Genomic DNA, 190862 nt, shown 5'->3' with positions numbered 1-190862 from the left:
TTAGGACCACACCGTCGGCCGGCCTCCCCGGGGTCCGTGGCAGGACAGTCACGCTGAGCATGGCGTCCACCCCTGCCGCAGTGAACTCGCGGGCCAGGGCCTCAATTTCACGGACCGAGGGCACCGTGCCCAGGGCGTCGGTGAGCCACTGTTCGAGCTGGCTGGTGAGGATGTCGTCATAGCTGCGGTCGTACCCGTGGGCGGGGGAGTAGCCGGTGTCCTCGGGGGCGACGAGCACGAGGTGGAGGTTGAGGTTCTGCCGGCGGGCGACGGCGATTCCCAGTGACAGGGCGTCCCTGCCGGTGGCGGTGGCAGAGTACCCGACGACGACGGGGGCACGGTGGCGGGTCTGTGACGGACCGGTCATGAGTACTGCCTGTCGCCCTGCCCGGCATGCAGCCCGGCATGCTGCCCGGTGTGCTGTACGGCATCCTGCGCGGCGAGGACGGCCAGGGCCGCTGCCTCACCCTGGCGCACGGCGCCGTCGACGTGCTGGTAACCCTCGGCGGCGATGTCGGAGCAGGCGTAGTGCACCGGTCCGGTGGGCCGGTTCTGGAGGTGGCCCCACCGGTGAAGGCCGCCGAGATCGTAGCTGGTGGCGTAGGCGCCGCGGGTCCATTCCTCGGCCGCCATGTCGGACAGGTAGAAAGCCACCGGTTCCATGGTCTGCGGTCCCAGGTACTCGGCCATGGCGGACAGGATCCGGTGACGTCGCTCCTCTTCCGGGAGTGCCCACATCTGTTCTGCGTTCACGTCGGAGACGAATCCGACGAGGGTGCCGAAGGGGTCCTCGGCGGTGGTCCCGTCCGGACCGTAGGGACCGTAGTTCGTGTTGTCGTAGACCTCCTGCACCAGGCGTCCTCCGCCGAAAGCTGTGCCGGACAGGCCCGCCTCCCGCCAGAAGGGGGTGTCGTAGACGGCGTGGACCTTGATGACGAGTCCCATGGAGATGTGCTGGTGGGCGATGTGCTGTTCGCGTGGCAGCGGGGGCACGAAGCGGATCCGGTTGTAGAGGTTCGGGGGTACCGCGAGCACCGCGTCGGTGGCGTGGACGGTGACCTCGCCGTCGGGCCCGGTGGCGTGGACGGTGACTGAACCGCTGCTGCCGTTGCCGCTGACGCCGTCGCGTACGTCCGCGGGGATGCCGTTGAGAGGGTCGGCGGTGTCCGGGTCGACGTCATGCCAGTCGATCTGGTGTGCCGGGGTCTCCAGGAGGATGCGCCCTCCCAGTTCGCGGATCTTCTCCGCGAGCCGGACGGAAACTGTCTGCATTCCGCCGATGACGCGTCGGTCGAGGATGAAGTTCTCGTCGACGAGGTTGGAGAAGGAACCGGCGGAGGCTGCCATGAGCACCGCCTGCAGGGTGGAGAAGGCGTAGGAGGGTTTGGTGAGCATCCCGGAGGCGACGTAGATGGACACGTTGTCGATGGCTTCCCGGTCGTCGGAGTGCCGGTGCAGCCAGGTGCGGAAGGCGACTGTGTCGAGTTCCTCGGCGCGGGCCGCCGCCCACGGGGTTTCGGCACCGACCTCTTCGGCGAGGTCGTCCATGAGGGCGATGAGCTTCTCCGTCTCCTCCCGGGTGTGGTCGGAGACGGGGAGCCGGTCGCCGGTGTAGGTGTGGCGGGTGCCGTCGGGTGAGATGTAGACGGACTGTCCGTCGCGGTACCGGGGGAAGGTCTCCAGTCCCAGTTCGTCGACGAGTGCGCTGAGGCGGGTCTGGTCGGGGGAGATCCACTGTCCGCCGATCTCGATGAAGTGTTCCCGGCCACGGTCGTCGAGGACTGTCCCGTTCCAGGTGCGTCCGCCGACACGGTTCCGGGCTTCGATGACGGTGACTCTTCTTCCTGCTTTCGCCAGCGTGTATGCGGCGGTGAGTCCTGCGGGGCCGGCTCCGATGACGACGACGTCGGTGATCTCGGTGACGTCGGTCGCCGTTTCTGCGGCTGGTGCTGCGGTGGTGGCCATGTACGACTTTCCTCTCTAAAAAGAACGGCATTCGTTTGTTGGAGGACTGTACAGTTCCGACAGGCGCATGGGGAGGGTTCCTCTGTAAAATCCTTGTGACATGAACCGACGCCCCCGCTCCCCGTCCTCCGACCCCGGTGTCCGCCGCCGCGCCGGTCGTCCGGCGAAACCTCTTCTCAGCAGGGGACTCATCGCAGACGCGGCCCTGGACATCGTCACGGCGGACGGTATCGACGGGCTGACGATGAAGACACTCGCCGGCCGTCTGGGGGTGTCGGTGTCCTCCCTCTACAACCACATCGCCAACAAGGCTGAACTGCTCGCCTCGGTGCAGGACGCCGTCATGTCCCGGGTGGACGCGCAGGGTTTCACGGACGTCGGGGCGGCCGCGCCGGAGGAGAGGGCCGTCCGGCTCGCCGAGGCCCTGCGCCACTGGTCCCGGTCGTACCGGCAGGTGTTCGCCGACTACCCCTCGCTCGTCCCCCTGATAGCCACGATGCCGGTGACCGGTGCGCCGGAGACCCGCAGGATGTACGACACCGTGGCGGCCGGACTGCTCGCCGCAGGCGTCTCCTCTGCCCGGGTGGTTCCGGTGATCGTCGCCTTCGAGTCCTTCCTCTACGGTTCGGCGATGGACGCGCACGCCCCGGCCGGGATCTTCAGTTCCGCACCGGAGGAGTCCGACGCCCCGACCTTCCGCGCGGTGGTGGAGGCGTTCACCGCCGGCGGGGAAACGGAGGCGTTCACCGCCGGCGGGGAAACGGAGGCGTTCACCGCCGGAGGGGAAACGGAGGCGTTCACCGCCGGCGCGGGCGGAGGGGATGATGCGGTTCCGCCGCGCTCCGGCGTCCCCAACCCCTACGCTGACCTGCCGTTCGAGTGGGGGTTGGACGCCCTGGTCGCCCGTACCCTCACGCTTCTGGGCTGACCGGACAGGCTCGGACAGGCCCGGACAGGCCCGGACAGGCCCGGCCTCAGCGCCGCGTCACCGTCACCAGCAGCAGCTCCGCCCGCACCACAGGATCGTCCAGGTCGACCTCGCAGGCTTCGGCGATCCGGTTCAGCCTGGTCCTCACCGTGTGCCGGTGCACTCCCAGGGTCTCTGCGGTCGCCGCCGCCTTTCCGCCGGACCGCAGCCAGGTCTCCAGTGTCTGCATCAGCTCCCTCCCCTCCTCCGGGCTGCGTCCGGCGGCGGTGATCCTGTCCACCGTCTCCGAGGCGCGCAGGTCCAGGGCCTCGCGCACCGCCGGCCGGTCCAGCCAGTCGGTGCCCGCACCGTAGGGGCCGACGACCGACCCGGGGGTCAGCGTCCTGGCGGCGGTTTCCAGACGCCGCACCCGTTCCAGTGTCAGTTTCTCCCATTCCACCGGTTCCCCCACCGCGATGCGCACCCGTGGGCGTGCGGATCCGAAGGTGCCGGCGATGTCCTCCACCGCCCGTGAGCCGCGGAAGAGGAAAACTGCGGTGGATGTCTCCAGCCTGGTGGTGACGAGGTGGCGTCCTCCCCGGGCGGTGGTGCGGTCCGCCTCCGCCCGGGCCTTGTCCAGGTCGGCGACCCTGTCTGCGGCGACGACGGTGGGGCGCACCAGTCCGTCGCCGTCGGCGGCCTGGTCGAGGATCTGTCCCCCTGAGGTTCCGGACCCTCCGAGACCCAGGTGGAGCCGCAGGGCCAGGGAGTTCAGTTCGGTACGCTCCCGTCGCAGGTAGGCGGGCCGTTGCAGCAGGATGTCAGCCAGTCCGGCGGCGTGTTTGAGCACGGAACGGTCGTGGGTGGTGAACGGGTGGTCGGCGAGCACGGTGATGAAGTGCACCCGTTCACCCTGGAGGGTCATGCGCTGGGTGATCCGCCACAGGTCAGGACGCCCCGGGCCGCGGGACACCCGGTGGTCGGCGCTGCTGTGGTTGTTCAGCGCGGCGTTCTTCGCGGCGTCCACCGCGCACAGTCGCACACCGTCGGCGGTCGTCCGGTCGCACCGTCCCTGGACGCGGCCGTCGTTGTCGGTGACTGCCACGGCCGCCGCGAGGTGGGAGGCGGTGTCGGTGATCAGGGCGGTGACGCCTCCCCGTACGGCGGCGGTGGAGAGCTGCTCCTGGGTGCTGATCAGGTGTTCCTGGTCTAGTCGGGCACGGCGGGTCCTCTCTGCCTGGACGGTGTTGAGGATGGAGATGAAGGCGGTGCTGCGGGGGACCTCGAACAGGGCGACACCCCGGTGGCGGGCGGCGTCGACCAGTTCGGGGGGGACGCGGGGGTAGAACAGTCCGGTTCCGAAGCCGACTGCGGTGACCTCCGCGTCGGCCAGCCGGTCGATGTATGCGGGGAAGGGACCGTGCTCCCGGGACAGTGCCACCCCGACGGTCAGGACGACGGCCTGCGGGGCGAGAAACTCCCCCGGATCGGTGAGTTCCGTGGGCTGGACCACGGTAAATCCCCGGTCGGGGGTGGCCGGCACGAGGGGGCGCAGATCGAGGTTGTGCTGTGCGTACAACCAGGGCAGCCGGAGGGTGGGCAGATCATCGGGCATGGACTGACTGTACAAAATCAGAGGACATCTTCGACAGTCGGGCCATGAGCAGGAACACATCCCGTCAACCATCATGATCTGCGGTACCGCACCGGTGTATCCATCCCGGTGACCGTCCGGTGAACACCGGCGGTCCCCCTGGTGAATCCGGTCCGGGGCACCGGCTGAAACCGCGGCAGCACATCGATCACCATCGATCAACACCGCTGAACACCGCTGAACATGAGGAGCATTCCATGACCGACCTCACCGATCTGACCACCCGCCTCCCGCAGGAACTGAAGATCGTCACCGACCAGCTGCCCGGACCGGCGTCCGCCGCCCTGGCCGCCCGTACCTCCGCCTCCGTGGCCCGTGGCATCGCCCCGGCACTCAAGGCGTACATCGTCGACGCCGACGGTGGCGTCCTCGTCGACGCCGACGGCAACTCCTTCATCGACTTCGCGTCCGGTATCGCCGTGACCAGCGTCGGCGCGTCCAACCCCGCAGTTGTCGAAGCGGTCCGTGAGGCGGTGGGACACTTCACCCACACCAACTTCACCACCTCCCCGTACGAGGCCTACACCGCTGTCGCCGAGAAGCTCAACGAGATCACCCCGGGTGACCACGAGAAGCGGACCGTGCTGCTGAACTCCGGCGCCGAGGCAGTCGAGAACGCGGTGAAGATCGCCAGGAACTACACCGGCCGCAACGCGGTCGTCGTGATGGACCGGGCATACCACGGCCGTACGAACCTCACGATGGCCATGACCGCCAAGAACGTCCCCTACAAGGACGGCTTCGGCCCCTTCGCCTCCGAGGTCTACCGTGCACCGATGAGCTACCCGCTGCACGACGGTCTCACCGGCCCGGAGGCCGCGGAGCAGACCATCTGGCAGATGGAGAAGGAGATCGGCGCCGACAACCTCGCCTGCGTCGTCATCGAGCCGATCCAGGGTGAGGGTGGATTCGTCGTCCCGGCCGAGGGCTTCCTCCCCGCGATCGCCGAATGGTGCCGTGCCAACGGTGTCGTCTTCATCGCCGACGAGATCCAGGCGGGCATGTGCCGCACCGGTGACTGGTTCGCGGTCAACCACGAGAACGTCATCCCGGACGTCATGACCACCGCAAAGGGCATCGCCGGCGGTATGCCGCTGTCCGCGGTCACCGGCCGCGCAGAGATCATGGACGCCCCCGGCCCCGGTTCCCTCGGAGGCACCTACGCCGGCTCCCCGGTGGCCTGCGCCGCAGCCCTCCCGGTGGCCTGCGCCGCAGCCCTCGCCGCCCTCGGCCAGATGGAGGAGCTCGACCTCGCCGGCCGGGCCCGCGGAATTGAGACGGTCGTCCGCGAGATCCTCGAGCCGCTCGTCACCGAGACCGGCGGCCGGGTCGCCGAGGTCCGTGGCCGTGGCGCCATGCTCGCCCTGGAGTTCGTCGACGCCGACGGCCACGCCGACGGTGCGACCGTGAAGAAGATCGTCGCCGACTGCCAGGCCGCCGGCCTGCTGACCCTGACCTGCGGTCTCAACGGCAATGTCATCCGCCTGCTGCCCCCGCTGGTCATCGGCGAGGCACTGCTGCGTGACGGCCTGACGGTGCTCGCCGAGGCGATCCGGAAGAACATCTGACCCATGACAGCCACCGGCACCCGGCTGCCCGCCGACCTTCCCACCCGGATCTGGTCCGGGCTGACCCCCGTCGACGCCTCTGACGGCGCCACCTTCGATGTCAGCGACCCTGCCACCGGTGAGGTCATCGCGACCGTCGCCGACGCCACCGTCGATGACGCCCTGACCGCCCTGACCAGGGCAGTCGAGGCGCAGAAGGCGTGGGCGGGATTCTCGCCCCAGGCGCGCTCGGACGTGCTGACCCGAATCTTCGGGCTCATCGGGGAACGCGCGGACGACTTCGCCGTCACCATGACCCTGGAGATGGGCAAGCCTCTGGCGGAGGCGTACGGGGAGGTCACCTACGGCAACAGCTACTTCCGCTGGTTCGCCGGGGAAGCGGTCCGCATCCCGGGCCGTTTCGCCACCTCCCCGAACGGCAACGGTCATATCCTCGTGACCCGCGGCCCGGTCGGCCCGGTGCTGGCGATCACCCCGTGGAACTTCCCCCTGGCGATGGCGACCCGCAAGATCGCCCCGGCGCTCGCCGCCGGATGCCCGGTGATCGTCAAACCCGCCGCCGAAACCCCGCTGACCATGCTCCTGCTCGGCGAGATTCTCGCGCAGGCGTTCACCGAGGCCGGGGCCCCTGACGGTCTCGTCTCGATCCTCCCGTCCACCAGGGATGCCGACATCTCGAAGACCCTCATGGCCGACGAGCGGCTGCGGAAGGTGACCTTCACCGGGTCCTCCCCGGTGGGGCGCCTGCTTGTCCGGCAGTCCGCCGACAGGCTGCTGCGTACCTCGATGGAGCTCGGCGGCAACGCCCCCTTCGTCGTGGCTGAGGACGCCGACCTCGATCTCGTCCTCACCGCCGCCATGCAGGCGAAGATGCGTAACGGGGGAGAGGCGTGCATCGCCGCGAACCGTTTCCTCGTCGCCGCTCCTGTGGCCGCGGAGTTCACCGGGCGACTCACCGCCGCGATGGACGCCGTCGTCACCGGTCACGGACTCGACGAGGGAACCACGCTGGGACCGGTCATCACCGCGAAGCAGCGTGACCGCATCGCCGCCCTCGTCGACGACGCTGTCTCCCGGGGTGCGACGGTCACCACCGGTGGCGTCGTCCCGGAGGGCCCGGGCAACTTCTACCCGGCGACCGTGCTCACCGACGTCCCCGCTGACGCCCGGATCCTCCACGAGGAGATCTTCGGTCCCGTCGCCACAGTCACGACCTTCCCCACTCTCGAGGAGGGGGTCGCCGCAGCGAACGACACCGAGTTCGGACTGGCGGCCTACGGGTTCACCGCGTCCGAGGAGACGGCCCGGTACTTCGCTGAGAACCTCGACGCCGGAATGGTCGGGATCAACCGGGGCGCCATCTCTGACGCCGCGGCCCCGTTCGGCGGCGTCGGACAGTCCGGCTTCGGACGTGAGGGAGGTGCCGAAGGAATCGGGGAATACCTCGAGACCCGGTACATCGCACTCAACTGATCCACCCACAACACCAGAACAGACAAAGGAACCACCATGGCCTCTTCAGCCGGAAGCTCCACCGTTCCCGGAGAGCAACCCGGGGCACACCCGGGCAGCGACCCGGAGAAAAGCCTCGCCCGAACGCAGAACGCCACGAAACTGCGCAACAGGCACGTCACCCTCATCGCGCTCGGCGGCATCATCGGTTCGAGCCTCTTCATCGGCTCGGGCAACATCATCCGATCGACCGGCCCCGCTGCGATCGTCTCGTACCTGCTCGGTGGTCTCCTGGTCTACCTGGCGATGAAGATGCTCGGCGAGATGGCCGCACACCGTCCCGCGGTGGGGTCCTTCATGGACTACGCCCGCGAAGGTCTCGGCGACGGGGCGTCCTACCTCGTCGGCTGGCTGTACTGGTACTTCTGGGTCGGCGTGCTGGCCTATGAGGCGGTCATCGGCGGCGAGACAATGCACGGGTGGTTCGGTGCCGTGCCGACCTGGGCGTGGTCGCTGATACTGCTGGCCGTGTTCGTCGCCTCCAACGCGGTGTCGACGCGCAGTTTCGGTGAGATCGAGTTCTGGCTGGCCGGGATCAAGGTCATCGCCGTGGTCGTCTTCCTCGTCGCGGGCACCCTGTTCGCACTGGGCCTGTGGCCGAACTCCGATTTCTCCGTCCAGAACCTCTGGGACGAGGGCGGGTTCGCCCCCAACGGTATCGGCAAGGCCTTCACCGGTGTCGCCATCGTGATCTTCGCCTACTTCGGTACCGAGATCGCGGTCATGGCCGCCGCCGAGTCCGAGGACCCGGGCCAGTCGGTCAAGCGGGCGACGAACACCGTGGTGTGGCGCATCCTGCTGTTCTTCGTCGGATCAGTCGCACTGATCGTCATGATCGTCCCCTGGGACGAACTGCCTGAGCCGACTGACGTCGCCTCGGCGCCGTTCACCTACGTCTTCGAGCTCTTCGGCCTGCCCGGCGCGGCGACGGTCATGCAGCTCATCATCTTCACCGCCGTACTGTCGGTGCTGAACTCGGGCCTGTACTCGGCGTCCCGCATGCTCGCGGCGATGGGTGACCAGGGATTCGCCCCGAAGGCCGTCACGGTGCGGACCCGTCACGGTGTCCCGGTGCTGGCTCTCATCGCCTCCACCGTCGGCGGCGTGGCTGCGACCATCGTGAACTTCGCGTTCCCGAACACCGGCATCTTCGACTTCATCATGAACTCCTCGGGCCTGGTCGCCCTCTTCGTGTACGTCATCATCGCGGCGACCCACTGGAACATGCGCCGGAAGATGACTCCGGAGGAGGTCAACTCCCTGGAGATGAAGGCCCCTCTGTACCCGTGGATGAACATTCTGCTCATTCTGGGTGTCATCGGAATATTCGTGGTCATGGTCATGGAGGATTCCAGCCGGACCCAGGTGTGGACCAGTCTCGTGGCCACCGCTGTCGTGGTCGTGCTGTGGCCGCTGGTGAAGCGGAACCTGGCGAAGCGACGTGCCGAGTAGGGCGGCGCCCTGTCGGATGCAGGACGCCAGGGCCCGTGAGCGCCGCTCCGGCTCAGAAGGCGGTGTGGACGTGGGTGAAATGCGTTGCTTCCGGCGGAGTCGCGAGGTGAGGCATGACGAGTTCGCGCCAGCCCGCGAACTCCGGGGAGTTCCGGAACCCCTCCGTGTGGTCCTCGAGAGTGCTCCACCGGATGTGCAGCCGGTAGTGGGAGGCATCCTCGAGCTGGCGGACCAGCGCGAAGGTCCGGGCGCCGGTGGCACGCTGGAACAGCGCCGCGGCATCCGACACCGCCTGTTCGAAGGCTTCCTCGGATCCCGGTGTGACGTGCAGGTCGACGACCTCGGTGACGGAGGTCCGCGCCCCTGCGGGCACCGTTCCGTCCGCAGCGTCCGCCGCCTCCCCATCGATGCGGCCGTACTCGCCGGACCCGGTCAGGGTACGGGTCGCGTCGACTGACGCATAGGTCCACAGGATCCGCATCTCCTCGGTGTCGGAGGCGTTCTCGAAGTGGTGCGGGACATTGGCGGGGACGAAGGTCGTGTCGAAGGTGGTGAGTTCGGTCCGCTCTCCGTCGATGTCCACGACCGCGTTACCGGCGATGACCATGACGGATTCGACGACATTGTGGCTGTGGTGGCCGATCTGTGCACCGGGGCCGAAGATCGTGGTGCCGTTGAGGAAGGTCGTGGCACCCCGGGCGTAGGTGACCAGCGGGACCGTGCGGGCTCCGCCACCACGGTTCTTGGAGGGCAGCTCGTCCGGGCGGAGGACCAGGCTGGGGAACGAGGAGACGGGGGACTCTGAAGGCGTGGTGGTCATGGTTGTGCTCTACTTTCCGATCCAGATGGTCTTGGTGTTGGTGAACTCGCGGATGCCCAGGTGGGACAGCTCCCGGCCGTAACCGGACCGCTTGATTCCGCCGAACGGCAGGCGGGGGTCGGACGCGACCTTGCCGTTGATGAATACGGCGCCGGCCTCGATCTCCCCGGCGACGCGGCGTGCGGTGGCGGGGTCCCCGGAGAACACCGTGGCGCCGAGGCCGTACTCGGTGGTGTTGGCCAGCGCCACGGCCTCGTCCTCGCCGGCGGCACGGGTGATGGTGGCCACCGGGCCGAAGGTCTCCTCGTCGAATGCGGCGTGTCCGGGGCGGACGTCGCCGAGGATGGTCGGCGGGTAGTAGGCGCCGGGGCCGTCGGGGACTTCACCGCCGAGCAGCAGGGTGGAGCCCTGGGCGATGCTGCGTTCCACCTGGTCGTGGAGGGCGGCCCGGAGATCGGCGCGGGCCATCGGGCCGATCTGGGTGGAGTCATCGGTCGGGTCGCCGACGGTGAGTGCCCCGGCCTTCGCCACGACGAGCTCGGTGAAGGCATCGGCCACGGACTCGTCGACGATGAACCGCTTGGCGTTGACGCAGGACTGGCCGTTGGAGTTGAACCGCGAGGCGACGGCGGTGGACGCGGCGGCCTCCAGGTCGGCGTCGGCCAGGACGACGAAGGGGTCGGAGCCGCCGAGTTCCAGGACCTGCTTCTTGAGCGCCTTGCCGGCCTGGGACGCGACGAGGGCGCCGACCTCGGTGGAACCGGTGAGGGTGACCGCGGCGATCCGGTCGTCCTCGATGACGGTGTGGACCTCGGAGGACGGGATGACCAGGGTCTGGAACAGGCCGGCGGGTGCGGAGACCTCGGCGAGGGCGGTGTCCACGATCTCCTGGATGGCCAGGGCGCATCCGGTGACATTGGAGGCGTGCTTGAGGACGGCACCGTTGCCGGCGGCGAAGGCGGGGGCGGCGAAGCGGAAGAACTGCCAGAACGGGTAGTTCCAGGGCATGATCGCCAGGACGACGCCGAGCGGGTCGTACTGCAGGCCACTGACCGCGGCATCAGAGGCGATCTCCTCGAAAGCGAGGAAGTCGGCGGCGTTCTCCGCGTAGTAGTCCAGCGTGAGTGCGGACTTGGCGACCTCTGCGCGAGCCTCGGTGACCGGCTTGCCCATCTCGGCGGTGATCAGCTGTGCGAAGCGCTCCTCGTCAGCGCGCAGGGCGGAGGCCATGGCGGTGAGCAGGGCGGTGCGGTCGGTGACCGGGACGGTCCGCCACTGCAGGAAGGCATCGTGGGCGGCGGTGAGACGGGTGTCCGTCTCCGCGGCGGTGTGGTCCGTGTACCGGGCGAGTACGTCGCCGGTGGCGGGGTTTATGGTGGTGGGCATCGTAGGTCCTTCCGGGGTTCAGGGTCCGGGAAGATCCTCGGCGGAATCCTCTCCGTGTTCGTGAGTGTACCCACAGGTATACCTGTTGGCAATGACGGTCCCGCCGGTTGGTCTGTGTCGGGGTGGAGGGCGGGTCCGGGGCTCGCACGCGTGCCCGCCCGGCTCAGCCCCGGATGTCGATCTCCCGACTGAAGGGGGAGTTGTCGGTGACCAGAGAGGTGAGGATGCTGCGCTCGACGTGGATGAGGTGCTGGCTGCAGGCCGCACCGGCCGGTCGGGGATCACCGGACGCGGTGGCCGTGCACATGTCGATGTGCTCCTCGACGGACTGACGCAGTCTCGCGGTATCGGCGTGGGCGATGACCCGGAGTCGCGCGGTGTGTGGCCTCAGGCCTTCGATGCTGCTGCGGAGGAACCTGTTCCCGCACCACGAGACGATGAGTGTGTCGAAGCGGGCGGCGGCGGCGCGGAATGAAGCGGAGAATTCATCCTGACCGGTGCTGTCGCTCTGCTCCCCCAGCGAGCGGAAGGTGTCGGCGAGCTCCGTGAATGCGGTCCGGACCGCTTCCGTGGTCTGTGACCGCAGGGCGATCTCCTCGAGCGCGGCGACCTCGACCACCCGTCGGAAAGCGAAGAGATCCCGGACCAGGCTCAGGGAGAGCGGGGAGACCATCGGCGCCTGACGTGGCTCAAGGACGACGAGTTCATCGGAGGCCAGACGGCGCAGCGCGTCGCGCACCGGGGTGCGGGACGTTCCGGTGTGTTCGACCAGCCAGTTCTCCGGGAGGCGCTCCCCGGGGGCAAGTGTCCCGTTCTCGATCTCCTGCCGGACGAGCTGGTACACCTGATCGGCTTTGCGTCCTGCCGGGGGGAGTTTCGGGGTTGTTTCCCGGGAAGTTCCGACATCGTTGAGCTGGTGGTCATCGGCCATGGGGACCACTTTAACCCACGAAGACTATTGCACTTGGGAATACCCGTCTGTATACCTAAGTGACACAATCTAGTGGTTGCCGTCACAGCGGTCGCCGTTCTGTCCCCCAGCTCTCAAGGAGCGTCATGCTCGTCTTCCTCGGCTTCGCCATGATCGCGTGCTTCATGTACCTGGTCATGGCACGGAAAGCCACACCTATCGCCGTGCTCATCCTGGTCCCTGTGATCTTCGGACTCTTCGCCGGAGGGCGGACCGATATCGGGGACATGGTGGAGGAGTCCCTCCTCAAGCTCGCCCCGACCGCCGCCCTCCTGTTCTTCGCGATCCTGTTCTTCTGCACGATGATCGACGTGGGCGTCTTCGACCCGCTGATCAGGTGGATCCTGCGTTTCGCCCACGGCGACCCCGTGCGGGTGACGATGGGGACGGCACTGCTGACCTCGATCGTCTCCCTCGACGGAGACGGATCGACCACCTTCATTATCGTGACCTCGGCATTCCTTCCGATCTACCGGAAACTGGGGATGTCGCCGGTCGTGCTCACGGTCATCGCCGCGCTCTCCAACGGCGTGCTCAACACGGTCCCCTGGGGAGGGTCGACGTCCCGTGCGTCCGCCGCCCTGGGCGTTTCGCCGGTGGACATCTTCGTCCCGATGATTCCCGCGATTCTCGCGGGGGTGGCGTCCGTGCTGGTTCTCGCCTACTTCCTCGGACTCGGCGAACGTCGCAGGATCGGGAAGCTTGAGCTGGTCGATGATCCGTCCGGGGAGCCGGGCGCCGGCGGGGATACTCCCGCCTCCCACCGATCGGACAGCGCCGGCGACGAGGTGGACGACGCGTCCCCTCCGGCATGGTCTGAGAGAGCAGCCCCCGTTCGGCCGCCGCGTCCGCCCCGTAAAGCAAACGATCACTAGGAATTAGAAGTGAGGGAGGATGTGTAGATATTTCAGCTGCGTGAGCAGAAGATTGGTGTATTTTTTTTTTCAAGCAGAAGACGGCATACGAGATGATCTGGTGACTGGAGTTCAGACGTGTGCTCTTCCGATCTTGGTGCTCCTGGTGGCGGACGTGCTGTTTGCACCGTTGATCTTCATGGTCGCGGCCTCTCTCGCGCTGGTGCTGAACTTCCGCAAGACCGGCGATCAGATCGGTCAGATCCAGGAACATGCGCCGAGCGTGATCACGGTCGTCGGAATGATCATGGCGGCGTCGGCGCTGACCGGCGTCCTCGAAGGAACCGGGATCATCTCGGAGATGTCGTCGTGGCTGGTTGACCTCATCCCCACCTCGTGGGGGCCGGTGCTCGCGACGATCGGTGGCGTCCTCAGTATCCCGTTCACGTTCCTCATGACGAATGACGCCTTCTACTTCGGCATTCTGCCCATCCTCTCCGATGCCGGCGGACACTACGGCATTGAACCGGTGGAGATGGCCAGGGCGTCCATCGTCGGGCAGGCGCTGCACCAGTCCAGTCCGCTGGCCCCCTCGTTCCTGCTGCTCGTGGGACTCGCCGGCGTCTCCATCGGGGACCATTTCAAGAAGGTGTTGTGGCGGGCGGTCGTCGTCGCCCTGGTCATGCTCCTGGTGGGCGGACTCACGGCCGCCTTCCCGCTCCTGTGACGCGGTGACCGCGGTGCACGGAGCACGCCGCGGTCGACCTTCTCCGCCCCGTCGGTGTCCCCGGACTTTTTCCCGGACGTTCCCGGACACCGACGGGGCTTCTCCGCGTCCGCGGCCGGGTCGCGTCTTCCGCGTCATGCCTCCCCGGTTCACGTCTCTCCGTGTCATGTCTTCCCGGGAGACGTCGAAGGCCGGGCACCCTGTGCGGGTGCCCGGCCTTCGCCGTCGGGAGGAGAGGTGGAGAGAGGGGGCGGCTGTTGTGAGGAGTGGGCACTGTGAGGGGCGGAGCCGCCGTGAGTGCCGGTGCCTACTGGTGGTGGAACAGCCGGTCGGCGAGGACGTTCCGCTGGGAGCCGGGCACGACGTGCAGTTCCACGGCCTTGCGCCATTCCGCGAAGTGCGGGGCCGCACGGTGCGCGGCGACGGCGTCCTGATCGGTGTAGAGCTCGAAGAAGGTGAAGTGGAGCTCGTCCTCGGCATCCTGGCTGACGTCGAAGTAGACGCATCCGGGCTCATCGGTGAAACTGCGCTCGGCGTTCTCGCGGATGGCGCGGAGGAAGTCCTCGAGGTGACCTTCCCGGACGCGGAGGTCGACGGTGAGGGATTTCAGGGGAGTGGTCGACAGAGTCATGGTCAGCTTTCTTTCCTCAGGGCAGGTCGGTGGTGGGGATGTCGGACGCCGCGGCGAGGTCCGCGAGGTCCCGGAGGGTCGTCTCCGGAAGGGTGATGCCCTCGGTGAGCAGGGAGGCCATGCTGCGGTCCTCGATCTCGCCGGGGTAGAAGACCTCGTCGAAGCCGGTGGCCGTCGGACACTCCTTGACCTCGGAGACCAGGTGGCCGAGGGCGTCGTCGAAGTCGGCGGTGTCCCGGAAGGCCGCCACGTCGAGGGCGATGAAGAGGTGGCCGGCGCCGCCGGGCGGGTTGGGCTCGTAGGGACCGTGGACGCCGGTGCCGGACTGCGAGCCGGTGAGGACGCCTGACAGGACGTCCATCATGAAGCTGATGGCGTAGCCCTTGTGCCCGGCCATCGGCAGGATGACGCCGTCGATGGCCTCGGACGGGTCCGTGGTCGGATCGCCGTCGGAGGTCAGCGCCCAGGTGTCCGGGATGGACCGGCCGTTCTGGCGGGCGTTGTAGATCTTGCCGCGGGCGACGGCGGTGTTGGCGATGTCCACCACCGCGGCAGTCTCCCCGTAGGGTGCGGCGATGGACCAGGGGTTGGTGCCGATCTTCTTCTCCCGGCCGCCCCAGGGGGCCATGGCGGGTGAGGCGTTGGTGGTGAGGATGCTCACGCACCCGTCGGCGGCGGCACGGCGGGTGTAGTACATCGCTGTGCCGAAGTGGTTCGAGTTGCGCACGCCGACGGCGCCGATGCCGTGCTTCTTCGCCCGGGCGACGGCTTCGACGCGGGCGTGCTCGGTGAGAACCTGGCCCATGCCGTTGCATCCGTCGAGGACGAGCAGGGCGCCCAGGTCGTTGAGGACTTGCGGCTGCGCCACCGGGGTCATGGCGCCGGACTTCAGGCGGTTGACGTACCAGGGGAGGCGCAGGACGCCGTGGGACGAGTGGCCCCACAGATCGGCCTGGACAAGGCTGTCTGAGACCAGGTGGGCGTCCTTCTCCGGGACGCCGTGCGCGGTGAGGATCCCGGTGCACACGGTGCGCAGGGTGTCCGGATTGACACGGGAGGTTCCGGTAGCGCCGGTAGTGTCGTCAGTCGACGGGTGGTGGAGTCCCATATGATTCATTTCCTCTCTGTATACCTCTCTGTATACACAGAGAAGGTCGGTGGTGCAACATGACGGTGGCGGCGTACCGGTGGACCGTCGGTGCCCGGTGGGTCGGTGGTGGTCGGTGATGAAAGGTCTGTCGGTGGACGGTCAGGGCAGGGGAGTGACACACACCGGACTGCCGGTGTGGGCCACGGTCCGGTACCCGGCACGTCCGTCGGCGAGATCCCCGGCACTGTGCCACGAGACGGTGTCCCCGTACTCATGGGCGACGAGCAGCCCGTCCCGGTGGTCCTGCGGATACCGGACGATGAACCGGGGGAACCGCCCTGCGCAGGGCACGGTGTGGACCAGTCGTGGCGCCGCTGGCCCGGTATGGAAGACGCTGAGGCTGTCGGCACCACGGTTGGAGACCACCAGCATCGCCCGGTTCGGGAAGTGGGCGATGCCGGCTGCTGTGCTCTCCGTGGCATCTGCGCCCTCCGGCAGGGTGCCGGTGGCGTCCCGTACCCGGAAGATGCCGGTGACATCCCTGGTCAGTGTGATCAGGGACGAGTCCAGTTCCCCGACGACGAACAGCTGCTCACCGACGATGACGCCGTGCCGCGGGCCACTGCCGGGTGCGGTCGCTTCCCGGTCGAGGACCCGCAGGTCTCCGTCGGCGGTGAGCTCGAGGGTGACGACGGCGTCGAGCCCCTTGTCCGGGACGAGGAACCGTCCCGTGTCGCCGTCGGGGATGATCTGGTGCGGGTGGGATAGCCGGTCCCCGCCCACTCCGTCGCCCAGCGACACCGTGCCGGAGACCGGCTCCAGCAGGCCGTCGGCCCTGACCGGGTGGGCGGCGACGGTGCCGGTCGCGTAGTTCGCGACCAGCAGGTGTCCGCCGATGCGGGCGCAGTGCACGGGATTGCGTCCTCCCGCCGGGACTGTCTGTGACCTGGTCAGGTGCCCCTCCGGGGACACCTCCACCACGGACAGGGTCCCGCCGTCGCCGTGGAGGACGTACACGGGGCCGGGACCGGGTGCGGTGATCCAGGAGGGGTTCGTGAGCTTCAGGCGGTCGGACTCCGCCCAGTCGGGGTCGGCGGGGTGCCAGGCGGTGAGTCCGGAGCCGCGGCCGTCGCGTTCGGCGGTGGTGCGGGATCCGATGAGGATGGTGCGGGGTGCCATCAGAAGTGTCCTTTCGTGCGTCAGTGGCTGTGGCCGGGGGGGATGCCGTCATCCGGCGACCAGTGCGACCACGGAGACGAGGACCAGTCCGATCAGGGACGCCAGCGTGGTGAGGAAGGTCATCGACCGGAGGGCGCCACTGGTGTTGACGCCGGTCAGGGACTGGAACATCCAGAAGAAGTTGCTGTTGAAGTGCACGGCGAAGACTGCTCCCGCCGCAATAGCCAGAGCGACGATGACCGGGTCCACGCCGGCGTCGGCGATGACGGGGCCGATGATTCCCGCGGCCGTGATCGCCGCGACGTTGATCGAGCCGATCGCGAGGTGGAGCACGGCGGCGATGAGCCAGGCGAGGAACACGGTCGCGATGGCACCGATCCCGCTCTCCGTGACGAACAGGGACTCCAGGACGTCGCTGAGGTCTGTGGCCCTGATCACCGCGGCAAGAGAGCCACCGAGGCCGGTGATGAGGAGGATGTTGCCGGTCGTGTCGAGTCCTCGCTCGATGGCCGATTCCGCGGTGGTGCGGCCGACGGTCCGGAGTGCGAGCAGGTAGGCGATGAGCAGGCCGAGGAACATCGCCAGCAGGGGCTGGCTCAGGAAGTCGATGAAGGCGTTCTCGAGTCCGGACGTGCGCGCCACGGCGCCACCGCCGACGAGGATGACGGGGATGAGGACGGGGATGATGGAGAGCCGCAGCGGGGGGAGGACGTCGGCGGACTGCTCGACGGCGTCGCGGGCCAGCTGTTCCTCGGCGAGCAGGGCGTCACTGGCGTGTTCGTCCCGTTCCGGGGACCACCATCCGTGCCGGAGCATCACCTGGTAGACGGTGAGCGTGAGGACCGAGATCAGCGGTGCGGCGATCACACCGAACAGCAGCATCGTGCTCAGCGGGATATCGAGAAGACCCGCAATCGACACGGCTCCCAGCCCGGGAACGACAAAGACCACACCCACCGGTATACCCACGACAAGTGCGCCGGCCATGAGACCGAGCCCGTTCCTGCCCAGGCGTTCTGCCGAGGATCTGGCCAGCGGTGCCGCGAGAACCATCTGGACGTCGGGGTAGATGGAGGGGAAGAAGAGGTTGAGCGAGACGGCCATGGCGTAGGGCAGTCGGCGGGGGCCGAAAATCCGGAACAGCAGCTGTACTGTGCGCTGCAGTGCCCCCATTGCGTTGAGCAGCGCCCCGATCAGCACTCCGAAGCCGATGAGCAGGCCGACGTTGACCATGAGGTCGCCGAATCCGTCGGCGATCGTCGTGACGGTGCCGGTCATGCCGAGTCCTGCGGCGATGCCCAGATACAGGGAACCGATCATCAGTGCGATGATCGGATTCACCTTGGTCCAGATGATGAGGGCGACGATCAACGCGATGGTGATCGAGGCATGGAGAACAATCACGGTTCCTCCTCCGGTTTCGGGTGCCGCTCTGCGGTGCGATCCTTAGGTATGCGCTTCGGTATACTTGAAGAGGGTACGTGAACGGTTTGGAGGAGACAATGACTTTTCGTGATCTACCTCACGGGGTGACGTCGACGGCGGAGCCGGTGGACGCCCCGCCAGGCCTCCGGAGACCACCTGGTCCAGATAGTCCCGGGAACTGTCCGGTCAGACGATCAGGTTCAGCAGCAGCACCACGAGCAGCGCAGAGACCGACAGGACCGTCTCCATCACCGACCAGGTCTTCAGGGTCTGGGGCACCGTCATACCGAAGTACTCCTTGACCAGCCAGAAACCGGCGTCGTTGACGTGGGAGAAGAACACTGACCCGGCGCCGATCGCCAGCACCAGCAGGGAGACCTCCACCGAGGGCATCCCCTCGGCGAGGGGAGCCATGATCCCTGCGGCGGTGACGGTCGCGACGGTCGCAGAACCGGTCGCCAGGCGGATGAACACCGCGACCAGCCAACCGGCGACCAGGGTGGAGACCGGCGCATCCTGCACCCAGCCCCCGATCACGTCGGCGACACCGGTGTCCACCAGTGTCTGCTTGAAACCTCCGCCGGCACCGACGATCAGGATCACCCCGGCGATGGGGCCGAAGGACGCCCCGACCGTGTCAGAGACCTCCTTGGCGGTGCGGCCCTGGAGAAGACCCAGCAGGGTCATTCCGACCAGTACGGTGGCCAGCAGTGCGACGATCGGCTCGCCGAGGAACTCGAAGGTCTTGTAGACGACGGAGTTCTCGTCCACCTGTGTCGACTCGACGACGGTGCGCGAGAGCATCATCACCACCGGCAGCAGGACCACGGTCAGCCCGCGGGCGACGGAGGGCCGGGGCCGGTCGGTACCGTCACCGGTGGTGCCGGCGGTGTCCCCGGCCGCTGCCGGAGGGGCGGAGATCGGCACGTACTTCGCCATGATCTTCGCGGACAACGGACCGGAGACGATCACCACGGGGATCGACACCAGCAGCCCCAGTGCCAGGGTCAGGCCGAGGTTCGCCCCCAGGGCGTCCACCGCGATGAGGGGACCGGGGTGCGGCGGGACCAGGGCGTGGAGGGCGGACAGTCCGGCGAGTGCGGGAATGCCCAGCAGGATCAGGGGCAGCCGGGACCGCCGTGCGGCCAGGATGACCACCGGGATGAGCAGGACGATCCCGACCTCGAAGAACAGCGGGATGCCGAGCAGCATCGCCAGCCCGGCGATGACCCACGGGCGCAGGGCAGGTGAGGTGTGGTCGAGGAAGGCGTCCACGATCGCGTCAGCGGCCCCGGAGGTGACGAGGAACTGTCCGATGATCGCGCCGAGGGCGATGAGGACGCCGACATCACCGACAGTGCCACCGAATCCGGAGGAGAAGGAGCTGAAGGTCTCCACCAGGGGAATACCGGCGACGACGGCGAGCGCCGCTGAGCCGAGCATGAGGGACAGGAAAGGATGGATCTTCGCCCAGACGATCAGGACGATGATCAGCGCGATGCCGATGACCGCGGACATCACGAGGCGGGAATCGGAGGCGGAGGTGACGACCTCCGTCTCCGCCGCCAGGAGCGCGGTCATGCCGGAACTCCGCCGGTGAGGTCACCGGAGACCCCGGTGCCGGGGACTGCCGGGGGCAGTCCCGCGGCGGCGAGGACCTCGGCGACGAGGGTCTCCGGGTCGACCGTGGCGTCCAGGGTGAGGCCGTTCTCGTCCCCGGTCAGCGGTTCGAGTGTGTCCAGCTGACTGTCGAGCAGGGACGCGGGCATGAAATGTCCGCTGCGGTCGTTCAGGCGTTCAAGGAGGACCGGTGCGGGCGCGTCCAGTTCGACGAACAGGACCCTGCCGTCGTGGACACCGTCGGCCTCGCGGAGGACATCCCGGTAGCTGTGCCTGAGTGCGGAGCAGGTGACCACACTGGACTCCCCGGATTCGGCGTGGGCGACCATCCAGTCGGCGAGACTGTGCAGCCAGGGCCAGCGGTCTTCGTCGGTGAGGGGATGCCCGGAGGCCATCTTCTGCTTGTTGGATTCCGGGTGGAAGTCATCGGCTTCGGCGTAGGGGAAGCCGGTGACCTCGGCAAGACGCTCAGCGAGGGTGGTTTTCCCGCTCGCGCTCACCCCCATGATCACGAGGTGAACGGGCTGTGAACTGTCGGTCGGTTTCGAGGGCATAAGGCAGACCATACCGACCTGACGGTCACGGGAACAGAGGACGGGCCGGACGTGTCAGGCACCGCCGTCGGAGCAGGTCCGACGTCCTTCCCCGACCCCGGCCTACTGTTCCACGGCGTGCCGGGACTGCTCGGCCCTGCGGTCGGCCAGACTCGCCCTGCCCACCGCCACCGCGCCGGCCGTCCTCAGACGGGCGACGGTGTCGAGGACGGTGTCGGCGACATCCTCGGGATGACCGGAGGCGTCGACGACGGCACCGAACTCGTCGTCGTCCAGGGGCTCGACGGAGGCGAGCTGGGAGTCGAGGACGGAGACCGGGACGATGTGGTCGGGGCGGTTGGCCAGACGTTCGACCAGCACGTCGCGCGGAGCACTGAGCTCGATGACGAGAAGGCGGGTGGCGTCCTCCCCGGAAAGCTCGGAGAGGCTCTCCGCCTCGCGGAGCAGGTCCCGGTTCTCCCGGCTCAGGGGAGGGCAGGTCACGATCGCGGAAGTGCCGGACAGGGCGCGGTCGGCGATCCAGTCGCGCATCCGGTGCAGGACCGGTGTGAAGTCGGCACTGCAGAGATCCTGGCCGGTGGCCAGCTTGCGTCGGTTGGTGGCGGGATGGAAGTCGTCGGCGCTGACGACAGGCATTCCCGTGACCCGGGAGAGATATTCGGCGACACCGGTTTTCCCGGTACCGCAGACACCCGTGAGAACAACATGCACAGGCGGGAACTTCGAAGACATGAGACAGCACCATACGCGGCGTTCGATGCCGAAGACAGTCGGCAGGACAGCGGTGCCCGACAGGCCGGCACGACAGCCCGGCACGACGGGTCGGGCGGTCGTAGGATGACTCCCTGTGAACTCCCCCCGCACCCGCAGCACCCGGCCCGCCACCGCGCGGTCACTGACGGCCGCGGCGTACATCTTCGCCGTCGTGATGATGGGGACGACCCTGCCCACCCCGCTGTATCCGACGATGTCGGCCGCCTTCGGATTCGGGTCGGCGGCGACAACTGTGCTCTTCGCCGTCTACGCCGTGGGCGTCGTCGCCGGACTCGTGATCTTCGGGGGCCTCTCCGACACCCTCGGCAGACGCCCTGTCCTCGCCCTCGCCCTCGGTCTGTCCGTGCTCTCCGCACTGCTGTTCCTGGTGGCCGGGCTGCCCGCCGCAGGTTCCGGGGCGGAGGCCACGGGCGGGACCGCCGCAGGACTGGTCCTGATGTACCTCGGCCGGATCCTGTCCGGCTTCGCCGCCGGGATATTCACCGGGACGGGGACGGTGACGGTCATGGAGAACGCTCCGGAAGGACGCGCCACCCTGGCCGCCGCGGTGTCCACCGCAGCGAACATCGGCGGCCTGGGTCTGGGCGTCCTCGTCGCCGGGTGCGTCGCCGCTGTCGTGGACCGCCCGCTGGTCTGGCCGTTCGTCGTCCACGCCCTCATGCTCGCGGTGGCGGTGCTGCTGCTGCCCGGTGTGCGCGACCGGGTGGAACGTGGCGGAGGTGGCCACGTCGGTGTCCACGTCGGTGTCCACGTCGGCCGGTACGGGGGATGGCTGCCCCGGCCGCGGGTGCCGGCCGTTCCCGCCCCGGTGCGCGGACTGTTCGTCGCCGCAGTCCCCGGGGTGGTCGCAGGCTACACGGTGTGCGGTGTCTTCTCCTCGCTTGCACCGACCTTCATGACCCACGACCTGGGAATCAGTTCCCCCGCGACGGTGGCGACGGTGACCGCGGCCCTGTTCCTCGCCTCGGCCGGCGCCCAGATCCTGTTGCGCGGCTGGTCCGACCGGACTCTGACCGTGCTCGGACTGGTGCTGATCACCGTCTGCTCGGTGACCGTCATCGTGGCTCTCGCAGTCGACAGTCTGGCCCTGCTGATCGTGGCGTCGGTGTGCGGTGGTGTGGGCCAGGGGCTGACCTTCATGACGGGGCTGCGGGCGATGACCTCCCGGGTACCCGCAGGACAGAGAACTGCGGTGACGACCTCCTACTTCATCGTCGGCTACCTGGCGCTGGCGGTGCCCGCGATGTTGGCGGGGTTCCTCACCATTCCCCTGGGCCTGGTGGGTTCGACGACGGTGTTCTCGGTGGTCACCGTCGTACTGTCTCTGGTGGGACTGGGACTGTCCAGACGGTACTGACCGGCGCCTGACCGGTGGCCGGACAGTCTCCCGGCACAGCTCTGCCGCCCCACGGTTTCGCGTACAAAGGACCACATGAGCGACGGCACCCTCCACAATGAACCGGCCACCGGCACCGGCGGCTTCGACGTCACAGGCCTCACCCTGGAGCAGCGGGCCTCCCTCGGGTCCGGCCGGGACTTCTGGACCACCCGTGAGATCGCCGCGACAGCGACGACCCCCGGTGTCCCCTCGATCACCATGACTGACGGGCCCCACGGCCTGCGCCGGCAGGACGGGGCCACCGACCATCTCGGAATCGCCGGGGCGGTACCGGCGACATGTTTCCCTCCCGCCGCCTGTCTGTCGCAGAGCTGGGACCCCGACCTCGTCTCCCGCGTTGCCGCGGCGATCGCCGACGAGGCACTCGCAGCCGACGTCCAGGTGGTCCTCGGCCCCGGCATCAACATCAAACGGTCCCCGCTGGGCGGGCGCAACTTCGAGTACTACTCCGAGGACCCGCACCTCTCCGGCGTCCTCGGCAGTGCCTGGGTGACAGGACTCCAGGGTCGCGGGGTCGGAGCCAGTGTCAAACACTTCGCCCTGAACAACCAGGAGACCGACCGGATGCGTGTCAGCTCCGACGTCGACGAACGCCCCCTCCACGAGGTCTACCTGCGCGCCTTCCGGCGGGTCGTCGAGGACGCCGAACCCGCCACCGTCATGTGTTCCTACAACGCGGTCAACGGTGTTCCGGTGCGGCACAGCCGTGAACTCCTCACCGACATCCTGCGCACCGAATGGGGGTTCACGGGCGCGGTCGTCTCCGACTGGGGTGCCGTCGGCGGCCGGGTCGAATCCGTCCGGGCGGGACTGGACCTGCAGATGCCCGCCGACGGCGGCACCGCCGACGCAGAGGTCGTCGCCGCGGTACAGGCCGGGGACCTCGACGAGGACGCGGTCACCACCGCGGCGTCGCGGGTCGCGGCCATCGCCGCCCGCTACCACCGGGAACACGACAGTGCTGTCGCAGAAGGCAGGGTGACCCCGGGAGACCAGGGCTGGGGTGCACACCATGAGCTGGCACGGGAGGCCGCGGCGTCCTCGGTTGTCCTGCTCAGCAACAGGGAAGTTGACGGACGCCACCTGCTCCCCCTCGACCTGTCCGGAGTGACCGGCTCCGTCGCGGTCATCGGCGTCTTCGCCGACCAGCCCCGCTACCAGGGCGGCGGCAGTTCCCACGTCAACCCGACCAGGGTGGTTTCCGTGCTGGACGCCGTCCGCGACACCTGGGACGTCCCCGTGACCTACGCCCCCGGGTTCACCGTCGACGGTTCCGGCCGGGACGCCACACTCGTCGCCGAGGCCGTGCAGAACGCCGCGTCGGCGGACGCCGCGGTCGTGTTCCTCGGTCTCGCCGCAGACCAGGAGTCCGAAGGCTTCGACCGCACCGGTGTCGACCTTCCTGAGGAGCAGCTCCACCTCCTTGAGGCGGTGGCGGCCGTCCAGAACCGGGTCGTGGTGGTCCTGTCCCACGGGGGAGAGCTGGCACTGCGTCCGGTACTCGACCACGCGGGAGCGGTGCTGGACGCCAACCTCGCCGGTCAGGCGGGCGGGGCAGCGGTCGCCGACATTCTCTCCGGCCGTGTCTCCCCGTCAGGCAAGACCACCTCAACCTCTCCTCTCCGACTACGGGACACCCCCTCCTACCTCGACTTCCCGGGAGAACACGGTCATGTGCGCTATTCGGAGGGGCTGCACGTGGGGTACAGGTGGTACGACGCCCGTGAACTGTCCGTCGCCGTCCCGTTCGGGCACGGTCTGAGCTACACCACCTTCGGCTATGACGGGGTCACCGCCCACGTGGACGGTGACGTGGACGGTGACGGTGCAGGCGGGGCTGTCACGGTGACTGTCACGGTGACCAACACCGGTCACCGTCGGGGACGCGAGATCGTGCAGGTGTACGCCGAAGTCCCGGACTCTGCGGTGCAGAGGGTGCCCCGTGCTCTTGTCGGGTTCGGCACCGTCACCCTCGACCCCGGTGACAGTGCTGAACTGGAGATCCACGTCGACCCGCGTGACCTCGAGTACCGGGACACCAGGCTGCACCGGTGGGTGCTGGAGTCGGGTCGTTATGTCTTCCACGTCGGTGCCAGCAGTCGTGACCTGCGAGGACGTGCAGAGGTGGTGCTGGAGGGCAATGCCCCTGACGTACCGCTGACCCTCGATTCCACGGTGGCGGAGGCGCTCGAGTACCCGGCGGTGGCGGAGATGATCGGACGCGCCCTCGGCGGCATGACCGGGCAGACCGCCGATGAGAGCCCCGTCGACCAGGGGTCGGGTACGGCGTCGGACGCCGGGTCGGGTACGGCGTCGGACGCCGGGTCGATGGGGGTGGGGCTGGCCGATCTGCTCGGTGGCGTCCCCCTGGAGCGGCTCATCGCGCTCTCCGGCGGCAAGGTCACCCGGGAAGACCTGCAGAAACTGTTGGACGCCGCCGGTACCCGCTGAGCCGGCGCTGAGCCGGCCGGGAGTATCGATGAGCCGGCCCGGAGTGTCCGCTCAGCAGGCCCGGAGTATCACGGCACTGCCCTGACCTCCGCCCCCACAGATCCCGGCGGCACCGAGGGAATCCCTGCCGACGGCGGCGAGCTGTCGGGCGAGCGTGCCGACGATGCGGACGCCGGAAGCGCCCAGTGGGTGGCCCAGTGCGATCGCACCACCGTGACGGTTGACTGTCGCAGGGTCCACTCCCAGTTCGCGGGTCGAGTGCACGGCGACGGCGGCGAAGGCCTCGTTGATCTCCACCGCCCGGAGATCCTCCGGTGAGGCGGACAGCCTGCCGAGCGCGACAGAGATGGCGTGGGCGGGCTGGGAGTGGAGCTGCACGTCCGGTCCGGCCACGAATGCCGTGGACTCGATCCGGGCGATGACTGTCAGTCCGAACTCATGGACGGCGGTGGAGCTGGCGATCACCAGGGCCGCCGCACCGTCGGAGATCTGCGAGCTGTTTCCGGCGGTGATGGTGCCCCGGTCCCGGTCGAAGGCCGGCCGGAGGACAGCGAGACGCCCGGTGGTGGTGTCCGGCCGTACCCCGTCATCGGAGGAGACAACGGTGAAACCCTTCCGTGAGTTGACGGTGAACGGGGCGATCTCCCCGGCGAGGAAGGATCCGGAGGCCGCCGCCCGGGAATGGGAGCCGGCGGCGAAGGCGTCCTGCTCCTCCCTGGTCAGCCCCAGTTTCCCGTTCCCCTTCTCGGTGAGGACGCCCATCCCGGTGTGCTCGAATGCATCGGTGAGGGCGTCATGGTCGAGCGTGTCGACCAGCTGGCCGTCGCCGTACCGTACCCCGCTGCGCAGCCGGACCGCGTGCGGTGCCTGTGACATGGACTCCTGGCCGACGGCGAGGACGATGTCCGCCTCGCCGGTGGCGATGAGCCGGGCGGCCTGGGCGACAGCCTCAGCACCGGACAGGCAGACGGCGTTGAGAGTGACGGCGGGGACGGTCATCGGGACACCCGCACCCACGGCGGTCTGGCGGGCGGGATTCTGGCCCGCCCCACCCTGGAGAACCTGTCCGACGACCGTGATGTCCACCCGGTCGGGGGAGACTCCGGCTCGGGCCAGTGCGGCCACGGCCGCGTGGGCGCCCAGCTCGGTCGCCGGGACGCCGGCGAGCTGCCCGTTGAAACGGGCGAAGGGGGTCCTGGCGTAGCCCACTATCGAGGCGGTCGCGGTCATCGGTTCTCCCGGATCGTCGAGCCGTCCGGAGACGACAGGGTGGGTGAGATGTCGTAGTCGGCGCCGGTGAGCCGCCGGATCTCGGACTCGTCCACGCCTGGTGCGGTCCGGACGAGAACCAGCCGGTGGTCGATGATGTCGAAGACCGCCCGGTCGGTGATGATCCTGTCGACGACGCCGACCCCGGTGAGCGGCAGTGAGCACCTCTCGACGATCTTCGGGCCGCCGTCCCTGGTGACATGGTCGGTGATGACGATGACCCGGGGTGTGCCGGCGACCAGGTCCATGGCACCTCCCATTCCCTTGACCATCTTCCCGGGGATCGTCCAGTTGGCGAGGTCACCGTTGGCGGCGACCTCCATCGCCCCGAGAATGGCGGTGTGGATGTGACCGCCCCGGATCATGTCGAAGGACAGCCCTGAATCGAAGACGGAGGCTCCTTCTGCCAGTGTCACCGTCGCCTTCCCCGCGTTGATGAGGTCGGCGTCCTCCTCACCGTCGTACGGGAGAGGGCCCATCCCGAGGATGCCGTTCTCGCTCTGGAGGTGGACGCTGACACCGTCGGGGAGGTTGTCGGCCACCAGCGTGGGGATTCCGATGCCCAGGTTCACGTACTGGCCGTCGGTGAGCTCAGCCGCGGCTATCGCAGCCATCTCGTCGCGTGTCCACATGATCTATCCTCTCTGACCTGCAGTTGCCGGGGCGGGTTCTGTCGTACTGCCGGGCCGGGGTCTCACGGTGCGTTTCTCGATGAACTTCTCCGTCCTGGCCGGCCGGTACAGCCGGTCGACGAAGACGCCCGGAGTGTCGATACGTTCCGGGTCGAGGAACCCGTCGCTGAGAACCTCGACTTCGGCGACAGTGGTTCTTCCGCAGGTGGCCACCAGAGGGTTGAAGTTTTTCGCGGTGAGCCGGTACCGGAGGTTTCCTTCGCGGTCTCCGGTGTGGGCGTGGACGAGTGCCAGGTCGGCGACGATCGCGCGTTCCAGGATCACCCGCTGGCCGTCGAACTCCGCCTCCTCCTTGCCGTCGGCGACGGCGGTGCCGACACCGGTGGGGGTGTAGAACGCGGGGATGCCGGCTCCTCCGGCGCGGATCCGGGCGGCGAGCGTTCCCTGGGGTACGAACTCGACCTCCACGTCGCCGGCGAGGTACTTCTCGGCGAAGATGCGGGATTCTCCGACATAGGAGCCCAGCACCTTCCGGACCTGGTTGTTCTCGAGGAGGATGCTCAGTCCGCGACCGTCCACGCCCATGTTGTTGGAGATGATGGTCAGGTCTTTCACTCCCGTGTCACGCAGTGCTGTGACGAGGTCGAAGGGGACGCCGCAGAGTCCGAAACCGCCGACTGCCACACTCATCCCGTCCCGGACGAGATCTTTGAGGGCCTCTGCCGGGCCCGAAACGGTCTTTGCCACCGCTGCTCCTCAGTTGTTCATCATATGGTCGTCATGCTCTCCGTCGGCTGGACTGCCGCCGGTCGGTATCTGCACTGTATGAGGAGCCGTACGGCAGTTCAACGCATTTTTCTGGATCGGCGGTGATTGCTCTCATGGTGGAGAACGTATGGGGTAGTGTCCGTAATGTGGACACATCACAGAGTGGGAAAGCTACACGGACATCACTGTCCGGCCGGCCCGGCCGGCCCGGCCGGCCCGGCGGCACCCAGGTCGTGGCCAGGGTGGCGGGTATCCTCCGTATCGTCAGCCAGATGATGCCGGAGGGTGCCGCCACCGGTGAGATCGCCGCACGGGCCGGACTGACCCGCCCTACGGCGCACCGCCTCCTCAGCTCCCTGACCACCGAGGGGCTCATCGACCGTGACCCGGGGTCGGGACGGTGGATGCTCGGCCCCGAGATCTTCCTGATGGGCACGGTCGCCGCCGACCGGTACGACGTGTCCCGACTGGCCGGGGAACACGTCAGCGCACTCGCCCGGGAAACCGGTGAAAGCGCGTTCTTCTCAGCCAGGAGAGGAGACGAAACAGTCTGTCTGCTCCGGGAGGACGGCAGCTTCCCGGTCCGCTCCTTCGTCCTTCACGAAGGACGCCGCTTCCCTCTCGGCGTCGCCTCGGCAGGGCTCGCGATCCTGGCGTTCATGCCGGACGCCGCGGTTGACCGTTATCTGGACCAGGCGGAACTTCACCGCGACTACGGGGAGAGCCACTCCCCGGGACAGATACGTGAGAGGATCGCCGAGACCAGGAGATCGGGCTATGCGGTGAACCCGGGGCTGATCGTGGAGGGAAGCTGGGGCATGGGCGCGGCGGTCTTCGCGTCCGGTGGTCAGCCGTCCTGGGCGCTGAGCCTCACCGGGATCGAGCACCGGTTCGCAGCCGGCAGACGCCGCCACCTCGGTGCTCTGCTCCTGGACCATGCCCACCAGCTGTCGCAGCGGCTCAGCCAGAGTTGACGGTGTGGCGTGGGGAGAGTGCCCGGGAAGGCGGCGTGCGGGGCGGTCCGGACGTGTTCGACTGTTCGACAAGTTCGCCGAGGTCGCGGGCGCGTCTCACGCAGGCCTTCCGGCTGGACACGTCCAGGGCACGGTAGAGATTCCGGAGATACCACTTCACCGTGTTGACGCCGAGATACAGCCGGTCAGCGATCTCCCGGTTGGTGAAGCCGGCGTCCACCAGACGGAGAATGTCCTTCTCCCGGGAGTTGAGAGGACGCCGTTCCGGTGGTTCTTTCGCTGTAGAAGCGGGTATGTCCGGGGCGCAGGGAGCGTCGGAGGCACCGGTTGCTGACGGTGAGCTTTCGAGATGAGACGGCGCCGGTTGGTCACCGGCAGGCAGTCCGACCGGGAGTTCGGCGGAGAGGCTGGTGAGGACGAGGTGCACGGGTCCACCCCCGTCGACCAGTGACTGGGGGAGACCGCTGCGCCTGCAGTCTTCGACCACGTCCCGAAGGGTGCTTTCCGCCCGCTTCCGAGCCCCGCGGGCAGCCAGAGCTCCGGCGAGCAGAATCCGGTCGCGCATCGCCTGGAAGTCATTTCCCCGGCCTTCGTCCGCGGCGATCAGCGAGCGGGCTCGTCGGGTCAGGTCCTCCTCGTCGGGCACCGGTCTGGAGTGCATGGCCAACGCCAGGTCCAGGCGGACCGTCTCCTCGGAGAAGAAGGCCCGTTCACGCGCAGAGGCGCCGGGAGGAAGTACCGGTCGGGTCACCTCCAGACCGAGGCGGGCCCGGACGGTCAGCATCCTCGACCATAAACGGACGAGAGACAGGGTACGTCCGGCCTGCTCACCCTGTTCCAACAGGAGTTCCGCGCCGTCCGCGTCTCCCCGTCCGGCGCGGATGAATGTCAGTGACTCATAGACCGGCACCATGAAGTCCACGACACCGGCCCGCTGCCCGATACGCAACGATTCCTCGAGTTCCTCCTCCGCAAGGTCAAGCTTCCCCATCTGGTAATGAAGTTTTCCCAGGAGGCCCAGTGCCAGCCGCGCGGCGTGGGAGTGCCTGCCCGAGCGCTCGCTGGCGGCCGAGAGTGCGCACTCCCAGTGATGTCTCGTCGTCGGGATGTCGAGTCGGCGTAGAGCCGCCAGGCCGGCGTAACACTCCCCGTACACCTCGCTGAAGCTCCCCTTGACCTTGCGGTGGTAAGTCCGCGCCCACCGCTGGAGTTCGGTGGCTCTGTCTCCCCTGCCGCGGTCGATCTCGTTGAATGTCCGCACGTTCGCGGCGACGGAGACTGTCCACGGGTCCAGGTCGTCCGCCACGTCAAGTATCTCGGGCTGGAGGTGGTCGTCGTCGGATACCCGGTCACGGTACATTTCCAGGCATTCCCGGATAACCCGGGCATCGCGGGTCAGAAGAAAGCGTTCGGTGTCGTCCGGGAGACGGTCTGACATGACGGCGTGTTCCAGACGGACCAGAGAGTTGTTGGCCTCATCGGGAAAGTGCAGCAGGCAGTACGCCCACGCCACGGACCGGAGCAGCCACGGATGATCGGTGACCGAGTCATCAGGGAGTTTGTCGACGAGAGACAGCAGCGTCGCCATCCGGGAGTGTTCGACGAGGAGCAGAGATTCCTTTTCCACTGCATCGACAGCGAACTCCGTTTCGCCGGCCAACAGTGCATGGTCGACGGCTGGAGCGAGCATCGAGTGCTCGTGGAACCAGTGCGCGGCACGGGAGTGGAGGTCCGTCATCGTGTCGGGAAGCGTCCGCCGGAGACGACGGCGCAGATAGGTGCCGAAGAGATGGTGGTAGCGGTACCACTCCCCGACGTCGTCGAGCCGCTGCAGAAACAGATCTCCGGACAGCACCTCCTCGAGCAGTGTGCCGGCGTCGTCGCGCCCGGTCAGATGTGACGCGAGGTCCGGGCTTATCCGGGATACGACGGAGGTACGCATCAGGAAGTCGAGTAGTCCGGGATCCAGGAGGTCGAGGACGTTCTCTGCCAGGTATTCCCCGATACCGTTCTGACGGGTGGGAAGCTCTCCGAGCAACGCGGGAAGATCTGGATTGCGGGTCAGGGACAGGGAAGTGAGTTGAAGTGCGGCGATCCAGCCTTCGGTCCTGTTGTAGAGGGCGGTCAGTTCAGCGTGGCTGAGAGGGAGCCCCTTGATGTCGGTGAGGAACTGCCGTGTCTCCCGGTGGTCGAAACGGAGAATCTGGGCGTCGATCTCCACCAGCTGGTCCCGGACCCGGAGCCTGGTAAGGGGGAGACCGGCCGGTGTCCGGCTGGTCACAATGAAACCGAGCTGGTCACCGGAGTAGTTCACCATCCTCGTCAAAATGTGTCGTGTGCGCTCGTCGGTGACGAGGTGCCAGTCGTCGAGGAACAGGATCGTCCGTCCCTCGGAACGGTGCACCCAGTTGATGAGGAGGGGAACCAGATAGCGCTCGGCGTCTTCCGGACGGTCTTCGAGGATCTGCAGCATGTCCACGGTGTCGCCGGGAAGGACGTGGCTGAGGCATTCGGTCAGGTGGCTGAGAAACCACAGCGCGCTGTTGTCGTCTTCGTCGAGGGACAGCCAGGCGGTACGGATGTCCCGGTTGGACAGGGTCGTCTTCCACTGCGCGGCCAGAGTCGACTTCCCGAAACCGGCGGGACCGTGAATCAGAGTCAACCGGCGTTCCGTGACCGCTTCGAGGAGCCTGTCTATCCGGGGTCGCCCGACCCATCGTCCCACGGGGGTCGGCGCCTGGAACCTGGTGGAGGTACTCGGGGGAATGAGGTTCATCGGGGTGTCCTTCCTGCACAGGACATGTTTCTAGAGAATGATCTGGGTCACACTGTACATACTTTCGAGATATAAATCACTATCCCACCCTCTGGCTACCCGTCTCCACCACCCGGGGTGGTCCTGCTCCGGACCACCCGCTGAACCCTTGTTTCACCGTCAAACCCGTCCGTAGCTTCTGGAGTACGTGCTGACCGCAGTCCACCGGGTCGGCACCGACGACCACAACGACCGGTGCACGAAGCCTGCGCACCGTGAGACAGGGAGGAACACAGATCGATGAACTACCTGATCAATATCGACAACGGCGGAACCCTCACCGATATCTGCGTAGCAGACGGCGACAACATCTACTACACGAAGACACTGACCACTCCGGCGGACCTCTCCGAGTGCTTCTTCACCGGAATCTCGAAGATCGCCGAGGAGATCTCCGGAGACGACAACCTGCCCGAGTTTCTCAGGCGGACGGACCTGATCCGGTACTCGTCCACGCAAGGGACCAACGCGCTCGTCGAACGTAAAGGTCCAGCAATCGGTCTCGTCACCGATGACCCGGGACTACCCGACAGGCTTCGACACGACGACAACACCCGGGAACTGTTTGATGATCTCATCGGGACCCGTGTCGCCGTCCTGGGGAAAGCGGACAGCAGAGACAGTCGTGAGGGTGACACGTCACTCGTGAAAGCGATCAACTCCCTCATCACCGCGGGATCCGAACGACTGGTGGTCTCCATGTCAGACCCCGACCGTGAACGGACACTAAAGAGGATATACCTCTCCACGTTCCCCAGGCACCTGCTCGGTTCGGTGCCCGTCCTGTTCTCGCGGGAATTCTCCGACGACAGGGCCGAAGTACGCCGTGTATGGTCTGCCGTTCTCAACAGCTTCCTCCATCCGACCCTGGAGCGCTTCCTCTACAGTGCAGAACACCGGCTCCGTGCACACAAGATCAAGAAGCCGCTGCTCATATACCGAAACGACGGGGCGTCGTCGCGGGTGGCGAAATCAGTCGCGCTGAAGACCTACTCATCCGGTCCCCGTGGCGGACTCGAAGGTGCCAGAGCACTCGCTGAAACCTACGGTCTTCCCCACGTGCTCATGATCGACGTCGGCGGAACGACCACCGATGTCGGTGAGATAGATGACCTGCGCATATCCTCCGAGCGACGGGGAAGAGTCGAAGGCGTCCCGACATCTATCGAGCTCAGCGACGTCCGCTCCGCGGGGGTCGGCGGCAGCTCGGTGATCCGCGCCGTCAACGGACAGATAACCGTCGGACCCGACAGCGTCGGCGCTGCCCCCGGACCCGCCTGCTTCGGATTCGGCGGAACCGAAGCCACCGTCACCGACGTCAATCTTCTCCTCGGCGTCCTCGACCCCGAAACCTACCTCAACGGTGAACTGCACCTTGACCGTGACAGAGCCACGCAGGCCGTGATGCACAATGTGGCAGATCCTCTCGGGATCACCCTTCCGGAGGCCCTCGGCCGGATGCAGCAGGCCCACGCCGCCAAGATCGCGGAATCCTTCCGGTCCCAGGTGCGCGACGACGGGGAAACCACCCTGGCGGTGTTCGGTGGAGGAGGTCCCATGAGCGCCTGTCTGGCGGCCGGAATCGCAGGAATCAGGCACGTCATCATCCCGAGACTGGCGGCCGTGTTCTCCGCGTACGGGATCAGCTACTCCGACGTGGCCCAGGACTTCGAGACCGAGATCACCGGGATGTCCGACACCGAGGTCGACGCAGTTCGCCGGAATCTGCTGGACCAGGCGGGAAGCTACATGTTCCAGGAGGGACACGACCTACCGGACTGCGAAACCGACTGGACCGTCATCTACGAGAACCCGGACGGCAGTGAACACCACCGGGCGGACCCCGACGATGCCCCGACTGGTGACCGGAACCTCCACCGCATACTCCGGCTCACCGCCCGCCATGTCCTGCCCCATCCGACGGTGGTGCCGACCGGGGCTGAATCCACCTGCGAAGCCCGGCCCGCCGGCAGACGCACACTGCTTACGACCTTCGAGGACAACGACCGCCGTGAAGAGGAGACCCACACGGTCCCCGTCCTGGTTCTCGAGGACCAGCCGGCCGGGGCAGCGGGATCAGGGCCGGCGATCGTCGAGGGTCCGTTCTTCACCGCGAGAGTCCCCTCCGGCTGGACCTTCACCGTCTCGGGTGCCGGTGACCTCATACTGAACGAGCAACTGGAAAGGACCAACTGATCATGCTGGTTCCCATGACCGAATACCTGTTCATCGACCTGGACAGCGAGCGTTGGCTGTGCCGGATCTGCGGGCACGATCTCGGAGACGCCCGGGGAAACTACAAGGAAGGAACCCTGGTCTACGACCGTAATCCCCAGGAGATTCACCCACCGTTGATCGATCCGGAACGTTACGAGTACACGTTCTCCCCGGACCCCGGGTACTGCCGCATCCTCGAGTACTACTGCCCGACATGCGGGACCCAGATCGAAGCCGAGTACCTGCCGCCGGGTCACCCGCCGACAGTCGACATGATCTGGGACATCGACGCTCTCCGGCAGCAGTGGCAGAACTCCGGGGCTGATCCGGTGACAGCCGTCAACTACGGCCCCGGGGAGAACGCGGTCGCCGATCTGCGACCCAGGTTCCGGGAAGAAAAGTCGTCCCCAGGGTCCTCGCCGGAACCCGGATCCGACTGAGCCAACCGACGACCACCGACGACCACTGAAGAGGAGAACAACCATGAGACGCATCTCCGTCGATATCGGAGGGACCTTCACCGACTGCTTTTTCGCGTGGGACGACACCTACGTCGAATCGAAGTCCCTGACCACCCACCACAACCTTGCCCTGGGATTCAATGCGGCATTGGACAGCGCCTGTGCCCGGGCCGGCCTCGACCGCAACGAGGTCCTGCGCCAGGTCGATTCTGTCCGCTACGCGACAACGCTGGGCACCAACGCCCTGATCGAGGGCAAAGGACCGCGGGTGGGAGCCATCGTGACACACGGTTTCGAGGACACGATTCACATCTCCCGGTCGAAAGGATACGGTGCCGGACTGGACGAACAGAGACAGGGTGACATGGCCGACGCGGAACGACCGGAGCCGATCGTGCCCCGTCGCCTCGTCAGATCCGTCAGAGAGAGGATCGACTCCGTCGGCGAGGTCCTGGTCCCCCTGGACAGAGAGGACATCCGCGCCCAGGTGCGTGACCTGGTCGACCACGGGGCGGAAGCAGTCGTCGTCGCACTGACGAACGCCACAGAGAACCCGGAGCACGAGCAGCAGGTTCTCGAGGTAATCCTCGATGAGTACCCCGCCCACGAACTCGGTGCCATCCCGGTTCTCCTGAGCAGCCAGGTTTCCGGCCGGAAAGGTGAGTACGTCCGGGCCCAGTCCACGATCATCGACGCATACCTGCACGAGACCATGTTCCACGCGCTCAACCAGCTTTCGTCGAACCTGCGGGACTCCGGGTACACCAGGCCGATGATGGTCATCCACAACTCGGGAGGAATGGCCCAACCCAATTCCACCGATGCACTCCAGACAATTCACTCCGGTCCGATCGCAGGAGTCGGTGGTGCCCAGCACCTCTCCGAGAGCACCGGCATGGGGGCAGTCGTCGCCATGGACATGGGTGGGACATCGTTCGACATCGGCATGGTCCCGGAAGGAGGTGTCCAGCACTACGACTTCCAGCCGACCATCGGCCGATGGCTGGTGAGCGTCCCGATGATTCACCTCAACACCCTCGGTGCCGGCGGCGGATCCATCGCATCCTTCGACCGGATCCACCGGACAGTGAAGATCGGTCCCGAATCAGCAGGGTCGGACCCCGGCCCTGCCTGCTACGACCGCGGAGGAATGTCTCCCACGGTAACTGACGCCGACCTGCTGCTCGGATACCTTGACCCGGACAACTACGCCAACGGTTTCATCAGACTCAACCCTAAACGGGCATTGTTCGCGGTGGAGGAGGAGCTCTGCGATGAGCTTGACCTGGATCCTGTCGAGGCGGCCAAGGTCATCAAACGCACGGTGGACGAGCAGATGGCGATCGGGATCGAGATGGAGCTGCGCTCGCGGGGAGGTGTGGTCGAGGACTACACCATGGTCGCCTACGGAGGGAACGGCCCGCTTCACGCCTGCGGAATTGCAGAGCATGCCGGCATATCCCGAATTCTTTTCCCTCCCTTCGCCTCTGTCTTCTCTGCCCTCGGGGCGGGAAACCTCAGACCGCTCCACATCCACGAACGCAGTGCCTACATAGTCCTCTATGAGCCGATAGGTCGCTCCCTGTTCGACGAGTACGACCGCTTCAACAGCTACGTCGAAGAGCTTGAAGAGCGGGGCAGGGAGGACCTCGAACGACAGGGATATGACACCTCGACAGTCCGGCACCGTCTGGAAATGGACATGCGGTACGGAAACCAGCTTGCCACCACCGCCGTATCTTTCGACATCAACAGGATCAACGGTGTCGGCGATGTTCTCGGGATCATCAGGAAATTCTCCGACATCTACGGAGAACGCTACGGCGAAGGCACCCAGGCCCCGGAAGCGGGTGTGCGGGTGCAGACCGTCCGCGTCGCCTCCTACATTGACGGGGAAGTGGTCCACTTCGACGATCTCGACGCGGGAGGTCAACGGAAAACTCCGGCGGAGGCCGGACGCCGGAAAGTATCCTTCGTCAATGAGATAGAACCACTGGACACCCCCGTGTATGACGCCACGGCGCTGCAGGACTGCTATGTGGTGTACGGACCCGCCGTTATCACCACTGAAAGCACGACCTACCTCATTGAGCCGGGATGGCGGATCGAGCCTACGGCACAGGGGGCAGTGTGGCTGCTGAAAGACCATGCCGACACTTCCGGTAAAGGAGAATAAAAATGTCTACCGACGACACCATTGCGCACGACCGGACCCACGAGCATTCCCACCCGACACCGGGAACCCATCTCACCGCGGAGGAACAGCAGTGGGTGGACGACTTCATGAACGATACGACGTTGTTCATCGGACCGGACCCGGAGATCATGCGCCATCACAATATCGCGGGACGGACCGTGCTGGAGGAGAGAGCTCTCGCCGAAGAAAGTGATCCACTCCGGGCCGACCGTATCCGGCGCCGTCTGGCCGGTGCTCTGGACGAGGCTTTCGAGATGTGTGAGAGCATGGGGGCGGCACCCGGAGCGAAATGGGCGGACCTTTCCGCAGCGGTGTACACCGCATCCGGAGATGTGAGCTACATGTCGAACAGAGGTGTCATAGCATTCTCCGCAGTGCTGCACCACCCTATCCGGCACATCATGAAGTACTGGAAAGACGAGCCGACGGTCGGAATCAACCCCGGCGACGGATTCTTCCACAATGACGCCAGGTTCGGCATGGTGCACAACACGGACCAGTCGATGCTTGTTCCCGTGATGCGGAACGGAGAAATAATCGCATGGGTCGGGGCGACAATTCATGAAGGGGAGAACGGAGCCTGTGAGCCGGGCGGAATGCCCTCCGGCTCGGAAACCCCTTTCGACGACGGGCTGCGGGCATCGCCGATCAAGATCGTGGAACAGGGGAAACTCCGCCGTGACCTGCTGACTTTCCTGCAACACTCGACCAGGGACCCCAAGCTCATGCTGGCTGACATCAAGGTGAAGATGGGGGCAGTGAAGCGGGTGATGGACATTGTCGACAGAATGATCGATGAATACGGTGTGGATGCTTTCGTGGCTGCGATCCGGAGCACGGTGGAGAACGTCGAAGAGGAGGTGAGGCGACGTATCTCGGCCATGCCGGACGGGACAGTGACGGTCAACCAGTTTGTAGACTCGACACTGAAGGAGAACATCCTCATCAAGTTCGCCTGCAGAATCACGGTGAAAGGCGACCGGTTGATCGTCGATCTCCGGGGAACCGGGCCGGAGATCATCAACCGTGCGATCAACTCTCCCCTCGGTTCCACCAAGGCATTCTTCGCCCAGGCCATTCTGTCCTACTGGTGGCCGGATCTTCCCCGCTCTACGGGTGCCCTGTCCCCCATCGAGATCATCTCGGAAGAGGGAACGTGGGCCGACTGCAGCTACGACGCCCCTACCGGACAGAATCTGCAGGCCTCCTTCCGCGCATTCACGGCCCTGCAGAGTGCATACGCGAAGCTCCAGTTCTCGGTGGAGAAGAAGTACGCCAACGTCATCGCGCCCTGGTTCAACCAGATCAACAATTTCCTCTGGGGCGGTACCACCCAGCACGGTGAACAGGTGGGGAACCTGTGCGCCGACCTCAACGGAATGGGGGGTGGAGCCAAAGCCTTCCGGGACGGTGAAGACGCCGTGGCGCCCCTTTTCTGCGCCATGGCGGACACCGGTGAGCAGGAGATCATGGAGGAGGAGGTTCCTTTCCTGCAGCTGGTGAGTAAGCGCGTCGTCCGTGACAACCAGGGGTTCGGCAAGTACCGGGGCGGCATGGGCTATGAAATGATTGTGGCTGCCCGTAACACGCCGAACTGGGGTTTCATGACCGTGACATCCGGAGCCAAGTTTTCGTCCGTGGCCGGACTGTTCGGTGGATACGGTTGCCCGACGTACCCGCTGGCGCGGGTGAAAGGCATAAACATCTTCGAACTCGCGAAGAAGGACAACTCCGCTTTCGATCTCTCGATGGAGAAGGTCATGAACGAGCGACCCTATGAAGGCGGTGACTACACGTCCTATCACATGGGGCTTCAGTTCGATCTCGCCCGGGAGGGGGAGCTCTACATGATCTCCCAGGGGTGCGGAGGCGGTTACGGTGATGTGCTGGAACGTGATCCGGAGCTTGTAATGGAGGATCTCCGGGACGGCCGGATCTCAGAACACGTGGCCCGCGAGATCTACCGTGTGGTCTGGGACGAGGACAGTCTCGTCGTCGACAGGGACGAGACCGGGAAGTTCAGAGATGCCGAGCGGCGCGACCGCCTTCGCCGTGGCCGTCCCTACCCGGAGTTCGTCTCGGAATTCACCACTGTGGAACCTCCGGAAGGCCTGGCCTACTTCGGATCCTGGGGTCAGGAGAATGACGACCGGCTCTTTGCCACGGTGTGGGGGCATGACGGACCGGAACGGGTCAGTGGCCGGCTGGAGGAACTGCCGTTGATCAATGTCCCCAACCGGCACGTCCTCAAGATCAACGCCCTCGAGCACAGGGTCCGTGAACTGGAGGAGAGGACGGGTGAGTACGTTGCACGCCGATCATGATCCGGAGGTCGTGAAATGACCAGGTCAGATTCTGGATCAGGGGCAGTCCGCTCCCCGTCCGGTCCGTCAGGTTTCCCGGACCTGAACACCGTGTTCGGCGGGGACCGGAACAGTGAAGGTCGGTCAGTCATCATCGATTCCGCAGCCTACGCAGACAGACTGCTCCTGCAGGGGCGCGGCGTCCCCTGGTCGGACAGTACCGCTGCAGCCGCGCACTTCGGTCAGGCACAGTCTCTTCTGCACTCGTCAGTTGTCCTGCTCCCGGTCGACGGCATGATGAGATGGCGACTCAGACAGGCAGCACTGCAGGGTGACTCGCTTCACCGTGCGATGACGGCGAAGACCCGCCGGGGCTTCGCCACGCGGGCCTTTCTCGCTGACCGGGAGCTGAAGGACGCCGTAGTACGGCTGGTTGTTGCGTCCTGTGCTGTTCTCCGGGAGCCGGTGCTGCTGCAGCTGCCGTCCCCGGCCGAACTGTTGGTTCTGGCGGACCGGGCCGCACAAGGAGGTTCCGGCGGCACGGCGTTCAACGACGATGACGCGGAGAATGCGGCGGTCTACTACTCGGACTGGCTGCGAGGATTCTCCGGGACCGGGGTCGCCGGACTGGTGATCGATGAGCGTGCCGCAACCTCGGGAGCTGAAACCCTGGGGCCAGTCGTCAATGTGGCGGAACACTACCAGTGGATCTTCTCCCGGCGTGGAGCGTCATCGATGCAGGTCGGCACGGCGGGCGCCGGAACCGTGGATGTCCCCGTCCTTGAAAAGGGCTACTGGATCAGCGACCCGCTCCGGGGAGATGACAGCATCCCGGACGGAGTAGCTCTGATGACCGAGATCGCCGAGAATGCCGTTCCCGAGGAGGTGCTCACGAGGCTTGATGCACTTCGCGGCGTGCGGGGCGGTCCGGGACCCGGGTGTCCCTGACCCGGCAGTTCGGGCAACCCCGGCAGTTCGGGTAGCCCGGGCCGTTCAGTTGCCGGCTGTGGTCGGCCGGAACCTCCGCAGTCTCAGCGAGTTGGAGACGACGAACACGGAGGAGAACGCCATCGCGATCCCGGCGAGCATCGGGTTGAGCAGGCCGAAGGCGGCGACCGGGATGAGCACCACATTGTAGGCGAAGGCCCAGAAGAGGTTGCCGTGGATGATGCCGAGGGTCTTCCTCGACAGTCGGACGGCGTCGACGGCCGAATGCAGATCGTCGTTCATCAGGGTGATGTCACCGGCCTCGATTGCCACGTCCGTCCCTGATCCCATGGACAGTCCGAGATCCGCTCTGGCGAGGGCGGCGGCGTCGTTGACACCGTCCCCGACCATGGCGACGTTTCTGCCGGCAGCCTGGAGGGCGGCTATCCTGTCCACCTTCTGTTCGGGGCGGACTCCTGCGATGACATTGTCCGGGCTGATACCGACTTCGGCGGCGACGCGCGCTGCGGCGCCGGCGTTGTCCCCGGTGAGCAGCACAGGGGTCATTCCGAGGGCCTTCAGGTCCGCGACCGCGTCGGCGGAGCCGGGTTTGACCGTGTCCCGGACGGTGATCACTCCGGCAGGGGTCCCGTCGACGGTGACGAGTACCGGAGTGGCGCCGGACTCCACTGCTGAGCTGAAGTTGCTGCGCAGGTCATCAGGCAGTGTGTCGGTGGGGTCGGGGCGTCCCACCGAGACGGTGTGCCCGTCGACCGTCGCGGTGACGCCGCGGCCTGCCGTGGAGGTGAAGTCAGTGGTCTGCAGGCCGGTGGAGTCTCCGGTGTCCGCCGCGGCCCGGACGATCGCCCGTGCGACCGGGTGTTCGGAACCGGATTCGACCGCTGCCGCGAGCTGGAGCAGGGCACCCTGGGGGTGGTTGTCTGTCCCCGTGACGTCGGTGACTTCCATGACCCCGGTGGTGACGGTGCCGGTCTTGTCCATGACGACGGTGTCCACCCGTCGGGTGGATTCCAGCACCTCGGGGCCTTTGATGAGCAGGCCGAGCTGTGCTCCACGCCCGGTTCCCACGAGCAGGGCGGTGGGGGTGGCCAGTCCGAGGGCGCACGGGCAGGCGATGATCAGGACCGCGACTGCGGCGGTGAACGCCTCGGTGATTTCCGCACCGGACGCCAGATGGGCGATGAGGGTGACAACGGCGATGACCATCACGACCGGGACGAAGACCTGGGAGATGCGGTCGACGAGGCGCTGGACGGGTGCTTTCGAGGCCTGTGCGTCCGCGACGAGGCGAGCCATCTGCGCCAGGGTCGTGTCTTTCCCGGTCCTGGTGACCTGCACGAGCAGTCGGCCGGAGGTATTCACCGTCGCCCCGGTGACCGTGGTGCCGACGGTGACGTCGACGGGCAGCGACTCTCCGGTGAGCATCGATTCGTCGACGGCGGAGGTGCCGTCGGTGACGGTGCCGTCCGCCGCGATCTTCTCACCGGGGCGGACCATGAGGATGTCGCCGACCCTGAGGTCTTCAACGGGGATGTGGACCTCTCTGCCGTCCCGGATGACGGAGGCGTCTCTGGCGCCCATGTCCAGCAGCGCGCGCAGGGCTTCGGAGGAGCGGCCTTTCGCTCGGGTCTCGAACCATCTGCCGAGCAGGAGGAAGACGATGACCACGCCGACGGATTCGAGGTAGATCTCGTCCATTCCGTCGTGGCCGCCGGTGGCGGGCACGAGGTGCATCTGCATGGTCATCCCGGTCATGCCTGCGTTGCCTATGAACAGTGCCCACAGGCTCCACAGGTAGGCGGCGGTCGTGCCGAGGGAGACGAGGGTGTCCATGGTGAAGGCGCCGTGACGCAGGTTGACCAGTGTCGCCCGGTGGAACGGTGCTCCGCCCCAGAAGAAGACCGGGGAGATCATCGTCAGCGCCGCCCACTGCCAGTTGTCGAACTGGAGGGCGGGGACCATGCTGACCAGCACGACGGGGAAGGTGAGGATCGCCGAGAGGATCGTGCGGTGGAGCAGGTCGGCGGCCTCGGCGTCGCGGGCGGCGTCCATCTTGGCCTGGCCGGTCTGTGGGCCACTCTTCGGGGAGGACGCCGCGTCTACGTTGTCCGTATCTGTGTCGCTCTCATCGGCTGAGCTGTCGGCCATGGTGAAGGCGTCGTAGCCGGTGTTCCGGACCGCTTGGATGACCGCATCGGGGTCGGTCTTCGACGGGTCGTAGTCCACCTTGGCGGACTCGGTTGCGAAGTTGACGGTGGCGTCCACGCCGTCGAGCTTGTTGAGCTTGCGCTCGATGCGGGCGGAGCAGGAGGTGCAGGTCATCCCGGTGACGCCGAGGTCGAGCTGCACAAGGTTGACCGGGCCGACCGGGTCGACCGGAGGGGTGGTTCCTACCTGCTGTGTCATTGCTGGTCAGTCCTTTGTGGGGTGTTACTTGACGATGTCGTAGCCGGCTTCGTCGACGGCGGCGGCGACCTGCTCGTCGGTGAAGCCTTCGCCGGTGACGACGACGGCGCCGGTGGCCGGGGTGGCCTCGACAGCGGTGACGCCCTCGATGGTGCCGACCTCCTTCTCGACGGCCGCCTTGCAGTGTCCGCAGCTCATGCCGGTGACGGTGTAGTTCTTCGTGGCCATGGTGGTGATCCTTCCGTGTTGTGTGGCGTGCGCGGGGCCCGTGTGGTCCTGCCGTTCGTCCAATTCCGACGATATACCCCTAGGGGGTATATTTCAAGGGCGTCGGGAGGAGTGGGGGTGCCGACGGGCAGAGGTGGCGCGCATTGATTGGGGACGTGCGGGGCGCCGCGTTCCGCACCTGACTTCTGAATCTTTCAGACGAGAGGAACATCATGTACGGCGAACCTGAATCTGCCGTTCGCACGACACGCTCCGGATCCGCGCAGAGCGCCCGCAGACGACACGGCCTGCGTCGCAGGGTGGCCGCTGTCTCGGCTGCCACACTGCTCGCAGTCGGTGGAGTGACCGCCGTCGCGCCGTCCGCCGCCGCCCAGGGCCTTCCGGAACCCGTCCAGACCTCGTACGACGCTCTGCCTCCGAGCGCGCAGTCGATCGTCGGCAGCATCGTCTGGAGTGGTCCGCTCGCCCTGGCGGCGCTCTACTATTCCGTCTGGTGCCTGATCGTCAACAGTGACAATCCCACTCCCGGCGTCTGCTCGTTCTGACGGCTTTCCCGGGTGGGAGGGGGAGTCTCTGAGGGGTGTCTCAATACCCCGCGGGGGTATACCATCGGCGGCATGAAGATTTCACGTACCCCTGCCCTGGCATCGCTGGTTCTGGCGTCCGCCCTCACTCTCGCGGCCTGCGGAGACGATTCCGACAGTGGACATGACGGTCACGAGGGTCACGACATGGCGGACATGACCGGCATGACCACCGAGGACGCTGACGACGGTGACATGGGTGACATGCACGACCACGCCATGGACGGCGGTGAGGCGCCGGCCGGTATCGAGGACGCAGTGAATCCGATGTATCCGGTCGGTACCGAGGTGACCGTGCTGGCCGATCACATGGAGGGGATGGAAGGCGCGACCGGCACTGTGACCGGCGCCTACTCGACCACGGCCTATGCGGTGAGCTACACGCCGACCGACGGCGGCGCACCGGTGAGTGACCACCGCTGGGTCGTCCAGGAGGAGCTGGAGAACCCCGGTGACGCCCCGCTCGCCGACGGCACCGAGGTCACACTCGCCGCCGACCATATGAGCGGAATGGGGGGAGCGACCGCCACCATCGACTCCTCGACGCAGGAGACCGTCTACATGGTGGACATCACCACCGATGACGGGATGACGATGACGAACCACAAGTGGGTCACCGAGAGCGAGCTCGCCCCGGCGGACGCGGAGTAGTGCGGAGCAGGGGCCGTCCCTTCGCCTCTTCCCCTCCTTCCGCCTGATGTCCGCAACTCACCCTCACCAGCAGGATGAGCAGCGATTTCGGCTCCGGTGAGGGTGAGTTGCGGGATGTGGAGGAGGCGCATGTCGAGAAAGCACCCCCACCGGCAGCTGAACAGAGCTACGGCACCGCCAGCTTTCCCGTGTATTCGATCGGATAAGGATATTGGAGGAGAAAAAGCACTCTCACAGGCAGCCGCCGAGGGTTCGCCGGGGGTTCGACGACTGGTGAGGGTGCTGATTCGACGGTGCTGATTCGACGAGGGGGCGGGCGGGGCGTGGTGCCCCGCCCAGACCGGGTACCGCCCTAGATCGGGAGTTTGCGCACCACGAACTGCGGCAGGTTCTTCAGGATGAGCATCACCCAGCGGAACAGCGGGTGCACCCAGATGACGGATCTGCCGGCGTCCACCCCGGCTGCCACGGCCTTCGCGGCGACGGACTTGTCCACGGTGAGCGGTGCATCGTCGAGCCCGTCGGTCATCTTCGTCCTGACCTGGCCGGGCCGGACCGTGAGAACGTGGACCCCGGTTCCCCGGAGAGCTTCACCGAGCATGCGGTAGAACCCGTCGACCCCCGCCTTGGTCGACCCGTAGACGAAGTTGGAGCGGCGGACCATCTCGCCGGCGACGGAGGAGAACACCACGATCTGACCGTGGCCCTGTTTCTTCATCCGGTCGGCGAGCAGCACCCCCACCGACACTGCACCGGTGTAGTTCACCTCTGCGGCGAGCACGGCCTGCTTCTGGTCCTGCCACTGCTGTTCATTGTCGCCGAGGACGCCGAAGGCGACGATCGCGAGGTCGATGTCCCCCTCGACCGAGTTGATGACGGCGTCGTGCGTGTCGAAGGCGGTGGCGTCAAAGTCGACGGTCTCCACCCCGGACGCGCCGGCTGCCTCGCACCGCGCGACCGGACCGCTGAGGTCGGAGCCTGCGCGGGCGGCCAGGATGACCCGGGCTGGTCCGCGCGAGAGGAACTCCTCGACGACGGCGAGGCCGAGGTCTGAGGTTCCGCCGAGCAGGAGGATGGACTGGGGCTTACCCACGGCATTGATCATGTGAAAGGACTCCTTGCAGGTAAACGGTCTAGTTCAGTTCGAGACGACGGGACATGTCCGAGGCGAAGACGCCTGTCGGGTCGATCTCCCGGCGCGTGCGGAGCCAGCCCTCGAGACCCGGGTACATCCGGTGGAAGTTCTCCGCCGAGGTCCGGGATTCCTTCGCCAGGTAGAGGCGTCCGCCGAATTCCATGACCCGCTCATCCAGGTCATCGAGGAAGGCGCCGAGACCCGGACGGATCGGGAAGTCCACACAGACGTTCCAGCCCGGCATCGGATAGCTCAGTGGTGCGCGGTTGCCCGGTCCGAAGAGTTTGAAGACGTTGAGGGCGGAGTAGTGGCCGGAGGCCTGGATGTCCCGGATGATCTGCTTGAACGGTTCCACCGCCTCGGTGGGCACCACAAACTGGTACTGCAGGAATCCCTTGGGGCCGTAGCCGCGGTTCCACTCTCCGATGAGGTCGAGCGGCTGGTAGAACTGCGTGAGGTTTTTGATCTTGTTCTTCGCCGGAGCCCCCATCGCGTAGTAGGCGAGGCCCACCGCGGACAAGGTCAGCTTGTTCATGGTGAACGAGGGGAAGATGTCCGGGACGGTCATGAGTTGGGGGGCGTTGAACTTCAGCGGGTCAGCGGCCAGTTTCGGGGCGAACTCCTTGAGCTGGTCGAGGGTGGCCAGCGACCCGCGTGAGATCGTGGACCGGCCCAGTCTGGGCTCGGGGGAGATGCAGTCGAACCAGGCAGAGGAGTACGTGTAGTTGACCTCGGAACCGTCGGAGTGGGCGGCGACGGTCTCGTCGAGGGTGTTCGTCCTCTCGGTGTCCGCGATGAAGTAGGCGGTCTCGGTCTTTGTCATCTCCACGGTGGCGCGCAGGATGATCCCGGTCAGTCCCATGCCGCCGACGGTCGCCCAGAACAGAGTGCCGTCCGGGTCGTCAGGGGAGCCCTCGGGTTCGAGGTGGAGCACCCGTCCGTCCGCGACGAGCAGTTCCATGCTGCGCACGTGGTTGCCGAAGGAACCTGCGGAGTGGTGGTTCTTGCCGTGGATGTCCGGTCCGATCGCACCGCCGATGGTGACCTGGCGGGTGCCGGGGAGGACCGGGACCCAGAGGCCGTAGGGAAGCGCCGCCTTCATGAGCTGGTCGAGGGTCACGCCTGCGTCCACGTCGACGAGGGCGGTGTCCGGGTCGATGGAGTGGATGGTGTTCAGCGGCTGCATGTCGATGACCAGACCGCCACCGTTCATGGCGGGGTCACCGTAGGAACGACCCATGCCCCGGGCGATCACTCCACGCCTGAGGTGGTCCGGCTTGTCCGCGTTGGAGTCGGCGACCTGCGCGACAGCGGCGGCGATGACGTCGACGTCCGGGGTGGACAGAACCTCCGCCGTGGTCGGGGCGGTGCGGCCCCATCCGGTGAGTGTCCGGGTGTGCGTCTGTAATTCCATGGCGTCCACACTACAACCGGGGTCGGACACGGAACGGACTTCCGGTGTCGGCCGGTCGGGGATAGTGACGCATCTTTCACCCACGTCGGTGCACCGGCACCACCACAGATATGCCATAGTAAGGGAATGCTTGGTTACGGTGGCCTCAATCGCGCTGAGGGCAGGGTTACTCGGATCTCCCACGAGTGGGAGACGCTGCGTGCGGCACACCGGCGCGGAGAACTGCCCACCCCGGTACTGCTCGACCGGCTCACGCAGATGTGTGATGAACTTGCGGGTGTCGCGGCGTCCTCGCCCCACCCGTCACTGGTGCGTGCCCGACTGGCTGCGGCGGACCTGGGCCACCGGATCCGTCTGCACACCGTCGCCCTCGCGCCACGGCCCGTGGTGATCCCCGGGGTGACGGGGCCGGTGCCGGGAGCCCCTGTCGCCGGCCACTCTGTCGTCGGCCACCCGGTCCGCGACCTTCCGGAACTGTGGCACCACCACCGGCACGACCCGGAGCGCTGCCCTGCTCACCCTGACGCCGTCGGCGCGCCGGGCACGGACGGGTCACCCCTCGACGGGGAGGGGGGACGTCTGCCGGACCTGTTCCGGCTCCACTGGCAGGACGCCGCGGTCGCGGCCGTCGCGGACCCCGGGGTGTCCCTGGCGGAGATCGACGCCGTGACCGACCGAACCGCCGAGGTCATCCGCCACTACGGCGGATCAACCTCGGAGGTGGCCGCGGTCCGGGCCCGGGTCCTGCTCGCCACCGGCCGTGTCGAACAGGCCCGGGAACTTCTGGACCTGACAGGGGAGCAGGCCCGCGGTACAGCGGTGACCCGTGCCGGGGTGGCACTGCTGCGCGGTGACCTCGACACTCTCATGCGGCTGCTGGGACACGCCGAGGACACCGGACGGGCGGGCACCACCGAATGGACCCTGGTGTCCGCGGCGTCGTTGGTACCCCTCGCCCATGTCGTGGACGCTGCGACGACCGTCGACCGGGTCGCCGCCGTCGTCGCAGCATCCGCGGGTGTGCCGGAGATGGTTCCCGCCATGCTGCACGTCATCGAGTACCTGGCACTTGCCGGACAACCGGAGGTGGCCCTGTCGCTGCTGGTCAGAACGGTGGATCCGGCGAAAGTTCCGGCGGGCGCGGCTCCCGCCCTGCAGGCTGTCGTCCACGGAGGGTGGTCGTCGGACCCTGCGTCAGACCTCGGTCACCGTCGCCTGGTGGAGGGAGGGGAGACAGTCCACGAGACAGCCGAGCGTCTCGCCGGCGAACTGCGGGCCGACGCCGCGAGATTCGACGCCCGCGACGGCCGCAGGATGTGGACCACACTCGTGCCGGCGATGAAGGAGTATCCGGTCCCTCCGGTCACCACGGATGATCTCGCCGGAATCTCCGGACTGCGGGGCCTCGCACTCCCGGCCGCGCTCCTCCCGGACGCCGTGTGCACCGTGACCGGGCAAGGGACTGCCGCCCCGGCTCACCGCCGGACCGAGCTGCCCGGGGTGGGGCCGGTCGACCCGGAGTCCTTCGACGCCTCCGAGTCGCTCTGCGCCACCGTCATGTACACGCTCCTGGGGCTCACGGACGCCGCGGACCGCGTCGTCGACCGGATGAGGTGTCTCACCCCGGTGGACGGGGACACGGCGGTCCTCGACGTCGCCGGAGAGTTCGTCCGTCGGGCGGACCTGGCTGCCGGGGCCACGGGTGGGAGGGGAGACGGCCGGGAAGACGGACGGGAGGGTGCCCGGGCGAACTGTGCAGGTTGTCCACGCATGACCGCGCCGGCGTCCGTCGGACTGCTGAAACAGGTCGACAGCATGGTGCGGGACTGTGCCTGTGCAGGAAGCGCCCATGACGCCCCCTCCCGGGTCCGCGCCATGGTGGCCCGCAGGTCGGGGGTCCACCCGCTGGTCCGGTGCCTCATCGACCTTGACATCCTCCTCGCCGGAACCCTCCCCACCCGCGACGCCGTCGAGTGTGCCGTCCAGGGGCTGTGGGCCGCGACCCGTCTGCTGCCGCGGGCGGTGCCGCTGACAGGCGGGGCGCTGCTCGGATCGGTGACAGATCCGGCGTACGGACGCCCGGGAAGAGGCATCGTGGACGCCACGGTCATTTCCACGGTCACCGCCGTGGCCCGTACCCTCCCCGCTCCGCCGCCGGCGTCCCCCCTGGGACTGGTCGACCACGTCGCAGACCTTGCGGACCTCGCTGAGGCCCTGGTCCAGGCAGGGGCGCACCATGAGGCCTGCTCGGTCGCGGGGTCGGGGCTGGCAGCGGTGGGGGAGAACTGGGCTGGGGCAGGCCTCACCCCTGTCTGCGGCACCGCTGAGGCAGGTGCGGACGACGACGGCCCGGTCAGACTGCTGCGCGCGGGGGCCGCCGCGCTGGCGTACCTGGGCAACGCGACCACCGCAGCGACGTTCGCCGATGCTGCGGCGGGGGCGGCGGAGTACCGCGGCCGGTGGCGTCTCGCGGAAGCCTGCCGGGAGGACGCCGCGGCCCGCAGGGCCTGAGGCGTGACGGCCCGGGCAGATCAGAGGTTCATGATCTCGCGGATCTCCTCGGGGAGCTCCGCCACGCACGTGATCTGCGGTCGTCCCTCCTCCTTGTGGACCCGCAGGGCGTGGTTCACGATGGAGCGGCTGGTGGAGTCCAGGATCGGGAGTTCCTGGGCGAGAAGCCTGGCCATGAACTCGTTCACCGGGGCCTCGATGTGCTGCGCCGCTTCATAGTGGGCGTCCGGGTCGGTGCCGCCCACGACGGATGTCTGTGCCCTGGACCCCCGCTCACCGGCGGGACTGCCGTCACCGGCCCCGGCGATGTCGCGACGCATACGCTCCTTGAGCCGGTCCCGGCCTTCGCCGTCGTCGCCCCTGTTTCTCCTGCCGAACATGGCGAACAGCCTACTCCCGCCGGTCAACTACACTCGGGAAGGTACGCGAACAGCGAGACACCGGAGAAACGGAGGGTGGCAATGTCTGCCGTACCTGACAGGAACAGCACCACCGATCTCGCCGTCCTCGGGGCGACGACAGTCGGCTACTACCTCGTCAACGACCTGGTGAAAGGGCCGCGACTGCGCAGGGCCGTGGCCGCCGGCGTGCTGGCCACAGGTGCACACCACTACAGCCCCTCCCCCCCCCTCTTCGGTCCGGCTTTCGCCGCCCGCTGTTCCCGTTCTCTTATACCCATCAAGAGGTGAAGAAAAGCCCGCCGGCCCCCCTTCCAGCCCCCCGCCCCCAGGACCCGCCGGTGCTCGTGGCGTCCACCGTCGGTGACGTCACCGCCGTGTGGCAGGTCGAGGTGGACGCCCGGATCCTCCTCGGGGACTTCTCCGGCGCCTGGCTGGTCGATGCGGACGGTGTCCGCGGTTTCGCCGCGGACGCGGAGTGGATCGCGGAGCGCAGTTCCCGCGAGGCGATGCTCCGACTCCTCCTCGCCCGGCCGGTCCTTGTCGCGGGGGATGGGGGCATGCCGGTCAGCGGTCCGGAGGCCGCGGCGTCCTTCCGTCTCCCGGAGGACACCACCGCCGCACTGCAGACCGTGGACGTCCCGGCCACCGTGGAACGGGCCGCGGCCGAGGTTGAGAGGAACAGGGCAGTTTTCGCTGAGGTCAACCCCGGTAAACGCCAGCCGGCGTGGGCTGCGGCCTGGGACGGGTACGAGTTCACCCCGGTCGTCGGCAGGGTCCCGGGAGTCCTCGACCCAGATGCGGCGGAGGCGGTACGCAGGACAATGGCCGCGGCCCGGGGACTGCGTGGACTGGCACAACGGTGGAACGCCCTGGACAAGCTCCGGGTCCAGAGGCTGGGGGAGGACCACGGCGGACCGTTGCGTGCCCTGCCCCTCGTCCTGAACTGACCGGTCGGGCACCCGACCGGCCCGTGGCTGAACCGGTACCGCTCCTGCGCCGTCCCCGGCAGGCCGTCCCCGGCCGACCGTGGCCGGTTCCAGGAGGGTGCACCCGACGTCCCCGGCGACCGCGCACACTCAGCGCTACGCTGGGCGACATGAGTGCCCAGCAACTGCCGCAGCGTCGGGGAGCCGCCGTGCGCGGTTTCGGCGCACACGGCGGCACCGACGGGCTCGCCTCGGTCCTCGAACTGCCGGGACTGGTCCACGACGCCGTGAACGCTGTGCCCGCACCGCCCCCGGAGGCGGCCGACCATGAACTGACCCTCCTGCTCCTCGCGGAACACCACGTCACCGGTCTCGGGTGGTTCACCCGCGCCCTCGGCCTCAACGGTGCACTGTCGGTCGCTGACACGGTCCGTTCCGTACTGATCTCCCTGGACTGGCCGGGAGCAGCCACGATGCTCACCCCGGAGAAAGAGAGGAACGGCGACAGGCGTATCTCCACCTGGTCTCTGCAGGCCCGGAGGGACGACCGTCTGCGGGTCTACTCGCGTACGGCCGGCTCCATCGGTACACCGTTGCGGGAGGCGTTGGGGCGCGACGGGACCGGCGTCCTGGTCGTCGACGGGTACACGGTCACCGTCACCACCGCCGGGGCCATGCCCCGCGACGGACACACCCCCGACGCCGTCTGCCTAGCCGGCGGCTTCGCCCCTGACGACAGCGGCACCCCCTCCTCCGACCTCACCGTCGTCGACCCCCCCACCGCCTTCCCCCCGGGAACCCTGTCCGGTTCTCTGCCGGAGACCCCTGCGACACCTGTGCCCGTCCCCGGGGAGTTCGAGCACCCTGTCGGACTGCCCCGCGACGTCGACCTCGCCGCAGTGAACGTCGCACTGACAGGTGAGGAGACTGTCGCGGAGATCCTCGGCGGACTGGCACCTGAGTTGCGGGAACTTCTCCTCGGCGGGGACCTCTACGAGTTCACCCCGTTGCTTCAGGCCCTTGATCTCGGCAGACCCGCGCAGGTCGCCGACACCACCAGAGGGGTCCTGGAGAGCTTTCCCGCTGAGAAGTCCCAGGTCGGACGGGCGGCAGCCTGGTCGCGGGTCGTGGCCCTGTCGACCCTGTCCGACCGGGAGACCTCCGACGAGGTCACAGCTATGCTCATGGCGGCCCTGGGATTCACCCGGGCGGACGCCGGCCTCGCCCCCGTGGAGGGAAGACTCTCCTCCGACCCCCTGGACGCCGCGGAGATCCGCGCACTGTCCGCCGCCTCCGGCCGGCTGCTCGCCATCTGCGGGGCGGACGTGTGGGACGGCCCCGCCTCCGAGGTGACTCCGCTGGTGCCGAAGTGCAGTCTTGTCGACCGGCTGGAAATGTACCGGTTCCTGCTGCAGGCCTGACGTTTCTTTCAAACCGGTGAATGCTGAGTAACCTGGTGGGATGATTCCTGTCTCCCGTCGTCAGTGAGGACCCACCCGTGACCGATGCCGTCACCGAACGGCCGCCCAGGCCCCCCAGGTCGCCCCGGCCCAGGGGCCGTAAGCGCCGCATCCTGAAGCAGTTCCTCACCTTCGGTACCGTCGGCGCCTCCGGATTCGTGGTCAACCAGTGCGTGATGGTGCTGTCCAACAGGATCACCAGGGCGGTGTGGGGATTCGACCAGTACAGTCCCTTCGTCAACCTCTTCGGTTCGGCGTTCCACGTCCGCTGGTACCACGTCTTCAGCGTGCTGGCCTTCATCGTCGCGAACATCTGGAACTTCTTCCTCAACCGGAAGTTCACGTTCAGGACCCGCCGCGGGACCCCGTGGCTGAGGCCGATGTTCAGTTTCATGCTCGTGGGTGTTTTCGGTCTGCTCATCACCTTGGTGGTGCAGACCGCCCTGGTCAACGATGATTCCCCGATCGCCCTGTCGAGGGAGATCTGGGATGATTCCAGTGGTGTCCGGACCCGTGCCTACTGGGGCAACTTCATCGGGGTGATCGTCGCGATCCCCGCGAACTTCCTGTTCAACAAACTGTGGACTTTCCGGCACCGGCCGGGCAAGGGAGAGGTGAGGGTGGCCAGTGTCGGCTGATCTTTCAGTGAGTTCCGGGGGCACAGGGGGATCCGGCGGCTCAGGGGGCGTCGGGGCGCCCGGGACGGCTGGGAAGGACGCCACGGGCGTGACTGTCCGTGTGACCCTGGCCACACAGCTCTTCCGTTTCGTGTGCACCGGCGTGGTCGGTGCGGTCGTCGATTTCGGGTCGACGTACCTTCTGCACCTGGCCGGGCTCTCCGACGGCCTCTCGAAGACGGTGGGGTTCGTGCTGGGTACGCTCACCGCGTACTTCATCAACCGCCGGTGGACCTTCCAGGCCGATCCGTCGACCAGACGGTTCGTCGTGACGATGTTGTCGTACCTGGTGACCTACGTGGTGCAGCTGGGACTGTACAAGATCTGCATTCCCTGGCTGGAGGACCACGACTTCTCCGATTTCTGGACCAGGGCGGTGAGCTTCGTCATCGCCCAGGGGACGGCGACGGTGCTGAACTTCATCATCCAGAGGTGGGTCATTTTCCGGGTCCTGTGAGAGCGGGCCCTGTGAGGGCGCGGCGTCAGCAGGCTCTTCCCTGTCCGGTCCGGTCCCGGTCTCCTAGGGCCGGTAGAACTTCTCCTGCTGCCCCTGCCGCAGGAGTTTCAGCCATTCCCGGAAACCCTCCGGGTCCTTCTTCTTCACCAGGAAGTACCAGGCGAAGCGAGCGTACTCCTGGGGCAGCAGTCTGCGCATGCCCGGCTGGTTCATGAGGAAACCGCGGTTGCGGTAGGTGAAGTAGCGTTTGAACTCACTGTCCGGGTACTGGGTGTGCATCCTCCCGCCCAGGATCGGACGGAACTCGTCGGAACCGTCCGGGTGCAGGTAGGAGGTCGTCAGACAGGTACCGAAGGGGAGTCCCGACCGGACCAGACGACGGTGGTACTCCACCTCGTCCCCTCTGATGAACAGGCGGTAGTCCGGCACTCCGATGACCTCCATCGTTCCCGCGCTGATGAGGGCCCCGTTGAACAGGCTGGCTATCCCCGGCAGGAAATCTCCCCGCAGTTCGGACAGGCGTCGTCGCCACACCACCCCCTGGCGCAGGGGGAAGGCGAGCCGCCCGGGCTCGTCGATGTTGCACACCACCGGCGACACCTCGGCCAGTCGGTTCCTCTCCGCCACGTCATAGAGGGTCTCCAGGACACTGTCGTCCGCGGGGCGGCCGTCGTCGTCGGCGCACCAGACCGCGTCCATGCCGAGGGAGAGGGCGGTGAGGAAACCGAGGGCGAAACCTCCCGCACCGCCGAGGTTCGTCTTCGAGGGCACGTAGACGCCGCGGTCCCCGGCGGTGGCGTCCACCAGGTCCCTGACAGCGTCATCGGCACCGTTGTCGACCACGATGACCTTGTCCACGCGGTGGGACTGGGAACAGACCACGCCCAGCGACCCTTTCAGCAGTTCGACACGGTTGTGTGTGACGATCACCGCGGCAGTTGTGCCGTTTCGGTCGAGGAGGGTGTTGAGGGGGAAGGAATCGTGAGCGGGCTCCGGCATGGGGATCATTGTGCCACGGGGGAGGCGGGGAGAGTGTTGTCAGTCGCGGTTGTTGTCACCGTAGTGCGGGTCACTGAGGCTGGGGCAGGCGTCGATGGTGCCCTCTATGATGTAGTTGGAATCGTCATCGGTGATGTCTTTGGTGGTGGCGGGCATTTTGTCAGCTTCTCCGCGGAGATTCTCGTCATCCGACTTCCGCAGTGTCTTGACCGCGTTCTTGTAGTCATTGTTGAGGTCCTTGGAGAGGTGGTCGGAGAGAGGGGTCTCTCCGTCAGACTCAAAATCATCGAGATGGTCGAAGTAGAACTCGTTGAGGAAGTCGCAGGCTTGGGCCTGATTCATTGAGGAACCGCCTCCGCAGGCGGTGAGCATCAGGGTGGTGGCGGTCACCGGTACCATGAGGGCGGAGACGAGGGCGGCGCGTCGGGGGAGTGTGCGGATGGTCATGTCAGGATTCTCCTTAGGGTGTGGAACAGTCAGCGGCTGGTGTCTGGGTTGCGGATCACGATTGTCTTCTCTCCAGTTGCTTCCGAGCCTCCGTCAGGGGTGACGGAGACTCGAACAATGACCGGTGCCTCGCTACCCTTCTCCGGAAGCAGTGACCGGTCGATCCACTCGAAGTCATTGTCTGCCTCGTCTTTGGCTGCGATGAACTCGCACTGTCGGGAGTCTTTCCTGGCGATGAGTTCTCCGCTCTGGTCCGAATAGGTGATCCGTGTGGAGCATTTCCCGGACCGGACGCCGGTTTCCCAGCTCACCGCGGGAAGAGTCTTGTACTCGGAGAACCTCTGAAGATCCTCCACCATCTCGAAGCGGTTCTCGCCGACCTGCAGGACATCGAATCTGTCTAAGCGTGTCCTCTCTTTCTCGGGCGCTGAGACTGTTACCGTGACGCTGCCGATGACGTTGTCCGAGGCCCCGTCGTTAAAGGACGGATTCTCGTCGGTAACCGGTGGTGTCGCGGAATCAGATGGATCATCGGTGGGCGTGGGGGAAGACGTTTCCGTTGACGAGGGCGTCACTGTCGACGACGGTGAGGTCGTGAAAGTGACCCCGGGCGGACTTCCCGGTTCCTCCCCGGTACACCCGACCAGGTGAAAGGCGGTGGCGGAGGCCAGGACCGCGGCAAGTGGTCGGTACAGGCGGTTCACAGGTTATCTACTCCTCGGTACTCAGTCAGGGCGTGTCGGATGACTACACGGTGCAACAAAAATACTACATAGTGCTCCACTGTCGGTCCCGCCCGCTGGGGAGTGTTCCCCGGTACCCCGTCCTGTGGCGGGGCCGGATTCCGGGCTGACGGATCGCCTGTCGGGAGGCTGACTCCCTGGGAGGACTGTCGCGGGCACCGGGCTCCGGCAGCTGCTGTTATTCTGTGGACAATCACAGTTTCCTGAAGCGGAGTGAATATGCCTGGTGGAGCCCTGGACACGTTGTCCGTCATGGAGAACCTCACCTCCGTCCACCATGTGACGGAACAGAGATGGGATGAACTGGCGGACGACAGCTGGGGACCCGAGTTCCTGTCGCTGACCTCGGAACTCGACGAAGTGTCGGAGCGGGTCGGGGAGCTGGGCCCGGATCTGGGGCGATGGTCATGCCATCGGTGAAGAAGAACACTAACTGACTTTCGCTGCCTTCTCCTTGGCCAGCCAGGTGTCTGCGAATCCCCTTAACGCCCTGTTGGTGGAGCAACCGTATCTGACGTAGATGTCATTGTCCATGTCTTTCGTGGTATCGGCCCGGTGTCAGTTGACTTTTCGTCAGATCTTTTCAGGGAGGCGGACTCCTGTCTGATCAGCGCGATGCCCGCCGACGTCAAACCGACGTGTGTGCCACCGAGTTCGTTGACGCTTCCGACTGAGGAGCATCCGCCACCGGGCATGCCGGCGTCTCTGGACCTCAGAGGTACGCGCCGGCCAGCAGGTTGGAAATGGGAAGGAGGGTACGACGGGTCCTGCGACGGAAAGTGAAGTGGTCCGACATGTGCTTACACCACCACCGATTTGCTGACCCACAGTTGGACCTCCGCTACGTGACGAGGACACAGACCGATGCAGTTGCTGGGGCCACCTGACGGATCCTTGACGATGCGGAGCCGGCGACGTAGTCGTTCTCCGTGCATCGGTCCGGGTTCTTCCTCGGATAGGTCTCGACCACGAAGAAGGTGAGATGATTTCGGTGAGCCCCCAGCCGACGCATCGCTGACGGTGCGGCGGGCGGTGGTGCGGCGGCTGCGGGTTCCGGGAACAGCGGCGTCCCGGTCGTCGCAGCCGGCATCCCCTCCTGAGCGCTGAAGGGGTTGGGTGGCCCGCCGGATACTGGTCCGTACGGGTTACCGAACGGTGGTGTGGTCGTCATGTCCTGCTCTCCCTGGGATGATCGTCAACCGCAGCATGTCAGGGATGAGACACAGGAACTCCCGGAAAGTTCCCGGGAAGATCGCCTTTCCGCTCCACAGGCGGGGCATGACCTCCGGAGCAGGGGTGACGGGGTGGCAGGAGTGGCAGTGGAAGGGACGTGGACGCCGCGACTACCGGAGACGGCCCAGATTCTTCAGGGTGCCGCGGACCTGGTCCCTGGCTTCGGGCCCCTCGTAGTTGCCGACGATCTCGTCGACCGGCCCGCATTCCCTGATCTCACCGTGGTCGACCCACAGGGCGGAGTCGCAGAGCTGTGCGAGGAACTCGTTGGAGTGGGAGGCGAAGACGAGGATCCCTGACTTCGCCACCAGTGACTGGAGCCTCACCCGGGCTTTGGCCATGAACGCGGCGTCCACCGCCCCGATACCTTCGTCGAGAAGGAGAATCTCCGGTTCGATGGAGGTCACGACCCCCAGGGCCAGTCGGACGCGCATGCCGGAGGAGTAGGTGCGCAGCGGCATGGACAGGTAGTCGCCGAGCTCACTGAACTCGGCTATCTCGTCCATCTTCTTCTGCATGGACCTCTTGGATTCCCCGAGGAAGAGACCGCGGATGATGATGTTCTCCCATCCGGAGATCTCGGGGTCCATGCCGACCCCGAGGTCGAAGACCGGGGCCACCCTCCCGGACACCACCGCGGAACCTCGGGTGGGTTCGTAGATCCCCGAGAGCAGCCGTAGAAGAGTTGACTTGCCGGCACCGTTGTGGCCGACGAGCCCGATGCGGTCTCCCTCCTTCAGATGGAGGTTGATGTCCCGCAGCGCCTCGACGACAACGGTGTTGTCTGCGTTGCGTCCGATGGCGCCTCCTGCCGCGCCGAGGAATGCCTTCTTCAGGGAGCGGGACTTCGCGTCGAAGATCGGGAAGTCCACGCACGCGTTGTAGGTGTCGATCGAAACCATTGGTGAGATTCTCTCCTAGACCCAGTAGCTGATGCGGGAGCGCCACTGGCGCATGAAGACCATCGCGAACAGTGTGCCCAGCACGGTGAGTACCAGGACGATGAGCCAGGACCGCAGTGCCACCGGCTCCCCGATCATCGGTCCGCGCACGATCGCCATGTAGTGGTAGAGCGGGTTGAGCTCGGCGATGTAGGCCTTGTTGCCGATGTCACCCACACGGTCCTTCAATGTGGAGTCCATCCACACGATCGGCGTCATGTAGAACAGCAGCTGCACCAGGGACTCCAGCAGCGGGGCGACATCCCGGAAACGGGTGGCGATGATGCCGAAGAACATGGAGACCCACACGCCGTTCGCGACGAGGAGGGCCAGCCCGGGTACCGCGAGGATGACCTCCCACCCCACCGGCATCCGGAAGACGGCCAGCAGAATCAGCCAGATTGCGAGGTTGTGCAGGAGGAAGAGGAACTGACGCCACACGAGCCGGTACACGTGCACACTCAGTGCGCTGGGAAGCTGCTTGATCAGGCCTTCGTTGGCGATGAAGACCTGCGACCCCTCGTTGATGCATCCGGCGATGAACCCCCAGAGGATCAGTCCCAGTGCGACGTGGGGAAGGAAGGTCTTCACGTCGATGTTGAAGAGCAGGGAGTAGAGGAGTCCCAGTGCGGCAGACATCACGCCGGTGGCGATGGTGATCCAGAGGGGGCCCAGGACCGAGCGGCGGTAACGCTGCTTGATGTCCTGCCAGCCCAGGGCGAACCACAGTTCACGTTGGGCGAAGCCCCGGCGGAGGTCGTCCCAGGCGGCGCCGAATGTCTGGGAGGTGGAGGCAGGAACCTCGTCCTCCGGCACCCGGGCGACGAATCTGTCGAAGTCCGGGGAGAGCGCGACGCTGCCTGCCCTTTCGGTGTTAGGGTGCTCGATCTCTGATTCTGACACCCGTCAACGGTACCCCGGAGTGGTCGCAGGAAGAGAAAACACGCCTGTCTCCCGGCAGTTCCCGCAGCTTTCTCCAACCCTCCGGACAGTTCCCCGACAGCTGACTGCGGAGTCCCTGCGGTCCCGCTGCGGGCTCACTGCCGGGGCTTGTGGAGCTGTCCGGCAGGGGCTGTAGGATCGGGTCACGACGGCCACCGGCAGGCCCGGCAGCGTGACGTCCGAGATGACCTGTTTGACCGTGCAGATACCGTGCAAAGTCCGTGATATGTCCGTGATGTCCTTGATGTCCATGAATGAGGTGCGTTCAGGCGTGTTCGATTCCGCGAGGGCCCGTGGGCTCTATGTCTCCCAGTCCGACGGGTGGACCTACCTCAACGCGGGTACTCGCGCCCAGGTCCCGGAGAAGGTGAGTTCGGCGGTGACCAGGGCGTTCCGGACCGCCCCACTGCAGGCGGACCCCGGCACCGTGCAGGTGGGCGGGGAGGCCGGGACGACCGGGACAGGGACCAGGGGCGACATCTACGTCGACGAGGCCAGGGCCGCCGTCGCGGACCTGGTCGGAGGGGTTGCCGAGTGCGTGGTGCTGGGACCGAGCCGGGCCGCGCTGCTGAACACCCTGGCGTCCTCACTGCCGGCCAAACTGCGGATAGGCCGGGAGGTCGTCCTGTCCCGCATCGACGACCCGGTGAACATCGCCCCGTGGGAACTGGCGTCCGACCTCTACGGTGCCAAGGTGCGGTGGGCGGAGGCGGAACTCACCACGGGTTCCCTGCCCACCTGGCAGTTCAGTGAACTCATCGGGCCGTACACCTCTGTCGTCGCCGTCGCCGCGGCCAATGCGCACATCGGTACGGTGACGGACGTCCGGGCGGTGGCTGACCTGCTCCACGCGAAGTCCAACGGGTGGCTGGTCGTGGACGCCGCGGCGTACGCGCCGTACCGGAGGATAGACATAGATGAATGGGGTGCCGATGTCGTGGCGCTCGACCTGGCCCCGCTCGGGGGCCCCGAGGTGGGGGCACTGGTGTTCCGGGACCAGACGATGCTGGCCCAGCTGAAGCTGGCGGAGGTACGCACGGGCAGGCACTCCACCCCGGACCTCCATTCGCTGGCGAAGCGGCGGGTTGCGGCACTGGAGCGGGGAGGTCTTGCGCCGGGGCTTCTGGGCGCAGTCCCGGCTACGGTCGATTTTCTGGCGGGCCTGGACGAGGACGCCACCGGTGACCGTCGCTCGAAACTGGCGACCTCACTGCCTGCGGCGGAGGAGTACATGAACGGACTGGCCCGTCATCTCATCGACGGGCTCCGCGATTTCGGGGTGGTTCATGTTGTCGGGGTGACCGGAGACGACCACGGTGCCTACAACGGCGGGGGTCACGGATCGTGGACCGTGGACGACGGGGGGTACACGGATCTGTGGTCTCCGACGGACCGCGTGCCGAGGGTGAGTTTCCTGGTGCCCGGACTGTCTGCCGCGACTGTGGCGGAACGGCTGCTGGACAACGGTGTCGTCGCCGAAGTGGTGGGCCTGGAGGACAGTGCGCTCTTCGACCAGATGGGTGTCGCTGAAATGGGGGGTGCCGTGTGTGTCGCGTTCGCACCGCACAACACCCGCTACGACGTCGATCAGCTGGTCAGGGTTGTCGGCGGAATGGTGTAGGCGGAGTGGCGCATACGCAGTGCCGCAGCCGGGACCGTGTCGACCGTTCCCGCGGTCAGGACAGCGGACGGCCCACGGAATCGTGCGTGTACGCTCCGCCGCCGGTGAGGATCATGATGAACTCGATCAGCACCCAGAGGCTCAGCGCTCCCAGCATGAGGAAGCCGATGACGAAGAGGCTCGTGAACACCCCGAAAACCAGCAGGGCCAGCTGACAGAAGCCCTTTCCGGTGTATCCTAGGTAGAAGTTGTGGGCGCCGAGACCGCCCAGGAAGAATGCCAGAAGAGCCGCAGCGGCTTTGGACTTGGGGGAGAAGGCCACGGCCTGCTGCTGGGCGGGCATCTGCGGCTGGGTGTATGCGACCGGGTACTGGGGGTACTGCGGGTCCTGGGCAGGCTGCGGGGGTGCGTAGGGCTGCTGTGCGAAAGGCTGCTGCGGGTACTGCGGCTGGCTCTTCCAGTTCTGAGGATCCTGTGAGAAAGGGTTTGTCATGGTCATTTCATTGGGGGTACGGGATGTCATGGATCTGATGTCGCGGAACGTGCCGGCAAGGTCAGTGAGGGCGTGGCCGCCTTAAGCAGGCCAGCCTCCCCCGCACTTGGGGGCCGTGGTTGAGCGGTTGCCGAGGCGAGAATCCTGAGTGGGCTATAAAAGAAATATGTTCACACAGTAACAGGACAAGCTATATTCTGAAATATTCGCGAAGTTCAGTGGAGGTAGTCGGTGAAGAAGTTCATGTCTTCCTGAAACCTATGGAGTCTGCAGTCGGAGGTACAGGATCGGTGCGTTGCCGGCACTGTCGCTGAAGGGGTGGGGGGCGGGTTCCCGTCCGGGGCCGGGTGGTGCGGGGGGAATGTCCGGTTCATCGGGGAGCGGGACACTGAGGAAGGCGTCCTTCACCGGGATGTGCAGGGGAGGACGGGGAGTTCGGGGACCGGACACGGTTTCTCCTTGACGGTCGCTGTGCTTGTCCCCTGTGTGACCCCGTGAACGGGGTGAATGTTCCCGGTCAGTCTGAGACTGACAGCACGATCTTTCCGGTGACCTCCCCGGCCAGCAGCGCGGCGTGGGCGGCGGCGGCGTCCCGGACGGGAATCACCCTGTCCACGTGGTGTCGGACGGTGCCGTCGGCCAGCATCGGCCACACGTTGTCGACGGTCGCCCGGACGATCCGGGCCTTGTCGTCGGTGTCCCGGTAGCGCAGGCCTGTCGCCGAGATGGTGCCCCGTCTGTTGAGCAGTCTGCCGATGTTGAGTTCCCCTCTGACTCCACCCTGCATTCCAATGATGACGAGGTGGCCGTCACTGGCCAGGGCGGAGACGTTCCGGTCGAGGTATTTCGCGCCGATGATGTCGAGGATGACGTCTGCGCCGCCGGCCTCCCTGATGACGGAGGTGAAGTCCTCGTCGCGGTAGTTGATGAGCAGTTCCGCCCCGTAGCTGCGGCACACGTCGAGTTTCGCGGTACTTCCCGCGGTGACTGCGACGCGTGCTCCGAGCGCTTTGGCGACCTGGACGGCGAACAGCCCGACCCCGCCTCCGCCGCCGTGGACGAGCAGGAGGTCACCTTTGTGCAGGTGCGCGGTCATCATGAGGTTCGACCACACTGTGCATGCGACCTCCACGATGCTGGCGGTGTCCGTGAGACTGAATCCGGCGGGTACGGGGAGCAGCTGGCCTGCCGGGACGGTGACGTACTCGGCGTAGCCGCCGCCGGACAGCAGCGCTCCGACCCGGTCGCCGGAGGCCCAGGGGGTACCGTCGGGACGCACACAGCCGTTGGCGTCCTCGATCACCCCGGCAACTTCCAGGCCGATGATGTCCGTCACTCCGGGAGGCGGAGGATAGTGTCCCTGGGCCTGGAGGGTGTCGGCCCGGTTGACGCCTGCGGCGGTGACCTTCACCAGCACCTCGTTGTCCCCGGGAACCGGTGTGGGGGAGTCTGACCAGGTCAGTGAAGTCGGGTCGTCGGGGTCTTTCTGGATGATCGCCTTCATGCCTGTCCAGGGTAACCGTCGTCACTCTCCCGCACCGGGGTTCCGTGGTCCCCGGGGCACTGTTCCGCCGGGGGTATGCGCTACAATTGTGCCGCTGTGTCCGCCGCCCGGCTTCGGGTGGTTCGGTGACCTGCCGCAGTGGTCGGCAGCGCCGTGGGATACGCGAGGAGACGTGGCAGAGCGGCCGAATGCACTGGTCTTGAAAACCAGCGACGAGTGATCGTCCGCGGGTTCAAATCCCGCCGTCTCCGCAGTTCAGGAAGTCCCGCCGGTAACCGTCGGGGGTGGAGGACGCCTCACTCCAGGCGGGTGATCCGTTCTACGACGGCGAGTTCCCGCACGCCGCCGTGGGTGAGCTGTACCCGCAGGGGTTCCCCGACGCTCGCGCGGTCGAGCCGGGACCAGTCGAGCTTCTCGCGGTGGAGTTCGCGTCGACCGGCAGTGAACAGCCACAGGGAGCGGTCCACCAGTACTGTCCCACTGTCGCCGGCGTCGCCGAGTTCCAGCAGGTGAACTGTGTCGAGGGTCGCGCGGCGCAGTCCCGTCAGGGACCTGACCTCGCCGTCGGAGGCCGGTGCCGTGACTGTCCGGATCGAGGAGACGAGGCCGAGATGGTGGGGGACGCCGGAGGTGTCGAGGATGACCAGGGGCTGTGCGACGCTGCAGCTGCGTACTCCTGCGTGGTCCCAGACGACGGGCTGGGGCAGTTCGTGCAGTGCCTGGCGGCGGGTGGCGGGGAGCGTCCGGACCGCGGCTCTGCCGGGGCCGAGGGTCACCAGCCGGCCGGCGGCGGTGCCGGCGTGCCCGGTGCTGCCGCTGTCTTCGGTGGTCACGAGGTATCTCCCGTGCACGCCGCCGTCGTCGTCCAGGGCGCCGGGAATGTCCCGGAGACGGGCCGGGGTCTCGGCGCAGAGCCGGCGCAGGACCGTCAGGGTCTCTTCGTCGGTGGCGTTCCAGCCGGCCCCGTGGGTCTCCAGCAGGCCGAGCAGCCGGGGGAGGGTGAGGTCGGGACGGGCCTCCCAGAGGTGGCCGAGGGCGTCGAGCATGCCGGGGATGCGGTACGGGTCTTTCACGGGCGTCCTTTCATCCCGGTCATGGTACGTCCGGTGCCGTCAGGCGGTCTCCCGGGAGGTCGTCCGGTACCGCGGCCGGAAACTGAAGAGAAACTACGGAGAAACACGCACGAAACAAATGGACCGCTATGTGGATGATCCGCGTCCACCTGGTGAGACTTCACAGTTGGGTGGGGTTGCGGGGGTGTACGGGGCTAAGATACAAAGACAACTTCATGTGGAGACCGCCAGCGCACGTACCCATATTGTGTGGCATATATCACACTCTGATGTGAACAGCTGCCCGAGTGAGGACAACCTCATTTTGATCACCCGGACAGCGACCGTATGTATGGGGTGACACCCGACGGTCCACCAGTGACCACCAGTGACCCCGACCGGCGCACCACACCCCGCGCCGGACCGGACCACAGCTGCCCACCACAACCCCGACGCGACCTGCCGACAGTGACTCGTCGACACAGGTCGCCGACCCGGAGCAGCCCGACAACTGCTCCACGACTTCCCCGGAGGCTGACGACCCCATGACCGACTCCACGACAGGCACAGCGACAGGCACCACGACAGGCACCACTGCAGTTCCTTCTGCGGGACCCGCTGCAGGCGCGGCGACCGGTACCTCGCCGAACTACCCTGCACCCCGGGGGCTCTACCACCCCAGCTACGAACACGACGCCTGCGGTGTCGCCTTCGTCGTCGACATCCACGGACGGGCCTCCCACGACATCGTCGACAAGGGCATCCGGGCGCTCGTCAACCTCGACCACCGTGGCGCCGCCGGAGCGGAGAAGAACACCGGCGACGGTGCGGGCATCCTGCTGCAGATCCCGGACCGGTTCCTGCGCGAGGAAATGGCGTCCCAGGGCGTCGAACTGCCGCCGGCCGGCTCCTACGCCACCGGCACGGCCTTCCTCCCCGCCTCCCGGATGGCGGCGCTCGACGCCATGCGTGCCGTCGAGGACATCATCTCCGAGGAGAAGCTCGAACTGCTCGCCTGGCGTAAGGTCCCCGTCGACGACTCCTCCCTCGGTGCCATGGCCCGCGACGCCGAACCGATCATCTACCAGCTCTTCATCGCCGGGAAGGACGCCGAGGGCCGCCCCCTCGAAGGCATCGACCTCGACCGACGTGCCTGGTTCGTCCGCAAGCGCGCCGAACGCGAACTCGGTTCAAAGGGCCCGGGCGCCGGCAGCGGGGCAGACACCGTCTACTTCCCCTCCCTGTCGGCCCGCACCATCGTCTACAAGGGCATGCTCACCACGCCGCAGCTCCGTGAGTTCTACCTCGACCTGCAGGACGAGCGGACGGAGTCCGCGCTCGCCGTGGTCCACTCCAGGTTCTCCACCAACACCTTCCCCTCCTGGCCGCTGGCGCACCCGTTCCGTCTCGTCGCCCACAACGGTGAAATCAACACCGTCCGCGGCAACGAGAACTGGATGAGGGCCCGGGAGTCCCAGATCCGCAGCGAGATCCTCGGTGACATCGACCGCGTCCTGCCCGTCTGCGACCCGGCTGGATCCGACACCGGGCGTTTCGACGAGGCCCTGGAACTCCTCCACCTCGCAGGGCGTTCCCTCCCCCACGCCGTGATGATGATGGTCCCGCAGGCATGGGAACGTAACCCGCACATCGACCCGGACGTCAAGGCGTTCTACGAGTACCACTCCTCCATGATGGAGGCCTGGGACGGTCCCGCCGCCCTCGTCTTCACCGACGGCACGGTCCTCGGATCCGTCCTCGACCGCAACGGTCTGCGCCCTGCACGCATCTGGGTCACCAGGGACGGCCTGGTCATCGGAGGTTCCGAGGCCGGTCTCCTTCCTGTGCCGCCACAGGACGTCATCGAGCGCCGCAGGGTCGAACCGGGGAAGATGTTCCTCGTCGACACCGCCCAGGGACGCATCATCCCGGACGAAGAGATCAAGAAGCGTATCGCCGACAAGCCGTACCGCAGATGGGTCGACGACAATATCGTCCGCTTCTCTGACCTGCCACCTGTCCACTATGAACCGATGACCCACGACCGGGTTGTGCTGCGGCAGCGGGTCTTCGGGTTCACCGAGGAGGACGTGGACCTGTTCATCAGGCCGATGGCGGCCACCGGACACGAACCCATCGGATCCATGGGCACCGACACCCCCGTCGCGGCGCTGTCCGACCGGCCCCGGATGCTCTTCGACTTCTTCGCACAGAGATTCGCGCAGGTCACGAACCCGCCCCTGGACTCCATCCGGGAGAAGTCGGTCACCAGTCTGCTGACACAGCTTGGTGCACAGGTCGACGTCACCACCGAGGTCCCCGAGGCAGCCCACCGTATCCAGCTGGGCAAGCCGCTGATGCTCAACTCCACCCTCGCCACCCTCAGGGAGGCCGGAGAGCACGAAGGTTTCGGGGCCTTCCGCTCGGCCGTCATCTCCGGGCTCTACCCGGTCGCACACGGCGGCCGTGGCATGCGGCAGGCCATCGACCGGGTGCGCAGGGAAGTCTCCGCAGCGATCGAGGACGGTGCGACCCTGATCATCCTGTCCGACCGGGAATCCAACGGACGTCTCGCCCCGATCCCGTCCCTGCTGCTCGTCTCCGCCGTCCACCAGCACCTCGTCGCGGAGAAGACCCGCACCAGGGCGTCCCTCATCGTCGAATCCGGTGACGCCCGCGAAGTCCACCACTTCGCGATGATGCTCACCTTCGGCGCCGACGCGATCAACCCCTACATGGCGATGGAGACCATCGACGAACTCCACAAGTCGGGACGCCTCGGCGGACTCGACGTGGAGACCGCCTGCCGCAACTTCATCGAGGGCTCCTGCGCCAGTGTGCAGAAGATCATGTCGAAGATGGGCATCGCGACCGTGGCGTCCTACCGCGGTGCACAGCTCGCCGACGTCACCGGACTGTCCCAGACCTTCCTCGACGAGTACTTCACCGGCGCCGTCAGCCCCGTCTCCGGTATCGGTCTCGACGAGATCGCCGCCGACGTCGCCGTGCGCCACCGTTTCGCCTTCCTGCCCCGGCCCGAAGAGGCAGCCCACCGTGAACTCGAGATCGGCGGCGAGTACAAGTGGCGCCGCGAGGGCGAGTACCACCTGTTCAACCCCGAGACGATCTTCAAGCTCCAGCACGCCACCCGAACCGGCAGATACCGGATCTTCAAGGAGTACACCGAGAAAGTCGACAACCAGTCGAAGAAACTGGCCACCCTGCGGGGACTCTTCGAACTGCACAGTGACCGTCCGTCGATCCCGGTCGACGAGGTCGAACCCGTCAGCGAGATCGTGAAGAGGTTCTCCACCGGCGCGATGAGCTACGGCTCCATCTCCGCCGAAGCCCACGAGACCCTCGCCGTCGCCATGAACCGGCTGCACGGCAAGTCCAACTCCGGGGAAGGAGGCGAGGACCCCTCCCGCTTCGAACCGGAGGCCGACGGCACCTGGCGCCGGTCGGCGATCAAACAGGTCGCCTCCGGACGCTTCGGCGTGACCAGCCACTACCTCAACAACTGCACCGACATCCAGATCAAGATGGCCCAGGGTGCCAAGCCCGGTGAAGGCGGCCAGCTGCCCCCGCACAAGGTCTACCCGTGGATCGCCGAAGTGCGGGTGACCACCCCGGGTGTCGGTCTGATCTCCCCGCCCCCGCACCACGACATCTACTCCATCGAGGATCTCGCCCAGCTCATCTACGACCTCAAGAGCGCGAACCCGGACGCCCGGATCCACGTCAAGCTGGTCGCGGAACAGGGGGTGGGCACCGTCGCCGCCGGCGTCTCCAAGGCCCACGCGGACGTCGTCCTCATCTCCGGACACGACGGAGGGACCGGGGCGTCCCCCCTGAACTCCCTGAAGCACGCCGGCGGGCCGTGGGAACTCGGCCTGGCCGAGACCCAGCAGACCCTGCTCATGAACGGCCTGCGCGACCGCATCACCGTCCAGTGCGACGGCCAGATGAAGACCGGCCGGGACGTCATCGTCGCCGCCCTCCTCGGCGCCGAGGAGTTCGGTTTCGCCACCGCGCCCCTCGTCGTCGAAGGCTGCATCATGATGCGCGTCTGCCACCTCGACACCTGCCCGGTGGGTGTCGCCACCCAGAACCCGGAGCTGCGCAAGCGCTTCACAGGGCAGGCCGACCACGTGGTGAACTTCTTCACCTTCATCGCCCAGGAAGTCCGTGAATACCTCGCCGAACTGGGTTTCCGCACCCTGCAGGAGGCCGTCGGCCACGCCGAATGCCTCCGCGCCGGGAAGATCGACCCGTCCCACAGGACCGCAGGCAAGCTCGACCTGTCACCGATCTTCGCCATCCCGGACAGCCCGTTCATGCACCAGGACCGGTACCGGACCAGGGACCAGGAACACGGGCTGGAGAAGGCTCTCGACAACCGGATCCGGACCGACGCCGAGGAGACCATCCGCCGCGCCGCAGCCGGGGAAGGAACCACCATCGACCTGGCCTACCCGATCACCAACGTCGACCGCTCCGTCGGCACCATGACCGGATCACTGGTCAGCCGGGTCGCCGGCCGGGACGGTCTCCCCGAGAACACCGTCAACCTCACCTTCACCGGCTCGGCGGGCAACTCCTTCGGCGCCTTCGTACCGAAGGGCATGACCCTCACCCTGGTCGGGGACGCCAACGACTATGTAGGCAAGGGACTGTCCGGCGGCGTTATCGCCATCCGCCCTGACGCCCGGGACGGGGCTGTCGGACCGCACCAGACCATCGCCGGTAACGTCCTCGGATTCGGCGGGGTCTCCGGAGAGATGTACATCGCAGGAAGTGTCGGCGAGCGCTTCTGCGTCCGCAACTCCGGCCTCACCGCCGTCGTCGAAGGCGTGGGCAACCACGGCTGCGAGTACATGACAGGAGGCCGTGTCATCGTTCTCGGCCCTGTGGGGGAGAATTTCGGTGCCGGCATGTCCGGCGGCATCGCCTACCTCCTCGACACCGGGGAACCCGGCTACCGCGGAGAGGTCACCGGCAGAGTCAACCCGGAACTCGTGGACGTCGAGGACGTCACCGACCCCGAGGAAATCGAGTGGCTGGTCGAGACCATCGACAGGCACCGGCGGCTCACCGGTTCGACGGTCAACGTCGACCCGGCCGCGCTCATCAAGGTCATGCCGCGGGACTACCGTCGGGTGACCCGGACCATCGAGGCCGCCCGCGCGGCAGGCCTCGACGACGACGGCATCGCCGCCGCGATCATGGAGGAAGTGAAGTAGCAATGGCTGATCCGCACGGATTTCTGAAGTTCCGCCGCGAAGAGGCGCCCCACCGTCCCGTCCCGCTGCGCCTGCTCGACTGGAACGAGGTCACCGAAGCACTGCCTGACGGAAGGGTCCAGACCCAGGCCGCCCGGTGCATGGACTGTGGCGTCCCCTTCTGCCATGAAGGATGCCCGCTGGGCAACATCATCCCGGAGTGGAACGACCTCGTCCGTCTGGGACGCTGGCGGGAGGCCTACGACCGGCTCCACGCCACGAACAACTTCCCCGAGTTCACCGGCCGGGTCTGCCCCGCCCCCTGTGAGGGAGCGTGCGTGCTGGGCATCAACGACGACCCGGTGTCGATCAAGTCGGTCGAACTGCAGATCGTGGAACACGCCTTCGACAAGGGGTGGGTCACCCCGGTCAAGGCGTCCTTCTCCACCGGCCAGTCGGTCGCCGTGGTCGGTTCCGGCCCCGCCGGCCTCGCCGCCGCACAGCAGCTCACCCGCGCCGGCCACGATGTCACCGTGTACGAACGCGACCCCCGGATCGGAGGACTGCTGCGGTACGGGGTGCCGAACTACAAACTGGACAAGAAGTGGATCGACCGGCGGCTGGCGCAGATGGAGGCTGAGGGGACGACCTTCCGCCCGAACACCTCGCCGACCGCCGCCGACCTCGCACGCTTCGACGCCGTCGTCCTGGCACTGGGATCCACCGTCGGACGTGAGGTCAACATTTCCGGACGGGAACTCGCCGGGGTGCACCAGGCGATGGAGTACCTGCCGTTGCCGACCCGGTCCCGGGAAGGAGACCTCGGCGACGCCCCCGTCATCGACGCGAAAGGCAGGAGGGTCGTCATCATCGGCGGCGGTGACACCGGCACAGACTGCTTCGGGACCGCCCTGCGGCAGGGTGCCCTCTCGGTGCACCAGTTCGACATCCACTCCGCGCCGGGCCGTGAACGACCCGACGACACCCCGTGGCCGACGTGGCCGCGGATCTGGCGCGTCGCCTCCGCCCACGAGGAGGGTGAGTACACCGTCACCGGTAACGAGTCCGCCGACGAGATCGCCGCACTCGGCCTGGCCGCCAGGGTTCCCGGCGAGCCCCTCGGGTACCGGGACTTCAAGGTCAACACCGTGGAGCTGCTGGGTGAGAACGGACATGTCACGGGTCTGCGTGCAGCCCGCTGCGAACGCACGGCCGAAGGTACGGTGAACATTCCCGGTACCGAGATGACCATGGACGCCGACCTCGTGCTTCTCGCGGTCGGGTTCGCCTCAGTGGACTCCACCGGAATCGTCGAGGAACTCGGACTGCGTATCGACGGCCGGGGCAGGATCGTCCGGGACGACTCCTACCGCGCCCACTGGTTCGAGACCCCCGCCGTACAGGACGCCGGATTCGACGCCCCCGTCTTCGTCGCCGGTGACGCCGGTCGTGGCCAGTCCCTGATCGTGTGGGGTATCTCGGAGGGGCGGGCCTGTGCGGCCGCCGTGGACCGCGCTCTCATGGGCGAGACCGCCCTGCCGACCCCGGTCGCCCCGACGGACATGCCGCTGAGGGCGTAGTTTCCCCGGATGTCGAGTCAGCACGCTCACCGGCAGGTGAATTCGCCCGTATGCTGCCGGTGGGTCCTGTCGGCGCTCCGTTGACGGCGTATTCGACAGTTCCCGGTCTCCCGGTGGCGTGACGGTCGGTGAAGCCGGGTGTAACCGGGGGAACCGGTCGCACTAGAATCCCCCCGGTGACCACCGGCGCCCTGATCAGCATCCTCGTGGCGTGGCTCCTCGCCATCGCCTCACCCGGCCCCGACCTCGTGCAGCTGCTGCGCGTCGGTGCCGTCCGCCGCAACGGTGTGGCCTGTGCCCTCGGCATCATGAGCGGCAACCTGTTGTGGATCCTCGCGTCCATGCTGGGCCTGTCCGCCCTCGTGGACGCGGTCCCCGGCGTCCTCACCGCTCTGTTTCTCGTGGGCGGCTGTTTCCTCGCGTGGATGGGACAGGGCGCGCTGCGCGGCGGCCTCGCCGCCCGGAGGAAGGACGCCGCCCGCGCGGCGGCCTCGCCGCCCGGAGGAAGGACGCCGCCCTGTCGGACGCGGCGTCCTCCCTGCTCTCCACGACGATGACCACCGGCCGGGCGTGGCGGCTGGGCGTGGCGACGAACCTGTCGAACCCGAAGGCCCTGGTTTTCTTCGGCGCGGTCTTCGCCGGGTTCGTGCCGCCGGAGACCTCCTGGGCCGCGCGTGGGGTGGTGCTGGCGATGATGCTGGTCACCGGCGTGGCCTGGTTCATGTTCGTCGCCTACCTGGTGAGTGTGCCCGCCCTGTCGCGGCGTCTGCAGGCCGCCGGTGCGTGGATCGACATCGTCGCCGGTGCGGTGTTCCTCGGCATCGCTGCGGTGCTTCTCGTCGAGGGGGTGTCCCGGCTGGTCTGACCGGTGCCGGCCTGCACCTGTCACAGTGCCGGTCACGGTGCGGTCACGGTATGCGCCGTCAGTTAGTTAACCGGGGGTGCCGGTCGTAGGATGGTCGCCATGCACATTCAGGACGTCCCTGTCCGTGGTGAGGACATCCGTCTCGGCCAGTTCATCAAGCTCGCGAATCTCGTGGAGACCGGTGGCACCGCCAAGGAGGTCATCGCTGCAGGACAGGTGACGGTCAACGGTGAGGTCGACACCCGCCGTGGCCGTCACCTCCACGTCGGTGACGTGGTGGGCCTCCTGGATTCCGATGACGCCGGGCACCCTGGTGCGGCACCTGCAGTCGCCGTACGTGTCGCGGCGTCAGTCACCGGCGACGGTTCCGGCAGCGGAGACGACTACTTCGACGAAGCCACCGCCGACGACGACTTCGACCCCGAAAAGTGGAGGAACCTCTGATGCCCGCTCTTGTCGCCGAACCCGGCATGCCGATCTGGATAGACCTGGCGACCACGGACCTGGAGACCGCGAAGAACTTCTACGCCGAGGTCCTCGGCTGGGAGTACGACGACCCGTGCGGCGGCTACACCGTCGCGAAGAAGCAGGGGATGCCCGTCGCCGGTCTCGGCGAAGTTCCCGACGACAAGTCCTCCCTGTGGGGGATGCTGCTGTTCACCCCGGACATCGACCGCGCCCACGAGGAAGCGGTCAGGGCCGGTGCGGTGTCCGTCCTCTCCCCGCGTGACGTCGGAAAGCGTGGCCGCATGGCGGTGCTCGTCGACCCGTCCGGGGCCACGGTCGGACTGAAGCAGCCCAGGAGTGACGAGCCGTTCTTCGCCGCCGGCGAACCCGGCACCCCGGTGTGGCACGAGCTCCTGGTGGGCGGCCAGTTCGACGAGACGACGGCTTTCTACCACGAGCTCGCGGGGTGGGACATCCGGGTCCACACCGACAACGACCGTTTCAGGTACGCCACGGGTGAGCATGACGGCGCTCCACTGGTGGGCATGTGGGACACCTCGGCCCTCGACGAGAATCCGTCGATGTGGACCCTCTACCTCGGGTGCGCCGACGTCGATGCCGCGGCGAAGAAGGTGGAACGTGCCGGGGGACGGGTTGTCCGCCAGCCCTGGAACTCGGAGCTCGGCCGACTGGTCACCGTCGTCGATCCGACGGGCGCGTTACTGAACCTGTGTGAGATTCCGGAGCCTGAACCGGAGAAACTGGAGGACTGGCACGAGCCAGACATCCTCGACCCGGAGAACATGCCGAAAGAGCTGAAGGACGCCATGGACGCCGCCCGTGCCGCAGGTGAGGCCGCCGCGGAGCGGAGCGGTCACCGGAAATCCGGGCACTGACCGGAAACGGGAGCGGGGCTAGCCTGCGGGGCTGTACGCGGACCCGTTGACGTGACCGGCGAGGTTCGTGATGTAGTCCTGTGCGCCGAATTCGTTGAGGACCCGGAGCACCCCCTGCAGGGTCACGGTTCCGTTGCCGTCGCCGAGGACGGTGGAGACCAGTTCGCTGATCCTGCCCTGGGGCAGGGTGATGTCGGCGTCCCGGGTCTCGGTGCCGGCGTCGGTGATGGTCTGTGAGGTCTGGTAGTCGAACCCTGAGTTCAGGGCGGTCTGGAGCACGACCTCGGGGGAGACTTCCCCGGCGACGAGTCCGAGCAGGTTGACCAGAAGGTCGGTGCTCAGGGGGATGTTGAGGACGGGAAGTCCGAGGACCGCCGCGCTGTGCTGGACGGCGTTGGTGGTCTCTGCCTCGTCGACCGCGGCGTCCTGGATAGGTTTGAGGGCCTCTGTGGCGTCCCCGACCGTCGTCCCGGATTCCGCGGTCCCGGTCAGTGCCTGCAGCTCCTCGTCGGTGCCGTAGTAGGTGTTGAGGTCCACGTCGGTGATGACACCGTCGACCGACCCCGAGCCCGAGTACTGCCAGAATGTGACCTCGTCCCAACCTCCGGGGATCTGGTCGGGCAGGGAGCTGTTGTAGTACGCCAGCCACAGCGGGTACTCGGAGAACTCGGTCGTGTTGCCCATCTGACCGACCCAGAAGGAGTAGTAGGTGTAGATGATCGGGTCGCGGCCGGTCAGGGTCTTGATCTCGTCGATCCACTCACGGACCCAGTTCTGCAGTTCCGTGGGGCCGAGGCCGCCGGTCTCCTCGAGGTCGAGGGTGGGGGGCAGGGACGGGCTGACGCCGGTGGCGAGCTGGGCCGCGTAATACCTGGCCTGGGTACGGGCGTCGATCTCGGGCTTGGCGTAGTGGTAGCTGCCGGGGGTGATGCCGGCGGCGGCGGCCTTGGCCGAGTCCGAGGAGAAGTAGGGGTTGGTGTAGCCGGTTCCCTCGGTTGCCTTGATGAAGGCGAAGGACTGGCCGGAGGCGGCGACGGCGTCCCAGTCGATCGCGGCTCCGCCGGGATGCTGGTGGCTGGCGACGTCGATACCGTCGAGGGCCCACGAGGGGACGGGGAGGACATCCGTGGCGACAAGCGCGGCGACGGCGGCGGCCGATCCCATGAGGACGGTGGCGGTGAGTCGGGCGGGAGTGGTGGTGCGCGCGTGGCGGCGCCAGGGAAGAGAACGCATGAGCATCACCCTACACAGGTTCCCCGTGAGTCACACCAGTAACACCGGAATGGTGGGGTGCATATCACAGCGCCGTCGGTGGATCACAGACCTGTGATTTCCGTCCTGTCCGCCCCGGCGGCGGCGTCACCAGATCGTGACCCGCCTGTCCTCGTCAAGCCACATGCCGTCGCCGGGGGCGACGTCAAAGGCCTCGTAGAATTCCGCGACATTACGCGCGACCACATTGCACCGGAACTCGCCCGGCGAATGCGGGTCGGTCGCGATGTACTGGGCGGCCATCTGTGGCCGGATCGCCGTCTGCCAGATCCTCGCCCACCTCAGGAAGAAACGCTGCAGCACGGTGTACCGGGTGTCCGGGTCGGCATCCGGGATCCCCTCCACCGTCGCGGTCGGTGCGGTGTCCACGGTCAGTCCCTGCCCGGCCAGCCACCTCTTCAGCGCGACGACGGCGATGCCCAGTCCGCCGAGGTCGCCGATGTTCTCACCGAGGGTGAACCGGCCGTTGACCTTGTGCGCGGTCTGGCCGCGGTCGACGAGTCCGGTGGGGACGAGACCGTCGTACTGGGCGACGAGCCTGTCGGTCAGGCTGGTGAACGCCTTCCGGTCCGCGTCACTCCACCAGTCGTTGAGGTTTCCCTGCCCGTCATACCTGGAGCCCTGGTCATCGAAACCGTGCCCGATCTCGTGCCCGATGACCGCCCCGATCGCACCGAAATTCCCGGCCATGTCGGCGTCCGGGTCGAAGAACGGCGGGCGCAGAATCGCCGCAGGGAAGGTGATGTCGTTGCGGACGGGATTGTAGAAGGCGTTCACCGTCTGTGGCGTGGTGAACCACAGGTCAGGATCGGAGGGCCTGCCGAGCTTGGAGACCTCGAACTCGTGGTTGAACCGGGTGACTGTCCGGTAGTTGGCCAGCAGGTCGGCCCCGGCCGGACTGAACTCCACACCGGAGAAGTCCCGCCACACGTCCGGGTAGCCGATCCGGGCGCGGAAGGTCGTGAGCTTCTCCAGAGCCTTCTCCCGGGTCTCCGGGGTCATCCACTGCAGTTCGCTGATTCTCTCCCGGTATGCGGCGAGGAGATGGTCGACGAGCTCCTCCATCTGCTTCTTGTGTGCCGGCGGGAAGTGCCTCTCCACGAACACCCTGCCCACTTCTTCACCGATGGTGCCGTTGACCAGGGACAGGCCCCGCTTCCACCGGTCGCGCTGCTCGGTGGCCCCGGAGAGGGTGCGACCGTAGAAGTCGAAGGACGCCGCGGAAATCTCCCTCGTCAGCAGACTGGCCCGGGCGGTGACGACCCTCCAGTAGGCCCACAGTTTCCACTCGTCGAGGTCGTGGGACCGGTAACCGTCGCCGCCGGGACCGTCGGGGACCATGGTCGCCACATGCTCCAGGTAGTCGGGCTGGCTGACGATCACCACCGGGGCGTTCTCCGGGGTGATACCCACCCCGCGGAGCCAGTCGGCGAAGGGGAATGCGGTCGGCAGGGCGTCATGGGCGGTGGGATTGTAGGTCTTCTCGGCGTCCCGGCTGGCCACCGTGTCCCAGTGGCCTTTCGCCAGGTCAGTCTCGAAGGCGATGAGTGCGTCTGCGGCATCCGCGGCGGCGTCGGGTCCCGTGCCCGCGAACCTGCCGGGGCGTTGCCGGGACTCGGTCAGTTCGAGGAACCGGGCGACGAACCCCCGGTACTCGGTGCGGGTCTCAGCGTGCTGGTCCTCACGGTAGTAGGCCTCGTCGGGCAGGCCCAGTCCACTCTGGACCAGGTAGGGGACCTCGGTGCCGGGTCCGTCACCGGAACCTCCGGCGTCCTTCTCGGTCCAGAACCCCACGACACCGCCGACTCCGCTGCGGTCCAGGTCCGCCAGGGCGGCGACCAGGGAGTCGAGGTCCTCCGCGTCACGGACAGGGTCGAGGTCGGCGTCCAGTACCCCCAGGCCGGCCTGTTCGATGCCGTTGTCGCCGTCCTCGTCCATGAAGGAGTGGAAGAGCGCCCCGATGCGGGTGTCCGGTGAGGCCTCCTCCACGACGGCTTTCACGTCCAGTTCGGCACGGTCACGCAGGGCGTGGAAGGTGCCGTCGACGGCCCGGTCGGCGGGAATCTCGTGGGAGGAGAGCCAGGGGCCGTTGACGTGCCGGTACAGGTCGTCCGCCGCACGGGGGGTGGGGCGGGGCGCCTCGGTGATGTTGTCGGGGACAGGGGTGGCTACGGGGTCAGTCATGGCCACCACTGTAGGTCAGGTCAGTTCATGTCGAACTTCATCGGCCCGTTGAACCACAGTCCGCTGCGGCTGACGGTCTCGGAGTCCACCTCCGCGGTCTTCGGGGTTTCACCGGTCGATGACGTGAAGACCGTCAGTTTCGACAGCACACCCCAGTCCCGCTGCCAGTCGTCCTGAAGGTACGTCGGCATCTCCTCGGCTCTGGTGGTCATCTGCATCAGTCCGCCGGCACCGCCGCCGTAGTAGCTCTGGACGGGCGAGTGCTCCTTCTTCGCCGTGTGGTCCGGGGAGATCTGGAACTGGGCGATCTCGGCGACGCCGGCACGGTGGTCGAACGGGCGCTGGCAGGGGAACTGCAGCGGGGTACCCCAGTCGATCAGGGCGGGCACGTCGGGGGTGACGATGTCGTTCATGTCCACCAGGGTGGGTACCCGTGGCGGGGTGAAGGCGAGCCACTGGTTCGGGGTGACGTTCCGGTCCTCGGCGACGATCCGGACGACGTCGGCGTCCGCCGGTATCTGGTCCATGGGGACCCGCAGGTTGCGCCACTGGGGGGAGGTCTCGATGTCCATCGGGACGATCTCTCCCATGACCTCGAAGGAGTTCTCCCCGGTGCCGCCGGTGGACCGGCCGTACTCCACGGTGATGTCCTGGCCGTACTTGTAGACGCCGTTGATGTCGTTGTGGGCGACGATGCCTGCCGCTGAGATGACCAGCAGTGGAGCGTCCGCGCGCCGTTCCGGCAGGGTGTACCACGAGGTGGTGGTCCCGGCGACCTCCTGGAGGCCGTCGGTGTAGGAACCGACGACCGGGACCCGGCTGCGGTCGATCCCGAAGGGCAGGGTCGCGTAGGACCCGTTGACGCCCACGGTGGCCTGCAGTCCGCCGGAGGTCCCGTCCCCGTTGGTGGCCTCGTCGGAGCTCCCGAAGGTGCCGCTGGTCGTCGCGGCGGTGGCCGGTGACCCGGTGCCGGAGTCGTCCCCGTCGTCCTCGAGGTCGGCGGGAATGTTGTTGGGGTCGAATCCGCGCGTGGAGCTGTCCACGAGGGAGTCCCTGAGATCCCGGCCGTCAGCGGGGGTGAGGAAGGAACTGTTCGTGTCGGACTCGACACGGACGTCGGAGGCGAGGTTGCAGGTGTCTCCGGTGAGGGCCTCGACATTGCCCTTGCCCACGGTGTACGCCGGCCACTGGGCCAGGAAGCCCTTGCCGAGCGAGGCCAGGTTGAACAGGACGACCACGGAGGTCAGGACGGCGATGGGTGCCGCGGCGACCTTGGTCAGCCGGCGGGCCTCCGCGGAGTTCTCGTCGGCGACCTCGGCCAGTTCCGACGCCGTGGTGGCGTTCGCCTCACGGATGTCGGAGCGGAAACCGACGAGGACGCCGAAGAACATGACCAGCACCGACAGCACCATCATCACCGTGGACGCCTCGATGCCTCCGATCTGGATCGATTTGTCGAACCAGGGGACCCCGAAGCTGGAGATGTACCACCAGCCGTTGGTTCCGGAGAGGCAGAAGGCGAACAGCAGGAGAGTGGCGCCGAGGAAGACGATCCGGTTACGTGCCGACCTCATCGCCAGGGTGGACGCCGCCACCGCTGCGAGTGCGGCGAGTCCGGCGGCGAGTCCGGCGTACACCCCGAAGTGGTGCGTCCACTTCGTGGGCGTGAAGGTCATGAAGAACATGGTGCCGATCACCACGAGGGTGAGGCGGACGGCGGGACCGTTGGCGGTGCCGGGGATCCGGCGGTTGCGCAGCATCGAGGCGATGACCACGCCCAGGCAGAAGATCATCATCAGCACGCTGAACCGGCGGGGGAAGGAGCCGTCGACCGTCTGTTTCAGCAGTTCGGTGTAGCGGACCGGTTCGTCGTACCAGGACAGTGCCGGTCCGACGGCACTGCGCACCCGGATCGCCTCGATGACGGTCCGGAGGGTCTGGTCACCGAAGACGCAGATGAGCACGGCGGTGCCGGCGGCGAGGAACGGTGCGACCTGCGCCAGAACCGCCCCGGCGATGCGCCACCTCGACGCTCCCTTCGGGGCGCCCAGTCCGGGCAGCCGACGTATGACGATCCGTATCAGACCGGACAGGGCGGCCAGCAGGGCGGCGACGGCCATCAGACCGGTGGGACCTGCGGCGAGGGAGAGGGACGCCACAATCACACCGAACGCGGCCGGCAGGAGCCTGCTCGTGGCGATCGCACGTTCCATGCACACCCAGGTCAGCAGTGCTCCGAGGGCGATGACCGGCTCGGGCCGGGTCCCGTTGTTGAATGTCATCCAGAACACGAGGAACACTGCGGCGGCGGTCCAGTGGGCGACCTTCCGACGGTTCAGCGGCGCCCCGAGCCGGGGCAGCACCTCCCGGGACAGCAGCATCCAGACGAGGAAACCGGCGATGAGTTCCGGCAGCCTGATCCAGATCGATGCGCTGGAGACGTGGGTCATCAGCGCCAGCAGGTCGTAGTAGGGCGCCCCGAACGGTGACTCCGGTACGCCGAACCACCGGTAGTAGTTGGCCATGTAGCCGGATTCGACACTGACCCTCGCCATGGTAAGCAGGTAGCCGTCGTCGGAGGTGTTGGCGCCGATGAAGTACCAGACCAGGAGGACGACGCCGACCACGGCGTCCAGCCAGCGGGGACGCCACCAGTTCTCCGGGAGGAAGCGGTGACGCGTCTTCGTCTTCCCGTCGAGACAGTCCATCCGGTGGAGGGCGGCGAGGGAGATGACGGTGAAGATGAGGCCGAGCAGTGCCGCCGTGTACTTCGTGACGGACGGCGAGGAGGTGAACCGGGAGTCGACGGTCACGTCGACCTTGAGGCCGGCGTTGACGGCGTCCTGCGTGTTCTCCGGGGTGTCCGCCATTTCGGTGTAGATACCCGTGAGCATCGGACGCATGTCCTTGATGTCCGCGCCCTCCAGGGCCTCACCGTCGGGGCCGACGAGGGCTGCGCCGTCGGGGTCACCGGGGTCGGTTCCCTCGGCGGGGATCCAGGCGCGGGACTTCGTGAAGTCCGAGTACACCCGCAGCACCGAACCGTCCGGCAGGGAGTTGACCGTGTCCTGGTCGAGGGTGAGCAGCACCGAGTTGCGGTTGACCACGTCCAGCCCGTTCGGGGTGGAGCGGACGAACAGACCGCGCAGGGTCTGGTCCTCGGAGTCCTCCGGGACCGTGGACAGCACCGTGGTCTGGCGGGGGTTGAGGTCACGGACCTCGGACACCGGGAGGGTGATGTCCAGCTTCTCCGGCTGGTACGCCATCAGCGGTGAGGTGACGCTGCGCAGGTCACCACCCTGGGGCCAGGAGTAGCTGGTCTGGTCCTGCTGGACCGGGAGCACCGGCAGCAGGCAGAACATCAGCATGCCGAGCAGACCCGACACGATCGCGGTGAGCTTCAGCCGGGACGGGTTACCCGACGTGGCTGACCGTGAGGGGGACGCGTCGGGGGAAACTTCATCGACTCGTGACATAGGTGGACATGTTACGGCAGGAAGTCAGGGGCGACGAAGCGGACGGAACGGGGTGTCGGCCGCAGTCACCGGGAACGGACCACGACGACGAGGTCCCCGACCTGGGTCAGCTCCCAGGGAGAGGTGGTGGTCCCTGAACCGGAACCGGACCCGGATCCTGAACCGGTCCCCGTGGGGGAGAAGGCGCTGCCGGGGAACTCGACGTCCCGGAAGCGGACGTTCGGTTCATTCGGGAAGATGTCGTCGACCATGTGGAACACGAGGGACCCGTCGACGACGGTGCGGTCACCGTCCCGGGTGAGGGTGCCGTGGAGGAGAAGGGCGTCGGGCGCCTTCCAGCCGTGGTCCTGTTCGGCACGGTCCATGGCCCTGACGAGGGCGTCGGGGTCGGTGATCCGCGACCAGGACTCGATCTCCGCGTTACGGGCGTCGAACATCCCCAGGGGGTTGGCGTAGTGGGCGGTGAGCGCCTGGTAGCCGTGGTACGGGTAGTAGGACATGAAGTTCGGCTCGTCGGTGAGCACCACGTGGGAGCTGCGGTCGTCGCCGAGGGACCGGCGCAGGATCTCGTCGACGGTGCCGAATTCCGCGGACCGGTCCGGGGCCTGGCCGTCGGCCCGCACCCCGTCACCGTCGGTGTCGGTGTACGCGATGTCGAACAGGGCACGGTCCTGGTGGTCGCGGAACTCGGAGGGGACCCGGGCGATCAGGGCGGTGGTGGCCACGCCGAACAGCACCAGGGCCACGGGGACGGTGCGGCGCAGCAGCCCGGGGAAGGATGTCAGACCGGGAAGGTCGCGCAGGCCGGGGCGGGAGAACAGTGACGGCAGGTTGTGCCACAGCTCGGACAGGGCCAGGACGCCGCCCGTGGCCAGGATGAGCACCAGCGGGGACTCCACCCGGAATCCCAGCAGCGTGGTCCCGGCGAGGGGGGCGGTCATGGACAGCAGCATCCACAGGTAGCAGGTGACGACACCCGCGCCGAGGGCGAGGGCTGTCCGCTGCCGCCGGCGGACGACGAGCCACACGAGGCAGATGAGACTGAGTACCCCCAGCAGGCTGACCTCGAAGAACGGGAAGGGAAGCTCCGTCCCCGCCTCAGGAAGGTAGTGCTGGGCCCGTCCGCGGACCACGCCTCCCGGGCCGTCCCCTGCGTCGGAGGTCAGGACCCGGTAGAGGTACGGGGCCCAGCCGACTAGGGCGACCGCCACCGCGGTCACCCCGGTGACGACCAGACGGACCAGCGGGGCGGACGCCGCGGACCTGTCCCCGCTCCTGCCCCTGCTCCTGCCCCTGTCCCCGCTCCGGCCTCGGGCACGCCACGCGGCGGCGAGTGCGATGACGACCACGGACAGTGCACTGACCGCGGTGAACAGGGTGTAGGTGTTGGCGGACACGCCGAGGAAGAGTCCCAGTCCTGCCATGGACAGGCGACTGCCGTGCACCGCCCGGTCCGCGAGCAGGAGAGCGGCGGGCATCCCGAGCGCGACCACGGCGGAATAGGGTTCCTCAGGAGCGGTGGCCAGCAGTACGGCGGTGGACACGAACGCCACGAGTACACCCTGGAGGAGTGATCCGGTGAGTCTCTGCCAGACCGGGACGAGGACGGCCGCCGCCGCGGCGATCGTCGCGAGTGCCCAGGGCTGGTAGGCGGCCCACCCTTCAAGACCGGTGATCCTCGCGAAGAAACCTCCGGTGAGGAACCACAGGCGCGGGTAGAACCCAGGGATGTCGGCGTAGGTCATGTCCCCGTAGCCGGGGGTGTCCGTCATCCTGGTGAGCAGCTGGGTCCGGAACGCCTGGTCCACTCCACTGCCGCCGAGGTAGAGCCTGGTGGAGGCCAGCGGAACGGCGAGGATCGCGACGACCAGTCCGGCGGGGGCGGCCCAGGCGAGGACTTCGCGGAGTGCCGCGGACACCCGTCCCCGGCGGTCTGCGGACCTGCTCGCGGTGCCGTCCCCGGTGCGCAGGACGTGGAGGAGAACCACAGTGGCGGTCACGACCACGACAGTGGTGACGGTGGACAGTCCGCGCAGGACGTTGGATGTGGTGAAGGCGGGGAGGGTGGCGTGGTGGAGCAGGTACCAGGCGCAGAGGGTCAGCAGCGCACCGGTCGCACCTGCCGCCGCCGTCCGGCCGAGGAACGGCAGCAGACCGGACGGCGGGCGGGTGGTGGAGTCTGTCATGCCCGGAATCTTCTCACACCGGGCGTCCGACTCACCGTTTACGGGGGTTGAGCAGGATGCCGCGGATACCGGAGTGGAAGCCGTCCCGCAGCCTCACCCGCTGGTTCTCGGTGAGGGTGAACTCGTGGAGTGTCTCACAGGCGAACTGCACGAGCGGCCTGTCTATGGACGGAGGCAGTCCGCCCCCCGAGAGGATGTGGACGTCCTGCCGCTGGTCGGCGGTGGCTGCGTGCTCGTACCACCAGACCGCGTACTGCTGGCCGACGTCGAAGGGACTCTGTTCCCCGGCGGTCTGCCAGATTTCGGTGGGCAGGGGGATGTACCTGCTGCGGGGACGCCGTCGTGGCGCCATCATCGACGGATTCGGTCGCGCGGGTTCGTCGTCGGAGGATTCCGGTGCGGCACCGGGCGTCAACGGGGCAGGGTCGGCGGGTTCACCGGTACGTTCCCGGGACCCCTGTTCCGGTTCCACCGGAGCCCCGGGGGAAGGGAGGACGCCGGCAGCGAGATCTGCCGGGGTCACGGGGGAGGGGGCGCGCCGGGAAGGAGGGGTCTGTCCGGAGCCCGGCCCGGTGACGGCGTCCCGCCCCCGATCCGTGGCGCCGCTCTCTGTACCGTTCCCGTCGTTTCCGGTGCGGGCTTCTGCCGTTGTTCCCGCTGTTCCCGCTGTTCCTGCTGTTCCCGCGGTGCCCCGGTCGGAGGTCTGCCCGGCCGGAGACGGAGTTCTGGTGCGTCCCTTCCTCAGTCCCGGGATGACCGAGGTTCCGCTGAGATCCTCGACGGGTTCGGCGTCCCCGATGGGCTTGTAGCGGGCCCTGCTCTCCGGGGGAACGTTCTGCGGGGGAACGTCGTCACCGGCCTGCCCGGGCAGGTTGTCCGGTGTCCGGTCCACCCCGAGGTCTACCGTCACGTCGACGACAGTGGTTTCAACCCTGTGCTCCACCGTGTGCCCGGCACCTGCAGACCCTGCCGTGTCTGTGGCGCCGACAGTATCGCCGGTGTCTGTGGTGGTTCCGCGGGTCTCGTGCCCGGGAGAGCACGGTGTCGCCGGGGGCAGGGGCCCCTCGAGGACCTGCAGGCGCATGCAGTCCCGGAAGTCCTCGCGGGGGTCGAGGATCGTCGTCGAGTCGCAGGCGAAGCGGAGGTTGGAGGACATGGAGTCCCATCCGAAGCCGTAGAGGTGCACGCGGACGCCGGCGTCGACCGCCTCCTCGACACCGGGGATCATGTCGGCGTCACCGGACACGAGAATGATGTCGCTGCACATTCCGGTCAGCGCCGCCTTGACCATGTCGGCGACCAGGCGGGTGTCCACCGCCTTCTGGGTCCGCCGGTCGCCCCATTCGATGAGCTGACCTGCCCGCAGCTGGACTCCCGGTTCAGATCTCAGGGCACGTTGGTACCGGTGCGGGCCGGAGTCCGGGATACCGTCGTACCAGTTCTGCCGGTGCACGGGTTGGTCGAGCTGGTTGACCGCCATGCGTTGGATCTCTCTCACCACCTCCGGCAGGTCGATCTCCAACTGCGATCTCGCCCCGGTCTCCCACGAGTTGTAGAAGCTGGCGAGCAGGTAGGAGGTGTCGACGAAGACGAGGGTGCGCTCAAGCATGATGACCGTTCCTTGATAACTGTTATTGGAGTATGTTCACGGTCCAGTGTGCACCAAGGGCTACGGGAGATGCGCACGGCAGCGGCTGCGACGATGGGCCGAGAGCATGCGGGGAAACGGTGGAGGAGCGGTCCTGCGTGCGGAGAAGCGGGCGTGAACAGGGACTTCCCGGACGGGCCTGTGAGGGACGTGGTGTTCGGCGACTGTGGAACGGGGAGGGCCGGGACGACGGGGAGGACGCCGGGGCCGGTGCGCCGGCCCGGATGGAACACCGGCGGGCAGAAGCGTCGGGAGCAGGAGGGAACACCGTTGCGTTCCCGGCGGCGCACGGGGTACCCTCGTCCGGGTCAGCGTGCCGTCCGTTACGGTCGGCGGTCCTCTCCCGAGGGTGGTCACCGCAGCTGAGGAGCGGCACGGTGTGCGCAGTACGAAACGTCGGGAAACAGAGCGTTTACCGGGCGGACATCCATGGTTTGCCTCTGAGGTGCCGGGTGTTGTACAGTATCGCTCACAGCCACTTCGTGCCTCACCTGCTCAAGGGTGAGTGGTTCGTGGTGTGCGGTTGTTGTTTGAGAACTCAATAGTGTGATGAACCAAGTTTTTACAAGTCGCAGATGATGCAGACGGTTCGGATGGTCCCGGCAAGTGGGTGACTGCTTGTTAAATATGGACGGGGGCAGGACGCCCGCCGCAGGCCCCGCGTCCACGGCAGCGCAGGGCGGCAACCGTGACAGGGGACGGCGTTCCCGACCGCCACGTGCCCGGGACCTGGACACGATACAGGTCGGGGACGACGAGATCGACCTCTCCGCCTGCTCCCAGCTCGTCGACGCCTCCCAGACCAGGGCGGTCGCCGCACTCCTCCCGCTCATCGCCGCGGAGCCCGGGCCACTCAGCTCACGGGCCCGGCGCGTACACGACCGGATCACCACCGACGGCTGGGACAGGCTGCCCCGGGTGACCGGGTCGTTGGCCCTGCCGAGGGTCCACGAGATCACCGCCGCGGTCAACCGGTGGCGGGGACTGCGGATACAGCGTCCCGGACTCTCTCAGGCCACCGGGTCAGTGGACAGCCCTGCCCTCCGTGACCCGCAGCAGCACCATCGTCACGATCCCGGCCACCAGAGCCCAGAAAGCCGCGCCGACGCCGAAGAACGTCGTCCCTGACGCCGCCACCAGGAAAGTGACCACGGCCGGAAGGCGGAGGCGGGGGTCAGACCAGGCTCCTTCGACCGCGCCCCCGAAAGCTCCGAGCAGTGCCACCCCCGCCACAGCGGCGAGCAGCCCCTGCGGCGCCGTGGAGGCCAGCACCACGATCGCGGACGCCGAGACCGCGAGCACCAGGTAGGTTCCCCCCGACCAGACGGCGTTACGCCAGCGTCGGTCCTTGTCCACACCCGTCTCCGGTGAGGCGGCCAGGGCGGCGGAGATGGCTGCCAGGTTCACCGGGGATCCCCCGGCAGGGGCGGCGACCAGACTGCCGATCCCCGTGGTCACCAGGGAGTCACGCCAGGGAGTGCGGTAGCCGTAGCTCTTGAGCACCGCCACCCCCGGCAGATTCTGGGACGCCATGGTCACCACGTACAGCGGCAGTGCGATCCCTGCCAACGCCCCCGGACTGAACGACGGGGAGGTGAACTCGAGTGACGGCAGCATCTCCGCGGTGTCCAGCGACACGGAACTGTCGGTGAGGACATGGACAGCGATGACCACCCCGGCGGCGAGGAAGGTCAGTGGTACCGCCCACCGTGGCAGCAGCATGGTACCGACGAGCCACACCACCAGCACCGGGGCGACCGCCACGGGGGAGTCCCCGAGACCGGTCACCGCCTTCATGCACAGCGGCATCAGAACACCGGCGAGCATCGCCTGGGCCAGTGGGGCGGGGATGGAGGACGCCACGCGCCCGAGGGCAGGCCAGAGCCCCGACAGTATGAGCAGGAGGGCGCAGACGATGAAGGCGCCGACAGCGTCTCCGAAGCCGTCGGCGGAGGCACCCGCGGTGCCGAGAATCGCACCACCGGGGGTTGACCAGGCCGTGGTCACCGGGATCCGGTGACGCAGGGCGAGCCACAGGGTGGTGGCTCCGACGACGACGCACAGCACCAGCAGTCCGCTGGCCGCCTGGGCGTCAGAGGCGCCGACGGCGCGGAGGCCGGTGAGGATCACCACGAATGAACTGGTGAACCCGACCAGTGCCGTCACCGTGCCGGCGGAGGCTGAGGCTGCGGCAGATGCGGGGGTTGAACCGGTAGTTGACACAGTTTCCGCATACTAGTCGGACGGACCGTGCCCGGAACAGTGTCACGGACTGCGCCGCCCGGCGGGGTCAGCTGAGATTGTCACCGGACGGGGAGACGAGAATCTTCACGGCCGTCTCATTGCGGTTGATCAGCGTGTCGAATCCTTCGTCGACCAGACCTTCCAGCCCGATCTTTCCGGTGATGAACGGCTTCAGGTCGATCTTCCCGGACTCGACCAGCCGGATCGTCGCCGGATGGGAGTTGACGTAGCCGATGGTGCCGCGCAGGTCGATCTCCTTCATGACCAGTTCATGCATGTTGAAGTCCGACCGGTGGCCCCAGATCGAGACCACGACGATCACCCCGGTGGGGCGTACGGCCGCCATGAGGGTGTCGAGCACCACCTGGACGGAGGTGCACTCGAAGGCGACGTCCGCTCCCCTGCCGTCGGTGAGCTTCTTCACCTCTTCGACGACGTCAACCTCGGCGGGGTTCAGCGCCACCGCGGCGACACCGGAGTCCAGGGCCTTCTGACGGCGCAGCGGGGACAGCTCCGACATGACGACCTTCACACCCATGGCGTTGAGCACTGCGGCGGTGAGCAGTCCGATCGGGCCGGCGCCGCCGATGAGTGCGACCTTGCCCGCCCCGTTGTGCTCGGTGATGCCGGAGCGCTTCACGGCGTGGTAGCCGACGGAGAGCGGCTCGATGAGCGCGGCCTCGTCGAGCGGCAGGGAGGGGTCGATCTTGTGCACCCAGCGACGGCGCACGACAATGTTCTCGGCCAGTCCACCGCCACGGCCGGCGAGCCCGATGAAGTTCATGTCCTCGGACAGGTGGTAGGTGTCGTTGTTCTCGGACGTGTCCACGTCATCACGGATGATGTACGGCTCGACCACCACGTGGTCACCGACCTCCAGGTCGTCGACCCCGTCCCCGACCTCGGAGATGACACCGGAGAACTCGTGTCCCAGGGTGACCGGGGCGGTCTCCCCGGAGATCGGGTGAGGGGTGTCCGCGGTGGGGCAGAAAATCGGACCGTCCAGGTACTCGTGGAGATCGGTGCCGCAGATCCCGCACCATGCGACATCGATGCGCACGGTGCCCGGTTCCAGGGGCTGGGGGTCGATGTCCTCGATACGGATGTCGTGGTTGCCGTAGTAACGGGCTGCCTTCACGGGATTCACCTTTCAGCGATGGTGTCAGTTTCCCCGCCAATGGTATGTCCGTCCCCGCCCCCGTGTCCCTGAGCGGGGGTACCCGTCCAGCACCGTCGGACCGGACACATAAGATCCTGCGATGGGTGGAGCCGGTCCCACGCCTGCTCACACCCTGTCGAGCATCTCCACCAGCAGGTCGGCGTACCCGGGGGCGGTGTCCTGCACCACCCGCACCGTCGCCCCCTCGACGTCGCCCCGGACACGGCGTTGACTGCGCAGGTCGCAGACCGTCTGGCCACGGCACGGGCCCCGGGTGCAGTCAACCTCCACCGGCACCCGCGGCGCTGTGACGGTCCGGTGTTCGCCGAGCATCACCGCCGCCGCCAGCGGATCATGCAGTGCCGCGGCACGGCGACCCAGCACCACCCGTTCATAGAAGTCGAGGTAGGTGTCGAGCATCTGCCCGCAGGCCCGGGCGAAGGCTGATCCGGAGGCGCACAGCCGGAGCCGTCGGCTTTCGTCGAGGGTCTGCTGCATCGTCGCGTCCAGGGGAACCAGGGTCAGCGGCCAGGACGCCGTGACCGTGATCTGCGCGGCCTCCGGATCGTGGACGATGTTCGCCTCCGCGACGGCGGTGGCGTTGCCGGGCACCAGTGCCGCACCACCCATCACCGTCACACCCGCCACCCTGGTGACCAGTGAGGGATCCCGCTGCAGGGCCAGTGCCAGGTTGGTCAGCGGTCCGACCGCCAGGATCTGCAGTTCCCGGGGGTGGCGGTGGGACAGGCGAAGCAGCATGTCCGCGGCGTCCTCCACCACCGGCCCGCAGGCAGGCCGTGGAAGGGAACCGCGCAGACCTCCGATCCCGTCTGTCCCGTGGACCGCGACCGCGCCGCCGGCGAAGTCCCCGACCAACGGTGACGCCGCACCGACGGCGACCGGGACATCGGACCTACCTGCCAGGGTGAGCAGGCGCAGAGTGTTCTCCGCCGCGCCTGCGGCGTCGGTGTTGCCGTGGACGGTACCGATGCCGACGAGGTCGGCCCGTGGGGACGCCAGCAGGTGACCGAGGGCGAGAGCGTCATCGACTCCGGTGTCGCAGTCCAGGTACACGGGCACGGTCACAGGGGTTCCTTTCGGGCGGTGTTCGTCTCAGGCGATGTTCTTCGCCAGTTCCTTCTGTCGTGCGGCGGCTTTCATCCGGATCTCCCCGGTGTCGACGGTGACCACCTCACCGTCCTTGACCACGGTGGCACCGTCGACCAGCACCCGGTCGACATCCCTGCCCGAGGCGCACTCGAACAGGAACGCCTCCGGTGAACTGTAGGCCCAGGCGTCCGGACTGTCGGTGCGTAACAGTACGACGTCGGCCCGCTTGCCGCTCTCCAGGGTGCCGGTGTAGCTGTCTGCGGCCATCGCCCGGGCACCTCCGAGCACCCCCATGCGCAACGGTTCCTCCAGGCCGATCCCGTCACGGTTGTGGACGGTCATCCCCTCGACATGCTCCTGTCCCACCCTGGCTATGGCGGCGACCCGGAAGAGATCGAGGGTTCCGGCGTTGGCGACCCCGTCGGTTCCCAGGCCGATGTTCACCCCACGCCGCCACATGCGTACCGCCGGCGGGGTTCCTATGGCGTAGTTGCCTTTCGCGCAGTGGCAGGCGGAGACGCCGTGGACCACATACTTCGTGATGTCCTCGTCGCCGGCGAGGATCGAGTGGGCACCGTGCAGGGTGTCGTCGAAAACTCCGAGATCGAGGAGGTAGTCGACCGGCCTCTTCCCGAAGTTCTCCAGGGCGTAGTCGATCTCGTAGGTTCCCTCCACCAGATGTGTGTGGACCTTCACCCCGTGGCTCCTGGCCTCCCTGTGGATGCCCTGCACCAGTTCCGGGGTACAGGTGATGATCTGGCGCAGAGACATGCAGGCGGTGACGCGGGTCGACCCGTCCGGATCCTTCGGCCACCGTTCGACAAGCTCGACATTGCGCTGCAGCGCCTCGTCGGTGGTCATCGTCATGGAACCGGGAATCCGGTTCCCCCCGTCCATGGTCGACAGGGAGACCGCCCCGCGGATCCCGGTGGTGACCGCGGCCTCCGCCATCTGGTCGGGGTGCGGTCCCCCTGCCTCGAAGAATGAGGTTGTGCCGCTGGTGAGCATGGCACTGTAGGCGAGTTCGCCGGACAGGCGGACGTCGTCGGGGGTGAGCCCGTTCTCGAAGGGAACGAGGTACTCCTGCCAGGTCGGTGAGCGCAACGGCCGAGTCATCCCGAGGGTGGGCAGCAGTCCGCGCATGAGGGTCTGGGCGGTATGGAGGTGCGCGTCCGTCAGCCCCGGCATCGCGATCCTGCCGGAGGCGAAGATCCGTTCGGCGGGACTGTACCTCCCCCTCAGATCGGAAGTCGTCCCCACCTCGACGATCTTTCCTCCGTGCACGGCCAGTGCGCCGTCCGGGATGACCGTTCCCCTGTCGTCGAAGGTGACGACATAGGCGTTCTGGATGAGTGTGTCGATCTCCTGTGGTTGCTGAATCATTGTCTTCCTTCTGTTACCAGTTACCGGGCGCCGAGTCGGCGCATGAGGATTCGGTCGATGACTCCGAGAACACCGCTGAGGATGAGAGCCACGGCCGCGAGAAGAATGCCTGCGGTCCACAGCAGGCTGTAGTCGGCATTCGTGGCAGCCAGGGTGAGCATGTATCCCAGCCCGTTTCCGGTGGACAGCCACTCGGCCAGGGTGGCGCCTGCGAGAGCACCGGGAACCGCGACCTTTGCCGCGGTGACCATCGCCGGGACCGCGTAGACGGACTTCACCCTGAGGATCGCCTGCCAGGTGCTGCCGCCCGAGACCTTGACGACGTCCACGGCACCCGAGGGTGTCGCCTGCAGTCCCTGCAGGACGGTGACGAGCGTGGGGAAGAATGTCACGAGTGTGACGATGATCGTCACGCCCACCAGTCCCCGTCCGAACAGGACGACCATCAGGGGTATCAGGGCAGCGACAGGAACTGAACGGAGTATGACCGCCAGGGGCATGACCGCTGTCCGGACACGGGGAAACGCGTCCAGGGCGACGGCCGCAGCCACCGCGACGACGAAGCCGACGATGAAGCCGATCCCGGCGTCGACGAGTGTCTGCCCCAGAGCACGGCCGAACTCCGACCAGAACGCTGACGCGGGGGCCCCGGTCATCGGGTGGCCGGAGGTCATCATCTGCCACACATCGGCGGGACTCTTGGTGAAGAACGCCTCGAAACCGAAGACGCTGCGCAGCGACTGCCAGCCGCCCAGCAGCACCGCCGCCGTGATGACGGCTGTGACAGCCATGGTGCGGCCGGACTGCCTGTAGTCGTCCGCGCCCGCCATGGCCGTACCGACGGTCGATTCGCCGGCCGCCCACGGGACCAGCAGTTTTCCTGCCAGGGCAACAACGGCGTAGCCGAGGGTGGCGACGAGCCCCACCACCACGGCGACAGCCCAGGTGCGGTTGATCTCGAAACTCTGCTGGGCATTGACCAGCACCACCCCGAGTCCCCGGTGGGCTCCGAAGAATTCGCTGATCAACGAGCCGAGGACTGAGGCAGGTACGGCGATCTGGAGAGCAGAGACGAATGCCGGCGCCGCAGACGCGATTCTCACACGCAGCAGGGACTGCCAGGCACCGCCGCCGGCCACGTGGACGACGTCGAGGGCACTGCGGTCCGCCTGCCGCAAACCGAAGAGAATGCCGACCAGGGCCGGATAGTAGACCTGCAGGGCCGTGATGACGACCCGGCCGGTGTCATTGGACAGGGAGACCACGAGGATCGGGGCGATCGCCACGGTGGGCACGACATGGATCACCACGGCCACCCGCATGATCACCGACTCCGCCGGGCGGACCAGCAGGCCGAGGACCGCCAACGGGATGACGGCACCGACACCCAGGACAAGTCCTTTGGCTGCGGTGGTCAGGGTGACTTCGCCGTTGTCTGTCAGCAGGGTGGCGTCACCGATGATCTGTGAGACCAGTTCCCAGGGGTAGGGCACCAACCGGGAGGACCGGAGGACGGTGGCCAGGAGGAGCCAGAGGACAAGTACCCCTGCCAGGACCACCAGTCCCGATGCTGCGGCAGCGCGGTACCGCCGGACCCGTGGGAGGATCCGGGTGCCGGAGCGGAGGGGACCGGAACCGTCGCTGTCCGGGGGAGTCTCTGACCCGGCGCCGGCCGTACTGCGCAACGGTGTGGTTGACGGTGTGGTTGAGGTACCGGTTGTGCTCATGATGACGTTCCTGTGAGGGGTGCAGAGTCCTGCCCGACCGGTCCGACCGGTCCGGCCGGTCGGGCAGCGAACAGCTGCTCGCTGAGCAGATCCTGGTAGGCGTGGAACTCCGGGGTGCGCTGCATGTCCGGGTGACGGGGCCGGGGCAGGTCGATGTCGATCTCCCGGACGAGGCGTCCCGGGTGGGCGGCGAGCACGAGCACGCGGTCGCTGAGGAACACCGCCTCCTCCAGGGAGTGGGTGACCAGCAGGGTGGTTGTCGGACGCTCCGACCAGATCCGCTGCAGCTCGACCTTCATGTGTTCGCGGGTCATGTCGTCGAGGGCGCCGAAAGGCTCGTCGAGAAGCAGGACCTCAGGTTCCAGGACAAGTGCTCTGGCGATCGCGACGCGCTGGCGCATGCCGCCGGACAGTTGGGCGGGGCGGGCCTTCTCGAACCCCGTCAATCCGGTGAGGGAGATCAGGTCCGTGATCGCCCTGCGGTCCACCGGCCTGCCGGCGACCTGGAGGGGCAGGGCGATGTTCGCCTCGACGGAGCGCCAGGGAAGGAGTGCGGAGTCCTGGAAGGCGACCCCGATCCTGTGTGAGGAGCGGACCTCCTGCGGGTTCCGTCCGAAGATGCTCACGCTTCCCGAACTGGGTTCGTCGAGGTCCGCGAACTGCCGGAGCAGAGTGGACTTGCCGCACCCGGAGGGACCGATCAGTGAGGTGAAGGAGCCTTCGTCGGTGGAGAAGGTGACGTCCTCGAGCGCACGGACCCGGCTCCTGCCGGAGCCGAACCATCTGCTGACGTGGTCCGCACTCAGCCCCACCGCGGTGCGGGTGTCATTCATCGCCGAAGGCCTCCCTGCTCGCGGCCACGTCGTAGAGCTGCGAGGCGGCCCCTTTGATCCCGGTCTTGTCGAAGAACTCCTGCTGGGATGCCACGCCGGCGTCGTCGATTTCGGCGATGTGTGTGGTCCGGTTGTTCGCCGAGGTTGCGAGGTCCGCCCAGATCTTCGCCCCTTCCTTCTGGGATTCAATGCTCAGCCCGAGGTCTCTGGCATAGGCGTCGTAGACCACGGTCGCCGCGTCGTCCGGGTCGGCCACCGCGGTCTCCAGTCCCTTCTCGATGGCGCGGGCCATCGCCAGCACTTTCTGCCGCTGGGCGTCATCGGCCAGGTCGGAGCTGCGGACTGTCAGTGCTCCGGACCACCGGTTGAACCCGTAGTCCGCCAGGGGGATCTCCTTGGTGACGACTCCCTGCTGACGTAGGACGACCGGCTGGTTGGCTGCCACGGCAGACATGGCGTCCACCTCTCCCGACACCAGGGACGCCGGGTCTGCGCCGGTGTCAACCATGTCGATCTTCGACAGGTCGACGCCCTCTGAGGTGAAGAAGGGCTCGTAGACCCGGTGGTCGGTCTTCGAGATGCCGAACTTCTTTCCCTCGAGGTCCTTGGGGGTGTTGATGCCGGATCCGTCGGTCGTGAGAATGACGGAGGGGGATTTCTGGTAGACGGCTCCGACGGCCACCAGCGGGGCACCGTTGGCCACCGCATTGGCCAGCGACTCGCTGGTGAGAATGGCCATGTCGGCGTTTCCGGAGACGACCTGGGCATCGGCGGCGACTTCGGGGCCGCCGGGAAGGATCTCGACGTCCAGCCCCTCGTCGCGGAAGTAGCCCTTCTGCTCCGCGACGATGGCGGCCATGTTCTCGACGTTCGGGGTCCAGCCGAACTGGAGGGCGACGTGGGTCGGATTGTCGGCGTCCGGGGCGCCCTCATCATCTCCGCCGGAGCAGGACGCCAGGGCCACCGCGGTGGTCAGACCGAGGACGCCGGCGAGGATGCGGCGTCCGGGGCTCCGGGACAGGCATCTGCGGGCAGGTGTGGTGAGAGTTGTGTTCGTCACGGTGATCCTCCGGATCCGTCAGCGGGTGTTCCTACAGTTGGTGCAGCGGTCATTCACCGGATCGTGTCCTGGTGACCGTTCATTGATCGCTAAATCGATTTAGCACCTTTGAGGACGCCACTGTCCACTCCGGTCCGGAACTTTTTACAGCAGGGAAATCAGAGGTGACCCCGGCGACACGATCCGCCCCCGCCGGCACGCCTCCGGCCCGGACCACGAAACATCCCCGACATATGCGCCCCGGTCACCGCCTGTCCCGCCTGCCCCGTCTGTCCCGTCTGTCCTGTCAGACCTCCGGCCGACCGTCCCCCGTCACGCGCCGGGGTTCAGCTCCCCCGTCGATTCCCGGGGTACCAGCCGGGGAGGACGGACCTCCATGTAGCCCCGGTGCCCGTCAGACGATTCCCCACATCTGACGACCATCGTCGCCGCAGCGTCCGCAAGCGCAGAAAAATCGAGTTCCAGGGAGGTGAGCGGCGGCTCGGCGTTCTGTGACCGCGGCCCGTTGAAGTTGGTGCACACCAGCAGATCCTCCGGAACACGGCGTCCCACCTCACGGGCCGCCCGAAGCACCCCCACCGCGACCGCGTCCGTGGGTGCGTAGACCGCGTCAACCTCACGGTCAGACCGGAAGAGCTCCCGGCCCACCCTGAGGCCTCCGGACTCCCCCTCCCCCACCGGGGCATCCAGGACAACCAGCCCGACACCGTCCGGCAGCAGCGGCTCCCGCACACACCGTCCGACATACTGCCGGACACTGCTCGACACCGAGTTCTCCTCCGACGAGACCACGACAGCGATCTTCCGTGCGCCACGGTCCACCAGGTGACCCAGGGCCACGTCCGCACCGGAAGCACCCCGGGACACCACCCCGTCAACCTCCAGATCGGGCACCTCCCCCACCGTGACCACGACAACCCCCCTGGAACGCAGTGCCTCACACACCGGGTCCACCCGGAGCGGATCGACGACAACCACCCCGTCGACATCGATGTCGTCGAGCACCCGCTGACGGTCATCGGCGTCCAGAGGAGGGATCAGCAGCATCGAGTACCCCTGTTCCAGCAGACGCCGGGACAGTGGGAGAGCCAGTTCCAGAAGGAAGCTGAGGTGGGAGTCACCGCCGACCACGGCGTCCGGGAGAGTTGTCATCAGCGCCACAGAATGGGACCGCCCCCCACGAAGACGCCGGGCACGCACATTAGGACGGTAGTTCAGGCTGGCGGCAACCCGGCGTACCCGCTCCCGGGTCTCCTCGCTCACCCTGCCCTTGCCGTTGAGCGCCAGGGACACTGTCCCCTTCGACACGCCGGCAGCCTCGGCGACGTCAGCAATGGTGGGCGGTCTCTTCACCCCGTCGATGCTAGCGCGCGCACCCCGTGATCACGTGACGCAGTCCACTCAGGGGGTAGCGGGGAGACGACCCCTCCACGACATCGCCGACGGTCCCGGCACTGCCGGGTGCCCCGGCTACCCCACGAACCTGTGGACCAACGACCGGTACGCCTCCAGGGTGAGCCGGAGATCATCCAGGAAAAGGTGCTCGTCATGGGCATGGAGCTGGGCATTGACGTCGGCGAGACTGCGGGACCTGGTGTTGAGGGCGAAACCGTAGCCCACCCCGCCCAACCTCCGGGCGAACCTCAGGTCGGTGCCCCCTGCCGAGAGAACCGGCACAACCGTGGCGTCCGGGAAGAATTCCCCCACCGTCTCCCCGATCGCCCGGTACAACGCGGAGTCGACGGGACTGACCTCCGCAGGCTCGCAGATCAGGCGCTCGAACCTGACCTCGTCGGCCAGGTCACCGAGAGCACGCCGCAGCTCGGCGTCCACGTCATCGTCGGTCTGCCCGGGCAGGGTACGGATGTCCAGTTCCAGGTAGGCGGAACTGGGCAGCACATTGATCGCCCCACCCGCCGAGAGCACCGTCGGAGCGACCGTGAGATGTGACACGGCGTGGGCGTAGCGGGCCAGCTCGCCGAAAGCACGGTAGTCGTCCTCCTCCGGGGAGGTGAGAAGGGCAGCCTCAATCTCCGGGGAGAACCGGAACGCGCTCACGAACCCCGACCACAGCGGGTCCCGGGAAACCTCCGGGGTGAACTCGACGATCCGTCGCGCCACCTCCGCGATCTTCGCCACGGCCAGTTCCCTGCCCCAGGGCTGGGAACCGTGCCCCGGTTCAGCTGTGACATGCAGCCGGCGCTGCGCCGCTCCCTTCTCCCCCACAGTCACCACCACCGCATCTGTGCCGTCGGACACCGGAAGATGGGAACCACCTGTCTCGGACACACAGTTCCGCCAGTCCAGGGCGTCAGGATGTTCCCGTGCCAGCCATTTCGCGCCGAGCCCGCCCCTGGCCTCCTCGTCGGCGACCCCGACGAAGGTCAGCGTGCCACGGGGAGGACGCCCGGACACCGCCTCCCTGGCGACCTCCCTGGTCACCGCGGCCATCGGGGCGGTGAGACCGAGCATGTCGACGGTGCCCCGGCCGTAGATCCGGGCGTCCTCCCCGGTTCCCTCGGTCACGGCACCGAAAGGGTCACGGGTCCAGTGCTCCGCGTCGACAGGAACCACGTCGGTGTGACCGAGGAAGGTCAGGGGGTCAGCGTCCGGATCGTGTCCGCGGACGGTGATGATGATGCTGGTGCGGCCGGGGCGGGGTTCAAGCCTCTGCACGGTCACGGCCCCGGAGTCGCGTCCGGCGGCGATCTCGGCGGCGAAGAAGTCCTCCAGGGCGTCGGCGTTGCGGACCTCCCCACCGGAGTCAGGGGTGAGGTCATTGACGCAGGCGTTGCGCACCAGGGTCCGGAGCAGACCCAGAGTCTCGTCGAACAGGGTCATGCGGCGTCACCGGACGCCACAGTCGACGTCGTCTCCCCTGCCTGACCGGACTGCCCCGCGGCAGCGCCCTCCCGCTCCGGCACGAACCAGTAGTTGTCCGCATTGTGCCCGGCCATGTACTCGGCGAAACGGTCGGAGTTGTACGCGGCGACAACCGCCTTCGCCCAGTCCGAATCCACCTTGTCCGATGTCGTCACCGCCACAAGAATCAGCGCCGGCAGGAGTTGCTCCTGCAGAACCTGCAGCTTCGGATCCGTACCGGCGGCATAGGACCGCGCACCGGGGATGACCGCCCAGTCGACATCGTCGAGACTGCGGGGGATGATCGACGAATCCACCGTACTGATCTTCAGGTTGTGCGGATTCTCGGCGATATCTGAGGCGGTGATCTTCGTGTCATCCGTCCCCGGCTTCAGGGTCAGCCACCCCGCCTGCACCAGAATGCGGTAGGCCCGAGAAGTGTTGGAGGTGTCGTCCGGGATGGAGACCGTCTGACCGTCGGCGACCTGGTCGACGGACGTGTGCCGGGAGGAGAACAGCCCTGCCGGCACAGTGGGGATCTTCGTCAGGGCAGCCAGGTCAGCACCCGAATCACTGTTGAACGCCTCCATGTATGCGGTGTGCTGGTCGACATTGAGGTCCGCGCTGCCCTCCTGCAGGGCTATGTCCGCCTGCTGCAGTTCACTGAAGTCCTGGAACTCCACGGTGTAGCCCTCGTCCTCGAGGATCGGCGCCACCCCGTCACGGAACAGTTCGGTGTACGGCCCCGGAGACGCCGCAACCCGTACGGTGTGCCCGTCGGTACCGCCGTTCTGGTCATCCGCGCAGGCCGTGGCTCCGGCGAGAAGCCCCGCGGTGAGCAGTGCCGCGGTGACGACCCGGCCCCTGTGACGGTGTCCGGTGCGGTGTGTGCGGTTGCGGTGGAGCGGAAAAAGCGGTGTGGACATGGTGTGCCTTCCTCGGGGAACGTCTTGCAGTTTCCCAGACTAGACCACTCTGTCTGTACCGGTTCCCTCCGGGGTTGCTCCACCCCCACCCTGATCACCCTGACGCGGAAACGCGATATGGCGGCCGAAGGTCCATGCCCTGTCCGTGAGCATCCGGGCGACCACCAGCCCGGCGCCGATCGCCACGATGATGAGACTGGCGGTGGCGGCCGTACCGAGGGCACTGTCGATGTCCCCGCTGTTGAGGTAGTACACGGTCCGGTAGATCAACGGGCCGGGAACCATGATCACCGAAGCGGGGACGGTCAAGGTGATCCGGGGCAGGCGTGTCGGTCCGGTCAGCACCGCACCGAGGAGGCCGACAACCAGCGCCCCCAGAAAAGCCGCGAGATGGGCCTGCATACCGGCGTCCACGAAAACCAGTCGGAGGACATTGCCTACGGTACCGATCAACGCCGCGACCAGCGCCATACGGCGGGAGGAGTTGAACAGTACGGCGAAACCTCCGATACCTGCCGCCGTGGCCACCGCCGCGGCGAGGTACCACACCGGATCCGGCACGGCAGGGTCCGGCGGCAGAGGCTGGAGTCCGGTGACCAGCGACACGACCGCCACCGACATCGTGGCGGTGAAGATCACCGTGGTCGCGTAGGCCAGACGGGACAGGCCGGCCGTGAGGTCGAAACGGCTCAGGTCCAGCAGGGAGGAGAACAGCGGGAAGCCCGGTATGAGGAAGAGGACGGAGGCCACGTAGCCGATGGTGAAGTCCGGTGACCCGATGGCCCCCACCGCGATGAGCAGTTTCGACACCGCCAGGTAGACCAGGCACGCGGTCACGGCGGCGATGGCGGTAGTGCCGAGCTGGTTTAGCCGGTGCCGGGCACAGTAGTGCCGCGCCGTCTGACCGACCGCGGCCGCCAGCGCCACCAGCACGCACTCCGCCGGCGCGTAGTGGTTCAGCACCGCAAATCCGGCGCAGGCCAGGCCGGCGGCGAGCGCCTGGACCCACACCGGCCACCTTTTGCCGACCAGCTGCTCCACCCGGTCGAGTTCGGTGTTGAGTTCCGCGGCGGTGAGGTGGCCGTCCAGGGTGCGGCTCAGGTTCTCCAGAGCCTCGATGCGCGAGGCGTCCACCGCAGGGTTGTCGTGGTTGACGACGACGGTGCGGAAACGCCCGGCGCGGTGGAAGGTGCAGGTGATGTCGTTGACCGAGACCACGGCGTCCACCCGGTCGAATCCGAGGGCACGGGCGGCGCGTTTCATCGCCCGGATGACCCGGTATCCGCCGGTGCCTGCTGCCATGAGCATGGCTCCGAGGCGCAGGACGGCGTCCGCCTCCTCCCCCATCTTCCGTTGGTCCTCGACCATGTCCAGCAGGGCACGCGTGTGCGGGTCAGGGGTGTGCGGGTCAGGGGTGTGCGGGTCAGGGGTGTTCTCGGGGGTATCCGCCATGGGGCACAATCTACTGCCGCGGTGGGCACGGCGGGCGGTGAGGGTCCGGGCTCAGCTACGGGGGTCGCGTGACAGGGCGTGGACCCGCAGGGCGAGCTGGAGGTCGAGCTTGCGCGGCATCCGGTTCCAGTCCTCACCGAGCAGCTCGGCGATGCGTTCGAGGCGTTGGCGGACGGTGTTGCGGTGTACCCCGAGCAGGGTCGCTGTCCTGGCGACACTGCCGTCGGCGGCGAAGTACACGTCGGCGGTGTGCAGGAGGTCACCGCGGTGGGCGGCGTCATGCTCCACCAGGGGGGTGAGATCGGCGACGAGGGAGGGGGGAAGTTCGCCCCGCGCAGCGAGGTGGAACACCGCGGCGAGAATGCCGAGCCCGGAGCCGTCGGACAGTCCGTCCCGGTCCAGGTGGACCTGGGAGGACAGGGCCAGCTGAGCTCTGCGGTGTGCGGCGGCCAGGCCGTCGGGTCCCGCAGGGGCCCCGTCGACCCAGCTGAATCCGCCGCGCAGACGCCAACCCCGGTGGGCGAACAGCACGGACAGTCCCTCGACCCAGCGGCCGTCACCGCTGATCACGCAGATGTGCCCGTCGTGGGGTGCGACGAGGACCGGGGAGGTCGAGGAGGCTGACAGGGCACGTACCACCCTGTCGACCACCGGTTCGGGTGTCTCCAGTGCGATCACGCACCACCGGTCGGTGTGGTGCAGCCACCACTCCTCCATCACTGTGCGCACTCCGTTGGCGTCGAGCTTTCCGCTGACGAGTGCGGTGACGGCTTCTGTCCCGTCGCGCAGCTCCACGGCCTCCCTGGCCCGGGTGAGCATCATCCACAGCGCCACGTGGAGGCTGACGCGTTCGAGCATGGTCTGTTCCGCCTCCCCCAGTGCACGGTCGGTGAGCAGCTGGCCGAACTGCTGTCCGGCGGCGGTGACGGTGAGGAATGTTCCGGAGGAACGCTCCGGGGCGGGACCGTCGGTGGAGGACGCCACGGCGCGTTGCCCTGACGGATCCGTGAGCCACAGGTCACAACCCAGCGCCTGTGCCCCGATGGCCAGAAGGGAGGACGCCGTGAGTTCGGAGGCGACCGCCTCGACGAGCCGGCGGTCCAGGTCGAGCCCGCGGGAGAGTTCGGCGATGTCGGATTCACTGCGGCGTTGTTCACCGCCTGACTGTTCGACCAGGGCCATGAGCTGTTCGTGCCGTTGTGCGTTGTCGATCGCCACAGCGGACTGTTCTGCGAGGGACTCGAGCTGCCTGACGTCGGCGTCGGTGAAATCCCGACGGGTCCGGTAGGCGATGAGAAGTGCTCCGATGACACGTCCTGCGACCGACAGCGGGGCTCCGAGGAGTGCCCGGACCCCCTCCCCCCGGACGATCTCGTCGATCTGCCCCATGTGGTGGAGTTTCTCGTCCACGACATAGTCGGAGGTCCAGTACGGGGCGTGTCCGATGGCGACCCGCCCCAGGACGCCTGTGCCGAGGGGCTGCCGGATGCTGGCGTACTCCCCGGTCCGCACTCCGTCCGTCTTGCGTATGACTGTCTCGTTGCTGTCGAAGTTGGTGAAGCTGACGTAGGCCATGTCCGCCTTCATGAGCCCTCGTGTGTGCCTCACGACCAGTTGAAGTGTGGTTTCAGTGTCTCGTAGCTCTGTCAGCTTTGTCGCCGACTGGAGCCTGAGCAGAAGCCACTCCTCCGATATGTCACCCATGCACTGATATTGACAGAACGGTGGACAATCTGCCACTTCCGATAGCAGGAAGGTGATCCTACTGTGATTCAGCGTACAAAAATCCGTCAACGTCAGAGAGGCGACAACCATGAAGATCACCGGAGCAGTGCTCGAGGAGATCGGACGACAGCGGCCCTACGCCGAGACCACCCCGATCACCGTGAGCGAGCTCGACCTCACCGCACCAGGACCCACGGAGGTTCTCGTCCGCGTCGAGGCGGCAGGGCTGTGCCACTCCGACCTCTCGGTCGTCGACGGCAACCGGCCCCGCCCGGTTCCCATGCTGCTGGGCCACGAGGCCGCAGGACTTGTCGTGGAAACCGGCTCCGAGGTCACCGACCTCACCGAAGGAGAGCGGGTCACGATGGCCTTCCTCCCCCGCTGCGGTGAGTGCGACGGGTGCCGGACCGACGGTCGTCTGCCCTGCGAGCGGGGCACGGCGTCCAACACCGCCGGAACCCTGCTCCACGGCACCCGTCACCTCACCCGCGACGGAGAGACCGTCCAGCACCACCTCGGAGTCTCCGGCTTCGCCACCTACGCCGTCGTCGACCGTGCCTCCCTGGTCAAGATCGGCAACGACGTCCCGCCGGCCATCGCCGCCGTGCTCGGGTGTGCGGTCCTCACCGGCGGTGGGGCCCTGCTCAACGCCGTGCAGCGCCAGCCCGGCGAATCCGTCATGATCGTGGGACTCGGCGGAGTCGGTATCTCCGCGCTCATCTCCGCGGTCGCGGAATCCGCCGACGGGCAGGGCGGCGACGTCATCGCCGTCGACGCACTCCCCGAGAAGCTGGAGCTCGCCCGGTCGCTCGGCGCGACCGCAGCCTACACGCCGGCCGAGGTCGCAGAGAAGGGCATCCGCACCACCCACACCCTGGAGTGCGCCGGACACCCCAGGGCCTTCGAGACCGCCTTCGCCGCGACCCGCCCGGGAGGGAGGACCGTCACCGTCGGCCTGCCGCACCCGGACGCCAAGGCCGAGATCGCCCCCGCCGTCGTGACCGGCGAGGCGCGCACCATCATCGGCAGCTACCTGGGCTCTGCCGTCCCCCAGCGCGACATCCCGAAGTTCGCCGACTGGTGGCGCTCCGGCAAGCTCCCCATCGAGAAGCTCATCTCCCGGACCATCCGGCTCGACCAGATCAACGAGGCCATGGACGAACTCGCTGACGGCAGGGCCGTCCGCCAGGTCATCCTCTTCGATTAAGGACCCCGATGTCACGTAACTTCGCAAGGCCCTGGAAGGTCGGGCCCTTCTCCGTCAACCTTCCCGGTGTCCACTACCGCTTCGAGTGGCAGGACTACACCCAGGGTCTCATCATGTGCGCTGTCGACCTCAGCGCCATCCCGCTGATGACCGAACTGCTCGGCATGCCTTTCGAGGCAGCCCTGTCGATCGTCGTCCTCAACGGACTGCTCTACCTGCTCCACCATCTGCTCGGCGACCCCGTCGTCCCCGGCTGGATCACCCCGGCGATCCCCCTGCTGATGCTCTACCTGCAGGACTACGACATGGACGACCGTGTCCACGCGCTCGTGGCCTTCCAGATAGTGCTGGGCGTGTTCTGTCTGTTCCTCGGTGCCACCGGACTGGCCGCGAAGGTGGTCCGGGTCGTACCGAACGCGATGCGTGCCGGCATCGTCGTCGGAGCCGGACTTGCGGCGATCCAGGGACTGTTCACGGAAGGCGGCAGGTTCGAGCAGTTCCCGTGGGCCATCACCATCTGTGTCGGTTTCGCGTTCTTCCTGCTGTACTCGAAGATGTTCCAGCGCTGGCAGCTGCACTACCGGTGGGCCCGGTTCGTGGGCAACCTGGGAATTCTCCCGGCGATGCTGTCCGCGGTGATCGTCGCCCCCCTGTTCGGTGAGGCGTCCTGGCCCAGCATCGAATGGGGCTTCAGCACCCCCGACTTCGCCACCCTGTACAGCGAGTACACCGTCTTCGGTGTGGGCTTCCCGCCCGCCTCCATGTTCCTCACCGCCGTTCCGACCGCCCTGGCGACCTACATCGTCGTCTTCGGCGAGGTGATCCAGGCCCGGGCCATCCTCGACGAGGCCAATGAGGTGCGCACCGACCAGAAGATCGAGTACAGCGAGAACCGCTCGCACCTCATCGTCGGTTTCCGCAACACCTTCATGAGCATCTTCGGTCCGGACACCGCCATGTGCGGCCCGTTGTGGGCGGCGATGACCGTGACCACCGTCGAGAGGTACAAGAAGGGCCGGAAGTCGATGCAGTCGATCTTCAGCGGTGTCGGATCCTTCCGCTGGGGGACGAACACCGGACTGTGGCTGCTGCCGATCGTCTCGCTCATGCAGCCGGTCCTCGGTGTCGCCCTCGCACTGACCCTGCTCATCCAGGGCTTCGTGTCCATCCGGGTCGGTCTTCTCGAGGCCAGGTCCCGCACCGAGCTGGGGATCGCCGGTGTGATCGCCGCGGTCCTCGCCACCAAGGGTGCCAGCTGGGGATTCGTCGCCGGCATCCTGCTGTGCCTCATATTCTTCGCCCGGGATTTCTTCCGCGGCGAGAACGACGGTGTTTTCACCGAGGCACCGGCCGGCAAAGCGTCCCCGGAGGACACGATCGGGTGGGCGGAGAAGGACGGTTTCGACGCCCCCGGTGTCTCCCCCGTCGCCGCCGCTGCGCCTACTGTTGAGGCCGGGAAGCAGACCGTTCAGGTCCACTCCACGACACCGGACTCCACGACACCGGACTCCGGTGGTCCGGACAGTTCACAGAGTTCCATCTATCCCACAGATTTCACAGATAAGGACAAGCAATGACAGACATCTCCGCCGTCCTCGCCAAGGTCCCCACCGGCCTGCTCATCAACGGCCGGTGGCGTGACTCCTCCGACGGCGCGACCTTCGACGTCGAGAACCCCGCCACCGAGGAGAAGCTCGCCACCCTCGCCTCCGCCACAGGTGAGGACGCCGTGGCCGCCCTCGACGCCGCGGTCGCCGCCCAGGAGGAGTGGGCACGGACCTCCCCGAGGTTCCGCTCCGAGATCCTGCGCAGGGCCTTCGAACTGGTCACCGAGCGTGCCGAGACTTTCGCCACGCTGATGACCCTGGAGATGGGCAAGCCCCTGGCGGAGGCCCGGGGCGAGGTGACCTACGGTGCGGAGTACCTCCGCTGGTTCGCCGAGGAGACTGTCCGCCACTACGGACGCCACACCGTGGTTCCGGAGGGCACCCTGCAGATGACCACCCGCCACAAGCCGGTCGGCCCCTGCCTGCTGATCACCCCCTGGAACTTCCCGCTGGCGATGGCGACCCGCAAGGTCGCCCCCGCCGTCGCCGCAGGCTGCACCATGGTCCTCAAGCCGGCGAAGCTCACCCCCCTGACTGCGCAGTACTTCGCCCAGACCATGCTGGACGCCGGCCTGCCCGCAGGTGTCCTCAACATCGTGTCCTCGAAGTCCGCCTCCGGGATCTCCACCCCGCTCATGGCGGACCACCGTCTGCGCAAGGTCTCCTTCACCGGTTCGACCGCCGTCGGTGTCACCCTGCTGAAGGCTGCCGCCGACAATGTGCTGCGGACCTCCATGGAGCTCGGCGGCAATGCCCCGGTCATCGTCTTCGACGACGCTGACATCGACGTCGCTGTCGAGGGTGCCCTGGCCGCGAAGATGCGCAACGGTGGAGAGGCCTGCACCGCCGGCAACCGTATCCTCGTGCAGGAGGGCATCGCGGAGGAGTTCACCGCGAAGTTCGCGGAGAAGATCGCCGCCCTGAAGATCGGCAACGGTCTCGACGACGGTGTGAACGTGGGACCGATGGTCGAGGCCAAGGCCGTGGCCAACCTCGAGTCTCTCGTCACCGACGCCGTGGACAGGGGTGGCCGGGCCATCGTGGGCGGCACTCCAGTCGAGGGCGCGGGGCACTTCTTCGCCCCGACGGTCATTGTCGACGCCCCGAAGGACGCCCGGGTCTTCCGCGAGGAGATCTTCGGTCCGATCGCCCCGGTGTTCACCTTCAGTGACGAGGCCGAGGCGATCGCCCTGGGCAATGACACCGAGTACGGTCTGGCGTCCTACGTGTTCACCGGCGACGCCGCCCGGATGTACCGCATGGCGGACGGCCTCGAGTTCGGTCTCATGGGATACAACTCCGGTGTCATCTCCAATGCGGCCGCACCGTTCGGCGGTGTCAAGCAGTCCGGTCTGGGCCGCGAGGGCGCTGCCGAGGGCATCGAGGAGTACTCGACCGTCCAGTACATCGGTCAGCGCGACCCCTACGCCGTCTGACCGAAATGACCGGGCCGGGCGTTACCCGCCCGGCCTCCGCCCCCACAGATCCCTGACCCGGGCCGTGACCTGCTCTGCGAGCAGCTCATTGGTCCTCGTGGTCAGATGGACTCCCCCGGCGAAGATGTAGCTCTGGTCGGCGTGGGGTGCGACCAGTGAACCGCTGTCGCAGGAGGACGCCCCGGGTACCGCGCAGGCGTCGACGCTTCCGCCGTGGGCGAAACCGTGGGCCCCCGGTGCACCGACGAACCCGTCGACGAGGGCCCGGGTGTCGAAGACCCCCACCCTCGGATCACCCGGGAACTGTTCCTCCAGCCCGTGCAGCAGTCTGTCGTTGTAGGCGGAGACCAGCGCCCTGACTTTCTCCTGCCCGGCAGTGCCGGCACCACCGAACAGCGGCGTGTAGGCGAGGTCGAACACCGTGAACACGAGGACGTGTTCCGCCCCCGCCCCGAGAATTCGGGAGACCTGTCCGACTTCGGCGTCCGCTGCGGCGGAAACGGCCGTGTCGGCAGCGGCGGTGTTTCCGGCGGTGTTTCCGGCGAGGACGTCATTTGTGCCGATGAACAGGGTGACCAGCTGGTCCGGGAAGAATGACCCGTGCTCCGACAGGTACCGGTCAAGCTGCCCGGCGACCGGGAGGGGGCCTCCGTCAGTGGACGCGGTGACCCGGGCGCCGCCCTCGGCGTAGTTGGGTCCACCGTCGACCGCCGGCGCGGTGGACAGCCCCAGGTCCCGGGCCAGGATCTGGGACCACACCAGTCCCGGCATTGTCGTGAACCGGGTACCGGAGGTGCCGGCGTCGGTGAGACTGTCGCCGAAGAAGACCGCGTCAGAGACGACATCCGCGATGCTTCCCACCTCTGACTGTGCACCGGCCCCGTCAGAGACCACCGCGCCACCGGTCCCGGAATCCTGAGACCGGTCCGCCTGCCCGCAGGAGGTGACGGTGGCAGCGGCCAGTCCGGCGGCCACCAGTCTGGCCCACCACCGGTCTGCCCACCACCGGTCGGCCCACCACCGGTCGGCCCTGCTACGCCTGGTCAGCGACCCAGTCCTCGACCTCGTCGGTCACCGGTGCGACGGGACCGTCCCAGTTGTTCTTTCTGATCCATCCGGCGACATAGGAGCAGACCGGCACCACCCGGAGTCCCCGGTCCCGGGCCTCATCGAGGGCTCTGGAGACGAGGACACCGGCAAGTCCCCTGCCGCCGAATTCTTCACCGACCACTGTGTGGTGGAACACTCTTTCGGCGACTCCGTCGGCACCGGTGCGGTCGAGGAAGTGCGCCCGGCCGACGGGTTCACTGTCACCGGGGAAGAACAGACCGTAGGTCTCGCCGTCAGGAAGCAGGCGGACCTCGACCGGGGCCCCGGTACGGTCGGTGAGCTGTCCGTTCCCGGAACCCGTGCCGTCGCTGCTGTTCGTCTCGCTCATGGTGGCGTCCTCATCCTGTTCTGTGCTGTCGGTCCCTGCCTGACCGGATGCATTCCTCAAAGAACACTCACTGTCACTGTAGTCCGTGCGCGTACCGGCCGGGCACCCGTTCCCACGATCATGGAACGGTCACTCCACAAAACCCCTTCTGCCGCGGTCTCCGCAACCCCCGGGCACCACCACGCCCCCGCAGCCTCCCCCACGAGATCTCCGGTCCCGATGCTAAGTGCCTGCAACTGCGGAAGCAGACTCACCGGACGTACGGGGTAAGAATCATCTGACAGTGCAGTACGTAATCATCTGACTACATCTGGAGTTCCCCGATGGCCTGGACACCCCACGATCTCCCCCACCTCGTCAGCCGCTTCGGAGCGGCCACCGCAGCACGCACCCGTCTCATGCAGCAGGCGTTCACCACCGGACATGCGGGCAGGACGCCCACCCTCCCACCACCGTCGTTCCACCAGGCGGGGGTGAGAGAGTCGATGATCACGGGGCTCATTACCGACTGCCCCCTGTACTGGATGGACGCCGAGGTCTGCGCACTTCTGCACACCACCGCCCCCGGTCTACCGGCATGGTCGCCCGAGGAACTGGTACCGGCACCCCACGGCATCATCGCCTTCGAGAAAGAGGTGGTGACCTACCCGGATCCGGACGGAGGCAGGGTCCGCGAACTCACCGTCGACGCCGTCGGCTGGCAGATCCACGACGGGCAGGTCACCGTCCACGCGCTGTCACTGCGTCGCGGCGCCCGGACCCCGCATGACGCGGCACTCTACGACTCTCTCGCCGGAGCCCTGCACAGGTACGCCCCGCACGTCACCGTGCCACCCGAACAGGAACTGTCTTCACCACTCACCGACGTCCTCAACCTCACCGTCGGTCTGTCGGACACCGTCAACGCCGACGGCTCCGTGTCCGTCCCGCCCGGGAGCCTGGGGTGGTCACGGAAGTCCACGGGACCGGAGGCCCTGGAGGCCACCGCCCTGACCGTGCACTGCGACCTTCACGCCCGCCTGCTCCGCGTCCTCGGCGCCACCTGGGCGCTGCTGCGGCAGAGGGACGTCCTGGCCCCCGGAGAGCCGGTCCACACCCACGTCCGCGTCCCGGTCGGCACCTCCGCAGCAGAACCGGCAGAACGTGCAGAACGTGCGATGCAGACAGAGTCCCGCCACCGACCCCGCCGGTCCGCCACCACCCGGCAGCAGGTCCAGGTCAGGGTCTACAGGCTTTCCCCGTCGCTGCGGGAGTACTCCGGGGGTCCCGGTCACGGCCCTGCCGTGCGACGGTGGTGGGTACGCGGCCACTGGCGTCGGCAACCCTGGGGACGCAGGCAGAGCCGCCGGAAACTCGTGTACATCCTTCCCCACACCGCCGGAGCACGGGGAGTACAGGTCGACGGCGACGGGCCGGACGACAGGCCGTCAGTCACCGTGGTGAAGTTGTGACCGGAAAAATCCCGAAACCCCCCGGACTGTTCCATGACCCGACTGGTCACCGACCTCTACGGGTGGGGCACCGACCTGTTCGGCATGCAGACGGTCAGCTGGCTGGAGGCGCAGCTGGACGAGCGGTGACCTCCTCCCCGTTCTTCCCGGTGGGGTGACAGCGTCACCTGGGGAGCACTTTCATTCGCACAGAATCGTTCATTTCATCACCGCAGACAGCTCTGTCTACAGTGAGCATCCTTATGAACGCACGTTCTCCACGGTCCCCGGTCACCCGGGCACCGTCCCCCACAGTTGTCCGCGATGACGCGGACCATCTCGAGATCATCACCGGAGTGCTCGTCATCGGCGGCGGACCCGCAGCCACCTGGGCGGCACTCAACGCCGCACGCACCTCCGCCGGCGAAGGCCTGGGCGTCACCCTCGTCGACAAGGGATACTGCGGTGCCAGCGGGGTCGCGGCGACGTCCGGGGTAGGTCACTGGCTGACTCCCCCCGGTTCTCCGCTGCGGGACGAGACCTTCCGGATCAAGAACGCCACCGGCGGTGGACAGTCTGACCGTGTCTGGGTGGACGCCGTGCTCGACGAGACCTGGGCACAGATCAGCACCCTCCCCGCGATGGGCTGGGACCGGGTGGACCGGAACCGGCGCCAACCGAGCCTCGACCTCACCACGGACAACCCCTCCGGGGCACCCTACTTCCGGGGCCCCGCACCCGACTACCTGCGATTTCTCCGTGGTCAGGTGAAGAAGGCCGGCGTGACGGTCCTCGACCACAGCCCCGCGGTGGAACTGCTCGTCACCGACAACCGTGACGCCGTGGTCGGCGCCAGGGGCCTGCAGGTCCGCGCCGGCAGGAACTGGACCGTGCACGCCCACGCGGTGGTGCTCGCCACCGGTGGAACGACATGGCGCAGCCACTCCCTCGGCGGTGACACGAACACCGGGGACGGTCAGCTCATGGCCGCCGAGGCGGGCGCCGACCTGGCGGCGATGGAGTACTCGAACTTCCAGGGCATGGTGCCCTTCGGTACCTCGATGGACAAGAACGGCTACTTCATCAAGGCGGAGTACTGGACCGGGGACGGCACCCCGATCCACTACGATGACCTGCACTATTCGCGGGTCCCCCTGCTCGAGCACAGCGTGAAGGGCACCGTCTACGCCAGGTTCTCCCAGTTCGCCCCCGCACAGCGTGCGACCGCGCGGGAGAACATGCCGAATTTCTTCGCGGTCGTCGACAAGCTCGGGATCAACCCTTTCACCGAGCGTTTCCCCATCGACTGGGTTCACGAGGGCACGGTCCGGGGCACCGGCGGTGTCCGCGTCGACGACACCACCTGTGCGGTGGGTCTCCCCGGTCTCTATGCTGCCGGGGATGTGGCCGCCCGGGACCGTATCACCGGCGCCGCCACCGGGGCCGGCGGCCCGAACCTCTCCTGGGCCGTGCGTGGCTGCCGCCTGGCTGGAGAACAACGCCTCCGCGGTGGCGGCGAAGGCGGAGGTCGCGGATCCTGACCTGCTGTCCGCCAATGTCGCCGTGACCACCGACGACTCCCGCCGGGACCACCCGGAGATCACCGAGGCGTACTGGGACTGCCTCTTATACACATCAGGAGGTGTAGAAGAGACAGAGTTCACCCCGCGGGATCCGCCGGCACGCGGCCGGTCTCGGCAGTATCGCCACCACGTCCGTCGGACACGATGACGGCAGGACGCCGGACTGGCGTGAACTCACCGGGAGAATCCGGGCCCAGATGTTGCCCCTGACCAACGCTGTCTTCCGCTCCGAGGACCGTCTGGCGTCCATGCTCGGGGAACTGGACCGTGTCTGGGACCTGCTGCGGGACGCCTCGCCGCGGTCCCCCGTCGACGAGTACCGGCTACGGGAGGTGGCGGGAATGGCCGCGATGGGCCGTTGGGCGACCCTGTCCGCCCTGGAGCGGCGGGAGTCCCGGGCCATGCACTTCCGGGTCGACCATCCGCAGACCGACCCGGAGGCGACCTACAGACTGCTGGTCTCAGGGGTGCACCGGCCCCGGGTCCACCGACAGCCGTCCGGTAAGACCAGGGTGGGGGTGCCGGCATGATCGAAGTCATCGACCCGGACCGCTGCACCAGCTGCGGCCTGTGCGCCCAGATCTGTCCGATGAACGTGTTCACCCTCCGCCCGGACGGATTCCCGGTCATCGCGGACAAGGACCAGTGCCAGACCTGCTTCCAGTGCGAGGCCTACTGCCCCGCGGACGCCATGTTCGTCGACCCTTCGCGCACCGCTGACCGGCTGGTTCCCGGCGACGGAGGGGAGGATGACCTGGAACACCTGCGCAGTGAGGGTTTCCTCGGCCTGCACCGCAGGGCCGTCGGTTGGAGCCGCGCCTCCGGCGGACCGCCCCGGCAGGGCCGGGGCACCGGGACCACGTCACGTTCGCCGTCACGTTCGACGTCACAGGCGACCGCACGCTCCACCGCCGGCCCCTCCACACACACGACTGCACTCTGACGAGAGAAGAGATACCCGTGAGATCAACTGTTTCAACCACCTTCCGCCGGCTCACCGGCGTCCTGGCCGGACTCACCCTGATCGCAGGCGTCACCGCCTGCGGAGGTGCCGACGCCGACGACGACAGCACCGGGCTCACCCCGGTCACCGTCGGCTTCCCGTGGAACGGCGGCGCAGGGTCCACACCCCGTGACACCGGCCCCTTCGGGTACGCCGAGTCCCTGGGACTGGCCGAACCGATCCTCGAGAAGCACGGCTTCGAGTTCGAACGCTACGTCGGGTTCAACAACGGCCCGCCCGTGGTCCAGGCACTGCAGAGCGGGGACGTCACTGTCGGTTCCATCGGCGACGTTCCTGCGGTCCAGGCCCGCGGCAACGGGCAGACGATCAGTCCGGTGCTGGTCAAGAAGCCGGCGTCCGGGATCTGGTTCCTCACCAACGATCCGGCCCTCGACAGCATCGACAAGCTGAAGGGGAAGAAGGTGGGCCTGCAGTTCGGCTCCAACTTCGACCGATACGGTCGCGCCGCCCTGGACCGCCACGGCGCCCTGGACGAGAACAACCTGGTCAACCTTCTCTTCGCTGACGCCCTGCCCGCCCTGCAGAAGGGAAGCATCAGCGCTGTGGCGGTCCCTGCGAACGTGGCGGCCGTCTGGCTGGAGAACAACGACTTCACGGTGGCGTCGAAGGCGGAGGTCGACGATCCTGACCTGCTGTCCACCAATGTCGCCGTGACCACCGACGACTTCCGCCGGGACCACCCGGAGATCACCGAGGCGTACTGGGAGGTCGAGAAGGCGGGCATCGCGGAGATCCGGAAGGACCTGGACAAATATGTGGCGTGGGCCGCAGATGCACAGAAGGTGTCCGTCGAGTCCGTCCGGGTCTCCAGCACCTGGCAGTACAGCGACGAGAGAATCGATCCGGACGGTGTGCGCACCCTGGAGAGTTCCCTGGCGTTCCTGCTGGACCAGGGCATCGTGAAGAACGGCTTCGACGTCAATGAATGGGTGAACTCATGAGTGTCTCACTGCAGGGGCACCGGGACGCCACCGGCACCGGTGGCGGAGAAGCCACTACGGCAGCCGGCACGTCCCTGCCCCCGTCTGACGGTGGAGACAGGACAGGGACCGGACTTGTCCCGCCCACGGTACGTACCAGACGCAGACAGCCGTGGTGGCTGAACCTGGTGCTCCGGGCCAGCGGCCCCGTGGTGCTCGTGATCCTGTGGGTCGCGGCGTCCGCGAGCGGAGCGGTCACCTCCCAGCAGTTCCCTGCTCCCTGGGAGGTGGGGCATGCATTCGCCGAACTGGCCCGGACGGGGGAACTGTGGGAGAACATGTCGGTGTCGTTGAGGCGTGTCGCGGTGGGACTTGTCACGGGCATCTCAGTGGGCCTGGTCCTCGGAATCGTCTCGGGACTGTTCCGCCTCGGTGACCAGCTCATCGATCCGACCGTGCAGATTGTCCGCACGATCCCTGTCCTGGCGATCACTCCGCTGCTGATCATCTGGTTCGGCATCGATGAACTGCCCAAGATCATCATCATCTCCCTGGCGTCCGGTATCCCGACGTACATCAACACCCACCTCGGGGTCCGGCACGTGGACTCCCGCCTCATCGAGGCCGGCCGCGCCTACGGGCTGGGCCACCGGCAGCTGGTGTGGACGGTGGTCATCCCCGAGGCGCTGCCGCAGATTCTTCTCGGGTTCCGGATCGCCATGACGGCTGCGCTCGGGGCACTGGTCGTCGCGGAACTGTCCAACACCCAGACCGGGCTCGGTTTCCTCATGACATCGGCCCAGCAGTACTTCCAGACTGACATCGTGGTCGCCTGCATCGTCATCTACGCCGCCGCGGGCCTGCTCGCGGACACTGTGGTGCGGGTGCTCGAGCGTGTGACCATGCCCTACAAGTTCTCCCGGGAGCCACGCAGATGAGCACTGTGACACAGACGGCGGCGGAGACGCGCACCTCCGTCATCGTTGACGGGGTCACCCGGAGTTTCGGGGGACGCCGCATTCTCGACGGAGTCTCGTTCACGGTGGAGCAGGGCGAGTTCGTCGCCCTGCTGGGCCGTTCCGGCGGCGGGAAGTCGACGATTCTCCGCATCCTCGCCGGGCTGGAGACCGCGGACTCCGGCACTGTGCTGACCAGGCCGAACAGGACGATCGTGTTCCAGGAACCACGACTGGTCAGAGGACGGAAGGTGTGGGACAACATCACCGTCGGCATTCCGGGCGGGCGCCGGGAGCGTCGCAGACAGGCGTCCGCCATCCTCTCGGAGGTGGGACTGGAAGGGTTCGGGGACGCCTGGCCGACATCGCTGTCCGGTGGCGAGGCTCAGCGTGTGGCCCTGGCGAGGGCCCTGATCCGGTCCCCTGAACTGCTCCTGCTCGATGAGCCTTTCGGGGCGCTGGACGCACTGACCAGACTGAAGATCCAGTCCCTCGTCGCGGCTCTGCACGGCAGGCACAATCCGTCGGTGCTGCTGGTCACACATGACGTCGATGAGGCGATCCTTCTGGCCGACCGGATTCTGGTCCTGCGTGACGGTGGGATCGGTGCGGAGTACCGGGTTCCTTTCGGACGCCGACGGTCCCGCTCCCTCCCCGGCTTCAGTGAACTCCGGGGCAGCCTGCTCGGTGAGCTGGGGGTGAGCGAGGAGATCGGGGTGGACGCCGGGGACGGACGCTGAGGCGGGTCCCCACCTTATTTCGTTTCCGAACCTTGACGGCACCCGGAATGTGACGTAGGCTACATCGTCAAACCTGTAGTGACCGCTACAGAAAGCCGCCGACGGCGGCACCCACCGACGATGGAGAAAGCCGTGTTCCAGCAGAGACACCCCGAACTCTGGGCCAACCGGACCCTCACGGTCCGGCAGGCCCGCCGCCTCATCGACGACCTGGACCCGGAGCAGGACTGCGCCGAGATCACCCACATCTCCCTCGAGGTGATGACTCCCCCGTTGTTCTCCCACATGGCCTACACCTCAGGATTCGCACGGGGCACCACACACCCGGCGGAAGCCAGGGCGGTACACCGGGGCGCCGGCTACCTCCACGCCCCCGTCAACAGGGACAGGGACACGATGACCTTCTTCGGCCTGCTCCACCGCTACGGCCCGCACAGTCCGGAACTCCAGGAACTCGCCGACCGGATCCAGCAGATCCACCACGACGTCCGCGGTGTCGGCAACCAGCTCCAGCTCCACATCCTCGGGCTGATGATGTACGAGCCCGAACGGTGGGCCAGGGACCTGGGGCTCCCCGACTACTTCACCGACCGGGAACACCAGGCCCGCTACCACCTCTGGAAAGCCATCGGCACCAGGATGGGCATCCGCGGGATATGGGACAGCTACGGGGAGGTCGAACCCTGGATCCTCGCCTTCGAGGAGAAGCACGGGGCGCGCAGCAGCGAGGGAGTCGAGATCTACCGGGGACAGATCCGGGGCTTCGAAAAGTACTTCCCCCGACCGCTCCGCTTCCTCGCGGGCCCGGTCCTCACCGCCGGCCTGCCGGTCAGCGCACGCGACCATCTCGACGCACCCCGGGTCCCTGTGCTGGTCGACAAGGCCATGAGAGCCGTCGCCACGGTCGTGCGGTTGACCGAACCGGTCCGACCGGTGAACCTCTCCTCCACCTGGGTCAGGGACTTCAGCCGGATGGGCGACGATCCTGACATCTCCAGGATGGGTTACCAGCACGACACCTCCTCCGACCCCCGCTACGCGAAAGTCGCCGCGGCAGGCGAAGGCCACAGGTTCACCGTCGCCGAAGGCCTGCAGCCGGGGCGGGGCTGCCCCATGCACGGAGCCGGCATGTGACCTGCCGTAAGCACCAGGGAGCCGACAAATGGGGCTACCGGGGTCAGAGGGTCACCCCGTGAAGTCTCCCACGGATCACCCGACTAGAAAGATACCTCTGTACCAGCATCCCGGAGATCTTGGACCACAGGATCATCTTCCGTAACCGGAGTGTTTCTCAGATTGAGACCATATAGCTTACCGTTCTCCTTCCTTGCCATATCCCCAAGGAAAGAGGGAAGATTTCTAATCGGATTGCTACTGATATCCAGCGATTCAAGCGCCGGCATATGCTGGATAGAGTCAGGGACAGACGTCAGAACATTGTTGCTGATATCCATATTTCTCAACGAGGTAAGCCCTGACCAGTCACCATCCAAAGAAAGTCCGGTATGATTCTTTATTATCACATCCTGAAGCTTACTCAGTTCTCCGAAGTTTTCCGGCAAAGACTTGATGCCGGTATTCAGAATGCTGAGAGACTCAAGATTTCGCAACTTCCCGAAGCTCGACGGAAGCTCTCCGAGATTACAGAGATTACTGATATTCAAATCACGCAGATTATAAAGGTTTCCGAAGCTGTCCGGCAGTCTAGAAATTCCCGCATAACTCAACTTCAGCTCTTGAAGAGAGTAGAGATTACCGAAACTTTCAGGAAGATTCTCCAGTCCGTATTCATCACTATTTATACTGAGTTTCCTGAGTGATGACAGGGAACCGAACGTCTCGGGAAGGTCGGAAATATCTACGGCACTAAGATCAATCTCCTGCAAGGGTGAGTTGTTGATATTCTCGGGTATTTCTATCCTGTCGGCGGACAACTTCAGTACCTCCACACGTCCGCCAGCGAACAGTTCTCCCGGCAAATTCACCTCAGTATTAGGATTAAGTAGGATGTCCTTCAGTGCCGGGAAATTCCCTGCACCTGCCGGTATGTTTCGAAATTCCCCAAACAATTGAATAGTAGTCAGTTTTGACAATCCGGACAGATCGGGAATTCTAAACTCGGAAGTGTTGTCACCGTTCCAGTGTAAATAGCTGAGGTTCTTGGCATACTGCAGACCATCCAGGTCTCCGCCACCTCCTTCGAAACGGTTATCGATTACCCACACCTGCTCCATCTCTGACTGCGAAATCGGATGATCCAGGTCATTGGCACGGTTGAACTGGTACCTGTTCAACCAATTCCTGAAACCTCCCCGCGGTACAACCGAGTCCGGGTCGAACTCCACCGGGTCAGGTTCACTGATGTCTGATCCACCGCAGAGGTTGTCCCACCGCCCCAGCTCGTCATCGGTTCCTCTGAGAGTCCTCGCCCATCCGAAGAGGCCCGCTCGCAGGGCGAAATTGTGGGAGGATGAGGCGGTGAAGCTGCACTGCGTGGGGTTATCCTCCGAAGTGGTCATCTCGAATTTTCCTGAGAGCTTCCCCCCACCGTTGATTCCGATGCTGTCGTAGAGGCTGGCATTGAACTGCGGAGACACTGCGACGTCGGAATCAAATCCTGCCTTGAAGTTCATGTGGTCGAGATTTGATGAATTGAACCATCTGTCCATAACGGGTTTGGTCGTCCCACCGTCATGCCACAGGCCGACTTTTATTCCTGTCTCAATCTTCGGCTGATAACGGAATGAGCCAGAGGAGGACAAGAATACCTCCAAAGGAAGCTTCGCCTCCACCACGAAGACAATGGGAACCGGACCAGCCATAAAGGTCTGACTGTAGTTCATCGTGAACAAGTCCTTGGAGAACCCGGAAGAGAAGGCTTTCATCGCCTCGAAATCCATGTGTGCTTCCGCCACTGCTTTGAGTTCTGCGCCCGCCTCTTCGACCTTGACACCGGTCAACCCTGCAGACACATTGATGCGCATCAGTGAACTGATCCGAACGCTGCCACCGACATTCGCTGCCTCTACACCGGGCAGATTTCCTTTCAGGTCAGCGGTGAAATGCTTATCGACGAATGTCGGACTGATCTCCATCTGAGGTCCGAAAGTTCTGGCTACGATCCTGGGACTATTACCATCAGGATCCGCTCCCCCGTAGGCTCCGTCGGTCACCTCAACTCCCTCACCGGGGGTCAGACTGTTCACAGTGATTTGACTGGGAAGCTCCGTCAGACCGGCGGTCTCGGTGATGACGTCGGTCAGTTCCGCTTTTTCCGTGGTGACCTTCTTGTGCCCGGGATGATCCCGGTCGTCTTCAACCGCTGTCACTTTCACGAGAGCCCCATGGGGAAGTTCCTCCGTGGGCAGGAATGACAGGACTGTTCCGGGTGTCAGTGAGGAGGCCGAGACGGTCTCCGCTGGAACTGATTTCGTACCGTAGGGGTCCTCGGCGTCCTGAGTGTCCAGGATCGCTGTCGATTCTTCTTCCGAGCCTTTCCTCGCTTCGGGATTCACTGTCAGCGTATCAGGATCGCCCGCGGCCGGAGGGAGATCAGTCGCGGGGTTTCCGTCCGCTGTCGGGTCATAGTCTGGCGGGGTCTCTTCCCCGGGTTCCGGATCCGTGGGATCAGGTTCAGTCGGTGTCTCTGGGCTCTCTGTGGTTGACGGTTCTGCGGTCGGGGGGGTTGGGTTTTCTCCTCCCCCTCCCGAAGAGCCTGATGAGCCCCAGGAGCCCGAGGATGATCCCAGAGATCCTGTGACCGGATCACACGCGGACAACGACAGGGAGGCAATCAATGCGGCAGCTAAGACTGTCGCGGATTTGAGGTGTCTCTGAAGCTCTTTCATGTTTCCTCGCTCGCCCATGATTCGAGGTTCCGAGATCCCCGGCATGAGGCGGGTTGAATGGTCAGTGATGATGGTTGGTCGTCAGAACCGGAGCTGAACCCGTCCCGCCCGCAGTACATACGGCAGGAGCGTCCGAGCAGTGTAACTGGCGCCTTAGTTTTATCAGCGTATTGACGGTTTAACCATGCTCAGTATTGCCCCGATTTTCAGGGGATATGACCGGGCAGCTCTTCCGGTGTCGGGTGCGAAGTGAGTTCGGCAGCGCTCTAGTACAGCAGGGTCTCCGCTGGTGTGCGGCCGTACACAGTGACATGCGGGATCATCCCGTTACCGGGGCGACACTGACCTGCAACACGGTGAAACCCGGAGAATCTAGGGTTCCGGGACATGAGTCCAGAAAATGACAACGGAAAGATTCCGCTCGCACCACCGGAGACCTCCCGCCCCGTACCGCAGCGTATCGGGACGACAGGGCCGGGACGCCTCCGTCTCGCATTCAGACATCCCGCGGTACTCATCGGCCTGGCCGCGGTCCTGGGGGTCGTCGCCGGTCTGGTCCTCGGCGACTGGGCCGCGAACCTGAAGTTCATCGGCGACATGTTCATCAGGCTCATCCAGATGTCGATCGTTCCCCTGGTCATGGTGTCCGTCATTGTCGCCACCGGGTCGATGACAGGCACCGGGACCGGGCGACTCGCTGCGCGTACCTTCGGCTGGATGCTCGGGTTCTCCGCGGTCGCCGCCGTTCTCGCGTGGGCGCTGGCAGGGGTTTTCCGTCCCGGCCAGGGCATGGTCTTCGACGGCGAGCTGGACCCCTCGCTCAGGCAGGAGGCGGACCAGGCCGGCGGCTGGCAGGAGACCCTCCTGAACTTCGTGTCCACCAACATCGTCGAGGCGATGGCGAACGCGGACATGCTGCCCGTCATCGTGTTCTCCCTCCTGTTCGGTATCGCACTGAACTCCTGGATGTCGGCGACCGGCAACAGGACACTTCTCGGGCTGTTCGAGGGGATCCAGAACGTGGTCCTGGTGATGATCCGGTACGTCATGTACACCGCACCGGTCGGAGTTTTCTGTCTACTGGCGTCCCTCACCGGTGAGCAGGGACTGTCGGTGGTCACGTCCGCTCTGTCCTACCTGGGGGTCACTGCTCTCGGCGTCCTCATTCTCCTGGCCCTGTTCCTGCTGGTCGTGTGGGCACGGACCCGTCTCAACGTGCTGAAGTTGTGCGGCAAGCTCGCCGAGCAGACGGTCATCGCGGTGACGACGACAAGTTCCGCGGTGACCTTCCCCACCGTGCTGCGGAACACGGTGGAGAAGGTCGGGGTGAGCCGTCGCGTCGCCAACTTCACCCTCTCCATCGGTCTGACGATGGGCTCCTACGGGGCGGTGCTCAACTACATGATCGTTGTCATGTTCCTGGCCCAGGCGGGAAATGTGCAGCTCAGTGCAGGACAGATCGTGCTCGGCGTATTCCTGTCCATCATGCTCAACATGGGCACCATCACCGTTCCGGGCGGTTTCCCCGTCGTGGCGATGTTCCTCGCCGCCTCACTCGACCTTCCGGTCGAGGCAGTGGGACTGCTCATCGCGGTGGACTGGTTCACCGGGATCCTGAGGACTTTCCTCAACGTCAACGGTGACACCTTCGTGGCGATGCTGGTCGCACGGTCCGACAACGAGATCGACCACGACGTGTTCTACGGCCGCAGGGCCGTCACGGAGGAACCGGCAGACCGGTGAAGCATGATAGCGTGCACCCATGGCAGCTGAACTGGACGTAATCACCTCCTGGCTTTTTCAGTCGGAGGTTCCTATTCCTGACGACATCGGCCCGCTCCTGGTACCCGGGGAGCAGCCCGTGGCCGCGTACAAGACTTTCCGGGATTCCGCCGTCTTCACCGACCGGCGCCTGATCGTGCGTGACGCCCAGGGGATCCGTGGGAAGAAAGTCGAGATGTACTCACTTCCGTACTCGGCGATCAACATGTGGTCGACCGAGAACGCGGGAACACTGGACTTCACCGCAGAACTCGAACTGTGGACCCGTGCGGGGAAGATCAAGATCAGTCTCGGCAAGCAGGTCGACGTCAGGCGGATAGACAATCTCATCGCGCAGATCCTTCTGACCGACCGCTGACCCGTTCCGACCGGGGTTTTCTTCTTCAGGGCGGGGTCAGAGCAGAGATGCTCCGGAGGACGAGGTGGCCGGCGGGGGGCCGACCGGGCCGGCGGGGGGCCCGGCTCCCTTTCTCTTCTTTGCCCCCGTTTTTCGGGGGGTAGACCCGCGCTCTCCTCCCGCCCTCGGGGCGAAGGGGGGTGCGGCCGGCTCTAGTATAACTGGGGGCGGGGGGCCGACCGGGCACACCGACCGGGCTACGCCCCGGGCAGGTGGGGGCGGGTGAGGTGAACGGGGTGGGCCGCCGGCAGAACCCGTGAGAAGTCCGTCATTTCCTCCCGGTTAACTTTCCGTCTTCGGTCTGTCAGCCGGAGGACCTACCGTCTAGCATCATTCGTGTTCCGCGCAGAACACCATAAGTAGTCTCCTGAACAACTTATGCGGCGACGGCCGCCTCTTCCCCACCACCCCTGATCCTGCCTTTCACCGGGCAGGAGTCCCCGCCGACCTCTGAAGGAACACCATGTCCTCCCCCGAGCCCGGTGTGGTGCTCAACGCCGCACCGAAGACCACGAAAATTGAGACCCACGGTATCGCCACCATCCCCCACGAGGACCGCACTTCCGGATGGTTCGACCTGATGCGGATGCAGTTCGGCGGTGCCAACACCTTCGCCACCGCCCTGTTCGGCAGCGTCGCCGTATCCCTGGGCCTGTCATTCTGGCAGGCGGTTGCTGCAGTCGTCCTGGGTGTGGCCGTCGGCACCGCAGTGCTGGCGCCCATGGGCCTCTACGGTCCACGGACCGGCACCAACAACGCAGTGTCATCTGGGGCGATTCTGGGTGTTAAAGGACGCATCGCAGGATCACTGCTGTCCTTCCTCACCGCCGTCGCGTTCTACTCGATATCCGTGTGGGTCGGCGGTGACGCCATCGTCGGCGCCCTGACCCGGATCACGGACGTCAGTGACTCCACCGGACTGCGCACGGCGATCTACGCTGCCATCGGCTTCACCGTCATTGTCGTGGTGACCTACGGCTACCAGTTCATGCTGATGGTGAACAAGATCGCGGTCATCACGAACACCGTCCTCATGCTCCTCGCCTTCGTCGCTTTCGCGGGATCCTTCGACCCCTCCTACAGCCCGGGGCCGGACGCCTACGCCCTGGGATCCTTCTGGCCGACTTTCGTCGCCGCCGCCCTTGTCGCGATGAGCAACCCGATCTCTTTCGGCGCCTTTCTCGGCGACTGGTCCCGTTACATCCCTGCAGACACCCCGCAGAGAAAGATCATCGGGGCGACGTTCCTGGCCCAGGGGCTCACACTCGTCCCCTTCCTCTTCGGTGTCGCTACGGCAACCCTCGTCTTCGGCGAGGAAGACTACGTCGTCGCGCTCATCCAGGTTTCTCCGGGCTGGTATGCCGCACTTCTCATCGTCGTCGCCTTCATCGGCGGAATGTCCACCGGCACTACCGCGCTCTACGGCACCGGGCTGGACTTCTCCTCGGTGTTCCCCCGATTCAGCAGGGTCCAGTCCACCATCGGCCTCGGTGCGGTGGCCTTCCTCTTCATTGTCACCGGACGCCTGTTCTTCGACCTCCTCGAGGTCGTCAACGCTTTCGTCGGGGCGATCCTGGTGACGACGACTCCCTGGATCGTGATCATGACCCTGGGTTATGTGTTCCGCCGCGGCTTCATCGACGCCGATGCCGTCCAGGTGTTCAACCAGAGGAAGAAGGGTGGCAGATACTGGTTCCGTGACGGTGTCAACTGGCGGGCAATGTGCGCCTGGCTGCTCGCATCCGTTCTCGGCCTGCTGTTCGCCAGCTTCCCGCCGATCATCGTCGGCCCTTTCGCCGACCTCGGCGGGGGGATGGACCTCAGTCTCGTCGTCGCGGTGGTCAGCGCTGTCATTCTCTACACCGGCCTTCTCTTACTCTTCCCGGAGCCGGACTACGCGTACAGCGACCGCGGATCCTTCCTCGTTCCGACCCGGAGCGAGCCTGTGCCGGCAGTCATCGACGAATAGGCACTACAGCTTTCCCCGGACCCGGTTACCGGTGCCGACGCACATCTTCACGTACCCGGCGATCCAGGTACCGGCCAGCGGGGCCACCGGCAGGTCCGCGGGAAGGGCGAGGGTGAGAGGAACCGCGGCGTCCACCACCGTCCGGTACCAGTCCACCCCGGTCAGACTGTTGGTCACCCGCTCACTGGAGAGCACCTCTCCACTGACGAGTGCGCAGGGTTCGGCGTCCTCCGGATCCCCGGTGCTGTGCACCCGGAACAGGGAAGGGCACACCAGTCCCACCGGCACCTCGCCGGCCTCCCGCGCCGCCGCCCGGAAGGACGCCTCGTCCACGAAAACGTTGGTGTCCACCGACACGGCGGTCACAGAAGCCTGCGGAACACTGATCTCCCCGTAGAGGTCCAGCCTCCCGTCCACGGTCCTCGCCTCCGGGACCGAGCGGGCGTCATCACAGCTGGCGAAGAAACGCGCCACGACATCACCCTCAGCGGTGTACAGGTCAACGTGCGTGACCTCACCGTGGACACGGACCAGCCTGGCGGGCAGCAGCGGGGCACCCTCGGCGGGGTACAGCCCCACGACCGTCGCGGTGGTCCTGCCTCCCGCGGAACTGGGCTCCGCCGGTCTGTCCCACATCAGCAGCCTCGCCCCGGAGGGATCGTCGTAGCAGCGGTATGACGCGGGTACTCCGGACGCCGGAACTGCCACGGACCCGGAGTCGCCGGATGCACGGTCGCGTGCACCGTCACGCGGGACCCCCGCACCCCCGGAGGGGCCACTGGTTGCGCCGGCGCTGCGGACAAATTCGGTCGCTGAGAGGACTAGGGACTCCCGGTCGGTGGCGTCGAAGCCGAGAGAGTGCAGGTCAGGGGTGATGATTGTCATGATGCGAACTGTAGCCCGGGGGCGGGACAGGTTACCCCCGACCAGTGAGCGACTGTTCGAAAAGCCGGTGATGATCGGCAGCAGGCCGGACGAAGGCCAGACCAGTTCAGGACCGGTACGCCAGTGCCGCGACGACAAGATCCTCCCAGCCCATGCCGACTGTCTTGTAGAGGGCCGGGCTCTCCGTCCGTCAACCGGGCGCGCCGGACCCTCGAGCACCAATGAACGCAGAGTCCGCAGATCATCGGCAGTCACCCCACCCTCCCCGAGGGCCATGACGATATCGCCGGCCTCGCGCAGGGCCGTGTCCACGTCCTCGACATACACGCTACCGCGCTCGACCAGGGCCGTGTCCACCTCCCTGACATCGGGCTCGTGTGACCCCATGGCGACGACCACGGCGTCGTCGCGGACAGTCCCTCCCCGGAACAACGGCCGGGCGGCGCTGGTGCAGCACAGCACCAGGTCGGCGTCAGGAACAGACTCGGAAGAGGTGGACGCGTAGGCGTCAAAACCAACTCCTACCAGTCGGGAAGCCATTTCATCAGACTTCTCCGGCGTCCGTCCCACGACCGCAACGCGCCCGATCTCACGCACCGACGCGACTGCGGCCATGTGCCCGAACGCCTGTGGCCCGGTGCCGAACAGTGTGACCCGCAACGGGGCGTCCTCCCGGGCCAGGTACTTCACACCGAGAGCGGACAGGGCCGGGGTCCTGATCTCGGTCAGCGCCGCACCGTCCAGGACAGCCAGAGGCTCCAGTGTCGCTGCGGACATCAGCAGGTACGTCCCCTGGATCTTCGGTAGACCTGCCGCCGGGTTGTCCGGGGCGACAGAGGCGATCTTCACCCCCACGAAACGCCCTGCCTCCGCCGGCATGAGCAGCAGTGAACCGTGCGTCAACGGCACGTTTGAGCGGGCCGGCGACGTCGCCGGGTCGAAACCCGTCTGCAGGGCTGCGTCCAGCGCCTCGACAGCATCTTTCACGGACACTCTGGCGCGAATCTGGTCGGCGGTGACAGACGGGAGAGACATGTACTCCATCTGTACCGGAAAAGCCCGGCCAGAGACACCGTTCACACCAGGTTCCGCACACCGGCGTCCCCCGCTTCTGCAGTACTCTGCGCCGCGGCGCGTACACGCTCCACCGCCCAGAACAGTTCTTCCGGTGTGGAGGGAAGTGCCAGGGCAACGCGGGGACGCCGGGGGGCCGGACATGTGGGTCCGGGCATCGGCGTCCCGAAGGCTGCCACTGCCTCGCGCAGTGCCTCACGTACCGCCAGCGCGAGTGTGAACGGCGGCTCCCCGACTGCCTTCGATCCGTAGACAGCGCTCTGCCCCTCCCCTCCGACACCCTGCCGGTCAGGCTCCTGTTCAAGGAAGCGGACGTTGATCTGTTCCGGCATCTCCGACAGGCTCGGGATCTTGTAGGTTCCCGCGGAGCTGGTCAGCAGTCTCCCCCTCCCCGGCCCGTCCGAGCAGTCCCAGCGCAGGTCCTCGAGGGTGAGCCAGCCTGTGCCCTGCACGAAACCCCCTTCGATCTGACCCCGGTCGACAGTCGGTGCCAGGGACTGTCCGACATCGTGCACGATGTCCACCCGACGTACCGTGCAGGAGCCGTCGAACCTGCTGATCTCGACTTCCGCCGCCGCCGCCCCGTAGACGAAGTAGCGGAACGGTGTCCCGGTGACACTCCCGGCGTCCCAGCTGATCCCGGGGGTACGGAAGAAGCCGGACGCCGACAGCTGCACGCGTCGCAGGTACGCGGCCTGCACGACCTCCTCCCAGGTCAGGGTGTGTGCGGCGTCGGTCGGCGCGCCGTCGGCGCGGACGCGGCCGTCACCGAAGCGCACCTCGTCGANCTGATCTCGACTTCCGCCGCCGCCGCCCCGTAGACGAAGTAGCGGAACGGTGTCCCGGTGACACTCCCGGCGTCCCAGCTGATCCCGGGGGTACGGAAGAAGCCGGACGCCGACAGCTGCACGCGTCGCAGGTACGCGGCCTGCACGACCTCCTCCCAGGTCAGGGTGTGTGCGGCGTCGGTCGGCGCGCCGTCGGCGCGGACGCGGCCGTCACCGAAGCGCACCTCGTCGACGCCGCAACCCAGCAGGTCCGCCGCGACGCCCCGGAGCCGGTCGATGATCTCGTCGCAGGCCGCCTTGACGGCACCTCCGTTGAGGTCCGCCCCTGAACTGGCCGCCGTCGCCGAGGTGTTGGGGACCTTGTCCGTCCGGGTCGGGGCCATGCGCACCAGTGACCGCGGGACACCGAGCGCAGTCGCCGCGACCTGCAGCATCTTCGTGTGCAGTCCCTGTCCCATCTCTGTGCCACCATGGTTGACCAGGACCGATCCGTCCTTGTAGACGAGCACAAGGGCGCCGGCCTGGTTCAACGGCATGTAGGTGAAGGAGATGCCGTACTTGACGGGGACGACCGCCAGTCCCCGCCGACGGTCCGGATGGGAGGCGTTGAAATCGGCGGTCTCCGCCTGCCGTCGTTGCAGGTCGGCGTCCCTGTTCACCTGGTCCCATGCGGCGCGCAGCCGGTTCACCTGGGTCACCTTCTGACCGTAGGGGGTGGTCTGCCCCGGCCGGTAGAAGTTCCGTTGCCTGACAACCCCCGGGTCCAGGCCGAGTACTGCGGACGCCTGACCCATGATCTCCTCGATGAGCACCATGCCCTGCGGGGCTCCGAACCCCCGGAACGCGGTCTGGGAGGTTTTGTGACACTTCGTGATGCGGCCGTGTACCCGCACATGGGGCAGGTGGTAGGCATTGTCGACCGAGCACAGTGACCGTTCCAGCACCGCCTCCGACAGATCCAGGCACCATCCCCCGTCGGAGGTCATGGTCGCGTCGAGTGCGGTGATCCGGCCGTCATCGGTGAACCCTGCCTTCCAGGTGAACAGGTAGCCGTGCCGTTTTCCTGTCATCACGATGTCGAGTGCCCGGGGCAGGCGCACCCGTACCGGCCGTCCGGTGCGTACGGCTCCGATCGCCGCGACGGCCGCGAACCCGTGGTGCTGCATTTCCTTGCCGCCGAAACCGCCTCCCATGCGCAGGCACTGCACGGTCACCGCATGGGCGGGGACGCCGAGGACATGGGCGACGATGTCCTGCATTTCGCTGGGGTGCTGGATGCTGGCGTGGATGAACACCTGCCCGCTCTCGTCGACCAAGGCGATGCAGGTCTGGGTCTCCAGGTAGAAGTGCTCCTGTCCGCCGATCTCGAACTCCCCGTCGATGATGTGGTCCGCGGCGGCGAACCCTGTGTCCACGTCTCCGCGGCGCAGTACCGGCTGCACGCCGTGGAAACTGCCCGCCTCGACCGCGTCGGTGATGCTGACCAGGGACGGCAACGGCCGGTAGTCCACCTCGACCGCCGCGGCAGCGATCCTGGCCTGTTCGAGGGTTTCCGCGAGCACCCAGGCGACCGGTTGACTGTGGAACATGACCTCCACGTCTCCCCCGGGAAACAGGGGCTGGTCGTGGCGGGTTCCGGCGTCGTTGACCCCCGGTACGTCGGCGGCGGTGAGCACCAGCACAACCCCGGGCATGGAGGACGCCGCGGCCGTGTCGATCCCGAGTATCCGGGCGTGGGTGTGGGGGGAGGTCACCGGCCACGCCTGGAGGACGCCACGGAGACGTCCCTGCAGGTCATCGGTGTACAGAGCGGTTGCGGTGACATGACCGACCGCGCTTTCGTGGACGTCCGCGGAACCGAGGGTCACAGTGACACGCCCGGGTCGAGGAACCGGTTGGTGTACAGGTCATCCGTGGTCAGTCCTTCCTTCACGGGTGTGCCCTGGCCGGCGAAGACGGGGGTGAGCTGGTCGATGAGCCGGGACGAGCGGCCGGAGTCGAATGATCCGAGAGTGCCGTCGGTGCCGTCGCCGACGAGTTTCTCGTCCCGCATCATCGTGACCGCGTAGTCTGCTATGCCTGAGCTGTAGATCCATCCGGCGTTGAACTTCCCGACGGTGTCGACGATGAAGCTGTTGGTCGCCTCCGGTGAAGTCATGTAGTTCTTCTGCGCGCGCTGGATCACCGGTACCAGTTTCTCCAGGCAGGCTGACTGCTCGTCGAGCTGGTCGGTCTTCACCGCCAGTGTGGACTTGTAGGTCTGGAAGCCGGTCTCGTGGACAAGCTGGTAGTCCACCGGTCTGTCCCATCCCTCGACCTCGTGCTCGTACTGGTAGGGCTCACTGGAGGAGAAGCCCTGCTGCGCCTTCTTCCCACCCGCGGCGACGAAGTTCGACGGTGAGCCGTCGTAGCTGGAGTCGGTCTGCGATTCATCGAGGATTCCGGCACCGGTGAGGTATTTCATGTACGTCTCGTCAGAGAAGTAGAGGACATCGGCCCCGGCGTCCTTCAGGTCGGCAATGGAATGCACCTGCGGATAGGTCTGCGGATCCCACATGATCATCAGCGGGCTGATGTCCAGGGTGGAGAAGACCGAGGTCGTGGGCATGTCCGCGGAGTGCTGCACAGCGGAGTCCATGTTGACGTAGCCGAGCATGATGTCCGGATCCTGGTACATCAGCGAGGTCACCGCCTGGTTGCCGATGGCGGGTCCACCGGAGCGGATCTCGACGTTCACCCCGGTGTAGCCGAGGTCACCGTCGACGAGCGGGCCGGTGACTTTCTTGGCGTCCGTGTCGACGGTGATGGCGTCGCTGCTCTCCCCCGACGGGTCGAGCAGTTCGTAGAGCAGGCCCTCCTCAGCACCCGGGAACCAGTCTGCCTGGACTGTGACGGTCGACGGGCACACCGCGGACAGGTCGGTGGCGCCGATCTGCCCGTCATAGGCGGGTGCTGCACTGTCCCCGTCACTGCAGGCGCCGAGGCTGACGGCGGTGGATGCGGCGAGGCTGACGGCGGTGATGGTGCGGAAGTTTTTCACGGTGATCTCTTCTCGTTGGTCGCAGGGGCTGGTCGGGGGTTGGTCAGGGGCTGGTCAGGGGGGCTGGTCAGCTGGGGTGGGCGTCAGGATCGCCAGAATCCACTGTGCGGTTCAGCGGCCTCGTCCTCGAGCAGCGGTCCGATGATCTCGATACGGCGCTGTCCGCGGGCGGCGACCTCCCGGCACGGCAGATCCATGGTGGGGTTCTCCGGGTCGGCACCGGTCAGGGTGGCGAGACGTTTCTCCGACAGGCCGTAGACGATCCGTCCGATGCCCGTCCAGTAGACGGCCCCCGTGCACATCGCACAGGGTTCCGCGCTGGTGTAGAGAGTGGCGTCCGCGAGGTCCTCGGCAGGTCGCGACCTGGCGGCCGCGGCAGCGGCGGTGAGCTCCGCATGCTGGGTGGGGTCACCTTCCGGAGGCATGGAATTGTTCCCCCTCCGGGAGATGACCTGGCCGTCACGGTCCACGACAAGCGCGGCGAACGGGTGACTGCCCCGGTCCTTCGAAGCGGCGGACAGTTCTATGGCTTCCCGGAGGAAGCGCAGGTCGGTGGTTGTGGGCAGGGAGTCACCCTCGTCAGTTGCGGTCGTCATGGTCCGGCACAGTATGGCGGCTGCGGCGATAGGGGAAGTGAGGAACCATCGACCGATCCGATGGATGACCACTGCGACGGACGGCCTGCGGCCCCCGGTGCCACGATGTACGTTGCCGGTATGCGACTGACTCTGGAACAGGTCGAGGCCTTCGTCCTCGCGGCACGCCACGGCTCATTCTCCGCCGCGGCGCGGTCCATGGGTCGCAGCCAGTCCACGGTCAGCACCGCGATCGCCAACCTGGAGATCGCCCTGGACACGGAACTGTTCGACCGGTCGTCACGGTTCCCCCGGCTGACCGCCGCGGGGGCGGCGCTGCTGCAGGAGGCGGAGGCACTCTACAACCGGGGGATCGAGTTCGAACGACACGGGGACGCGCTGGCCTCCGGGCAACCGACCAGGATCACGGTGGCGGTCGGCGTCCCCCACCGCCAAGTGACGCCCGTGTTCGCCCGGTTCGCCGGAAAGTACCCGCACGTGGACCTGACGATCCAGAATCCCGCCAACGGCGACGTCGCCTCACTGGTCATGCAGGACGAGGCACTGCTCGGAGTGACATTCGCCATCCCCCGGTACCCGGAGGAGATCGCGTTCCGACAGATGGGGCGGCTGGTCATCGCCCACGTGGTCCACCGAGCGCACCCCCTCGCCGCAATCCCCCGGCCGTCCTTCGAGGACATGAGGGACTTCCGTCACCTCGCGTACACGGCCCACGCCCAGACCCTGCCGACGACCGAGTACCTGCAGTCGACCCAGACCTGGTTCTCAGACTCCTACCAGTCGCTGATCCACCTCGCACTGGCCGGCGTGGGATGGGCGACCGTACCACGGCAACTGGTGCTCGACGAGATCGCGTCCGGGGAGCTGGTGGAACTGGACATGGGGGCGTACCCGTTCACCGACTGGTCGGTGAACGTCGACGTCCTGTGGCGACGGGGACGCCGCTTCCCGCCGGTCGAGGAGTGGTTACGGCTCCAGCTGTGCCGGCACCGGGTGCATGAGGTGGGGCGGTTCAGCTGAGGGACTGTCGTCCTCCGCGTCTTCCAACGGAAGGGTGAGCATGTGGTAGCTCAGGGTCTTGCCGTGGCCGTCGAGCACCGGTGATCCTGTCACCCCTCCTCCGAGCACTCCCCTCAGTTCGGCGACGAAGGCTTCCACCGCGGGTATCTCCCGCAGTGTCACGGTCGCCACGTCGCAGCGGAAGTGCCGGGCGACCGCCGTCGCTGTCAGTCGGGTGCGCAGGTGGTGGTAGTCGCCGGTGGTCCGGGGCAGCACCGCGACGATGAGGGTGTCCCCCTTGTCACCGGTCCTGGCGTCGGCGTAGTCGTCAAGTCTCTTCATCACCGTTCTCCTTCCGGTCGTGTGTCCGGGTCAGTCTCTCCCGGGATTGTCCGGGGTGCGCCGGCGGATGTCACGGTGGCCACAGCCGGTTCCACCAGGTGTCTCGGCAGGAGTGTCGACCGGACGGCGAGGACCTCACCACGGCCCTTGCGCGCCCCTCCACCTCCTGCGGGTCCTGAACAGTACAGTGCCTCCATTTCCCAGCCGATCGCTTCCGCCTGCGTCTCTGTCGGTACCCTGCCTGCCACCCGGAGGCGGACCTCCGGCGGATCCGCGGGTACCGGTGCCATCCCCCGGAAGGCGGCGCCGGTACCGATGAACTCGGCGTTGAGTGCGGCCGGGTCCACCCCGTGGATTCTGACCAGCCGGTCGGAGACGACTGACCAGGCAAGCTCGGCGCGTTGCCTGGCCCGGGGGCCCGCATAGGTGATCTGCCCTTCTCCCGTCCAACCGCTGCGGAACCCGAGGGTGACTTTGAGGGTTCCGGTACGGGGGTGGCCTGTCGCCCCCGATACACGGACGGAGTCGGGGCCCAGGGTGGTGATGTTGATGCCGGTGAAGTCGGCGACGACGTCAGGGGTGAGGTAGGCGGAGGGGTCGGCGACCTCGTAGAGCAGTTGTTCCCTGACTGTCTGCCGGGTGAGTTTCCCGCCGGTACCGGCGAGTTTTCCGAGGACCGCGGTGCCGTCCTCACTGATGTCGGCGAAGGGGAATCCGAGGTCCGCCATGCCCTCCACCGGTTTGGTGACAGGGTCGGCGAAGTAGCCGCCGGTGAGCTGTCCGGCGCATTCCAGCAGGTGGCCGACCATGGTCCCGGCGCCGAGCCTGTGCCAGTCGTCGAGCTGCCACCCGAATTCGTGGACCATGGGGGTGAGGAAGAGGGAGGGGTCGGCGAGTCGTCCGGTCACGATCACGTCGGCACCCAGGGCGAAGGCGGGGAGGGCCTGTTCGACGCCCAGGTAGGCGTGGGCGGAGACGAGTCCGTCGTTGTCGGCGGACAGGGGCCGACCGGTCTCCCATATCTGCGGGTCTGTGTCGGTGACCTGGGTGAGCACACCGTCGCCGGTGAGGACGGCGACTGTCACCTGTCGGTCCGGGAGGATCTCGGAGGCGATGCGTGCAATGAGGCGTGCGGCTGCTTCGGGGTTCGCTGCCCCGGAGTTGGTGACCACGGTGGTTCCGTGGGCGACGGTGTGCGGCAGCACCGCCCGCATGCGTGTCTCCAGCAGGGGGTCGTATCCGGTGTCCGGGTCGTTGAGTCGTCGCAGCTGGCCTGCAGCGACGGTGCGTTCGCCGAGGCATTCGAAGATGAGGTAGTCCAGGTTCCCTTCTTCGGCCAGTTTCACGGCGGGGTCGAGGCGGTCCCCGGCGAAGCCTGCGCCGGATCCTATTCTGATGGTCTTCATGACGTGTCCCTTCGTTGTTGTCAGAGGTCCGGAGGTGGCGTCAGATGCTCAGTGCGCCGGTGACCAGCGCGGTGAGTGTGATGACGACTGTTGTTCCCCAGGCCCAGAGGAAGGTGAACTTCTGGTGGTCCCCGAGTTCGACCTTGGCCATGCCGATGAGGATGAAGGTGGAGGCGGTGAGGGGGCTGAGCGGGAAGCCGGTGGTCATCTGGCCGGCGATGGCGGCGTGGGCGATCATCGCCGGGTCCACTCCCATGGCCCCTGCGGTTTCGGCGAACACGGGGAGGACGCCGAAATAGAAGGCGTCCGGGGTGAACACCAGGCTCAGCGGCATGGATATCACCGAGAGTGTCACCGGCAGAGCGTCGGCCATTCCCTGGGGGATGAGGTCGGCCAGTGCCCGCGCCATCTCCTGGATCATGCCTGTTCCGCCGAGAACACCGGTGAACACTCCGGCGGCGAAGACCATGGAGGTCACGAGGACCACACTGGACCCGTGTTTCTGCATCAGTTCCTGCTGGTCCTTCCAGCTGGGGATGTTGATGCACAGGGCGATGACGAAGGCGACGAGGAAGCAGATCTCCATCGGGATGCTGTGGGTGAGCATGACCACGATGAGAACCACTGTGAGCAGGGCATTGGTGATCATTCGCCAGCGTGGGACGTCGGTGTCGTTCCACTGGTGGGCCGCTGCGTGGTCGAAGTCGGGGTGGTCTCCGCTGACGGTGCCGGCGGTGCCGGCAGCGTCACTGCTCGTCGCGTCGGTGCCGGTGGCGTCACTGCTGCCGGTGTCGCCGGTGGCGGCTCCCACCGTGACTTTTTCGCGGGCGTCGAGGGTGATTCTGCCGAGCCTTCGCCGTTCGCCGCGGCCGAGGAGGTAGCTGGCGACCAGTACCCACACTCCCCCGGCGATCATCGGGATGATCATCGGTGTGAAGATCTCTGAGGACGGCAGGTCCAGGGCGGCCATGGCGCGCAGTGTCGGCCCGCCCCAGGGCAGCAGGTTCATCAGGCCTGCGCCGAGTGCGACGACGGCGGTGAGCACGAGTGGCCGCATACCGATGCGGCGGTAGATCGGAAGGAATGCCGACAGGGTGATCAGGAAGGTGGCGGCACCGTCGCCGTCGAGGGAGACGCACATGGTGACGAGTGCTGTTCCGACGGTGATTTTGACCGGGTCGCCTTTCGCCCAGCGCACGATGGTGCGGATCAGCGGGTCGAACAGTCCCTGTTCCATCATCAGGCTGAAGTAGAGGACGGCGAAGGTCATCATCACGGCGACCGGGGCGACCTTGAGGACGCCGTCAGCCATGTAGCTTCCGAGGTCGGGGCCTTCACCGGCGAGGACGGCGAAGACGACCGGTACCAGGACGAGTCCGACGAGGACCGATGTGCGCGTGAACAGTGTGAGTGCGAGGAACACCCCCACGGTGAGAAAGCCGAACAACGCAAGCATCGTGGGCTCTCCTCTCATAGGTACTGCGGCGGCCGTAGGGCACCAGGATGTGATGCAGACGACACGCCGCGTGGACGGAGTTGAGTATGAGCCACGCCACTTAGTTGTGTCCAACAACAATGTAGCATAGATTAATGATCCATGCGCATGAATGAGATCACCGTCGATCACATGCGGACCGTCATCTGCATCGCTGACCAGGGTGGATTCACCGCGGCTGCCGACACTCTCGGGCAGTCCCAGTCCTCGCTCAGCAGGATTGTCGCCCTGGTGGAGCGGACGGTCGGCACCCGCCTGTTCGACCGGACGACTCGGAAAGTGGTCCTCACCGACACCGGTGAGGAGTTCGTCCGGACCGCCCGACTCATCGTCGGAACCTACGACCGTTCGGTCAACAACTTCGTCAGCTACCTCAACGGCCCGAACGGGAACCTGAGAATAGCGACCCTCCCCTCCCTCGCCGCCACCCTGCTGCCGCCGTTCATCCACCGGTTCCACCACGCGTTCCCCCATGCGACGATCGACCTCCTCGACCTCAAGGCGGCCGACATCCTCGGCCTATGCAGGGAGGGTTCCGTCGACCTGGCCGTCACCGCGGAGGACGCCGAACTGTTCCACCCGCTCCCGGACCATTTCCGGTTCACCCCCGTCGCCGAGGACGAATTCGTCTGTATCCTGCCGTCCTCCCACCCCCTCGCCGCGCAGGAGTCGGTCTCGTGGACCGATCTCGCCGGTCAACCTTTCGTCTCCTTCACCGGAGCCAGTTCCGTCCGGAGGATGACCGACCGGATCCTCGGCGGTGCCGGTATCGTACCGTCCCGGACTGTCTCCGCCGGGACAATCTCCGCGGTCGCCGGACTGTGCGCCGCCGGCCTGGGCATCTCGGCCGTCCCCGGGTTCGTGGTACCCATGACCAGGGTGGCGGGGGTGACGATCCGCCCGCTGGTACCGCTGGACACGTCGGTGCCGGTGACCCGGCGCGTCGGTATCCTCCGGGACTCGACCCGCCCCCGCACCCCTGAGGTCACAGAGTTCCTGGCTCTGCTGTTGTCCTCCACCGCCGGAGAGAACAGGTTGCCCGAGTTCACCCACTGGGTCCGTGGAGCGGGGGGAGCCGCAGGATCCCCTCAGATCGTCACTTCCCGGCCGTGATCTCCCGTACTCCGGCCAGCCACTCACGGATGATCGCCGCAACCTGGTCACCGTGGGATTCCAGGAGGAAGTGCCCGCCGTCAAGCAGTTCGATGCGGGCGTGCGGGGCGTCCCTGCGGAACGCTTCAGCTCCTGCACTGCCGAAGATCTCGTCGTTTCGGCCCCACACGGCGAGAACAGGAACCTGTGACGTGCGGAGCCATGCGTGGACCCGGGGGTACAGGGGCAGGTTGGAGCTGTAGTCGCCGAAGAGTGCGAGCTGGATGCTGTCGTTTCCGGGCCGGGCGAGCAGTGCGAGGTCGTGCTCCCACGCGTCCGGGTCCACCGTGTCCGGTTCCGGGACGCCGTGCAGGTACTGCCACTCGACAGCCTCCCTCCCGAGTGCCGGGCGCAGGGCCCGTTCGTTGGCGGGGGTGGGATCCTGGCCGTAGGCCCAGATCGGGTCCCAGAACTCCGGGACGAACCCTTCCTCATAGGCGTTGCCGTTCTGGGAGATGACGCCCTCCACCGCTGCCGGGTCGGCGAGTGCGAGACGCCAGGCGACGGGAGCGCCGTAGTCCTGGACGTACACGGTGTACCTCCTGACCCCAGAGCCCGGAGGAATCCACGTGTGACGTCGGCGAGTGCGTCGAAGGTGTAGGTGAATTCCTCCACCGCGGGGGCGGACGACCGGCCGAAGCCGACATGGTCTGGTGCGATCACGTGGTAGTCCTCGCCGAGGACGGGGATCAGGTGGCGGAACATGTGGGAACTGCTGGGATATCCGTGCAGCAGGAGCAGGACCGGGGCGTCCTGTGGTCCGGCTTCCCGGTAGAAGATGTCGAGCCCGTGGACCGTGACCGTGCGGTGGTGCACAACAGACATCACTAACCTCCAAAACGTTGCTTACTGGTTATCCGTACCGTAGCATAGGCACCGATGGGAGGTCGATGCATGATCGACGAGGAAGAACTGCTGCTGGGCGTCCTGAACACCGCACCACTGAACGGAGGACACCCCGAAGAACACCTGACAGGTGAGCGCGGTGCGGACCTGGCCAGGACTCTCGGAGGTACCGGTTCCCCGGAGGAACTGGAACAGCTCCGGAGGGTCCGCGACGCACTCCAGTCACTGATCCGCGGCCGAACGGAAACCCTCGGCGCCCTGCAGCAGGTCATGGACGAGGTCCACATGGTGGGCACGGTCACCCCGGGAGGACTCAGCTGGAGCCTCGCCGCACCGGACGACGTCCGACTTGCCGCGCAGGTCATCCAGGCCTGGTCGGCGGTCAGTCAACGCCTGCCGGGACGGCTCAGGGCGTGCGCGAACGAAGAATGCAACCTCTACCTCATCGACCACACCCGTCCAGGAACGGCAAAGTGGTGCTCCATGGCCACCTGCGGCAACCGCATGAAAGCACGGGCCCACGCCGCGCGCCGTCGCTCCCGGTCCCGCTGACTCCCACGACCCAGGTTAGGAACCCAGATGCCCCGCCACACACCCCACGAGACAGTCCCCGAAACAGCCCACGAGGCATCCACTGCCGCCCCAGGTGTCCCCCGCCGTGCTGTGCTCCCCGAAGAGATGACCGCTGTCAAGGCACTTGTCTTCGACGTCTTCGGAACAGTGGTCGACTGGCGCGGAGGTGTGGCCCGGCAGTCCGCGCAGTTCCTCCGCCGCCACGCCCCCGCCGTCGACCCGTACGACTTCGCCGACCGGTGGCGCGCCGAATACCAACCGGCCATGGAACGCGTCCGCAGCGGCGAACGCCCGTTCGTCCGCCTCGACGAACTCCACAGGGAGAATCTCGACCGTGTACTTGCCGGACTCGGAACCGACCCGGACGCCGTCGCCGTCGCCGAGCGGGACGAGCTCAACCTCGTCTGGCACAGGCTGGACCCCTGGCCCGATGTGATCGCCGGCCTCCACTCACTCCGCGAGCGGTACATCATCGCCCCCCTGTCCAACGCCAACGTGCGCCTCGCACTCGACATGGCCAAACGGGCCGGACTGCCCTGGGACGCGATCCTCGGCGCCGAGGTGGTGCAGTCCTACAAGCCGGCACCGGAGACCTACCTGCGCACCGTGGACATCCTGGGGCTGGAACCGTCCCAGGTCGCCATGGTCGCCGCGCACAATGACGATCTTGCCGCTGCCCGGGCCTGCGGACTGCGGACGGTCTTCGTACCCCGCCGGACCGAGCACGGACCCCGGCAGGACACCGACCTTGAGGCGGAAAGTGACTGGGAGATCGTCGCCGAGGGTTTCGGGGAGCTCGCCCGAACACTGGGTGCGGGTGGTTCCGGAATCTGAGGTAGGCCGGGTTCTGATCGCGGTCCGGGGCACGCACCGGTGCCCGGACAATGCCCGTCCAGTACACGGCCGATCATGGCAGCAGGTGACGAGAAAGCCTGTTCTCCGATGACCAAAGACAGTGTGATTCTGTCACCTGGCCCACCTGCTCCGCATTGTCCTCCGGGGTCAGCTCGACGGCGGGGTGGACGAGGAGAATGGGTCCATATGGGTCTGCTACACGGATAGGTGACATCTGATCTGGCTTGCCCGAGGGTCGGCCTGGACGGATGGCATCGTGCCAAAGCCATCGCCCGCGACCTGCTCACCCACACACTCCACACCCTCGACAAAGCCGGGCATGGGATCGTCATGCACGTCCATGACGAAGCCGGCATCGACGAACCCCCCCCCCCCCCATGACTCCGCAGCGACCGTGGAGTCGGTCTGTGCGCTCATGGCCACACCACCGGTTTGGGCTCGAGGTCTCCCGCTCGATGCCGACAGCTACGAATGCTCCTTTTACATGAGGGGCTAGCTCGCTTCCACACCCAAGTACTTGTTGATCCGCTTTGCGATGAGTTCGAGCCGCCGGTCGATGAACATCTCGTAGTTACCTGGCTGATCCTTACCGTCCGAAAAGTCGATCAACTGAGCATCAAAGTGGTGTTCAGCAAACCGGGTGCGGTACTCACTTGGAGCACTCGCTGAGATCTTCTTGTTGGTTCCAGATCCGATGAACGCCATGTTGCCGATCTGATTGATTTGTTGCCTATCGAGGTCTGGACGGACTTTCTCGAGGTAAGCCTTCGGGAAGATGTGGTGGTACTCGATCTTTGACGTCTTACCCTTGTGGGTTGGTGCGACAACCAGGTCTGAAGCCCAGTCCTTCGCGCTGTCATGTCGCAACGCCATGAACAAGGTTTTGAAAGCACCACTGCTGGTGTTCCTACCCCGAAGTTCGGATGCAGTGAAGTAGAGACGACCCACGTCGTTGCTGAGACGTTCGAGCAGTTCATCTCCACCGCTGCCTCTTCGAATCACCGCGAGGTCCTGGTTGAGTTTCGTCTCAGCAGATCCGGCGTAGCGCGCCTTCGCGTTCGCGTTGAGGAACCAGCGGCGGAAAGCGTCAGCATCTTCGGAGCTAATGTTGTAGTCGTGGTGATCTGCCCAGTAAGCGAGGGTGGTGAGCAAATAGGGCGAGCTGAGCAAGCTCAGGGTATCGATGTGGAGATTCGATTTGAGGAAGTTCACCGCGAAATCGAATGCGCGTTGGGTTCGTTCCCATCCGGCCTGAAGCTGCTCGACCGTCAGGGAGTTCACCGTTGAAAACTTGGCTTGCCCGGTGATCAGTGCAACGAGCGTGCGCAGTAGCGCGCTCAAGTCAATAGACAGTCCCGATGCGACAACGCTGTCTTGATACTCCTGAAAGATCTGCAATGAGCCACGCCATCTCGCTGTGATCTGCGCGAGCGCCAAGTCGGAAGAACGAAGGGTGACTCCCAGCGAGTTCACCCGTACGAAGATTTCGGTGACCTCTTCGTAGGACATTGTTCGCTCAAGAATGTCCATACGATAGACGTAGTCACCAATCGCGCGGACCTTTTGCAGACGCTGTTGATACTTCTCGTACCGTGGGTCTTCCAGGTCGATGACACCAGCCGCTTTGAGAATCGCACTGTCACCCATCTTGAAGATCTCCGAGACCTCGACCCACTGTGGCTGGGACGCGAGGCGGTTGGTTTTTACTACGAAAGCGAGGCGACTGGTGCTTTCAGCGAGCCTGTCAACTTCCGATTCTTCGCCACTTGTATCTTCAGATTCTTCGGTTGAGGTGAACGGAAGCTCGTCGGGGTGTTCCAAGTTGAAGAGTAGAGAGATCTCGCGCTTACGGTCTTTGACTCTCACGCCTTCGCCGTTCATTACCGCTGCCAAGGAGGTGAGCCTCTGTTGGCCATCGAGAAGTAGTAACGGCCTGGTCGGTGCGGTTGTTGACTCAACGGCGAAGCCGCGAGTCTCAACCGGCTCGTCGGTTTCCCAAGCAAGAATCACGCCAGACGGATAGCCCCGGTATAGCGAGTCGAACAGGTTGCGCACGTCGGTTGACTTCCACACATAGCCGCGCTGCATCTCTGGCAGCATCAACTCGCCATTGCGGATCTTTGCAACTAGGTCTCTGACCTTCTGTTCGCTCTTTGCCATCGATACTCACTTCCACTACGCGCGCGGTCAGGAACGATCCGCTACGTTCGCGGCACTGCGAATGACGCGATCAGGTCTTGACGCAAGAAGACAGTGCGACCGGCTCCCATGTACACCGCTAATTCTACCAGCGGATGTGCGTGCGATGAAGGCGCAACGCCGACCCCGCCATCAGCGCACACAGCTCCCGCACGCCAATTTTCGGCGGCGGTCGGCCCGGATTTTTGACGGGTCGACTCTGAGCGGTCTTCAGCCTGCCCCCGCACTGCTGACTTGCGCCTGATTCTACCGAAAGCGCACTCGACCGGTCGGCTGGTGATCGACCCAGTGCCGGTGTCGGGGCCGGGGACCTTTCGGTACTGCGGGGAGATACAGGCGGAATGTCAGATGCGCGGTGCCAGTCGGGTGGGAGTTCACCCGGTCCGTGGGCTACGGGAAGCTCAAGGCCCTGATCCTGGTGTTCGCCGCGATCAACGTGGCGGTGTGCTCCAACGCCTCATCAAACCGGACGGTCAATGCCCGGGCATGCCGGGTGACCAGCGCCGCAACGCAACCGATCCTCGCCCGCCACGTCTTCGGCTCCCACAACCACCACCTGTGCTTCGCCGACGACCGGGACACCGGGATCGGAGTGCCGTCAGAGGGTTAGCCCGCGGGTGCGGGTCTCCCGGCGCCATAGCGAAGCTGCCACCTTCACTGCCTGCAGAGCTTCGGGGTCGGCACCGAGCATCCCCGACCAGCGGGACAGGCACGTCGCCTAGCACCACCGTGGCACACCAGATTCGGTTGGCATCGAAGCTCTGGTGCGGCATCTTCGACAGCCCGGTGTCCTCGGTGTCCCGGATCTGCTGCTCACACCGCCCCCGTGCCCGGTGGCGTAGATCTGAGGTGGCGATGTCACCGTGCTGATTGGTGGCAAAGGCGGTGGCCCGGCGGCCATCGACGTCAGTGACCCGCAGGTTGCAGCCGGCGGCGGGATACTCCACCCGTACGATGACCCTCATATCATCGGGGTAGTCGGCGAGCTTGATGTGGTGGTCTTTCAGGGTGATCAGCCCGGTGATGTCGGCCAGATAGGACTTATCGAGATCAGCGACGAACTCGTGGGGGTTGATCTTTCCCGCGGCGATGTTATCGGTGCGCTGTACGGCAGCTTTCCGGTCGTTGTCGGACAGGATGACCGCGCGTCTGACGGACTCGGGAAGAGTCGATGCCGGTGATCCCATGGTCTGGTTGACCGCGAAGCCCACCGAGTAGCCGACGTTGTGAGTGTGCAGGTAGTTGATGAATCCTTTGGCTTTGCCGCCGGTGTCGGTGCGGAACAGGATCCGGCGGGTCCACCGTCCTCCTTTGTCCGCCCCGGGCAGTACGGTCGGAGCTCGTCGAGCGGCGGTGATGTGGTCGGCGGCAGTGCCGACACCGGCGTCACTGGGTCGGGGACGGATCAGCAGGTCTTCACCGCCGAGTCCGGGTCCGAAGTCGGCGGAGACGTTCATGGGATGGAAGCCGTAGCCCTTCTTCCACGTCTTTTCGGCGTTCCGCTTGTCCTGACAGTGGCTTGTCATCAAGGTGGCGTCGATGTCGATGCGCAGCGGATCTGTCGGGGTAGCGGTGACCAGGGGTTCGGTGGGCCCATCGCGGTCCGGGGTCGGGCGCCTAGGGTGCGCATTGCCCGGTCGATCCCGGTTTCAGCTGTGGCGATGTGCTCGGCGAGGTGGTGGATCCTGCGGTGGACGGTGGGGCCGGACGGCAACGTGGTGATGATGCCGGTCGCCGCCAGTGGGCGGATAAGGTTGATGTCGCAGACACGTCGCCGCCGGCGATCAGTGACCGATCAGTGGCAGGGCGAGACTGGTGAGAACTGTTCCTGCGGAGTGTTCCACGGTGTCGGGGACCAGGGCGGCGAGGTGGTCGTCGAGGACTGCGGTGGTGTCGACGGTGGAGGCGAGTTCGGCGGGTAGCTGTACTCCGGAGTTGGAGCAGATCTGGCCGCGGATCGTGACGTCGAGTCGGGTGTTGGCAGTCTTGCGCTGTGAAGGTGATCCAGTTCTTGTTCGTACTCTGGCTTAGGCACCGAGAATCATAGCAGGTCAGGGTCGCTTTCTTCAGTTTTTCAGGTGGGTTGGAGTGCGAGCCTGTGAACTATCCGGGCTAACCCTCATCCGTACTCAGAGCAGCCACAAAAGCCTCCTGCGGCACTGACACCGACCCGATGGCCTTCATACGCTTCTTGCCTTCCTTCTGCTTTTCCAGCAGCTTTTTCTTGCGGGAGATATCACCGCCGTAGCACTTCGAGAGCACATCCTTACGCAACGCGCGGATGTTCGTACGCGAGATGATCTTCGACCCGATGGCCGCCTGCACCGGCACCTCGAACTGCTGGCGGGGGATCAGCTCCTTGAGCTTCTTCGTCATCTTGTTGCCGTAGTGCAGCGCATTGTCACGGTGCACAATCGCGGCGAAGGCGTCCACCGGCTCCCCCTGCAGCAGGATGTCCACCTTCACTAGGTCGGCCAGCTGCTCCCCGTCCTCCTCGTAGTTCAGCGAGGCATAGCCCTTCGTCCGCGACTTCAGCATGTCGAAGAAGTCGAAGATGATCTCCCCCATCGGGATGTAGTAGCGCAGCTCCACCCGGTCAGTGGACAAGAAGTCCATGTTCTTCATCTGCCCGCGCTTTTCCTGGCACAGGGTCATCACCCCGCCCAGGAACTCCTCCGGCACGATGATGGTCATGTTGACCATCGGCTCGTAGACTTCCTTGATCTTGCCCTCCGGCCAGTCCGACGGGTTCTGCACGTGCAGCACATCGCCGTTCTCCGCGACGACCTTGTACACCACGCTCGGCGCAGTCGAGATCAGGTCCAGGTCGAACTCCCGCTCCAGACGGTCCCTCGTGATCTCCATGTGCAACAGTCCCAGGAAACCACAGCGGAACCCGAACCCCAGGGCAGTTGACGTCTCCGGCTCGAACGTGAGCGAGGCGTCATTGAGCTGCAGTTTCTCGATGGCTTCGCGCAGGTCCGGGTACTGGTCGGCGGATACCGGGAACAGGCCCGAGTACACCATCGGCGTCGGCTCGGCGTAGCCCTTCAGTGGCTCGGTGGCGCCGTTCTTCTCCGTGGTGACCGTGTCACCCACCTTCGACTGGCGCACATCCTTGACCCCGGTGATGATGTAGCCCACCTCCCCCACTCCAAGACCCTTCGCCTTCGTCGGCTGCGGGGAGACCACACCGATCTCCAGTGCCTCGTGCGTGGAGCCCGTGGACATCATCGTGATCTTCTGGCGGGGCTCCAGTTTTCCGTCCACGACCCTGATGTAGGTCACCACTCCACGGAAGATGTCGTACACGGAATCGAAGATCAGTGCCCGGGCCGGGGCGTCCTCATCCCCACCCGGGGCGGGGACCAGCTCACAGACCTTGTCCAGCAGCGCCGGGATCCCCTCCCCTGTCTTCGCGGAGATCCGCAGCACATCCTCAGGCTCACAGCCGATGATGTTCGCGATCTCCAGGGAGTACTTGTCCGGGTCCGCGGCGGGCAGGTCGATCTTGTTGAGGACCGGGATGATCTCCAGGTCCTTGTCCATGGCCAGGTACAGGTTCGCCAGTGTCTGCGCCTCGATGCCCTGTGCGGCGTCCACCAGCAGGATCGCACCTTCACACGCCTCGAGGGCGCGGGAGACCTCGTAGGTGAAGTCCACATGGCCGGGAGTGTCGATCAGGTGCATCACCAGCTGCTCGCCCTTGTGCGGGCCCGAGCGCGGGACCCAGGGCAGGCGCAGGTTCTGCGCCTTGATGGTGATGCCGCGTTCACGTTCGATGTCCATGTTGTCGAGGTACTGGTCGCGCATGTCACGTTCCTCGATCACCCCGGAGAGCTGCAGAATCCGGTCAGCCAGAGTCGATTTCCCGTGGTCGATGTGGGCGATGATGCAGAAGTTGCGGATACGGCTCGGCTCGGTGAACGTCTCCAGTGCGTAATTCTGCTGCTTCGGCGCCATGCGGGTCCTCCTGGGTGATGCGCTGCCCCCGCTCCGGCCTCTGACCGCACCGGCGGGGCGTGTCCCGTCCGACGGGCTCTGCCGGACGGGTGGATATCAGGTTGAGCCTACCAACCCGCCGCCCACCGCTCCTCCCCGGATGCGCGCGCATCCCTGCCGCTCCGAGCGCAGCACAGACCACAGCACACAGCACCACACAGACCACAGCCACGACCGCCGGGTAACGGCAGGACAGACGGCAACGGTGTGACTACCATGAACCCCATGCCGGAGTCCTCCACCACCTACACCAACCCGGTCCGCCTCTTCAGCCGCTTCCTGGACCGGCACTTCCACCACCGCGGCCACCTTGACGAAGGCATAGACGAACTCCACGCCAACCTGGGGCTTTCCGACCGCGCACCTCTGGACCGTGAGGACAACCAGATCACCGTGACCGTACCGACCAGCTCGATGAACCGTCCGGTGATCTACGCACCGGACATGGACGGCCAGGTCGACCCCGGAGAGGTGGTGTGGTTCCGGGTGGTGAAGGGCAGGGACGCCGAACCCGAACTCAGGGCATGTCTCATCGTCGGCAGGAATGAGCACCACACCCTGCTCGGCATGCTCATCAGCTCCAACCCCGAACACCGTGCGGAGAGCAACTGGGTGCCCATCGGAACAGGACTGTGGGACCCGAAGGGCAACAAGTGCTGGGTGAGGGTCGACAAGATCGTCGAGATCCCCGAAGCCAGGATCCAGCGGCGGGGAGTGTTCATGCCGGAACGTCGTTACGACCGGATCGCCGCCGAGCTGCGTAACCGGCACGGGTGGTCCTGACCGGTGACGTCACGCCACTTCCCGGAACCCCTGTTCGAACTGCCGGAGCCCCCCAGGCAGCCGGTTGAGCTGCCCGCCGGCGCGGTCCTGCTGCCCGGGTGGCTGACCGTCCACCAGCAGCAGTGGATCGCCGGGCAGTACCGTCGGTGGGCCTCCGGGCCCGTACCTCCGCGGCGTCCCCGCTACGGGTCGGGCCAGATGAGTGTGGAGATGCTCTCCCTGGGCTGGCACTGGGCCGGCGGCGGTTTCTCCAGGAGGGCCACCGACGTCAACAACGCCCCCGTTCTCCCCGTCCCGGACTGGGCCGTGACGGTGGGACGCCAGGTCACCGGCGACGCCTCGTACACACCGGACACCCTGCTGGCCAACCTCTACGGCCCGGGAGCGACGATGGGCATGCACCGGGACTCAGACGAAACTTCTCCTGCCCCGGTCGTCTCCCTGTCGATCGGTGACACCTGCAGGTTCCGTTTCGGCAACGCCGACTCCCGGTCCAGGCCCTACACGGATGTGGAACTGCGGTCCGGAGACGTCTTCATCTTCGGTGGTCCTGCCAGGTGGAACTTCCACGGCGTCCCGAAGGTGTTCGACGGCACCGCTCCGCAGGGGTGCGGTGTCACCGGTCGCCTCAACATCACGCTGCGGGAGACGGGACTGGCCCGTGCCTGACAGTGGGCCCGGCTCCGACCTCGTCACCGGGGCTGACGGACGCGCCCGCCCCACCTGGGCGTCCTCGGACCCGCTGCTGCGTGACTACTACGACACCGAATGGGGCATGCCCGTGACCTCCGAACAGGGCATGTTCGAGCGGCTGAGCCTCGAAGCGTTCCAGTCCGGGCTGAGCTGGGCGACGATACTGCGCAAACGCCCGGCGTTCCGCGCGGCGTTCGCGGACTTCGCCCCGGACCGCGTCGCCGCGTTCACCGACGCCGACGTGGAACGGCTCATGGAGGACGCCACGATCGTGCGCAACAGGCGCAAGATCCTCGCCACGGTGGGAAACGCCCGCGCCACCGTCGCCATGAGGGACGGTGACAGCGCCGACGGCAGCGATCTCGCGTCCCTGGTCTGGTCCTTCCGGCCGGCGACGACACCGGCCCCCGTGACACTGGCGGAGATCCCCACCTCCTCGCCGGAGTCCGTCGCGCTCGCCCGGGAGCTCAAGAGACGCGGATTCACGTTTGTGGGACCGACGACAATGTTCGCCCTCATGGAGGCGGTGGGGATCGTCGACACCCACCTGGTCGGCTCCTGGCGGCGGGGGTGCTCGGGGGTGTGGTCGTGAGACCCGTCCTCTCCGGATCGACCCGTTGGGTCGGTGAGGTCGGTTAGGTAGCGGCGTCCCCGACGTGTAAGATCTCCCAGGTTGACCCGCGACCGTGCGTGGCGCAGTCACCGCACCCGGCAGGACCTTGGGCCGGGTGTCAGAGACCGTGACTGCGGCTGGCCCGCACGGAAGTGGCGAACGATTCCGCATTTCCACCGTTCAGGAAGAGGTATTCCCCGTGGCAAACATCAAGCAGCAGAAGAAGCGCGTCCTCACCAACGAGATCGCCCGCCGTCGTAACCAGGCAGTCCGTTCACGCCTGCACACCGAGACCCGCAAGTTCCACGCTCTCGTCGAGGCCGGTGACGTCGAAGGTGCCGAGAAGCAGCTGCGTGTCGCCACGCGTCTCTTCGACAAGGCGGCGACCAAGAAGGTCATCCACAAGAACAACGCCGCGAACAAGAAGTCCGGCCTGGCCGCCACCTTCAACAAGCTGGCCGCCAAGTAGGTTTCCGGCACCGGAACGCGACAGCGTCCACCGCCCGGCCCGCCTCCCCCGACACCGGGGAAGGCGGGCTGACCTGTATGTGTGCAACATCACCGGGCACGAATGCCACAGGTGGACCTAACCTCGGACAGTGACAAGAGCTCCCGAGCGAAAGGACCGCAGAAGTGGCCTACGCAACCACCAATCCCTACACCGGTGAGGTCGTCAAGACCTTCGACACCGCCACCGCCGAGGACATCGACGCGGCGATCACCACCGCCGACGCGACCTTCCACACCTGGTCGACGACCCCGGTCGAACAACGCGCCGCCGTGCTCGCCAAAGCCGCCCAGATCCTGCGCGACAACAAGCACGACTACGCCGAAACCCTGACCCTGGAAATGGGCAAGCTCATCGGCGAAGCCGAAGCCGAGGTCGAACTGTCCGCCGGGATCCTGGAGTACTACTCCCGCTACGGCGCCTCCCACCTCGCCCCCCGCTACCTGCCGGCCGAAGGCTTCGGCGACCAGGACGTCGCCCTGGTCAACGACCCCCTCGGCGTGCTCTACGCGGTGGAGCCCTGGAACTTCCCCTACTACCAGGTCGTGCGCATCTCCGCGCCGCAGACCCTGGCCGGCAACACCGTCATCCTCAAGCACGCCTCCAACGTCCCCCAGTCCGCCCTGCGGATGGTCGACCTGTTCCGGCAGGCCGGGGCCCCGGAAGGAGTTCTGACCAACGTCTTCGCCGCCCACGACGCCACCGACCAGATCCTGTCGGACCCGCGGGTCCGCGGTGTGGCCCTGACCGGGTCGGAGGGTGCGGGGGCTGCGGTGGCCGCCACCGCGGCGAAGTACCTGAAGAAGTCCACCCTGGAACTCGGCGGTGCCGACGCGTTCGTCGTCCTCGACGACGCCGAGGTCGACAAGGCTGCCCGGTGGGCCGCGTTCGGCCGGCACTGGAACGCCGGTCAGGTGTGCGTGTCGTCGAAGCGTCTGATCGTCGTCGACGCGGTGTACGACCAGTTCCTCGCCGAGTACAAGAAGCACGTCGCCGCCCTGGTCGCCGGTGATCCGACGGATCCGGCGACGACGCTGGCACCGTTGTCGTCGCAGAAGGCCGCCGATGATGTGCTGGCCCAGATCGAGGCTGCCCGGGCCGAGGGTGCGACGGTGGAGACCATCGGTGCGCCGGTGCCTGAGCAGGGTGCGTTCGTCCGCCCGGTGCTGATCACCGACATTGCGGAGGGGTCGGTGACCTCGCAGACGGAGTTCTTCGGTCCGGTGACCCAGCTCTACCGTGCCGCTGACACTGATGATGCGGTGCGTATCGCCAATGACACTCCGTTCGGTCTGGGTGGGTCGGTGTTCTCCACTGATATTGAGCGGGCGCGTAAGGTCGCCCGTCGTATCGACACGGGCATGGTGTACATCAACCAGCCCACGGGTGTGAAGGCGGATATCCCGTTCGGTGGTGTCAAGCACTCCGGTTACGGTCATGAGTTGATTGACCTGGGTATCAAGGAGTTCGTGAACCAGAAGGTCGTTGTCGTCACGGACATTGACGGTTCGTTCTGACCCGGTTGACGTGAACCGGTTGATGTGAACCGGTTGATGTGACCGCCCCGGTGGGGGTGGGTACCCCGGCCCCGTGCCCTGTCCGCAGGGACACGGGGCCGACCCGTACCCTGACCGGCACGCGCGGGGGCGGCGGAGGGCCTGTACCGAGGACCATATGCACAGCGGACGGGGACAGGACCACCGGACGCAGGTACTGTTCAGCCCATGGCACGTTGTTCCACATGCTTCCCGGTGCTGCTCTCCACCTTGTTGTCCACGGTCCTCCTGGTCTCCTGCGGGTACGGTGACGTTTCCGGGTCAGGTTCCTCTTCAGGGGCCGCAGGCGCTCCTGAGTCTGCGGGAGCTGCAGGTTCGACGGGTTCTAGCGTGCCGGGGGATCCGTCGGGGGTCGGACCCCGTCCCACTGCGGAGGTGTTTTCGGAGGCTGTGGTGTCCACGGAGTTACCGGCCGGGGAGTCCCGTGACTCCGGTTTCACCGAGCATGTTGTCTATCCGGTGCGGGGCGGTGTGGCTGATCCTTCCCAGAACTGGGCGGATTTCTATCTTCCCCCGGGAAGGCATGACGAGGATTCGGTTCCTCTTGTGGTGTTCATTCACGGTGGTGCCTGGCGTTCGGGGGCGACGGGGGCCCGCAGGATTGCCCGGGACCTTACTTCGCGGGGCGTTGCGGTTCTGAATGTCGAGTACCGTGCGGTGGACCGGGGTGGCGGGTGGCCTGTGACGTTCTCGGATGTCGCTGACGCCCTGGATTATGTTCCTGAGCTGGACAGGCGTCATCCTGAGATCACTGTTGACGATGAGACTGTCGTGGGCCACAGTGCCGGTGCACAGTTGGCTGCCTGGGCGGGGACCCGGGGTGACCTGGAGAAGGGTGAGATCGGTGCGGACCCGAGGTTCACGCCGACCAGGGTGGTCTCTTTGTCCGGCCCCCTGGATATGCGGTGGTCTGCCGAGCATGGTGATGACAATGTGGTGAGGGTTCTGGGCGGTTCTCCCTCGCAGGTCCCTGACCGTTATGCCGCGGTGGATCCGATCCAGAACATCAATCCTCGTATTCCGGTGGTTGCTGTCCACGGAACAGATGACAGTGTGGTGCCGGTGGATGATTCGCGGCGGTATGTGTCCCGGTTGTCTGCTGAGGGGGGCCGGGCAAAGCTCGTCCTGTTGACCGGGGAGGACCATGTGTCTTATCTGAAGCGGTCATCGCCCAGGTATGACCGGGTACTGGACATCATCCACGGGGTGTCCACCTTGTCGCCGGAGGATCTGGGCAGGCGGTTGGACGGGGGCACCGCCCACGTCGCGCAGGGGTCAGCCTCGGTGACCGCCTCTCCCGGGGCGTAACTTGTGTGGGATTCAGCGGATAACCGGCTTGACTGTTCCGGTGTCCCTGCCGAGGAACTGCTTCAGGAAGTAGGTTCTCACCGGGTCTCTTCTGTTCCTTCCTTTTCTCCCTGATGTTCTCCCCGTTGCGGTGAACGGGGACGTGGAGGGCTGTCGACCGGCCCTGGTGCCGGTCACCGGTGTTCCTGTTCCGACGGCACCCGGTCCGCCGGCTGACCCCGGTTGCCGGTTGCCGGATGTCCCGGGTGCCCCGGGAACTCCGGGGGCAGGGGCAGTCCCGTGTCCGGCTGCAGCGTGGGGCGGAGTGCCGGGTGTCGGTGTGCCCGGTGCTGACACGGCGGTACCGGGTGTGCCGGAGACGGGGCCTCTTGCTGTCGACAGTGCGCCTGCTCCGACGGGATTGTTTCGCGGCGCACTGCCGTTTCCTGGTGTGGTCGTCGTACCACCGTTTACTGGCGCTGTGTGACCGGCGCCGGCGAGTGCCCGGGGCAGGAGTGGTTGGGTGACACGGTTCATTCCATTGTTGGTGCCGGTGGTGGAAGGACTGTTGCCGCGTTGGCCTGGTACCACTCCGGGGTTGTACTGTCCGGCTCCGCCGGGGCTGCCTGTCGTAGGCGTTACCGGGGTCGTGGTGGTTCCCGCTGTGCCCCGGGTTCCGGCCGTTGCCGTGTTCACTGTGGTGGCGGGGGCCGTGGTCCGGTCCAGCGGGGCGGGTGGAGTAGTCGGACGTGTTCCTGAGGGTACGACTGTGCTGCGTCCGTCCTGTCCGGTTGTTTGCGGGGAAACTGCTGGCGGGCTGAGATGACCTCCCGGTGTTCCTGTGGTCCCGTTGCCGTTGACGGGGGTGGTTCCCCGTGGTTCGAGGTTTCCGGTGTGGGCTCCTGCTGTCATTGTGCCGGGATTACCGGCCTGTGGGACGTCCCGGGTGTACGGCATTACGGTAGCGGTGTGACCGTCGGCAGCCACTCCGGCGGATACGGTGGTGGGCATGGCGGAGAGATTTGTGCTTTCCGGGGTTCCGGTACCCAGCATTCCACCGCCGTGGTGTCCGACGGGTTCGGTGCCGAGGTTCGTCACCGGTGGGCGTGCGGTGTCGAGAGCGGGCTGGAGGAATCCGGTGACGAATGCTGCGACATCGGCTCTGGTTGCCGCTTCCGCTGCTGCTTTACCTGCTACAGCGGCTGCCGGGTCCAGTGCTGCAGTGGCGGCCACTGCTGCTGTGCGTGCCTCTGCCTCAGCCTCGAGTGACAGCAGGCGGGTGAGGGCAGCTGTCCTGATCGGGGGCAGTTCGGCCATGGCTCTGCCCATGGCGACGGCATTCGCAGCTATGACGGTACCGCGCGCCACGGTGGATTCGATCGATGCCGTGGCATTTTCGAAAGCGGAACCGCGGGTAGTTGCCGCGAGGATTGCTGCTGCGCGTTGCAGTGATTCCACGGCTGCTGTGATTCTGGCGCCTGTCGACATCCAGTGTCCCGAAGCTGCGAGGATACTGCTGTCGTCTCCGACGAACATTGCCGTCAACGCTTTGAGCTGGCTTGCTGCTTCTGCAGCTGCCACCGGGGGAATGTAGCCGAGGTCTGTGACCGGAACGTCATTTCTTGTCGACATGGTGAAGACTCTGCATTCGGCAGGCCCTTGGGTGACGCGGGTCGTGCGGTCGAAAGCTTCGGCGGAGTTCTCCTCCTGGCACCGTAATGCGTCGGTGAGACTGCCGAGTGTGGAATGAAGGAAGTCGATTTCCGCCATCAGTGATGCCGTCGCCGTAGCCAGCGATCCCGGGTGACCTGTGAGATAGGACGCGTACTGCGAGGCCACCGTGGCCAGCGCCGGCGAACTCGTGAAACCCCCGACGCCAAGAGTGGACTGATTATCAAATGACAACCCCAAACCAGACTCTCTTATGATTGTCCTGACAGTCACCAACGAATCGATATCAAACTTGAACAAGTTCCCCTCCTAGACAGTTCAAGACAATCTGCAACATTCTGTTAGATAGATCGCAATTGGGAGTTTTCATAAATGGTCCCGGGTGCGCTATAACAGCACCCTCCTCAGAGAAGAGTCTTTCAAGAGATACGCAACCGAAGCCGTCAGCCAGTCCTCCGTTTATCAGGTTCTCCCTCCCTTGAATTCCTGAATCTACAATATCTCCATCCCTTCTAATAGTTTCCACCACACTTGTCGAACCCCATATATATTCTATTTCCCTGATATCTTTTCTGTTCTCATCTCCAAAGACCGCGCATTGTACATACTCCGGGCCAATATCTTTTGAAGCAGCCTGTCTCAAACCCAGGTCAACCATCCGCTGAACGACTTCGGGCGCGCACACATCCGGCAGGTGTGCCCCCTCAGGAGACCCGGCGTCCTCCCCCAGCTGCCGCACCGGGACCGGTGATCCCACATAGCGTTGGGACTCCCACACCAGATGGTCCAGCGGATCCTCCGGCTCGGTCTCGAACCACAGTCCGGAATGCCCCGCAGGCTGCAGCATCCGACCGTCGTCGCTGACCTCCGGCCGCCCCACAGCACCCGGGCCGCCGGAAGTCCCGACCTCGGCAGCCGACGAACTGCCCGCGGCGGGCGACGCCACTTCCCCACCCCCCGCTGCGCCCGTCGTACCTCCTCCTGCACAACCGACAGCCGTGATCAACAGTGCGACGAGCACCGGAACAAGTGGCACCCCCGTCGCTCCCCGACCCGCCCGCGACCTGTGCGCCTGCCGTACACGCCCCGGCTCTGTACCGGTGGACGCCATATTCTGACCCCCTCGAACCACTCCCCCGGACGACGCCTCAAGGCGTCCTTCCCCTCTGAACTGTGTAGCTCAGCCTCCAAAACCATAGCTCGGCCGACGTCCGCACACAAGCCCCCGTACCGACCTCCCCCTGCCTGAAACCGGAACCACCTGCACAGCCGCGACAGCCGCATCACAGCCACAGAAAGACCCCACTCCCAGGGTGCGGGAGCAGGGCCTCAGCTCTCCCGCGGAGTGTGGGTGCGGTCGAGTTCGTGGTCCACTATATGTCTCCTACCAGCAGAATCCCAGAATAGCCCACTTCGGGGGTGTAAATGTCCCACTTAGTGGGAATCTCACTGTTTTCCGCCGGCCTTCCCGAGGACAGGCAGCCGTCGCCTCCCCGGTCAGCCATTTATCACCTGCGGAACCGACACCGCCTTCAGCCCCTCCACCCCGAACTCGAGCCCGTACCCGGACCCCTTCACCCCGCCGAACGGGATCCGCGGATCCACTGCCCCATGGGCGTTGATCCACACCGTCCCCGCCTCCAGCCGGGACGCCACCTCCCGCGCCCCCTCTGGACGGGAAGACCACACCGAAGCCCCCAGCCCCGCCTCCGACCTGTTCGCCTCCGACACCGCCCACTCCAGGTCGGAATACCTGACCACCGGCAGAGCCGGACCGAACTGCTCCTCCTCCACCAGCCGGGCATCCGGGGCGATGTCGGCGACCAGGGTCGCCGGGTAGAAGAATCCCGGCGCGTCCCGCACCGGGTTGCCGCCGCACAGGATCCGCGCACCCGATGCCCTCGCCTCCTCCACCAGTCCGTCGACGATGTCGAACTGGCTCCGGTTCTGCAGCGGCCCCAGCAGGTTCCCCTCCTCAAGCCCCCGACCCATCGGCACCTGCCGGGCAACCTCAGCCAGTCCGGAGCAGACCTCGTCGTAGACGGAGTCCGGGACATACAACCGCTTCAGGGCTGCGCAGGTCTGACCGGTGTTGATGAACGCACCCCAGAACATGTCCTCGACAACGGACCTGCGGCGGTCGGCGTCAGCCCCGTCGAAAATGTCCTCCAGGACGATTCCCGCGTCATTGCCGCCCAGTTCCAGGGTGAGCCGTTTGAGGTTGCCCGCACTGGCCTCGACAATCCGGCGCCCGGTCGACGTGGACCCGGTGAACAGGACCTTCCTGATCTCAGGGTGCCCGGCGATCACCGCCCCCACCTCACGCTCACCGGGGACCACCGTGAGGACGCCCGGGGGAAGAACCTCATTGAGAACAGCGCACAGGGCAAGTACCGACAGAGTCGTGTTCTCCGACGGTTTCACGATCACCGCATTACCCATCCGCAGCGCCGAGGCGGTCTGCCACACGGTGATCATCATCGGCCAGTTCCACGGCCCGATCGCGCCGACAATGCCCACCGGGCGCCACCTCAGGGTAGCCCGGGTGCCACCGTCGTCGACCACGGTCTCCACCGGGACATCGAGGGACGCCGCGGTGCGCAGCCAGTTGACGCACGCCCCGACCTCGAACCTGGCGTTCGGTCCGTTCAGCGGCTTGCCGGTCTCCCTGCTCAGCAGCTCCGCAAGAGGTTCGGCGACCTGTTCGACGGCGTCCGCCGCCTTCTCCAGCAGATCGGCCCGCTCCCCGGAGCTCCAGGACGCCCAGTCCGGCTGAATGTCCCGGGCAGCCTCGACAGCCTCATCGACCTCCTCGGCGCCGTGGACAGGGGCAAGCCCGATGACCTCGCCGGTCGCCGGGTCATGGACGGGGCGGGAGGCGACGACATCGCCGTCCGGGCGACGCTCCAGTGGGACAGTGACCAGCGACAGCAGTTCGCGGTACGTGGAAGGAAGTGATTTCGGTGCAGACATGACCCCAGCCTACGTATTCCCCCCGGAAAACGAACCGGAAAACGAATCGGAGAACGCCCCGGAGTGCGACCCGGTGAGCGCCCCCGGACAGCTACCTCCTGTGGTGAGACTCCGCCGGAGCGTACACGGGGGTGTCCAGCCCTTCATGACGTGCGGCGAGCTGAAGGGAAAGGTACCGGGAGTAGTGCCGGCCCTGGTGGAGGTTCCCGCCCATGAACCACAGGTTCTCCTGCCGGGTGGGCTTCCACATGTTACGCAGTTCACCCTCCCACGGACCCGGGTCCTTGGTGGTGTCGGACCCCAGCCCCCAGCACTTGCCGACCTTGTCGGCGACTTCCGGGCTGATGAGTCGCTCCGCCCACCCGTTCATCGATCCGAACCCGGTGGCCAGGACAACCACGTCCGCCTCAATCTCGGTACCGTCGGTAAGGACGACACCGTCCTCGGTGTAGTGGTCGATCCCCACACCGGAGTGCAGTTCGATGGAACCGTCGATGACCAGCTGGGACGCGCCGACGTTGATGTAGTAGCCGGAACCGCGGCGCAGGTACTTCAGGAACAGGCCGGTCTCGTCGTCACCGTAGTCGAGCATGAATCCGGCCTTCTCGAGGTCGGCGTAGAACGCAGCGTCCTCCCTCCTGATCGCGTCAGAGCCAGGCTTCTGTGCCAGGGGAAGCAGTCGGTAGGGCCAGGAGGCGAACATCAGGTCCGCGGTGTCGGTGTCGATCCCGGCGTCCAGGGCGTCCTCGGAGTAGAGCGGGCTGGTGACATGCCTGATGAACATGTCCGAGTTCACGATGTACGTCGACGACCGTTGGATCATCACCGGGTGGGCACCGTTCTCGTAGAGGTCGGCGCAGATGTCGTGTGCGGAGTTGTTCGCTCCGAGGACAACCACCCGGCGTCCCCGGTCCACCGCGCCGCCCGGGTGCTCCGAGGAGTGCCGGATTTCACCGCGGAACTTCTCCTGGCCGGGGAAGGTCGGCTTGTTGGGCACCCCGGACATGCCGGTGGCCAGGACCAGCTGGGTGGGGCGGAGGACCACCTGCTCGCCGTCGCGGTCGACGACGACCTCCCAGGTACCCGATGCCTCGTCGTAGGAGGCACGCTCGCAGGTGGTGCTGTTCCAGTAGTCGAGATCCATGATGCCGGTGTAGTGCTCCAGCCAGTCACCCATCTTGTCTTTGGGGGTGAACACGGGCCAGTCATCGGGGAACGGCAGGTAGGGCAGGTGGTCGTACCACACGGGATCGTGCAGGCACAGGGAGTGGTACCGGCCACGCCACTGGTCACCCGGCCGGGCGGACTTCTCGACGACAAGTGTGGGGACGCCGAGACGCTTGAGCCGGGATGCCAGCGCGATACCTCCCTGACCTCCTCCGACGATGAGGACATAGGGCTGTTCCGTGTAGCCGAGGGTCTCACGGCGTTCAGCCCGCCTGTCCGCCCAGTTGCGCCGGTCGGTGTGGACGCCGTGCTCGGCACCGGTGACACGGTGGCGTCCCTTCTTCTCGGGCCGGGCCTTGAGCTCACGGGCGGAGGTGAGGAGGGTCCAGCACCGGTCCACCGGAGCTTCCGGAGTTCCTTCGTTCTTCAACCGGATCAGGGCCCGGGAGGTCACCACGGGGGTCTCGAAGGTGACGAAGGCGAAGATGTCGGTGCCGGAGCCGTCCACGGCGTCCTCGACCACGGCGTCACGGTCGATCGCGATGTCGCTGATGACGAGGTTGCCGGTGCCGTGGGTTCCCCGCACCAGGTCCGCGACGGCATCGCGGTGTTCGGCGGTGTGCAGGTTCCAGGTGAAGGTGGTCAGGTCCCGCCAGTAGCCTTCCTCGACGAATAGGTCGGCGGTGGCGGTGGCAGCAGTCTCGACGTCGGGTTCCGCCAGTGCCTCGGCGAATTTCCTGAACCAGGCCAGGACCCGGTGGTTGAGGGACGCCACGGTCGGGTCGGACGCAGTTTCCGGTGCCGTTCCTGTGGTGACTGGGGTTCCTGGGGCTTCTGGGGTGCCGCTGGTGGACTGGTCGATCGTGGGAGCAGACAAGGAGATTCCTCTCGGTCGGGCCGCGGGGGCACACCGGACATCTCGGGCCCGGATAGGGTTCTTCATCGGCACGTCACGGTAATGGGCTCTACATCACAGACATATATGCGTGTGGTGCGTATCACAACTATGACGACCCTCCCCACGCTAACCGCCCACCCCGGCCCCGACCACCGTGATAAGTACATATATGTGACAAAACACTTTTACTGTGAACGTATCTCGAGGTGACAGCTACTGGACATCGCCGGAACTGTCCGGACGACGGGGGTGATTTACCACCCCCGTTGCCACCTCAACCCCGGCTCACCTCAACGCATCAACCGTCTGTCCGCGGTGCCGGGTGCTCCCGCATGTCAGTTCTGTGTTCCGGCGAGAACCGCGATCCTGCGCACCGCATCCTCCACCGCGTACTCGGGATCAGCTGCCCATCCCTTGACCCCGGCATCCAGCTCCGCAACGACCTGGACAGCCGCCGCCACCCCCGCGGCGGACCAGGATCGTGCCAGTCGTACGGTCTTCTCCAGCTTCCACGGGGGCATCCCGAACTCCGCGGCCTGGGACCGTGCATTGATCCGACCGACCTCGTGCACTTTGGCGATGTCTCCCACCATCCCGGACAACGCGGAGGCAAGCAGCACGTGGGGGACGCCGAGCTGCAGCGCCCGGCGGGCGGAACCGACCGCCCGGTCGACCCGGCCGGTGACCGCGTACTCGGCCACATCGAATCCTGACACTTCGGCGGTGCCCTGGTAGTAGCTGTGGACTGCGGCGACCGTGACCTGACCACCGGTGTCGGAGACGAGCTGGCTCACCGCGGCCGCCAGCTCACGGAGGTCTGTACCCACTGACTCGATGAGTGCCTCGGTGACATCCGGGCTGACTCTCGCCCCTGCTGCCCGGAACTCGGATTCGACGAACGCCGTTCTTTCCCTGCCGCGGAGCTCTTCGGCGGAGAGGACCCGGAGTGCGCCCCTGGGAGCTTTCCCGGGAAGACTGCTGACCAGCGACTTTTGACGACCTTTGCCAGTGTGCTGCAGGATCAGGACGATCCCGGGCACGGGCTCCGCGACGGCCCCTTCGATCAGCTTCACAGTCTCCTTCGATGCCTCCGCCAGCCCGGTGACCACGACGATGCGGTCCTCGGCGAACAGTGACGGGCTGAGCAGTTCCGCCAGTTCACCGGCATCAATTTCACTGGTTCTTCGGATTTCCACGGGCAGGTCCGGATCCCCGACGGATCTGCGGACACGGTCGACGACTTCCTGTCTGCGCCTCTCTGCGAGGAACTCATCCCCACCGACGATGAGATTGACCTGCGCCGTGTCCAGTTCTGCCATGCCGACAATCCTAGACCGGCGACAGGACCTCCCGGCGCCGTCTCCGCGAGCTGTGACCGGGCACCTTGACCTGACCACCCCCTGACTACCCTGGTCCGCCCGCGTGCAGTCCGTCGGGGGCCAGCAGCACCGTACCGTCCCGGCACGGGTACGCCACCGGGACGCCTTCCGGGGTCCTGCTCGGCATACCCCGTGAACGTCCGCAACCTGTGACCACGTACAGGTCAGGTCGTTCCGGTGACGGTCGTGCCGGAGCACCTCCGGAACCGGAGGCAGTGTCCGATCTCAGTGACCTCTCGTGTACCAGGACACCGGAATCATCCGGGAAGACGGCAACCCGTGGGTCCCGGCTTCCCGCCTGGCGCTGTTCCGGGGCCACCAGGAGTTCCGGTGGCCCTCCTCCACCGGAGCCGGCAGGTTTCACCCCCACCGTCCATCCGCGGATTCTTTGGTACCCGCTGTCCTGCCCACCCAGATCCTCCCACCACTGTCTGTCGAAGGACGCGCCGAATCTTCCCCCCGGGACTGCCCCGGGATACGGTCCAACCTCCACTACACCGGCGCGCGCCGCCGCGCACCCGGCTGCCACTGCCGTGACCAGAACTGTCACGGCCACCCCTCGCCACCTTCCGGACACCACTGCCACAACCGTTGCGACCCCCACAGGTAGTGTCGCCGCAGCGGTCACCCATCCGGCAGCCATGATCAGTACAGGCACCCCGGACAACGTCTGTGCCACCCAGGTGATCCACACCGCGCACGGTACGCACACCCACAGCACCGCCGTTCCCGCCGGCACTGAGACTCCTGCGACCAGTGCCCCCAGCATCCCGGTCACGGTGACGACCGGCACCACCGGACCGACCAGCACATTGGCCAGCACCGCAGTCGGTGAGACAACTCCGGTCATGTGGGCGATCACGGGTACCGTCACCACGTCCGCCGCCAGACTCACCCCTGCGAGCCTGCACAACGCGGCCTGCCAACCGGTGATTCTCGACCCTCCGCGACGTTCACGGGCACTGCTCCACATCTGGATCAACCGCCTCGACACCAGCGGAGCCAGCGCAACTATTCCCACCGTGGCGACAACGGACAGAATGAAGGAGTAGTCCACCGCAAGTCCCGGATCAACGGCCAGCAGCAGCAGGACAGCGGCAGAGCACGCGGCGAAACCGTGCGTACGCCGGGAGCTCAGCACCGCGACCAACCCCACCAGACCGGTCACCGCCGCGCGCAGCACACTGGGTTCAGTTCCGACGACAATGACGAAAGCGACCAGACTCAGCGCCGCAGAAACCACCCTGACCTTCACGGATGCCCCGAGAACACCACAGACGACAAGAACTGTCGCGCTGATGATGCTCAGGTTCGCCCCGCTGACGGCGCTGAGGTGACTGAGCCCGGTCGCCAGGAACTCGCCGCGGAACACGGGATCCTGCCCACTGACGTCACCGACGACCATCCCGGGAACGAGCTCTGCGGCCCCCTCCGGCAGTCGGGACGCCGCCTCTGCCAGACCGTCACGGAGGTGACCGGTCACCGCCCGGAACCCTTCCGGGTCTCTGACGGCCTCGGGCACATCTGACGCGGACAGCACGACCGGTACAAGTCCGGGACGGTCCGAGGGCTGCACCGTCGCCGAGATCTCCAGTGCTGTTCCCGGTTGCAGGTCGAGCAGCGCAGCCACAGAGTCACCGGAGCCTCCGCCGGCTACCTGCCGACCGTCACCCGCAGAGTCACCACCGGCAGAGTCGGCACCTGCAGAGTCGGCACCTGCCGCATACGGTTCAGAGACGAACAGGGGCAGCCGCCCCAACCCGGGAACCTCCACCGGCAGGTTCACCCCACCGTCGGCGAGTTGCCGTGGCGTACCTGCAATTTCGAGGACGCCCCGCCATACCCGAGTGTCCCCGGCAGACCAGGGGTGGGCGTCTACCCGGCGGACGGCCAGTCCCGCACGGGCAGCCCAGACGAAGGCACAGGCCGATGACACCGCCACCACCCGGGCCACCGTGACTGTCGACCAGGCGTCACCGGCAGCGACCCCGGCGTCGAGGTCATGCACGACGCGGACGTCCCGACCACCCCGACCACCCCGGGCGGCAGTCACGGCGACGACAGTACAGACCGCAGCACAGACGAGAACCGGCCACCAGGACCTGGTGACCAGGACGAACGCCACCGCACACCAGGTTGCGGACGCCACCGGAACGAGGCGGAGGTCCGGTCCCCTGCGCCGCCGCAGCACCGCCGGACTGTGCAGGTCACGGTCCGGCACAGTCCAACCCCGGCCGGAACCCGGCGCGGGGGTGAGATCCGGGTCAGGATGACCGCCCTCCGGTGCGCGGTCAGACACCCACCATCTCCTTCATCGCCTCGAACTTCGCCGGTCCTATCCCCTTGACCTCCATGAGCTGCTCAGGGCTGGTGAACGGACCGTTGTCCTGTCTCCACGCGACGATCGACCGGGCGGTCTTCTCCCCCACTCCCGGCAGTGCGGTCAAACCCGCGGCATCCGCGGTGTTGATGTTGACCTTTCCTGCCCCTGCCGTTCCCGACTCCGCGGCACCCGGGGCCGGAGCCGCTGCCTGACCTGCAACCCCTGCCGCGGCACCCGCCGGTGCAGCTCCACCTGTGCCACCTACCGGGCCACCACCGGGGTAGCTGACCCGCGACCCGCCGGGATCGACGACGATCTGCATGCCGTCGACCACTTTCTCTGCAAGGTTGATCCCCTCCAGGCTGGCCTCTGCCCGGACTCCGCCAACCAGGTCAAGAACCTCACCGACCCTCGTTCCCGCGTCCACGGTCCGCAGCCCTGGCGCGTCCACAAGTCCTTGTACTGCGACAACCGCCACCTCCGTCCCTTCCTGCTGCCCCGGGGATCCGGGAGAGCCGGACGCGCCCTGCACCTCCCCCACCTCCGGCGCCTGCTCCGATGAGGTGGAGGCCACCCCCGCCGCGGGCAACTGGACTCCGGTGGGCGACAGTCCTGCCACCGCAACCGCGGGATCCCCGCTGTCCCCTCCTCCGATATCCCTGATGAGCATCCACCCTCCCGCTACGACCGCCAGTACCGCGACGACCGTCAGCAGTGCACGTGCCGGCCGCGAACCCAAGGTGGTGCGGCGGTGGAACCTGATGTCGGCGAGTTCATGTCCGGGTACCGGCCCGGCCAGCGCCTCGACCCTGTCCTTCACTGAACCGACGGCCCGTCGGGTACTGTTCCGGAGCTTTCCCCCGTCTGCTGCTTCTCCGCCCATGGCGGCCAGCAAACCACGGACGGGGAAGGCCGGAGCCGTCCGAGACACCGGAAGCCGAGGTGTCTGTGGACAACCTGCACCCTGGGGACAACCCGGGGTCAGCTTTCCCGGGCAGCCCCAGACCCGTCAGCCCAGACCGGGCAGTCCCAGACCGCTCAGCCGTGAACCAGAGTGATTCCGACGGCTTCCGGACCGGTGTGGACCTGCAGAGCAGGCGAGAGATTGACCACGGATATGACCACGCACTCCGGAAGGCTCCTGCGCAGGGTGTCCCGAAGTTCCTCGGCGATCTCCGGGTATCCGGCCTGGTGGATGTCCAGGTGCATCGGCACCTTCGGAAGATTCCGCAGCGGAACCGGTTCCTCACGCCGCTTGAGCAGGCGGAATTCGTGGTCACCACCGAAGGTGAACACACGAGGTCGTTCCGCCCCTGCCACTGCACCTGCCGGCGTCGGGTCGGACTCCTTCCCCGCATCCGAGGCTGACCCCTCGCCGGCCCCTTCGCCGGCTCCGGGATCTTCCGGGGCACTGCCGTCCCCCGGACCGGACACCGTGTCAGTTTCCGTGACCTCTTCAACGGTTCCGGCGTCGGCGTCCGCACTGCCCCGTCGACCACCGTCGGCCTTCCCGGAAGCCTGCAGTCCACCGGCAGGCCCGTCGTCCACCCCGGCGGCGGCACGCCTGCCGGAATCCCGACCACCGGGACCCTCAGCGTCGGCACCGCCTTCACCGGTTGACTGACCGGTGCCGTCCGCGACCTCCGCCGCATCCGTCGCTGCCTGTGAGGCCGCCTCACGGTAGGCGTCCTCGGCGAAGGTGACCAGCCGGGCCATGGCTTTTGCCTGGGTCCGGGTCTTCGCCGCAAGTTCGATCTTTCCGCCACTCAGGCGCAGGATCGGCCGGATGGCCAGGGCAGTCGACAGCAGCCTCTGGGCGGTGGACAGGCGTCCGCCACGTGCCAGGGCGTCGAGCCGGTGGACGTAGAGCCAGACATTCGCACCGTCGAGTACTCGCCTGGCGGCCGCCGTGCACTCCTGCAGGTCTGCACCGTCGGCGGCGCGACGGGCGGCGGCGACTGCGGCCTGTCCCAGAACCATCCCCGCCGAGCGGGTGTCGAGGACCTCGACAAGTCCGTCGAAGACGGCAGCTGCCTGTACCGCCGCAGACCAGGTCGAGGAAAGCTCACGCGACAGGTGCAGGGCCACCACACCGTCGTCACCGCCACGCTCGAGCAGTCGGGCGTATGCGGCAGTGAGTTCCAGCGGTCCCAGCCCGGCCGTGGTGGGTTCCTCGTCCCCGCGTTCCCCGGCACCGTCCGAGGGGCTGTCAGTTCCACCGCCGGCGGCCGAGGCACCGGCAGAATCACCGGCCGAGGCACCGACGCCCGCGCCCTTGCCACCGGTCTCTCCACCCGCCGTCGTTGCAGCGGGGACGCCCTGCTCACCTCCCGCCGGTCCGTCCGTCGGTTCCGCATCCTCACCAGCTTCGCCGTCGACACCGGACCCACTGCTGTCCGCCGCAGCCCGGCCGGTGCCGGCACCGTGCTGGTCGCGCGCCTGGTCGGTGTCGTCGACGGTACCGTTGCCGTCCACCGGGGACACGGAAGGGGAAACCGAAGTCGCCGGAGAGGAGGCCGGGGACGCCGACCCTGCAGCTTCCGGGTAACGGAGCTTCCCCCGGGTGTGGATGTCAAGGACCGTGATCCCGTACTCCGCGGCGAGCGCCGCCGGCAGACAGGCCGTCGAATCTGTCACGACGTGGACCGTCATGCGGCACCACCCGAGACTTCCGCCGGATCCGGTTCACCGTCGGTGTCCGTCCCCTCGTCCGCGTTCACCACCGCCACCGGGGACGGGGCGGTCACCCCGACATTCCAGCCTTCGAGGAACCACCGTGGCCCGGACCACCACGGTGTTCCGGAGTTCGGCGTCCACATGTCACTGGGGCGCGCGACCAGCTGGCACCAGCGGGTGTTCCCCAGGCCCCCGAACATGGGGTAATGCTCAATCGGTATACCCAGAAGTCTGCACGTCAGAGCAGAGATCGTCCCGCCGTGCGCCACGATCAGCACTGCGCCGGACGCCCAGGCGTCCCCCGCCATCAGTTCGTCGACGACCGCGCCCGCGCGCGCGGAGACCTCCAGCCGGTTCTCACCGCCCGGCGGCGCCCAGCGCGGGTGGAGACGCCAGTGGGCCCGTGCGCCCGGGAACGCCTCGTCGACCTCCTCATGTCCCCTCCCCGACCACTCACCCAGGTCAGTCTCCCGGAGTCTCGGGTCCGTCGTGACGTCCAGGGATGAGGCATCGGCGATGGCCCGGGCGGTGTCCGCTGCGCGTTGCAGGTCGGAGGACACGACCGTCCCGATGGGCCAGTCGGCCAGGCCCCTGGCGACCTGTGCCGCCTGGGCGCGGCCGACCTCACTGAGCGGGGTGTCAAGCTGCCCCTGCATCCTGCCGACCAGGTTGTACTCGGTCTGGCCGTGACGGACCAGGAGGAGCCGCCGCTCCGGACGCCCACCACCGCCCACTGCCGTCACTTCCGCCATGTCGGGTTTCCTCCGCCCTAGATTTCGTCGGCGTCCGGGCCGGGACCCGCCAGGGGAAGGTCCTCGATGCTCTGCGCCTGCAGGGGATCGAGCCGGTCGATGTCGCCGAGCTCGGTGACGTCCAGGCCCTCCGCCCAGGAACCCCGGTCGGGCTGTTCGACGCCTTCCACCGGCACTGCGGGGCAGTCCCGGTAGAGCCTGTCCAGACCGTAGAACTCTCGTTCCTCCCGGCGCTGAACGTGACAGATGATGGTGCCGTAGTCCAGCAGAACCCACCGGCCGTCCCGGTGCCCTTCACGCATGCGGGGCTTCACCCCGGCCTTCTCAGCAAGCTCCGCCTCGATCTCGTCGACGATGGAGGCGACCATGCGCTCATTGTCCCCGGTGACGATCACGAAGCAGTCGGCCAGGGGCATACGCCCGGTGACGTCGAGCACGCTGATGTCCTCACCGAGCTTCTCGGCGGCGGCACGTGCGGCAATGCCCGCGTGGTTGATGGCTTCGGCGCTGGCTGTCACGGTGGGTAAGTTCCTTAATGCCGGCTGACGTCGGCTAATGTCTGCAGATGGGCGTAGGTGTCGGCAGGTATGCCGCTACCGGCGGTGCCGGCAGATGACGGCGGCTCCCGGCGACCGGGACAGTGCACGGTGGCACGCATGAATGTCCGCCACGTAATTCTACCTGCAGAACACCTGTGGACAGAACTGAACCGGACGCCGGCGGGTCAGAACCAGCCCGGAGGGAACCTCGGTTCCCTCCAGTCCACGTCGGGTTCGGCGTCCGGATTGCCGTCGCGACCGCCGCGACCACCACCGGACCCGGCGGCGGAGCTCCCGTCGTCCCCTGTCCGCCACACCAACCCGTCCCCCCCCCCGCCCCCCCCCCGTCGCCCCGGCCGTCGCCGTCTCGCCCGCTGCGCGCTCCCGAGGCATCCGCAGATTCGGGGGCGCCGGCCGGCCCGGGGGCTTGTCTCTAACCCCCCCCTGGATTGGTAAAGGGGCCGCCCCCGCCCGCCGGTCCGGTCGCCGACAGTCCGGGTGCCGGCGGACCGTCGGGACGCCTGCAACGGATGTCCGAGTACATTCCCGTCTTGGCGATGTACTGCACCACTCCGTCGGGCACCAGGTACCAGACCGGACGCCCGTCGGCCGCCCTCTCCCGGATGTCGGTGGAGGAGATCGCCATGGCGGGGATATTCACCAGGGACAACCGGTCGGCGTCGACCTGAGCCCTCAGTTGTTCCCCGGCGTCCGCCAGGTCATATCCGGGTCGGGTCACCCCCACACAGTGGGCGAGCTCGAACACCGCCTCCCAGTCACGCCAGGTGACGATGCGGTCCAGGGCGTCCGCGCCGGTGATGAAGAAGAGCTCGGCGTCCGGGTGGTGGGCCTGGATGTCCTTGAGTGTGTCCACCGTGTAGGTTGCCCCGGGACGGTCGATGTCCACCCGGGACACCGTGAACCGGGGATTCGACGCCGTGGCGATGACGGTCATCAGGTACCGGTCCTCCGCCTCCGAGACGTACCTGTCCTTCTTCTGCCAGGGCATGCCGGTGGGCACGAAAACCACCATGTCCAGGTCGAAAAGGTCGGCTACCTCACTGCCCGCAACCAGGTGGCCGTTGTGGATCGGGTCGAAGGTTCCGCCCATCACGCCGATGCGCCGGGCGCATCCGGACCTGGCCCCGGGTGCAGTGGGTGTGTTCACGACGTCACATCATAGACGTCCCACGGCCGGTGACGACTAACCTGGGTGAGTATGGCGTCGCGATCCTCACGAGGCAGTTCCCGGTACTGGAAGCCCGACCAGCACGGGGCGTGGCCGATGATCTTCTCACCGGTGCTGGTCGGACTGGCGTGGGCGGTCTCGTTGACCTCACTGATCGGATCCGCCGGCTCAGGCGACCGTGGACCGGGCGGCGCGGACATGCTCCGCATGTCACTGACCACTGCGGCGGTGACAGTCGCCTGGGTCGCCGGCTACCTCACTTTCTTCACCGTCGGTAAGTGGCTTCCCGCCAGGCGGTCCGGCAACCGGCGCATACTCCGGGCGGCCGGCGTTCCTCTGGCCTGCTACGGGTCCGTCACGGCGGTGGCGGTGGTGTGCGCGGTACTGCTTCAGCCGCACCTGCTCTGGTGGGCGGTCGTCTTCGCACCGCTGACAGTGGTGTCCGTCTACGAGATCTGGCGGGGGACGCCACGGTCCCTCATCGCGGGGGCCGCGGAGACCGTGACCTCGGCTCTCGTCATCGCGGCCCTGGCCACCACCGGACCCGGCTCCACCTCCGCCGTGACCGGTGGCATCACCCTGACCCGCAACGTCTTCTCCTCGGAGGTTGTCGCCTCCCTGCCCCCGGAACTGTGGGTGACCGTGATCTGGCTGGCCCTCTACCAGGTGGGAACGGTGCTCTACGTGAAGACGATGATCCGTGAACGGGGTTCGCGTCCGTGGTGGAGGGGCTCTGTCGCCTTCCACGTCGTCGCCCTGGCGGTCACCACGGCCACGGTGTTCTCCGGGGACCTGGCGGTGGTGCCGTGGCTCATCGCTGAAGCTGTCATGGTCCGGGCACTGTGGCGTTCCTGGTCAGTTCCCCGCCAAGAGGTGTTCTCCCGACGGACGGAGGAGGCCACCGGGACCGGCGGCAGCAGGAAGCCGACCTGGACGCCCCGGAAGGTCGGCCTCGCCGAAGTTCCCCTGGTCGTGGCGGTGACCGTGGCGGGTATTCTCACCGCGGTACTGTTCAACGGGCCGATCCTGCTCTACATCGGCTAGAACCGGGTCAGTCGCTCAGCCATTCTGCGAGAGTGTCGACCGACTTCTTCTCCAGGGCTGTGGGGCGACCTGCGAGTGCCTGCCTGAAGTACTCCGTGTGGGCGCCGAGTTCATACGGTGCTTCGAGTGCTTCGCCGAGAGATTCCATGTCATGGGCACAGATCACGTCGTAGGTCGCGCAGATGTTCATCGACGGCACGCCGTCGGGGGCTTCGGCCACCGTGCCCACGGTGCCGGGTTCCCCGCCGAAGGGACTGCCCACGGAGATGACGCCGCGTAGACGCCCCCGGTCGGACGCCCACTGCTGTACCGCCATCACGGGCAGCACCCCCTGGGAGTATCCGACTGTCACATAGTCGGGACGGCAGCCGGACTCCTCCTCCCAGGACTTCACCTGTTCCAGACCCCCGGGGACCCCCTTGACGACCGAATCCACGAACAGTGCCACGTCCTGTGCGATGGTCACTGCGTTGAACTCGGCGAGTTCCCGTGGCACGGGCAGTCGGGCCGGATAGTGGTCGGCATCCACCCCTGCCGCCGCTACCCGCCCACCGGAGACCGCCTCCGGATGCGCGGTGGCCAGGTAGGAGATGAACCTGCGGATCGTGTCGCCTTCCCAGCCGTTGGAGGGAAGGTCCGTCCCCTCGTAGCGGGCAGGGGTGGTCGAAGTCTCCTCGCTGCCGCGGGCAGCGACGATGACAGTTGCCGGGCATGAACCGCCCCGGTTCCCGGGTGTCCCGGCACCTGAGGGGACGCCGGCGGAGGCCGCCGGAACGGAGACGATGAGCGAGCTGACAGCCACTGCAGCGCCGACAAGAACAGAAATATATTTATGCACCGCCTTAACATAACATAAGGCTCACATGTGCTGAACTTCTCTCAGCGTCTGAACATGATACCGCTCAGGGTCTGGTCTGCCCCTCTCCGGTGACGATCCACTTGGTACTGGTCAGCTCCGGCAGACCCATAGGGCCGCGGGCATGCAGCTTCTGGGTGGAGATGCCGATCTCCGCCCCGAAACCGAACATCTCCCCGTCAGTCCACGCGGTGGAGGTGTTGACCATGACCGCCGCAGCATCCACGTTGTCCGTGAAGTACCGGGTGACCCGGATATCCGTCGCACCGATCGCCTCGGTGTGCCCGGTGGTGTACCTCATGATGTGACGGACAGCCTCCCCGACACCGTCGACGATCTTCACGGCAATGTCGAGGGACCCGTACTCCTCCGCCCAGTCCGCCTCCGTGGCCGCGACAACATCACCGAGACCGAGGTCACCGATCTCCCCCGGGTCGGCGTGGAGGGTGACCCCGGCGTCCTGGAGCGCGGTGAGCACCTTCTTCTTCGCCTCCGCGGGAAGAGCGGAGTCCAGCAGGACCGTCTCGGTCGCGTTGCACACCGAGCAGCGCCGTGTCTTCCCGTTGACCACCAGGGCCGTGGCCTCCTCCACGTCGGCGGAGGCGTCCACGTAGAAGTGGCAGTTACCCGTCCCCGTCTCGATGGTGGGCACTGTCGCCCCGGTGACGACGGCGTTGATCAGGCCGGCGCCGCCACGCGGGATGACGATGTCCACCAGCCCGCGGGCGGTGATCAGGTCACGCACGGATTCCCTGGTCGAACACGGCAGCAGCTGCACAGTTTCGCGGGGCAGCCCCTGTGCCCCGAGGACGTCCTGGAGGACACCCACCAGGGCCGTGTTGGAGTGGAATGCCGACTTCGAACCGCGGAGGAGGGGCACATTGCCGGATTTGAGGGCCAGGCCGAATGCGTCGACGGTGACGTTCGGACGGGCCTCGTAGACCATCCCCATCACTCCGAGCGGGACCCTGACCTGGCGCATCTCAAGCCCGTTGGGACGCCGGTAGCCGCGCACCACGTCCCCGACAGGGTCAGGAAGGTCGGCAACCTGGCGCAGGCCGCCGGCGATGCCCTCCACCCTGTCCGCGGTGAGGCGGAGCCTGTCGATGAGTGCCTCGTCCATGCCACGCTCACGGCCGGCGACGATGTCCCGGTCGTTGGCGGTGAGGATCTCCGCCGTACGTTCCACCAGGGCATCCGCCGCCGCCAGCAGCACCCGGTTCTTCTCCGTCGTGGACAGTGGTGGTCGGCGGGAGATCTCCCTGGCCGTGGTGGCCTTGGCGAGAACCTCCGAGCGCTCGGCACTGCGCTCGGCGGTCAGTCCGGTCGAATCGGGGGTGATCGTGGTGGAGGTCGTCATGGTTGTCCACACTACGCGAGGGACAGGACGCCGTCCGACGGAGAGGGCGTGTTGTTCAACAACTCCCCGGGGGTGCGTGCGGGCCGTCAGTGCCGGTGAAGTCAGCGCGTGGCACCGTACGCCCGCGACAGACGGTTGGCGTAGGTCGACAGATTGTCCACGTGGATCGCGGGACGCTGTGCGAAGTCCGGAAGCTCCGTCGTCGACTTCCCGATCATCCCCTGCAGAGTCGCGGCGTCGTAGTTCACTTCACCACGCCCGACAAGATGCCCGCCCGGCCCGACGATGTCCACCACCGCCCGGGAGTTGAAGTCCCCGACGATCCTGGTGATACCCACGGGAAGCAGGGAGTTGTGGTGCTCCATGGCCTGGGCGGCTCCGCCGTCGATGTGCACCGCCCCCTCCGACTCTGCCGCATAGAGGATCCAGAACTTCCAGGCGGACAACCTGTCGTCCCGCGGCCAGAAGCAGGTGCCGACCATGGCCTGGTCGAGTGCCGCCCCGATGTTCTCCGTGGACGTCAGCAGCACCGGGACACCGCCCTGGGACGCCAACCTGGCGGCCGACACCTTCGCCCCCATTCCCCCTGTGCCGAGGCGTCCCCCGTCACCGGCGACGACACCGCGCAGGTCACCGTGATTACGGACCTCGGCGATGAACCTGGCGCCGGGTTCGGCGGGGTTACGGTCGTAGAGTCCGGCAACGTCTGAGAGGAGGACCAGGGCGTCCGCATAGGCGAGGTGGCTGACGAGGGCGGCGAGACGGTCATTGTCACCGAAGGTCGCACCGGCGGTGGTGACGGTGTCGTTCTCGTTGATGATCGGAACCACCCCGAGCTGACGGAGCCGGTCGATGGTCCGCTGGGAGTTCCGGGCACGGTCCCGTCGCGCCGCATCGGAGACCGTGAGGAGCACCTGCCCGATAGAGCGGCCGTACCTGGCGAAACTACGGGCCCATTCCTGGGCGAGCAGAACCTGCCCGGCTGCCGCGGCCGCCTGTTTGGTCGCCAGGTCGGTCGGCCGCTGGGTCAGCCCCAGCGGCCCCATACCGCAGGCGATCGATCCGGAGGAGACGACGATGATGTCCGTCCCCCGGTCCATCCGCGCCTCGAGGGCGTCCGCGATGAGGTCGATACGGTCCGGGCTGACATGCCCGGTCTCGTCGGTGAGACTGGAGGAGCCGATCTTCACGACCACCCGCTTGGCGTCACGGACGGCCCGGCGGGCTTCGGAACGGTGGCCGTACTCCGGGTCGTCGAGGGTGACCTCAGGTTCCGGGAACTCCTTGGCGGTGGCCGGGACTACCGGGCCAGGCTGGTGGATGTTTCCGCTACCGAACACCGGGTTGGCGAAAAGGGGGTCTGAGGGGTCAGGCTGCACGGAAGTGTCAGACATGCCCCCCGATGTTACCGCTAGCCTTCCCAGCGGTCGCGGGAGGCCTCCTCACCGTCCCCGAAATCGAATTCGTCGATGAGCCCGCGGCGTGCCTGGGAGGCCCGCTTGCGCTCGGCGGCGCTCGCCCTCTCCGTGCGCTCCAGGCGCTTGTCGGTGCCACGCCCGGACGGCAGCAGGTCCACACCTGCCGCTGTCTGCGGTTCCCAGCTGAATGTCACCCAGCCGATGGTGACGTCATCTCCTGCGACGGCGCCGGACTTGTAGAGGGCCTCCTCCACGCCTGCCTTGGCGAGACGGTCCGCCAGGTAGCCGACGGCTTCGTCGTTGTCGAAGTCCGTCTGCCGGATCCACCGTTCCAGGTCGCTGCTGTCGACGATCCATGCCCCTCCCCCTGGGCCCGCCTCCGGGTCTGCGGAGACGGTGAAGGTGATCTTCGAGGTGCCCTTCCTCCGCTGGTTCTTCGGGGCGATGACCTGCGGAGCGGCAACCTCGACAGGGTGCTGTCGGCGGTACTCCTCGACGATGTCCATGAGAGCGTAGGTCAGCCGGTCAAGCCCGGTGTGCGCGACGGTGGAAATCTCGAACACGGGCCATCCGAACTCTCTTTCGAGGTCGGGGCGGATGATCTCGGCCATTTCCCGGGCGTCCGGGACGTCCATCTTGTTCAGGACGATGACGCGTGGCCGGTCACGGAGATCACCGAGTCCGACGTCCTCGGAGAGTTCCGACCGGTAGTTGTCCAGTTCCGCTTCGAGGGCACGGATGTCGTCGACGGGGTTGCGGTCGGATTCCATTGAGGCGCAGTCGACGACGTGGACCAGCACGGCGGTGCGTTCAATGTGGCGGAGGAAGTCCAGTCCCAGTCCCTTGCCCTGGGAGGCCCCGGGGATGAGCCCGGGGACATCGGCGATGGTGAACACCCGGTGACCGACATTGACGACGCCGAGGTTGGGCTGGAGCGTGGTGAACGGGTAGTCGGCGATCTTGGGCTTCGCCGCACTCAGGACACTGACCAGTGAGGACTTACCCGCCGACGGGAATCCGACCAGACCGACGTCGGCCATGGACTTCAGTTCGACGGTGATGTCTTTCGTCTCACCGGGCTCACCGAGCAGCGCGAAACCGGGGGCCTTGCGGGCACGGGAAACCAGGGCGGCATTCCCCAGTCCGCCGTGGCCACCTGCGGCGACGATCACCCGTTGACCGCGGGCGGTCATGTCGGCGATGACCTCCCCGTCCTCGTCGAGGATGACGGTGCCGGCGGGAACCTTGAGGACGAGGTCTTCGCCCCGGGCACCGTTGCGGTGGTCACCGGCGCCGTTGGTTCCGCGCCCGGCCCTGAGGTGGGGATGGAAGTGGAAGTCGAGAAGGGTGTGGACCTGGGGATCGACCTCGAAGATGATGTCGCCCCCGTGTCCGCCGTTTCCGCCGTCCGGGCCGCCGAGAGGGATGAATTTCTCGCGGTAGACCGAGGAACAGCCGTTTCCGCCGTCGCCGGCCTGCAGATGCAGGACGACACGGTCGACGAAGCGGGTAGACATGGGTGGGGGTCCCCTCCGGTTGGAAATCACGTACCGGCAGAGTCTACCCCGTGACCGTCAGCTGCCCTACTCCCCGATCATCCGCTTCAGGTCGTCGAGCACGCGTTCCGCCGCCACGAGTGATGCGTTGAGGAACCAGGGGTCGATGTCGACCTGGTGTGCGTCTCCGCGGCTGACGACGGACAGTGTCTTCCAGGACGCCGAGTCCACCACCTGCTCTGCTCCTCCTTCGAAGGCGTAGAAGAGGTGGTCTGCCTCCAGCTGGTCGGTGTTCTCCAGGGAGAGGTCGTGGTTCGCGGTGTCGGTGAAGTCCTGGCCTGCGGGACGGGTGAATCCGGCGTCAGCGACGACACTTCCGGCCAGGGAGAGGGGACCTGTCAGGACGTACTCTGTGTTGCGTCCCCTGACCAGGGAGACACTGGGACTGTCGCCCCGGGAGGACGCCCAGGTGCGGGCCTGTTCCTCGTAGTCGGCGAGGAGCTGGTCCGACTTCTCGCGCAGTCCCAGAGCGTCGCCGACGATGCCGAGATCGTCCTTCCACTGTTCTGCGCCGCCGTTGGTGGTCACGACGGTGGCGATTCCCCTGAGCTGGTCGAGCTGCGCCTTCTCGGACCTGTTGTTGGAGAGGATCAGGTCGGGGTGGAGCTGGGCGATCTTCTCCAGGTCCGGGGACTGTCGTACCCCGACGATCTCGATGGAACTGAGGTCGAGGCTGTCACCGAACCGTTCGGTGATGTAGTCGGGGATGCCCCGGACATCGGTGCCCGTGGACTTTGCCACGGCGAGTCCGACGGGGACGATTCCGAGGACGAGGAGGTGGTCGAGGTGTCCGGTGGACAGTGCGACGACCCGTTGCGGCCTGGACGGGTCCCCGGTGGCAGGGGCTCCGGACGGGCCGGTGGAGGGGGTGGTTTCCGTGGTGCTCGTAGTGTTGTCGGAGCCTGAACTGGTGCAGGCCGCGAGGGTGGCTGCGGCGAGGCCGACTGCTCCTCCCAGGAAGGCTCGTCTGGTCAGAGGTCGGTGACGGGTCGAGGGGGTCATGGGGGTGAAAGATACCATTGGCTTACCTCACCCGTTTCGGGGTGGGTGCGCAAACCCCCCGCCGGTCGGAACCGGCGGGGGTCTGGTCTGCTGCAGCGGTGACCGGGCGGGCCCGGTCAGACCTCGGCGGTCTCGCTGTCGGCAGGGGTGTTCTCGACGATGTTCACCAGTCGACGGTTACGGCGGGTGCTGAACTTCACCGCACCTGCCTTGAGCGCGAACAGGGTGTCGTCGCCACCACGGCCGACGTTCTCACCCGGGTGGAACGAGGTTCCGCGCTGACGGATCAGGATCTCGCCGGCCTTGACCTGCTGACCACCGAACCGCTTGACACCGAGCCGCTTGGACTCGGAATCGCGACCGTTGCTGGAGCTAGCAGCACCCTTCTTGTGTGCCATGTCTTTTCCCTCCTCGGAAAAGTTGTCCGCCGCGGCGTCGTCGCAGCGGTCGGTGAATTACTTGATGCCCGTGACCTTGAGAACGGTCAGCTGCTGGCGGTGACCGAACCGGCGCTTGTAACCGGTCTTGTTCCGGAAGTGCATGCCGTTGATCTTCGGACCCTTGGTCTGCTCGACGATCTCGGCGTTGACGGTCTTGCCCGCAAGGGCGTCACCGGAGGTGACGTCCGCGCCATCGACGAGGAGAACCGGGGTGAGAGCCACGGCAGCACCGGACTCACCCTCGATCTTCTCGACCTTGACGAGGTCACCTTCGGCAACCTTGTACTGCTTGCCGCCGGTCTTGACGATCGCGTACATGGAAGGGCTACCCCTTTGTTTCTCTACTCGGCTCAGGCTGCTCCCCCACCTCACCGGCAGGACCGGGGAGCTTCCGAGGAAACGGACTGACTGGACTTACTTGCTTTCACTGCGTCCGATGTCGTGCAGCGTCCACCGGAACCGGTGGAGCCGTGGACCGGAAGGTCATGCGCACCGCAGAAGGCACACATGAACGACGTTCGAACAGCGACCGCTCAAGACTACCTGCCCGGACGGGGAAGGACAAAATCCTTTCGGTCCTCCCCGCCCGGGCGGGGGTCAGCGCCTGCCGGTGCGGACACGCCCCTCCCCCGATCTTCCTCCCCGCCACCCCGTCCCTCCCCCCGCCGCCGCTCCGATTGGTGGCGGGTTGCGCCCTGGGCCATGTCGCTTATCCACATCTGCAGGAGGCACGGCGGACGACGCCGTAGAAGTCGCCGTGGCCGTGGACGAGGTTCCGGCCCCGGTGTTCTCTGTCACCGTGTCCGCCGGTCCCGCCGGTGCGGCAGAGCCCCCGACGAAGTCGGACTCGACCGGCGGAACATCGGACCGGGAGCGTCCCCGGGTCCGGCGCCTGCGCCTCGGGGAGGATTCGTACTCCGCCCGGGCCTCCTCATAGGTGCGGGTACCGCCGGCGGACGTACCTTCCGCCGCCGGAGCTGCCGTGATCTGCGGCTCCGTCTGCGGTTCCGTGACTGCGGCAACCCGCTCGAGCGGTGACCTCGTCGCTGTCTGCGTGACGTTCCGTCCGGCAGCCGGACGGACCACGCGACGGACGCGACGGCGTCCACGACGGTCGGTGCCGAGGCGAACCTCACCACCGTGGTGCTGTCCACCGTCTTCCGTGCCGTGTGCGTCAGTGACCTTCCCAGTCACCTTCCCAGTCACCTGGTCAGACACGTAGTCTGCCCCGCTGGGTTCGTCCGGGTCCTCGGCACCTGCACGGGCGACCGCCTGCGCGGCGATTTCCGCCACCGACTGATCGGACCGGGCCGAGGCACCGGAGCCGCGACGGTGCGGACGGTCGTCCTGGCCGGAGCGGTCCGTGCGCCGACGGTCGGAAGAACCACCACGGCCGTCACGAACGTCACCGCTGTCACGGACCGCTGCGCTGTCACGGATATCACGGTCGCCACGGATCACACGACGCACCACGCGGCGGCGTCCCCGGCGCGGGCTGTCGTCCCGGACCGGTGCACCGTCGGTGACAGCGTCACGTCCGGAGTCAGCGGAACGTTCACGTGCCCTGTCCCTGTCACGGTCCCTGTCACTGTGGTCGCGTGCCCCGGAGGTGGTCCCGGCGTCCCCGGAACGGTTGTTCTCCGCTTTCCGATGTCCGCCGGACTTCTTCTCCGGGTGCGACTGCCTGCGCTCTGACCTGTCCTGCCTGTGCTTCTCCTGCGGGTGCTTCTCCCTGCCGTGCCCTCCGGACCTGTCGCCGTCAGTGCTTTCAGCGGTGTCGCCGGAGTCACCGGAATCTACGGTGTCCCGGACGTCGGCCTGCTGTGCGCGGTCCTTCTCGTGCCGGCGGCGAACCTCCTGCAGTTCACGGGCCTGACGCTTCTCGGAACGGTGCCCGTGGTCACGTCGGTCCCCGTGGTTGTCCTCGTCCTCCGGGTTGTGCTCGACCGGGTCGGCGTGGATGATCACGCCGCGTCCCCCGCAGGTCGGGCACTCGGTGGAGAAAGTCTCCAGCAGACCGGTCCCCAGACGCTTGCGGGTCATCTGCACCAGGCCCAGACTGGTGACCTCGGACACCTTGTGCCTGGTCCTGTCGCGACCCAGGTATTCGGTGAGCCGACGCAACATGAGGTCACGGTTCTCGGGGAGGACCATGTCGATGAAGTCGACGACGATCATCCCTCCCATGTCCCGCAGACGCATCTGACGGACAATCTCCTCGGCCGCCTCAAGGTTCGTCAGCGTCACCGTCTCCTCGAGGTTCCCGCCGGAACCGACGAAACTGCCGGTGTTCACGTCGATGACGGTCATCGCCTCGGTGCGGTCGATGATCAGGTATCCGCCGGACGGCAGCCACACCTTCCGGCTCAGGGCCTTGGCGAGCTGTTCGTCGAGCTGACGGTCCTCGAAGACATCACGGCCACCGTGGTCCTCAGGCCTGTAGCGCACGAGACGGGACTCGAGATCCGGCGCCATGCGGTGGACGTAGTCCCGGACGATCTCCCAGGACTTCTCACCGTCGACCACGAGTTCGTTGAAGTCCTCGTTGAATATGTCCCTGATGACCTTGACGAGCATATTCGGCTCTTCGTACATGGTCACCGGGTGTGATCCCTTACGCCCGCGGGCCTTCTCCTCGGCTTCACAGATGTCCAGCCAACGCTGGTGGAGCCGGTGGACGTCCTCGGCGATGAGTTCCTCGGACACTCCCTCGGCGGCGGTCCTGATGATGGTGCCGCCGTCGTCGGGGACGACGCGGTTGAGGATCCCCTTCAGCCGCTTACGCTCCGCTTCCGGAAGCTTGCGGGAGATCCCGTGGGTCCTGCCTCCCGGAATGTAGACCAGGTAGCGTCCCGCGAAGCTGAGTCGGTTGGTCAGCCGGGCACCTTTGTGCCCGAGCGGGTCCTTGATCACCTGGACGAGGATCTGGTCTCCTGCCCGCAGCGCCGCCTCAATGCGACGGGTGCGGGCGTGCAGGTGACTGGAACGCCAGTCAACTTCGCCGGCGTAGAGGACCGCGTTGCGACCGGTTCCGATGTCGATGAACGCCGCCTCCATGCTGGACAGCACGTTCTGCACTCTGCCCAGGTAGATGTTCCCGATGATCGAAGACTGCGTTTCGCTGGTGACGACATGTTCGACGAGGATCCCGTCCTCGGTGATGCCGACCTGGGTGGTTGTGCCCGGGTGGTCACTGCGCTCGGAATCCCTGACGACCATGGCCCGGTCGACATTCTCCCGGCGGGCGAGGAACTCCGCCCTGGTGACGATCTTGTTCTTCTCGTGACCCTGTTCCTGCCGCCACCGACGCTTCGATTCGAGGCGGGTTGAGCCCTTGAGCTTCACCGGCTCGTCGATGAACTCCGATCCCTCGGTGAGGACCGGAAGACCGTCGGGGACGCCGGAGCGCTCCGTCACATCGGTGCGGTGTTCCGACGCCTGTGGACCGCCGGTTCCGGCGCTCTCCCGGTTCTCCCGGTGTTGGTTCTCCCGGTGTTCCCGGTTCTCACTGCTCTCCCTGACCTCGTGGCGGTCCTGGTCGCCACGACCGCGGCCACGACCACGGCGGCCACGACGACGGCTACGGCCCGCGTCTTATACACATCTTGCAGTGCAAAAAAGGCAGCTCGCAGCCCACCGGACTCTTCATCGTTCTTTCCCTTTTACTCTCCCCTACCCCGACTTCCCCCTCCCCCTCGGGTGTTCTCGCGCGGCGCCGGCGTGTCTTCCGGTGGTGTTGTGCGGGTGCGGGCTGGTCGTCCGGCTGGTTCTGAGGTGGAAGGCGGTCTGTTATACAGACAGAGATGAGTACGTGACCGCTGACGGCACCGGGGCCGTCTCCTTTGCCGGAGGGCGTGTCGTCCGAGGTGGCGGAGGCCTCCGCCCTGCCGGTGCTGCCCGCGTCTGCGGAGACAGCGTCGGACCGTTGGGCTGCTTTTCTGGCCCTGAGCAGTTCGGCGTCGGACGCCGCGGAGCGGGAGCCGACCCTGCGGACGATCCTGCGACGGACTCTACGGGGTGTGCCGGTCACGGCGTCCCCGGATTCCGTCACCGGTTCCTGGGTGGCCGACTTCTCCGGTGCCCGGACGGACTCGGCGATCCGGTCGATGAGTGCGTCGACCGTGGCGTCACTGCCGCTGTCACCCTGCTGAGGTGCCGCGTCGACCTGTCCTGCGGTCGGTTCCGTCGCCGGTTGTGCCGCCCCGGCCGGCGCAGTGGCGGAGGCTGATCCGGCGGAAGCAGTCCGTGACCTGCGGGAACGTCCACTTCCCCGTCGGGACTTACTGTCTGTCGTCGGGGCGTCAACGGACTCCGCGGCGTCATCCGGCGTGGTGGTCCCCTCGCCGGCAGGTGTGCCCTGCTCTGCAGCGGACTTCCCGGAGGGATCTTTTCTGGTGGCAGCTTTCCTGGTGGGTGACTTCTTGGCGGACGGCTTTCCCGCGGACGCCCCGGCCGCACCCTTCTTCGTCAGCTTCCCGTCCACCGGCTGGTCGTCGGCGACCTTGTCCACGGTCACGACGTCGCCGGAGGTCGTCCCGGGAGTCCCGGCGGTCTCTGAGGTGTCGGTGGTCGCGGCGACATCCCCGGTGGACTGTGCCGTGTCGGCCTTCGACGCCGCAGTCTTCCTGGCGGTGGTCTTCTTGGCGGCCGCCTTCTTCGCGGTGGTCGCCTTCTTCGCGGTGGTCTTCTTTGCCGGAGACTTCTTCTTCGTCTCCGCCTTCTTCTGCGGCTCCGGCGGTGCTCCGTCCGCTGTGAGCCGCTCCAGCACCTCCGTCACCTGCGCCCTGGGCAGAGTGGAGGTCGCGCGCTTGCCCTCGATCCCCTGGGTGGCGAGTATCTGCACCATTTCGGCGCTGGGGACGCCGAGTGCCCTGGCCAGCGCGTGTACGCGGACCTTCTCCCCCATGTCTTCTGTTGTCGTCGCCGCGGCTGCTGCCGCGAGTTCCTGGCTGGTTTTAGCCACTGTTCTCCTTGTTCGGATGCGGTCACACCGCCGGCGGGCGCATCTCGCTGCCTCTCACCGGATACCGGCCCTCTGTGGGCCGTGGTGCCGCTCACTGTTGTTGAAAGATCTTCGAAGATATGCGCACAACGGGCCCGGGTTCTCTGTTTCATCACCCGGCCGGTGCAGCACGTCCGTGCTTATTGTGTCACATGAGGCCCGCCTGTGTCCCCGACGGCCACTGTGCGGGTTCCGGCGTGGGCCCATCATGACGGGCCGGGAATGCCCCGTCAGCCGTCGACGGACCGGTCACCGTGCGTACGCGGCGGGGCCCTGCAGGTGTCTCTCCGACGCAGCCCGCCCCGGGGCGTCCTCCACGGTGCCACCGCCCTGCGGTGCCCTTCGGGACCGGCGGCCACTGACCGGCGACTGGGTCCAGTTAGGGTCCACTGCCTGCACAAAGGCCACGTCACCGTCCGTCTGACCGTGGTCGTGACGGGCGGTGGCGTGGCACACCGCGGCAGGTCCGGTTCCGGCTACTTCGCGAGCTCGGGGAACCAGATGGCGATTTCGCGCTCGGCGGATTCCACGGAGTCCGAACCGTGGACGACGTTCTCACCGACGGAGAGAGCAAAATCACCGCGGATTGTGCCGGGGGTGGCCGCCGACACGGGGTCGGTCGCGCCGGCGATCTGACGCCATGCTTCGATGGCACGCTCGCCTTCGACGACGCCGGCGATCAGCGGCGACGCGGTGACAAATTCGACGAGTCCTTCGTAGAAGGGCTTGCCGACGTGCTCGGCGTAGTGCTTCTCGGCGGTGGCCCGGTCGGTCAGCCGCAGGTCAAGGGCGGCCAGGGTGAGGCCTTTCCGCTCGATCCGGGAGATGATCTCGCCGACGAGCCCGCGCTGGACCCCGTCGGGCTTGATGAGAATGAGAGTGCGTTCAGTCATGCCGGTCAGGGTACCGGACGGCATGACGGGGCCGGCACGCGGCGCCACCCAAACCGGACCAGGGCCGCGGAGATCAGAGTCCGGAGTCAGAGTTGTCCGGCTCCGTGTAATGCTGGGCGGGGAGGAGCCCCAGGTCCATTCTCTTCTTCAGACGGCCGCGGAGGTAGTAGGTGTACCACCAGGCTGCGATGAACAGGACTGCGACGATGAAGACGACGGGGTGCACCACCACCCCTCCGATGACGAGCAGGACCTGGAGCACGATGTTCATGCCGTCGGCCCAGGGCCGGAACTGGAGGAACGCGGCCACGGTCATGAGAACCGCGAGGATCCCGATGTATCCGAGGTTGAAGGCGGTGGCGTATTTTCCGTCCCACATCTTCCCGATGACGGGCAGGATGAGCATCACCGCCAGGGCCTCCATGATCATGATGCCGGCCATCATGCCCTTGAGCCCTTTGAAGGGGTCGGTCTGCGGTTTGTGCCCTTTGCCCAGCGGGCTGACTCCGGGGTTGTTGTTCCTGTCGCTCATGTCAGCTCCACTTTGCCGCAGCAGGGGTCCACACATCCAGTGCGGTCGGGATCATCTCCGGGTCGTTGACCCGGATGAGGTGGTCGCGGTGCACCGCGGAAAGGAACCCCCGGGACACCATGTGGTCGATCATGTCTGTCAGCGGCTGCCAGTAGTTGTCGACGTCGACGAGTGCGACGGGCCTGGTGTGGATGCCGAGGACCTGGGCGACCCACACCTCGAAGAATTCTTCGAGGGTCCCGATTCCTCCGGGCAGGACGATGAAGGCGTCCGCGATTTCAGCCATCCGCTCTTTGCGCCTGGTCATGGTGTCCACCACCTCCAGGTCGGTGAGCCCGGGGTGTCCGGTCTCCCCGTCCATCAGGTGGCGGGTGATCACACCGTGGACCGGCATGCCGGCGGCGAGGGCGGTGTCGGCGGCGACACCCATGAGCCCGACGGAGCCTCCGCCGTAGACGAGTTCGCAGCCGGCGTCGGCGAGAACCTCGACGGTGCGCACCGTGGTTTCACGGTAGGCCGGGGAATCGCCGGTGGCTGACCCCAGGTACAGGGCAACCTTTCTCACGGGTGCTGCGGCTGTCATGCGGGCTCCTTTCCGAACAGTGTGCGTGCCTCTCCTGCGGTGACGACCGAGCCGGTAACCAGGACTCCGGCGCCGGACACGGTTCCGCTGTCGAATCCGCCGTCGTCTTCGGCGAGCTGGACCGCCAGTTCCACTGCACCGGGCAGGGAGCCGGCGACGTGGACGCGTTCTTCCCCGAAGGCGTCACGGGCGTATTCGGCGAGGGTTTCCGCGTCGAGTGCCCGTGGCGAACTGTTGTGGGTGACCACCACTTCATCGAGGACCGGTTCGAGTGCGGCGAGGATACCCCGGGCGTCCTTGTCGCCGAGAACGGCGAGGACGCCGATGAGCCGACGGAAGGCGAAGTCACGGTCCACGGCCTCCGCCAGTGCCTTCGCACCGTGGGGGTTGTGGGTGGCGTCGATGAAGATGCTGGGTGTGGAACGGACCCTTTCGAGGCGTCCCGGCGACGTGACCTGTGCGAATCCGCGTCTGACGGTGTCGATGTCGAGACTGCGTCCGGCGCCGGCGCCGAAGAACGCCTCCACCGCGGCGAGAGCCACGGAGGCGTTGCGCGCCTGGTAGGCACCGGAGAGGGGCAGGAAGATGTTGTCGTACACTCCGCCGAGGCCACGGATGGTCAGGGTCTGTCCGCCGACGGCGACACCGGATTCGACGACGCCGAACTCCAGTCCTTCGCGGGCGACGGAGGAGTCCACGGACACGGCCCTGTCGAGGATGACTTTCATCGCCTCCGGTTCCTGTTCGGCGACGATGGTGACATTGTCGGGTGGGCTGAGCAGGTCGTCGGCATTCCAGCGTGACTTGATGATCCCGGCTTTCTCGCCGGCGATCTCCGCGACAGTGTCGCCGAGGTAGTCGGTGTGGTCGAGGCCGACGGGGGTGATCACCGCGACGTCGGCGTCAATGACGTTGGTGGCGTCCCAGCGTCCTCCCATCCCCACTTCGACGACGGCGACGTCGACCGGGGCGTCCGCAAAAGCGGCGTAGGCCATGGCGACGAGGACCTCGAACTTGCTCATCCGGGGTCCTCCCCCGGCCTCGCTGGCGGCGTCGACCATGTCGACGTAGGGTTCGATCTCCCGCCATATGCGTACGTAGTCGGCCGGGTGCAGGGGCATGCCGTCGACGGCGATTCTTTCGGTGGCGATCTGCAGGTGCGGGCTGGTCGTCCGGCCTGTTCTGCGGTGGAAGGCGCGCAGGAGTGACTCGATCATCCTCACTGTGGAGGTTTTCCCGTTTGTCCCGGCGACGTGGATCGACTGGTAGTTCCGTTGCGGATTGCCGAGCAGGTCCATGAGCTGCCGGATCCGGTCGAGGGTGGGGTCGATGTGGGTTTCGTTCCACCTGTCGTTGAGTTCGGCCTCGACTTCGGCGAGTGCCTCCAGATCCTCCGGGGTGACCGGTCGGGTGACCGGTGCCTCGTCCTGCTGCGGCTGATTAAGGTCGATGGGCAGGTCCAGTCCGGTTTCGCTGATGTTCACCTCGCCGAATCCGCGTGCCTGCCCGGTGTCCCCGGTCCCGGTACCGTCAGCACCGTCGGTGGTGCTCCTGTCGTCCCTGCTCACTGCTTCTCCGGAAGTTCTGCGAGGCGGGCGGTGATCCGGTCGACTTCTTCGACGGCGATCTGCCGTCGTTCCCGGATCTTGGCGACGACCTGCTCGGGCGCCTTGGCGAGGAAGCCGTCGTTCCCGAGTTTCCTGTCTGCGCGGTCGAGCTCCTTGTGCGCTTCCGCCAGGTCTTTCTCCAGTCGTTTGCGCTCAGCGGCGACGTCCACCGTTCCTGAGGTGTCGAGTTCCACGGTCAGGGTGCTCTGTGACAGGCGCAGTTCCACTGAGGCGGTGGGGGTGAAGGTCTCGTCGGGGACGGTGACCTTGGCGATGGAACGCACGGCGTCCTCAAGTCCGGTGAGGTCCACGGCCGCCGCATCGAAGCGTGCCGGGACCTTCTGGGACGGTTTGACGCCCTGGTCCGCCCGGAACCTGCGGATCTCGGTGACGAGCTTGTCGACGTCGGCGATGCGGCGGGCGGCGTCGGTGTCTGCGGCCGCTCCCCCGTTGGTGTCCTGCGCCGTCGGCCAGGACGCCACGACCAGGCTCTCCGGGTAGCCCTCAGTTCCGCCGGTCAGTGCCTTCCACAGGGTCTCGGTGACGAAGGGCATTGCCGGGTGCAGCAGCCGCAGGACCGTGTCCAGCACCCGTCCGAGGACCAGCCGGGTGTTCTCCCCGCGGATGTTCTCCTCCCCGGTGGCGGCGTCAGCGTCCCGTGGGATCTGCACCTTCGCGATCTCGAGGTACCAGTCGCAGAACTCGTTCCAGACGAAACGGTAGAGGGCCTCGTTGGCGACGGCGAACTCGTAGCGGTCGAGGCGGGTGTCGACGAGGACGCGCAGATCCTCCAGCTGGTCGAGGATCCACCGGTCGGCGTCCGTGAGATCTTCCCGGGCGGGGAACGTGTCCTCCTCACCGGTACCGAGGACGCGGGCACCGTTCATCAGCGCAAACTTCGTGGCGTTGAACAGCTTCGTGGCGAAGTTCCTGGAGGACTGTGCCGAATCCTCGCCGATGGGCAGGTCGGTGCCGGGGTTGGCGCCGCGGGCGAGGGTGAAACGCAGGGCGTCCGCACCGTAGTCGCGCACCCAGTCCATCGGGTCGATGCCGTTGCCCAGGGACTTCGACATCTTCCGGCCGTGCTCGTCGCGGACGAGGCCGTGGAGGAAGACGTCCGTGAACGGAACCTGCGGACGACCGTCCCGCTGCCCGGAGGTGGTGCCGGCCTCTCCTTCTCCCAGAGTGGACCCTGCGATGGTGTCCGCGAACGTGGCGAACATCATCATCCGTGCCACCCAGAAGAAGAGGATGTCGTAGCCGGTGACGAGGACGGATGTCGGGTAGAACTTCCGGAGTTCGGGTGTGTCATCCGGCCAGCCCATCGTGGAGAAGGGCCAGAGGGCCGAGCTGAACCAGGTGTCCAGCACGTCCTCCTCCCGGTGCCATCCCTCACCGGTCGGCTTCGGGTCGTCGGGGCCGCAGCACACGATCTCACCGTCCGGCCCGTACCAGATCGGGATACGGTGACCCCACCACAACTGACGGGAGATACACCAGTCGTGCATGTCGTCGACCCAGTCGAACCAGCGCGGCTCCTGGCTGGCGGGGTGGATCACCGTGTCACCCTCACGCACGGCGTCCCCGGCCATCTTCGCCAGTTCGTCGACCTTGACCCACCACTGTTCGGACAGGCGGGGTTCGATCGGTTCCTTCGAACGCTCGGAATGACCGACAGAGTGGACGTAGGGGTGGATGCGCTTGAGCACCCGGCCCTGCTCCTCCAGGGCGAGCCGGATCTGTTCGCGGGCCTCGAACCGGTCCATCCCGTCGAAGCGGGTGCCCGTGTTCGCGATGTGGCCGGTCTCGTCGATCACCTCGGGCATGTCGAGGTTGTGCCGCTGGCCCATGGCGAAGTCGTTCGGGTCGTGGGCGGGGGTGATCTTCACCATGCCGGTACCGAACTCCGGGTCGACGTAGTCGTCGGCGATGACGACCATCTGACGGTCCGGGAGGAACGGGTGGGGCAGGGTGGTGCCGACGAGATCCCTGTACCGCCCGTCGTCGGGGTGGACGGCGACGGCGACGTCACCGAGCATCGTCTCGACACGGGTCGTCGCCACGTCGGCGTGCGGGCCCTCCCCGGTGACGTCACCGTAACGCAGGGTCACCAGTTCACCGTCGTCGTCGGAGTAGACCACCTCGATGTCGGAGATCGCGGTGCGCAGCACGGGCGACCAGTTGACCATCCGCTTCGCCCGGTAGATCAGACCGCGGTCGAAAAGCTCCTTGAAGATCGTCTGGACCGCACGGGACAGGCCGTCGTCCAGGGTGAACCGTTCCCGGTCCCAGTCCACCGAGTCTCCGATGGCGCGCATCTGGTTCTGGATGACCCCGCCGTACCTCTTCTTCCACTCCCAGACCCGGTCGACGAACTCCTCACGGCCGTAGTCGAAACGGTCCCTGCCCTCGGTCTCCCTGAGCATCGCCTCCACCTTGGTCTGGGTGGCGATGCCGGCATGGTCTGACCCCGGCAGCCACAGGACCTCGTAGCCCTGCATGCGCTTACGGCGGGCCATGGCGTCCATCAGGGTGTGGTCGAGCGCGTGACCCATGTGCAGCTGGCCGGTGACGTTGGGCGGCGGCAGCACGATGGAGAACGGCTTCCTGTCACTGGTGGCGTCCGCGTGGAAGTAGCCGGCGTCAACCCACCCCTGGTAGAGGTCAGCTTCGACGTCGGCGGGGTTCCATTTCTTCGGCAGGCGGTCGGCGCGGTTCGCGGAGGAGCTCTGATCAGTCACGGTGAGACAGTCTAGTGCAGGCACGGACGCGGAAAGGTGACAGGTGGCAGGGCCTGCCACGGGGCCTGCCACAGGGCCGGTCGCTGGGCCGGTCGCTGGGTCAGCCGGCGGGACCGTGGATGACGTGACCGGACATGTCACGTACAAAGGAGACATGAGTACCTTCCGCCTGAACAACCCGTCCACCGGATCCTCCGAAGACACGTTCACCAGGATCGACGACTCCGACCGTGACGCGATTCTCGACCGCGCCACCGACGCCTACCACCACTGGCGCACCACCACAGTTGACGAACGCGCGGGTGTTCTCGCCCGCACGGCAGACCTCTACGAGCAGCAGTCCGATGAACTCGCGTCCCACATCGGACGCGAGATGGGCAAACTGACCGCATGGGCACAGGCCGAGATCGGCATCGTCGTCGACATCTACCGGTACTACGCCGAGCACGCCCATGAACTTCTCGCCGACCGTGAACTTCCCGCCCAGGGTGCCCTGCACACCTATGTACGTAAGGACCCGGTCGGCCCGCTGCTCGGCGTCATGCCGTGGAACTTCCCCTACTACCAGGTCGCCCGTTGGGCCGCACCGAACCTTCTGCTCGGCAATTCCCTGGTCCTCAAGCACGCCTCGATCTGTCCACTGTCCTCCCGGGCCTGCCAGGACCTGCTGAAGGAGGCGGGCCTGCCGGACGGCGTGTTCCAGAACATCTACGCCTCCGGCTCACAGGTTGACGCCTTCGTCGCCGACCCCCGCATCGCCGGGGTCTCCCTCACCGGTTCGGAACGGGCCGGAGCAGCGGTGGCGAGCACCGCCGGAGAGAACTACAAGAAGTCACTGCTGGAACTCGGCGGCAATGACCCGTTCATCATCCTGGGCGGACTGTCGGACAGGGACATGGACCGTGTCCTCGACCGGTACGTGAGCCTGCGGATGTACAACACCGGCCAGGCCTGCAATGCGCCGAAGCGGTTGATCGTCCTCGACGACGACTACGACCGTGTCGTGTCCGGACTGGAACAGCGAATCGGTGCGCTGCGACCCGGTGCCTGGGACGACCCGGACGCCGACGTGGGCCCGTTGTCCTCCGTCGGCGCACGGGACGAGATCGTGGAACGGCTGGAGAAGGCGTCCTCGGACGGGACCGCGACGGTGCGTGTCGGCGGCCATGCCCTGGACCGACCCGGCGCGTTCATGGAACCGACGCTGCTCACCGACGTCGATCCTTCCGCCGACGCCGGCTGCAACGAAATCTTCGGGCCGGTCGCCATCGTCTACCGTGCCGACGATGTCGAGGACGCCGTGCGGACAGCCAACAACTCCGACTACGGACTGTCCGGGTCGGTGTGGGGCACAGACCTGGAGCTGGCGGAGCAGACTGCCGCCCGGCTGGAGGTCGGCATGTCCTTCGTCAACGAGGCGTCCGTCACCGCGGCGGGCCTGCCCTTCGGTGGTGTGGGACGCTCCGGTTACGGTCGTGAGCTGGCCGAATGGGGCGTCGGCGAGTTCTGCAACGACCACCTGGTGAGGGTCCGGTCCCTGTAGGGCTCTGCAGGGTCTCCGCAAGGGGGCGATTTCGGGAGGCCCACAGGGGGCGCGATGTCCGTGGGGGACGCGGCCGGTCGTCACAACCGACGTCAAGCCCCTGCCGTGTCCGGGAGAACCGGCGCTGTTTCTGACCGACCGTACCGCACAGTGCGGTGAGTCAGGATTCGGAAGAGACGAAACTGCTGCGACACCGGGTGACCGGGGTATACCCCCACTCCGCCTCAGCGGCGATCGTATCGAGGTCGCCCGGATGCGTCGCGGACTGTCGAAAGCCGAAGTTTCCCGACAGCCCGGAATCACCGCGCGCACCTGGTCGCGGTAGGTGTCGGACGGCGCTCCTGGCCGCGTCGCCGTAGACCTGGGGACGGTTCTGCAGGTGCCCACCGGATTCTTCTCGGACACCCCACTTCCGAATCTCTCGGTGGATGACGTCAATTTCCGGGCAGGTCGGCGTGCCTCTGCAGTTCACCGACATGCCGCCGTCGCCGCGGAGAACGCCGAGTTCGAGGGACCGGTCAGTCTCGACCGCCTTGTCACGCTGACCGTCCGGCCCTTCGGCATGACCCGCTGCGGGGTGAGGAAGAAGCGGCAGATCGCCCGGCACCCGCGCCGATGCTGAAGCTACCCGCGCAGAAACCGAGGAGAGCACTTCCGCGCCCTGAACAGCACCTGGGACAGCCGATGACAGCTCGTCGATCGCCCGACTGTTGTCACCCCCGGAACCGCACCGCCTGCGTCACCAGTTCCTCCAGTTTCTCCGGGGACACCGGGGCCAGCCCCGTCGCTTCGAGACTGAGGTTCACGTGTTTACGGGTCACCGGCACCGGGGAGTGCGTGTGCCCGTGGACAGTGCAGTCGAACCCTTCGCGCCCCGCCCACCGGGCCAGATCCGGGGTCTGGTGCGGGTCGGGCACCGAGTCCTTCCCCGAGGCCCGGGGGATGTGCGTCAACAGCACGGACCACCGCCCGATGCGGACCTGCAGGTCCGGGGCGATGACGTCGAAGACTTTCCGGTAGCGCGGCGTCCACTCTGCCACTGAATCCCACCCGAACATCGGGTGGACCCGGTCGTGGTTGCCGGGTACCAGCCACAGCGTGAGGTCCTTCTCCGCCTTCAGCGCGGAGAGCCGGTCGAGCGCGTAGGCGTCCTTCCGCACCGAGATGTCCCCCAGGCAGACGAGGGTCGCTCCTGAAGGGACTTCCCGGAGATTGTCGAGAATCACCCGGTCGTGGTCGTCCGTGTCAGCGAAGCCACGCAACCCGGCGACCAGCCGGTGGCCGAGGTGCAGGTCGGAGACGGTCCAGAAGGGATCGGTCATGATGCACAGCGTAGCCGGACGCCGGACGTACCTACTTCCGCGCCGGCGGCCAGTGGATCACACGGCCCAGCGCATCGAGCACGGACTCGTGCATCGCCTCGGACACCGTCGGGTGCGGGAAGATCACCTCCGCCAGGTCCTCGGCCGTGGCATGCAGCGAATGCGCGATGCCGAAGCCCTGCACCATCTCCGTGACATCGGGGCCCACCAGATGGGCTCCGAGCAGCTCGCCGCTCGTGGCGTCGAAGACGGTCTTGACGAAACCGGCCGGTTCGCCCAGCGCCAGCGCCTTACCGTTGCCCGCGAGACTGAACTTTCCGACGCGGACGCCACCCGCACCGACCCGTTCCCGGGCCTGCTTCTCCGTCAGCCCCACGCTGGCTACCTGCGGCCGACTGTAGGTGCAGCCCGGCACGAAGTCGCGGTCCAGGGGCTTCACACCGGACTCGCCCACGATGTGGTCGACGCACAGTACCGCCTCATGGCTCGCCTTGTGCGCCAGACACGGTCCACCGGCAAGGTCACCGATGGCGTACAGCCCGGCGACACCTGTGCGGCACCACTGGTCGGTGACCACGAACCCGCGGTCCAGGCGGGCGCCCAGATCCTCCAGGCCGAGGCCCGCGGAATTCGGTGTCACCCCGGTGGCGACCAGCACCCGCTCGGTGACGGCCGTGTGCTCCGTACCGTCGGACGCCGTGTACACGGTGGTCACCGCATCCGCGGACGCCCCGACCGACTTCACCGACACCGACGTCTGCACGTCGATGCCACGCGCGCGGAACTGCTTCGCCACGAAGTCGGAGACGTCGGCGTCCTCGGCGGGAAGGATTCCGGGCAGTGCCTCCAGCAGGGTCACCTCGGTGCCGAGGTCACGGTAGAGGCTGGCGAACTCCGCGCCGATCGCACCGGAACCGATGATCAGCAGGGACGCCGGGAGTGCCTCCGGGCGCAGTGCGTCCGTGGACGTCCACACCCGGTCACCGTCGGGTTCGACCCCCGGTATGGAGCGGGGACGCGCCCCGGTGGCGAGGATGATGTGGTCGGCGTGCAGCACCCGGGACGGGCCCTGCGGGTCACCGTTGCCGGTGGTGACGGCGACGCGCCCCTTGTCGGGCACGGTGGCCTCACCGACGACGATCTCCACACCGTTGGCGTCCAGCAGTCCGCGGATACCGCCGGTGAGCTGGCCGACGACCTGTCTGCTGTAGTCGACCAGGGTGGAGATGTCGAAGGACACTGCACCGACACTGAAACCCAGTGCCCCTGCCGTCGCGATCTCGTGGGCCACGTCGGCGCCGTGGAGCATGGCCTTGGTGGGGATACAGCCCCAGTTCGAGCACACACCACCGAGGTCACCGCGCTCGACCACCGCCACTTTCAGCCCGTGCTGTGCTGCGCGGATCGCGGCGACGTAGCCGCCAGGGCCCGCGCCGACGACGATGATGTCGAACTGGTCGGCCTGCTGCTGACGAGGAGTTCTCCTGTCCATCATCTCCCCCTCAGACCAGCATCTGTGCCGGCTGCTCGAGGATGCCCTTGAGCTCGCCGATGAAGGTCGCGGCCAGGGCACCGTCGATGACCCGGTGGTCGGCCGCCAGGCTCAGGGTCAGCACCGTGCGGGGCTCCACGGACCCGTCGTCGAGCACCACAGGCCTGCGCACCCCGGCACCGACGGCGAGGATCGCGGCCTGCGGCGGGTTGATGACGGCGTCGAACGAGGACACTCCGAACATGCCCAGGTTCGAGACGGTGAACGTGCCCCCCTGGAACTCGTCGGGCAGGAGGTTGCCGGCCTTCGCCCGGATCGCGAGGTCACGGATGTCCTCGGAGATCTGGGAGAGGGTCTTCCGGTCCGCTGCCCGGACGATGGGGGTGATCAGCCCGTCCGGGACGGACACGGCCACGGAGACGTCCGCGGACGGGAACCTGAGCACCGTCTGCGTCGCCTCGTCGAACTGCACGTTGACCTCGGGGACACGCAGCAGTGTCGTGGCGACGGCCTTGACGATGAGGTCGTTGACGGAGACCTTCACCGCCGGCACTGTCGCATTGATCTGCCTGCGCAGTGCCAGCAGCTCGTCGATCTGCACCTCCTGGTTGACCCGGAAGTGCGGTGATGTCTGGGCGGACTGCTGCAGCCTCGTGGCGATCGCCCGGCGCATGCCGGTGAACGGCACGGCCTCGGGAGTGTTCGCGACATCGCCCGGCAGGACCGCAGCTGCTCCGCCGGTGGTGCCCGGGGACGCCGCGGATCCGACCTGGGTGTCGGGCCGGTCGAGTCCGAAGCGGGGGACGGACTGTGCGGCCGCCTGTGCTGCAGGCGGGGTAGCCGCCGGCGTACCGGCCGGTGCTGCCGGAGACGATTCTGCGGCCGGCGTGGAGGTGGCGTCCTCCCCGTCCGTGTCAGCGGAACCGTCGGCGTCCCCGGAACCTCCGGTGCGCTCGGCGATGTACGCGTCGATCTCGGAATCGTCGACGGAGGGGTCCGCGGCGACCCCGATGAGGGAGCCGACCGGCAGGACGTCGCCGCTGTGGGCGACGATGCGTCGCAGGACGCCGTCGAAGTTCGCCGCAAGGTCGTTCATGACCTTCGTGGACTCGATGCTGCACAGCAGGTCGCCCTCGGAGAAGGAGTCTCCCTCGGCGAGATACCACTCGTCGATGGTGCCCTCGTCCATCGTCATGCCCCATTTCGGGACCTCGATGGGTCTGATGGAGCTCATGTCACACCTCCATGACTTTGCGCACGGCATCCTCGATACGTCCGGCGCTGGGGACCCAGGCCTGTTCCAGCGGGGTGGAGAACGGGACCGGGGAATGCGGCGGGACGATCAGCTGCACCGGGGCCTTGAGGGAGTCGAAGGCCCGGGTCGCGATCAGGGCGGTGACGTCGTGGCCGAAGCCGCACCGTGCCGCGGACTCGTCGACGACGACGGCCCTGCCGGTGGAGGCCACGGACTCGAGAATGCCCTCCTCGTCCAGCGGGCTGGTGGTGCGGGGGTCGACCACCTCGACGGAGATGCCCTCCCCGGCGAGCTTGTCGGCGACAGTGTTGGCGGTGTTGACGAGGTTGCCGAGGGCGACGACGGTCACGTCCGTGCCCTGACGGGTGTAGTTCGCCACACCCAGGGGGATCGTGTACGGATCGTCCGGTACCTCGGTCTTCAGGTCGTACATCGCCTTGTGCTCACAGAAGATCACCGGATCGTCGTCCCGGATGGACTGCAGCAGCAGTCCCCGGGCGTCATAGGCGTTGGAGGGCACGACGACCTTCACACCGGGGGTCGAGGTGAACAGGTGGTAGGGCGAGTTCGAGTGCTGGGCCGCTGCGCCGACGCCCGCACCGATGATGCCCCTGACCACCAGCGGGGTCGTGGCCTTGCCGCCGAACATGTAGCGGAACTTGGCGGCCTGGTTGTAGATCATGTCGTAGGCCACGCCGAAGAAGTCCATGAACATCAGCTCGGCGACCGGGCGCAGCCCGGTGGTCGCGGCACCGGCCGCCATGCCGAGGATCGCGGATTCGGTGATCGGGGTGTCGATCACCCGGTCATCACCGAATTCGGTCCACAGTCCTCTTGTCACTCCGAAGACACCGCCGAAAGCTTCGACGGTGGTGTCCGGGTTCGTACCGCCCTTGCCACCCCGCAGATCCTCGCCGATGAGGACGACATGGTCGTCCTCGCGCATCGCGTCTGCCATCGCCATACGGATGGCGTCGCGGAAACTCTTCTTGCTCATCGCTGTTCTTCCTCAGGTTCTCTGATCGGGGGGCGGTCAGTACGACAGGTAGACGTCACGGTCCACGTCGGCGGGGTCCGGCCAGGCGGCGGCACGGGCGTAGGCCACGGCCTCGTCGACCTCCCTGACGGACGCGGCGTCGATGGCGTCCAGTTCAGCCGGGTCGATCTGCCCGGCGGTGTTCTCCCTGAACTTCAGCAGCGGATCAAGGGATGCGCGGTACTCCTTGAGCTGTTCCGGGGTGCGGTAGAGCGCCGGGTCTCCCTCGAAATGCCCGTAGAAACGTTTCGCGGACGCCTCGATCACGGAGGGGCCTCCCCCGGAACGGGCACGGCCGACAGCTTCGGCAGCTGCCTCGCGCACGGCGAAGTAGTCGGTACCGTCGACCTTCACGGCCGGCATGCCGAAAGCCTTCGCACGCCCGGCGATGTCATGGGATCCGACGGCGAAGTCGGCTCCGGTCGCCTCACCCATGCCGTTGTTCTCGAAGACGAAGACCACGGGAAGCTGGAGGACGACCGCCATGTTCATGGCCTCGAAGACCAGTCCCTGGTTCGAACCTCCGTCGCCGGTGAACGGGACGGCGACTCCGCCGTTGCCGAGTGTCTTGGCGGTCAGTGCGGCACCGGTGGCCAGGGGCGGGCCACCGCCGACGATGCCGTTTGCGCCGAGCATGCCGACCGACAGGTTCGCGATGTGCATGGATCCGCCCTTGCCGTGGCAGAGGCCTTCGGCACGGCCGAAGATCTCGCACATCATCTCGCGGATCTCGCAGCCCTTGGCCAGGCAGTGGCCGTGGCCCCGGTGGGTGGAGGCGATGTAATCGGTGGACCGGAGTTCGTCACAGACTCCGACCGCGATGGCCTCCTGTCCTGCGTAGAGGTGGATGAACCCGGGGATGTCCCCGGTCTCGTTCTCGACGTGCAGGCGCTCCTCGAAGGCGCGGATGTCACTCATCCGACGGTAGGCGCCGAGCAGCTCCTCGTCTGACAGTGACAGCGTGCCACGCTTCTTGGCTTTGCTCCGCCCCTTAGGGGCGCTGGTGGTCGGGCTCATGGTGTCCGATGTCCCTTCGCGTTGCGGTTCGCACCCGGACCTCTCCCGGGGGCTCGCCTCCGACGCTAGCCACCCGCCGCCCACAGACAGGGGTGTCTTTCCCCGGCAAACACACAAAACCGGACATACGCTGCACGGTCCGTACTCCTGCAACCTTGTGCAACCACCCCTGTACGGAGGTGAACTTCCGCCACCGCTGGTAACTATCGGTGACGAAGGTAACATCAGGACCATGCGATCCTTCGAGGCAGCATTCGACGGTGGAGACAGCTCACCGGAGTACCTGTCGTTGCTCGAGTCGATCCACGCCGACTTCACCGCGGGTCGACGGCCGGTCGCACGTCCCCGCCGCGTCATCGAGGATTCCTGGCAGCGGAGCCTGAGGTCAGGACTGCACCCTGACATCGATGAGCTTCCCTCCCCCGGGCCCTCCCCGACCGGGGACACCGACCACGGTCCCACCGCGGAGGCGGCGACACTGATGTCCCTGCTACCGGTCCTCCAACGTCAGCTCGACACACTGCTCACCGACGACCACACACTCCTGGTGCTGGCGGACGCCTCCGCCCGCGTCGTGTGGAGGGGAGGCGGCCGGCCCATGCGCCGGCTGGCGGACAGTCTGCACTTCGCCCCCGGCAGTGACTGGTCCGAGAAGACGGTCGGCACCAACGGCATCGGCACCACCCTGACCTCGTCCACCCCGGTCCACGTGCACGGTCCCGAACACTTCTGCCTCAACCAGCACCCCTGGAGCTGCGCGGGAGCGCCCGTCACCGACCCGCGGAGCAGGCGTGTCATCGGCGTCATCGACCTGTCCTACCGCACCGCGGACGCCCACTCCAGTGCCATCGTCGTAGCCACCAGCCTGGCCCGGCAGGCCGAACTGGAACTGCGCGAGATACACCGGCAGAGTCTCGCCGACCTCGCGGCCACGGCAGCGGCACGTTCCGTCACCTCCGGAGCGTGGGTCGCCGTCGACCGGTGGGGATGGGTTGCGGCGGCGAAGGGGTTCACCCTGCCCCACAGGATCACACTGCCGGAGAAGATCAACGGACCGTTGGTCGTCGACCGGGTCGGTGCGGTGGAACCTGTGCCGGTCACCGGAGGATGGCTGCTCGTGCCCTGCACCGGAAGCTCCGCGGGCAGGTCCGAGGTCGAGGTGACACTGCGCGGATCCCGGTGCGAGGTCCTCGTGGGGGTCCCCGACGGAACCTGGTCGCACACCCTGACCGGACGCCGTGCCGCCGTCATCTCCGCGCTCGCCGGGCGACCCGACGGGCTCAGCGCCCGCGAACTCGCCCTGGAGGTCTACGGGGACGAGGGCAGCAGGATCGCCGTACGCACCGTGGTGCACCGGATCCGGCAGGAGATCTCCGGGCTCGTCGACACCCGCCCGTACCGCCTCGCCGACACCGTCACGGTCCGTCGGTGAGCGGCACCGGCGTCACCTGCGTGCGAGGCTCTGAAGATCCACCCCACGCAACCGGGCGAACTCCGCGGTCCGCCCCACCACCAGCACACCGGCACGCCCGAGATCGGCGACAGTCCCCGCCCCGAGCAGCGTCATCAGGGTCCGGACCTGAGACTTCCACGCCTCGATCTCGGTGACCAGGGCGTCCAGCCCGGAGCTCACCAGCACGTGGAGGAAATGCCCGGACACCCCCACCGCCGACGCACCCAGCGCCAGTGCCCTCACCACGTCCAGCGGCGTGGACACCCCGCCGGACGCCAGCAGCCGGACCGGATCTCCGGGTGATCCGGCAGCCACGTCCGAGGCCTTCAGGTCCAGCAGACACTCCGCCGCCGTCTGCCCCCACCCCGACAGATAGGCGTACTCCTGCTTCTTCCGACGCCGGTTCTCGATGTCGATGAAGTTCGTGCCTCCCCTGCCGCTGACGTCCACGGTCGTGACTCCCCGCGCCACGACCTGTTCCACCGCCTCGGTGCCCAGCCCGAAACCGACCTCCTTGACCACGACAGGTACACCGGCACCGGCGGCGATCTCCTCCACCCGGTCCAGCCAGCCGCGGAAATCCCGGTCACCCTCGGGCATGACCAGTTCCTGCGCCGGGTTGACGTGGATCTGAAGGGCGTCGGCGTCCAGCAGGGCGACCGCGTCGCGGGCCTGCTGCACCGTCATCTCGGGGCTGACGTTGGCGAAGAGGAAGGCGTCCGGCGCATTCTCGCGAACCACCCGGAACGAATGTGCCAGCGACGGGTCCTTCAGTGCCGGGCTGGCCGACCCCGTCGCCATCGCCACGCCGGTGGCCGCCGCAGCCCGGGCGAGGTCGGCGTTGATCAGTGCCGTCTTCTCCGACCCCCCGGTCATCGCGTTGATGTAGAAGGGTGTTCCCCAGGTCCGGCCACACACCGTCGTCTCCGTCGACACCTCGTCGAAGGCCACTGACGGGAAGGACCGGTGCAGGAAACGGATGTCGTCCCACACACCGTCACCGGGGGCCGCCCCGGGCCGGGAACGCAGTTCCTCGGCCAGGCGGACGTGCTCGTCCTTCCGGTTGGCCGCACCGGCAGCAGGGCCCGCGACGGCGGGGACTGGCCCGGGGCCACGGTCGTGTTCGGTTCCCATCAGTCATCCTCTCCGTCAGGCAGATGCTGGTGCAGACTCAGCAGACGGATGTCCGCCCTCTCCCACACCGCCAACAGTCCGTCAATGTCGGCGTCCCTGCTGATCAGCACAATTCCACAGTCCCCGCCGCCGGCACCTGAGGTCTTCGCCGCCCCGCCGTGGGCCTCGGCGGACTCTATGAGCCGCCGCAGTGTCGGTGTCTCGATGGTCGTCCCGGTGTGCTCACCCAGGGAACGCAGCAGCGCCCGGTTACGCCTGATCCCGGCGAAGACCCCGGCGGTGTCGTCCGCGTCGAGTGCGGCGACGAAGTCCCCGACACATTCACGGGATTCCGCGAGGAATGTCGAGTAGTCCCACGCGGCGTCCACCGCCTTGTTGGACTGTACGTCACCGACCAGTCGCGACGTCGAGGCCGGGGAACCGGTCCATCCGACCAGCAGCCGGAGGTGCTCCGGGGGTGACACCCGGCGCACCGACAGTCCCGGCCACTGCGCCTTCACCAGTTCCAGCAGAGGACGCCGACCCCGCTGCTGCCGGGTCCATTCCCTGTCGAAGGAGGTGTAGGCGATCCACCCGCCGAACATGCTCGCGGCGACGTCACCGCCCGACCCGGAACGCTGCACCTCGGTGCTGGCGAGCAGGGCGAGTTTCAGCTGCTCCATCCTGGACAGCTCCAGCCCGTAGTGCGCGCACAGGGCACGCACGGTCGCCACGGTCACCGCGGCGGAGGACCCCAGGCCGAACTTCCTGCCCGAATCATCGTCGAGTTCACTGGTGATGTCGAGGTCGAACACCTGCAGCGGCACCCCGGACGCCACCGCCGCCTCCTCGACGGTGCGCACCGCCGCCAGGACGAAACTGAACTGGTCCTGGTCAGGTTCGATGAGCATGTCACTGCCCTGCCGGTACCACTCCAGCCGGCTGCCGGCGTTCTGGTCCGTGGTGATGTGACCGGTGTCGGAGACCGCGGGGGTGACCCTGACCGTGATGTACCGGTCGACGGCGACGAGGACCGCCGGATACCCGGGTTCCACCACCGCGTACTCGCCGGCGATGTACAGCTTCCCCGGCGCCTTCACCTCGGTCACCGACGACGGTGCCACGGCATCCATCAGGCGTCCTCCTCTGTCGTCACTCTGCTGATCTCCAGCCCCGGACCCGACCGTGCCACCACCGTACGCAGGCCGGGGACATCCCGGGCGAGCAGTTCACGCAGCCGGGCATCCACCTCCCCCGCACGGTCGGCACTGGTGAGCACCTTCACATTCGGCCCGGCGTCCATCGTCGCCCACGCCGGCAGTCCCTCCCGGCGCGCGGTTCGTACCGCGGCGAGGGCCGCCCGGCTCTGGCCGGTGACGTACTCCACCGGCGGGACC

At 66.6% G+C, this 190862-nt stretch carries 151 protein-coding genes, 1 tRNA gene and 5 pseudogenes; 61 read left to right on the top strand and 96 right to left on the bottom strand.

All coding sequences use genetic code 11. The features are described from left to right. Together BN3906_RS15035 and BN3906_RS05540 are read right to left on the bottom strand one after the other, a co-directional pair. Positions 1-367: pseudogene (locus tag BN3906_RS15035) on the bottom strand (hypothetical protein); the annotation flags it as partial. Next, on the bottom strand, positions 364-1965 hold the full coding sequence (locus BN3906_RS05540; protein ID WP_066585168.1) for a flavin monoamine oxidase family protein: 1602 nt from the start codon (positions 1963-1965) through the stop codon (positions 364-366). The pseudogene BN3906_RS15035 and the gene BN3906_RS05540, both read right to left, overlap by 4 nt. A gap of 100 nt (positions 1966-2065) precedes the next feature. On the opposite strand from BN3906_RS05540, the gene BN3906_RS05535 reads away from it, so the two are divergent. After that, positions 2066-2893, top strand: a complete 828-nt coding sequence (locus tag BN3906_RS05535) for a TetR/AcrR family transcriptional regulator (protein WP_066585165.1) — start codon at positions 2066-2068, stop codon at positions 2891-2893. Positions 2894-2939: 46 nt separating this feature from the next. On the opposite strand, the gene BN3906_RS05530 is transcribed toward BN3906_RS05535, so the two are convergent. Further along, positions 2940-4487, bottom strand: coding sequence for a PucR family transcriptional regulator (locus BN3906_RS05530; protein ID WP_066585156.1), 1548 nt, complete (start codon positions 4485-4487; stop codon positions 2940-2942). Between the two features lie 236 nt (positions 4488-4723). Between BN3906_RS05530 and gabT the strand changes: the two genes are divergently transcribed. From gabT to BN3906_RS05515, 3 genes are read left to right on the top strand one after another with little or no spacing between them, the layout of a single operon-like run. After that, the gene (gene gabT, locus BN3906_RS05525) at positions 4724-6094 is read left to right on the top strand and encodes a 4-aminobutyrate--2-oxoglutarate transaminase (RefSeq protein WP_066585155.1); all 1371 of its coding nucleotides are present in this window, start codon (positions 4724-4726) and stop codon (positions 6092-6094) included. A gap of 3 nt (positions 6095-6097) precedes the next feature. Beyond that, positions 6098-7567 carry an NAD-dependent succinate-semialdehyde dehydrogenase gene (locus tag BN3906_RS05520; protein ID WP_066585152.1) on the top strand — a complete coding sequence of 490 codons (1470 nt, stop codon included), beginning with the start codon at positions 6098-6100 and terminating at the stop codon, positions 7565-7567. Between the two features lie 36 nt (positions 7568-7603). After that, on the top strand, positions 7604-9058 hold the full coding sequence (locus BN3906_RS05515; RefSeq protein WP_237559724.1) for an amino acid permease: 1455 nt from the start codon (positions 7604-7606) through the stop codon (positions 9056-9058). 52 nt (positions 9059-9110) lie between these two features. On the opposite strand, the gene BN3906_RS15030 is transcribed toward BN3906_RS05515, so the two are convergent. The 10 genes from BN3906_RS15030 to BN3906_RS05455 all read right to left on the bottom strand — a co-directional run bounded on the left by BN3906_RS15030 (position 9111) and on the right by BN3906_RS05455 (position 21046). Then, complete coding sequence (locus BN3906_RS15030; RefSeq protein ID WP_078057149.1) at positions 9111-9878, bottom strand: cupin domain-containing protein; 768 nt, start codon at positions 9876-9878, stop codon at positions 9111-9113. Between the two features lie 9 nt (positions 9879-9887). Beyond that, positions 9888-11264, bottom strand: coding sequence for an NAD-dependent succinate-semialdehyde dehydrogenase (locus BN3906_RS05505; protein WP_066585149.1), 1377 nt, complete (start codon positions 11262-11264; stop codon positions 9888-9890). A 163-nt stretch (positions 11265-11427) separates the two neighbouring features. Further along, positions 11428-12195 (bottom strand): GntR family transcriptional regulator, encoded by a 768-nt coding sequence (locus tag BN3906_RS05500; RefSeq protein WP_078057148.1) that lies wholly within the window; start codon positions 12193-12195, stop codon positions 11428-11430. Positions 12196-14122: 1927 nt separating this feature from the next. Beyond that, the gene (locus tag BN3906_RS05485; RefSeq protein WP_237559725.1) at positions 14123-14446 is read right to left on the bottom strand and encodes a putative quinol monooxygenase; all 324 of its coding nucleotides are present in this window, start codon (positions 14444-14446) and stop codon (positions 14123-14125) included. A 16-nt stretch (positions 14447-14462) separates the two neighbouring features. Then, positions 14463-15554 carry an Ldh family oxidoreductase gene (locus BN3906_RS05480; protein ID WP_078057146.1) on the bottom strand — a complete coding sequence of 364 codons (1092 nt, stop codon included), beginning with the start codon at positions 15552-15554 and terminating at the stop codon, positions 14463-14465. Between the two features lie 141 nt (positions 15555-15695). Beyond that, positions 15696-16715 (bottom strand): lactonase family protein, encoded by a 1020-nt coding sequence (locus BN3906_RS05475; RefSeq protein WP_066585146.1) that lies wholly within the window; start codon positions 16713-16715, stop codon positions 15696-15698. Between the two features lie 48 nt (positions 16716-16763). Next, positions 16764-18119, bottom strand: a complete 1356-nt coding sequence (locus tag BN3906_RS05470; protein ID WP_066585145.1) for a GntP family permease — start codon at positions 18117-18119, stop codon at positions 16764-16766. Between the two features lie 207 nt (positions 18120-18326). Further along, positions 18327-19721: a GntP family permease gene (locus BN3906_RS05465; RefSeq protein ID WP_066585144.1), complete on the bottom strand. Its 1395-nt coding sequence runs from the start codon at positions 19719-19721 to the stop codon at positions 18327-18329. Next, positions 19718-20314, bottom strand: a complete 597-nt coding sequence (locus BN3906_RS05460) for a gluconokinase (protein ID WP_066585138.1) — start codon at positions 20312-20314, stop codon at positions 19718-19720. The genes BN3906_RS05465 and BN3906_RS05460 overlap by 4 nt, the downstream gene beginning before the upstream one ends. 102 nt (positions 20315-20416) lie before the next feature. Next, positions 20417-21046 (bottom strand): gluconokinase, encoded by a 630-nt coding sequence (locus BN3906_RS05455; protein WP_066586167.1) that lies wholly within the window; start codon positions 21044-21046, stop codon positions 20417-20419. A gap of 115 nt (positions 21047-21161) precedes the next feature. On the opposite strand from BN3906_RS05455, the gene BN3906_RS05450 reads away from it, so the two are divergent. Continuing rightward, positions 21162-22445 (top strand): MFS transporter, encoded by a 1284-nt coding sequence (locus BN3906_RS05450; protein WP_066585135.1) that lies wholly within the window; start codon positions 21162-21164, stop codon positions 22443-22445. Between the two features lie 75 nt (positions 22446-22520). After that, positions 22521-24938, top strand: coding sequence for a glycoside hydrolase family 3 C-terminal domain-containing protein (locus BN3906_RS05445; RefSeq protein WP_078057145.1), 2418 nt, complete (start codon positions 22521-22523; stop codon positions 24936-24938). A gap of 51 nt (positions 24939-24989) precedes the next feature. On the opposite strand, the gene BN3906_RS05440 is transcribed toward BN3906_RS05445, so the two are convergent. Genes BN3906_RS05440 through BN3906_RS05430 form a run of 3 tightly spaced genes read right to left on the bottom strand, consistent with a single transcriptional unit; the run spans position 24990 to position 27586 of the window. Beyond that, positions 24990-26168 (bottom strand): acetyl-CoA C-acyltransferase, encoded by a 1179-nt coding sequence (locus tag BN3906_RS05440; protein ID WP_066585132.1) that lies wholly within the window; start codon positions 26166-26168, stop codon positions 24990-24992. Next, positions 26165-26839 (bottom strand): 3-oxoacid CoA-transferase subunit B, encoded by a 675-nt coding sequence (locus BN3906_RS05435; protein ID WP_187119891.1) that lies wholly within the window; start codon positions 26837-26839, stop codon positions 26165-26167. Before BN3906_RS05435 ends, BN3906_RS05440 begins: the two co-directional genes overlap by 4 nt. Before the next feature lie 3 nt (positions 26840-26842). After that, positions 26843-27586, bottom strand: a complete 744-nt coding sequence (locus tag BN3906_RS05430; RefSeq protein ID WP_078057144.1) for a CoA transferase subunit A — start codon at positions 27584-27586, stop codon at positions 26843-26845. A 167-nt stretch (positions 27587-27753) separates the two neighbouring features. On the opposite strand from BN3906_RS05430, the gene BN3906_RS05425 reads away from it, so the two are divergent. Continuing rightward, entirely contained in the window at positions 27754-28581 is an 828-nt protein-coding gene (locus BN3906_RS05425; RefSeq protein WP_390620319.1) for an IclR family transcriptional regulator, read from the top strand. Here BN3906_RS05425 and BN3906_RS05420 read toward each other — a convergent pair. Next, entirely contained in the window at positions 28568-31357 is a 2790-nt protein-coding gene (locus BN3906_RS05420) for a winged helix-turn-helix domain-containing protein (RefSeq protein WP_066585127.1), read from the bottom strand. The two genes, BN3906_RS05425 and BN3906_RS05420, sit on opposite strands and share 14 nt — an antisense overlap. A 279-nt stretch (positions 31358-31636) precedes the next feature. Between BN3906_RS05420 and BN3906_RS05415 the strand changes: the two genes are divergently transcribed. Genes BN3906_RS05415 through BN3906_RS05395 form a run of 5 tightly spaced genes read left to right on the top strand, consistent with a single transcriptional unit; the run spans position 31637 to position 39522 of the window. Next, the gene (locus tag BN3906_RS05415) at positions 31637-33592 is read left to right on the top strand and encodes a hydantoinase/oxoprolinase family protein (RefSeq protein WP_066585125.1); all 1956 of its coding nucleotides are present in this window, start codon (positions 31637-31639) and stop codon (positions 33590-33592) included. Between the two features lie 2 nt (positions 33593-33594). After that, positions 33595-34053 (top strand): acetone carboxylase subunit gamma, encoded by a 459-nt coding sequence (locus tag BN3906_RS05410; protein ID WP_066585122.1) that lies wholly within the window; start codon positions 33595-33597, stop codon positions 34051-34053. A gap of 43 nt (positions 34054-34096) precedes the next feature. Next, positions 34097-36250 (top strand): hydantoinase/oxoprolinase family protein, encoded by a 2154-nt coding sequence (locus BN3906_RS05405; protein WP_066585119.1) that lies wholly within the window; start codon positions 34097-34099, stop codon positions 36248-36250. A 2-nt stretch (positions 36251-36252) separates the two neighbouring features. Then, positions 36253-38595, top strand: coding sequence for a hydantoinase B/oxoprolinase family protein (locus tag BN3906_RS05400; RefSeq protein WP_066585117.1), 2343 nt, complete (start codon positions 36253-36255; stop codon positions 38593-38595). Positions 38596-38610: 15 nt separating this feature from the next. Then, a complete protein-coding gene (locus tag BN3906_RS05395) occupies positions 38611-39522 on the top strand; it encodes a hypothetical protein (protein ID WP_066585115.1) in 912 nt (303 codons plus the stop codon). Positions 39523-39567: 45 nt separating this feature from the next. Here BN3906_RS05395 and BN3906_RS05390 read toward each other — a convergent pair whose 3' ends face one another. Both BN3906_RS05390 and BN3906_RS05385 read right to left on the bottom strand, forming a co-directional pair. After that, positions 39568-41928 (bottom strand): heavy metal translocating P-type ATPase, encoded by a 2361-nt coding sequence (locus BN3906_RS05390; protein WP_066585112.1) that lies wholly within the window; start codon positions 41926-41928, stop codon positions 39568-39570. A 24-nt stretch (positions 41929-41952) separates the two neighbouring features. Further along, a complete protein-coding gene (locus tag BN3906_RS05385; RefSeq protein WP_066585109.1) occupies positions 41953-42156 on the bottom strand; it encodes a heavy-metal-associated domain-containing protein in 204 nt (67 codons plus the stop codon). Positions 42157-42368: 212 nt separating this feature from the next. Here BN3906_RS05385 and BN3906_RS05380 point away from each other — a divergent pair, with 212 nt between their 5' ends. The 3 genes from BN3906_RS05380 to BN3906_RS15025 all read left to right on the top strand — a co-directional run bounded on the left by BN3906_RS05380 (position 42369) and on the right by BN3906_RS15025 (position 43597). Continuing rightward, positions 42369-42701 (top strand): hypothetical protein, encoded by a 333-nt coding sequence (locus tag BN3906_RS05380; RefSeq protein ID WP_066585107.1) that lies wholly within the window; start codon positions 42369-42371, stop codon positions 42699-42701. A 72-nt stretch (positions 42702-42773) separates the two neighbouring features. Then, positions 42774-43391 (top strand): YdhK family protein, encoded by a 618-nt coding sequence (locus BN3906_RS05375; RefSeq protein WP_066585105.1) that lies wholly within the window; start codon positions 42774-42776, stop codon positions 43389-43391. Between the two features lie 74 nt (positions 43392-43465). Beyond that, positions 43466-43597 (top strand): hypothetical protein, encoded by a 132-nt coding sequence (locus BN3906_RS15025; protein ID WP_261796852.1) that lies wholly within the window; start codon positions 43466-43468, stop codon positions 43595-43597. Positions 43598-43743: 146 nt separating this feature from the next. Here the strand turns inward: BN3906_RS15025 and dprE2 are convergent, their stop codons facing one another. Then, a complete protein-coding gene (dprE2, locus tag BN3906_RS05370) occupies positions 43744-44496 on the bottom strand; it encodes a decaprenylphospho-beta-D-erythro-pentofuranosid-2-ulose 2-reductase (RefSeq protein WP_066585103.1) in 753 nt (250 codons plus the stop codon). A 28-nt stretch (positions 44497-44524) separates the two neighbouring features. Then, entirely contained in the window at positions 44525-45940 is a 1416-nt protein-coding gene (gene dprE1, locus BN3906_RS05365; protein WP_066586161.1) for a decaprenylphosphoryl-beta-D-ribose oxidase, read from the bottom strand. A 126-nt stretch (positions 45941-46066) separates the two neighbouring features. Here dprE1 and BN3906_RS05360 point away from each other — a divergent pair, with 126 nt between their 5' ends. After that, on the top strand, positions 46067-48451 hold the full coding sequence (locus BN3906_RS05360; RefSeq protein ID WP_261796851.1) for a hypothetical protein: 2385 nt from the start codon (positions 46067-46069) through the stop codon (positions 48449-48451). A 20-nt stretch (positions 48452-48471) separates the two neighbouring features. Here BN3906_RS05360 and BN3906_RS05355 read toward each other — a convergent pair whose 3' ends face one another. Further along, on the bottom strand, positions 48472-48831 hold the full coding sequence (locus BN3906_RS05355; protein ID WP_066585099.1) for a hypothetical protein: 360 nt from the start codon (positions 48829-48831) through the stop codon (positions 48472-48474). 81 nt (positions 48832-48912) lie between these two features. On the opposite strand from BN3906_RS05355, the gene BN3906_RS05350 reads away from it, so the two are divergent. The 5 genes from BN3906_RS05350 to BN3906_RS05330 all read left to right on the top strand — a co-directional run bounded on the left by BN3906_RS05350 (position 48913) and on the right by BN3906_RS05330 (position 52372). Further along, positions 48913-49140 carry a hypothetical protein gene (locus BN3906_RS05350; RefSeq protein WP_066585098.1) on the top strand — a complete coding sequence of 76 codons (228 nt, stop codon included), beginning with the start codon at positions 48913-48915 and terminating at the stop codon, positions 49138-49140. A 56-nt stretch (positions 49141-49196) separates the two neighbouring features. Then, positions 49197-49799 (top strand): N-acetylglucosamine-6-phosphate deacetylase, encoded by a 603-nt coding sequence (locus BN3906_RS05345; RefSeq protein ID WP_261796850.1) that lies wholly within the window; start codon positions 49197-49199, stop codon positions 49797-49799. Positions 49800-49948: 149 nt separating this feature from the next. Further along, positions 49949-51199, top strand: a complete 1251-nt coding sequence (locus BN3906_RS05340; protein WP_066585085.1) for a hypothetical protein — start codon at positions 49949-49951, stop codon at positions 51197-51199. Positions 51200-51276: 77 nt separating this feature from the next. Then, a complete protein-coding gene (locus tag BN3906_RS05335) occupies positions 51277-51876 on the top strand; it encodes a GtrA family protein (RefSeq protein ID WP_078057142.1) in 600 nt (199 codons plus the stop codon). Between the two features lie 88 nt (positions 51877-51964). Next, positions 51965-52372 (top strand): GtrA family protein, encoded by a 408-nt coding sequence (locus BN3906_RS05330; protein WP_066585084.1) that lies wholly within the window; start codon positions 51965-51967, stop codon positions 52370-52372. Positions 52373-52435: 63 nt separating this feature from the next. Here BN3906_RS05330 and glfT1 read toward each other — a convergent pair whose 3' ends face one another. Genes glfT1 through BN3906_RS14420 form a run of 3 tightly spaced genes read right to left on the bottom strand, consistent with a single transcriptional unit; the run spans position 52436 to position 54522 of the window. Beyond that, the gene (glfT1, locus tag BN3906_RS05325) at positions 52436-53371 is read right to left on the bottom strand and encodes a galactofuranosyltransferase GlfT1 (protein WP_261796849.1); all 936 of its coding nucleotides are present in this window, start codon (positions 53369-53371) and stop codon (positions 52436-52438) included. Between the two features lie 39 nt (positions 53372-53410). After that, entirely contained in the window at positions 53411-53818 is a 408-nt protein-coding gene (locus BN3906_RS05320; RefSeq protein ID WP_066585082.1) for a hypothetical protein, read from the bottom strand. Between the two features lie 29 nt (positions 53819-53847). Further along, positions 53848-54522 carry a hypothetical protein gene (locus BN3906_RS14420; RefSeq protein ID WP_147592796.1) on the bottom strand — a complete coding sequence of 225 codons (675 nt, stop codon included), beginning with the start codon at positions 54520-54522 and terminating at the stop codon, positions 53848-53850. A 252-nt stretch (positions 54523-54774) separates the two neighbouring features. On the opposite strand from BN3906_RS14420, the gene BN3906_RS05310 reads away from it, so the two are divergent. Continuing rightward, on the top strand, positions 54775-54981 hold the full coding sequence (locus BN3906_RS05310) for a hypothetical protein (RefSeq protein WP_147592794.1): 207 nt from the start codon (positions 54775-54777) through the stop codon (positions 54979-54981). A gap of 923 nt (positions 54982-55904) precedes the next feature. Here BN3906_RS05310 and wzt read toward each other — a convergent pair. Next, entirely contained in the window at positions 55905-56696 is a 792-nt protein-coding gene (gene wzt, locus BN3906_RS05300) for a galactan export ABC transporter ATP-binding subunit Wzt/RfbE (RefSeq protein WP_066585077.1), read from the bottom strand. Positions 56697-56711: 15 nt separating this feature from the next. Beyond that, positions 56712-57638 carry a galactan export ABC transporter permease subunit Wzm/RfbD gene (wzm, locus tag BN3906_RS05295; protein ID WP_078057141.1) on the bottom strand — a complete coding sequence of 309 codons (927 nt, stop codon included), beginning with the start codon at positions 57636-57638 and terminating at the stop codon, positions 56712-56714. A gap of 289 nt (positions 57639-57927) precedes the next feature. Here wzm and BN3906_RS05290 point away from each other — a divergent pair, with 289 nt between their 5' ends. After that, positions 57928-59298: an aminotransferase class V-fold PLP-dependent enzyme gene (locus tag BN3906_RS05290; RefSeq protein ID WP_390620318.1), complete on the top strand. Its 1371-nt coding sequence runs from the start codon at positions 57928-57930 to the stop codon at positions 59296-59298. A 55-nt stretch (positions 59299-59353) separates the two neighbouring features. Here BN3906_RS05290 and BN3906_RS05285 read toward each other — a convergent pair whose 3' ends face one another. The 3 genes from BN3906_RS05285 to BN3906_RS05275 form a co-directional block, all read right to left on the bottom strand. After that, positions 59354-59791, bottom strand: a complete 438-nt coding sequence (locus BN3906_RS05285; RefSeq protein ID WP_066586147.1) for an NINE protein — start codon at positions 59789-59791, stop codon at positions 59354-59356. A 258-nt stretch (positions 59792-60049) separates the two neighbouring features. Continuing rightward, positions 60050-60241, bottom strand: a complete 192-nt coding sequence (locus tag BN3906_RS05280; RefSeq protein WP_066585071.1) for a hypothetical protein — start codon at positions 60239-60241, stop codon at positions 60050-60052. Between the two features lie 67 nt (positions 60242-60308). Next, positions 60309-61295 (bottom strand): NAD(P)H-quinone oxidoreductase, encoded by a 987-nt coding sequence (locus tag BN3906_RS05275; RefSeq protein WP_066585068.1) that lies wholly within the window; start codon positions 61293-61295, stop codon positions 60309-60311. A gap of 166 nt (positions 61296-61461) precedes the next feature. On the opposite strand from BN3906_RS05275, the gene BN3906_RS05270 reads away from it, so the two are divergent. After that, positions 61462-61546: transfer RNA gene (locus BN3906_RS05270), tRNA-Ser, on the top strand. Between the two features lie 45 nt (positions 61547-61591). Here the strand turns inward: BN3906_RS05270 and BN3906_RS05265 are convergent. Continuing rightward, positions 61592-62368 carry a hypothetical protein gene (locus BN3906_RS05265; protein WP_066585065.1) on the bottom strand — a complete coding sequence of 259 codons (777 nt, stop codon included), beginning with the start codon at positions 62366-62368 and terminating at the stop codon, positions 61592-61594. Between the two features lie 524 nt (positions 62369-62892). Here BN3906_RS05265 and gltB point away from each other — a divergent pair. From gltB to BN3906_RS05240, 6 genes are all read left to right on the top strand, one after another. Further along, a complete protein-coding gene (gene gltB, locus BN3906_RS05260; RefSeq protein WP_261796848.1) occupies positions 62893-67590 on the top strand; it encodes a glutamate synthase large subunit in 4698 nt (1565 codons plus the stop codon). Positions 67591-67592: 2 nt separating this feature from the next. Then, positions 67593-69149 carry a glutamate synthase subunit beta gene (locus BN3906_RS05255; RefSeq protein WP_066585062.1) on the top strand — a complete coding sequence of 519 codons (1557 nt, stop codon included), beginning with the start codon at positions 67593-67595 and terminating at the stop codon, positions 69147-69149. 176 nt (positions 69150-69325) lie between these two features. Then, positions 69326-69706, top strand: coding sequence for a LysE family translocator (locus BN3906_RS15020; protein WP_261796846.1), 381 nt, complete (start codon positions 69326-69328; stop codon positions 69704-69706). Next, positions 69703-70014, top strand: a complete 312-nt coding sequence (locus tag BN3906_RS15015; RefSeq protein WP_261796845.1) for a LysE family transporter — start codon at positions 69703-69705, stop codon at positions 70012-70014. The genes BN3906_RS15020 and BN3906_RS15015 overlap by 4 nt, the downstream gene beginning before the upstream one ends. Positions 70015-70113: 99 nt before the next feature. Next, entirely contained in the window at positions 70114-70458 is a 345-nt protein-coding gene (locus BN3906_RS05245; protein ID WP_066586144.1) for an RNA-binding S4 domain-containing protein, read from the top strand. Next, positions 70458-71357: a VOC family protein gene (locus BN3906_RS05240; protein WP_066585059.1), complete on the top strand. Its 900-nt coding sequence runs from the start codon at positions 70458-70460 to the stop codon at positions 71355-71357. Before BN3906_RS05245 ends, BN3906_RS05240 begins: the two co-directional genes overlap by 1 nt. An 18-nt stretch (positions 71358-71375) precedes the next feature. Here the strand turns inward: BN3906_RS05240 and BN3906_RS05235 are convergent, their stop codons facing one another. The 5 genes from BN3906_RS05235 to BN3906_RS05215 all read right to left on the bottom strand — a co-directional run bounded on the left by BN3906_RS05235 (position 71376) and on the right by BN3906_RS05215 (position 82084). Beyond that, entirely contained in the window at positions 71376-72590 is a 1215-nt protein-coding gene (locus tag BN3906_RS05235; RefSeq protein WP_078057227.1) for a glycoside hydrolase family 25 protein, read from the bottom strand. A gap of 126 nt (positions 72591-72716) precedes the next feature. After that, positions 72717-74813, bottom strand: coding sequence for a M13 family metallopeptidase (locus BN3906_RS05230; protein ID WP_066585056.1), 2097 nt, complete (start codon positions 74811-74813; stop codon positions 72717-72719). 20 nt (positions 74814-74833) lie between these two features. Beyond that, complete coding sequence (locus BN3906_RS05225) at positions 74834-78289, bottom strand: arabinosyltransferase domain-containing protein (RefSeq protein ID WP_078057140.1); 3456 nt, start codon at positions 78287-78289, stop codon at positions 74834-74836. 65 nt (positions 78290-78354) lie between these two features. After that, positions 78355-80475, bottom strand: coding sequence for an arabinofuranosyltransferase (locus tag BN3906_RS05220; RefSeq protein ID WP_066585053.1), 2121 nt, complete (start codon positions 80473-80475; stop codon positions 78355-78357). A gap of 31 nt (positions 80476-80506) precedes the next feature. Further along, complete coding sequence (locus tag BN3906_RS05215; protein ID WP_066585051.1) at positions 80507-82084, bottom strand: NYN domain-containing protein; 1578 nt, start codon at positions 82082-82084, stop codon at positions 80507-80509. Between the two features lie 666 nt (positions 82085-82750). Here BN3906_RS05215 and BN3906_RS14415 point away from each other — a divergent pair. Next, complete coding sequence (locus BN3906_RS14415; protein ID WP_367294248.1) at positions 82751-83251, top strand: hypothetical protein; 501 nt, start codon at positions 82751-82753, stop codon at positions 83249-83251. On the opposite strand, the gene BN3906_RS05210 is transcribed toward BN3906_RS14415, so the two are convergent. The 12 genes from BN3906_RS05210 to BN3906_RS05155 all read right to left on the bottom strand — a co-directional run bounded on the left by BN3906_RS05210 (position 83147) and on the right by BN3906_RS05155 (position 98583). Beyond that, the gene (locus BN3906_RS05210; protein ID WP_066585048.1) at positions 83147-84346 is read right to left on the bottom strand and encodes a benzoate/H(+) symporter BenE family transporter; all 1200 of its coding nucleotides are present in this window, start codon (positions 84344-84346) and stop codon (positions 83147-83149) included. The two genes, BN3906_RS14415 and BN3906_RS05210, sit on opposite strands and share 105 nt — an antisense overlap. Positions 84347-84413: 67 nt before the next feature. After that, complete coding sequence (locus BN3906_RS05205; protein WP_066585046.1) at positions 84414-85505, bottom strand: 2,3-butanediol dehydrogenase; 1092 nt, start codon at positions 85503-85505, stop codon at positions 84414-84416. 147 nt (positions 85506-85652) lie between these two features. Further along, the gene (locus tag BN3906_RS05200) at positions 85653-86612 is read right to left on the bottom strand and encodes a nucleoside hydrolase (RefSeq protein ID WP_066585042.1); all 960 of its coding nucleotides are present in this window, start codon (positions 86610-86612) and stop codon (positions 85653-85655) included. A gap of 27 nt (positions 86613-86639) precedes the next feature. Continuing rightward, on the bottom strand, positions 86640-88019 hold the full coding sequence (locus BN3906_RS05195) for an amidohydrolase family protein (RefSeq protein WP_066585040.1): 1380 nt from the start codon (positions 88017-88019) through the stop codon (positions 86640-86642). A 20-nt stretch (positions 88020-88039) separates the two neighbouring features. Beyond that, positions 88040-89746: an ABC transporter permease gene (locus tag BN3906_RS05190; protein WP_066585033.1), complete on the bottom strand. Its 1707-nt coding sequence runs from the start codon at positions 89744-89746 to the stop codon at positions 88040-88042. Next, positions 89743-90579: an ABC transporter ATP-binding protein gene (locus tag BN3906_RS05185; RefSeq protein ID WP_066585031.1), complete on the bottom strand. Its 837-nt coding sequence runs from the start codon at positions 90577-90579 to the stop codon at positions 89743-89745. The genes BN3906_RS05190 and BN3906_RS05185 overlap by 4 nt, the downstream gene beginning before the upstream one ends. Then, positions 90572-91639 (bottom strand): ABC transporter substrate-binding protein, encoded by a 1068-nt coding sequence (locus BN3906_RS05180; RefSeq protein ID WP_066585029.1) that lies wholly within the window; start codon positions 91637-91639, stop codon positions 90572-90574. Before BN3906_RS05180 ends, BN3906_RS05185 begins: the two co-directional genes overlap by 8 nt. A 312-nt stretch (positions 91640-91951) precedes the next feature. Continuing rightward, entirely contained in the window at positions 91952-92992 is a 1041-nt protein-coding gene (locus BN3906_RS05175) for a LacI family DNA-binding transcriptional regulator (RefSeq protein ID WP_078057139.1), read from the bottom strand. 117 nt (positions 92993-93109) lie between these two features. Further along, on the bottom strand, positions 93110-94480 hold the full coding sequence (locus tag BN3906_RS05170; protein ID WP_066585025.1) for a M20/M25/M40 family metallo-hydrolase: 1371 nt from the start codon (positions 94478-94480) through the stop codon (positions 93110-93112). Beyond that, a complete protein-coding gene (locus BN3906_RS05165; RefSeq protein ID WP_078057138.1) occupies positions 94477-95427 on the bottom strand; it encodes a MetQ/NlpA family ABC transporter substrate-binding protein in 951 nt (316 codons plus the stop codon). Before BN3906_RS05165 ends, BN3906_RS05170 begins: the two co-directional genes overlap by 4 nt. Positions 95428-95466: 39 nt before the next feature. Further along, positions 95467-96774 carry a threonine/serine exporter family protein gene (locus BN3906_RS05160; protein ID WP_066586137.1) on the bottom strand — a complete coding sequence of 436 codons (1308 nt, stop codon included), beginning with the start codon at positions 96772-96774 and terminating at the stop codon, positions 95467-95469. A gap of 156 nt (positions 96775-96930) precedes the next feature. Then, on the bottom strand, positions 96931-98583 hold the full coding sequence (locus tag BN3906_RS05155; RefSeq protein ID WP_066585022.1) for a helix-turn-helix domain-containing protein: 1653 nt from the start codon (positions 98581-98583) through the stop codon (positions 96931-96933). 109 nt (positions 98584-98692) lie between these two features. Here BN3906_RS05155 and BN3906_RS05150 point away from each other — a divergent pair, with 109 nt between their 5' ends. From BN3906_RS05150 to BN3906_RS05140, 3 genes are read left to right on the top strand one after another with little or no spacing between them, the layout of a single operon-like run. Further along, entirely contained in the window at positions 98693-99811 is a 1119-nt protein-coding gene (locus tag BN3906_RS05150; RefSeq protein ID WP_066585018.1) for an alcohol dehydrogenase catalytic domain-containing protein, read from the top strand. Positions 99812-99819: 8 nt separating this feature from the next. Next, positions 99820-101388 (top strand): hypothetical protein, encoded by a 1569-nt coding sequence (locus BN3906_RS05145; RefSeq protein ID WP_066585016.1) that lies wholly within the window; start codon positions 99820-99822, stop codon positions 101386-101388. Then, positions 101385-102854 (top strand): NAD-dependent succinate-semialdehyde dehydrogenase, encoded by a 1470-nt coding sequence (locus BN3906_RS05140; protein ID WP_066585013.1) that lies wholly within the window; start codon positions 101385-101387, stop codon positions 102852-102854. Before BN3906_RS05145 ends, BN3906_RS05140 begins: the two co-directional genes overlap by 4 nt. A gap of 21 nt (positions 102855-102875) precedes the next feature. Here the strand turns inward: BN3906_RS05140 and BN3906_RS05135 are convergent, their stop codons facing one another. Together BN3906_RS05135 and BN3906_RS05130 are read right to left on the bottom strand one after the other, a co-directional pair. Further along, a complete protein-coding gene (locus BN3906_RS05135; RefSeq protein ID WP_261796843.1) occupies positions 102876-103829 on the bottom strand; it encodes an SGNH/GDSL hydrolase family protein in 954 nt (317 codons plus the stop codon). Between the two features lie 58 nt (positions 103830-103887). Further along, the gene (locus BN3906_RS05130; protein ID WP_066586131.1) at positions 103888-104292 is read right to left on the bottom strand and encodes a GNAT family N-acetyltransferase; all 405 of its coding nucleotides are present in this window, start codon (positions 104290-104292) and stop codon (positions 103888-103890) included. A gap of 323 nt (positions 104293-104615) precedes the next feature. On the opposite strand from BN3906_RS05130, the gene BN3906_RS05125 reads away from it, so the two are divergent. The 9 genes from BN3906_RS05125 (at position 104616) to BN3906_RS05085 (ending at position 112079) form a co-directional block, all read left to right on the top strand. Then, positions 104616-105743: a hypothetical protein gene (locus tag BN3906_RS05125; RefSeq protein ID WP_066585010.1), complete on the top strand. Its 1128-nt coding sequence runs from the start codon at positions 104616-104618 to the stop codon at positions 105741-105743. 242 nt (positions 105744-105985) lie between these two features. Next, on the top strand, positions 105986-107263 hold the full coding sequence (locus BN3906_RS05120; protein ID WP_078057137.1) for an FAD-dependent oxidoreductase: 1278 nt from the start codon (positions 105986-105988) through the stop codon (positions 107261-107263). Further along, on the top strand, positions 107196-107453 hold the full coding sequence (locus BN3906_RS05115; RefSeq protein WP_147592790.1) for a hypothetical protein: 258 nt from the start codon (positions 107196-107198) through the stop codon (positions 107451-107453). Before BN3906_RS05120 ends, BN3906_RS05115 begins: the two co-directional genes overlap by 68 nt. 49 nt (positions 107454-107502) lie before the next feature. After that, entirely contained in the window at positions 107503-107835 is a 333-nt protein-coding gene (locus tag BN3906_RS05110) for a hypothetical protein (protein ID WP_066585004.1), read from the top strand. Beyond that, positions 107832-108248, top strand: coding sequence for a 4Fe-4S dicluster domain-containing protein (locus BN3906_RS05105; RefSeq protein ID WP_078057136.1), 417 nt, complete (start codon positions 107832-107834; stop codon positions 108246-108248). The genes BN3906_RS05110 and BN3906_RS05105 overlap by 4 nt, the downstream gene beginning before the upstream one ends. 17 nt (positions 108249-108265) lie before the next feature. Then, positions 108266-109270 carry an ABC transporter substrate-binding protein gene (locus tag BN3906_RS05100; RefSeq protein ID WP_066585001.1) on the top strand — a complete coding sequence of 335 codons (1005 nt, stop codon included), beginning with the start codon at positions 108266-108268 and terminating at the stop codon, positions 109268-109270. Further along, entirely contained in the window at positions 109267-110187 is a 921-nt protein-coding gene (locus BN3906_RS05095; protein ID WP_066584993.1) for an ABC transporter permease, read from the top strand. Before BN3906_RS05100 ends, BN3906_RS05095 begins: the two co-directional genes overlap by 4 nt. Further along, on the top strand, positions 110184-110945 hold the full coding sequence (locus BN3906_RS05090; protein ID WP_066584990.1) for an ABC transporter ATP-binding protein: 762 nt from the start codon (positions 110184-110186) through the stop codon (positions 110943-110945). The genes BN3906_RS05095 and BN3906_RS05090 overlap by 4 nt, the downstream gene beginning before the upstream one ends. Positions 110946-111077: 132 nt before the next feature. Beyond that, complete coding sequence (locus BN3906_RS05085; protein WP_187119890.1) at positions 111078-112079, top strand: oxygenase MpaB family protein; 1002 nt, start codon at positions 111078-111080, stop codon at positions 112077-112079. Positions 112080-112162: 83 nt separating this feature from the next. Here BN3906_RS05085 and BN3906_RS05080 read toward each other — a convergent pair whose 3' ends face one another. Beyond that, positions 112163-114793, bottom strand: coding sequence for a leucine-rich repeat domain-containing protein (locus tag BN3906_RS05080; RefSeq protein ID WP_187119889.1), 2631 nt, complete (start codon positions 114791-114793; stop codon positions 112163-112165). Between the two features lie 387 nt (positions 114794-115180). Here BN3906_RS05080 and BN3906_RS05070 point away from each other — a divergent pair, with 387 nt between their 5' ends. The 3 genes from BN3906_RS05070 to BN3906_RS05060 all read left to right on the top strand — a co-directional run bounded on the left by BN3906_RS05070 (position 115181) and on the right by BN3906_RS05060 (position 118941). Further along, entirely contained in the window at positions 115181-116536 is a 1356-nt protein-coding gene (locus BN3906_RS05070) for a dicarboxylate/amino acid:cation symporter (RefSeq protein WP_078057134.1), read from the top strand. Between the two features lie 19 nt (positions 116537-116555). After that, positions 116556-116933 (top strand): PH domain-containing protein, encoded by a 378-nt coding sequence (locus tag BN3906_RS05065; RefSeq protein WP_066584978.1) that lies wholly within the window; start codon positions 116556-116558, stop codon positions 116931-116933. A 502-nt stretch (positions 116934-117435) separates the two neighbouring features. Beyond that, a complete protein-coding gene (locus BN3906_RS05060; protein WP_066584974.1) occupies positions 117436-118941 on the top strand; it encodes a purine-cytosine permease family protein in 1506 nt (501 codons plus the stop codon). Positions 118942-118944: 3 nt separating this feature from the next. Here the strand turns inward: BN3906_RS05060 and BN3906_RS15010 are convergent, their stop codons facing one another. From BN3906_RS15010 to BN3906_RS05030, 5 genes are all read right to left on the bottom strand, one after another. Beyond that, positions 118945-120861 carry an ornithine cyclodeaminase family protein gene (locus tag BN3906_RS15010; RefSeq protein WP_222705263.1) on the bottom strand — a complete coding sequence of 639 codons (1917 nt, stop codon included), beginning with the start codon at positions 120859-120861 and terminating at the stop codon, positions 118945-118947. A 41-nt stretch (positions 120862-120902) separates the two neighbouring features. Continuing rightward, on the bottom strand, positions 120903-121679 hold the full coding sequence (locus tag BN3906_RS05045) for a molybdopterin cofactor-binding domain-containing protein (protein WP_187119888.1): 777 nt from the start codon (positions 121677-121679) through the stop codon (positions 120903-120905). Continuing rightward, positions 121616-123556 carry a xanthine dehydrogenase molybdopterin binding subunit gene (locus tag BN3906_RS05040; protein ID WP_066584957.1) on the bottom strand — a complete coding sequence of 647 codons (1941 nt, stop codon included), beginning with the start codon at positions 123554-123556 and terminating at the stop codon, positions 121616-121618. The genes BN3906_RS05045 and BN3906_RS05040 overlap by 64 nt, the downstream gene beginning before the upstream one ends. Next, on the bottom strand, positions 123553-124728 hold the full coding sequence (locus BN3906_RS05035; protein ID WP_066584948.1) for a substrate-binding domain-containing protein: 1176 nt from the start codon (positions 124726-124728) through the stop codon (positions 123553-123555). The genes BN3906_RS05040 and BN3906_RS05035 overlap by 4 nt, the downstream gene beginning before the upstream one ends. A gap of 83 nt (positions 124729-124811) precedes the next feature. Further along, positions 124812-125324, bottom strand: a complete 513-nt coding sequence (locus tag BN3906_RS05030; protein WP_066584943.1) for a nucleoside deaminase — start codon at positions 125322-125324, stop codon at positions 124812-124814. Between the two features lie 120 nt (positions 125325-125444). Here BN3906_RS05030 and BN3906_RS05025 point away from each other — a divergent pair, with 120 nt between their 5' ends. Further along, positions 125445-126344 (top strand): LysR family transcriptional regulator, encoded by a 900-nt coding sequence (locus BN3906_RS05025; protein WP_066586125.1) that lies wholly within the window; start codon positions 125445-125447, stop codon positions 126342-126344. On the opposite strand, the gene BN3906_RS05020 is transcribed toward BN3906_RS05025, so the two are convergent. The 3 genes from BN3906_RS05020 to BN3906_RS05010 are packed head-to-tail and all read right to left on the bottom strand — an operon-like array spanning position 126291 to position 129527. Next, a complete protein-coding gene (locus tag BN3906_RS05020; RefSeq protein ID WP_261796842.1) occupies positions 126291-126665 on the bottom strand; it encodes an AtuA-related protein in 375 nt (124 codons plus the stop codon). The two genes, BN3906_RS05025 and BN3906_RS05020, sit on opposite strands and share 54 nt — an antisense overlap. Further along, on the bottom strand, positions 126665-128071 hold the full coding sequence (locus tag BN3906_RS05015) for an acyclic terpene utilization AtuA family protein (protein ID WP_147592786.1): 1407 nt from the start codon (positions 128069-128071) through the stop codon (positions 126665-126667). The genes BN3906_RS05020 and BN3906_RS05015 overlap by 1 nt, the downstream gene beginning before the upstream one ends. A gap of 40 nt (positions 128072-128111) precedes the next feature. Then, on the bottom strand, positions 128112-129527 hold the full coding sequence (locus tag BN3906_RS05010; protein WP_066584939.1) for a CitMHS family transporter: 1416 nt from the start codon (positions 129525-129527) through the stop codon (positions 128112-128114). Positions 129528-129674: 147 nt separating this feature from the next. Here BN3906_RS05010 and BN3906_RS05005 point away from each other — a divergent pair, with 147 nt between their 5' ends. Continuing rightward, positions 129675-130679 carry a LysR family transcriptional regulator gene (locus BN3906_RS05005; protein ID WP_187119887.1) on the top strand — a complete coding sequence of 335 codons (1005 nt, stop codon included), beginning with the start codon at positions 129675-129677 and terminating at the stop codon, positions 130677-130679. On the opposite strand, the pseudogene BN3906_RS05000 reads toward BN3906_RS05005, so the two are convergent. After that, positions 130663-131543: pseudogene (locus BN3906_RS05000) on the bottom strand (alpha/beta fold hydrolase). The gene BN3906_RS05005 and the pseudogene BN3906_RS05000 sit on opposite strands and share 17 nt — an antisense overlap. 69 nt (positions 131544-131612) lie before the next feature. On the opposite strand from BN3906_RS05000, the gene BN3906_RS04995 reads away from it, so the two are divergent. Both BN3906_RS04995 and BN3906_RS04990 read left to right on the top strand, forming a co-directional pair. Beyond that, positions 131613-132116: a CGNR zinc finger domain-containing protein gene (locus tag BN3906_RS04995; RefSeq protein WP_066584932.1), complete on the top strand. Its 504-nt coding sequence runs from the start codon at positions 131613-131615 to the stop codon at positions 132114-132116. Positions 132117-132143: 27 nt separating this feature from the next. Continuing rightward, positions 132144-132971: a haloacid dehalogenase type II gene (locus tag BN3906_RS04990; RefSeq protein WP_315969029.1), complete on the top strand. Its 828-nt coding sequence runs from the start codon at positions 132144-132146 to the stop codon at positions 132969-132971. A gap of 513 nt (positions 132972-133484) precedes the next feature. Here the strand turns inward: BN3906_RS04990 and BN3906_RS04980 are convergent. Both BN3906_RS04980 and BN3906_RS04975 read right to left on the bottom strand, forming a co-directional pair. Then, complete coding sequence (locus BN3906_RS04980) at positions 133485-135152, bottom strand: GmrSD restriction endonuclease domain-containing protein (RefSeq protein ID WP_066584926.1); 1668 nt, start codon at positions 135150-135152, stop codon at positions 133485-133487. A 512-nt stretch (positions 135153-135664) separates the two neighbouring features. Beyond that, positions 135665-136744 (bottom strand): transposase, encoded by a 1080-nt coding sequence (locus BN3906_RS04975; RefSeq protein WP_495697493.1) that lies wholly within the window; start codon positions 136742-136744, stop codon positions 135665-135667. A gap of 69 nt (positions 136745-136813) precedes the next feature. Between BN3906_RS04975 and BN3906_RS14410 the strand changes: the two genes are divergently transcribed. Beyond that, positions 136814-137113 carry a hypothetical protein gene (locus tag BN3906_RS14410; RefSeq protein ID WP_147592784.1) on the top strand — a complete coding sequence of 100 codons (300 nt, stop codon included), beginning with the start codon at positions 136814-136816 and terminating at the stop codon, positions 137111-137113. 190 nt (positions 137114-137303) lie between these two features. Here BN3906_RS14410 and lepA read toward each other — a convergent pair whose 3' ends face one another. Continuing rightward, complete coding sequence (gene lepA, locus BN3906_RS04970; RefSeq protein ID WP_066584920.1) at positions 137304-139154, bottom strand: translation elongation factor 4; 1851 nt, start codon at positions 139152-139154, stop codon at positions 137304-137306. A gap of 264 nt (positions 139155-139418) precedes the next feature. Between lepA and BN3906_RS04965 the strand changes: the two genes are divergently transcribed. The 6 genes from BN3906_RS04965 (at position 139419) to BN3906_RS04935 (ending at position 144654) form a co-directional block, all read left to right on the top strand. Continuing rightward, positions 139419-139976, top strand: a complete 558-nt coding sequence (locus BN3906_RS04965) for a type II toxin-antitoxin system PemK/MazF family toxin (RefSeq protein WP_227871011.1) — start codon at positions 139419-139421, stop codon at positions 139974-139976. A gap of 3 nt (positions 139977-139979) precedes the next feature. Continuing rightward, positions 139980-140645, top strand: a complete 666-nt coding sequence (locus tag BN3906_RS04960) for an alpha-ketoglutarate-dependent dioxygenase AlkB family protein (RefSeq protein ID WP_078057131.1) — start codon at positions 139980-139982, stop codon at positions 140643-140645. Next, on the top strand, positions 140638-141261 hold the full coding sequence (locus tag BN3906_RS04955; protein ID WP_066584913.1) for a DNA-3-methyladenine glycosylase I: 624 nt from the start codon (positions 140638-140640) through the stop codon (positions 141259-141261). Before BN3906_RS04960 ends, BN3906_RS04955 begins: the two co-directional genes overlap by 8 nt. Before the next feature lie 220 nt (positions 141262-141481). Continuing rightward, entirely contained in the window at positions 141482-141751 is a 270-nt protein-coding gene (gene rpsT, locus BN3906_RS04950) for a 30S ribosomal protein S20 (RefSeq protein WP_066584901.1), read from the top strand. 164 nt (positions 141752-141915) lie between these two features. Then, a complete protein-coding gene (locus tag BN3906_RS04945) occupies positions 141916-143307 on the top strand; it encodes an NAD-dependent succinate-semialdehyde dehydrogenase (RefSeq protein ID WP_066584898.1) in 1392 nt (463 codons plus the stop codon). Positions 143308-143739: 432 nt separating this feature from the next. Beyond that, positions 143740-144654, top strand: a complete 915-nt coding sequence (locus BN3906_RS04935; RefSeq protein WP_066584894.1) for an alpha/beta hydrolase family protein — start codon at positions 143740-143742, stop codon at positions 144652-144654. A 12-nt stretch (positions 144655-144666) separates the two neighbouring features. Here the strand turns inward: BN3906_RS04935 and BN3906_RS04930 are convergent, their stop codons facing one another. The 11 genes and pseudogenes from BN3906_RS04930 to nadD form a co-directional block, all read right to left on the bottom strand. Next, the gene (locus BN3906_RS04930) at positions 144667-146403 is read right to left on the bottom strand and encodes a hypothetical protein (RefSeq protein WP_066584891.1); all 1737 of its coding nucleotides are present in this window, start codon (positions 146401-146403) and stop codon (positions 144667-144669) included. A 187-nt stretch (positions 146404-146590) separates the two neighbouring features. Continuing rightward, positions 146591-146962 (bottom strand): hypothetical protein, encoded by a 372-nt coding sequence (locus BN3906_RS14405; protein ID WP_147592782.1) that lies wholly within the window; start codon positions 146960-146962, stop codon positions 146591-146593. Positions 146963-147801: 839 nt separating this feature from the next. Then, entirely contained in the window at positions 147802-149277 is a 1476-nt protein-coding gene (locus tag BN3906_RS04925; protein WP_078057126.1) for an aldehyde dehydrogenase family protein, read from the bottom strand. 91 nt (positions 149278-149368) lie between these two features. After that, entirely contained in the window at positions 149369-151219 is a 1851-nt protein-coding gene (locus BN3906_RS04920; RefSeq protein ID WP_066584888.1) for a flavin-containing monooxygenase, read from the bottom strand. Between the two features lie 458 nt (positions 151220-151677). Continuing rightward, a complete protein-coding gene (gene holA, locus BN3906_RS04915) occupies positions 151678-152661 on the bottom strand; it encodes a DNA polymerase III subunit delta (RefSeq protein WP_066584879.1) in 984 nt (327 codons plus the stop codon). Positions 152662-152746: 85 nt separating this feature from the next. Beyond that, a complete protein-coding gene (locus BN3906_RS04910) occupies positions 152747-155020 on the bottom strand; it encodes a ComEC/Rec2 family competence protein (protein ID WP_066584877.1) in 2274 nt (757 codons plus the stop codon). Beyond that, positions 155013-155927: a ComEA family DNA-binding protein gene (locus BN3906_RS04905; protein ID WP_066586117.1), complete on the bottom strand. Its 915-nt coding sequence runs from the start codon at positions 155925-155927 to the stop codon at positions 155013-155015. Before BN3906_RS04905 ends, BN3906_RS04910 begins: the two co-directional genes overlap by 8 nt. Before the next feature lie 764 nt (positions 155928-156691). Beyond that, a pseudogene (locus BN3906_RS15410) lies at positions 156692-157222 on the bottom strand (DegV family protein); the annotation flags it as partial. Positions 157223-157692: 470 nt separating this feature from the next. After that, entirely contained in the window at positions 157693-158472 is a 780-nt protein-coding gene (locus tag BN3906_RS04895) for a histidine phosphatase family protein (protein ID WP_066584872.1), read from the bottom strand. A 17-nt stretch (positions 158473-158489) separates the two neighbouring features. Further along, on the bottom strand, positions 158490-158990 hold the full coding sequence (gene rsfS, locus BN3906_RS04890; protein WP_066584870.1) for a ribosome silencing factor: 501 nt from the start codon (positions 158988-158990) through the stop codon (positions 158490-158492). Positions 158991-159444: 454 nt separating this feature from the next. Further along, entirely contained in the window at positions 159445-160179 is a 735-nt protein-coding gene (gene nadD, locus BN3906_RS04885) for a nicotinate-nucleotide adenylyltransferase (RefSeq protein ID WP_261796841.1), read from the bottom strand. A 51-nt stretch (positions 160180-160230) separates the two neighbouring features. Between nadD and BN3906_RS04880 the strand changes: the two genes are divergently transcribed. Beyond that, a complete protein-coding gene (locus tag BN3906_RS04880; RefSeq protein WP_078057110.1) occupies positions 160231-161244 on the top strand; it encodes a YwiC-like family protein in 1014 nt (337 codons plus the stop codon). A 7-nt stretch (positions 161245-161251) separates the two neighbouring features. Here BN3906_RS04880 and BN3906_RS04875 read toward each other — a convergent pair whose 3' ends face one another. The 14 genes and pseudogenes from BN3906_RS04875 to BN3906_RS04810 form a co-directional block, all read right to left on the bottom strand. Beyond that, positions 161252-162046 carry a hypothetical protein gene (locus BN3906_RS04875; RefSeq protein WP_066584856.1) on the bottom strand — a complete coding sequence of 265 codons (795 nt, stop codon included), beginning with the start codon at positions 162044-162046 and terminating at the stop codon, positions 161252-161254. A 100-nt stretch (positions 162047-162146) separates the two neighbouring features. After that, positions 162147-163460: a glutamate-5-semialdehyde dehydrogenase gene (locus tag BN3906_RS04870; protein ID WP_066584848.1), complete on the bottom strand. Its 1314-nt coding sequence runs from the start codon at positions 163458-163460 to the stop codon at positions 162147-162149. A 101-nt stretch (positions 163461-163561) separates the two neighbouring features. Beyond that, the gene (gene proB, locus BN3906_RS04865) at positions 163562-164854 is read right to left on the bottom strand and encodes a glutamate 5-kinase (RefSeq protein WP_066584840.1); all 1293 of its coding nucleotides are present in this window, start codon (positions 164852-164854) and stop codon (positions 163562-163564) included. A 17-nt stretch (positions 164855-164871) separates the two neighbouring features. Further along, positions 164872-166395: a GTPase ObgE gene (gene obgE / locus BN3906_RS04860; RefSeq protein WP_066584837.1), complete on the bottom strand. Its 1524-nt coding sequence runs from the start codon at positions 166393-166395 to the stop codon at positions 164872-164874. 66 nt (positions 166396-166461) lie between these two features. After that, positions 166462-167436, bottom strand: coding sequence for an ABC transporter substrate-binding protein (locus tag BN3906_RS04855; RefSeq protein ID WP_066586113.1), 975 nt, complete (start codon positions 167434-167436; stop codon positions 166462-166464). A 116-nt stretch (positions 167437-167552) separates the two neighbouring features. Beyond that, the gene (rpmA, locus tag BN3906_RS04850; protein ID WP_066584834.1) at positions 167553-167834 is read right to left on the bottom strand and encodes a 50S ribosomal protein L27; all 282 of its coding nucleotides are present in this window, start codon (positions 167832-167834) and stop codon (positions 167553-167555) included. 57 nt (positions 167835-167891) lie between these two features. Next, a complete protein-coding gene (gene rplU, locus BN3906_RS04845) occupies positions 167892-168194 on the bottom strand; it encodes a 50S ribosomal protein L21 (protein WP_066584831.1) in 303 nt (100 codons plus the stop codon). Between the two features lie 279 nt (positions 168195-168473). Next, positions 168474-171233, bottom strand: a pseudogene (locus BN3906_RS04840) (Rne/Rng family ribonuclease); the annotation flags it as partial. A 223-nt stretch (positions 171234-171456) separates the two neighbouring features. Continuing rightward, entirely contained in the window at positions 171457-172839 is a 1383-nt protein-coding gene (locus BN3906_RS04835) for a translation initiation factor IF-2 N-terminal domain-containing protein (RefSeq protein ID WP_147592780.1), read from the bottom strand. Between the two features lie 515 nt (positions 172840-173354). After that, positions 173355-173771, bottom strand: a complete 417-nt coding sequence (gene ndk, locus BN3906_RS04830; protein WP_066586110.1) for a nucleoside-diphosphate kinase — start codon at positions 173769-173771, stop codon at positions 173355-173357. A 73-nt stretch (positions 173772-173844) separates the two neighbouring features. After that, the gene (locus tag BN3906_RS04825; protein WP_066584825.1) at positions 173845-174303 is read right to left on the bottom strand and encodes a DUF4233 domain-containing protein; all 459 of its coding nucleotides are present in this window, start codon (positions 174301-174303) and stop codon (positions 173845-173847) included. Position 174304: 1 nt separating this feature from the next. Then, on the bottom strand, positions 174305-174886 hold the full coding sequence (locus tag BN3906_RS04820) for an LOG family protein (RefSeq protein WP_066584823.1): 582 nt from the start codon (positions 174884-174886) through the stop codon (positions 174305-174307). Beyond that, entirely contained in the window at positions 174883-176370 is a 1488-nt protein-coding gene (folC, locus tag BN3906_RS04815) for a bifunctional tetrahydrofolate synthase/dihydrofolate synthase (RefSeq protein WP_066586107.1), read from the bottom strand. Before folC ends, BN3906_RS04820 begins: the two co-directional genes overlap by 4 nt. An 80-nt stretch (positions 176371-176450) precedes the next feature. Beyond that, positions 176451-179234, bottom strand: coding sequence for a valine--tRNA ligase (locus BN3906_RS04810; RefSeq protein WP_147592778.1), 2784 nt, complete (start codon positions 179232-179234; stop codon positions 176451-176453). A 154-nt stretch (positions 179235-179388) separates the two neighbouring features. Between BN3906_RS04810 and BN3906_RS04805 the strand changes: the two genes are divergently transcribed. Continuing rightward, positions 179389-180777 carry an NAD-dependent succinate-semialdehyde dehydrogenase gene (locus tag BN3906_RS04805; protein WP_066586105.1) on the top strand — a complete coding sequence of 463 codons (1389 nt, stop codon included), beginning with the start codon at positions 179389-179391 and terminating at the stop codon, positions 180775-180777. A 379-nt stretch (positions 180778-181156) separates the two neighbouring features. Then, positions 181157-181399, top strand: a complete 243-nt coding sequence (locus tag BN3906_RS04800; RefSeq protein WP_147592776.1) for a hypothetical protein — start codon at positions 181157-181159, stop codon at positions 181397-181399. Between the two features lie 91 nt (positions 181400-181490). Here BN3906_RS04800 and BN3906_RS04795 read toward each other — a convergent pair whose 3' ends face one another. From BN3906_RS04795 to BN3906_RS04775, 5 genes are read right to left on the bottom strand one after another with little or no spacing between them, the layout of a single operon-like run. Further along, positions 181491-182099 (bottom strand): metallophosphoesterase, encoded by a 609-nt coding sequence (locus tag BN3906_RS04795; protein WP_066584817.1) that lies wholly within the window; start codon positions 182097-182099, stop codon positions 181491-181493. Positions 182100-182130: 31 nt separating this feature from the next. Continuing rightward, entirely contained in the window at positions 182131-183594 is a 1464-nt protein-coding gene (gene lpdA, locus BN3906_RS04790; RefSeq protein WP_066584814.1) for a dihydrolipoyl dehydrogenase, read from the bottom strand. Between the two features lie 7 nt (positions 183595-183601). Continuing rightward, on the bottom strand, positions 183602-184825 hold the full coding sequence (locus BN3906_RS04785) for a dihydrolipoamide acetyltransferase family protein (protein ID WP_066584811.1): 1224 nt from the start codon (positions 184823-184825) through the stop codon (positions 183602-183604). Between the two features lies 1 nt (position 184826). Then, complete coding sequence (locus BN3906_RS04780; protein WP_066584808.1) at positions 184827-185843, bottom strand: alpha-ketoacid dehydrogenase subunit beta; 1017 nt, start codon at positions 185841-185843, stop codon at positions 184827-184829. Between the two features lie 36 nt (positions 185844-185879). Then, positions 185880-186800 (bottom strand): thiamine pyrophosphate-dependent dehydrogenase E1 component subunit alpha, encoded by a 921-nt coding sequence (locus tag BN3906_RS04775; RefSeq protein ID WP_147592834.1) that lies wholly within the window; start codon positions 186798-186800, stop codon positions 185880-185882. 331 nt (positions 186801-187131) lie between these two features. Between BN3906_RS04775 and BN3906_RS04770 the strand changes: the two genes are divergently transcribed. After that, on the top strand, positions 187132-188331 hold the full coding sequence (locus tag BN3906_RS04770; protein ID WP_066584804.1) for a GAF domain-containing protein: 1200 nt from the start codon (positions 187132-187134) through the stop codon (positions 188329-188331). A 12-nt stretch (positions 188332-188343) separates the two neighbouring features. Here the strand turns inward: BN3906_RS04770 and fni are convergent, their stop codons facing one another. The 3 genes and pseudogenes from fni to BN3906_RS04755 form a co-directional block, all read right to left on the bottom strand. After that, entirely contained in the window at positions 188344-189486 is a 1143-nt protein-coding gene (gene fni, locus BN3906_RS04765) for a type 2 isopentenyl-diphosphate Delta-isomerase (protein WP_066584800.1), read from the bottom strand. Next, positions 189486-190598: a phosphomevalonate kinase gene (locus BN3906_RS04760; protein ID WP_078057107.1), complete on the bottom strand. Its 1113-nt coding sequence runs from the start codon at positions 190596-190598 to the stop codon at positions 189486-189488. The genes fni and BN3906_RS04760 overlap by 1 nt, the downstream gene beginning before the upstream one ends. After that, positions 190598-190862, bottom strand: a pseudogene (locus BN3906_RS04755) (diphosphomevalonate decarboxylase); the annotation flags it as partial. The pseudogene BN3906_RS04755 and the gene BN3906_RS04760, both read right to left, overlap by 1 nt.

It is taken from the genome of Corynebacterium provencense (genome assembly GCA_900049755.1).
Classification (GTDB): Bacteria; Actinomycetota; Actinomycetes; order Mycobacteriales; family Mycobacteriaceae; genus Corynebacterium; species Corynebacterium neomassiliense.
This window is presented reverse-complemented; position numbering and strand designations above follow the sequence as displayed.

Excerpts from the sequence above, each read along its gene's own strand:
- BN3906_RS05540 (WP_066585168.1), bottom strand. The coding sequence starts at position 1,965 with ATGGCCACCACCGCAGCACCAGCCGCAGAAACGGCGACCGACGTCACC.
- BN3906_RS05535 (WP_066585165.1), top strand. The coding sequence starts at position 2,066 with ATGAACCGACGCCCCCGCTCCCCGTCCTCCGACCCCGGTGTCCGCCGC.
- BN3906_RS05530 (WP_066585156.1), bottom strand. The coding sequence starts at position 4,487 with ATGCCCGATGATCTGCCCACCCTCCGGCTGCCCTGGTTGTACGCACAG.
- gabT (WP_066585155.1), top strand. The coding sequence starts at position 4,724 with ATGACCGACCTCACCGATCTGACCACCCGCCTCCCGCAGGAACTGAAG.
- BN3906_RS05520 (WP_066585152.1), top strand. The coding sequence starts at position 6,098 with ATGACAGCCACCGGCACCCGGCTGCCCGCCGACCTTCCCACCCGGATC.
- BN3906_RS05515 (WP_237559724.1), top strand. The coding sequence starts at position 7,604 with ATGGCCTCTTCAGCCGGAAGCTCCACCGTTCCCGGAGAGCAACCCGGG.
- BN3906_RS15030 (WP_078057149.1), bottom strand. The coding sequence starts at position 9,878 with ATGACCACCACGCCTTCAGAGTCCCCCGTCTCCTCGTTCCCCAGCCTG.
- BN3906_RS05505 (WP_066585149.1), bottom strand. The coding sequence starts at position 11,264 with ATGCCCACCACCATAAACCCCGCCACCGGCGACGTACTCGCCCGGTAC.
- BN3906_RS05500 (WP_078057148.1), bottom strand. The coding sequence starts at position 12,195 with ATGGCCGATGACCACCAGCTCAACGATGTCGGAACTTCCCGGGAAACA.
- BN3906_RS05485 (WP_237559725.1), bottom strand. The coding sequence starts at position 14,446 with ATGACTCTGTCGACCACTCCCCTGAAATCCCTCACCGTCGACCTCCGC.
- BN3906_RS05480 (WP_078057146.1), bottom strand. The coding sequence starts at position 15,554 with ATGGGACTCCACCACCCGTCGACTGACGACACTACCGGCGCTACCGGA.
- BN3906_RS05475 (WP_066585146.1), bottom strand. The coding sequence starts at position 16,715 with ATGGCACCCCGCACCATCCTCATCGGATCCCGCACCACCGCCGAACGC.
- BN3906_RS05465 (WP_066585144.1), bottom strand. The coding sequence starts at position 19,721 with ATGACCGCGCTCCTGGCGGCGGAGACGGAGGTCGTCACCTCCGCCTCC.
- BN3906_RS05460 (WP_066585138.1), bottom strand. The coding sequence starts at position 20,314 with ATGCCCTCGAAACCGACCGACAGTTCACAGCCCGTTCACCTCGTGATC.
- BN3906_RS05455 (WP_066586167.1), bottom strand. The coding sequence starts at position 21,046 with ATGTCTTCGAAGTTCCCGCCTGTGCATGTTGTTCTCACGGGTGTCTGC.
- BN3906_RS05445 (WP_078057145.1), top strand. The coding sequence starts at position 22,521 with ATGAGCGACGGCACCCTCCACAATGAACCGGCCACCGGCACCGGCGGC.
- BN3906_RS05440 (WP_066585132.1), bottom strand. The coding sequence starts at position 26,168 with ATGACCGCGACCGCCTCGATAGTGGGCTACGCCAGGACCCCCTTCGCC.
- BN3906_RS05435 (WP_187119891.1), bottom strand. The coding sequence starts at position 26,839 with ATGTGGACACGCGACGAGATGGCTGCGATAGCCGCGGCTGAGCTCACC.
- BN3906_RS05420 (WP_066585127.1), bottom strand. The coding sequence starts at position 31,357 with ATGAACCTCATTCCCCCGAGTACCTCCACCAGGTTCCAGGCGCCGACC.
- BN3906_RS05415 (WP_066585125.1), top strand. The coding sequence starts at position 31,637 with ATGAACTACCTGATCAATATCGACAACGGCGGAACCCTCACCGATATC.
- BN3906_RS05410 (WP_066585122.1), top strand. The coding sequence starts at position 33,595 with ATGCTGGTTCCCATGACCGAATACCTGTTCATCGACCTGGACAGCGAG.
- BN3906_RS05405 (WP_066585119.1), top strand. The coding sequence starts at position 34,097 with ATGAGACGCATCTCCGTCGATATCGGAGGGACCTTCACCGACTGCTTT.
- BN3906_RS05400 (WP_066585117.1), top strand. The coding sequence starts at position 36,253 with ATGTCTACCGACGACACCATTGCGCACGACCGGACCCACGAGCATTCC.
- BN3906_RS05395 (WP_066585115.1), top strand. The coding sequence starts at position 38,611 with ATGACCAGGTCAGATTCTGGATCAGGGGCAGTCCGCTCCCCGTCCGGT.
- BN3906_RS05390 (WP_066585112.1), bottom strand. The coding sequence starts at position 41,928 with ATGACACAGCAGGTAGGAACCACCCCTCCGGTCGACCCGGTCGGCCCG.
- BN3906_RS05385 (WP_066585109.1), bottom strand. The coding sequence starts at position 42,156 with ATGGCCACGAAGAACTACACCGTCACCGGCATGAGCTGCGGACACTGC.
- BN3906_RS05380 (WP_066585107.1), top strand. The coding sequence starts at position 42,369 with ATGTACGGCGAACCTGAATCTGCCGTTCGCACGACACGCTCCGGATCC.
- BN3906_RS05375 (WP_066585105.1), top strand. The coding sequence starts at position 42,774 with ATGAAGATTTCACGTACCCCTGCCCTGGCATCGCTGGTTCTGGCGTCC.
- BN3906_RS15025 (WP_261796852.1), top strand. The coding sequence starts at position 43,466 with ATGAGCAGCGATTTCGGCTCCGGTGAGGGTGAGTTGCGGGATGTGGAG.
- dprE2 (WP_066585103.1), bottom strand. The coding sequence starts at position 44,496 with ATGATCAATGCCGTGGGTAAGCCCCAGTCCATCCTCCTGCTCGGCGGA.
- dprE1 (WP_066586161.1), bottom strand. The coding sequence starts at position 45,940 with ATGGAATTACAGACGCACACCCGGACACTCACCGGATGGGGCCGCACC.
- BN3906_RS05360 (WP_261796851.1), top strand. The coding sequence starts at position 46,067 with ATGCTTGGTTACGGTGGCCTCAATCGCGCTGAGGGCAGGGTTACTCGG.
- BN3906_RS05355 (WP_066585099.1), bottom strand. The coding sequence starts at position 48,831 with ATGTTCGGCAGGAGAAACAGGGGCGACGACGGCGAAGGCCGGGACCGG.
- BN3906_RS05350 (WP_066585098.1), top strand. The coding sequence starts at position 48,913 with ATGTCTGCCGTACCTGACAGGAACAGCACCACCGATCTCGCCGTCCTC.
- BN3906_RS05340 (WP_066585085.1), top strand. The coding sequence starts at position 49,949 with ATGAGTGCCCAGCAACTGCCGCAGCGTCGGGGAGCCGCCGTGCGCGGT.
- glfT1 (WP_261796849.1), bottom strand. The coding sequence starts at position 53,371 with ATGCCGGAGCCCGCTCACGATTCCTTCCCCCTCAACACCCTCCTCGAC.
- BN3906_RS05320 (WP_066585082.1), bottom strand. The coding sequence starts at position 53,818 with ATGACCATCCGCACACTCCCCCGACGCGCCGCCCTCGTCTCCGCCCTC.
- wzt (WP_066585077.1), bottom strand. The coding sequence starts at position 56,696 with ATGGTTTCGATCGACACCTACAACGCGTGCGTGGACTTCCCGATCTTC.
- BN3906_RS05290 (WP_390620318.1), top strand. The coding sequence starts at position 57,928 with ATGAATGAGGTGCGTTCAGGCGTGTTCGATTCCGCGAGGGCCCGTGGG.
- BN3906_RS05285 (WP_066586147.1), bottom strand. The coding sequence starts at position 59,791 with ATGACAAACCCTTTCTCACAGGATCCTCAGAACTGGAAGAGCCAGCCG.
- BN3906_RS05275 (WP_066585068.1), bottom strand. The coding sequence starts at position 61,295 with ATGAAGGCGATCATCCAGAAAGACCCCGACGACCCGACTTCACTGACC.
- gltB (WP_261796848.1), top strand. The coding sequence starts at position 62,893 with ATGACCGACTCCACGACAGGCACAGCGACAGGCACCACGACAGGCACC.
- BN3906_RS05255 (WP_066585062.1), top strand. The coding sequence starts at position 67,593 with ATGGCTGATCCGCACGGATTTCTGAAGTTCCGCCGCGAAGAGGCGCCC.
- BN3906_RS15015 (WP_261796845.1), top strand. The coding sequence starts at position 69,703 with ATGACCACCGGCCGGGCGTGGCGGCTGGGCGTGGCGACGAACCTGTCG.
- BN3906_RS05245 (WP_066586144.1), top strand. The coding sequence starts at position 70,114 with ATGCACATTCAGGACGTCCCTGTCCGTGGTGAGGACATCCGTCTCGGC.
- BN3906_RS05240 (WP_066585059.1), top strand. The coding sequence starts at position 70,458 with ATGCCCGCTCTTGTCGCCGAACCCGGCATGCCGATCTGGATAGACCTG.
- BN3906_RS05235 (WP_078057227.1), bottom strand. The coding sequence starts at position 72,590 with ATGCGTTCTCTTCCCTGGCGCCGCCACGCGCGCACCACCACTCCCGCC.
- BN3906_RS05230 (WP_066585056.1), bottom strand. The coding sequence starts at position 74,813 with ATGACTGACCCCGTAGCCACCCCTGTCCCCGACAACATCACCGAGGCG.
- BN3906_RS05225 (WP_078057140.1), bottom strand. The coding sequence starts at position 78,289 with ATGTCACGAGTCGATGAAGTTTCCCCCGACGCGTCCCCCTCACGGTCA.
- BN3906_RS05220 (WP_066585053.1), bottom strand. The coding sequence starts at position 80,475 with ATGACAGACTCCACCACCCGCCCGCCGTCCGGTCTGCTGCCGTTCCTC.
- BN3906_RS05215 (WP_066585051.1), bottom strand. The coding sequence starts at position 82,084 with ATGCTTGAGCGCACCCTCGTCTTCGTCGACACCTCCTACCTGCTCGCC.
- BN3906_RS14415 (WP_367294248.1), top strand. The coding sequence starts at position 82,751 with ATGGACGGGGGCAGGACGCCCGCCGCAGGCCCCGCGTCCACGGCAGCG.
- BN3906_RS05195 (WP_066585040.1), bottom strand. The coding sequence starts at position 88,019 with ATGATTCAGCAACCACAGGAGATCGACACACTCATCCAGAACGCCTAT.
- BN3906_RS05190 (WP_066585033.1), bottom strand. The coding sequence starts at position 89,746 with ATGAGCACAACCGGTACCTCAACCACACCGTCAACCACACCGTTGCGC.
- BN3906_RS05185 (WP_066585031.1), bottom strand. The coding sequence starts at position 90,579 with ATGAATGACACCCGCACCGCGGTGGGGCTGAGTGCGGACCACGTCAGC.
- BN3906_RS05170 (WP_066585025.1), bottom strand. The coding sequence starts at position 94,480 with ATGACCCTGTTCGACGAGACTCTGGGTCTGCTCCGGACCCTGGTGCGC.
- BN3906_RS05165 (WP_078057138.1), bottom strand. The coding sequence starts at position 95,427 with ATGTCCACACCGCTTTTTCCGCTCCACCGCAACCGCACACACCGCACC.
- BN3906_RS05160 (WP_066586137.1), bottom strand. The coding sequence starts at position 96,774 with ATGGGGGAGGAGGCGGACGCCGTCCTGCGCCTCGGAGCCATGCTCATG.
- BN3906_RS05155 (WP_066585022.1), bottom strand. The coding sequence starts at position 98,583 with ATGGGTGACATATCGGAGGAGTGGCTTCTGCTCAGGCTCCAGTCGGCG.
- BN3906_RS05150 (WP_066585018.1), top strand. The coding sequence starts at position 98,693 with ATGAAGATCACCGGAGCAGTGCTCGAGGAGATCGGACGACAGCGGCCC.
- BN3906_RS05145 (WP_066585016.1), top strand. The coding sequence starts at position 99,820 with ATGTCACGTAACTTCGCAAGGCCCTGGAAGGTCGGGCCCTTCTCCGTC.
- BN3906_RS05140 (WP_066585013.1), top strand. The coding sequence starts at position 101,385 with ATGACAGACATCTCCGCCGTCCTCGCCAAGGTCCCCACCGGCCTGCTC.
- BN3906_RS05130 (WP_066586131.1), bottom strand. The coding sequence starts at position 104,292 with ATGAGCGAGACGAACAGCAGCGACGGCACGGGTTCCGGGAACGGACAG.
- BN3906_RS05125 (WP_066585010.1), top strand. The coding sequence starts at position 104,616 with ATGGCCTGGACACCCCACGATCTCCCCCACCTCGTCAGCCGCTTCGGA.
- BN3906_RS05120 (WP_078057137.1), top strand. The coding sequence starts at position 105,986 with ATGAACGCACGTTCTCCACGGTCCCCGGTCACCCGGGCACCGTCCCCC.
- BN3906_RS05110 (WP_066585004.1), top strand. The coding sequence starts at position 107,503 with ATGTTGCCCCTGACCAACGCTGTCTTCCGCTCCGAGGACCGTCTGGCG.
- BN3906_RS05105 (WP_078057136.1), top strand. The coding sequence starts at position 107,832 with ATGATCGAAGTCATCGACCCGGACCGCTGCACCAGCTGCGGCCTGTGC.
- BN3906_RS05095 (WP_066584993.1), top strand. The coding sequence starts at position 109,267 with ATGAGTGTCTCACTGCAGGGGCACCGGGACGCCACCGGCACCGGTGGC.
- BN3906_RS05090 (WP_066584990.1), top strand. The coding sequence starts at position 110,184 with ATGAGCACTGTGACACAGACGGCGGCGGAGACGCGCACCTCCGTCATC.
- BN3906_RS05080 (WP_187119889.1), bottom strand. The coding sequence starts at position 114,793 with ATGAAAGAGCTTCAGAGACACCTCAAATCCGCGACAGTCTTAGCTGCC.
- BN3906_RS05070 (WP_078057134.1), top strand. The coding sequence starts at position 115,181 with ATGAGTCCAGAAAATGACAACGGAAAGATTCCGCTCGCACCACCGGAG.
- BN3906_RS05065 (WP_066584978.1), top strand. The coding sequence starts at position 116,556 with ATGGCAGCTGAACTGGACGTAATCACCTCCTGGCTTTTTCAGTCGGAG.
- BN3906_RS05060 (WP_066584974.1), top strand. The coding sequence starts at position 117,436 with ATGTCCTCCCCCGAGCCCGGTGTGGTGCTCAACGCCGCACCGAAGACC.
- BN3906_RS15010 (WP_222705263.1), bottom strand. The coding sequence starts at position 120,861 with ATGTCTCTCCCGTCTGTCACCGCCGACCAGATTCGCGCCAGAGTGTCC.
- BN3906_RS05030 (WP_066584943.1), bottom strand. The coding sequence starts at position 125,324 with ATGACGACCGCAACTGACGAGGGTGACTCCCTGCCCACAACCACCGAC.
- BN3906_RS05025 (WP_066586125.1), top strand. The coding sequence starts at position 125,445 with ATGCGACTGACTCTGGAACAGGTCGAGGCCTTCGTCCTCGCGGCACGC.
- BN3906_RS05020 (WP_261796842.1), bottom strand. The coding sequence starts at position 126,665 with ATGAAGAGACTTGACGACTACGCCGACGCCAGGACCGGTGACAAGGGG.
- BN3906_RS05015 (WP_147592786.1), bottom strand. The coding sequence starts at position 128,071 with ATGAAGACCATCAGAATAGGATCCGGCGCAGGCTTCGCCGGGGACCGC.
- BN3906_RS05010 (WP_066584939.1), bottom strand. The coding sequence starts at position 129,527 with ATGCTTGCGTTGTTCGGCTTTCTCACCGTGGGGGTGTTCCTCGCACTC.
- BN3906_RS05005 (WP_187119887.1), top strand. The coding sequence starts at position 129,675 with ATGAATGAGATCACCGTCGATCACATGCGGACCGTCATCTGCATCGCT.
- BN3906_RS04995 (WP_066584932.1), top strand. The coding sequence starts at position 131,613 with ATGATCGACGAGGAAGAACTGCTGCTGGGCGTCCTGAACACCGCACCA.
- BN3906_RS04990 (WP_315969029.1), top strand. The coding sequence starts at position 132,144 with ATGCCCCGCCACACACCCCACGAGACAGTCCCCGAAACAGCCCACGAG.
- BN3906_RS04980 (WP_066584926.1), bottom strand. The coding sequence starts at position 135,152 with ATGGCAAAGAGCGAACAGAAGGTCAGAGACCTAGTTGCAAAGATCCGC.
- lepA (WP_066584920.1), bottom strand. The coding sequence starts at position 139,154 with ATGGCGCCGAAGCAGCAGAATTACGCACTGGAGACGTTCACCGAGCCG.
- BN3906_RS04965 (WP_227871011.1), top strand. The coding sequence starts at position 139,419 with ATGCCGGAGTCCTCCACCACCTACACCAACCCGGTCCGCCTCTTCAGC.
- BN3906_RS04930 (WP_066584891.1), bottom strand. The coding sequence starts at position 146,403 with ATGGCGGAAATCGACTTCCTTCATTCCACACTCGGCAGTCTCACCGAC.
- BN3906_RS14405 (WP_147592782.1), bottom strand. The coding sequence starts at position 146,962 with ATGGTTGACCTGGGTTTGAGACAGGCTGCTTCAAAAGATATTGGCCCG.
- BN3906_RS04925 (WP_078057126.1), bottom strand. The coding sequence starts at position 149,277 with ATGTCTGCACCGAAATCACTTCCTTCCACGTACCGCGAACTGCTGTCG.
- holA (WP_066584879.1), bottom strand. The coding sequence starts at position 152,661 with ATGGCAGAACTGGACACGGCGCAGGTCAATCTCATCGTCGGTGGGGAT.
- BN3906_RS04905 (WP_066586117.1), bottom strand. The coding sequence starts at position 155,927 with ATGGGCGGAGAAGCAGCAGACGGGGGAAAGCTCCGGAACAGTACCCGA.
- BN3906_RS04895 (WP_066584872.1), bottom strand. The coding sequence starts at position 158,472 with ATGGCGGAAGTGACGGCAGTGGGCGGTGGTGGGCGTCCGGAGCGGCGG.
- BN3906_RS04880 (WP_078057110.1), top strand. The coding sequence starts at position 160,231 with ATGGCGTCGCGATCCTCACGAGGCAGTTCCCGGTACTGGAAGCCCGAC.
- BN3906_RS04870 (WP_066584848.1), bottom strand. The coding sequence starts at position 163,460 with ATGACGACCTCCACCACGATCACCCCCGATTCGACCGGACTGACCGCC.
- proB (WP_066584840.1), bottom strand. The coding sequence starts at position 164,854 with ATGTCTGACACTTCCGTGCAGCCTGACCCCTCAGACCCCCTTTTCGCC.
- obgE (WP_066584837.1), bottom strand. The coding sequence starts at position 166,395 with ATGTCTACCCGCTTCGTCGACCGTGTCGTCCTGCATCTGCAGGCCGGC.
- BN3906_RS04855 (WP_066586113.1), bottom strand. The coding sequence starts at position 167,436 with ATGACCCCCTCGACCCGTCACCGACCTCTGACCAGACGAGCCTTCCTG.
- rpmA (WP_066584834.1), bottom strand. The coding sequence starts at position 167,834 with ATGGCACACAAGAAGGGTGCTGCTAGCTCCAGCAACGGTCGCGATTCC.
- rplU (WP_066584831.1), bottom strand. The coding sequence starts at position 168,194 with ATGTACGCGATCGTCAAGACCGGCGGCAAGCAGTACAAGGTTGCCGAA.
- ndk (WP_066586110.1), bottom strand. The coding sequence starts at position 173,771 with ATGACTGAACGCACTCTCATTCTCATCAAGCCCGACGGGGTCCAGCGC.
- BN3906_RS04825 (WP_066584825.1), bottom strand. The coding sequence starts at position 174,303 with ATGAGCGACAGGAACAACAACCCCGGAGTCAGCCCGCTGGGCAAAGGG.
- BN3906_RS04820 (WP_066584823.1), bottom strand. The coding sequence starts at position 174,886 with ATGACAGCCGCAGCACCCGTGAGAAAGGTTGCCCTGTACCTGGGGTCA.
- BN3906_RS04805 (WP_066586105.1), top strand. The coding sequence starts at position 179,389 with ATGAGTACCTTCCGCCTGAACAACCCGTCCACCGGATCCTCCGAAGAC.
- BN3906_RS04795 (WP_066584817.1), bottom strand. The coding sequence starts at position 182,099 with ATGACCGATCCCTTCTGGACCGTCTCCGACCTGCACCTCGGCCACCGG.
- lpdA (WP_066584814.1), bottom strand. The coding sequence starts at position 183,594 with ATGATGGACAGGAGAACTCCTCGTCAGCAGCAGGCCGACCAGTTCGAC.
- BN3906_RS04785 (WP_066584811.1), bottom strand. The coding sequence starts at position 184,825 with ATGAGCTCCATCAGACCCATCGAGGTCCCGAAATGGGGCATGACGATG.
- BN3906_RS04780 (WP_066584808.1), bottom strand. The coding sequence starts at position 185,843 with ATGAGCAAGAAGAGTTTCCGCGACGCCATCCGTATGGCGATGGCAGAC.
- BN3906_RS04775 (WP_147592834.1), bottom strand. The coding sequence starts at position 186,800 with ATGAGTGACATCCGCGCCTTCGAGGAGCGCCTGCACGTCGAGAACGAG.
- BN3906_RS04770 (WP_066584804.1), top strand. The coding sequence starts at position 187,132 with ATGCGATCCTTCGAGGCAGCATTCGACGGTGGAGACAGCTCACCGGAG.
- fni (WP_066584800.1), bottom strand. The coding sequence starts at position 189,486 with ATGGGAACCGAACACGACCGTGGCCCCGGGCCAGTCCCCGCCGTCGCG.
- BN3906_RS04760 (WP_078057107.1), bottom strand. The coding sequence starts at position 190,598 with ATGGATGCCGTGGCACCGTCGTCGGTGACCGAGGTGAAGGCGCCGGGG.